Here is a 225,397-nt window from a genome sequence, read left to right as displayed (position 1 = left end):
AGCACGCGCTGGAGCGTGGTGCTTTACTTCGTCCGTTGGGCAGCGTGGTGTACTTCCTGCCGCCTTATGTGATTACCCCGGAGCAGATCGACTTCCTGGCGGAAGTGGCCAGTGAAGGGATCGACATTGCGACGCGCAATAGCGTCAGCGTGTCGGTGCCGGAAGATTTTCACCCGGGCTTCCGTGATCCAGGCTAACAGTCACTGCAAAACCCTGTGGCGAGGGAGCTTGCTCCCGCTGGAGGCCGAAGGACTCCCAACCCCACTCAACGCGGTACATCAGAAACACCGCGCTGAATGGATTGGCGACTGCTTCGCAGCCGAGCGGGAGCAAGCTCCCTCGCCACAGGCAAGCCCCCTCGCCACAAAGAGTCAGCAGCCACAAAAGCGATTCCGAGCCAATTTTTAGAGACCCAAGATGAGACTGTCCCGCTTCTTTATCGACGCCCCCCTGAGCACCGGCGAACACGAGTTGCCCGAAGCCCAGGCCCATTACATCAGCCGCGTGCTGCGCATGGCCGAGGGTGATGCGGTGCAATTGTTCGACGGCTCGGGCCACGAGTTTCGTGGTTCGCTGGTGGAAGTCGGCAAGAAGCGCGTGGTGGTGCAGCTCGATGAAAGCTTCATCGGCCAGGTCGAGTCGCCGCTGCAGATCCATCTCGGCCAAGGCTTGTCCCGTGGCGAGCGGATGGATTGGGCGATTCAGAAAGCCACTGAGCTGGGCGTCAGCGAAATCACCCCGATCTTCACCGACCGCTGCGAAGTCCGGCTCAAGGACGAACGCGCCGACAAACGCCTGCTGCATTGGCGCCAGGTGGCAATCAGCGCGTGCGAACAGTGTGGGCGCTCACGGGTGCCGGTGATTCATCCGCCGTTGTTGTTGGCGGATTGGTTGAAGCAGACCGAGGCTGAGTTGAAGTTGGTGCTGCATCCGGTGGCGGAGCCGTTGGTGAGTCATGCCAAGCCTGCGACCCTGGCGTTTCTGATCGGGCCTGAAGGTGGGTTGTCGGATGCGGAAGTGGATCAGGCCAAAGGGGCGGGTTTTCATGCGGCTCGGCTGGGGCCGCGGGTGTTGCGCACCGAGACGGCGCCAGTGGTGGCGTTGGCGGTGGCCCAGCAGCTTTGGGGTGATTTCTAAAAAGATCGCAGCCTTTGATCGTTCCCACGCTCTGCGTGGGAATGCCTCTTCGGACGCTCTGCGTTCGGCTCTGTATGGGACGCGGAGCGTCCCGGGCTGCATTCCCACGCGGAGCGTGGGAACGATCAGGATCAGGATCAGGTGGCGGTTATTGCACCGGGTCACTCACCGGTTTGGCGATGATCGCTTTCAGCTCGCTGGTCATTGGGAATTCCAGGTTCAAACCTTTAGGCGGAATCGGCTGCTGGAACCAGCGGTTGTAGATGCCGTTGATTTCCCCTGAGCTGTACAGATCAGCCAGCGTCGAATTCACCAATTCGAGAAATTGCGGGTCGCCCTTGCGCACCATGCAGCTGTAGATTTCCCGCGATTGTTCCTCACCCACCACGACCCAGTTATGCGGATCGCGCGCCTTGGCCCGTTCGCCGTAGAGCAGCGCATCGTCCATGTAAAACGCCGCCGCCCTGCCCGACTGCAGCATCTGGAACGCTTCGCCATGGTCCTTGGCGCTGATCACGAACATGTCGATCTTGTGGTCAACGTTGTAGCTCTTCAAAAACCGCTCGTTGGTGGTGCCGGCGGTGGTCACGACATTCTTGCCGCGCAGGTCGGCGAAGCTTTTGATGCCGCTGTCCTTGGCCGTGAGCAACTGCCCCTTCACATAAATAAACCCGTAGGAAAACGCCACTTGCTGCATGCGCTCGGCCGTCACTCCGGTGGAACCGCACTCAAGGTCGACCGTGCCGTTCTGCACCAACGGAATACGGGTTTGCGAGGTCACCAGGTTGTACTTCACCTGCAGGTTCGGCTGATCGAGTTTTTGCTTGATGCGCTCGACAATCTTGCCCGCCAGATCCACCGAGTAGCCCATCGGCTGCCCCGAGTGATCACCCACGTAGGAGAACGGCACCGACGCATCGCGGTAGCCCAGGGTGATGCTCTTGGCATTGGCGACCTTGTTCAGCGTGCCAGTCAGCGGCGCTTCATTGGCCTGGACCTGACTGCCAAGCAGCAGGCCGAGTGTGCAGCCGATCAACGTGATTTTTTGCATTGTTATTCTCCGTTGTGGGTGGGGCGATTAGCGGCGGGCGGCGATCACGGTGATTTCCACCAGCACTTCCGGGTGGGCCAGTTGTGCCTGCAATGTGGTGCGGGTCGGCGCCTTGCCCGGCGACAGCCAGTGTGACCAGAGCTCGTTCATGGCGGCGAAATCGCGGCCAATGTCGCTCAAGTAAATGGTCGCGCTGAGCAGGTGATCCTTGTCGCTGCCCGCCTCGGCGAGCAGCGCATCGATTTTCGCCAGGACCTCGGCGGTCTGGCCGCTGATGTCGCGGCTGTCGCCCGGCACCTGGCCCGAGAGAAACACCAGTTCGCCAAAGGTCAGGACGGCGGAGAGTCGGCTGTTGCTGTTGATTCGGTTGATGCTCATCGGTTCTTCCTTATCAAGTCAGGCGACGCGAGGCGCGAGGCCGTGCATTTCAATCGAAGGTGCGCGCTGCGTCAGCAAATCGCTGAGCAACCGCGCGCTGCCGCAAGCCAAGGTGAAACCCAGCGCGCCATGGCCGAGGTTGAGCCAGAGATTGCGGTACGCCGTGGCGCCAATCAGCGGCACACCACTGGGGGTCGCCGGACGCATCCCGGCCCATTCAATGGCGGCGTCGTAGTCGCCGGCATCGGGCAAGGTGTCCTCGGCCTGGCGTTTGATCAGCGCCAGGCGCTTGGGATCGAGCGCCGGGTCGAAACCGACAATATCGACCATCGCCGCCACCCGCAGTTGAGCACCGATGCGTGCGTAGACGATCTTGCGGTTGTAATCGGTGATGCTCAGGTCCGGCGCGCGATGTTCGGCGCGAATCGGCGCGGTCAGGCTATAGCCCTTGAGCGGGTACAGCGGCAGGTTCATACCGGGCAACGCCAGCGCCGGGCTGCGATGCCCGGCCGCGATTACCAATTGCTCGACCGGCAACACCTGCGCGCCCATTTCAATGGCCTGCACCGCGCCGTCCGAATGACGAATGCTGGTGACCGTTTGCCCGAGCAAAAACTCGCAACGCCCTGACGCTTTTAGCCGGGCCACCAATTGCTGGCAGAACCCGTGGCAGTCGGCGACTTCTTCATCCGGGGTGTAAATCGCGCCCACGAATGGCGCCTCGGCGAGTGCCGGTTCCAGTTGGGCGCATTCGGCCCGGGACAACACTTGCTGTTGTTGCGGATCCGCCAGACCGTGGCGCGCATGCTCAAAACTCGCGGCCTCACGAAACGTCACCAGTTTGCCGTTGCGCCGCCAGTCGAAACCGTCGAGGCGATCTTCCTCGCGCCAGCCTTGCAGCGTCGTCTGACTGAGCAGCGCCAGGCGCAGCAGATGCGCGCTGTTGCGCTGGTTCACCGAGCTGCGGCAGGCCGCCAGAAACGAAGCCATCCAGCGCCATTGCGCCGGGTCCAGCCGTGGGCGCAGCTTCAGGGGCGAGTCACCGCGCAGCATCCAGCCAATCGCCTGCAACGGTACGCCGGCATCGGCCAGCGGCGCGACGTAGCGGTAGGACAGTTGGCCGCCGTTGGCGAAACTGGTTTCGCTGGCCAGCGAATCCCGGGCCTCGACCAGCGTCACGTCGATGCCGTCGCGCACCAGTGCGTAAGCCGTTGTCAGCCCGATGACGCCGCCGCCGATGATGCAAACCCGCTGAGCCATGTCTGTCCTTAACCGTTGTTGAAACAGGCCTCAGGTTAGGACCAGGTGACAGCCGTTGAACAATGCATAAAGATGGCTGACCCATAAACAAAGGTTATGGACTCGCCATGCGCCTGCGCCACATCGAGATTTTCCAAGCCATTCGCCAGACCGGTTCGGTCAGTGGTGCCGCCCAGTTGCTGCACGTCTCGCAACCAGCCGTGAGCAAAGTGCTGCAACACGCCGAGCAGCAATTGGGCTTTGCGTTGTTCCTGCGGGTGCGCGGTAAATTGCAGGTCACGCCCGAAGCGCTGGAGCTTGAGCGCGAGGTCGATAAGGTCACCGAAAGCCTGCAAGGGGTGCGGCGCCTGGCCCAGAGCCTGCGCCGCGAGCCGGGCCACAGCGTGCGGATTGGTGCGATCCCGGCGTTGGCGCTGTCGCTGCTGCCACCGGCCATCAACGAATGGACGCAACGTTACCCGGACATCGTCTGCGAACTGTCCAGCGCCCACAGCCGTGAGCTGATGCAGAACCTGTTGATGCGCGAAGTGGATGTCGCCCTGACGTTGCAGCCGCCGGATCATCCGGGGCTGAAGGCCCAAGCCCTGGCCAGTGGCATGCTGGTGGCGCTGGCACCGCTGGGCTATTGGCCCGTCGCCAGCCACGGGCAACCGTTGCCTCTGATCGAACTGGCCGGCGCGCCGCTGATCGGCCTGTCCAGCGCCGACCCGCTGGCTGCCCGGCTCGACAGTTACCTGGAAGCAGTCGATCCGCCGCCACGGGTGCGCATCGCCGTGCAGACCTATTCGCTGGCGCGGGCCATGGTGGAATCCGGGGCCGGGCTGGCGGTCATCGACCCGTTCACCGCGCTCGGCGCCTCCCCCGCCGCCACCGCGATTCGACCTCTGGCGCCGGCGCTGCCGATCACCCTGTACGCCGTGACCCGCGCCGATGAACCGCCGCCGCACACCTTGAGCGACTTGTTGCAGGTCTTCAGCCGAAGGGCGCAGGCGCAACTGGATCGTTTGATCCCGTAGCCGCCTCAGAGGACGTAAAACAGGATCGCCACAAAGTGCAGCAGGCTCCCGGCGATCACGAACAAATGCCAGATGCCGTGGGCATGGCGCAGACGATGGTCGAGGGCAAAAAAGATAATCCCCACGGTGTACAACACCCCGCCCGACGCCAGCCAGGCGAAACCGGTAGCGCCCAGTGCCGCGAGCAGCGGCTTGACCGCCACCAGCACGATCCAGCCCATCACCGCGTAGATCACGATCGAGAGGATCCGCGCTTCCGAACGCGGCTTGATCTCTTGCAGGATGCCGATCAGCGCCAACCCCCAGACAATCCCGAACAACGTCCAGCCCCACGGCCCGCGCAGGGTCACCAGGCAGAACGGCGTGTAGCTGCCGGCAATCAGCAGATAGATCGAAAAGTGATCAACTTTCTGCAGGATCTCTTTTTTGCGCCCGCGCACGCTGTGGTAAGCGGTCGAGGCGCTGTAGAGCACCATCAGAGAGAAACCGTAAATCGCCACGCTGACTATCTTCCACGGGTCGCCACTCATACTGGCGATCACCAGCATCCACACCGCCCCCAGCGTCGCCGCCACCGCCCCGACCAGATGGGTCCAGGCGTTCAATCGTTCCCCGTGATACATGTATCGCTGCCCTCAAAGTTCGTTACAACATGGCGCAAGGCTCAGGCCTTGAGACTAAAAGCGCAATGTTTCAGGACACATATCCCCGTATTCCCCACATCCGTGCACAATCGAGCCATTCGAATAAGAGTCCGGCCCATGCTGATCGACGAAGAGTTGACCCTGAAAAAACTCGAGGTGTTCCTGGCCTTCATGCGCACCGGCAACCTGGCCCGGGCCGCCGCCGAGTTGCAGACCAGCAACGTCAGCGTGCACCGGGCGATCCATTCCCTGGAAAGTGCCCTGCGTTGTCCGTTGTTCAAGCATGAGGGTCGCAACCTGACGCCGCTGGAAAGCGCGTATGTGCTGGAAGAACGGGCGCAGAAGCTGATCCAGGACGTGGTCGAGAGCGTACGCCTGACCCGTGAAGCCGCCGGGTTCTCGGCGGAACGCTTCAAGCTCGGCTCGCTGTATTCGCTGACGGTGAAGACCGTGCCGCAGCTGATCATGGGCCTGAAAATTCGCCGCAGCGAACTCAACATCGACCTGATCCTCGGCTCGAACATCGACCTGCTGTACAAGCTGAAGAACATGGAAGTGGACGCGATCCTCGTGTCCCTGGACGACAGCATCAACGACCCGGATTGCGAGCATATCCAACTGTTCTCCGACGACATCTTCCTTGCCACCCCGGCGGACTCGAAGTTTGCCCAACGGGCGGAAGTCGACCTCGCGGAAGTGCGCGACGAAACCTTCATCACCCTGACCCAGGGCTTCGCCACGCACCAGGACGGGATCCGGGTGTTCAAGCAAGCGGGGTTCGAGCCGAAGGTGGCGATGCAGGTCAACGACATCTTCACCCTGCTGAGCATGGTCAGCTCGGGGGTCGGTTATGCGTTGCTGCCGGGCAGGATTGCGGCGGTGTATGAGAATCGGGTGAAGCTGATTCCATTGCAGGAAAAGTACCGGTTGCAACAGCACATTGGCGTGGTGTTTTTGAAGGCCAAGGAGCGCGATCCGAATTTGCTGGCGTTGCTGGCGGAGTGTCGGATGTATGCCAATCGCCAAGCTTGAGACCCTGTGGCGAGGGAGCTTGCTCCCGCTCGGGTGCGCAGCACCCGCAAGAATTGGGGCTGCTGCGCAGCCCAGCGGGAGCAAGCTCCCTCGCCACAAAAAGCAGTCAGCGTTTTGATCATTCCCACGCTGATCGTTCCCACGCTCCGCGTGGGAATGCAGCCCGGGACGCTCCGCGTCCCTACTCAAGCGTGACGCAGAGCGTCACAGGAGGCATTCCCACGCGGAGCGTAGGAACGATCATTACGTCAGCGTTTAGCCAACAATCCCGCGAACAATGAAGTACAACAACGAAGGCCCAAGCAAACAGCCCAGCCCAGTGTGGAACGTCGCCGTCAACGCCCCATAAGGCACCAAACGCCGATCCGTCGCCGCCAACCCCGCCGTCACACCGCTGACGGTGCCAGCCAACCCACCAAACACCATCGCCGAACGCGGGTTATCCAGGCCCATCCATTTCGCCGCCATCGGCGTACCGACCATCACGAAAATCGCCTTGATCAACCCCGTGGCAATCGACAACGCCACCACATCCGAACTGGCGCCAATCGCCGCCCCGGTCACCGGCCCGACGATGTAGGTCACCGCGCCCGCGCCGATGGTGGTCATGCTGATCGCATCGCGATAGCCGAAGGCCCAGGCCATGCTCGCGCCGACAATGAACGGCAGGATCGTGCCCAGCAGCAGTGCAATCACGCCGATCAACCCGGCCTTTTTCGCTTCGGTGGCTTGCACCTCGAATGCCGTGGCGACGATGGCAAAGTCCCGCAGCATGGCGCCGCCCATCAAGCCGATGCCGGAGAACAGCGACAGGTCCGCCAGGCCTTTTTGCCCGCCGGTCATGGTACCGCCGACCCAGGCCAGCACCAGGCCAATGACGATGGCAATCGCCGAGCCGTGAATCCGTCCGAACGTCAGGCGCTTGGACAACACCACCGACACCCACATGATCACGCCGACGAAGGCGAACGCGGTGATCAGCGAATTATTGATCAGGCCTTTCTCGATGACTTCCCACATATCAGCGACCTCCTACTGGCGTGCCGACCGGCGTCACTTCCGCCGGTTCATCGGGCAGGGGCTCGCCTTTGTGGGTCCGGCTGATCAGGGCAATGGTGCAGCCGCAGATCACCACCGAACCGATGGCCGCCAGCACCGCGACCGGGCCGCCGTGCAGCGCGGTGACGACGTTCTGTTGCGCGGCCATGGCCACGACCACCGGAATGTACATCGCGCCCCAGAAGCCGACGCCCATCTCGCAATCCTTGGTCATGCCGCCGCGCTTTTGCATGTACAACCGCGCGCAGATCAACAGGATCATGGCGATGCCGACCCCGCCCACATTGGATTTCACGCCCAGCAACATGCCCAGCGCATCCCCCAGGATCACCCCTGCCAGCGTACAGATCGCCAACAGCGCCACACCGTAAATAATCATTGTTGTAGTCCTCAAAGTGCATCGTCGAAGTTGTTGTTTTTGTGCTTCGCAAGCCTGAGTCGGTGTTCTAGGGTTGACGGCTTCCCTCCTCACGCAACAGCGCTTGCAAGGTGTCCAGGCGAGCACCGTCAAAGGCAATCACGGTGCCTTGCTCGAACACCCGGCGCGCCAGCCCGGTCAACACCGCACCGGGCGGCAGTTCGATTTGTAGCCGTACGCCGCGCTCGTAGGCGCTTTGCACCGTGCCGCGCCAATCGACGACGCGGCACATGTTGAAAGCGAGGTCGTCGCGCAGGGCTTCGACGTTGATGATGGGCCGGGCGCGGCTGCCGCTCAGGTAGCCCATCGTCGGGGTTTTCAGTGACACCTTGGCGAAGGCTTCGGCGAGGGTTTTCGCTGGCGCGTCCAGCAAAGGACAGTGCGACGGCACGCTGACGGCCAGACGCTTGGCCAGACCTGCGCCGTGACCTTTCGCCAATTGCGCCACGGCGTTCATTGCTTCGTCACTGCCGGCAATCACTACCTGGTTATCGGCGTTGATATTGGCCAGGTACACCGGCGTTTCGTCGCGGTGTATCTGCGCGAGCAAATCTTCGACTGTGGATAAATCGAGACCGATGATCGCGGTCATGCCGTAGCCCTGTGGATAAGCCTGCTGCATCAGCTCACCGCGCAGACTGACCAGATGCAGCGCATCGCTGAAGTTCAGGGCTCCGGCGACCACGGCTGCCGGGTAGGCGCCGATGGACAATCCCGCCACGTAATCTGCTGCCTCCAACAGTTGCCGTGAAGCCGCGACACCCGCGATCAGCAGGCAAAGCTGAACCGCCCTCGTCGACTTCAATGCCTCGGCGGAATCCAGCAGCAACGCGTCTTCACCCAGGACTTCACTCGCCTCGTTCACCGTTTCCAAAGGCAAACGATGGAGCATGCCCGGCTGCTGCGCGCCTTGGCCGGGGAACACCAGCAGGCTGCTCACGCTGCTTGCTCCTGCGGGTTCCACGGATCGAGTACCAGACAGGCTTCGCTGGCGTTTTTCAGCAGAACTCGCCGCGCAGGACCTGCCCATTCGCGCAGGGCCACGGCACCCAAAGGTGTCTGCAATTGCATGTCGACCTGACACGCAGCGGTATCAAAAATCTTCACCAGTTCCTGAGCCTGCACCCGGCTCAAAGGTTGCGGTGTGCGCAGGATCAGGTCGAGGTCGCTGCGCTCATGCAATGCTTCAAAACCGCTGGCCAATTCGAAACCGGCGCTGCCGCTGATGCCCCAGACGAAACCGCACGCATCAAGCATCGCCCGCAGTTGAGTCAGGGCACGCAATGCGGGTAGATCCCGATCAATCGAAACATGACAAAGATCTTCAGGTTTCACCCGACGCTGAATCGCCTCGACCGCCATCACCGTCGCAAACCGCTGTTCACGCAACGGCCCGCGCACGCCGACTGCAATCTGACCCGGCGCGCACAATGCACGCCGCACGACCACTGGCTGATCGTGACCCAAGACTTCTGTCGCCCAAATCGGCGCATCCGCTGGCAACTGCTCCGGGGTCATGCCCCAGAGCAAGTCGTGAGCCAGAAACGTATTCACCACTGCGCTCTCAGCAGTTCACGCACCTTGCTCGACGCCGCGCGGTTGCTGGCGCCCAAGCGGCTGCTCAGGTCGCGGCCCTTCGCGGCGACATCGCTGATCGCCTGATTCAGGCATTCAGTCACGCGGGTCAGATCTTGCGCCGTCGGTTGCTCAATCTGCTCCACCGACAAGGTTTCCCAGAGCAAACCGAGGCTGGCGTAGCTTTCAATGTCATACGCCATCGGCGGCACGCTGGCGGCCAGGGCTTCGAGTTCTTCGACACTGCGCAACGTCACCCGCGCTGCCGAGGCCTTGCCCATGGCATGCACCATCACGCCCGGATCGCGCAGGGCAATCAGTCGATTGGCTTGATAACCATGGGCCAGAAACGCCCCGGACATCGCCTTGCCCACCAGCAAACCGATCACCGCGTGGCCGGCCAGTCGAGCGCGAGCGTAACTGTCCGCCGCACCGGCCAATGCCTGGTGAATACCGAGGGCTTCTTCGCGGCGACCATAGGCCTGGCTCGGAACATCAACGATGGCGATCAAGGCGCGTTTGTGCGTTTTATCGGCATCCGCCGCAATGACTTCATCGACGGCTTTGGCCAAACCCCAACCTTCCAGCAATCCAACCTCGCCATTGCGGGCACGGGCGAAGCGGTTGTCGGAATCAGTCACCACCGCGATAAATCGTACGGGTTGATCACCCAAGAAGCCGTCAGCGACTTTCAACGAAGCAGGCAAACCAGCGACAGGTTTGGCGCCGCTACTCAAAGCGTTAAACCAGTTAAAACCTCTCATGAGCGCTCTCCTTGATACAGATCGCGAACCACCGAAGGTTCGATTTGCGGTTCAGCATCCAATCGCGCCAAGCGCTCCAGAAACAGTGCGGACTGCTGGCTACGTTGCTGCTCCGGCAAACCTTGCTTAAGCAATTCACTGACCTGCAGCTGAATCTGCGCCACATCATCGGCGACATAACGATCCGCCAAACCACTGGCAAACCGCTGCTCGCCGCCGGTCAGGCTCCAGATGAAAGGACGATCCCGCGAGTCGTATTCCTCAAGCCCGGCTTCCTGCTCGATCACCTGCGGACCGTTCAGGCCAAGCCGCGCTTCCTGGGTCACCAGCAAATAACTGCACAACCCGGCCGCAATCGACATCCCGCCAAAACAACCCACGCTGCCCGCCACTACGCCAACCACCGGTTGGTACTGACGCAAATCGACAATCGCCGCATGAATATCCGCAATCGCCGCCAACCCAAGATTGGCTTCCTGCAAACGCACGCCACCGGTTTCCAGCAGCAGCACGGCGCGGGTCGGAATACCGTTGCGGTTGTCTTCCGCCGCCAACTCCAGCGCGCCGGCCATTTTCGCGCCGCCGACTTCACCGAGGCTGCCACCCTGGAATGCACCTTCAATCGCCGCAATCACCACCGGCAATCCACCGATGCTGCCCTTGGCGATCACCACGCCGTCATCCGCTTGCGGCACCACGCCCTGACGCGACAGCCATGGCGACATGATTCGCTGAAACGGGTCGAGCAATTCGCGGAAGGTGCCGGCGTCGAGCAAGGCTTTCGCCCGCTGCCGCGCGCCGAGTTCGACGAAGCTATGTTTGCGGAGGAGATCAGTCATGGCCAATCTCCTCAAAGCCTTGTTCCAGACGCAGGCGCACCACACCCGGTGTCGCGCCGAAGTCATGGATATCGATGGCCATCGCCGGTGGTGTCTGACCGTCGAACATCCGCGCAAACAGATGCTGCCAGCGCTGTTCGGCGCCATTCACCGAGGTCTGCACCTGGATCGTCAACTTGCCGGCCACACCCGGTTCGATCAGCACTTCCAGATCGCCCGAGCCGACACAGCCCACCAGCGTCCGGCCCCGGGGCGGCTGCCCGGCGGGGAATTCAAAGGATAAGGTTTCCATCAGAAAGCTCCGGATTCGATGCGGTCGATGAACAGGCAAGCGGCGAGCAAATCAGCAGCTCCACCCGGCGAGGCGTTCAATGCGATCAGTTGTTCATCCAAGTCATGCAACCGACGACGACCGCCGAGGCTGGCACTGCCACCCGCGTCGAGTACCGCTTGGGCGCCGAGTTGCATGGTTTGCAGGCCTTGTTCGCCGGCGCGGTAAAGGACGCAGGTGTCGGCCAGGCGGGTCATGATCGCCAGCAAGGCGTCGAGGCGTGCATTCTGCTCGCCGTGGCCGAGGGCGCGGCTGCGTTTGAGTTGTGGGAGAGCGCGTTGCAGCACGGAAGGAAAGCCGAGTTGCGCTTCTTCTCGGGCACCACCTGCGCCGTAGCGTTGGGCGACTTGGGCGCCGTGACTCAACGGGCGTGGTGCGTAGCGGTCGTCGAGTAAAGCCAAGCGTGCAGCGCACAGCGTGACGGCGCTGGCGGTTGTGTTTTCCAGTGCGGCGGCGGCGACCAACAGACCCAACGCCCAGATCGCCCCACGATGAGTATTCACGCCATTGGTGGTGGCGAGCATCGCTTGCTCCCCTTCCCGACCAATCCGCCCGAGGGCTTCGCGCAGCGGCAGACCGACGTCGCCAAACTCGATGGCCGCTTCGGCCATTTCCTTGAACGCCGGCCACAACGACAGCGCTGAAGCGTGCATCAACCCAAGGTGCAAATCGGTGTGCGCGCCGTTACCACGACGGTCCACCAGTGCCGGTTTTGGCGACAGGTCCGCTTCGTCGATCAGCGCATCCACCGCCAGGTCCGCCAGCCGATCAGCTAGCGTGAGAGTTTTGGGTTGCAGGTTAAGTGCGTGCATTACCAGCTCCTGAACTTGGCGGGCGGGTTGTAGAGGCCACCGGACCACTCCACCAGATCGGCCACGCTTTTGGCCGCGAGCAATTCGCGGGTGGCGTCGGTGCGGCGGATGCCGAGGTCTTCGGGCAACGCGATCAAGCCTTCGCGGCGCATGCGCGCGGTGTCTTTCGGGTTATGGCGCATGCCGATGACGGTGACGCCCGCGACGGCGGCGATCATCGCTTGGCGTTCTTCCAGCGAGCGCGCCTTGTACAAATAGGCGATGCCTTCTTCGGTCAGCAGGTGGGTGACGTCGTCGCCGTAAATCATGATCGGCGCCAGCGGCATACCGCTTTTGCGTGCGACTTCCACAGCGTCGAGGGTTTCGACGAAAGTCGGTTTGCCGCCCTCCTGGAACGTCTCGACCATTTGCACCACCAGTTTTTTGCCGCGTTCGAGCAAGGCTTCCGGCGCATCGTCGTGACGCATGTCAAGCCAGGCCGGCGTGCCGTGACGGCGACCGCGCGGATCGTGGCCCATGTTTGGCGCACCACCGAAACCGGCGAGGCGTCCGCGAGTCACGGTGGAGGAATGGCCGTCGCCGTCGACTTGCAGGGTCGCGCCAATGAACAGGTCCACCGCGTACTGCCCGGCCAATTGGCAGAACATCCGGTTGGAGCGCAGCGAGCCGTCCCGGCCGGTGAAGAACACGTCGGGCCGGGCGGCGATGTAGTTTTCCATCCCCAGTTCGGTGCCGAAGCAATGCACGCTTTCGACCCAGCCGCTTTCAATCGCCGGGATCAGGGTCGGGTGCGGATTGAGCGTCCAGTTGCGGCAGATCTTGCCTTTGAGGCCGAGGGATTCGCCGTAGGTCGGCAGGATCAATTCGATGGCGGCGGTGTTGAAACCGATGCCGTGGTTCAGCGACTGGACGTTGTGTTTTTCGTAGATCCCGCGAATCGCCATCATCGCCATCAACACGTGCACAGGCTTGATGTGGCGTGGGTCGCGGGTGAACAGCGGTTCGATGTAGAACGGCTTGTCCGCCACCACCACGAAATCGACCCAGGACGCGGGGATATCGACGCGGGGCAGGTCAGTGACGTCGTCCACCAGTTGATTGACCTGGACGATAACGATGCCATCGCTGAACGCCGCCGGTTCGATCAATGCGGGCGTGTCTTCGGTGCTCGGGCCGGTGTAGATGTTGCCGGCGCGGTCGGCCATGAAACCGGCCGAGAGCACGACGTTGGGAATCAGGTCCACCACCAGTCGTGCGTAGAGTTCGATGTAGGTGTGAATCGCGCCGATTTCCAGCAGGCCATCTTCCAGCAACTGGCTGATACGCAGGCTCTGGGTGCCGGCGAAGGAGAAATCGAGCTTGCGGGCGATGCCGCGTTCGAAGAGATCAAGATGCTCGGAGCGGCCGACGCTGGGCATGATCATGTGCAAGTCATGCAGCTTGGCGGGGTCAGCCTTGGCCAGGGAGCGCGAAAGGAAATCCGCCTGCTTCTGGTTATTGCCCTCCAGCACCACACGGTCGCCGGGCAGAATCAACGCCTCCAGCGCCGCGACGATGTTCTCGGTGGGCAACACCACGCCGTCGGCAAAGCCTTTGACCAACTCAAGACGCCGCTGCTTCTCGCTGCGCCGCCGCGTCCATCGCGAGTCGGGGGATATTGTTGTTGTCATGACCACTCCACGGGTTCGCTGTCGTGGGGCCACCTTAGGAGGGATGTGTGAGGGCATCAATCAAGCGCAGCGTTGGATCGTTACGCTTAGGTTAATGGTTGGCCGGGCTGACGCCTTCGCGGGCAAGCCTCGCTCCTACAAGGTCGCGTCGTACACAACCTCTGCGAACGACACAAACCTGTAGGAGCGAGGCTTGCCCGCGAAGAGGCCAGAACAATCACCGCAGTTTTCACTGCCGGACCACTACAGCCCTACCATCTGCTGCTGCACCCGAACCAGAAGCTGCTCAGCGCTTTCCAACAACTGCGCCAACAACGCCGGATCTTCATCCATATAGCCTTCGTACTCCGCCAGATTCCGGCGCTCATGACACAAGGCAAACAACCGTACCTGCACCTTGCCAATATCCGCCGTGTGAACCAGACACTGAAACACCAGATATCGCTTGTCCGAACGGTAACCACATAAGCGAAGCGCCGTCAGAGCCAAGGCATGGGCAGCGTTATAAGCCAGGTCGAAACGGCTCGCGAAGGACAGTGAAGCCGTTTGCGCATCTTTCAATCGATCCACCGCCGAACGCATCAGCCCTTCGCATTCCTTGCGATCCGGCGGTTCGGCTTTCAGTCCACCGCTACGTAACAGATTCTCCAGATTCTCGTTGCTGCCCATCCTTGGACTCCAAAGGGTTTTGCCCCATCAGATTGATCTTGTCCTGCTGCGCCACACGCACGACAAAACTGTTTTCAGCCGCCAGTTTTGCGGCCCAGTCGTCGGGGGTGTAGAGCGTCGGGTTGAGGACGCGGCCCAGTTGCTCTTCCAGGGGCATGAGCCGCTCCATCACTTCACTGTAGTGCAGGCCTTCGCCGATCAGCATGAGATCAATGTCACTGGATGCGTTTGCCGAATCCTTGGCGATGGAGCCGTACACAAATGCCCAGGTGATCTGTTCGGCAAAGGGTTGCAGCGCCTGGCGCAGGGGCTCGGCGATGCCGAAGGTTTTGCGGGCGATGCCCAACAGTTCGGCATAGATCGGGCAGTCGGGATTGGCTTGGTAGTGAGTCTGGTTACCTTGGCGCGTCAGGGTCAGCACGCCGGCCTGCTGCAACCGATCTAGTTCGCGCATGAGGCTGCCTTTACCCACTTGAGCCCAGCGAGCGATTTCGTTGGCATAAAAACTTTGGTCGGGTTTGCCAAACAACAAGCCCAACACTTTTTGCTGGGTGGTGGTGAACAAGGCTTCGCTGAGGGAAAGGTTTTTCACAGTGGCAACCGAAGAGTCCCAAAAAGGGAACGATAGGTCCCTTTTTGGGAATCTTCAACCTTCGCCAGCTAAATGGGGGAACGATCAACCTTGGCCGGCTAAATGGGTATTTGTGTTTAAAAGTTGCGGCGTAGGAAGGGTTGGCGGCTACGCGGTCTGACGTCACTGCCTACAGCAATGGGGGAACACGCTGACTGGTGGGGTTTTCTGTTGGTCTTTATCGTTTGGGGGTCGCTGCCAATTCAGCGACCGGGTCTGGAATCCCGAGGTGTAGAAGGCGCGAAAGCGCCCCTCATGACGTATGCTTGCGCACCTTTAATGTGTGCATTCAGTTATGGCGGCTGTGCGCGGGAGACCTTCGGGTCTACCGGGTTTTCTCCACCTCGGGTTCCAGCCCGCGTACAGCTGCCACCCCTTCGGCTGGAACCGAGGGAGCAGCTGAAACTCATTACTGGAGATTTCACTATGTTCAAAGCTACCCCCAACCCTCCGGAATCCGGCACCGATTCCCCAGAAGCGCTCGACGCAAAAAAAATGAAAGAAGCCGCCGACCGCGCCTTCGCCCACTACTTTCCCCCAGCTGACGAAAAACCAGCCAAACGCCGTCGATACCAACTCTTCGCCGTTTCCCCGGAAATCATCGACCCCGAGGCCCTGCTGGCCAATGCTTCCGAAGATCTGCTCTCCATCAGCGCGATTGCGGCTGACCTGGCGGACGATGTGGAAGGCACGCGCCGTTCGGTAGCTTTGGCGATCAGCCGTTTGACGGATGGGGTGCAGTTGTTGGTGGAGCGGGTGCTGGATCACCATGAGGCGTTGGCTGAGGCCAAACTCTAGCCGTTACGCCTGATCGTTCCCACGCGCAGCAAAGGAATGCAGCCCGGGACGCTCTGCGTCCCATTCGAGAGCTGGAACGCGGAGCGTCCCTTGAGGCATTCCTTTGCTGCGCGTGGGAACGATCAGTGGGTTAGGCCGGCAGTGATCAGCAGTTCTTCCAGCGCCAGCAAATCCGGCACCTTCGCCACCTGCTCCCCGATCTGCACCGCCGCCTGTTCCAGCGGACACAGCGGCACATCCACATAGCTCAACTGGCTATCGAGCTTGTAAGACCGCGGAATCCCCTGCACCAGCAGGGCAATGAACTTCAACTCCGGTCGCCCGCCCAGTGCATTGAGGATAACGATCCGTACGCGCTCGCCAATCACCACTTTCTGGCCACACGCCGACTCAAAACTGAGCAACGGAATCTGCCGATCCCGCCACGTCACCAGCCCCAGATACCACGGCGGTGTATCAAGGTCGAACGCCGCCGGCTGATAGTCGATCAGCTCCGCAACCGCGACGTTGGGCAGGATCAAATTGCGATCCGCCAAGGGCAGCAACAGCCCGGTGAGGTTGCTGGTGCGATGCTCAAGCATGGGTTCTGCTCCACAGGGCGATGCTTTCGAGCAGCACCGATTCCTGATATGGCTTGCCGAGGTAGTCGTTGACGCCGATGGCCATCGCACGGTCGCGGTGTTTTTGGCCGGTGCGCGAGGTGATCATGATGATCGGCAGGTGTTGCAGGCGTTCGTCGGCGCGCACCTGAGTGGCGACTTCGAAGCCGTCCATGCGCGGCATTTCGATGTCCAGCAGCATCACGTCGGGCAGGTGATCTTCGAGCAGCAGCATGGCATCGACCCCGTCCTTGGCGGTCAGCACGTTCATGCCGTGGCGTTCAAGCAAACGGCTGGTGACCTTGCGCACGGTCACCGAGTCGTCCACCACCAAAACCAGCAATGGCTTGTGCGGCTCGGCTTCGACATCCTGAGTCACCGGTCGTTGTGGCACACGGGCCTGCATCGCGCGGATCGGCGCGAGCAAATCAAGAATCAGCACCACGCGGCCATCCCCGAGAATCGTCGCCCCGGACAAGCCCTGCACCGCCGCAAATTGCGGGCCGAGGCTCTTGACCACGATCTCCCGGGTGCCGGCCATGGAGTCCACCTGCACCGCGATGTGCCGCTCGTTGCATTGCACCAGCAACACCGGCAACGGCAGGCTCTGGCCCAGCAGTTTCGGGCGGGTGCTGGTTTTCAGCAGTTCGCCGAGGTAGCACAGTTCGTAGTGCTGCCCGGCGTATTTGTAGGTCGGCGGATCGAGGCGGTAATGGCCTTCGAGTTCGTTGGGCAACACGCGGACGATGCCGTCGATGGTGTTCAGCGGGATCGCGTATTGATCATCAAAGCACTGCACCATCAGCGCCCGGTTGACCGACACGGTAAACGGCAAGCGAATGCGAAAATGCACGCCCTGCCCCGGCACAGAATCGATAAACATGCTGCCACCAAGCTGCCGCACCTCTTCATGCACCACGTCCATACCCACGCCACGCCCGGAAATCTGGGTGATTTTTTCGGCGGTGGAGAACCCCGGTTGCAAGATGAATTGCAGCACGTCGCGGTCGCTGATGTCGCTGTCCGGCGCGAGCATGCCGCGCTTGATCGCCTTGCGCCGCACCGCGTCCAGCGGCACGCCGGCGCCGTCGTCGCGGATGTCGAAAATGATGTCGCCACCCTCTCGCGACAGATCAAGGGTGATGCGGCCCTGAGCCGGTTTACCCGCCGCGATCCGCACGTCGGCAGACTCCAAGCCATGATCCACGGCGTTACGCAGCATGTGTTCCAGCGGCGCGGCCATGCGTTCCAGCACGTTGCGATCCATCTCGCCTTCAGCGTTGCCGACGACGAATTCCACGTCCTTGCCCAACTCGCCGGACACCTGGCGGACGATGCGTTTCAAACGCGGCAGCATCCGTTCGAACGGCACCATGCGCGTGCGCATCAGGCCTTCCTGCAATTCGGTGTTGATGCGGCCCTGCTGTTGCAGCAGGTTTTCCGCGTCCTGATTGGTCCGGTCGAGGGTTTCCTTGAGGTCGAGCAAGTCGGAGGCGGATTCGAACAAGGCGCGGGACAGTTGCTGCAATTGCGAGTGGCGGTCCATTTCCAGCGGATCGAATTCTTCGTAGCCCAGGCGTTCGGCTTCGACTTGCTGACGGCTGAGAATCCGCCCTTGGGTTTCGGTATCGAGCCGGCGCAACTGATCGCGCATACGCTCGATGGTGGTTTCCATCTCGCTCAGGGCCACGCGGGCGTCGTTGACCTGTTGCTCGATACGGCCACGGAAGATCGAGGTTTCCCCGGCGAGGTTGACCAGATCGTCCAGCAGTTCTGCCGAAACCTTGACCATGTCCGCGCCGGCATCCGGTGCCGGTGTTTCAACCTTAACCGTAACGGGCGCAACGACCGGCGCTTCGGGCACCGCCGGATGGCTGAAGTTCTTGATCGCATCGATCAGCCGATCTGCCGGCGGGCAAGGTTGCCCGGCGCGGGTAGCGTCGAGCATCTGCGCCAGTCGGTCGTGGCTGCTTTGCAACAGCGTGAACAGCGGCGCCGTCGGTTGCAGCACACCCGCCGACAGGCCTTCGTAGAGGAATTCCAGTTCATGGGCCAAATCGCCAATCGGGGCGATTTCCACCATCCGCGCGCCGCCCTTCAGCGTGTGCAAATCCCGCAGCAGGGTTTCCACTTCCTGGCGATTCGACGGCTCGGCCTGCCAGCGCACCAGCGCCGCGCCAGAGTTTTCGATGATGTCGAAACCTTCTTCAAGGAAGATCTCCAGCAGCTCAGGGTCATGCCCCGGCGAATCATGTTCGTGGGCCGGTTCGACCGGTTCCGGCGTGCCGGTATTGCCCTGGCGAAAGGTGCGAATGGCTTCAATCAGTTCGTCGGGATCGCCCAACGGCTTCTGGCTCTGCAACTGTTCAAGCAGCACCGCCAAGCGGTCATGGCTGGTTTGCAGCAACCGCGCCAGTGCTTCGCTGTGGCTAAAACGGCGATCAACCAAACCTTCGTAAAGGTTTTCCAGTTCATGGGCCAGGTTACCGACCGCCTCGACCTCGGCCATGCGCGCGCCGCCCTTGAGGGTGTGCAAATCCCGCTGCAAGGACGACAACGGCGCGGCGTTGTCCGGGTCGCTCAGCCAGCGCTGCAAAGCCTGGCCGGCGCTTTCGAGGATATCCACCGCTTCTTCAAGGAAGATCGAAACGATCTCATCGTCGTGTTCAATCTGCGTCGCTGTCTGTGAAAGCTCAGCGGTGGCAGTGCCCAGTTCACGAATGCTCAAACTACGGCTGCCGTCACTACGAATCAGACCCATGGCCGACGGGTCGAGACTCGTATCGAGCAGACCACGCAAGGCCCGGATCCGCTCCGGTTGCGGGCTGACTTCCTGGCCAGCAGCCAGTTCGTCGAGCATGTTGATCAGCGCTTCGTGGGCACTTTGCGCTTCATGGAAAAACTCGTCGCTAACCGCCAGGCTGCTCTCTTCCACCGCGCCATACAGGTCGAGCAAGGCTTCGCACAGTTCATCCACCGGGTGCAGATCGGCCAGGTGCGCGCCTTCGCCGAGGGTGGTCAACTCGTCCAGCAATGCGCTGAGTTCCTGACGTTCGCCGGGGTGTTGCTGCCAGCGCCGCAGCAGGCTTTCCGCGTCGAGCAGGATGTCCATGCCTTGGGCGAGGAAGTTGTTGATCAGTTGTGGATCACGCTTGATCCGCAAGCCCCGGTTCGGCGCGCTGAGGATGGCTTCCAGGCGTTCGTCCAGCAGGGTTTGCGTGCGCTCGATCAACGAACGGGCGCCAGGAATCTCGGCCAACGGATCAGTCTTTAGCTGACGCAAGCCGAGGCGGAACAGCCCTTCGGCTTCCAGCAGCAATTCGACTTCATCCAAGTCCAGCGCAATCAGGTGCGCCTTGTACTCGCGGGCCAAGTGATCCAGCGGCGCGGCGAGTTCGGCAATCGGCAACACGCCAGCCATCGAGGCGCTGCCCTTGAGCGTATGCAAGGCACGCTGCAACTCGTCGCTGGCTTGCAGCGGCACATGCTCGGCGGCTTGATCGAGGTAGCGATTGAGGCTGGCGAGGTGGGTTTCGGCTTCGTTGCGAAAGATCTCCAGCAACAACGGATCGAGAGCGGCGACGTCCTGGGTGTCCTCGTCGGACAGCGTTGCATCGCCCTTGGCCAAGGCGTGAGCCCGGGCGGCGAAGCGGTCCACATCGTCGCGCTGGCGCTGGGCATTGCCGGCAAAATCGGTGATCAGTTCCGGCAGCAGGTTCAGGGCGTCGGTCAGCAGTTGTTGCACCGCCGGCCCAGGTTCCACGCTGTGCTCCAGCACGCGGTTGAGCAGGTTTTCCACGGCCCAGGCCAGCTCACCGAGCACCAACGCGCGGACCATTCGGCCGCTGCCTTTCAAGGTGTGGAAGGCGCGACGCAGTTCGCTCAAGGCAGCAGTGTCGCCCACGTTGGCCGACCAGCGCGGCAAGTATTCGCGCAGCACTTCCAGAACTTCGTCGGTTTCTTCGAGGAACACTTCCCGCAGTTCATCGTCCACCGGTTCTTCGCCCACTGGCGGCGGTAACAGGCTGCCCGGGGTGTTCAGGGCGGGCGGGTTGACGGCGGACACCGGGCTGGCCAATACAGCGGCCAGGGATTGCACAGTTTCGGGATCGTCCAGCTCCTGAAGGTCTTGCATGACCTGGGCTTCGTTGGGGCTGAGCACGTCTTCCAGCACCGGTACGAGTTTTTCGCTGGGAAAAAACCCGAGGGCGGCCAGGCTGTTTTCCGCGACATCGAGCAGGTGTTCGCCCGCCTCTTGCGGGTCGTCGTTCAGACGTTCCAGGTAATACTCGATGCTGGTGATGACGTCGGCGAGGCTGTCCAGTTGCTGCCAGCCGGGGTGATCAGTGTCCACCAGCAAGTGCTCGCGGATGAAGCCGTTGCAGGCTTCGATCAGGCTCGCGGCGCGGCTCAGCGGAATCATCGCCAACGCACCACGAACCTGGGTCAGCAATGCCGGCAACGGTTGCAGTTGCTGGCGATCCCAATCGGCATCGATGTAGTCGACGATCATGTCCTTGGCTTGTTGCAGGCAGATCCGCGCTTCGCGGATGACGATCTGATGAATCTGCGTCAGGTCGGTGGTGGGCAGGCGACTTTCTTCCTGGCTCTCCGGCTCCACGGTGCCGACCATCCCGGCCAGCGTCGCTTCGACGTAGAGCAACGCCCCGGCCACGTCCATGAGGATCGCGTCGTTGGGTTCGCGTTGCCCTTGGGCCAGGCTCAACACCACCGCCAGTTGATCGATGATGACCTTGCGCGGCTGGCCAAAACCGAGCACCGCCAGGGTGTCGGCGATTTGCCGCAGCGGCGCCAGCAGGCTTTCCAGGTCGGAGGTGTGCTGGCGATCGCTGCGCACGAACAGGTCCAGGCGTTCCTTGACCCGCACCAGTTCTTCGCACAGGGCGGCGAGCACCGAGCGCATGGCATCGCGGTCGGGGCCGGCGAGGCGTGCGCGTTCTTCGTCGACCATCGCGCTGTCAGGCAGCGCATCGTCCAGTCCGTAGCGATCTTTCATGGTCAGCATCTGCCCGGTGGGATGTTCGGCTTTGGCAATGTAGAACAACAAGCTTTTAAGCAGCTCGGGCGGCGGCGCCTGATTGACCCCGGCCATGCCTTGTTCCAGCAAGCGTTTGAGTTCCTTGTCGGCGTCCTTGAACAGACTACGCAGGGCCGGGCTGTTGGCAATCGCGCCGTTGCGCAGGCCTTCGACCAGCGCCGAAGCGACCTGCCACAACGGGCTCAGCGGCGCGTTACCGCACAACGTTTCAAGCTTGGTGAAGACCTTGGTCAGGTAATCCAGATTCGTCTCGCCATCCTGTTCGCGAAGCAAACCGACCAACGCCATTTGCAACATCTGCCGCAACTTGCGCAGCACATTCGGTAGTTCGGGTGGTTCCAGCAGCGCCAGATCGTCTTGATCCAGCGCCGGCAAGTCCGGCAGTTGCGGGCTGAACAGGCTGGTTTCCGAGAGCAGGCTTTCACCCCGGGCGCTGCGCAGATCGTTGATCAGCGGCAGCACCACCAGCGGCAAGTCGCGGCGGGCGCCTTGCACCCGGTCGAGGTAGATCGGCAACTGCCCCAAGGCCTGTCTTAACAGATGAATGGCTTCATCGCGATGACTGACGCGGTTTTGTTGCAGGGCAGCAGTCAGTTGCTCCATCTCTTCGGCGAGCAGGGCCGCGCCGTAGAACTCGACCATCTGCAAACCGCCGTGGACCTGATGGATGCACGCCAGGCACTCGCCCAGCGCGTAAGTCGCCTGCGGGTCATCCAGCAGTTGCTCCAACGCCTGATGAGCCTGCTTCAGCGTTTCGGCAATCTCGCCTTTGACCCACTCGAGGGCCACATAGTCGTGCCGATCACCCATAACCACTCCACTCTTCATTCTTTACGCCCGCAGGCGGTTCAAGCCTTGTCCGTGGCCGGCTTGGGCTCGGTCGGCAAGGTGAAACCCGACACCGAGCGGCGCAACTGGCTGGCCATTTTCGCCAGGTTGCCGATGCTTTCGGCGGTCGCCGTGGAACCGGACGAGGTCTGCGAGGTGATCTGCTGGATCACGTTCATGGTCAGGGAAATCTGCCCCGCCGACGACGTCTGTTGCTGCGCGGCGTTGGAAATGCTCTGGATCAGCGCCGCCAACGTCTTCGACACGCCTTCGATTTCTTCCAGGGCCACACCGGCATCCTGCGCCAGCCGCGCGCCACGCACCACTTCGGTGGTGGTCTGCTCCATGGAAATCACCGCTTCATTGGTATCAGTCTGGATCGCCCGGACCAGGGTTTCAATTTGTCGGGTCGCGGCGGACGAACGTTCGGCCAAACGCTGGACTTCGTCGGCGACCACGGCAAAGCCGCGCCCGGCATCACCAGCCATCGAGGCCTGGATCGCTGCGTTGAGCGCCAGGATGTTGGTCTGGTCGGCAATGTCGTCGATCAGGCTGACGATGTCGCCGATTTCCTGGGAAGACTCGCCCAGGCGCTTGATGCGTTTGGCGGTGTCCTGGATCTGTTCGCGAATGTTGTCCATGCCGTGGATGGTGTTGTGCACCACCTCGTTGCCCTTGTTGGCGATTTCCACCGAACGCTCGGCCACCGCTGAGGATTCGGCGGCGTTGGCCGAGACCTGATCGATGGACTGCGCCATGTCGTTGATCGCCGTCGAAGCTTCGGAAATCTGCTGCGCCTGATGCTCCGAGGCCTGGGCCAGGTGCATGGCGGTGGCCTGGGTTTCCTGCACGGCGGCGGCGACTTGGCCGGCAGTGAGGTTGATGGTGGCCACCAGATCGCGCAGCTGGTCCACGGAATAGTTGATCGAGTCGGCGATGGTGCCGGTGAAGTCTTCGGTCACCGAAGCAGTCACGGTCAGGTCGCCGTCGGCCAGGTCTTCGATTTCGTCGAGCAGACGCATGATCGCGTTTTGGTTGCGCTCGTTCTTCTCGGCGGTTTCCTGGAGCTGGCGGTTGGTTTCGCGAACCATCACCAGGCCAATGAGGATGATCGACATCAGCGCCAACAGGCCCAGCACGTAGCCGCCGATAGTGTCGGTGTTGCGCCCGCCGGCGAGGTTTTCGAAACCGGTGGCCAGGTGCGAGGCTTCATCGAGCAAGGTTTGCGACAAGGTGAAGATGCTGGTGGCCGATTCGCGGACCTTGAACAGCTCCGGCGAGGTTTCGAGGATTTCATCCACCGAACCGGAGACGAATTCGAACAGTTCGGAGATTTCGGTCAGGCGCGCCCGGGCATCCTTGTCTTCGACCTGGCTGACTTTCAGCGCCGGATTGCCCTGGAGCATGCCGTTGAGCACCAGGCCGAAACGTGCGGCATCGCGGCCGAAGGCGTCGGCGGCTTGCTGGGAGTTTTCGTCGCCGGAGAGCACGGTATTCACGGCACCGAGAATCCGTTCAGCCAGCAATGACTGACGCTGGGCCATGGCGACCTGGGCTGCCGGGGCGCCACGCTGAAGGAGGATTTCGACGACTTTTTCGTACTCGACCTGCAACTGCGGCACGGTTTCGGCCAGGGTCGCGGCGACTTGATGCAGCGACAGCACAGTCTGTTCGCTGGAGAGAATGGCGTCGGTGTTTTTCAGCAGGCGTTCCCAGTCCAGCTGCACGGCGCGCATTTCCGGGCGCACGGTGGACGGCGCGGGCGGCAGGCCGGTGCTCGGGTCGCCTTTCTTCAGGTAACCCCAGCGCTGGGCGAAGTCGTTGCGCGCATCGCTGAGCAACTTGAACGCGGCAGCCTTGCCGGCGGCGGCTTCGGTGGCGTTCTTGGCGATGCGCTGAGACAGCACGCGCAGCTCACCGGCGTGGCCGATGTACTGTTTGTCGTAGGTGGCCTGGGTGTTGAGGTAAGCGAAGTTGGCGAACAGCAGCATGATGAAGATGATCAGCGCGATAAACAGCACGATGATCTGCGAACGGCTGCGCGATCCTTCCGGGGTACCTGTTTTTGCTTTTGTCATCGGTCCTCGCCTGAACAGCTGAATTATCTGTGGCCGCCAATCACTCGACGCCAACGCGATCCCTTGTAGCAGCTGGCGTAGCCTGCGTCCGGCCGCGAAGCGGTCGTAAATCCTGGCGTCGCCGTGTATCTGGAAAACCGCGGAGCCTGATAATGCGAGGGCTTCGCCCTCGAACGCAGCCTTCGGCAGTTGCTACAGAAGAGCAGCGCGTTCGAGCCTACACCGCGACATGCATGAAGTCCTGGGACTGCGCCAACGCAAACGGGCTGAACACTTGCCAGCTCTGTTCACGCTGGAACCGACCCTGGACGAACGCCTCCATCGCGCCGTTCAGCTCATTCGGCGGCACCGTTTCCAGGCTGTCCTGGGCAAAGTGCTGCAAGCCGTAGACTTCATCGACCATCAATCCGGCAAACACGTCTTTGTATTCCACCACCAGCACCCGCCGCTGCTTGCGCACCGCCGACAGCTCATGACCAAAGAAGCCGCAGACATCCATGATCGGCAACAACCGCCCGCGCAGGTTGGCCACGCCTTTGACCCAGGGTTTGACGCCGGGCAGTTGGGTGTAGCGCGGTTCGTGCAGGACTTCGCTGACTTCGCCCATCGGCGCGACGTACCAGTGCTCGCCCAGGCGAAAACCGATGCCGCTCCAGCTGTCCTGTCGCGATGGCTGGGACGGCAAGTCCGCCGCCAGCACGCGGCAACGCTGGTCGATCTGCAGCAGCAGTTCGAAAGCCGTCAGCGACTCGCTCATGGGCGGGCGATCAACCGGCCAGCACGTTGTTCAGGGTCTTGATCAGGGTTTCTTCGTCGACCGGTTTGGTCAGGTAGTCCTTGGCGCCCTGGCGGGTGCCCCAGACCTTGTCGGTTTCCTGATCCTTGGTGGTGATGATGATCACCGGGATGTGCCCGGTGTCCGGGTCTTTGGTCAACTGGCGGGTGGCCTGGAAACCGTTGAGGCCGGGCATGACGATGTCCATCAGCACCGCGTCGGGTTTTTCCTGGCGGGCCAGGGCTACGCCGTCGGCGCCGTTTTCGGCTTTCAACACTTCATGACCGTGCTTTTCCAGCATGCCGGTCAGTTTGTACATTTCAGTCGGCGAATCATCGACGATCAGAATACGTGCCATGGTCTTCCCCATTCTTGTCAACACCGGGCCCGCTGGCCGAGCGTCACTGTGCGTGTCCTACTGCGGCAAAACGGCGGCGAAGCCCGGAACATGGGCCTGGATCGCGTTCAGCAGTTCTTCCTTGCTGAAAGGCTTGGTCAAAAACTGGTCGGAGCCGACGATGCGCCCCTTGGCCTTGTCGAACAGCCCGTCCTTGGACGACAGCATAATCACTGGCGTGGACTTGAACGCACTGTTGTTCTTGATTAAAGCGCAGGTCTGATAACCATCCAGACGCGGCATCATGATGTCGACAAAGATAATGCCCGGGTGATTGTCGGCAATCTTGGCCAGCGCATCGAAACCATCGACGGCGGTGATGACTTCACAGCCCACGTTTTTCAGCAGCGTTTCGGCGGTGCGGCGAATCGTCTTCGAATCGTCGATCACCATGACCTTCAAGGCGCTGGAATGCTGTTCCATAAATGCTCTACCGTCGCCTTTGCGAATCAATTTGTCCGTTTGACGGCTCGAAACCCTTGATACTGAAGGGCCAGCGCGACATGGCGACCTTTTTAGCACAGTCTCCAAATCCAATCTATCGGCCGACCGGTGCAGTGGTTTTTCCTTGACCGGGAACACACTCAGCGCCACTCTGACGCCACTTTTTCGCGTCCTTTCGGACCACCCTATTTCGAGGAAAAACCCATGAGCGTTCGCGTCGGGATTGTCATGGACCCAATCGCCAGCATCTCCTATAAAAAGGATAGCTCGCTGGCCATGCTGCTGGCCGCACAAAAGCGCGGCTGGGAACTGTTCTATATGGAACAGCGGGATTTGTACCAGGGCGAAGGTGAAGCACGGGCGCGGATGCGGCCGCTGAAAGTCTTCGCCAACCCTGAGAAGTGGTTCGAACTGGAAGCCGAGACCGACGCGCTGCTGAGCGATCTGGATGTGATCCTGATGCGCAAGGATCCGCCCTTCGACATGGAGTTCGTTTACTCCACGTACCTGCTGGAGCAAGCCGAGCGCGCGGGCGTGCTGGTGGTCAACAAGCCGCAGAGCCTGCGTGACTGCAATGAAAAGCTGTTCGCCACGCTGTTCCCGCAGTGCACGCCGCCGACCGTAGTCAGCCGCCGCGCCGACGTGTTGCGTGAATTCGCCGCCAAGCACGGTGATGTGATCCTCAAGCCGCTGGACGGCATGGGCGGCACCTCGATCTTCCGTCACCGCGCGGGTGATCCAAACCTGTCGGTGATCCTCGAAACCCTGACCGCGCTAGGCACTCAGCAGATCATGGGCCAGGCCTACTTGCCGGCGATCAAGGATGGCGACAAGCGCATCCTGATGATCGACGGCGAACCGGTGGATTACTGCCTGGCGCGGATTCCGGCCGCGGGTGAAACCCGTGGCAACCTCGCCGCCGGTGGTCGTGGCGAAGCCCGTCCGCTGAGCGACAAGGACCGCTGGATCGCCGCCCAGGTCGGCCCGACCCTGCGCGAAAAAGGCCTGCTGTTCGTGGGCCTGGACGTGATCGGCGAGAGCCTGACCGAAATCAACGTCACCAGCCCGACCTGCATTCGCGAGATTGATAACGCGTTTGGCACCGATATCGGCGGCCTCTTGATGGATGCCATCGATCAGAAGCTCAAGGCCCGTTGATATAGAACAGCCGAGAAACGACCAACATTGCGTTATCATCCGCGGCCTGTGAAAAACGCGATGTTGGTTTTCTTGTTATGACGCTCCCGTCCGATCTGCCCGTTGAACTCGCCCATCGTGGCGTGCGCCCGGCCGATCGCCTCGGTTTTACCCTGTTTCTCGCGGCGTTGATTCACCTGGCCTTGCTGTTGGGCGTCGGCTTTACCATGGTCGAACCCAAGCAGATCAGCAAAACCCTGGAAATCACCCTCGCTACCTTCAAAAGCGAAACCAAGCCCAAGAAAGCCGATTTTCTTGCGCAAGAGAATCAGGAAGGCAGCGGCACCCTGGATAAAAAGGCGATTCCCAAGACCACCGAGGTCGCGCCGTTCCAGGACAACAAGGTGCAGAAAGTCACCCCTCCGCCGGCAGCCAAGCCTGAAGTGCCGGAAGCCGCGCCCAAGGCGTCCGTGACCACCGTCGCGCCGAAGCCGAAAAAAGCCCCGGCCAAGAACGAAGAACCCAAGACCCCGCCCAAACCCGCCGTGGCCGCGCCGACGTTTGACAGCTCGCAGCTGTCCAGCGACATCGCCAGCCTCGAAGCGGAACTGGCCAACGAACAACAGCTGTACGCCAAACGCCCGCGCATCCACCGTTTGAGCGCGGCTTCGACCATGCGCGACAAGGGCGCCTGGTATAAGGACGAGTGGCGCAAGAAGGTCGAGCGCATCGGCAACCTCAACTACCCCGATGAAGCGCGGCGCAAGCAGATCTACGGCAACTTGCGCCTGATGGTCTCGATCAACCGCGACGGCTCGCTGTATGAAGTGCTGGTGCTGGAGTCCTCCGGGCAACCGCTGCTGGATCAGGCCGCGCAGCGGATTGTGCGACTGGCGGCACCGTTTTCGCCGTTTACCGGGGATTTGTCGGATATTGATCGACTGGAAATCATCCGCACCTGGAAATTTGCTCGCGGCGACAAATTGTCGAGTAATTAAAGGTTACGCAGTCTGTGTAGCAGCTGGCGAAGCCTGCGTTCGAGGACGCAGTCCTCGCAATCCTGTAAAACGAGGTCATCCTGAAGAAATGATGTATGGCTATTTACGACTGCTTCGCAGCCGAACGCAGGCTTCGCCAGCTGCTACAGGGGCGTACGACACCATTTCCTGTGCATCCCCAGCTTGTCAGTTCGCCCCTCCAACGCCACACTAGCGCTCATGAAGAACGTCAGCCCCAGCTACCTCAAGCATCACTTCCTGATCGCCATGCCACACATGGCCGACCCGAACTTTGCGCATACCTTGACCTACATCGTCGAGCACACGGCCAATGGTGCCATGGGGCTGGTGGTCAACCGTCCGCAAGAACTGAACCTGGCCGATATCCTCGAGCAATTGCGCCCTGACATCGAGCCGCCATTGCTCTGTCAGCATGTGCCGATTTTTATCGGCGGCCCGGTGCAGACCGATCGCGGCTTTGTCCTGCACCCGTCGGGGAAATCCTTCCAGGCGACCGTTGATCTGGAAGGCGAGCTGTCCTTGTCCACGTCCCAGGACGTGCTGTTCGCCATCGCTGACGGCGTCGGGCCGGCGAAAAGCGTGATCACCCTCGGCTACGCCGGTTGGGAAGCCGGGCAACTGGAGGCTGAATTGGCCGACAACGCCTGGCTGACCTGCCCGTACAACGCCGACATCCTCTTCAACACCAGCAGCGAATCACGCCTCGAAGCGGCGGCCCGGCATCTGGGGATCAACCTCAGCCTGCTGACCAGCCAGGCGGGCCACGCCTGATGGCCCTGCGACTGATTCTGGGTTTTGACTACGGCACTAAACAGATCGGCGTGGCGGTCGGCCAGGTGATTACCGGCCAGGCCCGCGAGCTGTGCACCTTGAAGGCGCAAAACGGGATTCCCGACTGGAATCAGGTCGAAGCCCTGATCAAGGAATGGAAACCCGACGCCGTGGTGGTCGGCCTGCCGCTGAACATGGACGGCACGCCCAGCGACATGTGTCTGCGGGCCGAGAAGTTCGCCCGCCGCCTCAACGGCCGCTACAACCTGCCCTTCTATACCCACGACGAACGCCTGACCACGTTTGAAGCCAAGGGCGAGCGGCGTGATCGTGGCGGGCAGAAAGGCAGTTACCGCGACAACCCGGTCGATGCCATCGCCGCCGCCCTGCTGCTGCAAGGCTGGCTCGACGAAAACACCGCACTGTTTGAATCCTGAGCATCGAATCCTGAAGAGCCGCTGCAAGCGACTCTCTATAGCGACAACCCGAGCCAAACCCCGCACGCACCGGCTCGGGCCCAAGAAGGAGCAACCATGAGCCTGCCCAATCCCGCCGAACTGATCAGCCAGATGGCGATCCGTCTCAAGGCACACCTGGAACACCGTGGCATCAGCGAACCGCGCTACATCGGGATTCGTACCGGTGGCGTCTGGGTCGCCCAGGCATTGCTCGATGAACTGGGCAGCGATTCGCCCCTCGGCACCCTGGACGTCTCCTTCTACCGCGACGACTTCAGCCAGAACGGCCTGCACCCGCAAGTGCGCCCTTCGGCTTTGCCGTTCGAGATCGAAGGCCAGGACCTGGTGCTGATCGACGACGTATTGATGAGCGGCCGGACCATCCGCGCCGCCATGAACGAACTGTTCGACTACGGCCGCCCGGCCAGCGTGACGCTGGTGTGCCTGCTGGACCTGGACGCCGGCGAGCTGCCGATCCGCCCGAATGTGGTCGGCGCAACCCTGACGCTGGCCGCCCACGAACGGGTGAAACTGTCCGGCCCGGAACTCAAGCTCGAACTGCAAGACCTCGCCCTTTAATCCGCCCTATTGAGAGTCCCCCTCGCGATGACGCCTCTAGACACCAAGCGCCCGCTGCAGCTCAATGATCAGGGCCAGCTGCGCCACTTCCTCTCGCTCGACGGATTGCGCCGCGAGTTGTTGACGGAAATCCTCGACACCGCCGACTCGTTCCTCGAAGTCGGCGCCCGGGCCGTGAAGAAGGTCCCGTTGCTGCGCGGCAAGACCGTGTGCAACGTGTTCTTCGAGAACTCCACCCGCACCCGCACCACCTTCGAACTGGCGGCCCAACGGCTGTCGGCAGACGTGATCACGCTGAACGTCTCGACTTCGTCGGCGAGCAAGGGCGAAACCCTGCTCGACACCCTGCGCAACCTGGAAGCCATGGCCGCTGACATGTTCGTCGTACGCCACGGTGACTCCGGCGCCGCGCACTTCATTGCCGAGCACGTGTGCCCGCAAGTGGCGATCATCAACGGCGGCGACGGCCGTCACGCGCACCCGACCCAAGGCATGCTCGACATGCTGACGATTCGTCGGCACAAGGGCGGTTTCGAAAAGCTTTCAGTGGCCATCGTCGGCGACATCCTGCACTCGCGGGTCGCGCGCTCGAACATGCTCGCGCTGAAAACCCTCGGCTGCCCGGACATCCGCGTGATCGCGCCGAAAACCCTGCTGCCGATCGGCATCGAGCAATACGGCGTGAAGGTCTACACCGACATGACCGAAGGCCTGAAAGATGTGGACGTGGTGATCATGCTGCGCCTGCAACGCGAGCGCATGACCGGTGGCCTGCTGCCGAGCGAAGGCGAATTCTACCGCCTGTTCGGCCTGACCACCGCGCGCCTGGCCGGGGCCAAGCCGGATTGCATCGTCATGCACCCGGGGCCGATCAACCGTGGGGTGGAGATTGAGTCGGCGGTCGCCGACGGCCCGCACTCGGTGATCCTCAACCAGGTTACTTACGGTATTGCGATTCGTATGGCCGTGCTGTCCATGGCCATGAGCGGGCAGACTGCCCAGCGCCAATTCGAGCAGGAGAACGCCCAGTGAAGCTCAGCATTCTCGGCGCCCGCGTCATCGATCCAGCCTCGGGGCTGGATCAAGTTACCGATATCCACGTTGAAGCCTGCAAGATCGTCGCCCTTGGCGCGGCGCCGGCCGGTTTTGTCCCGGTCGAGACCATCGACGCCAAAGGCCTGGTGGCCGCGCCTGGGCTGGTGGACCTGAACGTCGCCCTGCGCGAGCCGGGCTACAGCCGCAAAGGTTCGATCGCCAGCGAAACCCGCGCTGCCGCTGCCGGCGGTGTCACCAGCCTGTGCTGCCCGCCGAAGACCAAACCGGTGCTGGACACCTCGGCCGTGGCCGAATTGATCCTCGACCGCGCCCGCGAGGCCGGCAACACCAAGGTCTTCCCGATTGGCGCCCTGAGCAAAGGCCTGGACGGCGAACAGCTGGCCGAGCTGGTCGCGTTGCGCGATGCCGGCTGCGTCGCCTTCGGCAACGGTCTGGAGAGCTTCCGCAATACGCGCACGCTGTGCCGAGCGCTGGAATACGCGGCGACCTTCGACCTGACGGTGATTTTCAACTCGCAGGATCATGACCTGGCCGAAGGTGGCCTGGCCCATGAAGGCCCGACCGCCAGTTTCCTTGGCTTGCCGGGGATTCCGGAAACCGCCGAAACCGTGGCCCTGGCCCGGGATCTGTTGCTGGTCGAGCAAAGCGGCGTGCGTGCGCACTTCAGCCAGCTCACCAGCGCTCGCGGCGTGGCCCTGATTGCTCAGGCCCAGGCGCGCGGCTTGCCGGTGACCGCCGATGTCGCTCTGTACCAGTTGATCCTGACCGACGAAGCGCTGATCGATTTCAGCAGCCTCTATCACGTCCAGCCGCCGCTGCGCACCCGCGCCGACCGTGATGGCCTGCGGGCGGCGGTGAAGTCCGGCGTGGTTTCGGCCATCTCCAGCCATCACCAGCCCCACGAGCGGGATGCCAAACTGGCACCGTTCGGCGCGACTGAGCCGGGGATCAGCAGTGTTGAACTGTTGCTGCCATTGGCGATGACGTTAGTGGAGGATGGTTTGCTCGATCTGCCGACCCTGCTCTCACGCCTGAGTGCCGGGCCTGCCGAAGCGTTGCGCCTGCCGGCGGGCAAGTTGGCGGTGGGGGGGGCGGCGGATATCGTGCTGTTCGACCCGGCGGCCTCGACTGTGGCCGGCGAAATCTGGCTGTCCAAGGGCGAGAACTGCCCGTTCATTGGCCACAGCTTGCCGGGCGTGGTGCGCTACACCCTGGTGGATGGGCGGATCAGCCACCAGGCGTAAGCACAAACCGATCGTTCCCACGCTCCGCGTGGGAATGCAGCCAGGGACGCTCCGCGTCCAAGAGCGGACGCAGAGCGTCCAGTGAGGCATTCCCACGCGGAGCGTGGGAACGATCAACGCTCCGCGTGGGAACGATCATCTTCGCTCTTATCTTTGGCTTTGCGCGTTACGCACCGACACCTGATCATTCAGCGTCCAGAAGTCATACAGCACCCCCAGAAAGAACACCCCGCCCGTCACCAGGTACAGCAAACCGCTGAGCCATTTCCCCTGATACATCCGATGCACACCGAACACCCCGAGAAACGCCAGCAGGATCCAGGCGACGTTGTATTCGATAGGGCCGGCGGTAAAGCGCAGGTCCGCCTCGCGGTCCATGGCCGGGATCAGGAACAGATCGATCAGCCAGCCGATGCCGAACAAACCGAGAGTGAAGAACCAGATCGTCCCGGTGACCGGCTTGCCGTAATAGAAGCGATGAGCCCCGGTAAAACCGAAAATCCACAGCAAGTAACCAATCAGTTTGCTGTGGGTGTCCTGGTACGGAGAAGGCGGTCGATAGCTGTTCATGAATGTCCTCGAATCACACGATAGATAAATATTGTTGAATTCTTTGTGACTTTTTTACAGGTGGCCGACGTATGGCATCTGCTACCTTGTGTCCCGTCAAAGCCTTGTAGCACCTGACTTGTGTCCGACAATTGCGTCCATTTCCAGCTTATTTGGTTCCGTTGACTCCAAGGTCCAATCGACCAACGGGCTCGGAAGGGTCAAAAAAGCTGTTATAAAGTTGCGCGCTAACCAATATGAGCCTTGCCTAATGCGTCCATTTTTCAAGACATGGCTAACCATTTGCCTTTTGATGCCACTGGCCGCCCACGCCACCAATCGTGAGCAACGTCTTCCAAACGTTAATGGTTACACCCCGAAATCCCATGTTTCTGCTCCTTCGAGCAAAAACAAGCAAACCGCAAAACGCTCCACCACGCTGGCCACCGCCAACAGCAAGCTGGTGCCACCGATGGCGACCAAGCAAAGCAGCAACGTGTTGAGCCGTGCCGTGAATGTCCTCGGTACTCCTTATCGTTGGGGCGGCAGCAGCCCAAGTAAAGGGTTCGATTGCAGTGGCCTGGTGAAATACGCGTTCAACGACGCTACGTTCGACCTGCCGCGCACGTCCAACGCGATGGCCAGTGGTCATGGCGAGAAAGTCGATCGCAAGGATCTGAAGCCGGGCGACCTGATTTTCTTCAACATCAAGAGCCGTCGAGTCAACCACGTTGCCATTTACCTGGGAAACGACCGCTTTATCCACGCACCACGTCGTGGCAAAGCGGTGTCGATCGACACGCTGAAGAAGCCGTATTGGGAAAGCCACTACGTGGTGGCCAAGCGGGTTCTGCCGAAAGAGCCGAATCAGATGCGCGTCGTACAGCGCTGATTTGAAGCTTGACCGTTCCCACGCTTCGCGTGGGAATGCAGCCCGGGACGCTCTGCGTCCCAAAAGGCCGAACGCGGAGCGTCCGTGGAGGCATTCCCACGCGGAGCGTGGGAACGATCACCTCGTCCTCTAGAAGTTATCCGGCGACCGCGCCTTCTCCCGCGCGTGCTCGCGGCTGATCAAGCCCTTGGTCACCAAGTCCTTCAAGCACATATCCAGCGTCTGCATCCCCAGGTTGCCCCCGGTCTGAATCGACGAATACATCTGCGCCACCTTGTCTTCGCGGATCAGGTTACGGATCGCCGAGGTGCCGAGCATGATTTCGTGCGCCGCAATCCGCCCGCCACCGATCTTCTTCACCAGCGCCTGCGACACCACCGCCAGCAACGATTCGGACAACATCGAGCGCACCATCGACTTCTCGTCCCCCGGAAACACGTCAACTACCCGATCGATGGTCTTTGCCGCTGACGTAGTGTGCAGCGTGCCAAACACCAAGTGGCCGGTCTCTGCGGCCGTCAGCGCCAGGCGAATGGTCTCCAGGTCACGCATCTCGCCCACCAGAATCACGTCCGGGTCTTCGCGCAGCGCCGAGCGCAAGGCGGTGGCGAAACTGCGGGTATCGCGGTGGACTTCGCGCTGATTAATCAGGCATTTGCGCGATTCGTGGACAAACTCGATCGGGTCTTCGATGGTCAGGATGTGGTGATGGCGGTGGTTATTCAGGTAGTCGATCATCGCCGCCAGGGTGGTGGACTTGCCGGAACCGGTCGGTCCGGTGACCAGCACCAGGCCACGGGGCGCGTCGGTAATCTTGCGAAACACTTCGCCCATGCCGAGGTCGTCCATGCTCAGGACCTTCGACGGAATAGTACGGAACACCGCGCCGGCGCCACGGTTCTGGTTGAACGCGTTGACCCGAAAACGCGCCAGTCCCGGCACATCAAAGGAAAAATCGGTTTCCAGATGCTTTTCGAAGTCCACCCGCTGGGTGTCGTTCATGATGGCGTAGATCAGCTCGTGCACCTGTTTGTGGTCCAGCGCCGGCAAGTTGATGCGCCGAACATCGCCATCGACGCGAATCATCGGTGGCAGGCCGGCAGACAGGTGCAAGTCGGAAGCGCCCTGTTTGGCGCTGAATGCCAGCAGCTCAGTGATATCCATAGCGCTCCTCAATTCCAGTAGAATGCCGCGAACCTTCAGACCGGCGGCGCCTCTTGATGTCCACGATAGCAGACAACATCCTTCAGGTTAGTTCGCGTATCCAGGCAGCGACCCAGGCTGCTCACCGCGATGAGCACAGCGTGCAGTTGCTGGCCGTGAGCAAGACCAAGCCTGCCGAAGCCCTGCGTGAAGCCCACGCCGCGGGGCTGCGCGACTTTGGTGAGAACTATTTGCAGGAAGCCTTGGGCAAACAGCTCGAATTGGCCGACCTGCCCTTGATCTGGCACTTCATCGGCCCCATTCAATCGAACAAGACTCGCGCTATCGCCGAGCACTTCGCTTGGGTGCATTCCGTGGATCGATTGAAAATCGCACAACGCCTGTCCGAACAACGTCCTGCCGAACTACCGCCGCTGAATATCTGCATCCAGGTCAACGTCAGCGGTGAAGACAGCAAGTCCGGCTGCACCCCGGCCGACCTGCCGGCCCTGGCCAAGGCCATCAGCGAATTGCCGCGCCTGAAGTTGCGCGGGTTGATGGCGATACCCGAGCCGACTGAAGATCGTGCCGCCCAGGACGCCGCTTTTGCTGCCGTGCAAAGCCTGCAAGCCAGCCTGAACCTGCCGCTCGACACACTTTCCATGGGCATGAGCCACGACCTTGAGTCGGCTATCGCCATGGGCGCCACGTGGGTCCGCATCGGTACAGCCCTGTTTGGCGCTCGCGGCTCTCAACAAATGCATGGCCAGCCCTGATCAATGGCTGACTCCTCTCTTTATAAGGACCTGACATGAGCAAGACTCGTATTGCCTTTATCGGTGCCGGCAACATGGCCGCCAGCCTGATCGGTGGCCTGCGCGCCAAGGGTCTGGACGCGGCCCACATCCGCGCCAGCGACCCGGGCACCGAAACCCGCGCTCGCGTGAGCGCTGAACACGGCATCGAAGTGTTCGCCGACAACGCCGACGCCATTCAAGACGCCGACGTCATCGTGCTGGCGGTCAAACCCCAGGCGATGAAAGCCGTGTGCGAAGCGATTCGTCCAAGCCTCAAGCCGAACCAACTGGTGGTGTCCATCGCCGCCGGCATCACTTGCGCCAGCATGAACAACTGGCTCGGCGCTCAGCCGATCGTGCGTTGCATGCCCAACACCCCGGCGCTGTTGCGTCAGGGCGTGAGCGGTTTGTTCGCCACGGCGGAAGTGAATGCCGAACAACGCCAACAGGCGCAAGAGCTGTTGTCTGCGGTCGGCCTCGCGCTGTGGCTGGACGAAGAGCAGCAATTGGACGCAGTCACCGCCGTATCGGGTTCGGGCCCGGCGTACTTCTTCCTGCTGATCGAAGCCATGACCGCCGCTGGCGTGAAACTCGGCCTGCCAGCAGACATCGCCGCCCAACTGACCGTGCAAACCGCTCTCGGCGCCGCGCACATGGCGGTCGCCAGTGATGTCGACGCAGCGGAACTGCGTCGCCGTGTGACCTCGCCGGCGGGCACCACGGAAGCCGCGATCAAATCGTTCCAGGCCGGGGGCTTCGAAACCCTGGTCGAAACCGCACTCGGCGCCGCCGCGCACCGTTCGGCCGAGATGGCTGAGCAACTTGGCCGCTAATCAGCTCTTACAAAGGAATCAATGATGCTCGGACTCAATGACGCTGCCATTTTCATAATTAAAACCCTGGGCAGCCTGTACCTGCTGATCGTGCTGTTGCGCTTCATCCTGCAACTGGTCCGGGCGAACTTCTACAACCCGCTCTGCCAGTTCATCGTCAAAGCCACCCAACCGCTGCTCAAGCCGCTGCGCCGGGTCATCCCGAGCATGTTCGGGCTGGACATGTCGTCGCTGGTGCTGGCGCTGCTCATCCAGATGCTGCTGATCGCGGTGATCCTGCTGCTCAAAGGCTTCATGGTCGACTGGCTGTTCCTGGTGCCGTGGGCCCTGATCGCGATCTTCTCGCTGTTCTTGAACATCATTTTCTACGCGATGATCATCAGCGTGATCCTGTCCTGGGTCGCACCTGGCAGCCACAATCCGGGCGCCGAACTGGTTGCGCAGATTACCGAGCCGGTACTGGCGCCGTTCCGTCGGCTGATTCCAAACCTGGGCGGCCTCGATATCTCGCCGATCTTCGCGTTTATCGTGATCCAGTTGCTGCAAAGCTGGCTGATCCCGCGTTTGGCGTACTTCGCGCTGATGCCTAATGGGCTGCTTGGGTTGATCTGACCCTTTGACTGATCGTTCCCACGCTCTGCGTGGGAACGATCATGGGTAGTCGCTTGCTGCTACGGGCAGCGGTCTTTAGACTTACGCCTCATTTCAACGAGAGCAGGGTCGATGCCAACTGCCTTTCCCGCCGATTCTGTTGGTTTGGTGACGCCGCAAGTGGCGCACTTCAGTGAACCCCTGGCCCTGGCCTGCGGCCGTTCGCTCCCAGCTTATGACCTGATCTACGAAACCTACGGCACGCTGAATGCAACGGCGAGCAACGCCGTGCTGATCTGCCACGCCTTGTCCGGGCACCATCACGCTGCCGGTTTCCACAGCCCCGACGACCGCAAACCCGGTTGGTGGGACAGCTGCATCGGCCCCGGCAAGCCGATCGACACCAGCAAGTTCTTCGTGGTCAGCCTGAACAACCTCGGCGGCTGCAACGGCTCCACCGGCCCGAGCAGCCTCAACCCGGAAACCGGCAAGCCGTTCGGCGCCGACTTCCCGGTGTTGACCGTGGAAGACTGGGTGCACAGCCAGGCGCGCCTCTCCGACCTGTTGGGCATCCGCCAGTGGGCGGCGGTGATCGGCGGCAGCCTCGGCGGCATGCAGGCCCTGCAATGGACCATCACCTACCCCGACCGCGTGCGGCATTGCCTGGCCATTGCCTCGGCGCCCAAGCTGTCGGCGCAAAACATCGCGTTCAACGAAGTGGCGCGCCAGGCGATCCTCACCGACCCCGAATTCCACGGCGGTTCGTTCCAGGAAGCCGGGGTGATCCCCAAGCGTGGCTTGATGCTGGCGCGGATGGTCGGGCACATCACCTACCTGTCCGACGATTCCATGGGCGAGAAATTCGGCCGTGGCCTGAAGAGCGAAAAGCTCAACTACGACTTCCACAGTGTCGAGTTCCAGGTCGAGAGCTACCTGCGTTATCAGGGCGAAGAGTTTTCCGGGCGTTTTGACGCCAACACTTACCTGCTGATGACCAAGGCGCTGGACTACTTCGACCCGGCAGCGAACTTCGACGATGACCTGGCGAAAACCTTCGCCGGCGCCACCTCCAAGTTCTGCGTGATGTCCTTTACCACCGACTGGCGCTTCTCCCCTGCCCGCTCGCGGGAACTGGTGGACGCGCTGATGGCGGCCAAAAAAGACGTCTGTTACCTCGAGATCGACGCTCCGCAAGGCCACGACGCCTTCCTGATTCCGATCCCGCGCTACCTGCAGGCGTTCAGCAACTACATGAACCGAATTAGTTTGTGAGAAAGCCATGAGAGCTGATCTGGAAATCATCCAGGAATGGATTCCCGCCGGTAGCCGCGTGCTCGACCTCGGTTGCGGCGACGGCGAACTGCTGACCTGGCTGCGCGACAACAAGCAAGTCACCGGCTATGGCCTGGAAAACGACCCGGACAACATCGCCGAATGCGTGGCCAAGGGCATCAACGTGATCGAGCAGGACCTGGACAAGGGCCTCGGCAACTTCGCCAGCAACAGTTTCGACATCGTGGTCATGACCCAGGCGCTGCAAGCCGTGCATTACCCGGACCGGATCCTCGACGAGATGCTGCGGGTCGGGCGCCAGTGCATCATCACGTTCCCCAATTTCGGTCACTGGCGTTGCCGCTGGTACCTGGCGAGCAAGGGCCGGATGCCGGTTTCCGAGTTCCTGCCGTACACCTGGTACAACACGCCGAACATCCACTTCTGCACTTTCGGCGACTTTGAAGAACTGTGCCGCGAACGTGAAGCGAAGGTCATTGATCGGCTTGCCGTGGATCAACAGCACCGACACGGGTGGGCCAGTAAGCTATGGCCTAATCTGTTAGGTGAGATCGGTATCTACCGCGTCAGCAGTCCAGGGTTGCAAGACCACAAGGTCGCGGTCTGAACCACGACATTCCAAGGAGAACGATCATGCGTCGTCTAGCGTTGTTTGTACTTACTGCCTGCCTGAGCGTCACCGCCATGGCCGCCGACATCATCAAGGGCGAGCGCCAGGAAAAGTTTGGTGATGTGACGGTGCACTACAACACCTTCAATTCCACATTCCTGACACCCGATATCGCCAAAGCGGCCGGTCTGACCCGAAGCAAGAATCAGGGTGTGATCAATGTCTCCGTGCTCAAGGATGGCAAGCCGCTGACCGCTGAAGTGAACGGCACGGTCAAAGACCTGACCAGCCAAAGCGTCGCGTTGAAATTCAAACAAGTCACCGAGCAGGGCGCAGTCTACTACATCGCGCAGTACCCGGTCGATCAGCAGGAAACCCGTACCTTCGAGATCAACGTGAAGAACGGCGATAAAATCAACACCATCAACTTCAACCAAGAGCTTTTCCCCGGCGAATGATGAACTTCACGCAACTCGTACTGGCCAGCCATAACGCCGGCAAACTCAAGGAACTCCAGGCCATGCTCGGCGCCTCGGTGCAACTGCGCTCGATCGGCGAGTTCAGCAGCATCGAGCCTGAAGAAACCGGCCTGTCGTTCGTCGAGAACGCCATCCTCAAGGCCCGCAACGCCGCGCGCATTTCCGGCCTTCCGGCGCTGGCCGACGATTCGGGGCTGGCGGTTGATTTCCTTGGCGGTGCGCCGGGGATTTATTCCGCGCGTTACGCTGACGGCCAGGGCGATGCGGCGAACAACGTCAAGCTGCTCGACGCCATGAAAGATGTGCCGGAAGCCGAGCGCGGCGCGCAGTTCGTCTGCGTGCTGGCGCTGGTGCGGCACGCCGATGACCCGTTGCCGATTCTGTGCGAAGGCCTGTGGCACGGTCGAATCCTGCACGCTGCCAGCGGCGAGCACGGTTTTGGCTATGACCCACTGTTCTGGGTGCCGTCACGCGACTGCTCCAGCGCCGAATTGAGCCCAAGCGAAAAGAACCTCATCAGCCACCGCGCCCGTGCAATGGATCTGCTGCGCCAGCGTCTAGGCTTGATATGACCCACGACTCATCCGCGTCGCCGCTGATCTTCGGCGGCGCCGCCCAATCGCCTCGGGCCGCACTTCCGGTGCTGCCGCCCCTGGCGCTGTACATTCACATCCCGTGGTGTGTGCGCAAATGCCCTTATTGCGACTTCAACTCCCACACCGCCAGCCCGGTGCTGCCGGAAGAAGAGTACGTCGATGCGCTACTGGCCGACCTCGATCAGGATTTGCATGCGGTCTATGGCCGTGAGCTGAGTTCGATCTTCTTTGGTGGCGGCACGCCGAGCCTGTTCAGTGCCGCAGCACTGGGCCGTTTGCTTAAAGGTGTGGAACAACGCATTCCGTTCGCCAGCGACATCGAAATCACCCTGGAAGCCAATCCCGGGACGTTCGAGCAAGAGAAGTTCGTTGCCTACCGGGCGCTGGGAATCAATCGCCTGTCGATCGGCATCCAGAGCTTCCAGGAAGAGAAACTCAAGGCCCTGGGACGGATTCACAACGGTGACGAAGCGGTGCGTGCCGCCGGCATGGCCCGTCAGGCCGGGTTCGACAACTTCAATCTGGACCTGATGCACGGTTTGCCCGATCAGTCCCTGGACGACGCCCTCGGCGATCTGCGCCAGGCCATCGCCCTGAAGCCGACCCATTTGTCCTGGTATCAGCTGACCCTGGAGCCGAACACGGTGTTCTGGAACCAGCCGCCGACGCTGCCGGAAGACGACACGCTGTGGGACATTCAGGAAGCCGGCCAGGCGCTGCTCGCCGAACACGGTTACGCGCAATACGAAGTCTCGGCCTACGCCCAGCCTGGTCGTCCGGCGCGGCATAACCTCAATTACTGGAGTTTCGGCGACTTCATCGGCATCGGCGCTGGCGCCCACGGCAAGCTCAGTCACCCGGACGGACGCATCGTGCGCACCTGGAAGACCCGACTGCCGAAGGACTATCTCAACCCGGCCAAAAGCTTCAAGGCTGGCGAGAAAGCCCTGACCAATGACGAGTTGCCGTTCGACTTCCTGATGAACGCCCTGCGCCTGACCGAAGGCGTCGAATCGCGCCTCTATCCAGAGCGCACTGGCCTGCCCCTGGAAAGCCTCGCCGAAGGTCGCCGGGAAGCCGAACAAAGCGGCTTGTTGCAGGTCGAACCGTCACGTCTGGCGGCCACCGAGCGCGGACAACTGTTTCTCAATGACTTGCTGCAGACATTTCTGAGCTGATTTCAGCCTTAAGGGAAAACCAATGGATTTGATCCTCGACCTGCTCGCCACCGTGTCCCGCTGGAGCCGTAGCAACCTGTCGGAAATCTCTCTGGCGCTGGTGGGCTGTTTACTGGTGCTGTTTGGCGCCGACATCAAAGGTTGGGTCGAGCAACGCCTGGGCGGCATCGCCGGCGCCTTGCGCGTCCCGCTGATGTCCCTGCTGTGCATGGTCGGCAGCGGCGTCGCACTGATCTACGCCACGCCGTGGATCATCAAAGGCCTGAGCCAGTTCAACAACTACAGCCTGGCGCCGGTGTTGTTGGTGGTGTTGGTATTGATTGGCGTAGTCGCGGATCGCCGCTGAATCCTGACGTTTGATCGTTCCCACGCTCTGCGTGGGAATGCCGCCATGGACGCTCTGCGTCCGCCTCTAAATGTGACGCGGAGCGTCACGGGATGCATTCCCACGCGGAGCGTGGGAACGATCAGTCGGGCTAGGCTCAGGACTGCTTTTCGAACTTCAAATCCCACACACCATGCCCAAGTCGCTCGCCACGGCGTTCGAACTTGGTGATCGGGCGCTCGGTGGGGCGCGGCACGTATTTGCCGTCTTCGGCGAGGTTGCGGTAGCCCGGCGCGACGTTCATCACTTCCAGCATGTATTCGGCGTACGGCTCCCAGTCGGTGGCCATGTGCAGAACGCCGCCGACTTTCAACTTGCTGCGCACCAGTTCAGCGAATGACGCCTGAACGATCCGGCGCTTGTGGTGACGGCTCTTGTGCCACGGGTCCGGGAAAAACAGCATCAGGCGATCGAGGCTGTTGTCGGCCACGCAATTGTTGAGCACTTCGATCGCATCGCAATCGTAGACCCGCAGGTTGGTCAGGCCCTGGGTCAGCACGCCATTGAGCAGCGCGCCGACACCCGGACGGTGAACTTCCACACCGATGAAATCCTGCTCCGGCGAAGCCGCGGCCATTTCCAGCAGCGAATGGCCCATGCCGAAGCCGATTTCCAGCGAGCGCGGGGCCGAGCGGCCGAACACTTGGTCGAAGTCCACCGGCGCATCGGCCAGCGGCAGGACGAACAGTGGCGTGCCCTGCTCCAGGCCTTTTTGCTGGCCTTCGGTCATGCGTCCGGCGCGCATCACGAAACTCTTGATACGGCGGTGTTGGCGTTCTTCGCCTTCTTTCGGCTGGATAGGCGTGTCGTTCGATTCAGTCATCAATGGCTCTTACTTGATCAGACCATCCAGCGGCGAGGAGGCGCTGGCATAGAGTTTTTTCGGCATGCGGCCGGCGAGGTAGGCCAGGCGACCTGCGACGATGGCGTGTTTCATGGCTTCGGCCATCATGATCGGCTGCTGGGCGTGGGCGATGGCCGAGTTCATCAGCACCGCTTCGCAACCCAGTTCCATGGCGATGGTGGCATCGGAAGCAGTGCCGACACCGGCATCGACCAGCACCGGGATTTTGGCTTCTTCGAGGATGATCTGCAGGTTGTACGGGTTGCAGATCCCCAGGCCCGTGCCGATCAGGCCGGCCAGCGGCATCACCGCGATAACACCGATTTCCGCCAGTTGACGGGCGATGATCGGGTCATCGCTGGTGTAGACCATCACGTCGAAACCTTCCTTGACCAGCACTTCGGCGGCCTTGAGGGTTTCGATCACGTTAGGGAACAAGGTTTTCTGGTCGGCCAGCACTTCCAGCTTCACCAGGTTGTGGCCGCCAAGCAGCTCACGGGCCAGGCGGCAAGTGCGCACGGCCTCGGTCGCATCGAAGCAACCGGCGGTGTTCGGCAGGAAGGTGTAGCGATCCGGCGACAGGACTTCGAGCAGGTTCGGCTCGCCCGGGTTCTGGCCCAGGTTGGTGCGGCGCACGGCGAAGGTGACAATCTCGGCACCCGAGGCTTCGATGGCCAGGCGGGTTTCTTCCATGTCGCGGTACTTGCCGGTGCCTACCAGCAAACGCGACTGGTAAGTACGACCGGCCAGGACGAAGGGCTTGTCGCTACGAACGATGCTCATGGGAAATCCTCTGTAGGGGTGAGGTTCTTGCAGAATTCTGTGCCCTTGCGGGCCGGGCGACTAGCCGCCGCCGATGGCGTGCACGACTTCGACGTTGTCGCCGTCGTTCAGCGTGGTGTCGGCATGCTGGCTGCGCGGGACGATATCCAGATTGAGTTCGACTGCCACCCGGCGTCCGGTCAGGTCCAGACGGGTCAGCAGGGCCGCAACGGTTTCACCGTCGGGCAGTTCAAGGGATTCGCCGTTCAACTGAATGCGCATGCAAGAAGCCGCCATCATTTTTAGGGGCTGGCATTCTAGCCCGATCATGACCTAAAGGTCAGCACCAAGCGTCAAGCGGTAAGCGGCAAGCGCCACGCGGCAAGTCCCAGACACAGCCAGCCCACCAGGAACGCCAGGCCACCGAACGGCGTGATGATGCCAAGCTTGCTGACGCCGGTGATGGTCAGCAGGTACAAACTGCCGGAAAACAGCAGGATGCCAATGGCAAAGGACGCCCCAGCCCAGGTGACCAGGCGCCCCGGAATCTGCGTGGCCAGCAGCGCCACGCCCAGCAAGGCCAAGGTGTGCACCAGTTGGTAGGTGACGCCGGTATGGAAAATTGCCAGGTATTCCGGGGTCAGGCGGTTTTTCAAGCCATGGGCGGCGAACGCGCCAAGGGCCACGCCGGTGAAGCCGAAGAAAGCGGCCAGCATCAGAAAGCCACGCAGCATGAAGAACTCCAGTCAGACTCGATCAACAGGGTCTGTATAATGGCCCGCTCAACGGGTTCGGCCAAGCCATCTCTATGCTGCGTTTATTTTTGCGACGATTCACGAAGGCCCTGCTCTGGTTCGCGGGCGGCAGCGTATTGCTGGTTTTGATTTTTCGCGTGGTGCCGCCCCCCGGTACGGCGCTGATGGTCGAGCGCAAGGTCGAATCCTGGTTCGACGGCGAACCCATTGACCTGCAGCGCACCTGGCAACCCTGGGATCAGATCTCCGACGACCTGAAAGTCGCGGTGATTGCCGGCGAGGACCAGAAATTCCCCGAGCACTGGGGTTTTGACTTCGGCGCGATTCAAGCGGCGTTTGCCCATAACGAACGCGGCGGCACGATTCGCGGTGCCAGTACGTTGAGCCAGCAAGTTTCGAAGAATTTGTTTTTGTGGTCCGGCCGTAGCTGGCTGCGTAAAGGCCTGGAAGCGTGGTTTACCGGGCTGATCGAAGTGCTGTGGCCCAAGCAGCGGATTCTTGAGGTTTATCTGAATAGCGTCGAGTGGGATGACGGGGTGTTTGGCGCTGAAGCGGCGGCTCGGCATCACTTTGGTGTCGGCGCCCGGTCATTGTCGCGGCAGCAGGCGAGTTTGCTGGCAGCGGTGTTGCCTAATCCACGAGTTTGGAGCGCGAGTCATCCGACCAACTATGTCGCACGTCGGGCCGGGTGGATTCGGCAGCAGATGAGTCAGTTGGGTGGTGATAGCTATCTGGTCGGGCTCAATGATTCGCGGCGTGCGCCTTGGTCTCAATGAATTGACGCGATCCCTGTAGGAGCGACGCGAAAAAAAACGCCCCGATCATCTCTGATCGGGGCGTTTTTTATTGCCGCTACGCCGGTTAGGCGGCGATCGACAACTTGAGCTTGTTCATCGCGCTCTTCTCAAGCTGACGAATACGCTCGGCCGACACGTTGTACTTCTGCGCCAGGTCGTGCAGCGTCGCTTTTTCTTCTGCCAGCCAGCGCTGGTAGAGGATGTCACGGCTACGGTCGTCCAGCACTTCCAGCGCTTCGTGCAGGTTGTGATTGGAGTTGTCGCTCCAATCGGCATCTTCCAGTTGACGGGCCGGGTCGTACCGGTGGTCTTCCAGATAGTTGGCCGGCGATTGGAAAGCGCTGTCGTCGTCCGCTTCCGCGGCCGGGTCGAAGGCCATGTCATGGCCGGTCAGGCGACTTTCCATCTCGCGCACTTCCCGCGGCTCTACGCCGAGGCTTTCCGCCACACGGTGGACTTCCTCGTTGTTCAGCCACGCCAGACGTTTCTTCTGGCTGCGCAGGTTGAAGAACAGCTTGCGCTGGGCCTTGGTGGTCGCGACTTTCACAATGCGCCAGTTGCGCAGGATGAACTCGTGGATTTCCGCCTTGATCCAGTGCACAGCAAACGAAACCAGGCGCACACCCATTTCCGGGTTGAAGCGCTTCACGGCCTTCATCAGGCCGACGTTGCCTTCCTGGATCAGGTCAGCCTGGGCCAGGCCGTAGCCGGAATAGCTACGGGCAATGTGTACGACAAAACGCAGGTGGGCGAGCACCATCTGCCGAGCCGCCCCCAAATCCTGCTCATAATAGAGACTCTCGGCCAGTTCACGCTCCTGCTCCGGCGTCAGCAATGGAATGCTGTTCACCGTGTGCACATAGGCCTCCAGGTTTGCGCCTGGGACCAGAGCATAAGCAGGTTGCAAAGAAGTGGTCATACGAAAAAACCTCCGTCTTACATAAATCGTGCAGTTCAGCACTGCGAAAATTGACCGGAAACCGTAGGACAAGTTCCCATAAAAACCGAAAGGTCAATACGCGCAAAAAGATACTACTTCGGCGCCAACTCCCTGAGATGACGTGCGACTGCAATCCATGCACCGATATAACCCAACAGCACCGCGCCAAGCAAGAGCGACAGACCATCGGCAACTGGCACTCCGGCCAGCGCGAAATTACTGCCGTACAAGCCGGCCAATCCAACCACCGCGTCGTTCAGCCAGTTCAGGCCGAACGCCAATACGCCCCAGGAAAGAATCCCCGCACCGAAGCCATAAAGCGCGCCCATATACAGAAAGGGCCTGCGCACATAGCTGTCCGTGCCGCCGACGAGTTTAATCACTTCTATCTCTGTGCGGCGGTTTTCAATATGAAGACGAATGGTATTGCCTATCACCAAAAGTAATGCAGACACCAAAAGCACGGTCAGACCGAAGACAAACCGGTCCCCCAGCTTGAGGATGGCGGCCAGACGCTCGACCCAGACTAGATCAAGTTGCGCCTGCTGTACCTTCGGCAGTTCGGAAAGTTTTTGTCTTAATGCTTCAAGCGTCGGCTTGTCGACTTCGTTCGGCGTCACCAGCACCACGCCCGGCAGCGGGTTTTCCGGCAGTTCCTTGAGCGCCTCGCCCAGACCGGACTGTTGCTGGAACTCTTCCAGCGCCTGGTCGCGACCGACATATTCCGCATCCGCGACGCCGGGCATGCCTTTGATCTGCTCGCGCAACGACTCGCCCTGCTCCGGGCTGGCGTCGAGTTGCAGGTAAAGGGAAATCTGCGCCGCACGCTGCCAGGAACCGCCCAGTCGCTCGACGTTATTCAGCAAAAGTGACAGCCCCATCGGCAAACTCAGGGCGACCGCCATCACCAGACAGGTGAAAAAGCTGCCGATGGGCTGCTTGCCCAAGCGACGCAAGCTGTCCAGCAGGCTGGCGCGGTGGCTTTCGATCCAGGCGCGCAATAGCGTGCTGAAATCCGGGCCGTCGTCATCGTCACGTTTTTTCTTTTGCGGCTGCGGATCGGCGGCCTTCGGGGCCACGCGTTCGGAAACCTTGGGGCTGCGTGTCGCACTCATACGCCAGCCTCCCCGTCGCCGATCAAGCGGCCGCGTTGCAGGGTCAGCATGCGGTGGCGCATGCGGGCGATCAGGGCCAAGTCATGGCTCGCGATCAGTACGCTGGTACCCAAACGGTTGATGTCTTCGAACACGCCCATGATCTCGGCCGCCAGGCGCGGGTCGAGGTTACCGGTCGGTTCGTCCGCCAGCAGCAAGGCCGGGCGATGGACGATGGCGCGGGCAATGCCGACGCGCTGTTGCTGACCGGTGGACAGGTCGCCGGGGTACAGATCGGTCTTGTCCGAGAGCGCCACGCGCTCCAGGGCCGAATCCACCCGCTTGACGATTTCAGCCTTGGACAGGCCAAGAATCTGCAACGGCAGTGCGACGTTATTGAACACCGTACGATCGAACAGCAACTGGTGGTTCTGGAACACCACACCGATCTGCCGCCGCAAGTAAGGAATCTGCGCGTTGCTGATGGTGCTCAGGTCTTGCCCGGCCAGCAGCAATTTGCCGGTGCTCGGACGCTCCATCGCCAGCAACAGCCGCAACAGGGTGCTTTTACCGGCGCCGGAATGGCCGGTGACAAACAAGAATTCGCCCCGACGGACTCGAAAGCTCAGCTCATGCAAGCCGACGTGACCGTTCGGGTAGCGTTTACCGACCTGTTCGAAACGAATCATTAACGCTCCCGCTCGGCAAACAATGCCTGGACAAAGGGTTCTGCTTCAAAGGTACGCAAATCATCGATGCCTTCACCGACGCCGATGTAGCGGATGGGCAAGCCGAACTGCTTGGCCAGGGCGAAAATCACCCCGCCCTTCGCGGTGCCGTCGAGCTTGGTCAGCGCCAGACCCGTCAGTTGCACGGTCTGGTTGAACTGCTTGGCCTGGTTGATCGCGTTCTGGCCAGTACCGGCATCGAGCACCAACAGCACTTCGTGGGGCGCGTCGGCGTCGAGCTTGCTGATCACCCGGCGAACCTTTTTCAATTCTTCCATCAGGTTGTCTTTGGTGTGCAGACGACCGGCGGTGTCGGCGATCAGCACATCGATGCCACGGGCCTTGGCGGCCTGCACGGCGTCGAAGATGACCGAAGCCGAATCGGCGCCAGTGTGCTGGGCGATGACCGGGATCTTGTTGCGCTCACCCCACACCTGCAATTGCTCCACAGCGGCGGCGCGGAAGGTGTCACCGGCGGCGAGCATGACTTTCTTGCCTTCCAGTTGCAGCTTCTTCGCCAGTTTGCCGATGGTGGTGGTCTTGCCGGCGCCATTGACGCCAACCACCAGAATCACGAACGGTTTGTTCTGCGAAGTGATTTTCAGCGGCTGCTCGACGGGCTTGAGCATCGCCGCCAGTTCCGCTTGCAGGGATTTGTACAACGCATCGGCATCGGCCAGCTCTTTACGCGCGACTTTCTGAGTCAGGCGCTGAATGATCACTGACGTTGCTTCGACGCCAACGTCGGCGGTCAGCAGACGGGTTTCGATGTCTTCGAGCAGCTCGTCATCGATGATCTTCTTGCCGAGGAACAGGCTGGCCATGCCTTCGCCGATGCTGGCGCTGGTCTTGGACAGGCCCTGCTTGAGGCGGGCGAAGAAACCGGCTTTGGTTTCTTCGGTACGCGGCGGCTCGGCCGGGGTTTCGACGAGGGCGACAGGTGCTTCGACAACGGGAGCGACAATCGGCGCAGGCGCTTGGACAATCGGCGCAACGGGCGCTACGAAGGCCGGCATTTCTGGCTCTGGAACCACAACCGGTTCAGGTTCGGCCACGAAAACTGGCGCGACAACCGGCTCGATCACCGGCACATGAATCGGCTCAGGGGTAAACGCAATCGGCGCTGGAATAGGCGGAGCAATGTGCGGCGCCTGCTCATCCTCAACCAATGCCACCGGCTCTTCCGCGACCGGCAAGGTCAGCCAAGGCTCAGCGACGGGCGTCAGCGGCAACTCGGCTACGACTTCAGGCTCGGCCTCAACCACCGGCTGCAACACCGGCTCGGCGTTCGGCAGAACAATCGGCGTCGGCTCTTCTTCTATTACCGGCGCAGGAATGGGCTCAGGAATGGGTTGTGGCGGTTCGACGACGGTTTCCTGCGGCTTTTTGCGCAGCCATCCGAACAGGCCTTTCTTCTCGCCAGCCGCAGCTGGGGTCTTCTTGTCGTCGTTGGAACCAAACATGGAGGACGGCTATCTCACGGTAGCGACGCGCCAAAGGGCGCCCCGGCAAATAAATATTCGATGCAGAACAGACTGCGATTCACCCAGCTTGTTCACGCGCAACAATTTGTCGAGGTGCCAACGGCACCTCAAAGGTCGACTAATACGAAGGACTGGACCGGCATCGTCGGCGAAAACGCAGAGTTTAGCGAACAAACTCAAAGCTTTTGCCGAGAACCCAGACAACCTGCGGACCGATAAAAGGCTCACAGGCGTGGCCGCCAGTAAAACGGATCAGTATCCTAGCACCCTCTCGCCCGCTGACGCTAAGAACAAGCGGGCAGCCCCAAAGGTTTAAAAACGTATGAATGCTCTAGCCCGCCGCGCTGCAGGCCTGCTGTTCAGCGCAGTTTGTCTGCCCCTCTCGGCCCTGGCTGCCGATCCACAACCCACTCATGAATTCACCCTCGACAACGGCTTGAAGGTCGTCGTGCGCGAAGACCATCGGGCGCCGGTGGTGGTGTCCCAGGTCTGGTACAAGGTCGGCTCGAGCTATGAGACCCCGGGCCAGACCGGTTTGTCCCACGCCCTGGAACACATGATGTTCAAGGGCAGCGAGAAACTCGGCCCCGGCGAGGCGTCGCTGATCCTGCGCGACCTCGGCGCCGAAGAGAACGCCTTCACCAGCGATGACTTCACGGCCTACTACCAAGTGTTGGCCCGGGATCGCCTGGGCGTCGCCTTCGAACTTGAAGCCGACCGCATGGCCAACCTGAAACTCCCGGCCGACGAGTTCAGCCGCGAGATCGAGGTGATTAAAGAAGAGCGTCGCCTGCGCACCGACGACAAGCCGATGTCCAAGGCCTACGAACGCTTCAAGGCCATGGCGTACCCGGCCAGCGGCTATCACACGCCGACCATCGGCTGGATGGCTGACCTCGACCGCATGAAGGTCGAGGAACTGCGCCACTGGTACCAATCCTGGTATGTGCCGAACAACGCCACCCTGGTGGTGGTCGGCGATGTCACCCCGGATGAAGTCAAAACCCTGGCTCAGCGCTACTTCGGCCCAATCGCCAAGCGTGACGTGCCACCGGCGAAAATCCCGCTGGAACTGGCCGAGCCCGGCGAACGGCAGATTACCCTGCACGTGCAGACCCAACTGCCGAGCCTGATGCTGGCCTTCAACGTGCCGAGCCTCGCCACCGCCGAAGACAAACGTTCGGTAAACGCTCTGCGCCTGATTTCGGCCCTGCTCGACGGCGGCTACAGCGGCCGTATCCCGACGCAACTGGAACGCGGTGAAGAGCTGGTGTCCGGCGGTTCGTCGAGCTACGACGCCTACACCCGTGGCGACAGCCTGTTCACCCTGTCCGCCAGCCCGAACTCGCAAAAGAAGAAAACCATCGCCCAGGCCGAAGCCGGTCTGTGGAAGCTGCTCGAACAACTGAAAACCACCGCGCCATCCGCTGAAGAGCTGGAGCGCGTGCGCGCCCAGGTGATTGCCGGCCTGGTCTACGAGCGTGATTCGATCACCAGCCAGGCCACCGCCATCGGCCAACTGGAAACCGTCGGTTTGTCGTGGAAGCTGATGGACACCGAACTCGCCGACCTGGAAAGCGTCACCCCCGACGATATCCAGAAAGCCGCCAAGCTGTATTTCACCCGCGAACGTCTCAGCGTCGCCCATGTACTTCCACTGGAGACGACTCATGAGTGAGCGTAAAAAACCGCGCCTGGCGCTGATTGGCCTGATCCTCGTGGCATTGATCGGCTCGGCGACCGTCTACCTGTTGCGTCCCGATGAGTCCACGGCCAGCGAAGCTCTCGACAAGGCCAAGTCCAGCCAGAAGCTGCAATCCCTGGCCGAACTCGACGGCAAGGCGCCGAGCCACCGCAACATGGACGTGCAGACCTGGACCACCGCCGAAGGCGCCAAGGTGATGTTCGTCGAAGCACGGGAGCTGCCGATGTTCGACATGCGCCTGATCTTCGCCGCCGGCAGCAGCCAGGACGGCAATGCGCCGGGCCTCGCGCTGCTGACCAACGCGATGCTCAACGAAGGCGTGGCCGGTAAAGATGTCGGCGCTATCGCCCAGGGCTTCGAAGGCCTGGGTGCAGACTTCGGCAACGGTGCTTACAAAGACATGGCCGTTGCTTCGCTGCGCAGTTTGAGCGCCGCCGACAAACGTGAGCCAGCCTTGAAGCTGTTCTCCGAAGTCATCGGCAAACCGACCTTCCCTGCCGATTCGTTCGCACGGATCAAGAACCAGTTGCTCGCCGGTTTCGAATACCAGAAGCAGAACCCCGGCAAACTGGCCGGCCTGGAGCTGATGAAGCGTCTGTACGGCGATCATCCTTACGCCAACTCCAGCGATGGCACGGCGAAATCCGTTCCGGCGATCACCCTGGCGCAGCTGCGGGCCTTCCATGAGAAAGCCTACGCCGCCGGCAACGTGGTGATTGCCCTGGTCGGTGACCTGTCCCGCGCCGAAGCCGAGGCGATTGCCGCGCAAGTCTCCAGCGCCCTGCCGAAAGGCCCGGCCCTGGCGAAAATCCCGCAGCCGACCGAACCCAAGGCCAGCATCGGCCACATCGAGTTCCCGTCCAAGCAGACCAACCTGATGCTCGCGCAACTGGGCATCGACCGTGATGACCCGGACTACGCAGCACTGTCCATGGGCAACCAGATCCTCGGCGGCGGTGGCTTCGGCACCCGTCTGATGAGCGAAGTGCGCGAGAAGCGTGGCCTGGCTTACGGCGTCTACTCGGGCTTCACCCCGATGCAGGGCCGCGGCCCGTTCATGATCAACTTGCAGACCCGTGCGGAAATGAGCGAAGGCACGCTGAAGCTGGTGCAGGAGGTGCTCGCCGACTACCTCAAGACCGGCCCGACCGAGAAAGAACTCGACGACGCCAAGCGTGAACTGGCGGGCAGCTTCCCGCTGTCCACCGCCAGCAACGCCGATATCGTCGGCCAACTCGGCGCCATGGGTTTCTACAACCTGCCGCTGAGTTATCTGGAAGACTTCATGCAGCAGTCCCAGAGCCTGACCGTCGAACAAGTCAAAGCTGCACTGAACAAACATCTGAGCACGGACAAAATGGTCATCGTCAGCGCTGGCCCGACCGTGCCGCAAAAGCCGTTACCGGCCCCATCTGATAAACCCGCCGAGCAGCCGCTCGGGGTTCCGGAGCATTAATGGCCACTCGTCCTAAAAAACCTGTTCACAACGTCCACAACGGCGTGAACCAACTGCGCATCATCGGCGGTGAATGGGGCAGCCGAAAGCTGAGCTTCCCTGACGCGCCGGGCCTGCGTCCGACCCCGGACCGGGTGCGTGAAACCTTGTTCAACTGGCTCGCGCCGTATATCGCCGGGGCCAAGGTGCTCGACCCGTTCGCCGGCAGCGGCGCGCTGTTCCTTGAAGCCCTGTCCCGTGGCGCGGCCATGGGCCAGGCGCTGGACGCCAGCAACATCGCGGTCTCCAGCATCAAGGAACACCTCGGCACCCTGCGCTGCACCACCGGCCAGGTGCAGACCGCCGACGCCTTGCGCTACCTGGAAACCCAGACCGCGACCGCCTACGACGTGGTGTTCCTCGACCCGCCGTTCAACCAGGATCTGTTACCGGGCGTTTGCGCCTTGCTCGAAGAGCGTCAGTGGCTGGCCGATGACGCCTGGGTCTACACCGAAAGCGAAAACGCACCGTCGGCACTCGGCTTGCCGGGCAACTGGCGCCTGCACCGGGAGCAGAAGTCCGGGCGCGTTTATTACGCGCTGTGGCAACGCAGCCCGCTGGCAAACTGATCAATCCGTAGCGTGAAACAAGGCATGCAGTGCGGTAGCTAATTACCGCCAATGGCCTCATCCGATTTGCCACAGTGGTTTACGCCATTTCCGTAAACCACTGAGGATGAACACGGATGAACATCGCTCGCAGCAGGATGCTGCTCTTTTCCTGGCTACTGCCCTTCTCGGCGCTGGCCGAACCCGCACAACCGACCCACGAATTCACGCTGGATAACGGCTTGAAAGTGGTCGTGCGTGAGGACCATCGCGCGCCGGTAGTGACCTCGCAACTCTGGTTCAAGGTCGGCTCCAGCGATGAACCGCCGGGGCAATCCGGCCTGTCCCATGCCCTGGAGCACATGCTCTACAAAGGCAGCAGCAAAACCTGCGTCGGTGAAGCATCCGCCATTCTGGATAAGCTGGGCGCGTCCCATAACGCCTTTACCGATAAAGACGTCACGACGTTTTACCAGACCTTGCAGCCTCACCAGTTGGCTGTCGCCTTCGAGTTGACGGCCGACATGATGTCCACCGCGCGACTGCGAGCCGAGGATTTCATTCCGGAACTGGCGGTCATCCGGGAAGAACGCCGGCTGCGGGTCGACGATGAACCGGACTCAATCGCACAAGAACGCCTCATGCGCATTGCCCACCCTGCCAGCAGCAATGGCGCGCCGATCATTGGCTGGATGCATGACCTGCAACGCCTGAACGCCGAGGAACTGCGTCACTGGTATCAGACTCGTTATGCCCCCGGTAACGCCACGCTGGTGATTGTCGGTGACGTTACGCTGGAGAAGGTCAAGACCCTGGCCGAGCGCTATTTCGGCGCCCTCCCGGCCAAGCCATTTGTCGCCGCAAAAACATCGCTGGAACTGGCCGAACCTGGCGAGCGGAAGATCACCTTGCGCCAGGCGATTTCTGCGCCGCGACTGATCATGGCGTTCAACGTGCCGAGCCTGGCTACCGCCGAAAACCGTCGAACGGTGCATGCCTTAAGGCTGCTCAACACCTTGCTGGCCGGCTCGAACAGCGCACGCCTGAGTAAACGCCTGCAATTTGCCGAACGGCTGTTTTCCAGCACCTCATCGGAATACAACGCCCTGTATCGCGGCGACAGCCTTTTTACCCTCAACGCCCACCTCAACTCCCAGAGTGCCGTCAGCCTCGATCAGGCCCAATCCCGGATCTGGGAATTGCTCGACGAACTCAAGGCCACACCGCCGGACCCCGTCGAACTGGAGCGCGCCCGCACCCATTTGATCGCCCGGCAAATCTACGATCGCGACGGCATCGAGCACCAGGCAGACCAACTCGGAGCACTGGAAAGCATCGGCCTGTCGTGGCGACTGATGGACGAGGATGCCGATGAATTGAATCAGGTGACGCCCGAAGATATTCAACGCGTCGCGCAGACCTACCTGACCCGCCAACGCCTGAGCACCGCCCATGTCCTCGTGGAGAAAACCCATGAATAAGTTCACCGGCCTGACCCTGTGCCTGCTGCTCAATGGCCTGCAAGGTTGCCTGGCCTTTGCCGACACCGAGCCGAAACCATCGGCCGTTACTCCGTCACCACGCCTGCAATCGCTGGCGGAGCTGAACGAAAACGCCGCCACCTCACGCAACCTGAAAATCCACGGCTGGAAATCGCCGGTCGGCGGCAAGGTACTGTTTATCCGTACCCCCGAGCTGCCGATGTTCGATCTGCATGTCAGCTTCCCCGCCGGCAGCCTGCGCGATGGCGCACATCCCGGGCTGGCGGCAGCGACGTTCAGCCTGCTTAACGAAGGCGTGCCGGGCAAGGATCTGTCAGCGATCACCGAAACCTTTGATGGCCTTGGCGCAAAATTCGATATGAAGATCAAGCAGGACCGGGCATCGCTGTCGCTGCGCAGCCTGACGGCCATCGAACAGCGGGATCCGGCGTTGCAACTGTTCACCCAAATACTTGGCCAGCCTCTGCTGAGCCATGACGCGCTGGTCAATGTCAAAAGCGAGTTGATCGAAATCCTCAAGACCCAACAGCAGAATCCCGAATTACAAATCAGCCAGGCGATGAATGAGCTGCTCGTGCCCGGTCACCCTTACGCCCAGCCGGTCTTCGGCACGGAAAAAAGCGTGACGGCGCTCTCTCGGGAGCAGGTCCAGGCGTTTCATCGGCAAGCCTATAGCGCGGCGGATGTGTTGATTACATTGGTCGGCGACCTGACGCAGGAACAAGCCCAGGCGATCAGTCTGCAGGTGGTCAACGCGTTGCCGACGGCCGTTGAAATGCCTGCATTGCCAGCAACCCTGCGGCGCCAGGGCGATGCTCCGTCACGGCATATCGAGCGGGCCCTGAGCCAGACGCAGATTATGCTGGGGCAGCTTGGTGTGGAACGCCAGCATCCCGATTACACGGCGCTGACAGTGGGCCACATGATCTTCGGCGGGCAAAAAGTCTCGTCCCGGCTGATGACGGAACTGCGAGAAAAACGCGGACTGACCTACGTGGTGCAACTGAAAAATACACTCTGGCAGGGGGGCAGCGCCGCCGTCATCAGCCTGAAAACGAGCCCGTCGTTCAGCGAAGGCGCCGTGCAGCAGGTGCAGTCGATGTACCGCGACTACTTGCAAACGGGCCCGACCCAGCAGGAACTCGACGATACCCTGCGCCAATTGCGCAGCAACGCCGCGTTGAACAGCGCCAGCAACTCACAGATCCTGGCCCGGCTGGTCGATATCAACCAACATAGCTTGCCCCTCGACCTGGATTTTTCAGTCGAGCAAGCTCAGGGGCTGACCGTCGCTCAAGTCAAGGACGCCTTGAACAGGCACTTTGACCCGGACCAATGGTCGGTGGTGACCGTGGGCCCTACCGTCGAGCAACAGCCTTTACCGTTGCCGGCCGATGACGTGCCGCAGAGCATGTGTCGCGCCGAGACGGGGATTGTGGCAAGTTAGTTTCTTTGGACATTGGCGCCAGGACTACGCTTTTTCAGCCCTGGCGCCGACTGTTTTACTTTTCAGAGAAACATCGTGCTCCCGCCTAGCGAACGCTTCACCCCGGCCATTGGCCTTGGCAACCCGCACTTGCAAACCTTGTGGGGCCCGCTGTGGCGTAAAACCACACATATCGACCGCACGCGCGAACGGCTTTGGCTCGATGATGGCGACTTCCTTGATCTCGACTGGCACGGGCCGCACACCGCCGACGCACCCTTGGTGCTGGTGTTGCACGGGCTGACCGGCTCGTCGAACTCGCCCTATGTCGCCGGCCTGCAAAAGGTCCTCGGTGATCAAGGGTGGGCCAGCGTTGCGCTGAACTGGCGCGGTTGCTCCGGCGAGCCGAATCTGTTGCCGCGCAGCTACCATTCCGGCGCCAGTGAAGACCTGGCCGAAGCCATCAGACACCTGAAGGCCCAGCGCCCGCTCGCGCCGTTGTATGCGGTTGGCTATTCCCTGGGCGGCAATGTGTTGCTCAAGCACTTGGGCGAGACCGGCAGTGACAGCGGCGTGCTGGGCGCCGTGGCGGTGTCGGTACCGTTCCGCCTTGATCAGTGCGCCGACCGGATCGGCCAGGGATTTTCCAAGGTCTATCAGGCGCACTTCATGCGCGAGATGGTGGCCTACATCAAGAACAAACAGCGCCAGTTCCAGCACGACGGACGCGAGGATGGCCTGGCCGCCTTGGCCGCCTTGGGCTCGCTGGAAAACATGCGCACGTTCTGGGATTTCGATGGCCGGGTCACCGCGCCACTGAACGGTTTCGTCGATGCCGAGGATTATTATCGCCGCGCGTCGAGCCGTTACTTCCTGGGTGAAATTCGCACACCAACCCTGATCATCCAGGCGGCTGACGATCCGTTCGTGTTCCCTCACAGCTTGCCCGACGCCAGCGAGTTGTCGGCTTGTACTCAATTCGAATTGCAGGCCAAAGGTGGGCATGTCGGCTTCGTCGATGGTTCGTTCAGGCAACCGGGCTACTACCTGGAAAGGCGCATCCCGCAATGGCTGACTTTCGCGGGGCGCGAGTAAGGTCATGGGCAGCGATCAGGGCGAGTCGATCCGGTTCTGGCAAACGGCGCCGTTGGCCGGGGTCGAGCTGTTGTCCGCGCGTTACATCGAACACCGCTTTGCGCCCCATGTGCATGACGGCTATGTCATCGGCATGATCATGGCCGGCGCCCAGCGCTACCGATATCGCGGCGCTGAACACCTGGCGGCGAGCGGCACACTGGTATTAATCAACCCGGATGAACTGCACACCGGCCATAAAGGCACGGAATACGGTTGGTTGTACCGAGCGTTTTATCCCGACAGCGGGCAGATTCTTTCACTGCTGGCCGAGCTGGAAATACCGACCAGCGATTTGCCGGCGTTTGGCGCCACGCTGTATCGCGATCCGGATCTGGTGAAGGGTTTCTGTCAATTGCATCGCTTGCTGGAGAGCCCGTCCACGGCGCTGCAACAGCAAACGGTCTGGCGGGAAATGATGCTGTCGCTGCTGCAACGCCACGCCGCCGTGCCGATTGCCGGCAAACCCGGCAAGGAGCATCGGGCGGTGACCTTGGCCAAGGACCTGCTGCAATCGCAATTGGCGGCGCCGCCTTCGCTGGAAGAACTCGCGGCCGCGGTGAACCTGTCGCCCTTCCACTTCGCTCGAGTATTCCGCCGCGCCACCGGCATGCCGCCGCACACCTGGCTGATGCAGCAACGCATCGCACGGGCGCGGGCTTTGTTACAGGGTGGTTGTCTGCCGCTGGAAGTTGCCACGCAACTGGGGTTTGCCGATCAGAGTCATCTGAGCCGGCAGTTCAAGCAGGTTTACGGGGTTGGGCCAGGCGCATATCGCAGTGCTCGGACACCACTCAGGAATTAAGGGCTTGCGCAGGCCCAATAATGTAGGAGCGAGGCTTGCCCGCGAAGGCGTCGTGTCAGTCGATGACGATGGCGGCTGATACGACGCCTTCGCGGGCAAGCCTCGCTCCTACAAGGGATATGGCGTTATTCGCCGGTAGCGATGCCCCGCGCCGGCTGATTAATCCACTCGCTCCAAGACCCCGCATACAACGACGCCAACGGATAACCCGCCAGGCACAACGCAAACAGGTTGTGGCAAGCCGTCACGCCGGAACCGCAATACGCCACCAGCTCGGTCGGCGAGCGATCACCGAGTTTCGCGGCAAATCGTTGTTTGAGCTGATCGACCGGGAGGAAGCGCCCGTCACTGCCCAGGTTCTCGGTGAACGCCGCGCATTGCGCGCCGGGGATGTGGCCGGCAATCGGGTCGATCGGTTCCACTTCGCCCTTGAAGCGCGGCAAGGCGCGGGCGTCGAGCAGAGTCAACGCGGGTTGGCCGAGACGTTGCTGGAGTTGTTCGGCGCTGAGTAACAACGAAGCATCCGGTGTACCGCTGAAGGTGCCACGCAGTACCGAAGGCGCATCAAGACTCAAGGGCAACCCTGCCGCGTGCCAGGCCTTGAGCCCGCCGTCGAGGATGAACACGCCATCGCGCTTACCCAGCCAGGCCAGCAACCACCAGGCCCGCGCCGCGTAGGCACCGGGACCGTCGTCGTACAGAACCACTTCGCTGTCAGCGTTGATGCCCCAGGCTTGCAGGCGTTCGATCAGGTCTTCGGGTTCAGGCAGCGGATGACGCCCGGTGACGCCCTTGATGACCGTCCCGCTGAGATCACGCTCCAGATCGGCAAAGCTCGACCCGGCGATATGCCCTTCGGCATAGCTGCGCTGGCCGTAGTCCGGGTCTTCGAGAGCAAAACGACAATCCAGGATCACCAGCCCCGGCTGCTCCTTCTTCAGGTCCAGTGCTTGCGGGCTGATCAGTTGCGCAATGGGCATAACGGGCTCCTGTATTTAAGTCGGTGTCTGATCCTACTGCACTTCTTCCAGGGCTTGGGCCAGTGGCACGTAAAACTCTTCGAACAAGGCATTCACTGCGTCGCGTGACTGATCCGTGACGAACCCGGCCTCCAGCACCAGCACCTGATACACGCCGCGTTTAATCGCTTGCTCGCTCAGGTGATTGGAGTTTTCCCGCGTGGTGCACAGGAAACGCACCCAGGACGTGAGGATGATCCAGGCATTAAGCGTCAGGGATTCGATCTGCACGCGGTCCATGTTGAGGATGCCGGCCGCGACGAACCCTTCGTAGATGGCGCTGCCCTGAATCACGCAGCGCTGGGAAAAGCGCCGGTAACGGGCGGCCAGTTCCGGATCGCTGTCGAGCAGATGTTCGAGGTCGCGGTGCAAAAAACGGTAGCGCCACATCGCCGACAGCAGTTCCTGAAGGTAGTAGCGCTTGTCCTCCACCGTGGCGGCACGGCCCTGGGGCGGGCGCAGGAAGCTATCCACGAGGGTTTCGTACTCACTGAACAACACGGCGATGATCGCCTGCTTGTTGGGGAAGTGGTAGTACAGGTTGCCCGGGGAAATTTCCATATGGGCAGCTATGTGGTTGGTGCTGATGCTGCGCTCGCCCTGCTGATTGAACAGCTCCAGGCTGTTCTGCACGATGCGCTCGCTGGTTTTGATCCTGGGGGCCATGGCTTGAGCTTTAATTCAGAGTGCGGTGACGGAGCATCTTACGGCCTATCCGGCGGTGGATAAAACAATGCTGCATCAGGAAGTCATTTGACTTTATAGAGCATAGACTCTAAAAAGTTCCTCATTACAATAAATCCGGAGCCGACGATGACTGCCGACATTGCCTACCTGCAGAACCTACAGCAGCCTTTGGACGAGCTCCAGACTTTGTTCGATGCGCAACGGGCCGCTTACGCCGCCAACCCGATGCCGCCGGCTGCTCAACGCCAGCAATGGCTCAAGGCATTGCGCGATCTCTTGAGCAATGAGCGCCAAGCCCTGATCGATGCGATCAGCCAGGATTTCAGCCATCGCAGCGCCGATGAAACCCTGCTCGCCGAGCTGATGCCCAGCCTGCACGGCATTCATTACGCCAGCCAGCACCTCAAAGGCTGGATGAAACCATCGCGGCGCAAGGTCGGTATCGCCTTTCAACCCGCTTCAGCCAAAGTCGTTTACCAGCCATTGGGCGTAGTCGGCGTGATCGTGCCCTGGAATTACCCGTTGTACCTGGCCATCGGCCCGCTGGTGGGCGCGTTGTCGGCGGGTAATCGGGTGATGCTCAAACTCAGCGAATCCACGCCCGCCACCGGTTTGTTGCTCAAGGCATTGCTCGCGCGGATCTTCCCGGCGGATCTGGTCTGCGTGGTGCTGGGCGAGGCTGATGTCGGCGTCGCGTTCTCCCGCCTGCGTTTCGATCACTTGTTGTTCACCGGCGCCACCAGCATCGGCAAACACGTGATGCGCGCGGCGGCCGAAAACCTGACCCCGGTGACCCTCGAACTGGGCGGCAAGTCCCCGGCCATCGTCTCCCGGGACGTGCCGCTCAAGGACGCCGCCGAACGCATCGCTTTCGGCAAGACTCTCAACGCCGGGCAAACCTGCGTGGCCCCGGACTACGTGCTGGTGCCGGAAGATCGTATCGGCGCCTTCGTCGAAGCTTATCGCCAGGCGGTTCGCGGGTTTTATCCGACACTCGCTGACAACCCGGACTACACCGCGATCATCAATGACCGACAACTGGCGCGGCTCAACGGCTACCTCAGCGATGCCACCAGCAAGGGCGCGCTGCTGATTCCGCTGTTCGACCAAGGCCAGGGGCGGCGCATGGGCCATAGCCTGCTGCTCAATGTCAGCGACGACATGACGGTGATGCAGGACGAAATCTTCGGCCCGCTGCTGCCGATCGTGCCGTACACCGACCTGGACCAGGCGTTTGCCTACATCAACCAACGCCCTCGTCCGTTGGCGCTGTACTACTTCGGCTATGACAAGCGCGAGCAGAACCGCGTGCTCCACGAAACCCATTCCGGCGGCGTGTGCCTCAACGACACGTTGCTGCACGTGGCCCAGGACGACATGCCGTTCGGCGGCATCGGCGCCTCGGGCATGGGCCATTACCACGGCCACGAAGGCTTCCTGACCTTCAGCAAGGCCAAGGGTGTGCTGATCAAGCAGCGCTTCAACGCGGCGAAGCTGATTTACCCGCCGTACGGCAAGTCCATCCAGAAGCTGATTCAGAAGCTGTTTATCCGCTAACAATCATCACCGCCGGGTAATAACAATAATGAACCCAAGCCTGTCCGCTACACCCGCGCTGTCACGGCGCGGCCTGCTGAAATTCAGCCTGGGCGCCAGCGCCTTCCTTGCCACCGCCGGGTTGGGGGCCAGCCTCAGCGGCTGCTCGTCGAGTATTGCGGCCAATGGTTTTGCGATTCTGCGCAGCGGCGACCTGCTGTTTTTGCGCGCCCTCATCCCAGTGATGCTCGACGGCGCCGTGGCCACTGGGCATATGCCGGCGGCCGTCGATGGCACCCTGAAAACCCTGGATAACAGCCTCAATCACCTGTCGCCGGAAATGCTCAAACTGACGCAACAGTTGTTCGATGTGCTCGGCATGGCCGTGACCCGTGGGCCGCTGACCGGGATCTGGGGCAGTTGGGAAAATGCTTCCGCCGATGAGATCCGGCACTTCCTCGACCGTTGGGAAAACAGCTCGTTGAGCCTGCTGCGCATGGGTCACAGCTCATTGCTGCAACTGGTGATGATGGCGTGGTACAGCCGGGCCGAGTCCTGGGCGCATTGCGGGTATCCGGGGCCGCCTACCGTTTGAGAATTGCGGCGACGCCACACCACCGAATCCAAAATAAGAAGAGAACCCGAACATGCCTGTACCCGATCCGTTCCGCGAAGGCCTGGCCCGCGGCTGGAAAACCTACAACGGCGCGCAACTGACAGAAGACCTGACTCTGGAAGCGGACGTGGCGATCATCGGCAGCGGTGCCGGCGGTGGCACCACGGCGGAAATCCTCAGTGCCGCTGGCTACAAGGTGTTGCTGATCGAAGAAGGCCCGCTCAAGACCAGCAGCGACTTCAAGATGCTCGAAGACCAGGCCTACGCCAGCCTCTACCAGGAAGGCATCGGCCGCATGAGCAAGGACGGCGCGATCACCATTCTCCAGGGCCGGGCGGTGGGCGGCACCACGCTGATCAACTGGACCTCGAGTTTCCGCACCCCGGACCCGACCCTGGAACACTGGGCCAAAGAGCACAACGTCAAAGGCCACAGCCCGGCCGAGATGGCGCCATGGTTCGAAAAAATGGAACAACGCCTGGGCGTCGCGCCGTGGATGGTGCCGCCCAACGCCAACAACGATGTGATTCGCAAAGGCTGCGAGCAACTCGGCTACAGCTGGCACGTGATCCCGCGCAACGTGCGCGGCTGCTGGAACCTCGGTTACTGCGGCATGGGCTGTCCGACTAACGCCAAACAATCGATGATGGTGACGACCATTCCGGCGACCCTGGAAAAGGGCGGCGAGCTGCTCTACCTGGCCCGCGCCGAAAAGTTGTCGATCAAGAACGGCAAGGTCACTGGCCTCAATTGCGTGGCGATGGACGAGCGCTGCGTGGCGCCGACCGGTCGCACCATCACGGTCAAGGCGCGGCATTACGTGCTGGCCGGCGGCGGGATCAACAGCCCGGCGTTACTGCTGCGTTCCGATGCGCCCGACCCGCACAAACGGCTCGGCACCCGAACCTTCCTGCATTTGGTAAACATGTCTGCCGGCCTGTTCGACGAGGTGATCAATCCGTTCTACGGTGCGCCGCAGTCGATCTACTCCGACCATTTCCAATGGCAGGACGGCACCACCGGCAAAATGTCCTACAAGCTCGAAGTCCCGCCGCTGCAACCGGCGTTGGCGGCGACCCTGCTCGGCGGCTTTGGTAAAGAAAACTCCCAGCACATGGAAAACCTGCCCCACACCCACGCCATGCTCGCGTTGCTGCGCGACGGTTTCCACCCGGACAGCCCCGGCGGCAGTGTCGAGTTGCGCGGCGATGACACGCCGGTGCTCGACTACCAGGTTTCACCCTACGCCTGGGACGGTTTGCGCCGGGCGTTCCACAGCATGGCCGAGATCCAGTTCGCCGGCGGCGCCAAAGCGGTCATGCCGATGCACGCCGATGCGCGTTACGTGAAAACCCTCGCCGAGGCTCGCACCTTGATCGATGGCTTGAGCCTTGAGCTGTATCGCACGCGGCTAGGCAGTGCTCATGTGATGGGCGGTTGCGCGATGGGTGAAGAGCCGAAAAACGCCGTGACCGACAGCCTTGGCCGGCATCATCAGATCAGTAATCTGTCGATCCACGACGGCTCGCTGTTCCCCACCAGCATTGGCGCAAACCCGCAATTGTCGGTCTACGGACTGACCGCACAACTGGCGACAGCGTTGGCCGAGCGCCTGAAAAACCCATGAAAAACCACAATATTCCCATCGTCTATAGTGCTTTCTTACCTAAAAGGCGACTTTCCCGACCGGGAAGGCTGCGATACCATCCGAGTCCCCAACGGACTTCCGCCAGGACGACGCGATGAACCGAGTGTTGTACCCAGGTACCTTCGACCCTATTACCAAGGGCCATGGCGATCTGGTCGAACGCGCCGCGCGCCTGTTCGATCATGTGATCATTGCCGTCGCTGCCAGCCCGAAGAAAAACCCGTTGTTTCCCCTGGAACAGCGTGTGGAGCTGGCCCGCGAGGTCACTAAACATCTGCCCAACGTTGAAGTCGTCGGCTTCTCGACGCTGCTGGCGCACTTTGCCAAAGAGAAGAACGCCAACGTGTTCCTGCGTGGTTTGCGCGCGGTGTCGGACTTCGAATACGAATTCCAGCTGGCCAACATGAACCGCCAGTTGGCGCCGGATGTGGAAAGCCTGTTTCTTACACCGTCCGAGCGTTATTCGTTTATTTCCTCGACGCTGGTGCGTGAAATCGCCGCCTTGGGCGGCGATATCACCAAGTTTGTCCACCCGGCGGTGGCGGACGCCCTGACCGAACGCTTCAAGAAGTAACGACCGCTCAAGCGGCGCCCGCGTGCACTGCGGGCGCCAATGCGGCACAATTGCGCGCATTGGTTTATTGCGCCCGGGCCTGCCGCCCCGGCTGGAGTTAGCATGTCCCTGATCATCACCGACGATTGCATCAACTGCGACGTCTGCGAACCCGAGTGCCCGAACGCCGCCATTTCCCAGGGCGAAGAGATCTACGTGATCGACCCGAACCTGTGCACTCAATGTGTCGGCCACTACGACGAGCCGCAGTGCCAGCAGGTCTGCCCGGTGGATTGCATTCCGCTGGACGAGGCCCATCCGGAGACTGAAGAGCAGTTGATGGCGAAGTATCGGGTCATTACCGGTAAGGCTTGAGGCTTTTGGCGTCTGTGAGGGCGCCTTCGCGGGCAAGCCTCGCTCCTACAGGTCTTGCGCCAATCATGAATTAACGCGAACCCTGTAGGAGCGAGGCTTGCCCGCGAAGCTTTTAAAGCTTCACTCCCGCTGCTCAAACCCTTCCCCGATACACCCCAGGCACCGCACAAACGCGGCTTTCGCCGGATCGACCACCAACGCCTGTCCCGCATCGCCCACACCGCCACCCAGCGCGGTAAATGGCAACGACACCACAAACACCCCCGCCCCGATCACCGTCGCCGCGACCAGCAAAGGACGAGCAATCAGCAAATCGCCGATCATGGCGTAGGCCGGTGGGTTCTGGATGGTGTAACGGGGGTCGCCGCTGCCGTTTTCAGCCGCCAGCGCGGGCAGGCCGGCGCTCAACAGCAAAACAACGACAAAGGTTCGAAACGCATTCATGGCACGGTCCTTCGGCTAGGCAGTGAGAACACTGACTATAGACCGTCGCACGTATCAGCTCTGGCAGCGTGGGCAAAACACGCTGGCGCGCTGGCCCAGCTTCACATCGCGCAACTCGGTACCACAGACTTTGCACGGCTCGCTGCCACGGCCGTAGACGAACAGTTCCTGCTGGAAATAGCCCGGCTGGCCGTCGCCGCCGATAAAGTCGCGCAACGTGGTACCACCACGTTCGATGGCGTGGGCGAGGATGCGTTTGATCTCGATCGCCAATTTCAGATAACGCGCCCGGGAAATGCTCTTGGCTTCACGGCGCGGGTCGATGCCGGCGGCGAACAACGCTTCCGTCGCGTAAATATTGCCGACGCCCACCACCACCGCGTTGTCCATGATGAACGGCTTGACCGCCATGGAGCGATTACGCGATTGCTGGAACAAACGCTCGCCGTCGAACAGGTCGGTCAAGGGCTCCGGCCCCAGGCGAATCAACAATTCGTGATTGAGCGGGTCGAGGCTCCAGAGCATCGCGCCAAACCGACGCGGGTCGGTGTAACGCAGGGCCAGGCCGGATTCCAGTTCGATATCCACATGCTCATGCTTGGCCGCCGGCGAGCCGACTTCCACCAGCCGCAGATTGCCCGACATGCCCAAATGACTGATCAGCGTGCCAACTTCGGCGTTGATCAACAGGTACTTGGCGCGGCGCTCAACCAGCACGATGCGCTGGCCGGACAGGCGCACATCCAGGTCTTCGGGAATCGGCCAGCGCAGCCGACGGTCACGCACGATGACCCGGCTGACGCGCTGGCCTTCCAGATGCGGGGCGATGCCCCGGCGGGTGGTTTCGACTTCCGGCAGTTCAGGCATGGTGCTCTCGAATCAGGCGCTTTTAATCATGAAGACCGGGGCCTCAGTGATGAGTGCCGAGGTCACGAATCGTTTGCTTGAGGGTCTCGAAATCGTAATCCGACAGGCCGACATAATCGAGCACCAACGGCCCGACGCTGTTCCACTCGTGGTCTTCGTTCTGATTGCCCAACACCCGATAGGACGCGCAAATGTGCTCGGCCATTTTCAGGATCGACAGCAGGTTTTTCATCTGCGTGTTGCGCGAGGATTCATCGGTGAAGATCGCCAAAGCGTTGTGGTGATTGGCGATGGCAGCGCTGATGTGTTCCGGCAGTCGCCAGGACTTGGCGGTGTAGTAGCCGACTACGGCGTGGTTGGTGTTGAACACGCGGTTTTCGGTGTCTACTACCCGGTTTTCGGCGCTGGCGTCGGCGTAGGCCAGTTCCAGGGTCTTCATGTAATCGGGGAAGCGCTTGAGCATCAGCGGCACGCCGCAGTCGTGGAACAGGCCCAACGCATAAGCCTCGTCGCCCGCCTGGGAGCCGATGCGCTTGGCCAGGGTCAGGCAGGTCATCGCCACATCCTGAGCCGTGTCCCAGAAGCGGTTGAGGGTGACGATGGTGTCGTCGTTCATCTCGCCCTTGATCGACTGCGCGTTGATCAGGTTGATGATCGAGCGGCTGCCCAGCAGGTTCACCGCACGCTGGATCGAGGCGATCTTGTTACTCAAGCCGTAATACGGCGAGTTGACGATTTTCAGCAACGCCCCGGAGAGGCCCGGGTCCTGGGAAATCAGCTTCGCGATCACTTCCAGGTCCGGGTCGGGCATGTACTGCTCCATCTGCAGATCCACCATGATCTGCGGCTGGGCCGGCACGCTGATGCCTTGCAGGGACTGTTGAATCTGTTCGGAACTGAGCTCTTGGGACATAAGTACACACTCTGGGACAGGCGCCGATTCTAACCCTTATAAAGTTGGATCCGACACCCTGGCCGGTCTTTCGGACAAAGTTTCATGTCGACGTTGCATTCGAAATCGCTTTCGCGGGCAAGCCTTGCTCCTACAGGTTTTGTGTTGGTCGCGGAAATTGCGTACGACGCAAAACCTGTAGGAGCAAGGCTTGCCCGCGAAGACGTCATAAGCGTTTCATCGCCCACCCAGCCCGCCCAAAGCCTCAACACGCTATACTCCCGCTCTTTTTTCCGGAGCGACGTCATGTCCCTGCCTAGCCTGCGCCTCAAAGCCAACGCCGACCGTCGCCTGCGAAACGGCCACTTGTGGGTCTACAGCAACGAAATCGATGTGGCCGCCACCCCGTTGCACGGCTTCAAGGCCGGTGACCAGGCGATCCTCGAAGCCGCCGGCGGCAAGCCGCTGGGCATCGTTGCCATGAGCCCGAACAACCTGATCTGCGCCCGCCTGCTGTCGCGCGACATCAAGTTGCCGCTGGACAAGTCGCTGCTGGTGCATCGCCTGAACGTCGCCCTGTCCCTGCGCGATCGCCTGTTCGACAAGCCGTTCTATCGCCTGGTCTACGGTGATTCCGACCTGTTGCCAGGCCTGGTCGTCGACCGTTTCGGCGACATCCTGGTGGTGCAGATCGCTTCGGCGACCATGGAAGCCCATAAAGATGACGTGATCGCTGCGCTGACCCAAGTGCTCAAGCCAAGCGGCATCCTGTTCAAGAACGACTCCGCCGCCCGTGACGCCGAAGGCCTCAACCGCTACGTCGAAACCGTGTTCGGCCTGGTGCCGGAGTGGGTTGCGCTGGAAGAAAACGGCGTGAAATTCGAAGCGCCGGTCATCCAGGGCCAGAAAACCGGCTGGTTCTACGACCACCGCATGAACCGCGCCCGCCTGGCGCCGTATGCCAAAGGCAAACGTGTGCTCGACCTTTATAGCTACATCGGTGGCTGGGGCGTGCAAGCGGCCGCGTTCGGCGCCAGTGAAGTGTTCTGCGTCGACTCGTCAGCTTTCGCCCTCGACGGCGTCGAGCGCAACGTCGCGCTGAACGGCGTCGCCGAGAAAATGACCTGCGTCGAAGGCGACGTGTTCGAAGCCCTGAAAGAGCTGAAAGCCAGTGAAGAGCGTTTCGACGTGATCGTGGCCGACCCACCGGCGTTCATCAAACGCAAGAAAGACATGAAGAACGGTGAAGGCGCCTACCGTCGCCTGAACGAGCAAGCCATGCGCCTGCTCAACAAGGACGGCATCCTGTTCAGCGCTTCGTGCTCGATGCACCTGCCGGAAGATGACCTGCAGAACATCCTGCTGACCAGCGCCCGCCACCTGGACCGCAACATCCAGATGCTGGAACGTGGCGGTCAGGGCCCGGATCACCCGGTGCACCCGGCCATCGCCGAAACCCGCTACATCAAGAGCATCACCTGCCGCCTGCTGCCAAACAGCTGATAACGCCGGTTAGACGGGGAGCCAACAGGCTCCCCGTTTGCTTTCTACCCCGTGAATCCTTCTATTTCTTACACTTGCCGTCCTACAGACGTGCAGGAAGTTTCCCTGCATCTTTTATTCTAAAGAATAAGACTTACAAGCACCCTTCAACCTAAAGATCGCTCCCACAAAATTACTGGATATTTCCTACTGCTTTTCCCCTTGATAAGAACTCATTACAAACTATGATTGAGTTGTCACCAAGCGGTGGCACTCACTATCACTTACAAGGAGTTCAAAACATGAAAGCAGTTACTCTGGAAACCAACAAAATCGCTAACCTGGCTTTTCTGGTTGCACCAAAAGCCCGTTAAGTAAGTGAGACGCTGGGGAGTGCCGGCTTACCCAGCGTTTTCTATGGCACAGCCCAGAGTGAAGCGCCCGTCATGCAGATAAACCCTCATCTATTCATACTGCCTCGCACACCCGGCCAGATAGTCTGGGATTACAGGAGCCACAAGCAATTCGAACTAAACCTGGAATATTCCTTCCGACTTGCACAACTTATAGAGAACCCTGAAGCGTTCGACAACAGCAACATAATCGACACTCAATTCCTGAACACGGGAATACTGACAACTTCAATACAAGACACTACCGAATGGGGCTGGGATGAACTATCAAAGATATTTCATATCGGCACCAAGAACATACCTTGCGAATATACACCGCAGAACATCCATGAATGGTCGAGACACTATCTGGACCATTGCAACGAAGTATTGACCTCCAGCGCACCCGACACCGATCTCGCACACCGCGCGGCCCACGCAATGATTGCCCTGCCCACGCCCTCCGGGTTGCCGGCCGACAGCCTCGGCGATGCTCTGGTCAGCCGCAAGACCTGCCGGTCGTTCACCGGTGAAGCGGTGTCCCTCGGCGACATCAGCACCTTGCTTTACTTGTCCCTCGGTTACCTGAAAGAACGCGAAGACGACATCGATGAAACCGTCGCCGAAGGCCTGGCCGCCCGCCGCAGCAGCCCTTCGGGTGGAGGATTGAATGCCTGTGAAGGTTTTCTACTGGCGCAAAACGTCATTGGCCTGGAACCCGGACTCTACGCCTACCATCCGGCCGATCACGCACTGAGCTTCGTCAACCCACTGACCGGCTCGCCGTTGGGCCAACTAGTGTGCGGGCAACACTTCATCAACAACTTGCCCGCGGGCCTGTTCCTCAGCGCGCGCTTCGACAAACTGTGGTGGAAATACCAACACTCCCGGGCCTACCGAATGGCCTACGTCGAGGCCGGTCATATTTCCCAGACCTTCCAACTGGTGGCGACCGCACTGGGCCTGAATACCTGGCTGACGGGGGCATTGACGGACGATCAGGTCGAAACGCTGCTGGGACTTGAGGAAAGTCCGGAACAACCGTTGTTTTTTGTTGGCTGCGGCCAGAGCGACGGGCAGGTGATGTGCAAGGAGTTGAAAGCACTGTTGAACCAACAAGGCTCACAACAATGACCAGTGCCTCCCCTATTCCGGATTTCTGGGCCCAGCGTTTCACCCTGGGCGAATGGAATACCCGAGCCTCGGTGCGCGCCAGCGAGCACACCTATCTGTTGCCGCCGGACCTGAAACAGCAACTGGAAACCCGACACTGGTTCCCACCGGCCTTTCTGCCTTACCTCAGCCACCCGAGCATCGAAGCGGCGGGCCGTTCGATGATCCATCGCTTATCGGCCAACCACCTGGTGTATTTCCTCGACTACACCACCCTGCTCGAACATCGCATCGTCAACCGCGCGGTGGAAACCATCGTCCACGGTGAGCTGGATGTCAGCATCCCGTCGCGCATGAAAACCTCTGCCTTGCAGCTCTACACCGACGAAGGTTTTCACGCGCTGTTTTCCAACAGCCTCGCCGAGCAGATTGCCGATCATTACGGCATCACCCAGCGGCCAGCGATGCCACAGCGGATAACCCGGCTGAATGACCTGCTCGAGCAAGCCCCTGATCGGCACAAGGCACTGGCCTGGTTTCTGGTCGGTTTTGTCTCGGAGACGATCATCGCCAGGGAACTGCTCGAGGTTTGCCGTGATGCGCTAGTCTCCAGCGTCCAGGAAATGCTCAGGGACCACCTGACGGACGAGGCGCGTCACAGTCGCTACTTTTCGCAAGTGTTCCATTATCTGTGGCTGACCCTCAACAGCAGTCAACGCACGTTCACCGCCAAACTGCTGGTGGAAATCATTCTGCTGTTTTTTGAAGTCGATGAGCGATGGCTGAAGGAAAGCCTGCACAGCGTGGGCCTGGACGGCGCCTCTATCGCAGACATTCTCGACAGGCTGACAGGCATGCAAGCCACCGTGGTGCGAGCTCGCTCGGGGGCTGGCGCCACGCTTCAGGCATTACACAGCGCCGGTTTCTTCGACCTGCGCGCCAACCAGCAACTTTTCGCACAGGCGGGGCTCGTCGATGGATGAAGGAAAATCTGCTGTCAGTCCAGATAAACGTCGTGCCGCGGTCATCCTGTTGCTGACCATGGTGTTGCTCGGGGTCTTTCCGCTGGATGTCCTGCTGCCGTCATTTCCGGCACTGGCCGAACACTTCCGGACCACCCCGGCCGACATCGCGCTATCCATCAGCCTGTTCGCGGTCGGCATTTCCCTGTCGCAGCTGCTGATCGGGCCGTTGTCGGACACCATCGGGCGCAAGGGTCTGTTGCTGTCGGGAATGGCCGTCGCGATCATCGGCGCGATCGGCTGCGTGCTCTCCACCGAGTATTCCTGGTTCCTGCTGTTCCGCGTGGTCCAGGCCATCGGCTGCGGTTGTTTCGTGCTCACCCAAGCCCTGGTTCAAGACTTGTTCGATGGCAAGGATCGGGATCGCTTGAGGATTCTTTTGGTGACCGCCAGCGGCATCTGTATTTCCATTTCGCCACTGGCCGGGACCCTGCTGCAACAGGCCATGGACTGGCCCGGAAGCTTTGTGATCTTCATCGTCCTGGCCGGCGCGGTGTTTCTGAAAGCCTGCCTGTTTCTTGAAAACCAGCGCCCGGCCAACGTCATTCAGCGGGGCATCGTCCAGTCATACCGCCTGGTCTACCGCGATGCCGGGTTTATGGGCTATTGGCTGATCGCCTCGATTGCCTTCGCCTGCCACTTTTCCTTTATTGTCATTTCACCGCTGATTTTCATGGAGCAGTTGCACCACACGCCCTACGAATTTTCGCTGATCCTGTTGCTCTATGGCCTGGCCTACATCATTGGCGGCATCGTCGCCCGGCTTCTCGGCGGCCGGATCGCGCCGAGTGCGCAGATCGTCGTGGGCCTGAGCCTGATCTTCTTTTCCGGCCTGGTGATGCTGGTGCTTTCAACATGGTGGGGGCTGTCGACCTTCACCGTCCTGCTCCCGATGATCATTTGCACCGCCGGCACCACCATCGCGCGGCCGGTCGCCACCTCGATGGCGATGGAAGTTTTTCCGGACATGGCCGGCGCTTCGGCGTCGGCCGGCAACTCCCTGGTATTCATCTCGGGTGGTCTGATCAGCGCCCTGATCAGCCTGAGTCCCTTTGAATTGCAATTGACGCTGGCACTCGGCTTCATCGTCCTGAGCAGCGTCGGGCTGGTGGTGAGCAGTCAAATCCGCCAGCGCAGCCCGACCTTGAGCGAAGCCTGAAACGGGCGCTCGACGTCATTGCACCTCAGGTTCGGGAGCCAACGTGAGATCGCCTATTTGCACGCTCTTGTAACGCGGCTCGATGAGCTTGAAGTCACCGGCACGCAGCCGATCCAGGTTTTGTGGCGAAAGATTGGCGCCCAGCAGCACGGTGACGTATTGCCATTCACCGCTAGCGGCGCGTTTGTAGAGCAAAGCCCGGTGGTCCCACGGCTGCTGATTGAATTGCACCACTTCAGCCTGGCCATCGCCATCAAGGTCGACTCCCCACATTACGCAGCCATCATCCTGGCACTGGAGCTTGCGACTGTTGAGGCTGATGAATTGCTCGCTGCCGTCCACTTTCGGACCGATCCATTCGAGGTTCACAGGGCTTGGTGTATAGGGACGGGGCTCAACCGTGGATTCACCGGGAGTGCCTTTGATCTGGGCGCGTAGCACCTCTCGCGAAGGCGCATCGAGCACCTCATTGCGTTCAAGCAGTTCGGACAACGCCTCGAACTGCTGCCGCCCTGCCATGCCCAAACCATTGCGCAAATAATTACTATCGAACACCAGCACCGACGTGCGGCCATCCAGCAAGCGGCGCACCTGATCCCGTGCGCTGAAGGACTGGCCATTGAACCAGGGCGTATTGATCAGCACCAAGACCAGACACACGACCAAGGCCAGGGCCGGGTTGCTGCGTCGCAGCCCGTTCAGCCACAAGGCGTTGCGTTGCACCACGGCCAACACCGCAGTCAGGCTGTACGCCGCGAAAATCGCGACCAGCAGCAGGCCGGTGAAACGCCGGGGCGACAAACCGTACTGCTCGACCCGCAGCCAGCTCGAATACCCGGACAACGCCACCAGCACCGGCAAGCACAGCAAACCCGCCTCGACACAGCGCATCAGCCACGCCGGATAAGGCTTGGCCTGGCGCCCGTCCTGAAACACCCCATTGAGCAAAAACAGATAAGTCCCCACCAGGCACAACAAAATCGGGGTCGAATAGCCGGTGGCCCAGATCTTTTGCACGCCAGTAAAGGGCAGTGTCACGGTAAACAGGACCGTGATCAGGGTGATCAACGGCAACAGGAAATGACAGGCCGCCAACAAGACGCCCCGCAACATGCCGATGACTCTTTCGTTGTGCAGCCCCAGGCGCATGGCCAGGGAGAATACAAGCGGCAGGCTGAGGCAGATAAAGACCCGGGAGGAGAACTGCTCGGCAAAAAAATCGATGCCCAGCATGAGAAACAATTTGCTCCAGAGCAGCAGCAATAGGCTGAACACGCCCGTCAGCATCAGCGCAAAAAACACCACGAACACATGGCTCCAGGCGCTGTGAAACAGATCATCGTAAGCCCAGCGCCGGCCGGTGCCCGATGGCCAACTGGCGAGAAACGCACACACCACGTAGCTCAACGGCACACCGGTTAACAGCCAGTTTTCCATCAGCCAACGATTGCCGTAATCGAGGCCGGACAGTTGGACCCAGGAACTGATTGCCATCATCAACAGGCAAAATCCCAGCGTCAGGGCCAGAACCCGGCGGTCCTTGAGTTTGGGGCCGAGCAGTTGCAGGAGCAGCCCTCCAACCACTACCAGCGTCAGGCTCGCCGCCAGCACGCCGCGCGACCCGAATGATTCGACCTGCCAGAAAACCACCCCTTGGCACAGACCGACGAGCAGGTAAAACCACAACGAGCGATTGAACAGCGGCATGCCAATTCCTTTTGGTGCGATTACGCGAAGGCCGGCAGTTTAGCCAAGCGTCCCGTGCGGTGATATCCCCCTGGGAGGCTCGTTCACCTTACCGATGGTCATCCCGCACACGGCGTCAGGGCTGGATCAACACTTTGAGCCATTCCCTCCTGACGCCAGCGGTGTAGAATCGCGAGATTCATCGCCATTCATCCCCCGGCGGGTTTATGAGCTCAGGCTGAGGCAAGCGGCGATCCCGCAAAGTCATCGGCAACTTCCGGACACACGGCCATTTCTGAGTGTTCCAGACGTCAATAGAAGCTCACTCCCCTTTGATACCTGATTAGCCGCCCGGAGTGCTCCATGCCTGATTACCGCTCGAAAACATCCACCCACGGCCGCAACATGGCCGGTGCCCGCGCACTGTGGCGCGCCACGGGGATGAAAGATGACGACTTCAAGAAGCCGATCATCGCCATTGCCAACTCGTTCACCCAGTTCGTACCGGGCCACGTCCACCTCAAGGACCTCGGCCAACTGGTCGCCCGTGAAATCGAACGGGCCGGTGGCGTCGCCAAAGAATTCAACACCATCGCTGTGGATGACGGCATCGCCATGGGCCACGACGGCATGCTGTATTCGCTGCCGAGCCGCGAGATCATCGCCGACTCTGTCGAGTACATGGTCAACGCCCACTGCGCCGACGCCATCGTCTGCATCTCCAACTGCGACAAGATCACCCCTGGCATGCTGATGGCCGCCTTGCGCCTGAACATCCCGGTGATCTTCGTTTCCGGTGGCCCGATGGAAGCCGGCAAGACTAAACTGGCCAGCCACGGCCTCGACCTCGTCGATGCCATGGTGATCGCCGCCGACTCCAGCGCTTCTGACGAGAAAGTCGCTGAGTACGAGCGCAGCGCCTGCCCGACCTGCGGTTCGTGCTCCGGCATGTTCACCGCCAACTCGATGAACTGCCTGGTTGAAGCCCTGGGCCTGGCTTTGCCGGGCAACGGTTCGACCCTCGCCACCCACAGCGACCGCGAGCAGCTGTTCCTGCAAGCCGGCCGCACCATTGTCGACCTGTGCAAACGCTATTACGGCGATAACGATGAGTCGGTGTTGCCGCGCAACATCGCCAACTTCAAGGCGTTCGAAAACGCGATGACCCTGGACATCGCCATGGGCGGTTCCACCAACACCATCCTGCACTTGCTGGCCGCGGCCCAGGAAGCCGAGATCGACTTCGACCTGAAGGACATCGACCGCCTCTCCCGCCACGTACCGCAACTGTGCAAAGTCGCGCCGAACATCCAGAAGTACCACATGGAAGACGTGCACCGTGCCGGCGGGATCTTCAGCATTCTCGGCTCGCTGGCCCGTGGCGGTCTGCTGCACACCGAGCTGCCGACCGTGCACAGCAAGAGCATGGCCGAAGGCATCGCCAAGTGGGACATCACCCAGACCACTGACGAAGCCGTGCATCACTTCTTCAAGGCCGGTCCGGCGGGCATCCCGACGCAAACCGCGTTCAGTCAGTCGACCCGTTGGGAAACCCTGGACGACGACCGTGAAAACGGCTGCATCCGCAGTGTCGAGCACGCTTATTCGCAAGAAGGTGGCCTGGCCGTTCTGTACGGCAACATCGCCCTCGACGGTTGCGTGGTGAAAACCGCCGGCGTCGACGAGTCGATCCACGTGTTCGAAGGCAACGCGAAGATCTTCGAAAGCCAGGACAGCGCCGTGCGCGGCATCCTCGCCGATGAAGTGAAGGCCGGCGACATCGTGATCATCCGCTACGAAGGCCCGAAAGGCGGCCCGGGCATGCAGGAAATGCTCTACCCGACGTCGTACCTGAAATCCAAAGGCCTGGGCAAAGCCTGCGCCCTGCTCACCGACGGCCGCTTCTCCGGCGGTACCTCGGGCCTGTCCATCGGCCACGCTTCGCCAGAAGCCGCTGCCGGTGGCGCGATTGGTCTGGTGCAGGATGGCGACAAGGTATTGATCGACATTCCGAACCGCTCGATCAACCTGTTGATCAGCGATGAAGAACTGGCGGCACGCCGGGTCGAGCAGGATCAGAAAGGCTGGAAGCCAGTCGAGAAGCGCCCACGTAAAGTGACCACCGCGCTGAAAGCCTACGCCCTGCTGGCCACCAGCGCCGACAAGGGTGCCGTGCGGAACAAGGCGATGCTCGACGGGCTGTAAGTCTTAATCGTCACCATAAAAATGCCCCGCCAAGTGCGGGGCATTTTTGTTTACGCGATCCGATCGTTCCCACGCTCCCGCATGGGAATGCCTCAAGGGACGCTCCGCGTCCAGTGACGCGGAGCGTCACGGGCTGCATTCCCACGCAGAGCGTGGGAACGATCGATACGCAGATCCCCCCGTAGGAGCCCGTTAGAACTCGGGTTTGTACGTCACGCTAAACATCATGTTCCGCGGATCGCCATAGTAGTTATTCGCCGAAACCTGGCTGTACGACGGGATGAAGTACTGTTTGTCGAACAGGTTGTTCAGGTTCACTGCCAGCGTGACCTCATCACTGGCCTCATAGGCAATACGCGAATTCCAGATCGCAAACCCCGGCTGTTCGAACCCACGATCAAAACCGACGGTACGACTCTGCGCGTTGACCCCCGCACCGACGCTGACTTTGTTGAAGTCGCCCGGCAAGGTGTAATCACCCCAAATGCGCAGCATGTGCATCGGCGTAAACGTGGAAAAGACCTTGCCCTCAAGCTCCGGATCCTTGAGGAACTTGGTGGTGTTGTAGGTGTAGCTGCTGGTCAGTTGCAGGCCCGGTGCAACTTCACCGCTGATCTCCGCCTCAATGCCTTGGCTGCGAATTTTGCCGGACGCCGTCGAGCAGTACCAACCGCTGCACGCCTCGTCGCTTTCGATATCAGTGGTGAAGTCGGTGACCGCACGATTTTTGTGAATGTAGCGGAACAGCGCCAGCGAGGTGTTGAGCTGGCCATCCATCAATTCGCCCTTGATCCCCAACTCGTAGTTTTTGCCTTCGACCGGCGGCAGCCCGGTTTTTTCCTTGGTCAGCTGAACCTGAGGAATGAACACTTCGGAGTAGCTGCCGTAGACCGACCACTCATCGTTCAGCGCATACACCAGGCCGGCGTAAGGCGTGACCTCGCCGCTGGTCTTGACCGAGTTACTCTCGCCGTTGTCCTGCAGTTCACGGGCGAAGTAATTGTCCTGGTTAAACGTGTAGTCGTACCAACTGGTGCGCGCGCCGAGAATCAGGGTCAGCGGATCGGCCAGCTTGACCCGCCACGAACCGTAGAGGCCTTTCTGCCGAATGTCATAGGTGCTGGTTGCGAGGTTGGCACTGTCGGCGATGCTGTCGAAGCTCTGGTCAGGGCGGTGATGGTCGATGTCGCTGACGTCCACCCCCGGCGAAAAGGCGCGGGCATAAGCATCATCGGTGGTGTATTTCGAATAGTTGGCGCCCAGCACCACGCTTTGCTTGAACGACAAGGCTTCGAAGTCGCCGTTGACGAACACGTCCAGGCCACGGTTTTTGCCGGAAAAGTCAGTGGCGTAATCCGCAAAGCGCGGCCCGGTGGTAGTGCCGACGGGCACCGCGCCCGTGATGAACTGATACGTCGCTTCGTTGGACTCGTTCATCGCTATCGCCGACGCCTTGATTTTCCAGTTGTCGTTGAAGTGATGTTCCAGGTCCAGATACACGGCGGTCTGATCATTGAACGAGCGGTTCCAGGTTGAACCGGTGTAGGAGGAACGCGGCAAGTCCAGCGGCTTGCCATCGGTGTAACGCGGCAGGCCGAGGAAGTAAGGCCGGCCATGGCTTTTCTTGTTGCTGAAGCCGACGCCGAGCACGGTGTCGTCGCTCAGATCGAAGTCCAGCGCGCCGTACACGGTCTGTTCCCAGTTCCAGGTGTAATCGGAAAACGAATGGCCTTTCTCGTAGTTGACCACCGCGCGTCCGCGAAGGGTGCCGGTTTCGTTCAGCGGGCCACCGACATCCGCTTGCGAGGCATAACGGTCCCAACTGCCGGCCTTGGCACTCAACGTCACGGTCGGTGCGGCTTGCGGGCGTTTGCGCACCAGGTTGATCGCACCGCCCGGACTGTTGGCTCCCTGAAGCAAACCCGCCGCGCCGCGCAACACTTCCATGCGGTCGTAAATCACCATGTTTTCGGTGATGTAACTGCCCAGTGCGTAGACATCGCGAGGGACCGGCACCCCGTCGTATTGCAACGCTTCAATGTCGAAGCCTCGGGAGAACATGAACATGCCCGGGCCTGGTGACCGGATTGAACTCAGCCCGGGTACTGCTTCAATCGCCTGAGTGAGGGTGGTGATGTTGCGGTCATCCATCGCCTTGCGCGTCAGCACACTGACCGATTGCGGGATGTCCTTGAGCTTCTGGGTGCTTTTACCAATGGTGACCGCGCCGGTGGTGTAGGAACCGCTGCCTTCAGTGGTGGCTCCAAGCTGCCGGGCACTTACTTTGGTGGCGCCCAGCTCCATCGCCGACCCCGTCGCCACGCGCTTTTCCAGGGTCACGCTGTCACTGTCGATATAGCTCGCGTCCAGTCCAGTGCCGACCAATAACCGCGCCAGAGCCTCATCCTTGGCAAAACTGCCGCGCAGGCCGGGCGATCGCACACCTTGGGTCACTTCGGCCGAGACCAGCACTTGAATGCGGGTCACGTCCGAAAACGCGGCCAAGGCGGCGTCCAGCGACTGAGCCGGAATCTCGAAGCGATAGAGCTGGGCCTGCGCGGCAGGTGCGGCCTGTGCGTGGACCGGCGCGCCTGTAAATGCCAGGCCCAGAGCCAGCGTCAACAAAGTCGGCAGGCCGGGCAGGCGCCGGGCGGCAATCGGATGTCCCATGGAAGTGTCCCCAATGATCGAAGTCGGTGTGACGGCGCGGCACTACTTGAGAGTGCTTATTGTTTACGCCTCAGTGATCAAGGACGACGACCCCGCGGAAAACCCTGAAACTATTTGAGAATTATTTTCACCTGCATCTAAAACAACACAAACCTGTGGCGACCGGCTTCAAGCTCATCCTTCACGCAGCACCAGTAAATACGGGGTGTAATGGTCAGCACGCAGATGCAGGGTGTAGACCAGCGCCTTGACCACGGCGTCGGGTTTGTCGATGTCGAACACCCCGGAGACTTGCCGCTCACGCAAATCATCGCCCAGCACCAGCGTGCGACCCGGCCAGTAGCGGTTCAACTCGTCCACCACCTCGGCCAGGGGTTGCTGGCGGAACACCAGTTGGCGTTGCCGCCAGGCAAATCCGGCCGCTGGATCGAAACCATGCACCGTCGTCAGCTGCCGACTCCGATACTCGACCGCACGCCCCGGCTCCAGGTACACCGGCTCACCGCTGCCGGCGCTGACCTCAACGCGGCCCTCGGCGACCTGCACCCGAGTCTCATCGGTGCGTCGGGCAACGCTGAACTGCGTGCCGACGACTTTCACCCAACCCTCGCCGGAGGCCACGACAAAAGGCCGCGCGGCATCCTTGGTCACTTCGAACCAGGCTTCGCCCCGCAACAGGCGCACCTGCCGTTCGCCCGCACTCATTCGAATCTGAATCGCGGTATCGGTATTGAGTTGCAGCGTTGATCCATCGGCCAGCTCTACCCGGCGCGTCTCGCCGGTACCGGTCGCATAGTCGGCGCGCAGGCGATCCAGCCAAGGGGTTTGCAACGCCACCGTTCCGACCATCAACAGCACCGCGGCGGCGCACGCCCATTCGAACCATTGCCGCGCACGTGGTTTGCGCCAGCGTGCCTGCTCCTGCTCCTGCTCCTGCTCGCGGATCGACCGCGCCGGTTCGCGCAAGGCGCCGAGCAACGCCCGCACCTCCTGCCAGGCATCGTCCTGGGCCTGGCCCTGCGCCAGCCACGAGGCAAACGCATCCAGTTCGCTGGCGCTCACGTCTTCGGCCTGGAGCCGGAAATACCAGCCGGAAGCCTCGGCAAACAGGTCGTCGGCGGGCGCCGATGCTGCGGGTTCAATCATCAGGGGTTCCACGGGTACGGGTTCGCGAGTCATGGCCGCGCACCTCGGTCATCGTTCGCCAACCGTGCCTGGATAAAGGCCCGGCACTCGATCAGCGCACGACGCAATTGGTATTCGACGCTACGCGGGCTGATGGCCAGACGCTCGGCAATCTCCCGGTAGGAATGTTCGTCGACATGATAGAGCAGGAAAATCTGTCGGGTGGCCTCAGGCAGCGCGCAAATGGCATCGCGCATCAAGGCTTCGTCCTGATACGCGGACAATTGCTCCACGGCCGAAGGGCTGCTGCACGGCAGATCTTCGCTGGGTTCGCCGGTTTCCATACGCTCGCGACGAATTGTCTGGCGCTGGTGATCGCGCACCAGATTACTGGCGATGGTGAAAAGAAAGGCCGGCAGGTTGTCGATTTTCTCGCCGGATTCGAGACGCGCCAGGCGCAGGAAAGACTCCTGGGTCAGATCAGCCGCCACCTGGGCGCTGCCAGTACGACGGATGACGAAGGCTTCCAGGGCTTTCTTTTGTTCGGCGAACAGGCGGGCAATCTGCGTATTCCAGGAGGGCACAGCACTACCTTGATCGAGAGGGTCGTTCAGGAGCGCGCACGCTAGCAGAAGATGCGAGTGATTCGCAATGATCGTTCCCACGCAGAGCGTGGGAACGATCAGATGAAGGGATTACTGAATCTCTTCAGGCTTGACGATCACCCAATTCTTGTCCGCCGTCACCGGCAACCCTTCCTTGGCCTGGGCCGCGGCGTGCTTGGCCATCATGCCGTTAATCTGGGTCATGTATTTATCTTTGCGGTTGACCCACAAGTGAATGCCGCCCTTGGCCACATCGACGCTGTGGAACAGCATGTAGCCGTCGCTGCTCGGGGTATCGCCACCCACCAGCACCGGTTTTTTCCATTCATCGATGTAGGTCAGGATCGCCGCTTGCTTGCCGGCCATCCAGGTCGCCGGGGTCCACAGGTACGGGGTCAGTTCGAGGCCAAGGTTGGCCTTCTCGTCATACTTGCCGGCGGTGATCTGCTTGCGCGCGGTGGTCAGTTCGCCGGTCTTGCGGTCCTTGAGCAGCGTGGTCACGCCGATCACGTTCTGCGGTTTGACGTTGTAGCCGTACTTCGGATCGGCCGCGACCATGCGCACCAGTTCTTCGGAGGCAGCGGTCATCACGTAGACCTCGATGCCGTTCTCCATCAGCTTGTTGTACAGCTCGGCCTGGCCGGTGAAGATTTTCGGTGGCTGGACGTCGATGGTCTTGACCACATCGCCGTCGTAATAGGTGCTCGGCACCGGCTTACCGGACGCCATCAGCTCATCGACATAGCCCTTGAGCTCTTGCAGGGTGAAGCCGGAGAACACCTGGGCGACCCATGGATAGCAAACCATGTCGTCGATTTCGCAGAGGCGATAGTAGTAGCTGAACAGGCTTTCCTTGTGGTCGGCGGTGTCCTTGAACGGGATCAGCTTCAGGGAAGGATCGAGGGTTTCGCGGGTGATCAGGCCCTTGTTTTCCATGAATGGCAGCAACGACTCTTCGAGGTCGTAGCGGTAACTGGTGTTGTCCATGTCGAACACCGCGAAGTTACCCTTGTTGGCATTGGCCGCGATCATCGCGTCCAGCGCCTTGGCCTGATCGGCTGGCCAGTGCTTCAAATCCGTGGCGAACGCCTGGCTGGCGAGGCCGAAGCAGAGTGCGGCAGCCAGCATTTTCGGTGCGAATTTCATCTGCATGCTTCCTTGTAGAGAGACCCAGATTCAAAGACATCGACGCTAACAAAAAAGTGTGACAGTTCCCGCCTGCCCGCGACCGCTTGCGTCCCCTTCGCGCCAGCTGCATCCCTGTGCGCGACATCCGCTTATTCCAAAAACGACAGTCCACCTCTGTTTTTGGTATTAATTCATTAGATATCAAGCTGTTAGGCTTGCCGGTTCGCAGTCACACACGAGGGTGGCTGGCACAAGTCTATGGAGTCTTTATGAATCTGCCGCTGATTCTCAATCTGCTGGTGTTCCTCGCCTTGCTCTTTGGCCTGGCGCAAACCCGTCACACCTCCTGGAGCCTGGCCAAGAAGGTCCTGCTCGCGCTGGCATTGGGCGTGGCGTTCGGCGTGGCGTTGCATGCCATCTACGGTGCCGGCAACCCGGTGCTGAAAGCCTCGATCGGCTGGTTCGATCTGGTTGGCAATGGTTACGTGCAGTTGCTGCAAATGATCGTGATCCCGCTGGTGTTCGCTTCGATCCTCAGCGCCGTAGCCCGGCTGCACAACGCTTCGTCGTTGGGCAAGATCAGCTTCCTGACCATCGGCACCCTGCTGTTCACCACCGCCATCGCGGCGCTGATCGGCATCGGCCTGACCAACCTGTTCGGCCTGACCGCCGAAGGTTTGGTCGCCGGCACCCAGGAAATGGCGCGCCTGCAAACGATCCAGACCGACTACGCGGGCAAGGTCGCTGACCTGAATGTGCCGCAGTTGTTGCTGTCGTTTATCCCGCAAAACCCGTTCGCCGACCTGGCCCGGGCCAAGCCGACCTCGATCATCAGCGTAGTGATCTTCGCTGCGTTCCTCGGAGTCGCCGCGCTGCAACTGCTGAAGGATGACGTCGAAAAAGGTCAGAAAGTGATCAACGCCATCGACACCCTGCAAGCCTGGGTGATGCGCCTGGTGCGCCTGGTGATGAAGCTGACCCCGTACGGCGTGTTGGCGCTGATGACCAAAGTGGTCGCCGGTTCCAACCTGCAAGACATCATCAAGCTCGGCAGTTTCGTCGTGGTGTCGTACATCGGCCTCGGCCTGATGTTTGTGGTCCATGGCCTGCTGGTGTCGGCAGCCGGGATCAACCCGCTGCGCTTCTTCCGCAAGATCTGGCCGGTGCTGACGTTTGCCTTCACCAGCCGCTCCAGCGCGGCGAGCATTCCGCTGAGCATCGAAGCGCAAACCCGTCGCCTGGGTATCCCGCAATCCATCGCCAGTTTCGCCGCTTCGTTTGGCGCAACCATCGGCCAGAACGGCTGTGCCGGCCTGTACCCGGCGATGTTGGCGGTGATGGTTGCGCCAACCGTGGGCATCAACCCGCTCGACCCGCTGTGGATCGCGACGTTGGTGGCGATTGTGACCCTGAGTTCGGCCGGTGTGGCGGGTGTAGGTGGCGGCGCGACGTTTGCCGCGCTGATCGTGCTGCCGGCCATGGGCTTGCCGGTGTCACTGGTGGCGCTGCTGATTTCGGTTGAGCCGCTGATCGACATGGGCCGTACGGCGTTGAACGTCAGTGGCTCGATTACGGCCGGGGCGATTACCAGCCAGATGATGCAGCAGACCAATCAGGAGCTGCTGGGTGCGGATGAGCATGCGGAGTTGGCGCAGGCTTAAGGCTTTCATCGTGACCGATCGTTCCCACGCTCCGCGTGGGAATGCAGCCCGTGACGCTCCGCGTCACTGGACGCGGAGCGTCCCTAGAGGCATTCCCACGCAAAGCGTGGGAACGATCTATGCGCGCTCCCAAACCTCGAAGTTGTATGCCGGCTTATCTTCCACCGCCGGATTCTCAATGTTCGACACCAATTTCCATTCGTTCAAATCAAACTCTGGAAACCACGCATCCCCTTCCGGGCTCAACGCCACGCGCGTCAGATAAAGTCGATCAGCCTGCGCCAACCCTTGGGCATACAACTGCGCCCCGCCAATCAGCATCAGCTCATCGACGCCCTGCTCTTTCGCCCATTCCTCGGCACGAACAACGGCGGCTTCCAGCGACGGATAAACCTCCGCGCCTTCCAGCACCAGATCCGCCTGGCGGCTGACCACGATGTTCAACCGACCCGGCAGCGGGCGACCGAGGGAATCCCAGGTCTTGCGACCCATGATGATCGGCTTGCCCAGGGTGGTGGCCTTGAAGTATTTGAAGTCCCCCGGCAAGTGCCAGGGCATGCTGTTGTCGACGCCGATCACACGGTTTTCACCGAGGGCTGCGATCAGGCTGAGGGGGAGTGATTTAGTCATGCCGGCGAGGATACCAGAGCCTCCCTTTTCCCGATAAGCGCCACAGCGGTTATGCTCACCGTTCATCTAAGCGACGGGATGCCGCGTGACTGAACTGAATAACCTCTGGCTGACGGAAACCATCCGCCTGCGCGAAGAACACGCCGGGCCCCTGGACGACCTGGAAGCCAACCGACTGGCCCGCACGGCGGGCGGCGATCTGCCGACACGGATTCAACGCCGGGCCCTGTGGCTGGCCGAACGGGATGGACTGACCAGCGCCCTCAAACACTGGCTGCAAGGTGCGCGATTAGCGTTGTTAGTGATGGCTGTACTGGCCGTGGTCAGCGGTGCCGGCCTGGCCTTTGCCGCACTGGGCGACGGGCAGGTCTCGGTGAATGTGTTCTGGGCCTTGGGCAGCCTGCTCGGGCTGAACCTGATTCTGCTGCTGAGCTGGGCCTTGGGCCTGGTGTTCGCCGGTGAACACGGCGCCACACTCGGACGCCTGTGGCTGTGGCTCAGCGAAAAACTCGCCAGGGACGCCAAAGCCGCGCAACTAGCCCCCGCCCTCCTGCTGTTGCTGCAACGACACAAACTCAATCGCTGGGCCGTCGGCGTGCTGGTCAACAGCCTGTGGTTACTGGCGATGCTCAGTGCGCTCGCGATTCTGCTGACGTTGATGGCGACCCGACGCTACGGCTTCGTCTGGGAAACCACCCTGCTCAGTGCCGACACCTTCGTGGCGATGACCCAAGCCCTCGGCGCCCTACCTTCGCTGCTTGGTTTCAATGTGCCGACCGTGGAAATGATCCGCGCAAGCGGCGACACCGCGCTCAATATCGAGAGCGCTCGCCAAGCCTGGGCAACGTGGCTGGTCGGTGTGTTGGTGGTTTACGGTGTGCTGCCGCGGCTGCTGCTGGCACTGCTTTGTCTGTGGCGCTGGAAAACCGCTCAGGCTGGCTTGCGTCTGGATCTGAACCTGCCCGGCTATGCGCAATTGCGCGAGCGGCTGATGCCCACCAGCGAACGCCTGGGCATTAGCGATGCTGCGCCGGATCAGCTTCACCGGGTTGAAAGCGATGTCAGTGACCTGCACAGCGATGGCGCGCTGCTGGTAGCCATCGAACTGGACGATCAACGTCCATGGCCACCGCAATTGCCAAAGTCCGTCAGCAATGCGGGCATCCTCGACAGCCGCGAATCCCGAAATAAACTCCTCGAACAGCTAAGCCGCTTTCCCCCGGCACGCCTCGCCATTGCCTGCGATCCACGCCGCTCACCGGATCGCGGCAGCCTGGCATTGATCGCCGAACTGGCACGCAACGCCAGCGCCACCCGCGTCTGGTTGCTGCAAGCGCCGGCCGGCGAAGCGCTGGATGCCGAGCGTTTGGGTGACTGGCACACGGCGCTGCAACAACTCGAACTGCCCTTCGCCGATTGCGCGCCGTTGAATTGGCTGGAGACCGGTCATGACTAAGCCTTTGAAACTCGCGGTGGTCGGTCACACCAACGTCGGCAAGACCTCGTTGCTGCGCACCCTGACCCGGGACGTCGGATTCGGTGAAGTGTCCCATCGGCCCAGCACCACTCGGCATGTCGAAGGCGCGCGGCTGTCGGTGGACGGCGAACCGTTGCTCGATCTCTACGACACCCCGGGCCTGGAAGACGCCATCGCCCTGCTCGACTATCTGGAACGCCTGGAACGCCCCGGCGAACGCCTCGACGGCCCGGCGCGACTGGCGCGATTCCTGGAGGGCAGCGAAGCGCGGCAGCGTTTCGAGCAAGAAGCCAAGGTGCTGCGCCAACTGCTGGCCTCGGACGCCGGCCTCTACGTGATCGACGCCCGGGAGCCGGTGCTGGCCAAGTACCGCGATGAACTGGAAGTGTTGGCCAGTTGCGGCAAGCCACTGCTGCCGGTGTTGAACTTCGTCAGCAGCGCCAATCATCGCGAGCCGGACTGGCGTGAAGCTCTGGCGCGCCTGGGTTTGCATGCGCTGGTGCGCTTCGACAGCGTCGCCCCGCCGGAAGATGGCGAACGCCGACTCTATGAAAGCCTCGCGCTGCTGCTGGAAAACGCCCGTCCACAACTGGATCGCCTGATCGCCGATCAACAGGCTCAACGCCTGGCGCGCCAGCAAAGCGCGGCGCGGCTGATTGCGGAATTGCTGATTGATTGCGCCGCGTGCCGTCGCAGTGTGGTCAGCGAGGCGGAACAGGAACAGCAAGCGATCAGCGAACTGCGCAAGGCTATTCGACAACGGGAACAGCGCTGCGTCGAAGCCCTGCTCAAGCTCTACGCCTTCCGCCCACAAGACGCCGCCGCCAGTGACTTGCCGCTGCTCGATGGTCGTTGGGGCGATGACTTGTTCAACCCCGAAACCCTCAAACAACTGGGCGTTCGGGTGGGCGGCGGCATCGCGGCGGGCGCGGCGGCCGGTGCCGGTGTGGATCTGCTGGTGGGCGGCCTCACGCTAGGCGTGGCGGCACTGGCCGGGGCGATTGCCGGCGGCGCCCTGCAAACGGCGCGCAGCTATGGCAGCCGCTTGCTGGGCAAGATCAAGGGCCAGCGGGAGCTGACCGTCGATGACAGCGTGCTGCGGCTGTTGGCCCTGCGCCAGCGGCAACTGGTACAAGCCCTGAACCAGCGCGGGCATGCGGCGATGGACAGCATTCAAGTGGCCATGCCCCAGGACAAGACCTGGCGCGAAGGCAAGCTGCCCGAAGCGCTGAACAAAGCGCGGGCGCACCCGCAGTGGTCGTCGCTCAATCCGCAGGCGAAGTTGAGTCAGGCGGAGCGGCAGGAGCAGGTTGAAGTGTTGGCCCGACAGCTCTGAGCCTGATCGTTCCCGCGCTCTGCGTGGGACCGATCTATCGCTACCAGCCCAACTTCAAAAACTGCTTCACCAATGCCGTAACCCGACTTCGATCCGTGCGATTCGAGCGCCCGTCATTGTCCACATCTGAACTCCATATCAGCTCCAGCTCGCCATCGTTATCAAGATCCTGGGCCGCGGCCTTGTAGGCGATGAGCGGCCCTTCGTGAAAATGTAGCCTCACTTGTTCCGGAGTGCCGTCGGCGGAAGGGTTCTGCGAGAAGATTCGCAGGTGCCGCTCCTCGCTTTCGTCGGTGTTGAACCACGCACATTTCAGATAGGTTTTACCCAAGGTCTTGAGCCGGCGCAGGTCAGCGTTCGTTGCCACGCGCTGCAATTGATCGTGCTCAAAAAACTGGTAAAGCACGGTGTCCGCGTGACCCTGGCCGGTCGAGTCTCTGGCGATGACCTTCAAGTAGCGCACTGGAGCGATCACTTCCATTTGAACTTCAGGTAGGTACCACTCAGCAGTGCCACCAGCTCCTGATCCGCGGCGTCGGTATCGCCATCATTGTCCACATCGAAGTGGATCACCCAATCCAGCGTGCCGTTGTTGTCCGTGTCGTAGGCCGCGGCGGTATAAGCCAGGGTTTTGTCGGTCGGTTTGCCGGTGCCTTCATGAAAGTGCAAACGCACGGTATCCGGGCTGCCATCCCTGGCGAAATCTTCAACGAAGATTTTCAGATAACGTTTGGTGGAGGCTCCGGGATTGAACCAGTTGAGTTTCAGGCACGCATTGGCGAAGGTCTTCAGCAATCGCTGATCAGTAGTGTTTTCCGCACCGTTGTTGGTGACATCGCCCATTTTGTAATCGACGTTGCCATCGGCGTCGAAATCCAGTGCAAAGGCTTTATTGAGCAGAATGTCATCGCCCGGCGTACAGGCCGTCTCATAGAACTGCAGTAATACAGAGTCTGCCCGGCCGTTGCCGATTCGATCCTGAACGGTGACTTTCAAATAGCGCATGAGCGTTCCTTGCCGATTAAAGAAGCTCAAACACTAGCGACTCCACCGCGTTGCGGCCATGGCGCTCATTCGCCGCGAGGAGTAGGGCATTTCGCTAAATGTTGCCCGTAAAACGACGGGCATCTCCCTGGACCAGTAGCGCAACCGCTTTCGCCTTCAGCACTTCAAGATCAATCAGCGGCACCCACATTTCCTTGGCCTGCTCATCCCATTGGCGCATGCGCAAACTGACGGCACACAACGGATCGCGCTCGAACGCCTCGGCCTCGGCCAGCGTCATCACCCCGCCCTGATATTCCAGGGTGCGGCGACTGGCCTCGCTCAAGCGTTCGTAGTACCCAGGTTCTTTCAATGTCAGATAACGCTTGGCCTGCACGTGGTACTCCACCAGCCGCGCCATGCGTTCGCTGAAACCGGCGCGCCGCAAATAGTCAGCGCCAAGGCGCTCGTGGCTGACCACGCCGAAGCCGCCCATGTTTTCCGCGCTCTCGGCGCAGATATGCCCGATATCGTGGAAGAACGCCGCCAACACCACTTCATCGTCGAAGCCTTCGGCCATGGCCCGTTCGGCGGCCTGGGACATGTGCTCGATCTGCGACACCGGTTCGCCGATGTAGTCGCTGTCGCCGAAGCGTTCGTACAGGGCGAAGACCTCGTCGACCACTTGTTCATGACTCGCCATCAATCCTCTCCCAACAGCAGTGCGACGTTACGCTCGGCCATCGCCGGTCCGACGCTCATGCCGACGCCGGTGTGCATCAGCGCCACGCTTACACCGGGTTGCGGGCGCAGGAACGAGAACGGGCCCGGGCCTTTTGAACCATAGACCCCTTGCCAGCGCTCCAGCACTTGTATTTTGCAGCCCAGCGTTTGCTCGGCCAGTTCGATCATCCAGTCGTCCACCTGCTCGGCGTTGAACGGTGAAGGATCGCTGCCGTAATGGTGGGAATCGCCGATGATCAATTCGCCGTAAGGCGTCGGGCTGATCAGCAGGTGAATGCCGTTGTCGTGCAAATGCGGTGCGTCGCGCAGGATTTGCGCCTGGACCGCGGCGGCTTCCGGCAGGTCGGCAAATGCGCCGTAATGCACGCAACTCAATCCGGTGAGCAACGCGTGTTGCAGATTCAGGTTGATTTGCGGCCGGGCGCGGAGCATTTGCAGGCGGCAGATTTGCGGGTTGAGCGCGGCAATCGGTTCGGCCAGCAACGTCTGATAATCATGGCCGGAACAGACGATGATCTGCCCGGCGCTGAAACTGCCGGCGGTGCTTTGCAAGCGGCCGGGCTCGATGTCGCGCACCAACGTGGAGAAATGAAACTCGACGCCGAGTTCGCGGCGCAGGTAATCGATCAACGCCGCAATTGCCTCGCGGGAATACAGTTGCTGATCGTCCATGCCGTGCAGCGCAGCACGGTGATGGCTGAACTGGCCGCCGTACAAATCCCGCAACGCCGCGCCGCGCAACAGTTCGACGTTGTAGTTGTGTTCCACGGCGCGACCGTTGCAAAAGGCTTGTAGCAGGTGTTCTTCGGCTTCGGTGCGCGCAAATAGATATGAGCCGTTGCGCTTGAGTTGCAGGCCGGCGACGTTGGCCCAATGGCCCCAGATGTCGCGGCTCGCTTTGGCCAGTTCGAGCATCGGGCCGGGAGGTTGGCCGGTGACCAAGGCCTGGCCGAAGTTGCGGACCGAAGCGCCCAAAGGTGTTTCGCTGCGTTCGAAAACGCTGACTTTGAGACCGCGCTTGGCGGCGGCGTAGGCGTGGGACAGGCCGAGGATGCCGGCGCCGACGATGAGCATGTCGTGGTGTTGCGTCATGGAGTTCCCCCAATGATCGTTCCCACGCTCCGCGTGGGAATGAATCCCGTGACGCTCTGCGTCACAGAGGACGCGGAGCGTCCTTGGCTGCATTCCCACGCAGAGCGTGGGAACGATCGGTCGAGCGGTGTCGGTTACTTGGCAACCACTTTCTCGGACTTGCCGTCATAGCGCTTGCGCCACTCAGTCAGGATTTCGTCGCGATTCTTCGACGCCCAGGCAAAGTCGTTCTTGATCAGCCGCTGCTCGTAATCCGCCGGTAATTCGGTCTGCGGTTTGGCGATACCTGGCTGCGCGAGGACCGCGAAGTTCTCTTTGTAAAGCTCCATCGCCGCCGGGCTGGCCGAGAAGTCCGCCAGTTTCTTCGCCGCGTCTTCGTGCTGCGTACCCTTGATCACCGCAGTCGCTTCAATCTCCCAACCCAGGCCTTCTTTCGGCAGGATGATGTCCAGCGGCGCGCCTTGGCGTTTCAGCTGAACCGCCGGGTATTCAAAGGAGATACCAATCGGGAATTCACCGGACGCCGCGAGTTTGCACGGCTTGGAACCGGAGTGAACGTATTGACCTATGTTCTGGTGCAAGCCATCCATGTAGGCCCAGCCCTGCTTCTCGCCAAAGGTTTGCAGCCAGGCGCTGACGTCGAGGAAACCAGTACCGGACGAGGCCGGGTTAGGCATGACGATCTTGCCTTTGTACTCAGGCTTGGTCAGGTCTTGCCAGCTCACGGGTTTGCTCAGGCCCTGCTTCTCGGCTTCGACGGTGTTGAAGCAAATGGTCGCGGCCCACACGTCCATGCCGACCCAGGCTGGCGGGTTGGCGGCATCGCGGTAGTTGCCGCCGATCTTGCCCAGGTCCTTCGGCGCGTAGCTTTGCAGCATGCCTTGCTGATCGAGGATCGCCAGGCTCGATGCGGCCAGGCCCCAGACCGCATCGGCTTGCGGGCGCTCTTTCTCGGCCAGCAACTTGGCGGTGATGATCCCGGTGGAGTCACGCACCCACTTGATCTCGACGTCCGGGTTGGCCTTTTCGAAGGCGTCCTTGTAGGTCTTCAGTTGTTCGGCTTCGAGGGCGGTGTACACCGTCAACTCGGTTTTCGCCGCGAAGGCGTTCAGGCTGAAAGCGGTGAGGACAGCAGCGGCCAGGGCCAGGGGCTTGAACATGATCTTTTCCTGTTTTTGAGTTGAGGGTGTGAGTCAGTTGCCGGGCGCGGTCTGCCGCCAGGCCTGGGAGCGGCGCAACAAACCGCGCGAAGCCCAGGCCAGCAGCAAGGACACGCCCGCCGAGGTGAACAGAATCAGGGTCGACATCGCCGCCGCGCCGCCGACGTTTCCGGCGTCATCCATGTTCAGCACTGCCACCGCCGCGAGGATGGTGTCGGGGCTGTAGAGGAAAATCGCCGCCGAGACGGTGGTCATGGCCGAGACGAACAGGTAGCGCACGATGTCCAGCAACGCCGGCAGGCAGATCGGCACCGTGACTCGCAGGTAATGTCGATACAGCGGCGCCTTGAGCGACAGCGCGGCGGCTTCGAACTCGGCGTCGAGCTGGCGCAGCGCGGTGGTGGCGGTCATTTGTGCAGTGGTCAAATAGTGAGCAATGGTGCAGACCACCAGCAGGGTCATGGTCCCGTAGAGCACATGCAGTGGGTTGCCGCTGAGGTTGAAGAAGAAGACGTAACCCAAACCCAGCACTAGGCCCGGCACCGCCATCGGTACGAAACTGAGCATGCGCAAGGTCAGATTCAGTCCGCGCTGGCCCTTGGTTTTTTCCATCAGGTAGGCGCCGGTGAAGATCAGCACACTGCCGATCAACGCCGTGCCCAACGCCATTTTCACGCTGTTGCCGTAGGCCAACCAACCGCCGCCCGCGGTGTCGTTGAACTGGTAATGGTTGAGCGAGAGCGACAGGTTGTACGGCCAGAATTTCACCAGCGACGAGTACACCGCCATGCCGAACACCAGCAGCAACACCGCGCAGATCAGCAACACGATGGCCAGGTAGCAGCCGTCCCGCAGCTTCGACGGCGCCGGTTTGAACACTTGTGCGCGGCCGCTCATGGAATCGCCGTGACGTCGGCGCAACCAGGCATCGACACCGAAGCTGAACAGCGCCGGCAGCAGCAACACCATGCCGATCAACGCGCCGCGCCCGAATTGTTGCTGGCCGACCACGGCTTTGTAAGCTTCCAGCGCCAGCACTTGATAGTCGCCGCCGACCACCACGGGCACGCCGAAGTCGGTGATGGTCAACGTGAAGACGAGGCAGAATGCGGCGAACACCGCCTGACGGGTCGCCGGCCAGGTGATGCTGCGGAAGGCTTTGGCCGGACTGGCGCCCATGCTCGATGCCGCATCGAACAGTCGCGCATCCGCCAACGAAAGCGCCGACAGAAGAATCATCAAGGCGTGTGGGAAGGTGTAGATCACCTCGCCCAGAACAATGCCCCAGAAGCCGTAGATATTGTCCGAGAGCAAACCACGCAACATGCCCTGATTGCCGAACAGATAAACCAGCGCAATCCCCGGCAACATCGACGGCGCCATCAGCGGCAACAGCGACATGCCGCGCCAGATGCCTTTGCCAGGAATCAAGGTGCGTTGCAGCGCGTAGGCAAACAGGTAGGCCAGCGGTACGACAATCGCCGCGACGCTGAGGGAAACTTTCAGGCTATTGCCGAGCAACCAGTGGAAATTCGCACTGGTCACCAATTCACGGGCAGCCACTAGACCGCCGCCCTGCCCGGCTTCCGAGCTGAAGCCACGCCAGAAGATCGCCAGCAACGGCATCAACACCGCAACGCCGATCAACACCAGCAACAGGACTTTGCCGCCCACCACGAACACCCGGTCGCCGATCTCGGCACGGGAGGTCTGCCGAACCTGCTTGTGCGGTATCGGCAGCGCGAGGTTCGCGCTCATCAGGCAAACACCTGCAGGCTGCGCGGAGGCAAGGCGACCATGATCTGCTGCGCACCGAGGCGCGGCATGGCTTCCGGCGCCAGTTCCGCCAGCAAGGCGTGACCCGGTAGTTGATCGAGTTCGAAACTCATGCGACAGCGGTTGCCGAGGAAAGTGATCTCGCGAACTTTGGCCGGGAACAGGTTTTCTTCATGCACAGCCGGGTTGACGTTGATCGCCTCCGGGCGGCAGAACAAACGGCCGGAAGCGGTTTTCGCGCTGCCCTCGGCCAGGCGCATATTCAGGCCGCCGACCTGGGCATGGCTGTCGCTGCTGCGGCGAAATGGCAGCCAGTTGCCTTGCCCGACAAACTCCGCCACGAATGGCGTGGCCGGACGATCGTAGATGTCCTGCGGCGTGGCGTATTGCTCGACCCTGCCGTTGTTCATCACGGCAATGCGGTCGGCCATCAGCATGGCTTCGTCCTGATTGTGGGTGACCATCAGGGTGGTGACGCCGAGGTTGCGCTGCAATTGGCGCAGTTCGGTGCACAGGTGCTCGCGGACCCGGGCGTCGAGGGCTGACATCGGTTCGTCCAGCAGCAATAGCGAAGGTGCCGGGGCCAAAGCACGGGCCAGGGCCACGCGTTGTTGTTGGCCGCCGGACAATTGGCCGGGGTACTTTTTCTCGCTGCCGAGCAGGCCGACCAGTTCCAGCATCTGCCCGACACGCTTGCGCACTTCATCGCGACCACTGCCGGCGAGGCCGTAGGCAATGTTCGCTTCGACCGTCAGATTGGGGAACAGCGCGTAGGACTGGAACAGGATTCCGTAGTCCCGGGCTTGCGGCGCGAGGTGAGAAACGTCGCGCTCGCCAAGGTACAACTCGCCGCTGTCCTGTTTCTCCAGGCCGGCGATGCAGCGCAGCAAGGTGGTTTTGCCACAACCCGACGGGCCGAGCAGACACACCAGCTCACCGGCCGCCACGTCGAGGGACACGTTATCCAGCGCGGTGAAGGCACCGAAGCGTTTCTGCACGCCGCGCACTTTCATCGGCGCGCCGGGGTTGGTCAGGGCAGTTGCGATCGAGTGGTTCATGGACAGACCTCATCAAGCAGATGAGGCCCATCCTAGGTTTGTAATGCGTCCGTCATGTGGCAGTGAGGCAAAAACGGCTGATAGTGGTATTCGGGGATTTGGGTTCACCGCCGATCGTTCCCACGCTCCGCGTGGGAATGCAGCCAGGGACGCTCTGCGTCCCATCCCGAGCCGAACGCGGAGCGTCCGTTGAGGCATTCCCACGCAGAGCGTGGGAACGATCATTAGGCCGGGGCCATTTCCTGCGCCAACCCCAGAAACGCCGCCGGCAACCGCGCGCCTTTTCTTTCCTTGAGGCAGTACAGGTATTCCGGAATCTGCGGCGCATTCTCGATGGTCAGCACGCGCAACTGCGGGTCATGCGGCACTTCCTGCCGGGCGATGATGCTGATGCCGATATTGCGCAGCACCGCCTCGCGGATCGACTCGCGGCTGCCGATCTCCAGCAACGGCCCGAAACTCACCCCGGCGCCGGCCAGTAATTCTTCGGTCAGCCGCCGCGTGGTCGAGCCCGACTCGCGCATCAACAAGGTATGCCCGGCCAACGCGCTGAGCGGCACATGATCGTGAACGGCCAACGGATGATTACGATGTACCGCCAGCACCAACGGATCGCTGCCGAGCACCCGGCGAATCAAGCGCGCATCGTCAAGCAACTGCGACGACGCGGCGACATCCACCCGGTAATCCTCCAGCGCCTCCAGCACCTGCTGCGAGTTACCGATTTCCACCGACACTTCCACCTGTGGCAAACGCTCACGGAAGGTCTTCACCAGGTCGAGGATGTAATACGGCGCCGTGGCCGCGATGCGCAGCGTGCCCTGGACCTGGCCGCTGTTGCGCAGGAAAAACTCGATGTCAGCTTCCTGCTGCAACAGCGCCTTGACCATCGGCAGCAACCGCGCGCCTTCATCGCTGACGCTGAGGCGGCGGCCGCCACGGTAGAACAGTTCAACCGAGTACTGACTTTCCAGATTGCGAATCTGGGTGGTCACGGTGGGCTGGCTCAGGCCGAGCTTCTTCGCCGCCAGGGTAATGCTGCCCAGGCGGGCCACCATGTAAAACGCCTTCAGCTCGGCACTCAGCACACCCTTCCCTCATCGTTTATTTACGCAGCAGGCGCAAACCGTTGAACACCACCAACAGGCTCACGCCCATGTCGGCGAACACCGCCATCCACATGGTGGCGATCCCGGCGAAGGTTACCCCAAGAAAGATCGCCTTGATGACCAACGCGAGGGCGATGTTCTGTTTGAGGATGGTGGAGGTCTGTCGCGACAGACGGATGAAGGTTGGGATCTTGCGCAGATCGTCGTCCATCAGGGCGACATCGGCGGTCTCGATGGCAGTGTCGGTGCCGGCAGCGGCCATGGCAAAACCGATCTCGGCCCGGGCCAGTGCCGGAGCATCGTTGATGCCGTCGCCGACCATGCCGACGTTATGGCCCTGTGCATAAAGCGCTTCGATGGCTTGCAGCTTGTCGGTCGGCAGCAGGTCGCCCTTGGCCTCGTCGATGCCGACTTGCGCGGCAATCGCCTGGGCGGTGTGGACGTTGTCGCCGGTGAGCATCAGCGTCTTGATGCCCAAGTCGTGAAGCTGCTGGATCGCTTCGCGGCTGGACTCTTTCACCGTATCGGCCACGGCAAACAGCGCCAATGGGCCGGACTGGTCGAGTAGCAGCACCACCGACTTGCCCTGTTTTTCCAGAGCAAACAGCTTCTCTTCCAGCGCTGGGGAGCAAAGGTTCAGCTCTTCCACCAGTCGATGGTTGCCCAAGTGGTAGACCTGACCGTTAATCTCTCCGCGCACTCCGCGACCGGCCAGGGCTTCGAAGTTATCCACAACCCGCGGCGCTGCTTGTTTATCCACAGCCGCATTGGCAATGGCCAGCGACACCGGGTGATCGGAACGACCGGCCAGCGCTGCCGCAATGCCTGGGGCCGTTGCTTCGGCAGTCGGGACGAGTAACAGATAATCGGTCTGCACCGGTTTGCCATGGGTGATGGTGCCGGTCTTGTCCAGGGCCAGGTAATCGAGCTTGTAACCGCCTTCCAGATAGACGCCGCCCTTGACCAGAATCCCTTTGCGCGCCGCTGCCGCGAGACCGCTGACGATGGTCACCGGCGTGGAAATCACCAGCGCACATGGGCAAGCGACCACCAGCAACACCAACGCCCGGTAAATCCAGTCGAACCACACGGCGCCCATGAACAGCGGCGGGATGACTGCCACGGCCAGGGCAAAGATGAACACCGCCGGGGTGTAGATTTTCGAGAACTGATCAACAAAGCGCTGGGTCGGTGCTCGCGCGCCCTGAGCCTGTTCCACGGCGTGGATGATCCGCGCCAGAGTCGAATTGTTGGCGGCAGCAGTCACCGTATATTCCAGCGAGCCCGCCTGGTTGATGGTGCCGGCGAAGACTTTATCGCCCACGGTCTTCTCGATCGGCAGGCTTTCGCCGGTGATTGGCGCCTGATCGATGGTGGACGTGCCGGACACCACTTCACCATCGAGACCGATGCGTTCACCCGGACGCACCCGCACCCGCGCACCCAACTCAATGATTTTGACGTCTTGTTCGACCCAGCTGCCGTCAGCCTGCAGCACCGTGGCCTGTTCCGGGGTCATCTGCATCAGCCCGCCGATGGCGTTGCGCGCGCGGTCCAGGGACTTGGCTTCGATCAACTCGGCCACGGTGAAGAGGAACATCACCATCGCCGCTTCCGGCCACTGACCGATCAGGATCGCGCCGGTCACCGCGATGCTCATCAGCGCGTTGATGTTCAGGTTGAGGTTCTTGAGGGCGATCCAGCCCTTTTTGTAAGTGGTGAGACCGCCGCTGAGGATCGACACCAGCGCGATGATCGCCACCACCCAGTTCGGCGCGGCGTTGGTGAAGTGAATGACTTCGGCTGCCAGCGCACCGACGCCGGACAGCGCCAGGGGCCACCAATGTTTTTTCTCGGCGGCTGGCGCGGGGGCTTCAACGCCCTGCTCCAACGGCTCGGCGACCATCCCCAGCGATTTGATGGCGTCGATGATCGGCGCGGTGCTCGGCAGGTCATGGGTCACGCCCAATACCCGATTGATCAGGTTGAATTCCAGCTGCTGCACACCCGAGAGCTTGCCCAGTTTGTTCTGGATCAGCGTCTGCTCGGTCGGGCAATCCATCGCGTCGATGCGGAAACTGCTGAGCCGTGCGCCGTCGGTCGGCGATTCGCTCAACTTGATCAGCGACGGTGCCGCCACTTTCGAGGAACAGCAGGAATCGCCGTGGCCGCCATGATCATGCTTCTGCTGCACAGGCTGCAGCTTGTGGCTGTGATCGTGATCATGCCCGTCTTCGGGTTTGTGAATATGAAGGGAATCGCTCATCGGGTCGCGTCCATGAAAGGTGCCTGTTGCCAAGTAAAGACCCTGTAGCCACTATAGGGTCAAGCAACCTTTTGGAGATTGTCGCGATGAAGATAGGAGAACTGGCCAAACTGACCGACTGCGCCGTGGAAACCATCCGCTATTACGAGCGCGAAAGCCTGCTGCCAGAGCCCGCCCGCAGCGACGGCAACTACCGCGTCTACACCCAGGCCCACGCCGAACGCCTGACGTTTATCCGCAATTGCCGCACCCTCGACATGACCCTCGAAGAAATCCGCAGCCTGCTGACCCTGCGCGACAGCCCGCAGGACCAGTGCGAAAACGTCAACGCGCTGATCGACGAACACATCCACCACGTCAAGGCGCGGATCGATGGCTTGTTGGCGTTGCAGACACAATTGCTCGACCTGCGCCAACGTTGTGGCGAAGGGCCGGATGTCGATCAATGCGGGATTTTGCAGCGGTTGGAGGTCAGTGGTGGGGTGGTGGCGACGGAAACTGAGCATTCCCATGTGGGCCGCAGTCACGGCCACTAAACACACCGCCTGATCGTTCCCACGCTCCGCGTGGGAATGCCGCCATGGACGCTCTGCGTCCACTGTGACGCGGAGCGTCACGGGATTCATTCCCACGCAGAGCGTGGGAACGATCATCGTGCCGGGGCTTTAAACCGCCATCGGCGCGGTCATCGGCGCGTGGTGCTGATAACCCTCAAGCGAGAAGTCGCCCGGCTCGATCAACTCCAGCCATTCCGGCTGATACACACCCGTTTCGGCAAACGCCGGCACACGATCACTGATCACCAGTTTCGGCATCGGGAACGGCTCGCGAGTGAGCTGTTCGTTGAGCATGTCCAAGTGGTTTTCGTAGACGTGCGCGTCGCCGATGAAATAGGTGAACCAGCGCGGCGTGTAGCCGGTCAGGCGCCCGATCAGGCTCAGCAGCGCGGCGCCTTCGGTGAGGTTGAATGGCGTGCCCAGGCCCAAATCATTGGAACGGATGTAGAGAGTCAGGGAGATTTCCTTGGTCTCGACATTCGGGTGGAACTGGTACAGCAGATGGCATGGCGGCAAGGCCATTTCATCGAGCTGGGCAACGTTCCAGCCGTGGAACAGGATGCGGCGGCTGCCCGGGTCCTTGATGATGGTGTCGACGCACTGGCGGATCTGGTCGATCGCCTTGTACAGCACCACGTAGGCCTGGCCGTCTTCTTCGCCTTCGGCGATCTGGCGATAGCCCTGGCTCAACGTCTGCTCGATCGCGGCTTTATTGCTGACCGGGATCTGCTTGTACGCCGGCCACTTGCGCCATTGCACGCCGTAGATTTCGCCGAGGTCGTCTTCGCCCTGGCGGAACGGGTTGGCCAGCCACTGCGCGTTTTCGTTCGCATTCTGGTCCCAGACCTTGCAGCCCAGGGCGCGGAATTCGGCGGCGTTGTTCACGCCACGCAGGAAACCACACATCTCGCCGATGGCCGATTTGAAGGCCATCTTGCGCGTAGTGATCGCCGGAAAACCTTCCTTCAGGTCATAACGCAGCATCGCGCCAGGGAAGCTGATGGTGTTGACGCCAGTGCGGTTGGCTTGCTTGGTGCCGTTCTTGATGACGTGGGCCACCAGATCGAGATATTGCTTCATGAGTTACCTGTGTCCTTGAACCCGGGAGCCGTCGCCCCCGGGATTCGAATTTATACGGCCGCCGCTGGCGCTGCCGGGGCGCGATGATACGCCAGCCAGATCAGGAACAGACCGGCGAGCACCATCGGTACGCACAGCACCTGACCCATGGTCAGCCAGCCCCAGGCCAGATAGCCCAATTGCGCGTCCGGCACGCGGACGAATTCGACGATGAAACGGAAGATGCCGTAGAACAGCGTGAACATCCCGGACACTGCCATGGTTGGCCGTGGCTTGCGCGAGAATATCCAGAGGATCAGGAACAGCGCCACACCTTCCAGCGCGAACTGATACAGCTGCGACGGGTGACGGGCCAGTTGCGCCGGATCGGTCGGGAAGACCATCGCCCATGCCACGTCGGTCGGCTTGCCCCACAACTCGGCGTTGATGAAGTTGCCGATGCGCCCGGCGCCCAGGCCGATCGGCACCATCGGCGCGACGAAGTCCATCAGCTGGAAGAACGACTTGTTGTTCTTTTTACCGAACCACAACGCCGCCAGCATCACGCCGATAAACCCGCCGTGGAACGACATGCCGCCCTTCCACACTTCGAGAATCAGCATCGGGTTGGCCAGGTACGCACTCAGATCGTAGAACAGCACGTAGCCCAGGCGGCCACCGACAATCACCCCCATCGACATCCAGAAGACCATGTCGGAGAGCTTCTCCTTGGTCCAGGTCGGGTCGAAGCGGTTCAGCCGCCGGGACGCCAGCAGCCAGGCGCCGCCGATGCCGATCAGGTACATCAGGCCGTACCAGTGGATTTTCAGCGGACCGATGGCCAGGGCCACCGGGTCGATCTGCGGGTAAGGCAGCATTGCGACTCCTCGTTAGAGTTGAAACCTTCAAAATTCCCGGGGGACGCTGTCACCTCAGGATTAAGCCAGGATTGTGCCGGGTGTCAGAGCAGGAAATTGAGCCCCACGCAGAACAGCAAAGCGGCGAACAGTCTTTTGAGCAAGCGCGGCGACAGATTGTGCGCCAGTCGCGCGCCGAAACGGGCGAAGAACATGCTGGTCAGGGCGATCCCCAGCAGCGCCGGCAAATAAATAAAACCGAGACTATGGGCCGGCAGCAATGGATCGTGCCAGCCCAGAATCATGAAAAATAATGCACTGGACAAGGCAATCGGCAAGCCGCAGGCCGATGACGTCGCCACCGCTTGCTGCATCGGCACGCTGCGCCAGGTCAGGAACGGCACGGTCAGCGAACCGCCACCAATCCCGAAAATCGCCGACGCCCAGCCAATCACACTGCCCGCGATGGTCAGACCGACTTTGCCCGGCACCGTTCGGCTGGCCTTGGGTTTGAAGTCCAGGGCGAGTTGAACGGCGACGATCAGCGCGAAAACGCCGATGATCTTCTGCAAATGCGGTCCGGAGATCGCTTCGGCCGTCAGCGCGCCAAAACCGGAGCCGATCAGAATGCCGAGGGTCATCCAGGCAAATATCGGCCAACGCACGGCACCGCGACGGTGATGCTCGCGGACCGCATTGACCGAGGTAAAAATGATCGTCGCCAGGGACGTGCCGACGGCCAGATGCGTGAGGATCGACGGATCGAAGCCCTGCAGCTTGAAGCTGAACACCAGCACCGGGACGATGATGATCCCGCCACCGACGCCGAACAGCCCGGCCAGCACGCCTGCACAGGCGCCCAGCGCCAGATAGAGCAGAAATTCCATGGCCGTAGTCCCACGCATCCCGAAAATAGGAGCGGCATGGTAACGGATGCACGGCCTTTAGCTCTACTGGATGGCGATGGATGCGCGCGCAATGTCTGCGTAGAGTGAGCAAAAACACACAAGGACCACCTTATGTGCCTGATTGTTTTCGCTTGGCGCCCGGGCCACGCCCAGCCGCTGATCGTGGCGGCCAACCGCGACGAATTCTACGCCCGGCCCACCCAGCCCCTGGCGCAATGGGCCCACGCCCCGCATGTCCATGCCGGTCGGGACCTGGAGGCCGGTGGCACCTGGCTCGGCATCGGCGCCAACGGGCGCTTTGCCGCCCTGACGAATATCCGCGATCCGCGGCAGCCAGCGTCGCGCACGTCACGGGGCGAACTGGTTGCAGGGTTTCTCAGCGGCGAGATGTCGATTGATGACTATTTAAGCGACGTTGTCGCCCGTTCGGCGGAGTTTGCCGGGTTTAACCTGCTGGTCGGCAATTCCAACGAGCTGTGGCATTTCAATGCCCGGGACACCGAGGCGGTGATGCTGGCGCCCGGGGTATATGGGCTGTCGAACGCGGGGCTGGATACGCCGTGGCCGAAAGTGCTCAAGGCCAAGGCGGCGTTGAGCGAACTGCTGGACGATCCGCAACCTGCGGCGTTGTTGGCTATTTTGGGGGATTCGCAGCCCGCACCGCTGACGGAACTGCCGGATACCGGGGTCGGGGTGGCCACCGAGACGTTGTTGTCGAGTGTGTTTATTGCCAGCCCGACGTATGGGACGCGGGCGAGTACGGCGTTGATTGTTCAGGCGGATGGGACGCGGGTGATGGTCGAAAGGAGTTTCGGGCCGTATGGCGGGCATTTGGGGGAAGTGGCGTTGAGGATTTAAAGGCCTGCAATAAATTGTGCGAGGCAGCTTGCTTGTGGCGAGGGAGCTTGCTCCCGTCCGACTGCGAAGCAGTCGTAAACCAGCCAACGCGATCTTTCAGATAGAACGCGTTGGCCGGATCGGGAGCGCTTCGCACTCCAGCGGGAGCAAGCTCCCTCGCCACAAGGCCATCAGCCTTTTAAAGCGTCTTGACCGAAGCCGGATTAATCATCCGCGCCAACCCAAGGTTCTTCAGCGCCAATTGCAGCGAGCTGTGGATAACCTGCGGGTTGTCGATGGTCATCAACTCCGCGAGCAATTCCTTGGCCTTGCTAAGATTGATCTGACGCAGCATCCACTTCACCTTCGGCAAGTTGGTGGCGTTCATCGACAGGCTGTCGAAGCCCATCGCCATCAACAGCACCGCCGCTGCCGGGTCGCCGGCCATTTCGCCGCAGATACTCACTGGCTTGCCTTCGGCATGGGCGTCACGCACCACGTTCTGCAAGGCTTGCAGCACCGCCGGGTGCAGGTAGTCGTAAAGGTCGGCCACCCGCGGATTGTTACGGTCCACGGCCAGCAGGTATTGGGTCAGGTCGTTGGAGCCGACCGACAGGAAGTCCACTTGCCGCGCCAGCTCCTTGGTCTGGTACACCGCCGCCGGAATCTCGATCATCACCCCAATCGGCGGCATCGGCACGTCGGTACCTTCATCGCGGACTTCGCCCCACGCCCGGTGGATCAGGTGCAAGGCTTCTTCGAGTTCGTGGATGCCGGAGATCATCGGCAGCAGGATCCGCAGGTTGTTCAAGCCTTCGCTGGCCTTGAGCATCGCGCGGGTCTGCACCAGGAAGATTTCCGGGTGGTCGAGGGTGACGCGAATGCCGCGCCAGCCGAGGAACGGGTTGTCTTCCTTGATCGGGAAGTACGACAGCGACTTGTCGCCGCCGATGTCCAGGCTGCGCATGGTCACTGGTTGCGGATGGAATGCCGCGAGCTGCTCGCGATAGATCGCCAGCTGCTCTTTTTCGCTCGGGAAGCGCTGGTTGATCATGAACGGCACTTCGGTGCGGTACAGGCCAACGCCTTCGGCGCCACGCTTCTGCGCCCGCGCCACGTCCGCGAGCAGGCCGGTGTTGACCCACAGCGGCATGCGGTGGCCATCGAGGGTCACGCACGGCAAGTCCCGCAGCTTGTCCAGCCCGAGGGACAGTTGTTTCTCTTCCTCGACCACTTCGGCGAACTGCTTGCGCAGCACGTCACTCGGGTTGGTGTAGACCTCGCCGTGGTAGCCGTCGACGATCATCTGGATGCCGTCGACCTTGGAATACGGCAGGTCGACCAGGCCCATCACCGTCGGGATGCCCATGGCGCGAGCCAGGATCGCGACGTGGGAGTTACCGGAACCGAGTACCGAAACCAGACCGACCAGCTTGCCTTCCGGCACCTCGCCGAGCATCGCCGGCGTCAGTTCTTCGCTGATCAGAATGGTGTTGTCAGGGTAGACCAGCGTCTGCTGACGCTCTTCCTGCAGGTAAGCCAGCAAGCGCCGGCCCAGGTCCTTGACGTCGGAGGCGCGCTCACGCAGGTAGGCGTCGTCCATCAATTCGAAACGGTTGACGTGCTCGGTGACCACTTGGCGCAACGCGCCCTGGGCCCACTGGCCGGTCTTGATCACCGTGGTGATTTCGCTGCCCAGCGAGGCATCGTCGAGCATCATCAGGTAGACGTCGAACAGCGCGCGCTCTTCCGGCCGCAGCTGGGTCGCGAGCTTGGCGGACAAGGCGCGCATGTCGGCGCGCACGCCTTCGATGGCGGTCTTGAACAGCCCGAGTTCGGCGTTGATGTCGGTGATGGTCTTGTCCGGCACCACGTCCAGGTCGGCGGGCGGCAGCATGACCACCGCGGTCCCGACCGCCGCGCCCGGCGAACCCGGTACGCCGACGAACTTGGCTTCCTGGATGCCTTTGCCCTGACGGCCCAGGCCACGGATCGAACCGGTGGCCTCGGCGTGGGCGATAACGCCCGCCAGTTGCGCGCTCATGGTCACGAGGAAGGCTTCTTCACCTTCATCGAACTGGCGGCGTTCTTTTTGCTGAATGACCAACACGCCGACGACGCGACGGTGGTGAATGATCGGCGCCCCGAGGAATGAGGCGTAGCGTTCTTCACCGGTCTCGGCGAAGTAACGGTAGCGCGGGTGATCCGCGGCGTTTTCGAGGTTCAGGGGTTCTTCACGCGTGCCGACCAGGCCAACCAGACCTTCGTTGGGTGCCATGCTGACTTTGCCGATCGAGCGCTTGTTCAAGCCCTCGGTGGCCATCAGTACGAAGCGGTTGGTTTCCGGGTCAAGCAGGTAGACCGAGCAGACCTGGCTGCCCATGGCCTCTTTGACGCGCAACACAATAATCCCCAACGCCGCCTTGAGATCCTTGGCGGAGTTAACTTCCTGGACGATCTTGCGCAGCGTATTGAGCATGGCTCGGGGTCGAACTCCGTCGTCAGTCGCGCGTTAAAAGGCGCGGGGCAAGCTCTTTGAGAGCGCGTCGATACACCTCGCGCTTGAATGTCACCACCTGGCCCAACGGATACCAATAACTGACCCAGCGCCAGCCATCGAATTCCGGTTTACCGGTCAAATCCATCCGCACCCGCTGCTCGTTGGAGATCAGGCGCAGGAGAAACCATTTCTGTTTCTGGCCGATGCACAGCGGTTGGCTGTGGGTACGGACCAGACGTTGCGGCAAACGATAGCGCAACCAGCCCCGGGTGCAGGCGAGAATTTCAACATCTTCGCGCTCAAGACCCACTTCTTCGTTCAACTCGCGATACAAGGCGTCTTCCGGCGTCTCCTGGGGGTTGATCCCGCCCTGTGGAAACTGCCAGGCATCTTGATTGATACGGCGAGCCCATAGCACCTGGCCGGCATCATTCGTGAGAATAATCCCGACATTGGGGCGGAAACCATCGGGGTCGATCACGGCAACAACCTCGCAAACGCATGTCGCCGCATTGTTCCACAAAGGTTGTGAAGGCAGCAACGAGCCGGCCCACCTTATGTGCACTCTTGTGAAAAGTACGTATTCTGGGCGCCTTTCTACAGACTTTTCAGCGAGTAACTGCAATGCGCCTGGCTTTATTCGACTTGGACAACACGCTTTTGGGCGGCGACAGCGACCACGCCTGGGGCGATTACCTGTGCGAACGCGGCTTTCTCGATGCCGTGACGTACAAGGCACGCAACGACGAGTTCTACCAGGATTACCTGGCGGGCAAGCTGGATAACGCCGAGTACCTGAACTTTTGCCTGGAAATCCTCGGCCGCACCGAAATGGCCACCCTGGATCAATGGCACCTGGACTACATGCGCGACTGCATCGAACCGATCGTATTGCCCAAGGCCCTGGCCCTGCTGGCCAAGCACCGCGAAGCCGGCGACAAACTGGTGATCATCACCGCCACCAACCGCTTCGTCACCGGGCCGATTGCCCAGCGCTTGGGCGTCGAGACCCTGATCGCCACCGAATGCGAAATGATCGATGGCCGCTACAGCGGGCGCAGCACCGACATCCCGTGCTTTCGCGAAGGCAAGGTGACGCGGTTGAGTCGTTGGCTGGAAGAGACCGGGCATTCGCTGGAAGACAGCTATTTCTACAGCGATTCGATGAATGATTTGCCGTTGCTTGAGCAAGTGGCAAACCCGGTGGCGGTTGATCCGGATCCGAACCTGCGCGCCGAGGCCGAGAAGCGTGGCTGGCCGGTGATCAGCCTGCGCGACTGAAAAACGCCGTGATGCCCACTACGGTTCGCCGCCATGGTGGGCAATGCCTCAAGCCGGTTTGGCCACCATCAGGTAGAAAATCACCATGAAGGCTAAAAACGCCGGCCACCCCAAGGCAAACCACCAACGCATATAGGTGGCGGCCTTGATCGGCATCGGCGTCCCCTTCAGCAAAGCGGTGTCGGCCATTTTGTGCACGCGAATCTGCAGCCAGACCACCGGCAACCAACACACGCCGGCCAGGCAAAACAGGCCAATGCTCCACATCAGCCAAGTCTGTTGCAGCGGCCAGCCCGCCAGATGCATCAGACCCAGCCCGCTGAGCGGCTGAAACACTGCCGTGGTGGCGGTGAACGCCCAGTCAGCAAAAACCAGATGTTTAAACGTCACGGCAATCACTTCGACGTTGCCGCTACGCCAGGCCCGAAGTGCGTAATACGCCGAGCCGGCGCCGAGACCAAACAGAATGGTCGATGACAGAATGTGTAGGGTTTTCAGCAGCAGATAAGCACTCATCGGCGAGGTTCAGTCCACAAAAGCCATTAAAGTAGCCACCATCAACACCCGTTTTTTCCCGACAGCCGCGTAAGGATCAAACCTTCAAATCCAGCAAGGGAATCAACGGCCAGGGTGAGAAAGCCGCGAGCCAGGCACTGCTTGTCCCGCCAGCGCCCAGCACCAGCGACGGCCGAAGCACACCCTGGTGCACGGCCTGATCAAACAGAACCCGGGCACCGCGATCCTGAATAAGGCTCAACGCCTGCGCATCCACGCTCCACAGACCCGCAGCGTTGATCAGCACATCGATATCGCCGGGGAAAGCAAAATGCGCGGGCTCAACCGCCAGCAGACCGAGATCCAGTTGCTGCCACTCGACACCTGGCCACATCGACGCCTGACGCTCGCGGCTTGTGGCAATCACTGAGTGGCGGCAGCGTGTAGCGCGCGCAGCAGGTGACGACCGACAAAACCAGTGCCGCCCACCAATAGAATTTTCATGACATTCTTTGTCGCTTAAACCGGCTTGGCCCCCATCAACGCAGCAATGGCGAGGAATCCGACACCGCTGACAATCGCCAGAGCCAGCGTGAATTTCCGGTTGCCCACCCCGCTCGTCCACAGACGGTTGAGCCGAAGGAGGAGCCAGAGAGCGCTCAATGACGCCACGGCATAGATAATGCTGGAACCCAGAATCCAGAACTGCCCCAACGGCCAGCCAACCAGATGCACTAACCACCAGCCAGTGAAAGGCATGCTGAACATGCAGGCCAGCATGAGGCACCACACGAACAACCATGGGCGCTGCATCGTGCTCGCAGGGCCTTCACTGTGGTTGCGCCAGGTCAGAAAAGCGAGCCCCAGACCGCTGGCGAGTATCACCACCGTGGCCGCGACATGAAGGACTTTCAGGGTTGTCAGGGTTTCCATGCATTTCTCTTCTTTAGTCCATGCCCATCAGCGTAGCCGCTCAGCCGAGAAACAGCTGATAGGCCGGGTTGTCGCTTTCGTCCCAGTACGGGTAACCGATTTCTTCCAGCGCTGCGGGCACCAGATGACGTTCGTCATGAGGCACTTGCAGCCCCGCGACCACCCGGCCATCTGCCGCGCCGTGGTTACGGTAGTGGAACATTGAGATGTTCCAGCGCCCGCCCAGTTTGTTGAGGAAGTTGAACAGCGCACCCGGACGTTCCGGGAATTCAAAGCGCAGCACCACTTCATCAACGACCTGGGCCGCGCGGCCACCGACCATGTGCCGGATGTGCAACTTGGCCAGTTCGTTGTCGGTCAGGTCGAGCACCGGGAAACCCTGCTCGCTCAGGCTGGCGATCAACGCGCTGCGCGGGTCGGTGTCCGGGTGCGTCTGCACGCCAACGAAGATGTGCGCTTCGCTGCCGGTGTTGTAGCGGTAGTTGAATTCGGTGATCTGGCGCTTGCCGATGGCTTCACAGAACGCCTTGAAGCTCCCCGGTTTCTCGGGAATGGTCACGGCGATGATGGCTTCGCGGCCCTCGCCCAATTCGGCGCGCTCGGCGACGTGGCGCAGGCGGTCGAAGTTGACGTTGGCGCCGGAGTCGATGGCCACGAACGTGTGCCCGGTGACGCCGCGCTGCTCGACGTACTTCTTGATCCCGGCCACGCCCAGGGCGCCGGCAGGTTCGGTGATCGAGCGGGTATCGTCGTAGATGTCCTTGATCGCCGCACAGATTTCATCGGTGCTGACGGTGATCACCTCATCGACATAGTCTTTGCAGATATCGAAGGTGTGCTGGCCGATCTGCGCCACGGCAACGCCATCGGCAAAGATGCCCACGGTCGGCAGAATCACTCGTTCGCCAGCAGCCATCGCCGCTTGCAGGCAGTTGGAGTCATCCGGCTCGACGCCGATGATCTTGATTTCCGGACGCAGGTATTTCACGTAAGCCGCGATGCCGGCGATCAAACCGCCGCCGCCCACCGGGACGAAAATCGCATCGAGACGGCCCGGGTGCTGGCGCAGAATCTCCATGGCCACCGTGCCCTGCCCGGCAATGGTGTGGGGATCGTCGTACGGGTGGATGTAGACGTAGCCTTTTTCGTCGACCAGTTTCAGCGAGTAGGCCAGGGCTTCCGGGAACGAATCGCCGTGCAGCACCACTTTGCCGCCACGGGAGCGCACGCCTTCGACCTTGATCTCGGGGGTGGTCTTGGGCATCACGATGGTGGCTTTCACGCCCAACACCTTGGCCGCCAGGGCCAGGCCCTGCGCATGGTTGCCCGCCGAAGCAGTGACCACGCCGCGCGCGCGCTCTTCATCGCTCAGTTGCGTCAGCTTGTTATAGGCGCCGCGAATCTTGAACGAGAACACCGGCTGCAAGTCTTCGCGCTTGAGCCAAATACTATTGCCCAGCCGCTCGGAGAGCTGGCGAGCAGTCTGCAATGGGGTTTCTACGGCAACGTCATAAACGCGCGAGGTGAGGATCTTCTTGACGTACTGTTCGAGCATCGGAAAGCATCACTGAGCGGGTTGGGCAGGGCCAAGGAGTCTAACCCGGCTTTTGGGCGGACGACCACACGAATACAGAGGTTTTAGACCGGCATGAAGTTATAATGCCGGCCTTTCCGTTTTCCCTTGCCCGCTTCGGAGCCCGCATGACCCAGGATCAACTCAAACAGGCAGTGGCCCAGGCCGCCGTCGACTTCATCCTCCCGAAACTCGACGACAAGAGCGTCGTCGGTGTCGGCACCGGCTCCACCGCCAACTGCTTCATCGATGCACTGGCCAAGCACAAGGGCGCGTTCGATGGCGCCGTCGCCAGCTCCGAAGCCACTGCTGCGCGCCTCAAGGGCCACGGGATTCCGGTGTATGAGCTGAACACCGTCAGCGACCTGGAGTTCTATGTCGACGGCGCCGACGAAAGCGACGAACACTTGAACCTGATCAAGGGCGGCGGCGCGGCCCTGACCCGCGAGAAGATCGTCGCAGCCGTGGCCAAGACCTTCATCTGCATCGCCGATGGCAGCAAACTGGTGCCGGTGCTCGGCGCGTTCCCGCTGCCGGTGGAAGTGATCCCGATGGCCCGCAGCCACGTGGCCCGCGAGCTGGTGAAACTGGGCGGCGACCCGGTTTACCGCGAAGGCGTGCTGACCGACAACGGCAACATCATCCTCGACGTGTTCAACATGCAGATCACCAACCCGGTGGAGCTGGAGACGCAGATCAATGCGATCGTCGGCGTGGTCACCAACGGTCTGTTCGCGGCGCGTCCGGCGGATTTGCTGCTGCTGGGCACCAGCGAAGGCGTGAAGACCCTCAAGGCCTGACACCCCGCCCTACCCTGTAGGAGCGAAGCTTGCTCGCGAAGAGGCCGTAACAGTCGACTGAGATGTTGAATGTTATGGCCTCTTCGCGAGCAAGCTTCGCTCCTACATTTGTTTTGGGGTGTTGGTCAGGGCTGTGGTGGTTTTTTGAAGGTGTAGAACAGGTTCGGTTCGCTGACCAGATACAGCGTGCCATCGTCATCCATCGCTATCCCTTCCGCCTGCGGCACGGTCTTTTTCAGCCCCTGACGGCCCTTGTTCAAGGACATTGTGCTCAGCGGTCGCCCATCCACATCCAGCTCGATGATCAATCGCGACTCATCCGACAGCGCCATCAAGTGGCCGCTGCGCTCGTCGTATTGCAGGCTCGACAGGTCGCGCACGAACATCCCGGCATCGCGCTTGGGGTTGTTGACCACGTGTACGGCGTAGGATTTCTCCGGGTTGTAATGCGGGAAGCCCTGCACTTCGTAGATCAGCATCGGGTCGCGTTCCTTGGCGACAAACAGGCGCTTGCCCACCGAGTCATACGCCAGGCCTTCGAAACCCTTGTTGCCGCTCATGTGCACGCCGAGGGTCATCTGCTCGGCGTCCGCGGCGTCGAGGAAGGTGGTGTCCTTCTCCAGGTGAATCTTGATCAGGCGCTGCTGGCGTTCGTCGGTGATGACATAGGTGTCAGCGCTGATGAACTCCACGGCCTCCGGGTCGCCAAAACCGATCAGCGCGATACGCCGCAGGATCCTGCCATCCAGGGACAGCTCGATCAGCTCGGCGTTTTTGTTGGTCACCGTGAACAGGCTGTGACGCACCGGATCGTAGGTCAGCGCCGAGACGTCATCGTCCAGCCCGTCGATCACTTGCGCCTCGATCTCGACCCGATACTGATCCAGGCCAATGGCCTCGGCATTCATCGGCTGCCATAGCGTGTGCAGGTTGAACCAGGCGCGCTCGAACAGGCGCAAGTACTGGCCGACCGCGACCAGCACGATCAGCGCAATCACTGACAGGATCAAAATCAGGGGTTTGGGGCGGGCAAGTCGACGCATTCAGGCAAGCTCGAAATCAGGGCGGGCGGATGAAATACCACGGCTGACTGAATCCAAGCTTAATGGCCTATGGCCGCGGTCCCGCAGGTTTACCTTAACCAGCGACCGCGCGCCACCCCGCATCTGTAGGCTATTTCTGTTTTTCGAAGCGATAAAACAGATTCGGCTCGCTGACCATGTATAGCGTGCCCGCCTCGTCCATGGTCACGCCTTCGGCGCGGGGGATGGTCTTCTTCAAACCGTTGAAGCCGCCCAGCAGGGTCATGAAGCTGACTTGCTCGCCCTTCTCGTCCAGTTCCAGCAGCAGGTGCGAGTCGGCGGACAACACCAACGTGTGACCGGTGCGCGGGTCAATGGCCAGGGCCGACAGGTTGCGGATATCCAGTTCGTTACTGGCGAGTTTCTGTTTATCGCCCGTGAGGGTCTGGCTGCCATCGCTTTTCCAGCTGAACAGCGCCGGCGGGCGCTCTTCGCCCAGTAACAGTTGCTGATTGCGCGAATCCCAGACAATGGCTTCGAACGCCTTGTTCTGGTCTTTCGACGGGCCGAGGTCGTATTTCGGGAAGTTGTCGCGGTGCAGTTCGCGCGTGTCGGCATCGACCTTGACGATCGACAGCATGTGTTCGCGCTCATCGGTAATGGCCAGCAACCCATTGCCCATCGTCGCCACGCCTTCCGGGTTGGTCCAACCCACCAGCGGCATCTTGCGCAGCACGTCGCCCTGCAGGGTCAGTTCGACCAGGAACGGGTTCTTGCCCATGACCGAGAACAGGGTTTTGGTCTGCGGGTCGTAGGACAGGTCCGATGCTTCGTCCTTTTCCATGCCCGGCAGCAGTTTGGCGTCGATCACCGCCCGGTAATCCGGCAACCAGATACTTTGCTGGCGCTCGGCCGGGCTTTCGAAACGCTCCATCACCCAAAGCGCGCCGCGGTCGTCCCAATGCATCGCAAACGCCAAGCCATAGCCCGCCACAACAGCCAGCAACAACCAGTAATACCAGCGCATGAGGAATCGTGGACGACGAGGAGTTTGCAGGGTCGGGAGCGGTGGTGTGGCCATCAGGGGATGCGTTCCAGAAATTCAGGCTAAGGGTAATAGCACAATCGGGCAGGCTCAGACGCCAGGAACCGCGGAATTATCCAGAAGGGATGTGAAAAAAACGGGAAATGGCGGGAAAGCCCTGCACCTGATCGTTCCCACGCTCTGCGTGGGAATGCATCCCGTGACGCTCCGCGTCACATTCGAAGCGGACGCGGAGCGTCCATGGCGGCATTCCCACGCGGAGCGTGGGAACGATCATTGGCTTAGCGAACGCTGCTGTTGAAGCGGCTGACACCCGGCAATTCCAGCACCAGCTCGTCACCGACATTCAACGGACCGACGCCCACTGGCGTACCGGTCAGGATCACGTCACCGGCCTGCAGCGAGAAGCAGCCGGCCATGTACTGGATCATCGGCACAATCGGGTTGAGCATGTCCTTGCTGTTGCCGTCCTGACGCACGTCGCCATTGATGGTCAGGCGGATGCCGATGTCGGTCAGGTCGGCAAAACTGCCGGCGGACACGAACGGGGCAAGCACGGCCGCGCCATCGAAGGACTTGGCGATTTCCCACGGCAGGCCCTTGGATTTCAGCTCGGCCTGTTTGTCGCGCAGGGTCAGGTCCAGGGCCGGGGCGAAGCCGGAGATGGCGTCGAGCACTTCTTCACGGCTCGGCTTGGTCGACAGCGGCTTGCCGATCAACACAGCGATTTCTGCTTCGTAGTGCACCGAGCCACGCTCGGTCGGAATGGCAAAACCGCCTTCCAGCGGTACCACGCAACTGCCCGGCTTGATGAACAGCAGTGGCTCGGTAGGCACCGGATTGTCCAGTTCCTTGGCGTGTTCGGCATAGTTACGGCCGATGCACACCACTTTCCCCAGCGGGAAGTGAATACGCGTACCGTCGACATACTGGTGCTGATAGCTCATTACCGACTCCTGCTCGTTGATTCAAACAGCGAAAATTTTGCCCGGGTTCATGATGCCGTTCGGGTCGAACACCGCTTTAACAGCTTTCATGTACTCGATCTCAACCGGGGAACGGCTGTAGGTCAAGTAGTCACGCTTGGTCATGCCCACGCCGTGCTCGGCGGAAATCGAACCGTTGTACTTCTCGACGGTTTCGAACACCCACTTGTTCACGGTCGCGCACTTGGCAAAGAACTCGTCCTTGCTCAGGTTTTCCGGCTTGAGGATGTTCAAGTGCAGATTGCCGTCACCGATGTGACCGAACCAGACGATTTCGAAATCCGGGTAGTGTTCGCCGACGATCGCGTCGATTTCCTTCAGGAACGCCGGGACTTTCGACACAGTGACCGAAATGTCGTTCTTGTACGGCGTCCAGTGGGAAATGGTCTCGGAGATGTATTCGCGCAGCTTCCACAGGTTCTGCAACTGGGTTTCGCTCTGGCTCATCACGCCGTCCAGCACCCAGCCCTGCTCGACGCAATGCTCGAAAGTTTCCAGGGCGTGGTTGGCCACTTCTTCGGTGGTCGCTTCGAATTCCAGCAGCGCATAGAACGGGCAATCGGTTTCAAATGGCGCCGGCACATCACCGCGACCCATGACCTTAGCCAGGGCTTTATCGGAGAAGAATTCGAAGGCAGTCAGATCGAGTTTGCTCTGGAACGCGTGCAGTACCGGCATGATCGAGTCGAAATCGGCGGTGCCGAGGACCATCGCGGTGAGGTTTTTCGGTGCGCGGTCCAGACGCATGGTCGCTTCGACCACGAAACCAAGGGTGCCTTCCGCGCCGATGAACAGCTGACGCAGGTCGTAGCCGGTAGCATTCTTGATCAGGTCGCGGTTCAGTTCCAGTACATCGCCCTTGCCGGTGACGACTTTCATGCCAGCCACCCAGTTGCGGGTCATGCCGTAGCGAATCACCTTGATCCCGCCAGCATTGGTGCCGATATTGCCGCCAATCTGGCTCGAACCGGCGGAAGCGAAGTCCACCGGGTAGTACAGGCCTTTTTCTTCAGCGACGTTCTGCAAATGCTCGGTAACCACGCCAGGCTGACAAACGGCGGTGCGGTCGGTGAGGTTCACGTCGAGGATCTGGTTCATATAGTCGAACGACACAACCACTTCGCCATTCGCGGCCACGGCAGCAGCGGAAAGTCCGGTGCGCCCGCCGGACGGCACCAGCGCCACTTTGTGCTCATTGGCCCAGCGCACAATGGCCTGGACCTGCTCGGTGGTCTTGGGAAACACGATGGCCGTCGGGGCCGGGGCGAAATGCTTGGTCCAATCCTTGCCATAAGCATTGAGGGAGTCGGCATCGGTCAGGACCTTGCCAGGCTCAACCAGGGTCTTCAGCTCTTCAATCAGGGCAGGATTGGTCATCGACAGAACTCTCGAACAATTCATGGTCATCCTGAGAACGCTTCACGTCGCAGGAATGAGTGTTTAGCGGGGTGCGTATGCTAGCATACCGACCCCGCAGGGTAGTGCCCAACGGCTATTCTGCGGTGACGGCATTGTTGCCGTCCGGGTCAGCATCTGCTGGCTACTTCCTGCCATTTTTCTCCGGGATACAGGTTTACGCAGATGAGCAAGACTTCTCTCGATAAGAGCAAGATCAAGTTCCTTCTTCTCGAAGGCGTCCACCAATCGGCTGTCGACGTTCTCAAGTCGGCTGGCTACACCAGCATCGAGTACCTCACCGGTTCTCTGCCGGAAGCCCAGCTGAAGGAAAAGATCGCTGATGCGCATTTCATCGGCATTCGCTCCCGCACTCAACTGACCGAAGAAATCTTCGATCACGCGAAGAAGCTCGTGGCTGTAGGGTGTTTCTGCATCGGCACCAACCAGGTTGACCTGAACGCTGCCCGCGAACGCGGTATTGCGGTGTTCAACGCGCCGTACTCCAACACTCGCTCCGTGGCCGAGCTGGTGCTGGCCGAAGCGATCCTGTTGCTGCGCGGCATCCCTGAGAAGAACGCTTCCTGCCACCGTGGCGGCTGGATCAAGAGCGCGGCGAACTCCTTCGAGATCCGTGGCAAGAAGCTCGGCATCGTCGGTTACGGCTCGATCGGTACGCAACTGTCGGTCCTGGCGGAAGGCCTGGGCATGCAGGTGTTCTTCTACGACACCGTGACCAAGCTGCCGCTGGGCAACGCCACTCAGGTCGGCAAACTGACCGACCTGCTGGCCATGTCCGACATCGTCACCCTGCACGTTCCGGAAACCGCCGCCACTCAGTGGATGATCGGCGAGAAGGAAATCCGCGCCATCAAGAAGGGCGGCATCCTGATCAACGCCGCTCGCGGCACCGTGGTTGAGTTACAAGCCCTGGCAGACGCGATCAAGGACAAGCACCTGATCGGCGCGGCCATCGACGTGTTCCCGGTGGAGCCACGCTCCAACGACGAAGAGTTCGAGAGCCCGCTGCGTGGCCTGGACAACGTAATCCTGACCCCGCACATCGGTGGTTCCACCGCTGAAGCGCAAGCCAACATCGGTCTGGAAGTCGCGGAAAAACTGGTCAAGTACAGCGACAACGGTACGTCGGTATCGTCGGTGAACTTCCCGGAAGTGGCCCTGCCGGCTCACCCTGGCAAGCACCGTCTGCTGCACATCCACGAGAACATCCCGGGTGTGATGAGCGAGATCAACAAGGTCTTCGCCGAAAACGGCATCAACATTTCCGGTCAGTTCCTGCAGACCAACGAGAAAGTCGGCTACGTCGTGATCGACGTCGATGCCGATTACTCGGAAATCGCCCAAGAGAAGTTGCAGCACATCAACGGCACCATTCGTTGCCGCGTGTTGTTCTGATAACGACTTGAGCGACAAAAAAAGGAGCCCCTCGGGGCTCCTTTTTCATGTCCGTGAACAATTACTTCACGTTGACGGTGATCTTTTTCGACACGATTGGCGGATCGAAGGCCATATGACTCATATCGCCTAACTCCAACTGCAAGGTGTGCTTGCCAGGTGTCAGCGTCAGCTCGGTTTCGGTTTGCGCCTTGCCAAAATGAACGTGATTGGCATCTGCCGGGATGACTGCCCCTGCAGCCACAACATCCTTGGCATCGATCAGCAAATGGTGGTGGCCGGTGTTCTTGGTGGTATCGCCCGCGGGCGCCAGCGCAACATTCTCGACAGCGAATTTAACCTTGAAGGTTTGCGGGACAGTCCCACCATCTTCAGGAGAAACGATGGACACTTCGGCACCTTTAGGGGCCGGGGTAGCGGCGCTGGCCAGCACCGACACACCCATCAACAGGCCAGCCAATGCTGCTCGTGACATAAACGTTTTCATTCTCTTCTCCAGTTTTTCCGTAAAATCCGCGTGACCGTATCTAACTTCACGGCCATTCGTTGTCGAAGGCACTCGACAACCATAGCAAAGCGCGCCTGAATTAGAGCGTCGCGATAATGAATTCAAAGGAGTGACCATGCGTTTCTTGCCTGGCCTGATCTGCCTGCTACCCCTTTTGAGCCCTTTGGCTCATGCCGAACTGATTGACGATGTATTCGACCGCGGCGAATTGCGCATTGCCCTTGAGGCTAATACACCGCCGTTCAATTTCAAGGACGACGGCAAACTGACCGGGTTCGAAGTCGAGCTGGGTCAGCTGCTGGCCAATGAACTGGATGTGCGCGCCGACTTCGTCGTGACCGATGCCGCCGATCTGCTGCCAGGTGTTGAAACCGGCAAATACGACGTCGCCATCAACCACGTAGCAATGACCGCGGAACTGAAGGATCGTTTCGACTTCAGCGAGCCTTACAGCCACACCGATGCGCAATTGATCGCGCAGAAAGAAGAGCAACCGCAGTCGATGCTGCTGGTGCAGACGTTGAAGGAAGAGACGCCGAAGGCCAGCGAGCCGGTGAGCCTGGCGATTCCGTTCCAGAAAGGTAACCCGGCGTTCCACGCCAGCCTCGACAACGCGTTGCAGCGGATCAAGGCGGATGGTCGGCTGGAGGCGTTGACGCAGAAGTGGTTTGGGACGGATACGAGTGTCGAGGCCAAGCCCTGAGTTCAGGCTCGCCCCTTAAAGGATTGTCTAAGTCGTCAGTCTTGTGTGAGCAATGCGGCGGCTTCGGCCAATTCCAGTTCGCTGAACACTTGAACGCCATGGCGCTTGAGCAACGCCGCTGTCACCCCTTCGCCACTGACTTTCACGCCGCTGAAAGTCCCGTCATAGGTCAGTAAATTCCCGCAAGACGGACTGTTGGCCTTCAACACCGCAATCCGGATGCCGTGCTTTTGCACCAATTCCAGCGCCTGATAAGCCCCCGACAGAAACTCCGCGCTGACGTCTTCGCCTTCAGTGGTGATCACCGCCGCATGCCCATCCAGCACCTCACCACCCTGCCCGCCCGGAATCTCCGCCGCGGCGCGCGGTGTCGGCAACCCGCCAGCCACTTCCGGGCACAACGGCACCACCCGCCCCTCGGCGATCCATTGGTCCAACAGATCAAACGGCCCACTCGCCCCGCCGTCGTAACGTACGCGATGGCCCAGCAGGCAGCGACTTACCAGAATCTTTTGCATGATCAGAACGGCTCGTTACCGCGACGGCGAAACCAGCCGGTCAATGACAGGCGATCCCGGGTCGCGGGCAGGACTTCGTGGGGCACCTCGCCCGACAGGAACACCACCAGGCAGCCGCCGGTGGGCACCACATTGTGTTCGACGCCGCCCTCCAGGTACATGCGCAGTTCGCCGCCATGTTCCGGCAGCCAGGCGTCGTTGAGGTAGATCACCGCCGAGACCATGCGCCGGTCGTCATCGCGGAAACGGTCCACATGCTTGAGGTAGAACGCACCGGGCGGGTACAGGGCGAAGTGGCTTTCGAAATCTTCCAGTCCGAGGAACAGCCCGCGATTCATCGCTTCACGCAGGCTGTCCATCAGGCTCAGGTAGCTGTCGCAGGACTCGGTTTCACCGGGTTCGAGCCACTGGATGTGGTCGCCACGAATACCTTCGCGAATCTCAGATGTCGGCCCGCGGCCCACCGCCGCCGGGGCCAATTCACCCTCGGCCGCACGTTTACGGCACTCAGCCGCCAGTTCCCGGGTCAGACCCAGAGGCAGGAAAATATTCTGCTGCGACCAGCCCCGTTCGGCCAGGTCGTCGACGATACGTAACAGCAGCGGGTGATCAGAGGGTATTTGCATGGCGCGCATAGTATTCCTGTGCCTGCAAATCCGACAGAGCCGCGCGGCGGGCTGATACGAATTCTCGACAAGTTCCTGTACCGCACGGAGAATAGTCGCCTGCCGACAGGAGTCCCTATGCGCCGTTTGCTTTTTTCACTGTTGATGCTCTGTGTTTTGCCCGCCTGGGCAGACGGCCACGACCAGTTGTACAAGGTCGCCGGTTGGCCAGACCAACGTGCGCATTTTAACGACGCCCTTTCGGCCGCACAGCAGCGCTACCAGAACAGCTTGCCACCCGCGGTGTTTCAAGCCCTGGTGAACAACAGCAACCAGCGTTTCGCCCCCCAGGCCATGGACCAGCGCGCCGAAGCGCAACTGCGCAAGACCCTCGCCGACCCGAAACCGGCCCTGACCTTTTTCCAGACTCCGCTGGGCAAGAAAGTCGTCGCGGCCGAATTGCTGGCGACCCGGCGCGATCAATTGGCGAAGAACGCCAAGGGCTTGCCCAAGATTGAAGCCAGTGACACTCGCCTGCTGATCATCGGCCACCTGGCCCAGGCCCTGCCCGCCCGTGAGGCCGGCGCCGAAGTCACGTTGGCGATTGCCGGGGTTGCGGCCGACAGCTTGAGTTCGATGATCCCCGGTTTGCTCGGTGGCGGTCAGGCACCCGGGATGTTGAATGGTCAGCGCCAGCGCTTGATGGATCAGATTGGTGCCGACCTGAACAACACGTTGCTCTACGTGTATCGCGACTTGTCGGATAACGAACTGGAAGAGTTCGCCACGTTTGCCGAGTCGGATGAAGGCAAGGCGTATTACCAGGCAGCGTTGGCGGCGATTCGGGCGGGGTTGGCGGTGGGACAGTAAGATTTCGTCGCCCGGAAGGTCGCCTTCGCGGGCAAGCCTCGCTCCTACAGGGGGGTGCCGCCCTTGATCCGCTTCGTCAAAAACCCGAAATACTCCTCCCGCAACGCCGGCGTCTCATTCGCCAGATGATGCCGCGCCGCTGGCAGCATCAACACCTGCGGCCGATCAAACTTGGCCTTCAACACTTCAAGGTTGTGCTCCCAATCCACCGTCATGTCCGCTTGCCCCTGCACGATCAGTGGCCGCCGTGGACTGTTCGCCGACGCCTCGATGCGCTTTATCCAACGGCCCAACGCACCGACCCACGCGGTCGGCAAACGCAATGGTTGCAATGGATCGGCTTGCAGGAAGGGCAGGAACGCCGGGTCATTGGAGTTCTCGCTGAAGCGCCGGGCGATGCCGTTGACGAAGGGCTTGAGCAGGTAATAACTCAACTGCGACCAGCCCCAGGCCCGCGGCCGTACCAGTGGAGACAGCAATATCACCTGCCCCTGAGCCGGACTGTCCGCGCCCTGATTAAGCAAATGGTCGATCACAATCGCCCCGCCGGTGCTCTGTCCGAACAAATGCCACGGCTGCGGTAAATCCAGAGACCGCGCTTCGGTGAACAAGCCTTGCAGGGTGTCCTGGTATTCGGCGAAATCCTTGATGCTCGCGCGCTCGCCACTGGACAGACCATGTCCCGGCAAGTCACAGGCAATCACCGCGAACCCCTGATCCAGCGCCCATTCGATCACATGCCGATACAGCCCGGTGTGGTCGTAGAAACCGTGAAACAGGAACAACGTCGCCTTCGCCCGCTCCGGCCACCAGACCTGACTGACCACTTCGTAACCACCAACCTGAAACCGCCCCAGGCCACGGCGCAGCGTGCGCCCCGGCAAATCCAGCCCGTAGAACGCTTGATAGGCCTGGCCCTCCGTCGACAGCGGCTGCCAATCAGCCAATGGCCGCAGGCTGGCGCGCAAATGATCGGGATTGAAAGTGGCAGGCATGGTTATTCCAGAACGCGAAACAGACTTTATGGGCCTGCGATATTCATCTGTCGCGGCAAGCATGGCAAGCTGGGCGACCTTCGAGGATTGAAACCCATGCGTCCGGCCTACCGCACCACACTGCTTGCCAGCCTGCTCGCCCTCGTGTGCGCCGGCGTGTTGTGGGCCGCTTATGACTGGTTTCAGGGGCGTTACCTGCGGGCGTTCAGCGAACATACAGCGGTATTTTCCGGCGACCCGTTGCGCCTGCCCGACGACCTCGCCGGCCCCGGCGCCATCCGTCTCGTGCACTTCTGGGACCCGGCCTGCCCGTGCAACGTCGGCAATCAACAGCACCTCACCGAACTGGTCGAGCTGTATGTACCGCAGGGCGTCGAGTTCTACGCGGTACAAAAACCCGGCAGCCACGGTCAGTTGCCCAGCACCTTGAGCAGCCTGAAAACCATCACTGTGCTGCCCGGTTCCGAGCAGATCCCCGCCAGCCCGGCGGTGGCGATCTGGGACCGGGCCGGCAAGCTCGCCTATTTCGGCCCGTACAGCGAAGGCCTGACTTGTAATTCGAGCAACAGCTTTATCGAGCCGATCCTGCAAGCGCTGAACGAAGGCCGCGCGGTGAACGCGACCCACACACTGGCGGTGGGTTGCTACTGCCCGTGGCCGGTGCAAGTGCAGTAAGGCATTCCGGACTATTCGAGGACGGTGGTGCCCGGCACAGGAGGTCTGTGCTACATGTTTGCAGCCCACACGGGCGGCAACCTGAAAGAACAAGGAGTCACCATGAAACGCTTCCTGACCGTACTCGCCTTGCTGATCGTCGCGCTCGCCATCGGGGTTGGCGGGTACGTCTACAGCAAGCAGCCGACGCGCCAGGGTCAGGTGACGCTGAACAATCTGCAAGGCTCGGTGACCGTGCGCTACGACGAGCGCGGTGTGCCGCATATTCGCGCCGATAACGAAACCGACCTGTACCGCGCCCTCGGCTACGTGCACGCCCAGGACCGCTTGTTCCAGATGGAAGCCATGCGCCGCCTGGCCCGTGGTGAGCTGGCGGAAGTCCTCGGGCCGAAACTGGTCGACACCGACAAACTGTTCCGCAGCCTGCGCATCCGCGAGCGCGCCGAGAGTTATGTGGCCGCCCTCGACCGCCAGTCACCGGCGTGGAAGGCCCTGCATGCCTACCTGGACGGGATAAACCAATATCAGGACACCCACGCCGCGCCCGCCGAGTTCGACGTGCTGGGGATCCACAAGCGGCCCTTCACCGCAGAAGACAGCATCAGTGTCGCCGGCTACATGGCCTACAGCTTTGCCGCGGCGTTTCGCACCGAACCGTTGCTGACCTACGTGCGCGATCAGCTCGGCCCCGAGTACCTGAACATCTTCGACCTCGACTGGCAGCCCAAAGGCGTGCTGGCCAAGACCCACGCCAAACCCGGCCCAGCTCTGGCCGCCGGTGACTGGAAAGATTTGAACGCCCTCGCCCGCCTCAGCGAACAAGCCCTGGCCGATAACGGCTTGCCGCAGTTCGAAGGCAGCAACGCCTGGGTCATCGCCGGCAACCGCAGCAAAAGCGGCAAGCCGCTGCTGGCCGGCGACCCGCATATTCGTTTCTCGGTGCCGTCGGTGTGGTACGAGGCGCAACTGTCGGCGCCGGGCTTCGAACTGTACGGCCATCATCAGGCGCTGGTGCCGTTTGCCTTTCTCGGCCACAACCTGGATTTCGGCTGGAGCCTGACCATGTTCCAGAACGACGACCTGGACCTGATCGCCGAGAAGGTCAACCCGGACAACCCGAACCAGGTCTGGTATCGCGGCAAATGGGTGGACATGGTCAACACCGAGCAGCAGATCGCCGTGAAGGGCCAGGCGCCGGTGACACTGACCCTGCGCCAGTCGCCCCACGGCCCGATCATCAACGATGCACTCGGCACGGCTGCCGGCAAGACGCCGGTGGCGATGTGGTGGGCATTTCTCGAAACGCCGAACCCGATTCTCGAAGGTTTCTATCAGCTCAACCGCGCCGACACACTGGCCAAGGCCCGCGCTGCTGCCGCCAAAGTGCAGGCTCCGGGATTGAACATCGTTTATGCCAACGCCAAGGGTGATATCGGCTGGTGGGCCTCGGCGTTGCTGCCCAAGCGTGCGGCTGGAGTGAAGCCCGGTTTCATCCTCGACGGCAGCACCAATCAGGCGGACAAGGAAGGCTTCTACCCCTTCAGCGCCAACCCCCAGGAAGAGAACCCGGCACGGGGCTATATCGTCTCGGCCAACTTCCAGCCGGTTTCGCCAACCGGCATGGAGATTCCCGGTTACTACAACCTGGCCGATCGTGGTCAGCAGCTCAATCGCCAGCTCAGCGACAAGAGCGTGAAGTGGGATAACGACGCCAACCAGAAGCTGCAACTGGGCACCACCACCGCCTACGGCCCGCGTTTGTTGGCACCGTTGCTACCGGTGTTGCGTGAAGTGGTGAGCGATCCTGCCGAGCTGAAACTGGTGGAGCAATTAGGCAAATGGCAGGGCGATTACCCGCTCAGCTCCATCAGCGCCACGGTGTTCAACCAGTTCCTGTTCAACCTGACCGATGCGACGCTGCACGATGAGTTGGGCAATGACTTCTTTGAAACCTTGCTCTCGACCCGGGTGATCGACGCCGCGCTGCCGCGTCTGGCCGCGACGGCGGATTCGCCGTGGTGGGACAACCGCAATACCCCGGCCAGGGAAACTCGCGCCGACACGGTGAAAGTGGCGTGGCAGGCGAGCATCGCGCACCTCAAGATCGTGCTCGGTGCTGACTTTGCGCAGTGGCAGTGGGGCAAGGTGCATACGCTGACTCACGGTCATCCGTTGGGCTCACAGAAGCCGCTGGACCGGATCTTCAACGTCGGCCCATTCGATGCGCCCGGCACCCACGAAGTGCCGAACAACCTCTCGGCCCGGATCGGCCCGGCGCCGTGGCCGGTGACGTACGGCCCATCGACCCGACGATTGATTGACTTCGCCGACCCGGCCCATAGCCTGACCATCAACCCGGTCGGCCAGAGTGGCGTGCCGTTTGACAGTCACTATGAGGATCAGGCGGAGGCCTATGTCGATGGGATGTATATGCAGGCGCATTTCAGCGATGAAGAGGTGACGGCTAATACGCGGAGTACGTTGAAGCTGTTGCCGGCGCGGTAGATTTTTGTTGGCTGGGCTGACGTCTTCGCGGGCAAGCCTCGCTCCTACGGACGGTGATATCTGTAGGAGCGAGGCTTGCCCGCGAAGAGGCCTGCACTAACAATGCAAATCTAAATCCCGCGGCGCACCCTCCCCGGCGCCTCGCCATAAATCTCCTTGAATTTCTTGCTGAACGCCGCTTGCGATTGATACCCCACCTGCAGTGCAATATCGCTCAACCCCAAATGCGATTGGCTCAGCAAACTGAACGCCAATTCCATCCGCACCTGCGTCAGCAACACCCACGGCGACACCCCGGCCACCTTCACAAACGCGCGCATGAAGGTCGCCCGGGACATGCTCGCCGCTTCGGCCAGGCTTTCGATGGTCCACTCGTGGGCCGGATCGGCCAGCATCGCCTGCCAGGCGCGGCCCAGGCGCTTGTCGCCGAGTAACGCCAGGGTGCCGCTGGCCGGTCCCAGCGTTGCCAGATGCGCCCGCAGCATCAGGGTGAACAACGCTTGAGATAACGCGTCGAGCAGAAACTTCGCCCCCGCCTGATTGCCCTCCGCCTCACCGCGCAGCACCGCGACCAACGCTGGCAGCGGCCCATTCGCCGGCAGCGCGCCGCTGGGGATCACCAAATACGCAGGCAGTGAGGCAAACAGCAGCGAAGCACGGTTGTAATGGAAGGTCCCGCAAAGCATGTCCAGATCGGCACTGGCGCCACCGATGCGATGCACCGGCAGCGCGCCACCGCGAATGATCTGTTGCGCCGACGGCGCGACGGTTTTACCGGGGCTGTGGATAACGTGGGGCGTGCCGCCGGGCAGCAGCAGGATGTCACCGGCGCGCATGGGCAGGCGCTGGCCGTCGGGGAATTCCACGCGGCACTCGCCGGCCAACACGATGTGATAGGGCGCCATTCCCAGCGCCTGTTGCTCGTGGGCCAAGGCCCAGTCGCCCTGGAACTGGCAGCGCAAATCCAGCGTGCCGCGAACGTTGGCCAGGGTGATGAGTTTATCGATCGGATTCATTTGAGCGCATCGAAGAAAGAACTGAGCGGATCGAACAAACCCGAACCGCGCCAAAGGACAAAACTGAGCGTGTCGAAACAGTACACCCAACCCGCTGAGGAGTTAACGCAATGTTCCATAACTGGTCCGAACTGCTGCCCACCATCCAGAAAGCCTTTGGCGCACTGGGCAAGAGCAACCCGAAAATGGTCAAGGCCTACATGGCCCTTGGTGAAGCCGCTGCGGAAAACGATGTGCTGGATGCCAAGACCCGTGAATTGATTTCCATCGCAGTGGCGATTACCACCCGTTGCGATGGCTGTATTGCCGCGCATACGGATGCGGCGATCAAGGCTGGCGCCAGCCGCGAGGAAGTGGCGGCGACACTGGCTACTGCGATTTCACTGAATGCCGGAGCGGCGTACATCTACTCGCTGCGTACGCTGGAGGCGTATGACTCGCTGAAAGGCTGAGTCGCACTGATCGTTCCCACGCTCTGCGTGGGAATGCTGCCATGGACGCTCTGCGTCCGCTCTTGGGACGCGGAGCGTCCCGGGATGCACTCCCACGCGGAGCGTGGGACCGATCGGCTCTAGACCATCGCCGCAAAGTTCAGCCTGAACTGCTGCGGCGTCACGCCCAGCCGGCGGTTGAATACGCTGCGCATGTGCTGGGCATCGCGAAACCCGCATTGATACGCCACCGTTTTCAGCGGCGAACGCGTGCTCTCCAACAGCACCCGCGCCGCATCCACCCGCGCCCGCTCGACGAATTCCGCCGGAGTGACTTTCGCTTCCTTGGCAAACACCCGGGAAAAATTGCGCGCGCTCATGTTGGCGGCATTGGCGAGATCGGCGAGGGTCAAGTCGCCAGTGAGGTTGGCGAGCACGTAGAGCTGCACCAGCGCCACCGCCGAAGTCGGTTCGGCATGAGGCGTGAGGAACGGGCTGAACTGCGATTGCCCGCCCGAGCGCTGGGTGAACACGACCAGACGCTTGGCCACGCTGAGCGCGACTTCCGGTCCGTGATCGCGCCCCAACAGGTACAGCGACAGATCGATCCCCGCCGTGACCCCGGCCGAGGTGTAGAGCTCGCCGTCCTGCACGTATAAACGATCCGCCTCGACCTGGGTGGACGGACACAACCCCGCCAGCGCCACCGCATCGCCCCAATGCGTGGTGACGGTGCGCCCATCGAGCAACCCGGCCCGGGCCAGCATGAACGCGCCGTTGCAGATCGACCCAAACCGCTGCGCCCGCCCGCAGGCCTCGCGCAACCAGGTGTCGAACGTCGCGCCGAAATTCAGGAACGGCAACTGCGGCCCGCCCGCCACCAACAGCAAGTCATACGCCTCCAGCGCTTCGCTGAAATGCCGATGCGCGTTCAGCGACAAACCGTTGGAACACGGCATCATCCCGCGCTCGACCCCGATCACCTCCAGGCGATAGTGATCCTCCGTTGCCAGGAAGCGATTGGCCTCGGCGAACACATCCATGGGGCCGGTGACGTCCAGGGACTGCACGCCGGAAAACACCACGATGGCGACGGATTTTTGCATGGTTCAAAACGCCTCTATGGCACATAGATCCCCCGTAGCAGCTGTCGAGCGGAGCGAGGCAGCGTTCGGCGACGAAGTCGTCCTAAACCCTGAGCACGCGGTCTACCTGAAACACCGCATAGTCAGATCTCACGACGACTTCGTCGCCGAACGCTGCCTCGCTCCGCTCGACAGCTGCTACGGATCTGCGCCAACCCTACAACAAGCGAGGTTGGCGCGATATGCCTGCTCATTGGCCGGGATCGCAGCCATGGATCGATTGTCCGCTGGCGGGTGCGGGAACAGACTTTACTCATCAGCGCCGCCACGGCGTTCCCCACGAGGAAAGCACCATGAGCAGCATCATTGCCGGTATCAAAATCCCCGACAGCGCGTTGGCCAAGGCCACCACCGAATACATCCGCGACGTCGAATCCGACCTGCTGTATCACCACTCGCGTCGGGTATTCCTGTTCGGTGCCTTGAGCGGTGAACGCAAGCAACTGGCCTACAACCCGGAGTTGCTCTACGTCGGCGCGATGTTCCATGACCTGGGCCTGGTGGAAGGTCAGCGCAGCGACAACGAGCGGTTTGAAGTCGACAGTGCCAATGCGGCTAAAGCCTTCCTCAAGCCTTACGGGCTGAGTGACGACGATATCGAACAAGTGTGGTTATCGATTGCCCTGCACACCACGCCAGGCGTGCCGCAACACTTGCGGCCGAACGTGGCCCTGGTCACCGCCGGTGTCGAGATGGATGTGCTGGGTATCGATTACGCGGCGTTCCCGACGGAACAGCGTGAGGCGGTGGTGCATGCCCACCCCCGTGGCGAAGGCTTCAAGGAATGCATCCTGTGTGCGTTCGCCAATGGCTTCAAACACAAACCGGACACCACGTTCGGCACAGTGAACGCGGATGTGCTGGTGGACAGCGAGCCGGGGTTCAAGCCGATGAACTTTGTCGAGATCATCCGCAAGTCGCCTTGGGTTGCCTGACCCCACACTGATCGTTCCCACGCTCCGCGTGGGAATGCAGCCCGGGACGCTCCGCGTCCCATCAAGAGCCGAACGCGGAGCGTCCATGGAGGCATTCCCACGCAGAGCGTGGGAACGATCACGGCTGGATCAAGCCGCTTCCGGCGCCTGCTGCGCCCGGCGCACGTCCGGCTGCTTCCAGGAATCGGCCGCGCCTTCTTCGATCGCTTGCTGAATTGCCTTTTTGCGCGATTCTTCGGCACGGCGGCTGAAGAACCACACCAGGAACGTCACGATCGACACCGCCAGCAGAATCAGACTGGCCACGGCGTTGATCTCCGGCTTCACGCCCAGGCGCACCGCCGAGAACACTTCCATCGGCAGGGTCGTCGAACCCGGCCCCGAGACGAAGCTCGCCAGCACCAGGTCATCCAGCGACAGCGCGAAGGACATCATCCCGCCCGCCGCCAGCGACGGCGCGATCATCGGAATGGTGATCAGGAAGAACACCTTCCACGGCCGCGCACCGAGGTCCATGGCCGCTTCTTCGATGGACAGGTCCAGCTCACGCAAGCGCGCCGACACCACCACCGCCACATACGCCGCACAGAACGTGGTGTGGGCAATCCAGATGGTGACGATGCCACGTTCCTGTGGCCAACCGATCATCTGCGCCATGGCCACGAACAACAGCAACAGCGACAGACCGGTGATCACTTCCGGCATCACCAACGGCGCGGTGACCAGGCCGCCGAACAGCGTGCGGCCCTTGAAGCGAGTGATCCGCGTCAGCACGAACGCCGCCAGGGTACCGAGGGCCACCGCTGCAATCGCGGTGTAGCAGGCGATTTCCAGCGAGCGCACCACCGAGCCCATCAGTTGGGTGTTGTCGAGCAGGCCGACGTACCACTTGATCGACCAGCCGCCCCACACCGTCACCAGTTTCGAGGCGTTGAACGAGTAGATCACCAGGATCAGCATCGGTGCGTAGATGAACAGCAGACCGACCACCAGCATGAAACTCGAGAAACGGAAGTTCTTCATTCTTTGCCCTCCATTTCTTTGGCCTGACTACGGTTGAACAGAATGATCGGCACAATCAGGATCAACAGCATCACCACCGCCAGGGCAGACGCTACCGGCCAGTCGCGGTTGTTGAAGAATTCTTGCCAGAGCACTTTACCGATCATCAGGGTTTCCGGACCGCCGAGCAGTTCCGGGATCACGAACTCGCCCACCACCGGAATGAACACCAGCATGCAGCCGGCGACGATGCCGTTCTTCGACAGCGGAATGGTGATCTTCCAGAAGCTGTTGAAGGTGCTCGAACCGAGGTCCGACGCGGCTTCCAGCAGGCTGTAGTCGTGCTTCACCAGGTTGGCGTAGAGCGGCAGGATCATGAACGGCAGGTACGAATAGACGACGCCGATGTACACCGCGAGGTTGGTGTTCAGGATCTGCAGCGGTTCGTCGATCCAGCCCATGGTCATCAGGAAACCGTTGAGCAGGCCGTTGTTACTAAGGATGCCCATCCACGCGTAAACGCGGATCAGGATCGCGGTCCAGGTCGGCATCATGATCAGCAGCACCAGCACCGTTTGCAGCTCTTTACGGGCGCTGGCAATGGCGTAGGCCATCGGGTAGCCGATCAACAGGCAGAGGATGGTGCTGATCAGCGCCATCTTCAGCGAGCCAAGGTAGGCGGCGATGTACAACTCGTCGTCGCCAAGCATCGCGTAGTTGCCCAGGTTCAGCAGCAGTTGCAGCTTCTGCTCGGCAAAGGTGTAGATCTCGGTGTACGGCGGGATGGCCACGTCGGCTTCGGCGAAGCTGATCTTCAAGACGATGAAGAACGGCAGCATGAAGAACATGAACAGCCAGATGAACGGGACCCCGATGACCAATTGGCGGCCACCGGGAATTATTCGGTTGAGGCGGCGTTTGAATTTGCGCATGTTCATGAGCGAAGTACCACGCCGCTGTCGTCTTCCCAGTACACGTAAACCTGATCGCCCCAGGTCGGACGCTGACCACGGCGCTCGGCGTTGGCGACAAAGGACTGCACCAGTTTGCCGCTCGGCAATTCGACGTAGAACACCGAGTGGCCGCCGAGGTAGGCGATGTCGTGCACCTTGCCGCTGGACCAGTTGTACTCGCAGGTCGGCATCTCGGCGGTGACCAGCAGTTTCTCCGGACGGATCGCGTAGGTGACCGATTTGTCCTGCACCGAGGTGCTGATGCCGTGGCCGACGTAGATCTGGCGATCGAGGTCTTTGCAGGTAATGGTCGCGTAGCCTTCGGCGTCGTCGATCACCTCGCCTTCGAAGATGTTGACGTTGCCGATGAATTCGCAGACCAGGCGGCTGGTCGGGGTTTCGTAGATGTCGATCGGGCTGCCGATCTGGGCGATCCAGCCCAGGTGCATGATCGCGATGCGCTCGGCCATGGTCATGGCTTCTTCCTGATCGTGGGTCACCATGACGCAGGTCACGCCGACGCGCTCGATGATCTCGACCAGTTCCAGCTGCATTTGCGAACGCAGTTTTTTATCCAGTGCGCCCATCGGTTCATCGAGCAGCAACAGCTTCGGCCGCTTGGCCAGCGAACGGGCCAGGGCCACACGCTGACGCTGGCCGCCGGACAACTGATGCGGCTTGCGCTTGGCGTACTGCGTCATCTGAACCAGCTTGAGCATGTCCGCGACACGGGCATCGACTTCCGACGACGGAATCTTGTCCTGCTTGAGGCCGAAGGCGATGTTTTGCGCCACGGTCATGTGCGGGAACAAGGCGTAGGACTGGAACATCATGTTGATCGGTCGCTCGTACGGCGGCATCTCGGTGATGTCGACGCCGTCGAGGTAAATGCGCCCCTCCGTGGGCCGTTCAAACCCTGCGAGCATGCGCAGCAAGGTGGATTTGCCCGATCCCGAACCGCCGAGCAGGGCGAAGATCTCGCCTTTCTTGATTTCCAGGGACACGTCGTCCACGGCAATCGTCTCGTCGAACTTCTTCGTGACCCGGTCGATTTTGACCAACACCTGTTTCGGTGATTGGTCGCCCTCGAGGGCTTTCTTATAGGCGCCGGAGGCAACTGCCATTTACGAAACTCCCAGAAAAAAAGAGTGCAGTTCGCTCAAGGTGAGCCAACCTTGGATAGTTTGAGCCTTGAAGCTATTTACCCGTCTTGACCGTGGTCCAGCTGCGGGTCATCAAACGTTGAATCTTGGGCGGCAGCTCGATCGACACGTAGGTCTTGTCGAGTACGGCTTGCGGTGGATACACCGATTCGTCCGTGCGGATGGATTGCTCCATCAATTTGTCCGAGCCAGGGTTAGGGTTGGCATAGCCGACCGAATCACTGACCTGAGCAATCACTTCAGGCTTGAGCAAATAGTTGATGAAGGCGTGGGCTTCCTTGACGTTGGACGAGTCCTTCGGAATCGCCAGCATGTCGAACCACAGCGCCCCACCCTCTTTCGGAATGGTGTAGGCCACATTTACGCCTTTGCCGGCTTCGGCCGCCCGGGCCTTGGCCTGGAACATGTCACCGGAGAAACCGATGGCAATGCAGATGTCGCCGTTGGCCAGGTCCGAGATGTACTTGGACGAATGGAAGTACGTCACGTAAGGCCGCACCGCGAGCAACTTGGCGGTGGCCTTTTTGTAGTCTTCAGGGTTGGTGCTGTTGGCATTCAGGCCCATGTAATTGAGGACCGTCGGCATCATTTCATCGGCGGAATCGAGGAACGCCACGCCGCAGCTGTGCAGTTTCTTGATGTTCTCCGGCTCGAACAGCACGCTCCAGGAGTCGATCTTGTCGACGCCCAGCACTTGCTTGATCTTGTCGACGTTGTAGCCGATGCCGTTGGTGCCCCACAGGTACGGCACGGCGTACTGGTTGCCCGGATCATTCTGTTCCAGGCGCTTGAGCAGCACCGGGTCGAGGTTGGCGTAGTGGGTCAGCAACTTGCGGTCGAGCTTCTGGAATGCGCCGGCCTTGATCTGCTTGCCGAGGAAGTGGTTGGACGGCACGACCACGTCGTAGCCGGTGCGCCCGGCCAGCAACTTGCCTTCCAGGGTTTCGTTGGAGTCGAACACGTCATACACCGGCTTGATCCCGGTTTCTTTCTGGAAGTCAGCCAGGGTGGTCGAGCCGATGTAGTCCGACCAGTTATAAATATGCACCGTACCGGCGGCCTGGACACTGACAGCCAGTGTCAACCCGGCGCCGACCAGCAGGGCATTGCGCAATAAAGAAAAAATAGGCACGTGGAGGTCCTCTAAAATTAGTTGGGCCCAAGTTGCCCAGCGTTACATGACAGCCATGGCTGCCTGGCAACAAAACCGGCGCGCAACTTACCCTCGATAAACCTTTCCAGCAAAACTTTTATGCAGATACCTGTAGCAGCTGCCGAAGGCTGCGTTAAGGTCCGGAGGACCTTCCCGCGTTTTCAAGAGCACAACTGCTTCGCAGTTGAACGCAGCCTGCGGCAGCTGCTACAGGGTTTACTACTTACTTACCGGACTTGATCTTGGTCCAGCTGCGGGTCAGGTCACGCTGAGTAGCGGCCGGCAAATCGGCAATCGCGTACAACTTGGCCTGCACATCGGCAGTCGGGTAGATGCCCGGGTCCGAGGTGATGTCCTTGCTCACGAACTGAGTCGCTTCGGCGTTACCGTTAGGGAAACGCACGGCGTTGGTGATGTCGGCCATCACTTTCGGCTGCAACAGGTAGTTCATGAATTTGTAGGCACCATCGACGTTTTCCGCATCTTTCGGAATCGCGACCATGTCATAGAAGCTGCCAGCGCCTTCTTTCGGAATCGCGTAGCTGACTTTGACCTTGTCACCGGCTTCAGCAGCACGGGACTTGGCTTGTTGCACGTCACCCGAGTAACCGACCGCTACGCAGATGTTGCCGTTGGCCAGGTCGGAGATGTACTTGGACGAGTGGAAGTAGGTGACCGAAGGACGAATCTTGAGGAACAGTTCTTCGGCTTTCTTGATGTCTTCTTTCTTCTGGCTGTCGGTTGGCAAGCCCAGGTAGTGCAGCGCGATCGGCAGCATTTCAGTCGGCGAGTCGAGGAAGCTCACACCGCAGCCCTTGAGCTTGGCGATGTTTTCAGGCTTGAACAGGGTGTCCCAGGAATCGATGGTGTCGACGCCCAACGCGGCTTTGACTTTCTCCGGGTTGTAACCGATGCCGATCGAGCCCCACATGTAAGGGAAGGCGTGTTTGTTGTCCGGGTCGCTGACGGAAACCGCTTTAAGCAGCGACTTGTTCAGGTTGCCGTAGTTGGACAGCTTGGACTTGTCCAGCTCCTGGTAAACCTTGGCCTTGATCTGCTTGGCGAGGAAGTTGTTCGACGGCACGACCACGTCGTAGCCGGACTTGCCTGCCAGCAACTTGGCTTCCAGGGTTTCGTTGCTGTCGAAAACGTCGTACACCACCTTGATCCCGGACTCTTTCTCGAAGTTCGCGATGGTGTCCGGTGCAATGTAGTCGGACCAGTTGTAGACGTGCAGTACCTTGTCATCAGCCTGTACTGCACCCGCCATCACGCCCATCAGGGACATGGCGAGGAGGGTCTTGCCAGCTATCTTCATACCTAATGCCTTCATGGGTAATGCTCCAATTTTTCTTTTTAACCACGTGCTCAGCGGCCTGTTACTGGGCATCCGAACAACCGGTAGTCTGGCAAGTTCCGAGGCAGGCTTTCAAGGAAAGACCCATCCTTTATTTGCACTGGGCGAAGTGTCGACCGCACACCTCGCCCAGAGCCTAGCACTTAGCCCTGCAACGCACTCAGGGTCAGGTCCAGGCACTTGCGCGCCTTGGTCACCAACTCATCGATTTCCGCCGGTGTAATCACCAATGGCGGGGAAATGATCATGGTGTCGCCCACCGCACGCATGATCAGGCCGTTGTCGAAGCAGAAGGTGCGGCAAATCATGCCGACGCCCTTGCCTTCATAACGTTTGCGAGTGGCCTTGTCCTGGACCAGTTCGATGGCCCCCAACATGCCAACACCACGCACTTCCCCCACCAACGGGTGATCGTTCAGTTCCCGTAGACGCTTTTGCAAATAGGGTGCCGTTTCGGCATGGACGCGCTCGATAATTTTTTCTTCGCGCAGGATGCGGATGTTTTCCAGCGCTACCGCCGCGGCCACCGGGTGCCCGGAGTAGGTGAAACCGTGGTTGAAATCGCCGCCCTCGTTGAGCACCTTCACCACGTCATCGCGCACGATCAGGCCACCCATCGGGATGTAGCCGGAGGTCAGGCCCTTGGCGATGGTCATCATGTCGGGTTTCAGATCGTAGTGATCGCTACCGAACCACTCACCGGTACGGCCGAAACCGCAGATCACTTCGTCCGCCACGAACAGGATGTCGTACTTGGCGAGGATCTCCTTGATGCGCGGCCAGTAGCTGTCTGGCGGCACGATCACGCCACCGGCACCCTGGATCGGCTCGGCAATAAAGGCACCGACGTTGTCCACGCCGACTTCCAGAATCTTCTCTTCCAGCTGATTGGCAGCCCAGATCCCGAACTCGTCCGGGCTCATGTCGCCGCCTTCACCGAACCAGTACGGTTGAGCGATGTGGACGATGCCCGGGATCGGCAAGTCGCCCTGTTCGTGCATATAGGTCATGCCGCCCAGGCTCGCGCCGGCCACGGTGGAACCGTGATAACCGTTCTTGCGACTGATGATGACTTTCTTGTTCGGCTGGCCCTTGATCGCCCAGTAGTGGCGGACCATGCGCAGCATGGTGTCGTTGCCTTCCGAGCCCGAACCGGTGAAGAACACGTGGTTCATGCCTTCCGGCGCGATGTCGGAAATGGCTTTGGCCAGTTCCAGCACTGGCGGGTGAGCGGTCTGGAAGAACAAGTTGTAATAAGGCAGTTCGCGCATCTGTTTGGCGGCGGCGTCGGCCAGTTCATCACGACCGTAGCCGATCGCTACGCACCACAGGCCGGCCATGCCGTCGAGGATCTTGTTGCCTTCGCTGTCCCAGAGGTAAACGCCCTTGGCGCTGGTGATGATGCGCGGGCCTTTCTCTTTGAGCTGTTTGAAATCGCTGAACGGCGCCAGGTGGTGATCGCTGCTCAAGGCTTGCCATTCACGGGTTTGCGGGTTGTTGCTGGTCATGCGAATTCTCCTGTTTTTTGCAGTGAAGGGCGCGGAAGCTTCCGTCCGCGCCCCGGCGCATCAGACGGCGAAGAGCAGGAATTCCCGCTCCCAAGAACTGATCACGCGCTTGAAGTTTTCATGCTCGGCCCGCTTGACCGCGACGTAGCCTGTGATGAATTTCTTGCCCAGGTATTTCTCGATGGTCGCGCTGTGTTCCATGCGTTCCAGCGCGTCTTCGATGGTCAGTGGCAGGCGCAGGTTGCGGCGTTCATAGCCACGCCCCACTACCGGCGCACTCGGGTTCAGGCCTTCGACCATGCCGATGTAACCGCAGAGCAGGCTCGCGGCAATCGCCAGGTAGGGGTTGGCGTCGGCGCCCGGCAGGCGGTTTTCCACCCGACGGTTTTGCGGGCCGGCATCCGGCACGCGCAGGCCCACCGTGCGGTTTTCTTCGCCCCACTCCACGTTCACCGGCGCCGAGGTGTCCGGCAGGAAGCGGCGGAACGAGTTGACGTTCGGGGCGAACAGCGGCAGCAGCTCGGGGATCAGTTTCTGCAAACCACCGATGTGATGCAGGAACAACTGGCTCATGGTCCCGTCTTCGTTGGAGAAGACGTTCTTGCCGGTCTCGATATCGATGATGCTCTGGTGGATATGCATCGCGCTGCCGGGTTCGCCGGTCATGGGCTTGGCCATGAACGTCGCCGCGACGTCGTGCTTGAGCGCGGCCTCGCGCATGGTGCGCTTGAACACCAGGATCTGGTCGGCCAGGGACAGGGCATCGCCGTGACGGAAGTTGATTTCCATCTGCGCCGTGCCGTCCTCGTGGATCAGCGTGTCGAGGTCCAGTTCCTGCAGTTCGCACCAGTCGTAGACGTCTTCGAACAGCGGGTCGAATTCGTTCGCCGCTTCAATCGAGAACGACTGGCGACCGGTTTCCGGGCGACCGGAACGGCCAATCGGCGGTTGCAGCGGGAAGTCCGGGTCTTCGCAACGTTTGGTCAGGTAGAACTCCATTTCCGGCGCCACGATCGGCTGCCAGCCTTTGTCGGCATAGAGTTTCAAAACCTTCTTCAATACGTTGCGCGGCGACAGCTCGATCGGGTTGCCTTGCTTGTCGTAGGTGTCGTGGATCACCTGAGCGGTAGGCTCGATGGACCAGGGCACCAGGTACACCGCGTTCTGGTCGGGGCGGCAGATCATGTCGATGTCGGCCGGGTCGAGCAGTTCGTAATAGATGTCGTCTTCGACATAGTCGCCGGTCACGGTCTGCAACAGAACGCTCTCGGGCAGGCGCATGCCTTTTTCGGCGATGAACTTGTTGGTCGGCGAAATCTTGCCCCGGGTGATCCCGGTCAAGTCGGCGATCATGCATTCGACTTCTGTGATCTTGTGGTCTTTCAACCAATCGGTGAGCTGGTCGAGGTTGTTACTCATAAATGCCTCTAGGCTGAGTTTCCTGACTCTTATAAGTCAGGCGTTGTTTGACGCATCGGCGTCGCGTGATACAGATTGCCACTGCAAGGGCCGCGCACAAATACCCGCCGCGGCCAGGGCGTGGGTGATGGAAAGCGTAGCCGGACGTGCAGAATCATGAGCAGGGCTCGACGCATTGGCCAGGCCACTGAAGTAAAACGGTTCTATATTGGAAACAGAGGCAGTAAAGAGAATGTCGTGCGGAGCGTCCAGAATATCGGACGGGGACGCAAAAGCTGCCGGGGAAAGAAGAGTCGACGACACGCCTTTGGCAACTTGGGCCTTGGTGTGAACGCAACGATCGCCACTGATGTGATGAGCATGCAGACCGATCTGCCCAGAGCAGATGGTGACGCCGATTAACGGCAGGCGAGACATGAAGCACCCCGGTATTATTGCTGTTATGGGTTTGAATCGAGCTTAGCCTTGTTCATTTTTTTACACAACACCCCCGTAAAAAATACAACACGGCCCGCTCAAGCCCGCGGGCGCCAAAGCGCTCAAAGGCATAAAAACGCCCCAAACTGCCTCAAAAAAGCCTTGCGAGCGCTTTTTTAGGGCAAAAAAGGCCTCGCTTGACTTCGGCATGCCGTTCGGGTTGACTGAAACCCGAAGAGATCAATGATTGATATTTTTAACAACAAAGGTGTTGCATCATGTCGGTACCCCCGCGTGCCGTTCAGCTTAACGAAGCGAACGCGTTCCTTAAGGAACATCCTGAGGTTCTGTACGTTGACCTTCTGATTGCGGATATGAATGGTGTGGTGCGCGGCAAGCGCATTGAACGCACCAGCCTCCACAAGGTTTACGAGAAAGGCATCAACCTGCCGGCCTCTCTATTTGCTCTGGATATCAATGGCTCGACGGTGGAAAGCACCGGCCTGGGCCTGGACATCGGCGATGCTGACCGAATCTGCTATCCAATCCCCGACACCCTGTGCAATGAGCCATGGCAAAAGCGCCCTACCGCGCAACTGCTGATGACCATGCACGAAATCGAAGGTGAACCTTTCTTCGCGGATCCCCGTGAAGTTTTGCGTCAAGTTGTTACCAAGTTCGATGACATGGGTCTGACGATCTGTGCCGCGTTCGAACTGGAGTTCTACCTGATCGACCAGGAGAACGTGAACGGCCGACCGCAACCGCCGCGCTCGCCGATCTCGGGCAAACGCCCGCATTCGACACAGGTCTACCTGATCGACGACCTCGACGAATACGTCGACTGCCTCCAGGACATTCTGGAAGGTGCGAAAGAGCAAGGCATCCCGGCTGACGCCATCGTCAAGGAAAGTGCCCCGGCGCAGTTCGAAGTGAACCTGCACCACGTCGCCGACCCGATCAAGGCTTGCGACTACGCGGTACTGCTCAAGCGCCTGATCAAGAACATCGCCTACGATCATGAGATGGACACCACCTTCATGGCCAAGCCTTACCCAGGCCAGGCGGGTAACGGGCTGCACGTCCACATCTCGATTCTCGACCGTGACGGCAAGAATATTTTTGCCAGCGAGGATCCCGAGCAGAACGCCGCACTGCGTCACGCGATCGGCGGTGTGCTCGAGACCCTACCGGCGCAAATGGCTTTCCTGTGCCCGAACGTCAACTCGTACCGTCGTTTCGGCGCACAGTTCTACGTGCCGAACTCGCCGTGCTGGGGCCTGGACAACCGGACCGTGGCGATTCGCGTACCGACCGGCTCGTCCGACGCGGTGCGTATCGAACACCGTGTTGCCGGCGCCGATGCCAACCCGTACCTGCTGATGGCTTCGGTCCTGGCAGGCGTGCATCACGGCCTGACCAACAAGATCGAGCCGGGCGCGCCCGTGGAAGGCAACTCCTACGAGCAAAACGAGCAAAGCCTGCCGAACAACCTGCGTGATGCACTGCGCGAGTTGGACGACAGCGAAGTCATGGCCAAGTACATCGATCCGAAATACATCGATATCTTCGTGGCTTGCAAGGAAAGTGAGCTGGAGGAGTTCGAACACTCCATCTCCGACCTTGAGTACAACTGGTACCTGCATACCGTTTAAGCGGTTGCAGTAAAAAAGGAACGCCGTTGGCTGATGAAGCTGACGGCGTTTTTTTATGGCCGCCACCAAACCCTGTGGCGAGGGAGCTTGCTCCCGCTGGAGGCCGAAGGACTCCCTTTAACCGGCGACGACAGATACACCGCATTGCCCGCTTTGGGGCCGCTTCGCGACCCAGCGGGAGCAAGCTCCCTCGCCACAATGGATCACCGACAACCACAGGGGATATGGAACATCCTCTCGCTCTGCGTACAATGCCCGCTGCCCCGCAGGAGACTCCAATGACGCGCCCCGCCCCTATCCGCAAACCCCGCGCACGCAGCCAGGCGCGGATCGACTCGATACTCGATGCCGCCCGCACGCTGCTGGCCGCCGAGGGCGTGGCCAGCCTGTCGATCTACAGCGTCGCCGAGCGCGCGGAGATTCCGCCCTCCTCCGTCTACCACTTCTTCGCCAGCGTCCCGGCCCTGCTCGAAGCCCTGACCGCCGACGTCCACGCCGCCTTCCGCGCCTGCCTGCAAGCGCCGATCGACCACGACGCCCTGCATGGCTGGCGCGACCTGTCGCGGTTGGTGGAACAGCGCATGCTCGACATCTACGGCGAAGACGCCGCCGCCCGCCAGCTGATCCTCGCCCAACACGGCCTCACCGAAGTCACCCAGGCTGACCGCCAGCACGATATTGAGCTGGGTGACCTGATGCACAAGCTGTTCGATCATCACTTCGAACTGCCGAGGCTGACGATGGACGTGGATGTGTTTGCGTTGGCCATGGAGCTGGGCGACCGCGTCTATGCACGCTCGGTGCAACAGCATGGGCAGATCACCCCGCGCATGGCTGAGGAAGGGATGCGGGTGTTTGATGCGTATCTGGGGCTGTATTTACCGCCCTACTTGCCCAAGCGCACGCTTGCCAACTAATGCCCTACGACGCTTCGCAATCGTGGAGTGTCAACCGTCGAACAACCGACCCGGGCAGCAACAGCCCGCCCGGCGCCACCACCGCGTTGGCTCCGAGGCGCGACCCATCGCCCATCAACGCGCCGAACTTGTCACAACCGGTAGCCTGAAGCACCCCGCCTACCCGCACATTCACCCCTTTGTCAGCACGTTCGTTACGGTAGTTGGCGATGATGCTGCCCGCCTCCAGATTGACACCGGCACCTAACACCGAATCACCGACAAAGTTGAAATGCGCCAGTTTGCTGCCGCTGAAAACGAACGAAGACTTGAGCTCCGCTCCTGGGCCAATGATGCAATTCGCCCCGAGCCAGCACCCGCCGCGCAAGTAGGCACCCGCAGCGATAAAACAACTGGGGCCGATAATCAACGGCCCTTTCAGCACAGCGCCCGCTTCCACCTGCGCGGTGCGATGGATTGCGATGTCGTCGACCATCTCATAGTCGTCCGCGGGCAGCTGCGAAAGCAGATGCTGCACACGCTCGGGCGCATTGATCACCAGTTCCCACGGCGAAAGGTGCGCCCATTCGGCGATGGGTGAATGCGAAATCTCCTGAATGTAATCAGCCATTCTGACGGTCACTGTTGAGCCCCTCTGCGTCTGCTTTCGATTCGACAGAAGGCACTCTAACACCGCCCGCGCAGGCAAAAAAAAACCCCGAAGGGCTCACACCCTCCGGGGTTGTTGCTTGCACACAACTTACAACTTGGCGATCGACACCTCGGTGGATTTCACGAAGGCGATCACTTCGCTGCCGACCACCAGTTCCAGCTCTTTCACCGAGCGAGTGGTAATGACTGAAGTGACGATGCCAGATGCGGTTTGAACGTCGATTTCCGACAACACGTCACCCAGCACGATTTCCTTGATCGAGCCTTTGAACTGGTTACGAACGTTGATGGCTTTGATAGTCATGATGTTGATTCCTGTCATGGATGAGGCGTGAGTTATTGCGCCCAACGCAGTTGCGTAGGCAATGGTGAAACGGGTTCCGGTTCCGGCGGCTCGCCGGGCAGTGACAGCACGCGATTGAGGACTTCGGTTTCCAGCGCCGCCAGCCGATGGGAGCCACGCACCCGAGGGCGCGGCAACTCCACGTGCAGGTCGAGGCCGACTTCGCCGTCTTCGATCAGGATCACCCGATCGGCAATCGCCACTGCTTCGCTGACGTCGTGGGTCACCAGCAACACGGTAAACCCGTGCTTCTGCCAGAGGCGTTCGATCAGTTGCTGCATTTCAATGCGGGTCAGGGCGTCCAGAGCGCCCAACGGCTCGTCCAGCAGCAGCAAGCGCGGTTGGTGGATCAGCGCGCGGGCCAGGGCCACGCGTTGTTTCTGGCCACCGGACAAGGCCGCTGGCCACTCATTGGCGCGATCCGCCAGGCCCACCGACTCCAACGCGTCCAGGGCTTGTGGCCGCCAGTTGCCCTTGAGTCCGAGGCCGACGTTGTCGATGACCTTTTTCCACGGCAGCAGGCGCGCTTCCTGGAACATTAACCGCGTGTCTTCCCGGGCATCGCTGAGCGGTGCCGAACCGGCCAGCAGTTCGCCGCCCGTTGGTTTGTCGAGGCCGGCAAGCAAGCGCAGCAACGTGCTTTTGCCACAGCCACTGCGTCCGACCACGGCGACGAATTGCCCAGCCGGAATGTGCAGATCGATCTCGCGCAGCACTTGCCGCGAACCAAACGTCTTTTGCAACTTGCGCACCGCCAGCGGAATCCCGCGCAGCAGGCGTGGAGGTTGTTGAGCAGTCATGCGGCACCTCCCTTGGCAACCTGATACGCCGGATGCCAGCGCAACCAAACGCGTTCAAGTCCACGGGCCGCGAGGTCGGCCAGTTTGCCGAGCACCGCGTACAACAGAATCGCCAGCACCACCACGTCGGTCTGCAAGAACTCCCGGGCATTCATTGCCAGGTAGCCGATGCCGGAACTGGCGGAAATGGTTTCCGCGACGATCAAGGTCAACCACATAAACCCGAGGGCGAAACGCACACCGACCAGAATAGAAGGCAACGCACCCGGCAGGATCACCTGACGGAACAGGCTGAAACCGCTCAAGCCGTAACTGCGCGCCATCTCCACCAACGCCGGGTCGACGTTGCGGATGCCGTGATAAGTGTTGAGGTAAATCGGGAACAACGTGCCCAACGCCACGAGGAAAATCTTCGCCGACTCATCGATGCCGAACCACAGGATCACCAGCGGAATCAGCGCCAGGTGCGGCACGTTGCGGATCATCTGCACCGAACTGTCGAGCAGGCGTTCGCCCCATTTCGACAGGCCGGTAATGAAGCCCAGCGCCAGACCGATGCCGCCGCCAATGGTGAAACCGAGCGCCGCACGCCAGCCGCTGATGGCCAGGTGAGTCCAGATTTCGCCGCTGCGCACCAGGCTTACGCCGGCCTCGATCACGGCGATGGGTGCCGGCAGAATCCGCGTCGACAACCAGCCTGCCGACACCGACAACTGCCACACCGCCAGCAGCAACACCGGCAACGCCCAGGGCGCGAGGTTGTGGATAATTCTTTTCATGGCGGCGCCTCAGCTCTGGGACGCGGCTTTGGGAAGAATGTCGTTGGCCACCATCTCGCCGAACGGGCTGACGAAGTTGGCACCTTGGGGTTGTTCCGGGCGTTGCACGTCGATGTGCGGGAACAGCAACTCGGCGACGCGGTAGGCCTCTTCCAGGTGTGGATAACCGGAGAAGATGAACGTGTCGATGCCCAGGTCCGCGTATTCCTTCATCCGCGCGGCCACGGTCGGACCGTCGCCCACCAGCGCCGTACCGGCACCGCCACGCACCAGGCCGACACCGGCCCACAGGTTGGGGCTGACTTCCAGGTTGTCGCGACTGCCGCCATGCAGCGCGGCCATGCGTTGCTGACCGACCGAATCGAAACGCGACAGGGACGCTTGCGCCCGAGCGATGGTTTCGTCGTCCACATGGGAGATCAGTCGATCCGCCGCGGCCCACGCTTCCTCGTTGGTTTCGCGGACGATCACATGCAAGCGAATGCCGAAGCGCACGGTACGACCGAGCTTCGCGGCTTTGGCACGCACTTGTGCAATCTTCTCGGCCACGGCGGCCGGTGGTTCGCCCCAGGTCAGGACCATTTCAACCTGTTCGGCTGCCAGATCCTGAGCCGCTTCCGAAGAACCGCCAAAATACAGCGGCGGACGTGGTTGCTGGATCGGCGGATAAAGCAACTTGGCGCCCTTCACGCTGATGTGCTGACCGTCGTAATCAACGGTTTCGCCTTCGAGCACGCGGCGCCAGATGCGGGTGAATTCCACCGAGGCTTGATAACGCTCTTCGTGGCTGAGGAATAAACCGTCGCCGGCCAATTCATCCGGATCACCACCGGTCACCAGGTTGAACAACGCCCGGCCGCCGGACAGACGATCCAGGGTCGCTGCCTGCCGCGCCGCCACCGTCGGGGAAATGATCCCGGGGCGCAGGGCGACAAGAAACTTCAGACGCTGGGTCACCGGGATCAGCGACGCGGCCACCAGCCACGAGTCTTCGCAAGAACGGCCGGTCGGAATCAACACCCCGCCGAAGCCCAGGCGATCCGCCGCCTGAGCGATCTGTTGCAGGTAACCGTGGTCAACGGCGCGAGCGCCTTCGGCGGTGCCAAGGTAATGGCCGTCGCCGTGGGTAGGCAGGAACCAGAAAATATTGAGGCTCATGGAGTGGTCTCCTTAGGGAATCGAATTACTGCGCTTTGGCAACGGCTGCCGGTGGCGTCCAGATCACGTCTTTGATGCTCAGCGGCTTGGGAATCAGCTTGAGTTGGTAGAAGCTGTCGGCGATTTTCTGCTGCGCGGCCACCACCTCAGGCGTGAGGAACAGCGCGCCGTAGCCTTGGCGTTTCACCGAAGTCAGGGTGATGTCTGCCGGCAGGCCGAGCAGTGGCGAGACTTGTTGGGTCACGTCTTGCGGGTTGGCCTTGGACCATTCGCCGACGGCGCGCACTTCTTCGACGAGGGTCTTGATCACCTCGGGATTTTTCTGCGCGTACGGCTTGGTCGCCAGGTAGAACTGATGGTTGTCGACGATGCCCTGGCCATCGCGCAGGGTGCGCGCTTGCAATTGCTGTTCGGCGGCAGCCTGGTACGGGTCCCAGATTACCCAGGCATCGACGCTGCCACGTTCGAACGCGGCGCGGGCATCGGCGGGTGGCAGAAATACGGTCTGGATATCGGTGTATTTGAGGCCGGCGTCTTCGAGCGCGCGGACCAGCAGGTAGTGGACGTTGGAGCCTTTGTTCAGGACGACTTTCTTGCCCTTGAGCTCCGCCACCGATTTGATCGGTGAGTCTTTCGGCACCAGGATCGCTTCGCTGTGCGGCGCTGGCGGTTCGTAGGCGACGTAGAGCAGATCGGCACCGGCGGCCTGGGCGAAGACTGGCGGAGTTTCGCCGGTGACGCCGAAGTCGATCGAGCCGACGTTCAGGCCTTCCAGCAGTTGCGGCCCGCCCGGGAATTCAGTCCATTGCACGTCGACGCCTTGGGCGGCGAGGCGTTTTTCCAGGGTGCCCTTGGCCTTGAGCAGCACCAGGGTGCCGTACTTTTGATAACCGATCCGAAGGGTCTCGGCTTGTGCTTGAGAAATAACGCCGAAGGACACAGCCGCCACAAACAGGGCGACCAGACCACGACGCAAAATGACAGGGCGCATGGCGCTCTCCTATTTGCTGTTGGGTTTTGGCTGCACCTGCTAGGCCGTTGGCGGCTGAGTAAGGTGAGTGGATCAAATTCGGGACGACTTAAATGCTCCAGCGAGCACTCAACAAACGTTCGTTCAACAGATTCGGGTCGATCGGCTTGGGCCGTCGTGCCATGGCGCTGAAAAACAGTTCCAGCGATTCATTCAGTCGTTGTTCCAGCTCCGGCGCCAGTTGCGCCTGGGCACTGCCTTCGCCGTAAGCGATCTGGCTGTCCACAGCGAAAATCCCGTTGAGCATCTCTTGGGCTTTCAGTGCCGACAGCACCGGTTTGAGCGCGTAATCCACCGCCAGCATGTGGGCGATGCTGCCGCCGGTAGCCATCGGCAACACAACCTTGTGCGCCAGGGCACGCTCGGGCAGCAGATCCAGTACGGTTTTCAGTGCGCCGGAAAACGATGCCTTGTAGACCGGCGTAGCGATCACCAGGCCATCGGCGTTTTCAATCTGTTGCAACAGGTCGATCACCTTCGGGCTGTCGAAGCGTGCGTGCAGCAAGTCTTCGGCCGGGAAGTCCCGTACCTGGTAACTCACCACTTCCACACCTTGTTCCTGCAACCAGCGTTGCGAACGCTCCAGCAACACCCCGGAACGAGAGCGTTGGCTGGGGCTGCCACCGAGTGAGACGACCAGCATTCAGGTGATTCCTTGAGCGTTGTTGGCGGTTCGCAATGTGCGATCTCGCTTTGATGGAAGTGACCTTAACAGGTGATTTATATATCCATAAATCATATTTATTCATTTGGTTATTCTTTATAGAACTATGCGATTCACTGTTCTGCGGGCAAAAAAATAGGCCGTAAAAAACGGCCTGAAATCCCCTGTTGCTCGTTCCCACGCTCTGCGTGGGAATGCATCCATGGACGCTCCGCGTCCAAAGTGACGCGGAGCGTCACGGGCGGCGTTCCCACGCAGAGCGTGGGAACGATCATCAAATCAACGATTCGGCTGCGGCGTCAGACGCAAGTACGGCTTCACCGCGCGGTAGCCCTTGGGAAAGCGTTTCTTGATTTCGTCTTCGTCCTTGAGCGACGGCACGATCACCACTTCATCACCGTCCTGCCAGTTGGCCGGGGTCGCCACTTTGTATTTGTCGGTGAGTTGCAGCGAGTCGATCACCCGCAGGATTTCATGGAAGTTGCGGCCAGTGCTTGCCGGGTAGGTGATGGTCAGCCGCACCTTCTTGTTCGGGTCGATCACGAACAGCGAGCGTACGGTCAGGGTGTCGTTGGCATTTGGGTGAATCAGGTCGTACAGGTCCGAGACCTTGCGATCAGCGTCGGCGAGGATCGGGAAATTGACGATCGTGTTCTGGGTTTCGTTGATGTCATCGATCCACTTGTGGTGCGAGTCTACCGGGTCAACCGACAGGGCGATGGCCTTGACGCCACGGTTGGAGAATTCGTCCTTGAGCTTGGCGGTAAAGCCCAGTTCGGTAGTGCACACCGGGGTGAAGTCTGCCGGATGGGAAAACAGCACGCCCCAGCTATCGCCCAGCCATTCGTGAAAACGGATGGTGCCGGCGCTGGAATCCTGTTCGAAATCGGGGGCGATATCGCCAAGTCTGAGGCTCATGGTGCTGCTCCTGGTGAGTGCTTGTTGAGCTCAACTGTGCCTGTATTCCGAATGAATTAAAAAGAATAAATATAGATTTATTTAGATCATAAGTGAATATTAAAGATCTGTTCACTGGACCTGCGCCGCCATCGAGACCAACATCGCCCACAAGGTTCGAGAAGGCCTTGAGTTGCTGCAAAAGAGGGAAATTTCGGGGCGGGATTACGGGGGTGACTCCGCCTCGGAAACGCAAAAGCCCCGCCCGGCGAGGTGCCGGGCGGGGCTTTTCTTACTCAGGTGTTACTTGAGCGCGCTATTACAGCAGCGGGATCGAGTAGCTGAGGATCAGGCGGTTTTCATCTTGGGAGCGAACGCCCGGGATATCGGTACGCCAGGTCGCATTTTTCCACATGAAGCCAACGTTTTTCAGCGGACCTTCTGGTACTACGTAAGCAACGGTCAGGTCGCGTTCCCATTCAGTGCTGTTGTTACCTGCTGGGACGGTAGCGCTGACGCGGTTAGTGTCGATACCGTCACCACGCAGATAAACCATACCAGCCGTCAAGCCAGGCAAGCCGACCTTGGCGAAATCATACGAGTAGCGAGCCTGCCAGGTTTTCTCGCCGGCACGGCCGAACTTCTGGATTTGCATATCGGTGATGGTGTAGTTCGACGAGCCGTCGCCCTGGTTCAGCCAAGGGAAGTCGCTGCTACCGTTGCTGACCTGGTAACCGCCACCGAAGGTGTGACCGGCAACGGTGTACAGGAACAGGCCGCTGTACAGGTTGTTGTCGACCTTGCCTTTACCGCTGGCAGTGCTGCTGTAGTTACCGGTGCTGTAGTACAACGGATCGGTGCCGTTTTTGCCGTCATCGGAGCTGTTGAAGTAACGCAAGTCGGACTTCAGCACGCCCGGGCCGATGGCCCAGTTGTGAACCAGACCCAGGAAGTGTTGCTTATAGAAATCTTCCAGGTTGCCGTAGTAGTACTGGGCAGTCAGGTCCTTGGTGATTTTGTAGTCACCACCGGCGTAGATGAACTTGTTGCTGTTGGCGGTACGCGGGGACGCACCGTTAATGGACAGGTTCTCGTTGTTGCTGGAGTTACGCCCCTTCACAGCTTCGATCTGACCGCCAACCAGGGTCAGGTCCTTGATTTCGCCGGAAGTGATCTGACCGCCCTGCCAGGTTTGCGGCAGCAGACGACCGTCGTTGGTCACAATCACCGGGTTCTTCGGCTGCAGAGTGCCCAACTTCAATTCGGTCTGGGAGATCTTGGCTTTCGCGGTCAAGCCCAGGCTGGAGAAGTTATCAACCGCTTGGCCGTTGGACTCGCTTGGGAAAACAGTGCCGCCGTAAGCGGTACCAGGACTGCCATTCGCGGCAACGTTGCCGTTAGTGCCGCCGCCCGAATCCAGGCGTACGCCCAGCAGGCCGATGGCGTCGATACCGAAGCCGACGGTGCCTTGGGTGTAACCGGAAATGAAGCGCAAGTCGAAGCCTTGGCCCCACTCTTCGTTTCGACTTGGGCTGGCAGTGCCATCACGGTTATCGGTGTTGATGTAGAAGTTACGCAGACCCAAGGTAGCCTTGCTGTCTTCGATAAAACCGGCGGCGCCTGCCTGCTGCGCCAAAACCCCTACGGCCACAGCCAGGGCCAAGGATGACTTATTCATGTTTCGCTCCTCTCGTTTCTAATTCTTGTGTTCCTGGTCCCGGGTCGAATGCCCTGGATCCTAAGATGCGCGATTAGCGCCAGACCGTGACTGACAAGTCAATCGTAACCTTGTGTGTCTACGACCAAGGTCTAATCGCCGTTATTTGGTCCCTGCAGGGTAATGAATTCTTCATAAACCCAAAAAGAATTATTTCATTCTTTTTAATACCGCAATGGAATATAGCCCTTCACCCCAAAACCGCACCGGGATATCCGGTATCGGCTCATAAGCTAATTACTAAATGGTATTTATTAGCCTTTTTTTAGATCGATTAGCTTTGACGCATCTTCCATACGTCAAACCCTATCGAAAAGGCGACGCCATGATGGCCAAACGCGCACTATCCAGTCAAATTGTTACAGTTTGTATATCGGTTTTATTTTCTTTTGGTGTGCAAGCGGCCAACCTCACAGTGGGTTATCAAACCGGCATCGACCCGAGCAAAGTGCCCCAGGCCGACGGCGTTTACGAGAAAACCATCGGCCAGAAAATCGACTGGCGCCGCTTCAACAGCGGCCCGGAAGTGGTCACCGCCATTGCGTCCGGTGATGTGCAGATCGGTAATCTCGGTTCCAGTCCTCTTGCCGCCGCTGCTTCACGCAACCTGCCGATCGTGGCGTTCATCGTTTCCGCGCAGATCAACGCGTCCGAAGCCCTGGTGGTACGCAACGGCAGCGGCATCGATAAACCGGAAGATCTGATCGGCAAGACCATCGCCACACCCTTCGTTTCCACCTCCCATTACAGCCTGCTCGGCGCGCTGAAGCACTGGGGCCTGGATGCTTCAAAAGTCAAAGTGGTGAACCTGCAACCGGCAGAAATCGCCGCGGCGTGGAAACGTGGCGACATCGATGGCGCGTTTGTCTGGTCGCCGGCGCTGGGGGAAATCCGCAAGACCGGCAAGACCTTGACCGACGCGGCCCAGGTCGGCCAATGGGGTGCGCCGACCTTCGAAGTCTGGGTCGCCCGCAAGGATTACGCCGAGAAACATCCGGAGGTGGTGGCGAAATTCGCCAAGGTCACCCTGGACTCGTTTGCCGACTATGCCGCCCATAAAGACAGCTGGACCGTCGACTCGGTGCCGGTGCAGAAAATCGCCAAACTGACCGGGGCCAATGCCATCGATGTACCGGAATTGCTGGCGGGCTCTACCTTCCCGGACGCCAAGGCGCAGCAGACCACCGCATTGCTCGATGGCGGCACGGCCAAGGCGATTGGCGAGACGGCGAAATTCTTGAAGGAGCAAGGCAAGGTAGAAACGGTGCTGCCGGATTATTCGCCGTATGTCAGCGCAAAGTTCGTACAGGAGTAATGATCGTTCCCACGCTCTGCGTGGGAATGCAGCCCGGGACGCTCCGCGTCCCATCAACAGCCGAACGCAGAGCGTCCGTGGAGGCATTCCCACGCAGAGCGTGGGAACGATCGGTCAGAGGGTCTTTTCGAAGATCTTTGAATTACGCTGATAGTTGTACAGCGATGCCCGCGCCGACGGCAGGCGCTCGACGCTGCTTGGCTCGAAGCCGCGCTCGCGGAACCAGTGCGCGGTGCGAGTGGTGAGCACGAACAAGGTTTTCAGCCCCTGGGCCCGGGCGCGGGTTTCGATCCGCTCCAGCAATTCATCGCCGCGACCGCCATGGCGATATTCCGGGTTCACCGCCAGGCAGGCCAGCTCCCCGGCGTCCGAATCGGCAATCTGATACAGCGCCGCGCAGGCGATGATCATGCCTTCACGCTCGACCACGCTGAACTGCTCGATCTCGCGCTCCAGCACTTCCCGGGAACGTCGCACCAGAATCCCCTGCTCCTCCAGCGGGCTGATCAAATCCAGCAAACCGCCGACGTCTTCAATGGCCGCTTCGCGCACCAGTTCAAATTGCTCCTGGGCCACCAGCGTACCGCCACCATCGCGGGTGAATAGCTCGGTCAGCAGTGCGCCATCTTCGGCGTAGCTGACGATGTGGCTACGTGCAACGCCGCCGCGACAGGCTTCAGCCGCGGCATCCAGCAGTTCGCCCTGATAGTTGCTGCCCAGCCGTTGCAGGTGCGCCGGCACTTGTTGCGGACGCAACTCACGAACCAGACGACCATTTTCATCGATCAAGCCCAGGTCGGCGCCGAACAGCAGCAGTTTGTCCGCGCCCAGGTCGATGGCCGCGCGGGTGGCGACGTCTTCGCAAGCGAGGTTGAAGATTTCACCGGTTGGCGAGTAGCCCAGCGGTGACAGCAGCACGATGGAGCGCTCGTCCAGCAGGCGATTGATGCCCTTGCGATCGACCCGGCGCACTTCGCCGGTGTGGTGATAGTCGACGCCTTCGAGCACGCCGATCGGCCGCGCTGTCACCAGGTTGCCGCTGGCCACCCGCAGGCGCGAGCCCTGCATCGGCGACGAAGCCATGTCCATGGACAGCCGCGCTTCGATGGCGATGCGCAACTGGCCGACCGCATCGATCACGCATTCCAGGGTCGCGGCATCGGTGATGCGCATGCCGTGGTGGTAATGCGGGATCAGGCCGCGAGCCGCGAGACGGGTTTCGATTTGCGGACGGGAACCGTGCACCAGCACCAGTCGCACGCCCAGGCTGTGCAACAGCACCAGGTCGTGGACGATATTGCCGAAGTTCGGATGCTCCACACCGTCGCCGGGCAGCATGACGACGAACGTGCAGTCGCGGTGGGCATTGATGTAAGGAGATGCGTGACGAAGCCAATTAACGTATTCGGGCATGAACCTGGGCCTGTAATAAATAGCAGCCAAAAAATGGGCGAAGCAAAAAAACGCACAGCGGGCTGGTGGTTATCGTCGGAACAGGCTTGGCGACACGCGAGCTCTCCTCATGAATACGGGTTGGGGCACCGGTAATTTATACATTTCTGTAGGAGCTGAGCTTGCTCGCGATAGCGGTGTAACAGCCAACAGTGATGTTGAATGTAATGACGCCATCGCGAGCAAGCTCAGCTCCTACAGGTGTTGCGTTCAATTGGCCAACGTTGGGTTTTGGGCCGGCGTCAGGCAGTAATGTTCAATCAATTGACGTAATAGATGCACGGTAGGCTGCAAACGTGACATTTCGAGGTATTCCCCCGGTTGGTGAGCACAGGCGATGTCGCCCGGGCCGAGCACCAGTGTTTCGCAGCCAAGACGCTGAAGATAAGGCGCTTCGGTGCCGAACGCTACTGCTTCGGCGCGATGGCCGGTGAGCTTTTCCGCGACCCGGACCAATTCCGCGTCCTCGGCCTGCTCGAATGGCGGTACTTCGGGGAACAGCGGCGCGTAGTCGATCTTCACTTGATGCCGTTCGGCAACCGGTTTTAGCCGCGCCAAAATTTCCGCACGCAGGGCTTTGGGGTCCATGCCCGGCAGCGGCCGCAGGTCGAACTCCAGGGAACACTGACCACAGATGCGATTGGGGTTGTCGCCGCCATGAATGCAGCCGAAATTCATCGTCGGCATCGGCACGCCGAACTGCGGATTGCGGAATTCGCGCTGCCACAACAGGCGCAAGCCGCGCAGTTCGCCGATGGCATCGTGCATCGCTTCGAGGGCGCTGTGACCCAGGCGCGGGTCGGAGGAATGGCCGCTCTGCCCGAGGATATCGATGCGCTCCATCATGATGCCTTTGTGCATGCGGATCGGCTTCAGGCCGGTCGGCTCGCCGATCACCGCCGCCCGGCCCAGCGGACGCCCGGCTTCGGCCAGGGCACGGGCCCCGGACATCGAGCTTTCTTCATCGCAGGTGGCGAGGATCAGCAGCGGTTGCTTGAACGGCTGGTCGAGCAGCGGGATGACCGCTTCGATGGCCAGGGCGAAAAAGCCCTTCATGTCGCAGCTACCGAGGCCGACCCAGCGGCCGTCCACCTCGGTCAGTTTCAATGGATCGGTCTGCCACAACGCGCCGTCGAACGGCACGGTGTCGCTGTGCCCTGCCAGCACCAGGCCACCGGGGCCGGAACCGAAACTGGCGAGCAAGTTGAATTTGCCGGGGCTGACCTGCTGGATATCGCAGGCGAAACCCAAATCACCGAGCCAGGTCGCCAGCAGGTCAATCACCGGCCGATTGGTTTGATCCAGGCTCGGCTGGGTACAGCTGACGGACGGTGCGGCGATCAGCGCAGCGAACTGATCTTTCATGGACGGCAAAGGCATCGCTGACTCCAACTCCCGAATTGAAGTCCATCATAGAACCATCCGGCGACAGGAATAAACCGCCGCGGCACGTAGGAACGTTCACTCCTGTACACTGCACGACCTTGGCAGCCACACATTCCCCCGGCTGCGCTCCCGATCCTGGATTTTCCGGCCATGCAGAAAGAAACCGAAATCAAACTCCGCGTCAGCCGCGAAACCCTCGCTGCCCTGCGCGAGCACCCGTTACTGAAAAAACGCAACAAAAGTGGCTGGGAACGCCGTGAGTTGATGAACCAGTACTTCGACACGCCTGAGCGCGACCTGGCCCGCGCCAAGGTTGCCCTGCGCCTGCGCCGCGATGGCGAAGAAGTGATTCAGACCCTCAAAACCCGCGGCCAGAGCGTCGCCGGCCTGTCCGAGCGTAACGAATACGACTGGAACCTGCCCAAAGCCAAGCTCGACGTGAAGAAACTCGACGGCGAATGCTGGCCGGAAGAGCTGGCCGAGCTGGACAAGAAAACCCTGAAAGCCATCTTCACCACCGATTTCGTCCGCGAACGCGCAGAAATCGCCTGGGGGCGCGGCAAGACCAAAGTGGTCATCGAAGCCGCGCTGGACTTCGGCCACGTCGTGGTCGGCAAGCAGAAAGAAGAAATCTGCGAGCTGGAACTGGAACTGCGCGAAGGCGAGCCTGCCGCGCTGCTGGAACTGGCCGCCGAACTGGCCGCGACCCTGGCCCTGATGCCGTGTGACATCAGCAAGGCCGAGCGCGGCTACCGTTTGTACGATGCCAACAGCTATTCGTTGAGCCTGCCGGCGCCGCAAATCACCGCTGAAATGCCGCTGGACGACGCGTTCGCCGCGCTGAGCTGGCACTTGCTCGGCAGCAGCCAGCGTCTGGCTGAGCAATATCGCTTCAACGGCCACTGGCGCCTGTTGCAGGACTGGGTCGAAAACCTAGGCGAACTGCGTGCACTGTTGAGCAGCCTCGGCCAAGCCGCACCGCGTCAGTCGACTCACGACCTGCGCCTTGCGCTGGATGCCTTGCTGGAAGACTGGCGCCCACTGGTGCAAGCCGGCCTGGACGACGAAGACGTGCGCAAAGCCGCGCCGGAGCAGTTCCTAGAAGAACTGCAAGACCCACGCTGGGGCTTGTTCTCGCTGAACACTTCGCGCTGGTTGCTGGCTCGCACCTGGGCTGCCGATCGCAACGTGCGTGGCAATCGCCAGGGCGCTGCGCAATTGGCCAACTGGTTGCCGCGCCTGTTGGGCGAAGAAGCCACATCGCTGCAATTGCAACGCTACCAGCAACAGCCGGAAGATTTGGCCGAGCAACTGCCGCGCATCGAACGCATCCAGGCCTGGATGCACCACGCCCGCGGCGTGCTGGATATTCCGGAAATGGATCGCCTGTACGGTGAGCTGAACAAGCTGGCACAACTGGCCAACGAGCCGATCACCGACGAAAGCCTGGATGCGCGTAAGCAGCAGGCAATTGCCGTGTATCAGAACCGTGCCTGGAAAATGTTGCTGCGTATGTAACACCGCCTTCGCGCCCACATGATCGTTCCCACGCGGAGCGTGGTAACGATCAGCGTAGGGTCACCGCAACACCGGTAGACTCGTCGTCGACTTGATCTCCGACAACGCCACAATCGAATTCACCTCCTGAATCCCCGGCACCATCGACAGCTTCTCGAAGAAGAAGCGCTCATACGCCTCGATGTCCGCCGTGACAATCCGCAACAAGAAATCCACCGACCCCATCAGCACATAACATTCCAGCACTTCGGGAAAGCCGCGAATCGCCTCGGTGAACTCAGTGAAGTTCGAACGGCCGTGGGCGTTGAGTTTGATCTCGGCGAAGATCTGCGTGTTCAGGCCGATTTTCTTGCGGTCCAGCAACGTCACCTGGCCGCGAATGATCCCCTCCTCCTTCATCCGCTGAATCCGCCGCCAGCACGGCGACTGCGACAGCCCGACCTGTTCGGCGATCTGCGCACTGGAAAGCGAAGCGTCCTCTTGCAGCAACGCGAGAATCTTGCGGTCGTAGCCATCCAGCTCGGCGTGCATAGAAAAACCCTTGATTGATCACTTGTTGAATCAAACGATTCGATATTCCGGTAATACGCCCGATCATAGCCAAGAAATGCCCGGCACCGAATGTAAAAATTCCTCCAGTGATTTTGGAGCCCGAACCATGCCGCATTTAGAAGCCGTGAACACCCCAACGACCCGCGCCGACGTGTGGAATGTCAGCAACGCCCATTGCCGCGTGCAGTACCAACTGCTCGCCGAGGCCGAGCCGGATCTGCTATGCCGCGCACTCAACCTGTTCGCTTTGCAGTTCCTGACTCCGGAACAGGTCAACGTGCAGCGCATGGACGATCTGCTGTCGCTCGACATCGTCATCGACGGCCTGAGCTGGCACCGTGCCGAAGTGATCGCGGAAAAACTTCGTAACCTGATCAGCGTCTGTTCGGTGAACCTGCAAAGTGCCGATTCTGCGTGGGATGAGCAGGCGCAAGCGGCCGGCTGAAAGAACTGGAAACGCCTTCGTCGGGTAGTGGCCCAACGGTCAGCGGGTCCGCGACTATCCTTTGCACACTGCGGTCTAGATCGCTGTTTGCAGGATTGTTCAAAAGGAACCCGCATGTCCGTTCAACTTGCCACTCAGGACCGCTGGCTGGATCTCAATGATTTGCTGCGAGAACTGGTCGCCCAGGGCTTTATCAACCAGGATTCGGCCGAGCTCGCGCTCAACGCCCGCCGCCGGCATGCCGCCAATGGCCAGTTGCACCCGTTGGAGTTTATTGCCAGCCAACACCTGGACGACCTCAGCCGTCCCGGCAAACACCTCGACCTGGAAAGCCTGACCTTGTGGTTGTCGCAACAGGCTGGTCAGCCGTACTTGCGCATCGATCCGCTGAAGATCAACGTCGCGGCCATCACGCCGCTGATGTCCTACGCCTTCGCCCAGCGCCACAAAATCCTCGCCGTCTCGATCGACCGCGATGCGGTGACCGTGGCCAGCGCCCAGCCCTACGTCACGGGCTGGGAAGCCGACCTGACCCACGTGCTGAAGCTGCCGATCAAGCGCGTGGTGGCCAACCCGGTGGACATCCAGCGCTTCAGCGTGGAATTTTTCCGCCTGGCCAAATCGGTCAGCGGCGCCACCAATGCCGATCAGCAGACCAGTACCCTCGGCAACTTCGAACAACTGCTCAACCTCGGCGCCAGCGATCAGGAGCCGGACGCCAACGATGCGCACATCGTCAACATCGTCGACTGGCTGTTCCAGTACGCATTCCAGCAGCGCGCCAGCGATATCCACATCGAACCCCGGCGCGAGCAAGGCACGGTGCGGTTTCGCATCGACGGCGTGCTGCACAACGTCTATCAATTCCCGCCTCAGGTGACCATGGCCATCGTCAGCCGCCTGAAAAGCCTGGGCCGGATGAACGTCGCGGAAAAGCGCAAACCCCAGGACGGCCGGGTCAAGACCAAGACCCCGGACGGCGGCGAGGTCGAGCTGCGGCTGTCGACCTTGCCCACGGCGTTCGGCGAAAAAATGGTCATGCGGATCTTCGACCCGGAAGTGCTGCTCAAGGACTTCGACCAGCTTGGGTTTTCAGTCGATGACCTGCGGCGCTGGCAAGACATGACCCGCCAGCCCAACGGCATCATCCTGGTGACCGGGCCAACCGGTTCGGGCAAGACCACCACCCTTTATACGACCCTGAAGAAACTGGCGACACCGGAGGTCAACCTCTGCACCATCGAGGACCCGATCGAAATGGTCGAGCCGGCGTTCAATCAGATGCAGGTCCAGCACAACATCGACCTGACTTTCGCCGCCGGCGTGCGCGCGCTGATGCGGCAGGACCCGGACATCATCATGATCGGCGAGATCCGCGACCTCGAGACCGCCGAAATGGCGATCCAGGCCGCGCTCACCGGTCACCTCGTGCTCTCGACCCTGCACACCAACGACGCGCCGAGCGCCATCAGCCGCCTGCTCGAACTCGGCGTGCCGCATTACCTGATCAAGGCCACGGTGCTCGGGGTCATGGCCCAGCGTCTGGTCCGTACCTTGTGCCCACATTGCAAGGCGCCGCTGACCCTGGGCGAAGACGATTGGCAAACCCTGACCCGGCCCTGGCAAGCCCCGCTACCCAACAACGCCCATCGCGCCATCGGTTGCCTGGAATGCCGCGACACCGGCTATCGCGGCCGCGCCGGGGTCTACGAAATCATGCAACTGACCGACAGCGTCAAGGCACTGATCACTCCCGATACCGACTTACTGGCGATCCGGCGCCAGGCGTTCAAGGAAGGCATGCGCAGCTTGCGGCTATCGGGGGCGCAGAAAGTCGCGGCGGGGCTGACGACGATTGAGGAGGTGTTGCGGGTGACGCCGCAGAGTGAGCAGAAATGAAACCTTTTATTCCTCCTGTTGATGCAACGGGCGACTAAGCGGTTCTGCTAGCCGACCCGCACCGCTACACTGCTGCCATCGCTTTTACATCAACAGGGAATCGTTATGCAGATCGGTAGTGTGCTTTTACTGTTTGTCGGCCTGGTCGTCGTCATTTTGTTCATGGGCTTCAAGGTCGTGCCGCAGGGTTATCAGTGGACGGTCGAGCGTTTCGGGCGTTACACCAACACCCTCAAGCCGGGCCTGAACATCATCATTCCGGTGATGGACCGCATCGGTCGCAAGATCAACGTGATGGAAAGCGTACTGGATATTCCGCCCCAGGAAGTCATCACCGCCGATAACGCCACGGTGCAGATCGATGCGGTGTGTTTCTTCCAGGTGGTCAACACCGCCCAGGCCGCCTACGAGGTGAACAACCTCGAGCACGCCGTGCGCAACCTGCTGCAAACCAATATCCGCACAGTGCTTGGCTCCATGGAGCTGGACGCGATGCTCAGTCAGCGCGACAACATCAACGAAAAACTGCTGCGCACGGTCGATGAAGCGACGGCGCCGTGGGGCATCAAGATCACCCGGATCGAGATCAAGGACATCAGCCCGCCGGCTGACCTGATGGCCGCCATGTCCGGCCAGATGAAAGCCGAGCGGATCAAGCGTGCGCAAATCCTCGAAGCAGAAGGCCTGCGGGCTGCCGCGATCCTGACCGCCGAAGGCAAGAAACAGGCGCAGATTTTGGAAGCCGAAGGTAGTCGTCAGGCCGCTTTCCTGGAATCCGAAGCCCGGGAACGTCAGGCTGAAGCCGAAGCCCAGGCCACCAAAGTGGTATCTGAAGCCATCGCAAGCGGCAACGTGCAGGCGGTGAACTACTTCGTCGCGCAGAAATACATCGATGCCCTGGGCAAACTGGCCTCGGCCAATAACAGCAAAGTGATCCTGATGCCGCTTGAGGCCAGCTCGATGATTGGAGCGGTCGGCGGCATCGGCGAAATCGTCAAGGCCACGTTCGACAACAAGAAAGCCTGAGGCGCGCCATGTGGGCATTTCTGCAACATTTATCGTTCTGGGACTGGCTGGCCTTCGGCACGGTGCTGCTGATTCTTGAAGTATTCGGCGCTGGCGGCTATCTGCTGTGGATCGGCATGGCGGCGGCAGCCGTTGGCGTGCTGACCTTTGTGCTGCCCGGCCTGTCATGGGAGATGCAATTTCTGCTGTTCGGCCTGCTCTCGATCGCCACCGCCGTGTACTGGTGGCGACGCCAGCGCAGTGCCGTGAGGGAGAGTGATCAGCCGAACCTCAACCTGCGTGGGCAGGAGCTGATCGGCAGAACCTTCGTAGTGCATGAAGCGATTGTCGACGGTCGCGGCAAGATCAAAGTCGCCGATGGCGTGTGGATGGCGCGCGGGCCAGACGCCGCGCTGGGCAGCCGCGTTCGCGTGGTCAGTCAGCAAGGGGCGATTCTGCTGGTGGAACCGGCTGACTGAGCGGTCACGGAACTCGATTGGGTAAATGACGATCCAACCCCGTAGTTAACCCAGTGGAGTCACCCCTATGCGTCTCAAACTTGCTGTCGCTACCCTTGCCTTGCTGTCCCTCCCCGTTGGTTCAGCCATGGCCGACAGCTTTTGGCGTAACGTCATTTCGTCCGGTGCGACCACCGGTTCGACTTACCTGACCTTCAAGGATCACAAGCTGATCGTCGCGGCCCAGGACGATGCCGGCAGTTTTGTCGCCAGTGACGGCGGCATCCGTGGCCCTTACCTGGAAGCGGCAATGCAGAAAGTCCGTGCCGACAACCCGGGTCTGCAAGCCACGGACATGGAGCTGGCGAACGCGATCCTGGCGAAGAATGCCGTCGCTTCGGACTAAGCTTCTTGCTGAACAAAAATGCCGCTCACATGAGCGGCATTTTTTCGCCCGCATTATCTGTAGGAGCGAGGCTTGCCCGCGAAAGCAGTGAGTCAGTCGATATAAATGTTGAAGGTTAAATCGCTTTCGCGGGCAAGCCTCGCTCCTACAGGGACGGGGGTTGTCAGCGGTAATCGTCTACCGGGACGCAAGCGCAAAACAGATTGCGATCGCCGTAGACGTTATCCACCCGGTTCACCGCCGGCCAATACTTGTGGGCCTTGGTGTGCGCATCCGGCGTCACCGCTTGCTCGATGCTGTAAGGCCGTTCCCACACACCGGTGATGTCCGCCAGGGTATGCGGCGCGCGCTTCAGCGGATTGTCTTCCGGGTCCCAATTACCGTTTTGCACCTCGGTGATTTCGGCGCGGATGCTCAGCATTGCGCCGATAAAGCGGTCCAGCTCCGCCTTGGATTCGCTCTCGGTCGGCTCGACCATCAACGTCCCCGGCACCGGGAAAGACATGGTCGGCGCATGGAAGCCGTAATCCATCAGGCGCTTGGCCACGTCTTCTTCGCTGATCCCGGTCAGCGCCTTGAGCGGCCGCAGATCGAGAATGCATTCGTGGGCCACCCGCTCGTTACGCCCGGTGTAGAGCACCGGGAAGGCGCCGGATAAATGCTGCGCCAGGTAATTCGCCGCCAGAATCGCCACCTCACTGGCGTCCGCCAGTTGCGGGCCCATCATGGCGATGTACATCCAGCTGATCGGCAAAATGCTCGCGCTGCCCCAAGGCGCGGCACTGACGGCACCGTTCTGCGGTTGCGGGCCGTCGATCGGCACTACCGGGTGATTGGCCACGAACGGCGCCAGATGCGCCCGCACGCCAATCGGCCCCATGCCGGGCCCGCCACCGCCGTGGGGAATGCAGAAGGTTTTGTGCAGGTTCATGTGCGACACGTCGGCGCCAATATCGGCCGGTCGCGCCAAACCCACCTGAGCGTTGAGGTTGGCGCCATCCATGTAAACCTGGCCGCCGTGGCTGTGGATAACTTCACAGATTTCGCTGATGCCTTCCTCGTACACACCGTGAGTTGAAGGATACGTCGCCATCAGGGCGGCGAGTTTTTCCCCCGCCGCCGCGGCTTTGTCCTTCAAGTCCTCCAGATCGACGTTGCCCGCCTCGTCGCACTCGACGATCACCACGCGCATGCCGGCCATTTGTGCCGAGGCCGGGTTGGTGCCGTGGGCCGAGGATGGAATCAGGCAAATGTCTCGGCCACCCTGATGGCGGCTCTCGTGGTATTTGCGGATTGCCAGCAACCCGGCGTACTCGCCTTGGGCGCCGGAGTTGGGCTGCATGCAGATCGCATCGAAACCGGTAATTGCGCAGAGCCAGCGCTCCAGTTCCTCGATCATCAACGCGTAACCGACCGCCTGCTCCCTGGGCACAAACGGGTGCAGGTTGGCGAATGGCGGCCAGGTGATCGGGATCATTTCGCTGGTGGCGTTGAGTTTCATGGTGCAGGAACCGAGCGGGATCATCGACTGGTTCAGTGCCAGATCCTTGTTTTCCAGCTGCTTGAGGTAACGCAGCATTTCGGTTTCGCTGTGATGGGCACTGAACACCGGATGACGCAGATATGGCGTGCTGCGCAGTAACCCGTCAGGAATGCCGGATACCAGGATTTCAGCATCCAGTTCGTCGACGTTGAGCCCATGATCGGCGCCGAGGAACACATCGAACAGCCTCGCCACTGTCCTTTCGTCACAGGTTTCATCAAGGCTCAGGCCCAATTGTCCTCGGCCGAGAATGCGCAAGTTGATCTGTGCGGCCTGGGCGCTTTCGATGATCGCCGTTTGAGCGCCGCCAACTTCGAGGGTCAGGGTGTCGAAGAACTGCTTGTTAAGCCGGGTAATGCCGTGGCGTTCCAGGCCGGCAGCAAGAATGCAGGTCAGCCGATGCACACGTTGGGCAATCCGTTTCAACCCTTCCGGGCCGTGATAAACCGCATAAAAACTGGCGATATTGGCCAGCAGCACTTGGGCGGTGCAGATGTTCGAGTTGGCCTTCTCGCGGCGAATATGTTGCTCGCGGGTTTGCAGGGCCATGCGCAGGGCGACGTTGCCACGGGCATCTTTCGACACGCCGATGATTCGCCCCGGAATCGCCCGTTTGTACTCATCACGACTGGCAAAAAACGCCGCGTGTGGGCCGCCGTAACCCATGGGCACGCCAAAGCGCTGGGAGGAACCGAACACCACATCGGCGCCCAATTCCCCCGGCGGCGTCAGCAACAACAGACTCAGCAGATCGGTCGCAACGCAGGCCAGCGCCTGCTGGGAGTGCAGATGATCAATCAGCGGCCGCAAATCGCGGATTTCGCCGTGGGTGTCGGGGTACTGCAGCAATGCGCCGAAAACCTCGTGCTGCTTCAAGTTATCCACAGCGTCGATGATCAATTCAAAACCAAAACCCTCGGCCCGGGTCTGCACCACGGAAATGGTTTGCGGATGGCAGTTCTCGTCGACGAAAAACAGATTGCTCTTGGACTTCGCGACCCGCTTGGCCAGGGCCATGGCTTCCGCCGCAGCGGTGGCTTCGTCCAGCAGCGAGGCGTTGGCCAACTCCAGGCCCGTGAGGTCGATGGTCAGTTGCTGGAAATTGAGCAGCGCTTCGAGCCGGCCCTGGGCAATCTCTGGCTGATAAGGCGTGTAGGCGGTGTACCAACCGGGATTTTCCAGCACGTTGCGCAGGATCACAGTCGGGGTAAGGGTGCCGTGATAACCCATGCCGATCAGGCTGGTCCAGACCTGGTTCTGTTCGGCATAGCCGCGCAGTTTGGCCAGTGCGGCCTCTTCGTCGAGCGCCGGCGGCAGGTCCAATTCACGGTTGAGGCGAATACCCGGCGGCACGGTCTGTTCGATCAGCTCGACCCGGCTGCCAACACCGAGGCTGTCGAGCATCGCCTGCTGCTCGGCGGCATCGGGCCCCAAGTGGCGGCGCAGGAAGGCATTGGGGTCGCGTAACTGGCTCAAGGACGGCAACTGGGACATGACGGGCTCTCTCTTGACTGGCGCTCGGCGTCGATGCAACACGGTCAAACCAGCATAGCAGTCGATATTGCGCAGCTTTGGGCCAGAGTCCCGAAAACCAAAAAGCCCCGACAGGTCGGGGCTTTGGGTGGAGCCTGAATGCTTACTCGCCGATTGCGGCTTTGTAGCCAGCCGCGTCGAGCAGCTTGTCCAGTTCAGCCGGGTTGCTTGGCTTGAGCTTGAAGATCCATGCACCGTACGGGTCGGTGTTGAGTGCTTCAGGCGAACCGCCCAGGTCTTCGTTGATCGCGATCACTTCACCGGAAATCGGGGAGTAGATGTCGGAAGCGGCTTTAACCGACTCGACCACACCGGATTGATCGCCGGCAGCAAACACTTTGCCCACTTCGGTCAGTTCAACGAACACCACGTCGCCCAAGGCTTCCTGAGCGTGATCGCTGATGCCCACGGTGACGGTGCCATCGGCTTCCAGACGCGCCCATTCATGACTTTCGGCGAAACGCAGGTCGGCAGGGATATCGCTCATGTTCAGTGTCCTCAAGAAGAATGTCAGCGGTCGATGCCCGCCAGAAAAGTTTAAATCAAGGTTTTGCCATGGCGTACGAAGGTCGGTTTGACCACTCGGACCGGGTACCACTTGCCACGGATTTCCACTTCTGCGCGGTCGGCGGTCGCCATCGGCACGCGCGCCAGTGCAATCGACTTGCTAAGCGTAGGAGAGAAACTACCACTGGTGATCTCCCCTTCGCCAACATTGGCGATACGGACCACTTGATGGGCGCGCAAAACCCCGCGCTCCTCAAGGACCAGACCGACCAGTTTGTGCTGTACGCCGTTGGCTTTTTCGGCTTCCAGGGCCGCGCGACCGATGAACTGGCGAGTGGCCGGTTCCCAGGCAATGCTCCAGGCCATATTGGAGGCCAACGGTGAGACATCTTGATGAATGTCCTGACCGTAGAGGTTCATCCCGGCCTCGACCCGCAAGGTATCCCGGGCGCCAAGGCCGATGGGCGAGATGCCCGCGCCGACCAGATCGTTGAAGAAGCCAGGCGCCTGATCGGCTGGCAAAACGATTTCCAACCCGTCTTCGCCGGTGTAACCGGTGCGCGCGATAAACCAGTCACCGTCGGACCGGCCTTCGAAAGGCTTGAGGATCTGAATAAGGTTGCCGCGAGACTGCGTGACCAACTCGGCAATCTTGTGCCGGGCGTGAGGACCTTGAATGGCCAGCATCGCCAATTCGGAACGCTCGTGGAGTTGGACGTTGAAGGCGCCGACATGCGCCTGCATCCAGGCCAGGTCCTGACCCCGGGTGGAGGCGTTGACCACCAGGCGATAGCCGTCATCGAGACGGTAGACGAGCATGTCGTCGACGATGCCGCCGCGCACATTGAGCATGGTGCTGTACAAGGCACGGCCGGGGCTGTGCAGGCGTTCGACGTCATTGGCCAGCAACTGCTGGAGCCAGGCCTTGGCCTGGGGGCCGTCGACATCGATCACGGTCATGTGGGATACATCGAAAACCCCGCAATCGCGACGCACCTGGTGGTGTTCCTCGACCTGCGAGCCGTAATGCAGTGGCATATCCCAACCGCCAAAATCGACCATCTTCGCGCCGAGGGCGAGATGAAGGTCATACAGAGGCGTACGCTGTCCCATGGGTTTCTCCTTCCGGGCGTGGCGAGGGTGCGGACAGGCACTGCACGGGGTGAAAGCCTTGAAATAGAAGGCTTTCAGCCGATTTCAGCTACCTGGCCTGTCAGACGGACCGCACCGAATGCCGCGCATTGTAGCCGCAAGGTGTAGGACTGGCACCTAGGCGTTTCGATGCGCCGAACGTCGAATCAATCCGATGACCGGTAACAGCCCGACCAAAACCAGGGTCAGCGCCGGCAACGAGGCCCTCGCCCACTCGCCTTCGCTGGTCATTTCGAAGATGCGCACCGCCAGCGTGTCCCAGCCAAACGGGCGCATCAGCAGGGTCGCGGGCATTTCCTTGAGCACATCGACGAATACCAGCAACGCCGCGCTCAGGGTCCCCGGCAGCAACAGCGGCAGATACACTTTGAAAAACAGTCGTGGCCCACTGACTCCAAGGCTACGTGCCGCTTCGGGCAAAGAAGGCCGTATTCGCGCCAGGCTGCTTTCCAGTGGCCCGTAAGCCACCGCGATGAAACGCACCAGATAAGCCAGGATCAGCGCCGCCAAGCTGCCCAGCAGCAAAGGCTTGCCCGCGCCTCCGAGCCAGCCCGACAGCGGGATCACCAGTTCACGGTCCAGGTAACTGAACGCCAGCATGATCGATACCGCCAGCACCGAGCCGGGCAAGGCATAGCCGAGGTTGGCCAGGCTGACGCCGGAACGGATCGCCCGGGTCGGCGCCAGGCGTCGGGCAAACGCCAGCAACAGGGCCACGCTGACCGTGATCAACGCCGCCATGCCACCCAGGTACAGGGTGTGGACGATCAGCCCGGCGTAACGCTCATCCAGATCGAAGCGGCCACGCTGCCAGAACCACACGATCAGTTGCAGCATCGGAATGACGAAAGCGCAGGCGAACACCAGACCGCACCAGCTCATCGCCGCCAACGCCTTGAAGCCTCGCAAGTGATACAACGCCTTGACCCGCGGCCGCTCGTTGCTCGCCCGATTGGCGCCACGAGCGCGGCGCTCGCCGTACAGCACGACCATCACCACCAGCAGCAACAGACTCGCCAGTTGCGCGGCGGTCGAAAGGCTGAAGAAGCCGTACCAGGTCTTGTAGATGGCGGTGGTGAACGTGTCGAAGTTGAACACCGACACCGCGCCGAAATCCGCCAGGGTTTCCATCAATGCCAATGCCACACCGGCGCCGATGGCCGGGCGCGCCATGGGCAACGCCACACGCCAGAACGCTTGCCACGGTGATTGCCCGAGGACGCGAGCGGCTTCCATCAGGCCTTTGCCCTGGGCCAGGAACGCGGTGCGCGCCAGGAGGTAAACGTAGGGATAGAACACCAGCACCAGAACGAGGATGACGCCGCCAGTGGAGCGCACTCTCGGCAACCGCAACCCGGAGCCGAACCATTCCCGCAGCAGGGTTTGCACGGGGCCGGCGAAGTCCAGCAAGCCGACGAAGACAAATGCCAGGACGTAGGCGGGAATCGCGAACGGTAGCATCAACGCCCAGTCCAGCCAGCGTCGGCCGGGGAATTCGCAGAGGCTGGTGAGCCAGGCCAGGCTCACACCCAACAGCGTCACGCCGACACCGACGCCGAGCACCAGGGTCAAGGTGTTGCCCAGCAGCCGTGGCATCTGCGTGTCCCAGAGGTGGGACCAGATCTGCTGATCGATGGTTTGCCAGGAGAAAAACAGCACACTCAGTGGCAGCAGGACCAGCGCGGCGATGGCGAAGACCAGGGGATACCAGCGGCGTTGGGCGGGGTGGGCCAAGGAAAACTCTCGTTTTAAATGATTGTGCCCACGCTCTGCGTGGGCACACATCTTATGACGCTCTGCGTCACGCTTCGACGCGGAGCGTCGGGGGGATGCATTCCCACGCAGAGCGTGGGAACGATCAACTCAGCTCAGTTCCAACCCGCCCGATCCATCATGCGAATCGCTTCCGCCTGACGCTTGCCAGCGATTTCCACCGGCAAGGTATCAGCAACAAACTTGCCCCAACTCGCCACTTCCGCAGAAGGTGCAACGGCAGGGTTGGCCGGGAATTCCTGGTTCACGTCAGCAAAAATCTTCTGCGCCTCTGGCGTCGTCATCCACTCCACCAACGCCTTGGCCGCTTCCGGGTGTGGCGCATGTTTGGTCAGGCCAATACCCGACAGGTTGACGTGCACGCCACGGTCGCCCTGGTTCGGCCAGAACAGCTTCACTGCCAGGTCCGGCTTCTGCTTGTGCAGGCGGCCGTAGTAGTAGGTGTTGACGATGCCCACGTCGCACTGGCCGGCGTTGATCGCTTCCAGCACCGCAATGTCATCGGAGAACACGTCTGTGGACAGGTTGCTCACCCAGCCTTTGAGGATCTGCTCGGTTTTAGCGGCGCCGTGAACTTCGATCATGGTGGCGGTCAGCGACTGGTTGTAGACCTTCTTCGCCGTGCGCAGGCACAGGCGGCCTTCCCAGTTCTTGTCGGCCAGACCTTCGTAAGTGGTCAGCTCTCCCGGCTTCACACGGTCAGTGGAGTAGGCGATGGTCCGCGCCCGCAGGCTCAGGCCAGTCCAGGCATGGGCCGAGGAGCGATATTGCAGCGGGATATTGGCGTCGATGGTTTTCGAGGTGAACGGCTGCAGGATGCCCATCTGCTCGGCTTGCCAGAGGTTGCCGGCATCGACGGTGAGCAGCAGGTCAGCGGTGGCGTTTTCGCCCTCGGCCTTGATGCGCTGCATCAGCGGCGCTTCCTTGTCGGTGATGAACTTCACCTGCACGCCGGTTTTCGCGGTGTAGGCATCGAAGACGGGCTTGATCAGTTCGTCGATGCGCGAGGAGTAGACCACCACCTCGTCGGCGGCCTGGGCGGCGGTGCTGCCGAGCAGGGTCAGGGCCAGCGCGGTCAATAGACGCTTGGATGCCAACATGGGAGCGGTCTCTCGATTGAAAAGTGTGGCCAAATGATAAGGACTCACATTTGCCAGCTCAATCGAACAGTTGGCGGGTGCGTTACCAGATGTTGCACAGCCAGAGAGGTGTATTGAATATACCGACGCCTTCGCGGGCAAGCCTCGCTCTTACGGATCACCTAAATCCTGTAGGAGCGAGGCTTGCCCGCGAAGAGGCCATCAGCCCCACCGAAAATCTCAGGCCTTGGCCAACGCCGGCAAATCCCCGGTCAACCCCAGCGCCTCACGCACAAACAACGCCTTGGCCTCGGGCATCTGCTCGACCATCTTCAACCCGGCATTGCGCAACCAGCGCACCGGCAGTGGATTAGCCTGGAACAACCGTTCAAAGCCTTCCATCGCCGCCATCAACGCCAGGTTGTGCGGCATGCGCCGACGCTCGTAGCGGCTGAGGACTTTTACATCCGCCAGGCGCTCACCGCGTTCCGCCGCTTGCAGCAGCACTTCGGCCAGCACCGCCGCATCGAGGAACCCGAGGTTGACACCCTGTCCCGCCAACGGGTGAATGGTGTGCGCCGCGTCACCGATCAGCGCCAGGCCTTCAGCCACATAACGCTTGGCATGCCGCTGACGCAGCGGCACGCACAGGCGAGGATCGGCGCTGAGCACCGTCCCCAAACGACCTTCGAAAGCCCGCTCCAGCTCACGGCAGAAGCCGTCGTCATCCAGCGCCATCAGGCGTTCGGCTTCGCTCGGCGTGGTCGACCAGACGATCGAACACCAATCCTGCCGGCCATCCCGCTCCAGCGGCAGGAAGGCCAGCGGACCGTTATCGGTAAAGCGCTGCCACGCCGTCATCTGATGCGGTTTGGAACTGCGCACGCTGGTGACGATCGCGTGGTGCAGGTAATCCCACTCACGCGTCGCAACACCGGTCAGACGCCGCACCGCCGAGTTCGCGCCATCCGCCGCGATCACCAACGGCGCGCGCAACGTGCGGCCGTCGGCCAGGGTCAGCAGCCAGTCATCGCCGGAGCGGCGCATCTGCTCCAGGCGCGCATTGGCCAGCATTCCGAGGTCGCAGTCGTGCAAGCGGTCGAGCAAGGCGTCCTGCACCACTCGGTTCTCGACGATGTGACCCAGCACCTCGGCGTGCACGCTGGCGGCCGAGAAGTGGATCTGCCCGGTGCCGCTGCCGTCCCAAACGTGCATGTCGGTGTATGGACTGCTGCGCCGATTGGCGATGCCGTCCCAGACGCCGAGGCGTTCAAGAATTCGCTGACTGGCGGTCGACAAAGCGCTCACTCGCGGCTCGAAAGGCGCGGTACCGTCGAAAGGTTTGACGCTCATCGGGCTGCCGTCCAGCAGCAGGACTTCCAGCCCGCTGTCCTGTAACGCCAGCGCCAGGGCGCTACCGACCATTCCGGCCCCGACAATCAGCAGATCTGCGCGCATGTCCATGCTTTAAGCCTGTCTCGCTTGCGGCTTGAGCCGCACGTAAAGGGTTTTTTCGACCCGCGCCACCAAGGTGCCGGCGCCGTCGTGAATATCGACCTGCAACTTCGGCAGGTATTTTTCGCCATTCGCCGTCTGCCGGCGGATCTCGTCGAGCAAGGTCTCGTCGATGTTGAATCGGGCGAACACCGGACCTTTGCCCGGCGCAATGAAATCAATGTCGGCGGCCTTGTCCCAGACGATGTATTGGCGTCCGAGGTTTTCCATCAACATCAGCATGTAGAACGGATCGACCATCGAATACAGGCTGCCACCGAACTGGGTGCCGACGTAATTGCGGTTGTACCAGCCCAGGCCCATCGACACCTTGATGTCGCGGAAGTCATCGCTGATGTGCCGCACCCGCACCCCGGCGCCGAGGTACGGCGGGTAAAAGGTCATGACCCAACGCATCAGCCGCGCCTTGCCGAATTTTGCACTCAGCCACTCAAGCATCCGGGCGAGTACCCAAACCCATGGCCTGGCGGGCGAACCAGCGTTTGGCCGGCGGCAAGAGATCAAGGCCGAGCAGGCCAATGTTGCGGCCCAGGGACACCAACGGTTGGGTGCTGCCGAACAATCGGGTGACTTGATCGGAGAAGCCCACGGTGAGGTTTTGATCCATGCGCTGGCGCTCGCGATAGGCCTGCAACGTCGCAAAGTCGCCGGGCCCGGATTCGCTGGCCAACAACGCATCGGCCAAAGCCTGGGCATCGCGCAAGGACAAGTTGAAACCCTGGCCGGCAATCGGGTGCAGGCTGTGGGCGGCATTGCCGAGGATCGCCAGATGCGGACGCACCTGCTCTTCCGCCTCGATCAAGGTCAGCGGGTACAAATGCCGCGCGCCGACCTGTTTCAAGGTGCCGAGGCGATAACCGAACACGCCCTGCAACTCGCTGAGGAAACTCTTTTCATCGAGGGCCGCCAGCCGTTGCGCGTCCATGCCCAAACGGGTCCAGACCAAAGCGCAGCGGTTGTCCGGCAACGGCAACAGCGCCATCGGGCCTTCATCGGTGAAACGCTCGAACGCCATGCCGTTATGGGCTTCGCTCGGGGTGATGTTGGCGATCAGTGCGCTCTGGTTGTACGGGCGCTTCTTGATGCCGATCCCCAGTTGCTCACGCAGACCGGAACGGCCGCCATCGGCGAGTACCGCGAGGTCGCATTCCAGGGTGGTTTCGTCGTTGAGGGTCAGGCGATAGCCGTCGGTCAGCGGTTCCATGCGCGTGACTTCCGCCGGGCAACGCCAGCTGACCACGTCCTTGTCCAGACCCTGCCAGAGGCATTGACCGAGCCAGGCGTTTTCCACCACATAACCCAACGCCGGCACACCCTCTTCCATCGCCGACAGTCGCGCCGTGGAAAAACGCCCACGGTCCGACACATGAATCTGCTTGATCGGTTCGGCGCGACGGGAGATTTCCTGCCACACGCCCAGCCGTTGATAAATCTGCCGAGCACCATAGGACAGCGCCGAAGAACGGGCGTCGTAGCTCGGTTGATAGGTGTCACCGGGGGCGAACGGCTCGATCAGCACGATCTTCCAGCCGCGCGCCTTGGCTCCGGCCTGCAATGCCAACGCCAGACTGGCGCCGACCAGGCCGCCGCCGATGATTGCCAGATTGACTCGACTCATGCCGCTTGTGTCCGCGCTTGCGCCATCAAAGCCTCGATTTCAGCGACCGTTTTCGGCACGCCTTTAGTCAGGATTTCACAACCGGTCTTGGTCACTACCACGTCGTCCTCGATGCGCACGCCAATGCCACGCCATTTCTTCGCCACGTTCGGGTTGTCCGGGGCGATGTAGATGCCCGGCTCAACAGTCAGCGCCATGCCGACCTCCAGCACGCGCCATTCGCCGCCGACCTTGTACTCGCCGACGTCATGCACATCCATGCCCAGCCAGTGGCCGGCGCGGTGCATATAAAAAGCTTTATAGGCTTCGCTGGCGATCAACTCGTCGACGTCGCCCTGCAGCAAGCCCAACTTCACCAGCCCGGCGGTAATTACCTGGACCGTGGCTTCGTGGGCCTGATTCCAGTGTTTGTTCGGGGCAATCTCGGCAAACGCCGCCTCTTGCGAAGCCAGCACCAATTCGTAGATCGCTTTCTGTTCGGTGGAATACTTGCCGTTGACCGGCCAGGTGCGCGTGATGTCGCTGGCGTAGCAGTCGATCTCGCAACCGGCATCGATCAGCACCAGGTCACCGTCCTTGAGTACCGCGTCATTCTGCTGGTAATGCAGGATGCAGCTGTTGCGCCCGGCTGCGACGATCGAGCCATACGCCGGCATCTTCGCCCCGCCCTTGCGGAACTCGTAATCAAGTTCGGCTTCAAGGCTGAACTCATGCAACCCGGCGCGGCTGGCCTGCATCGCGCGGATATGCGCCTGGGCGGAAATCCGTGCGGCTTCGCGCATCACCTTCACTTCTGCCGCCGATTTATACAGGCGCATGTCGTGCAGCAGATGATCCAGGGCAACGAATTCGTTCGGCGGCTGGGCGCCGAGGTGCGCTTTAGAGCGGATCACGTTGATCCAGTCCATCAGGTGGCGGTCGAATTCAGGGTTGCTGCCCATGGCCGAATACACCCGGTCGCGCCCTTCGATCAGGCCCGGCAGGATGTCGTCGATGTCAGTGATCGGGAACGCGTCGTCGGCGCCGAAGTCGCGGATCGCGCCTTCCTGGCCGGCGCGCAAGCCGTCCCATAACTCTCGTTCGGCGTTGCGCTCGCGGCAGAACAGCACGTATTCACCGTGCTCACGGCCGGGCATCAGAACGATGACGGCTTGAGGCTCAGGGAAACCGCTGAGGTACTGGAAGTCGCTGTCCTGACGGTAGACATGCTCGACGTCGCGGTTGCGGATGGCCACCGCGGCGGCCGGCAGGATCGCGATGCTGTTGGGTTCCATCTGCGCCATCAAGGCCTTGCGGCGACGGCTGTATTCCGATTTCGGGATATGAATCATGGGCAGATGGCGTTCCCTGGCAGGCGATTAATGCAACGACGGTTTGGCGGCGGCTTCGTCGGTTTTCTTGGTTTCCGTGAACAGCAACAACGGAGCTACGCGCAGGTACTCCATCACTTCCATGTAATCGCTTTCGCCGTCGTCAGATTCTTCCAGGGCATCTTGTACCTGGGCGATGGCGGCCAGATCCTGCAACACTTCGGTCGCTTCGGTGGTCAGGGCATATTCACGACGGGTCAGACCGAAGCCGGTCAGGAAGCCCTGGCACCATTGGCCCAGCGCAGCGGCACGGTCGGCCAGCGGGGCGTCGTCGGTGGGCAGCAGCAGGACGACGGTCATGTCGTCGCCGGTCAGCTCGCCCTTGACCATCTCTTGCAGGCCGATCAGGGCGTTGCGAACGTTGTCTTGCGGCTCGCCTTCGAGCAACTCGGCGGCGTCGGCCAGCCAGCTGTCGGCTTCAAAGCCGGCACCGGCGCAACTGCGGCCGAGCAACAGGCCATGCAGTTCGGCAGGCGAGACGTTATGACCGCTGGAAGTCAGCAGAGTGGCGAAGGCTTGGTACGGGGAATTCTGAATGGGCATGGGCAGCTAGGCGCCAGACGGCGCTATGTCTAGAATGAAGGCCTTGTATCCTACATCGACAGACTCGCCAAGACTATTAAAGGCTGTCCGCCAGCTATTCCATCAGACTCAATCTCAGTGGACACAATGGAAGACACCGATCTGCAAGCACTGATGGCCAGACTCGAGCTGCTAATTAGCCGAGTCGAGCAACTAAAGAGCCAAAATGGACTCCTATTAGCTCAGGAAAAGACCTGGCGCGAGGAACGCGCTCACCTCATTGAAAAAAACGAAATCGCTCGGCGTAAGGTCGAATCGATGATTTCGCGCCTCAAGGCCCTGGAGCAAGACTCATGAGTTCAAGCAATAGCGTAACCGTGCAGATCCTCGACAAAGAATATTCGATCATCTGCCCCCAGGAAGAGCGCAGCAATCTGGTGAGTGCTGCCCGCTATCTGGACGGCAAGATGCGCGAAATCCGCAGCAGCGGCAAAGTCATCGGCGCCGACCGCATCGCCGTGATGGCCGCGCTGAACATCACCCACGACCTGCTGCACAAGGAAGAACGCCCGGACGTACAGGCCAGCGGCTCGACCCGTGAGCAGGTTCGCGACCTGCTCGATCGCGTCGATCTGGTGCTGGCAACTGATCCGGACGTCACCAAGGGCTGATTCGCGGAACCGCTTGGGGTATACTCGCGTCACTCCCTGGGGTGCTTGCCAGTTGACGATGTCCCTGAGCCGATTCGCACTACCCTGGAAGTTGCACGTTGGGCTGGTGTGCATGTCCGCTAGACGGAAAGCCTTAAAGCCTACTGCTTCTTCCACCTTGAACTTTCGGGTTCAAGGGCTAAGTCAGCAGCGGTTCATCCGGGGAGCCTGATTCCAGTCCGATGCCGGTTTAAATACCGGCATCGGCTTTTTTACGGGTACGCTTTGTGTACCCGACCTGCCGAAGCCCTTATCCATGACCGAACCTGCGCTGCTTCCCCGCCCGCAACTTCGACGCATGCTGCGCAAAGCCCGCCGTGCACTGACACCCCGTCAGCAGCGCCAGGCCGCTCGCGGGCTCTATAAGCAATTGGCCCAACACCCGCTATTTCGCCGTGCAAAACACATCTCTCTTTACCTGCCCACCGACGGTGAAATCGATCCGCAATTGCTGCTGCGTGCTGCGCAACGTCGGGGCAAAGCCACCTATCTGCCGGTGCTCAGCGCCTGGCCGCGAACCAAAATGGTGTTCCAGCGGATTCGCCCCGGCGACAAATTGAAACCCAACCGTTTCCGTATTCTCGAACCAAGGCACAACCTCGCCCGGCAACGTAAAGTCTGGGCGCTTGATTTAGTGTTGTTGCCATTGGTTGGATTTGACGATGTCGGTGGACGCCTGGGCATGGGCGGTGGTTTCTACGACCGCAGCCTGGCGTATCTGGCGCGGCGCAAAAACTGGCGCAAGCCGACGCTGTTGGGGCTGGCCCATGAATGTCAGAAGGTCGGACGATTGGCTCAGGCGAGCTGGGATGTGCCGTTGCAAGGAACGGTGACAGACAAGGCGTGGTATTTCGCAGGCTAGACGCCGCTGGATTCAGCAGCGCCCGGAAGACCGGTTCAGCGCTTGAAGGCTGACGGCTGTTGTTGCTGCGCGATTTCGATTGGCGCGTCGGTCTTATTGTTCCACAGGCTTTGGGCATAGCCAGTGGTCACGACGCCGAGGCCGAACAAAATAACCAAAATCCATAGTAAATCCGGTTTGCGTTTCATCGATTGCCCCCCAAAGGCATATCAACACGATGACAGCAGCGGTTTCCGTTGTAGGCCGTGCAGCAGCGTCAAGCTTAGAAGGCCGGCATTTTGCGACAACGTGAACCGACACGCAAACACTGGCGTCAACCGACTGTCGGTTTGTCATAAAATTGCCCGACAACTTGCCCACCCTTCTCGCAAGGAGCCAAAACCATGGCCTATTGGCTGATGAAATCCGAGCCCGACGAGCTCTCGATCAAAGACCTTGAGAAGCTTGGCAAGGCGCGCTGGGACGGGGTTCGCAACTATCAGGCGCGTAACTTTTTGCGGGCGATGGCGGTGGGTGATGAGTTCTTCTTCTATCACTCCAGTTGCCCTGAGCCGGGAATTGCCGGGATCGGCAAGATTGTCGAAGCGGCGTATCCGGACCCAACGGCGCTGGAGCCTGAGAGTCACTACTTCGATCCGAAGGCCACGGCAGAGAAAAACGCCTGGAGCGCGATTGATGTCGCGCATGTCGAGACGTTTGCCAAAGTGCTGAAGCTGGATTATCTGAAACAGCAGACGGCGCTGGCCGAGATGCCGTTGGTACAAAAAGGCACTCGGCTGTCGGTGATGCCCGTCTCCGCCGAACAATGGTCTGCGGTACTCGACTTGCGCTAAATAAAGCAGAACTGCCCGGTCATCCTCTTTTCCCCGCTCAATGGGGTTAGGCTTGCGCCTTAGTTGACTGGCATCAAGCAGCTTCGGCGCTCGATCAGCCAGACTAGGACGTTACAGCCGCAGGATGCCCGCATGTCTACGCACAGTCGCTCTTCGATTTTCTTCGCCAGTTCCTTGATGATTTTACTGCTGGCCGCCGGGGGGTTCGGTTACTGGAAATCGATGCATGACCGTCTGCCCGAAGGCTTGTATGTCGGCAACGGTCGCCTCGAAGCCACAGAAGTGCAGATCGCCAGCAAAACACCCGGGCGCCTTGCCGAGGTGCTCGTCGATGAGGGCGATAAAGTCACCAAGGGCCAACTGCTGGCCCGCATGGACACCCGCACCCTCGAAGCCCAGCGCAACCAGGCCGAAGCCGAGGTGCTGCGCGCCCGGGAAAACCTCTCCGCCGCCCAGGCCAACGTGCAATTGCGCCAGAGCGAACAACTGCTCGCCCAACAAGAACTCAAGCGTTCCCGGGAACTGTTCAAGCACGGTTTCGTCAGCGGCCAGATCATTGATCAACAACAGGCACGCCTGGACACCGGCAGTGCGGCGGTCGCCGCGTCCCGTGCCCAAGTGTCGGCAGTCGGCGCCGCGATTGGCGCGGCCCAGGCCCAGGTCGCGATGCTGACCAGCGAAATCGATGACAGCAGTTTGCGGGCGTCCATGGACGGGGTGATCCAGTTGCGCATGGCCGAACCGGGCGAAGTGCTCGGCGCCGGCGGACGAGTGCTGTTGCTGATTGATCCGAGCGACCAATACATGAACCTCTACCTCCCGGCCTCCGTCACCGGGCGCGTGGCCGTTGGCGATGACGCGCGTATCCTGCTCGACGCCCTGCCCGACCACCCGGTGCCAGCCAAAATCACTTTCGTCGCCGGCAAATCACAGTTCACGCCCAAAGAAGTCGAAACCCGTGACGAACGCCAGAAACTGGTGTTCCGCGTCAAACTACGCCTGACCGACCCAAGCGCCCTGCCCCAGGCCAAACCGGGCATGCCCGGCGCCGGTTATGTGCGCACCGCGCCTATTAGCTGGCCGGCCAACCTGCAATGACCGACCTGGCGCTGCAAGCGACCGGCATCAACCACCGTTACGGCAAACAGCAGGCCCTGGCCGATATCACCTTCAGTCTGCCCGCCGGCACGCGCTGTGGGTTGATTGGCCCGGACGGAGCCGGCAAGTCGAGTTTGCTGGGCCTGATCGCCGGGGTGAAAACCCTGCAACAAGGTCAGTTGGACGTGCTGAGCGGCTCGATCCAGGATCGTCGCCATCGCAACAGCCTCTACCCGCGCATCGCCTTCATGCCGCAAGGCCTGGGCGGCAACCTGTATCCCGAATTGTCGATCAGCGAGAACATCCACTTTTTCGCCACCCTGTTCGGTCTGTCGAAAGCCGAATGCAACCAGCGCATGCACAGCCTGTTGCTGGCCACCGACCTGCTGCGCTTCGCGGACCGCCCGGCCGGCAAGCTCTCCGGTGGCATGAAGCAGAAACTCGGGCTCTGTTGCGCGCTGATCCACGAACCGGACCTGTTGATCCTCGACGAACCCACCACCGGCGTCGATCCCTTGTCCCGACGGCGGTTCAGGGAGCTGGTAGATGATGTGCGCCGTCAACGCCCGCAACTGACGCTACTGGTCGCCACCGCGTACATGGAAGAGGCCGAGCAATTCGAACATTGCCTGATGCTCGACGACGGCAAGCTGATCGCTACGGGCCTGAGCAGCGAACTGGCCACAGCGACTGCCAGCGGCAAACTCGATGAAGCCTTCACCCACTTTCAGGGCGACAGTGGCCACGACAATCAGCCACTGGTGATTCCACCCCGCACCGGCGCCAACACTGACATCGCCATCGAAGCCCACGACCTGACCTTGCGCTTCGGCGACTTCACCGCCGTGGACAAGGTCAGCTTCGCCATCGGCCGAGGGGAGATTTTCGGTTTCCTCGGCTCCAACGGCTGCGGCAAAACCACCACCATGAAAGTCCTGACCGGGCTGATGCCGGCCAGTGAGGGCAGTGCCACATTGCTGGGCAACGCGGTGAACGCCAAGGACCTGGCCACGCGCAAACGCGTTGGCTTCATGTCCCAGAGTTTCTCGCTATATGGCGAGCTCAGTGTTCGGCAAAACCTCGACTTGCACGCGCGTTTGTTCGATTTGCCCAAGGCCGACAGCGCCCAACGCATCGACGAACTGATCCAGCGTTTCAATCTGGTCAAAGTTGCGGATCAACAGTCTGGCGCTTTGCCTTTGGGTTTACGCCAACGACTGTCCCTGGCCGTGGCGGTGTTGCATCGCCCGGAAGTGCTGATCCTCGACGAGCCGACCTCCGGCGTTGACCCCGCGGCGCGGGATGACTTCTGGCGATTGTTGATCGAGTTGTCCCGCGAGCAAGGCGTGACGATCTTCCTCTCCACCCACTTCATGAATGAAGCCCAGCGTTGCGACCGCATCTCGCTGATGCACGCCGGCAAGGTGCTGGCCTGCGATACCCCGGCGGCACTGCAACAACAGTTCAAGGGCGAAACCCTGGAAGCGGCGTTTGTCACCTGCCTGGAACAGGCCCAAGGCGCTGGCGAAACGCCGACGCCGCCAGTGCCCGCCGACACGCCTGCCGCTCCGACACCACCAATGAAAGAACGTGGTTTCAGCGTCGGGCGTCTGGTAGCGGTAGCCAGTCGTGAAGGCAAGGAGTTGCTGCGCGACAAAGTGCGGATGGCGTTCGCCCTGCTCGGGGCGATTTTCATGATGGTGATCTTCGGCTACGGCATTTCCCTGGACGTGGAAAAACTCGCCTTCGCCGTATTCGACCAGGACCAGACACCGCAAAGCCGTACGTATCTGGAAGCCTTCCGCAGCTCGCGTTACTTTGCTGAACAAGCACCGATTCGCGACAGCAAAGAATTGCATCGACGCCTCCAGCGTTCGGAAATCAAACTGGCGCTGGAGATCCCGCCAGGCTTTGGCCGCGACTTATACGCCGGGCGCCAACCCACCGTCGCAGCCTGGCTGGATGGCGGCATGCCGTTTCGGGCCGAGACCAGTCGCAATTACGTGGAGGCGGTGCATCAAGCCAACCTTGAGCAACTGGCCGAACAGAGCAGCCCCACGCTCAACCGACCAGCAGCGGCCAAACTGGAAACCCGATTCCGCTACAACCAGGACGTGGTCAGCGTCAACGCCATCGGTCCCGGGGTGATGGCGCTGATCCTCGCCTTCATCCCGGCCATGCTCACAGCGCTGGGGATCGTGCGCGAGAAAGAGTTGGGTTCAATCACCAACTTCTACGCCACGCCCCTGACCCGACTGGAGTTCCTGCTGGGTAAACAGGCGCCCTATCTGGCGATCAGCCTGATCAACCTGGCGGTGCTGGTGGCCATGAACCGCTGGCTGTTCGGCGTACCGTTCAAGGGCAGCGGCCTGACCCTGGCCTTCGGCGGATTGCTCTACGTGCTGGCCACCACCAGCATGGGATTGCTGATTTCGGCGTTCACCCGAACCCAGATCGCCGCGATCCTCGGCACCATGATCATCACCAGCCTGCCGACCATCCAGTTCTCCGGGCTGATCGTGCCGCGTTCCTCCCTCGAAGGCGCAGCCTCGGTCATGGGGATGCTGTTTCCGGCGGGGTATTTCCTCGATATCGCCGTCGGCACGTTCACCAAAGCGCTGGACCTGCGACAGCTATGGCCGCAATGCCTGGCGCTGTTCGGGTTCTTCCTCGGATTCACCGGGCTCAGCCTGGTCATGCTGAAAAAGCAGGAGGCCTGATGCACAAGCTTGCACATATCTTGCGACTCGGCCTCAAGGAACTGACCAGCCTGCGCCACGACAGCGTGTTGCTGCTGTTTCTGTTCTACGCCTTTACCGTGGCGATCTACATGCCGGCCGCCGGCTCGGTCATCGGCGTGCACAACGCCAGCGTGGCCGTGGTGGACGAAGACCGCAGCCACCTCTCACGGGAACTGACCCAGGCCCTGCAACCGCCGGAATTCCAGCGTCCGGTGCTGCTGGCTTATGAGCAACTGGATCAAGTCATGGACAGCGGCCAGTACACGTTTGTGATCAATGTGCCGGTGAATTTCCAGACCGATTTGCTGGCCGGACGCCAACCGGCGGTACAGGTCAATGTGGACGCCACGGCCATGAGCCAGGCGTTCATGGGCGCGGGTTACATCGGGCGGATTTTCCAGCGTGAATTGCTGAACTACAGCGGCCAGACCGATCCCGCCAGCAAGGCACCGGCGCTGCTGACCACGCGCTCGCTATTCAACACCAATCTCGAGGGTGGTTGGTTTCTCGCGGTGATTCAGATCGTCAACAACATCACCATCCTCGCCATCATCCTCACCGGCACGGCGCTGCTGCGCGAGCGCGAACACGGCACCCTCGACCATTTACTGGTGCTGCCACTGACGGCGCTGGAAATCATGCTGGCAAAAATCTGGAGCAACATGTTGGTGGTGGTGCTGTGCACCTGGATTTCACTGGAAGTGATCGTCAAAGGCGCGCTGGGCGTGCCGCTGGCCGGTTCGATGGCGTTGTTTTTGCTGGTGACGGCGGTTTATCTGTTCGCCAGTACGGCGCTGGGGATCTTTCTCGCAACCTTGGCCCGCTCGACGCCGCAGTTCGGTTTGCTGGCCATCCCGGTGATCATCCCGATGTTGCTGCTATCCGGTGGCAGCACGCCGCTCGACAGCATGCCGCAGTGGCTGCAATGGGTGATGCAGGGTTCGCCATCGACGCACTTTGTCAGCTTGAGCGCCGCGATTCTGTTTCGCGACGCCGGGCTGAGCGTGGTCTGGCCGGACTTGCTGGCGCTGACCGCCATCGGGCTGGTGTTCTTTGCGATTGCGCTGATGCGGTTTCGCAAAAGTCTGGCGTCCTGACCTGTGGAATGAAGGGCTTTTGTGGCGAGGGCAAGCCCCCTCGCCACAAAAGCCCGCAGGAAGTCTTATTGAATGATCAGGTTGTTGAACAACAGATCCTCAACCACCGGCTTGCCGGTTTCGTCGTTCATCACTTGCTGGGTTTGCTTCAGGGCTTCCTGGCGCAGCTTTTCCTTGCCCTCGATGCTGTTCATCGCCTCGTTGGTCTGCTGGGTGAACAACGCGACCAGTTGATTGCGAATCAACGGCTCATTGGCCTTCACCAGTTTGGTCGCTTCTTCGCCGGTCACTCGCAACGCCACGTCAGCCTTGAAGACCTTCAACTTCGGCGTGCCATCCAGGCCATAGTTACCGACAAACGGCGGACTCAGGGTCAGGTAGCTGACTTTCGGGGCCTCGCCTTCTTTGGCGGCTTCTTCGGCCACTGCTGCCAAAGGCAGAGACAGGGCCAGCAACAACATGATCCACGCTTTCACAATTCGCTCCTTATCCGGTTTGCGGCCTAGCATAACGACCCGCCGCGCAAGCACAAGCTTATGGCTGACTATCAGGGGCGGGCATGCTCGTTGACCCAACGACTCACACACCTACACTTATCGGCCATCACTCCCAAAGGAATAGCCCTGATGAAAGCCGTGCTATGCAAAGCCTTCGGCCCCGCCGAATCGCTGGTGCTGGAAGACGTCGCCAGTCCTGTCGCCAAGAAGAACGAAATCCTGCTGGACGTGCACGCCGCCGGGGTCAACTTCCCGGACACGCTGATCATCGAGGGCAAATACCAGTTCAAGCCACCCTTCCCGTTTTCCCCGGGCGGCGAAGCCGCGGGCGTGGTCAGCGCTGTGGGGGAAAAGGTCAGTCACCTCAAGGTCGGTGACCGGGTCATGGCCCTGACCGGCTGGGGCAGCTTTGCCGAGCAGGTCGCGGTGCCGGGCTACAACGTGCTGCCGATCCCGCCGTCGATGGATTTCAACACCGCCGCTGCCTTCAGCATGACCTACGGCACTTCGATGCACGCCCTCAAGCAACGGGCCAACCTGCAACCGGGCGAAACCCTGTTGGTGCTCGGCGCGTCCGGCGGTGTCGGCCTGGCCGCCGTGGAAATCGGCAAAGCCATGGGCGCCCGGGTGATCGCCGCTGCCAGCAGCTCCGAAAAACTTGCCGTGGCCAAGGCTGCCGGCGCCGATGAACTGATCAACTACAGCGAAACCAGCCTCAAGGACGAAATCAAACGCCTGACCGACGGCCAGGGCGCCGACGTGATCTACGACCCGGTCGGTGGCGACCTGTTCGACCAGGCCGTGCGCGCCATCGCCTGGAACGGTCGCCTGCTGGTGGTCGGTTTTGCCAGCGGACGCATTCCCGAATTCCCGGTGAACCTCGCCCTGCTTAAAGGCGCGGCGGTGGTCGGTGTGTTCTGGGGCTCGTTTGCCCAGCGCCAACCCCAGGACAACGCGGCGAACTTCCAGCAGTTGTTTGGCTGGTTCGCCGAAGGCAAGTTGAAACCGCTGGTGTCGCAGGTGTATCCGCTGAGCAATGCGGCGCAGGCAATCAATGATCTTGGCCAGCGCAAAGCGGTCGGGAAAGTGGTGGTGCAAGTTCGCTGAGCCAGGCGAAGCGGTCTGGACGGTAGAGTCCGGATCGCTTCTTCTTGTCAGGAAGGACATTTCCCAAAGTTACGTCCTACTTTGAACCGAAAAACCGCACGAAGGCGCGTAAGTAACCTTTCCCACACCGTCCTACACTTACACCTGAGCGACATGTTCATAAAGGAACACGCGATCTCCAACATTTCCGCTGTTTGACCAATGCGAACCGGTGCTATTTTCGGTAACGAAACTGTAACATTCGCATCCGCAGTCAAAACAAGAAATTTGGAGCTCTTGAATGTTTGCTTTCTTTCGACCTGCCGCACATCAGGCTCCCCTGCCTGAAGAAAAAATAGACGACACCTATAAACGACTTCGCTGGCAGATCTTCGCCGGCATATTCATTGGGTATGCGGGTTACTACCTGCTGCGCAAGAACTTCACACTGGCATTCCCGGACCTGATTGCCCAGGGCTACACAAAGGGCCAACTGGGTGTGGCCATGTCGGCGATTGCGATCGCCTACGGTCTTTCCAAGTTTTTGATGGGCATTGTGTCCGACCGCTCCAATCCGCGTTACTTCCTGCCCTTCGGCCTGATCGTGTCGGCTGGAGTCATGTTCGTTTTCGGTTTCGCTCCCTGGGCGACGTCGAGCGTGACCATGATGTTTATCCTGTTGTTCATCAACGGCTGGGCACAAGGCATGGGCTGGCCACCGAGCGGCCGGACCATGGTGCACTGGTGGTCACAGAAAGAACGTGGCCAGGTGGTTTCGGTGTGGAACACCGCGCATAACGTCGGTGGCGGGTTGATTGGTCCGCTGGCGATTCTCGGCATGGGCTGGTTCAACGACTGGCACAGCAAGTTCTACGTCCCGGCCGCCGTGGCGCTGCTGGTCGCCGTATTTGCCTTCATTGTGATGCGCGACACGCCGCAATCGACAGGCCTGCCGCCGATCGAGAAGTACAAGAACGATTACCCGGAAGGCTACGACGCCAGCCACGAAGAAGAATTCAGCGCCAAGGACATCTTCGTCAAATACGTGCTGCGCAACAAAATGCTCTGGTTCATCGCCCTGGCTAACGTCTTCGTCTATCTGCTGCGCTACGGCATCCTGGACTGGGCGCCGACCTACCTCAAAGAGGTCAAGCACTTCGATTTCGACAAAACATCGTGGGCGTACTTCCTCTATGAGTGGGCAGGCATTCCGGGCACGTTGCTGTGCGGCTGGATGTCGGACAAAGTCTTCCGAGGCAACCGTGGCCTGACCGGTATGGTGTTCATGGGGTTGGTGACCGTGGCGACGATCGTGTATTGGCTGAACCCGCCGGGCAACCCGATGATCGACATGATCTCGCTGTTCGCGATCGGCTTCCTGATCTACGGCCCGGTGATGCTGGTCGGCTTGCAAGCGCTGGAGCTGGTACCGAAGAAAGCCGCCGGTACCGCCGCTGGCTTTACCGGTCTGTTTGGTTACTTGGGTGGTTCCGTCGCGGCCAGTGCGCTGATGGGCTACACCGTGGACTATTTCGGCTGGGATGGCGGCTTCATCCTGCTGGTCGCCGCCTGTTTGCTGGCGATGGCCTTCCTTGCCCCCACGCTGGGGCATAAACAAAGCGCCAGTCAGACCCGCGAAGAAGCGATCGCCTGATCAGCCTTTGATTGGCAGCGCTTGAGCCGCGCCTCCAGATTCCGGTCTGGCATGGCGTGGCTTCGCAGGGCGTTGGCGGTCTGCTCGACATAATCGCGAGTGGTGCCGTAACGCCCGCAAGCGCTTTCGAACACCTGGCTCAGCACGTGATCCGGCAAGTTGCCGGCATAGCTGGGCAGGTGCCGTTCCAACACAAATCCCAACGCCTGAACCTGGCTTCCGTCTTCAAGACGGCAGTTGAGCCAGTGTGGGCGATAGGACGGGAATGGCATCTCGCGCTGCCAAAGGGCGTAAAGCGAAGCTTCGAGTTGTTCTTCAGGCAAGCGATAAGCGAAACCACTGCAAGAGCCGCCGCGATCCAGGCCAAACACCAGGCCTGGTACTTCCGGCGTGCCGCGATGTTCATGGGACCACAGGTACAAACCGCGATGATAGCCATGCACTCGACCGCGCACTCGCTCCACCGCCGGGCATTCCGGGCGCCAGATCAGCGAGCCGTACGCGAACAGCCAGACCGGCCCACCCTTGTGGCGCGCCATGGTCGATTGCATCGAGCTGAGCAATTGTTCGTGCGTAAGCTGCGGCCCCAGATCGAGTCGCGGAGGGTAAGGCAAATTCAGAAAAGCAGATTCAATGGCGCTCATGGCGAATAGCGTTCAGCTCCCCGCGGGTAAAGAATTACTTAATAGAACGCACCGCTGTAACAATAAGGCACATATGTTTTAAGGCAATTTAAGTGCCATGGCACAGTTCTTAAATAATTGCCCATATGACATATAACCTACCGGCATTTATATAAATCTATAAATACCGATCGGCTATATAGGGAGTTATAACGATTAAGATCGCGGATCAAGATCGTGGCGCGTAGGCAAATACGTCGGCGCGCATCTGATGAGCATCCATCCCCGCTTCCACCAACGCATCCAGCGTGCCGTAGACCATCGCCGGAGAGCCGCTGGCGTAGACATGCAGCGACTTCAGATCAGGGAAGTCCTCACACACCGCCTCATGCAGCATCCCGCAGCGCCCTTCCCAGCCGCATTGATCGCTGACGACTTTATGCAGGAACAGATTGGGCAGTTTCAGCCATTCGTCCCAATGTTCGATTTCATAAAAGTCTTCAGGACGACGCACGCCCCAGTACAAATGCACCGGATGCTTGAAACCGGCGGCGCGGCAATGTTCGATCAGGCTATGGATCTGGCCCATGCCTGTGCCGGCGGCAATCAGCACCAACGGCCCGTCCGGCAGCTCGGCCAGGTGGGTGTCGCCGAACGGCATCTCGATGCGCACCATGGCGTTGCGTTGCAGCTGTTCGATCAGGCTCAACGCACTGGATTCGCGCGCCAGGACGTGGATTTCCAAATCGCGCCCGGCATGGGGTGCAGAGGCCAGGGAGAAGGCGGATTTCTCGCCGTTCTCGCGCTCGATCATCAAGTACTGACCAGCGTGATAGCGCGGTGGTTTGCCGGCAGGCGCCCGCAAGTGAACCCGAAAGGTATCCCCACCAACGTCCCTGCATTCAATGACCTGACACGACAAGCTGCGCACCGGCAGTTCTCCCAGCGCGAGCACGCCATCCCACAGCACGATGCAGTCTTCCAGCGGCTCTGCTATGCAAGTGTAGAACTCACCGTGGTCACGCACATGGCCGGCTTGTTCGACCCGACCTTCCACCAGCAACGCCGCGCAGACATGGCAATTGCCGTTGCGGCAGCTTTGCGGGCATTCATAGCCCAAGCGCCGCGCGCCATCGAGAATCCGCTCGCCGGGCCGTATCTCAAGCACTGCTCCGGAGGGCTGCAAGGTTACACGCATCAATCTATTCCTAACTGATTCCAGATGGCATCGATCCGTTGGGTCACGGCGTCGTCCTTGACGATCACCCGGCCCCACTCGCGAGTGGTTTCGCCCGGCCATTTATGCGTGGCATCGAGCCCCATCTTCGAGCCCAGGCCGGACACCGGCGAGGCGAAGTCGAGGTAGTCGATCGGCGTGTTGTCGATCATCACCGTGTCGCGCTTGGGGTCCATGCGCGTGGTAATGGCCCAGATCACGTCGTTCCAGTCGCGCGCGTTGATATCGTCGTCAGTGACGATAACGAACTTGGTGTACATGAACTGTCGCAAAAACGACCAGACACCGAGCATTACCCGCTTCGCGTGGCCCGGATACGACTTCTTCATGGTGACGATGGCCATGCGGTACGAGCAGCCTTCGGGCGGCAGGTAGAAGTCGGTGATTTCCGGGAACTGCTTCTGCAGGATCGGCACGAACACTTCGTTCAGCGCCACACCGAGAATCGCCGGTTCATCCGGTGGACGGCCGGTGTAGGTGCTGTGGTAGATCGGCTTGATCCGATGGGTGATGCGTTCGACGGTGAACACCGGGAAGCTGTCGACTTCGTTGTAGTAACCGGTGTGGTCGCCGTACGGGCCTTCATCGGCCATTTCGCCTGGATGGATCACGCCTTCGAGGATGATCTCGGCGGTGGCCGGCACTTGCAGGTCGTTGCCACGGCACTTCACCAGTTCGGTGCGGTTACCGCGCAGCAGACCGGCGAAGGCGTATTCGGAGAGGCTGTCGGGTACCGGGGTCACGGCGCCGAGGATGGTCGCCGGGTCGGCACCGAGGGCCACGGACACCGGGAACGGCTGGCCGGGATGCTTCTCGCACCACTCGCGGTAATCCAGCGCGCCGCCACGGTGGCTCAACCAGCGCATGATGACCTTGTTGCGGCCGATCACTTGCTGACGGTAGATGCCGAGGTTCTGCCGGTCCTTGTTCGGGCCTTTGGTAACGGTCAGGCCCCAGGTGATCAGCGGACCGACGTCGCCGGGCCAGCAGGTCTGCACCGGCAGCATCGCCAGGTCGACGTCATCGCCTTCGATGACCACTTCCTGGCACACCGCGTCTTTGACGACTTTCGGCGCCATTGCAATGATCTTGCGGAAGATCGGCAGCTTGGACCAGGCATCTTTTAAGCCCTTCGGCGGCTCGGGCTCCTTGAGGAACGCCAGCAACTTGCCGATCTCGCGCAGTTCGCTGACCGCCTCGGCGCCCATGCCCATGGCCACCCGCTCGGGGGTGCCGAACAGGTTGCCGAGTACCGGAATGTCGTAACCGGTTGGGTTCTCGAACAGCAGCGCCGGGCCTTTGGCCCGCAGCGTGCGATCACAGACCTCGGTCATCTCCAGCACTGGAGAGACAGGGATCTGGATGCGTTTCAACTCTCCGCGCTGCTCAAGCTGCTGCACGAAATCCCGAAGATCCTTGAATTTCATTGATGATGGCACCCGTAAAATAGGCGTACATCCTACCTGCTCTGCCGGCCGCTGGCAGCTTATCGCTGCTTACTTGGCCGCATTCACGTTGCCATTGCCGAGTGTGGCCTGGGCTTGCAGGCGCTTGAACAACGGTTCGAGGACCGGCGCCACGAACCGCGCGCCAATCTCGGACAGGTGATTGTCGTCGGTATACAGCGAATGCCCGTTGAGCTCGACCCTGCACAGGCCCGTGTCATCACACAACAATGGCGCCGGATCGACCACAGTCACGCCCGAATTGGCGGCTGCCAATTGTGCGAACAGCTGACTGATGAAGGCCTGACGCTTGAAGTGCTCGGTCACGGCCAAACCCACGTCATCCGTCGGACGGTGCAACATCGCCAGGCGACTGAGGCGGTAAGGCGGACTGAATTGTTGCAGCGGCGCTTCCTTCACCAACCAGACACGATGCCCGCCATTACGCAGTTGGCGGATAGTCGCCTGCAGACTTTCAGCCAAGCGTTGCTCGGCGCCGGCCCGGTCATAATGGCCACGGGAATCGCGCAGCACATGCCCGAGATCGCCTTTCACGTCGCCATAGAGGTACAGGCTCCAACGCGCGACCAAGACTACATCGACTACCGATTGAGGCTTCAAGGCCTGCTCGACCCGACGATTGAACCGGGCGCATCGCTGATCATGCTCAAGCCCTTCAATCGGAATGCAGCCCGGCGAACTGGCAAGAATCACGCTGACACCATGCTTTTGCGCGCCATCATCGAACACTGGAATCAGCGCCGTGGCATGACTGTCGCCCCAGACCAGCGCCTTTGATGCGCTTGGCGCTGACGCTCCGTAGTGACAAAAGAGTTTGTCGTCAGGGGTTTTGTCGTCGGCCAGGCACTTCATCAATTCCGGCCGCCATTCCTTGCCTTTGGCGTACTGCAAGGCCTGATCCGACAGGCGCGAAGGCAAGCCGTCGGTCCAGCGCAGCGCTTGACCGGCCAAACCGAGGACCACCACGCCGCAACCGGCCGCGATCAGGATCTGCCGGCGCCCGGCCAACAAACGCCGCTCGCGGAACGGGGTCTCGACGAAGCGCCACGACAGGTAGCCGAGCAGCAGCGTGAGTAAAATCAAACCGACGGTATCAACCAGCCCCGGCTCCTCGACGCTGGCATAGCTGGCGAAGACAAAGACCGGCCAATGCCACAGGTACCAGGAATAGGAAATCAAGCCGAGACCAACCAGCACACGACTGGCCAGCAGTCCACCGATCAGGGTTTGCCGATGACCGTTGGCCCAGATCAACGCGACCACGCCGAGCGTCGGCAACAGCGCCGCCGCGCCGGGGAATGGCGTGCTTTTATCGAAGGCGAACACCGCCAGCAGAATCAGCCCGAAGCCCAACAGGCTGACGACTTGAGCACCCGCCGTGGTGAGGCGCCAGTGACTTCTGGGCGCAACCGCCAGCATGGCGCCGGCCAACAGCTCCCAGGCACGCATCGGCAACAGGAAAAAGGCTTTCTCCGGGTGATGCGCCACGGCCCAGACGCTAAGCCCGAACGACAGCAGCAACACACCAAACAACGCGAGCCGCCAATGCTTGAGGCGGCTCGACAGCAACGTCAGCAACAGCGGGAAGACAATATAGAACTGCTCTTCAACCGCCAGCGACCAAGTGTGCAGCAACGGCTTCAGGTCGGACGCCACATCAAAGTAGCCGTCCTGGCGCATGAACAGGATGTTGGAGACGAACATCACTTGGTAGCGCACTGAGCGCCCCAGTTCTTCATAGTCCTTGGGGGCCATCAGGAACCAGCCCACCGCCAACACGGCGAGAATCATCACAAACAGCGCCGGCAGGATCCGCCGGGCACGCCGCGCCCAGAAATCGACAAAGCTGAAGCGCCCGGCCTGGCGCTGGTTCCAGATGATCGAGGTAATCAGGTAACCGGATATCACAAAGAAGACGTCGACACCGACAAAGCCGCCGGTAAATCCAGGAACGCCAAAATGGAACAACACAACCGCGATCACGGCGATTGCCCGCAAGCCGTCGATATCCCTTCGATAAGCAAGTGTGCTCATAAACAGAAAATGCCAGTCAGATTAATGTTCTGGGTTCATCGACCCATTTCGTTTTTGTACAGACCAACCCTAGCGGTAAACCTCCCCTTTTTTTGCATAAAAAAATGGCGCCCCGAAGGACGCCATCTTTAGCGGTTGAAAAACCGTCTTACTTACGCTTCATCGACAAGAAGAACTCGTCGTTGGTCTTGGTCGTTTTCAACTTGTCGACCAGGAACTCGATGGCAGCGATTTCGTCCATCGGGTGCAGCAGCTTGCGCAGGATCCACATGCGCTGCAACTCGTCGTCGGCGGTCAGCAACTCTTCGCGGCGGGTGCCGGAACGGTTGATGTTGATGGCCGGGAACACACGTTTTTCAGCGATGCGACGATCCAGAGGCAGTTCCATGTTGCCCGTGCCTTTGAATTCTTCGTAGATCACTTCGTCCATCTTCGAGCCGGTTTCAACCAGCGCGGTGGCGATGATGGTCAGCGAACCGCCTTCTTCGATGTTCCGCGCGGCGCCGAAGAAACGCTTCGGTTTCTCCAGGGCGTGGGCATCGACACCACCGGTGAGTACTTTGCCGGAGCTCGGGATCACGGTGTTGTAGGCGCGAGCCAGACGAGTGATGGAGTCGAGCAGGATCACCACGTCCTTCTTGTGTTCGACCAGGCGCTTGGCCTTCTCGATCACCATTTCGGCAACCTGCACGTGGCGGGTTGGCGGCTCATCGAACGTCGAGGCAACCACTTCGCCGCGCACGGTGCGCTGCATTTCGGTTACTTCTTCCGGACGCTCATCGATCAGCAAGACGATCAGGTGAACTTCAGGATTGTTACGGGCGATGTTCGCGGCGATGTTCTGCAGCATGATCGTCTTACCGGCTTTCGGCGGTGCAACGATCAGACCGCGCTGGCCTTTGCCGATCGGGGCGCACAGGTCGATGACACGACCGGTCAAGTCTTCGGTGGAACCGTTGCCGGCTTCCATCTTCATGCGCACGGTCGGGAACAGCGGGGTCAGGTTCTCGAAGAGAATCTTGTTTTTCGCGTTCTCGGGACGATCGTAGTTGATCGTGTCGACCTTGAGCAGCGCGAAATAACGCTCGCCTTCCTTCGGAGGGCGGATCTTGCCAACGATGGTGTCACCGGTGCGCAAGTTGAAGCGACGGATCTGGCTCGGCGAGACGTAGATATCGTCCGGGCCGGCGAGATAGGAAGCGTCAGCAGAGCGGAGGAAGCCGAAGCCGTCCTGGAGAATCTCCAGCACGCCATCACCGGAGATTTCCTCGCCGCTTTTCGCGTGCTTTTTGAGCAGGGAGAAAATCACGTCCTGCTTGCGCGAACGGGCCATATTTTCTATGCCCATCTGTTCGGCCAATTCGAGCAGTTCGGTAATCGGCTTTTGCTTGAGTTCAGTCAGATTCATATAGGAATGACGTAATCATTTATGGAGGGGGGGAAATTAAGCTTTTGGCTTAATGAGGCCGCGCCGCAGAGAAGGCGACAGGATCGCGTACTTATTCGAAAAGGAGTGCGTCGGCGACGGCTAGCAGGGGGCAGTGGAGAAACCAGTGCGGGGCCGAATGTACCACCTGAGTTTCGGAGCGTCTAGCCCTGAATACGCAAAAAGCCCCGCAATATGCGGGGCTTTTTTTACAACGTCGCCGACTTAGATGTTGGCGTCGAGGAATGCAGCCAGTTGCGACTTGGACAGCGCGCCAACCTTGGTCGCTTCCACGTTGCCGTTCTTGAACAGCATCAGGGTCGGGATACCACGCACGCCGTGCTTGGCCGGGGTTTCCTGGTTTTCATCGATGTTCAGTTTGGCAATGGTCAACTTGCCTTTGTAAGTCTCGGCAATTTCGTCCAGGACAGGAGCGATCATTTTGCAAGGGCCGCACCATTCAGCCCAGTAGTCGACCAGTACAGCGCCTTCGGCCTTGAGTACGTCGGCCTCGAAGCTAGCGTCGCTAACGTGTTTGATAAGATCGCTGCTCATGGAAGTCTCCAGGTTGTAAGCAAAAAAACGTGGCCCATCATAGCCGCCCTTCCCTCGTTCAGGAAGCTGCAGATGATTGAGTCTCGCTATGGTGGCGCATGAGTTTGGGTATAGCTCAAGTCACGAGGTGGCGGGAGCGACGAAGGCAATTCCGGTGCGCAGTGCGGCATTGCGTACATGTTCCTGCATCGCCTTCTGTGCCGCCCCGGACGCCCGGCGCGCCAGTGCGCGGAGGATTTTGCGGTGTTCCTGCCAGGTTTCCATGGCCCGCTCCGCCCGGATGAACGGTAGCTTCTGGCTCTCCAGAAAGATGTCGGCGCTGGCGGTCAGGATACTCAACATTGCCTGATTACCGCTGGCCAGCAGGATGCGTCGGTGAAACTCGAAGTCCAGCCGTGCCGCGGCGTCGAAGTCGCCGGCCTTGAGCTCAGTGCGCATGGCGGCCACATTGTCTTCCAGGGCATCGAGCTCAAAAGTGCTTAACGTCACGGCTGCCAGCCCCGCCGCGAATCCTTCCAGAGCGTAACGCAACTGGAAGATATCCAGCGGCGACGCCTGGGCCGCGAACGGCCAACTCGCCGCTGCATCACCTCGCGGCAACTCCACCGGCGCCTGCACGAAAACACCCTTGCCCGGCTGGATGCTGATCACGCCCAACGCACTCAGCGATGACAACGCCTCACGCAACGACGCCCGGCTAACCCCCAACTGCACCGCCAGGTCCCGCTGCGAGGGCAAGGCATCCCCTGCCCCGAAGCCTTGTTCGGTAATCAGCTTGCGGATGGCTTGCAGCGCCACTTCAGGTACGGCGCGAGAGATCGAGTTCATGGTTTTTCAGACGAACCAGGCCAATGAGCGGCTAGTTGTAAAGCTATTCGCCGCGCCCGGCAAGTCGTGCCCCAGCGGGGTTCGGCGATCAACGGCGATGCGCTATCGAGGTGCGAAACCGCAGCTGACTGTTCAGACCAGTAAGACCGACCAAAACCAGCAAAACCGCGGCCTGCCACCTGCAAAAGCCGATGTTGGCATGCCCCGTGCTCTGTCGAACCGCAGAAATCACTTCTCGCCGATTCGGAGATTTGCCATGACCCAGCGTTACAGCGCCCTCCTCGCCGCCCTGTTTGCCAGCCTGATGCTGAGCCAGGCACCCGCCCACGCCGACGGTCTGGAGGATGTGGTCAAGCGCGGCACCCTCAAGGTCGCCGTGCCCCAGGACTTCCCGCCGTTCGGCTCGGTCGGCCCGGACATGAAACCCCGTGGCCTGGATATCGACACCGCCAAGCTGCTGGCCGACCAGCTCAAGGTCAAACTCGAACTGACCCCGGTCAACAGCACCAACCGCATTCCGTTCCTGACCACCGGCAAGGTCGACCTGGTGATTTCCAGCCTTGGCAAGAACCCTGAGCGCGAGAAAGTCATCGATTTCTCCAGCGCTTACGCACCGTTCTACCTCGCCGTGTTCGGCCCGCCAGACGCGGCGATCAAAACCCTGGACGACCTCAAGGGCAAAACCATCAGCGTCACCCGTGGCGCCATCGAAGACATCGAACTGACCAAAGTCGCCCCCGAAGGCGTGACCATCAAGCGCTTCGAAGACAACAACTCGACCATCGCCGCCTACCTCGCCGGCCAGGTCGACCTGATTGCCAGCGGCAACGTGGTGATGGTGGCGATCAGTGAGAAAAACCCGAAACGCGTGCCGGCGCTGAAAGTGAAGCTCAAGGATTCGCCGGTGTACGTCGGCGTGAACAAGAACGAAACGGCGCTGTTGGACAAGGTCAACCAGATCATCGCCACCGCCAAGACCGACGGTTCGCTGGAAAAGAACGCCCTGACCTGGCTGAAAGAACCGCTGCCGGCCGATCTCTGATCGCCGCGCAGGAGACTGACCCATGGCTTACCAGTTCGATTTTCTACCGGTGGTGCAAAACACCGACCTGTTGCTGCGCGGTGCGCTGTTCACCCTGGAACTGACGGCCATCGGCGCGGTGTTCGGCGTCGGCCTGGGCATCGTCGGGGCGTTGGTGCGGGCGTGGAACATCCGCCCGTTCTCGGCGATCTTCGGCGTCTACGTCGAATTGATCCGCAACACGCCGTTCCTGGTGCAGTTGTTTTTCATTTTCTTCGGCCTGCCGTCGCTCGGCGTGCAGATTTCCGAATGGCAGGCGGCGGTGCTGGCGATGGTTATCAACCTCGGCGCTTATTCGACCGAGATCATCCGCGCCGGCATCCAGGCGATTCCCCGCGGACAGTTGGAAGCCGCCGCCGCGTTGGCGATGAGCCGTTTCGAAGCCTTCCGTCACGTGGTCCTGCTGCCGGCGCTGGGCAAGGTCTGGCCGGCGCTGAGCAGCCAGATCATCATCGTCATGCTCGGCTCGGCGGTGTGCTCGCAGATCGCTACCGAAGAGCTGAGCTTCGCCGCCAACTTCATTCAGTCGCGCAACTTCCGCGCCTTTGAAACCTACGCCCTGACCACGCTGATCTACCTGTGCATGGCGCTGATGATCCGCCAACTGCTGAACTGGATTGGCCGTCGCTACATTGCAAGGAGCAGCCAATGAGCGACTTCACCTTCTGGGACGTGGTGCGCAATCTACTCACCGGCCTGCAATGGACCTTGGCGCTGTCGCTGGTGGCGTTTATCGGTGGTGGCGTGATCGGCTTGCTGATCATGGTCATGCGCATTTCGAAAAAGAGCTTCCCCCGTAGCTTCGCCCGCACCTACATCGAGCTGTTCCAGGGCACGCCGCTGTTGATGCAGCTGTTCCTGGTGTTCTTCGGCGTGGCGTTGGCCGGGGTGGAGATTTCACCGTGGATGGCGGCGGCGGTGGCGTTGACGCTGTTCACCAGCGCCTATCTGGCGGAGATTTGGCGCGGTTGCGTCGATTCGATCCCAAACGGCCAGTGGGAAGCTTCGTCGAGCCTGGCGCTCAACCCGCTGGAGCAATTGCGCTACGTGATTCTGCCGCAAGCCTTGCGCATCGCCGTGGCGCCCACCGTGGGTTTCTCGGTGCAAGTCGTCAAAGGCACCGCCGTCACTTCGATCATCGGCTTCACCGAACTGACCAAGACCGGCGGCATGCTCGCCAACGCCACGTTTGAACCGTTCATGGTCTACGGCCTCGTCGCCCTTGGTTACTTTTTGCTCTGCTACCCCTTGTCCCTCAGTGCGCGCTACCTGGAAAGGAGACTGCATGCCTCTGCTTAGAATTTCGGCCCTGCATAAATATTACGGCGACCACCACGTGCTCAAAGGCATCGATCTGAGCGTCGAGGAAGGTCAGGTGGTGGCGATCATCGGTCGCAGCGGCTCGGGCAAATCCACTTTGCTGCGTACTTTGAATGGTCTGGAGTCGATTAATGATGGCGTGATCGAAGTCGACGGCGAATACCTCGACGCCGCCCGCGCCGACCTGCGCAGCTTGCGGCAGAAGGTCGGGATGGTGTTCCAGCAGTTCAACCTGTTCCCGCACCTGACGGTTGGCGAAAACGTGATGCTCGCGCCGCAAGTAGTGCAGAAAGTGCCCAAGGCGAAAGCCAGAGAACTGGCAAAGGAGATGCTGGAACGGGTTGGATTGGGCGAGAAGTTCGATGCCTTTCCGGATCGACTGTCCGGCGGCCAGCAACAACGCGTGGCGATCGCCCGGGCCCTGGCGATGTCGCCCAAGGTATTGCTGTGCGACGAAATCACCTCGGCGCTGGACCCGGAACTGGTCAACGAAGTGCTGAGCGTGGTCCGGCAATTGGCCAGGGAAGGCATGACGCTGATCATGGTCACCCACGAAATGCGCTTCGCCCGGGAGGTTGGGGATAAGTTGGTGTTCATGCACCAGGGCAAGGTGCATGAGGTGGGGGATCCGAAGGTGTTGTTCGCCAATCCGCAGACGGCGGAGTTGGCGAATTTTATCGGCACGGTTGAGGCGGCTGGCTGACGATCGTTCCCACGCTCCGCGTGGGAATGCTGCCCGGGACGCTCCGCGTCCCATGGGAATGCAGAGCGTCCCTTGAGGCATTCCTACGCGGAGCGGGGGAGCGATCGGGCTGGGTGCTCTGGATCAAGGCTTTGCGCCGTACGCGTTGGCGTCAGCGTTTGATCGTGGCACGATGTCGAGGTTATCGACCGAGACCCCCTGACCATGCCGCAATCCCAAGCCAAGAATCTGTCCCTGATCGCCGCAATCGACCTGGGCTCCAACAGCTTTCACATGGTCGTGGCCAAGGCCCAGAACGGCGAAATCCGTATTCTTGAGCGCCTCGGCGAAAAGGTCCAACTGGCCGCCGGCATCAACGATGAGCGTCAGCTCAACGAAGAATCCATGCAACGCGGGCTCGATTGCCTCAAGCGCTTCGCCCAACTGATCAACGGCATGCCGCCCGGCGCCGTGCGGATCGTCGGCACCAACGCCCTGCGTGAAGCCCGCAACCGTGGCGAATTCATCCGCCGCGCCGAAGAAATCCTCGGCCACCCGGTGGAAGTCATCTCCGGCCGTGAAGAAGCGCGCCTGATCTACCTCGGCGTCTCCCACACCCTCGCCGACACCCCGGGCAAGCGCCTGGTGGCCGACATCGGCGGCGGCAGTACCGAATTCATCATTGGCCAGCGCTTCGAGCCGCTACTGCGCGAAAGCCTGCAAATGGGTTGCGTCAGCTACACCCAGCGCTACTTCAAGGACGGCAAGGTCACCCCAGCCCGTTACGCCCAGGCGTACACCGCGGCACGGCTGGAGATCATGAGCATCGAACACGCCCTGCACCGCCTGACCTGGGATGAAGCCATCGGCTCCTCGGGCACCATCCGCGCCATCGGCCTGGCGTTGAAGGCCGGCGGCCATGGCACCGGCGAAGTGAATGCCGAAGGCCTGGCCTGGCTCAAGCGCAAACTGTTCAAACTCGGCGACGCCGAAAAAATCGACTTCGAAGGCATCAAGCCTGACCGCCGGGCGATCTTCCCCGCGGGCCTGGCGATTCTCGAAGCGATCTTCGACGCCCTCGAACTGCAACGCATGGATCACTGTGAAGGCGCCCTGCGTGAAGGCGTGCTCTACGACCTGCTGGGCCGTCATCATCACGAAGACGTCCGTGAGCGCACCCTCAGCTCGCTGATGGAGCGTTACCACGTCGATCTGGAACAAGCGGCGCGGGTTGAGCGCAAAGCCTTGCATGCCTTCGATCAGGTGGCCGAAGACTGGAACCTGGACGACGGCGTCTGGCGCGAATTGCTGGGCTGGGCGGCCAAGGTTCATGAAGTGGGCCTGGACATCGCCCACTATCACTACCACAAGCACGGCGCCTACCTGATCGAGCACTCGGACCTCGCCGGGTTCTCCCGCGAAGACCAGCAAATGCTCGCCCTGCTGGTGCGCGGTCACCGCCGTAATATCCCCAAGGACAAGTTTGCCGATTTCGGCAGTGATGGCAGCAAGCTGATTCGCCTGTGCGTGCTGCTGCGCTTTGCGATCCTGTTCCACCACATCCGCGGTACCCAGGAAATGCCCCAGGTCGTGCTGCGCGCCAACAGCGACAGCCTCGATGTGTTATTCCCGGAAAACTGGCTGGACGAAAACCAGCTGACCCAGGCGGATTTTGCCCTGGAAGCGGAATGGCTGACGCGGGTTGGCTTCACGCTTAACGTGCGCTAACACCCGCCGAACACGGTCCCGTAGGAGCAAGGCTTGCCCGCGATGGCGATCTTGCGGGCGCTGTGCTCCTACAGGGGACGGAGGCGGAAACAAAAATGGCGATCCCTGAGGATCGCCATTTTTATTGCCCGACGTCCGCGTTTAGCGAACGGCGAGTATCGGACTGCCCAACCGCTCCAGCAATGTCGCCTGGGCACTGCGCGGGTTCTGGTTGCCGGTCGGGGTGTTGCGGATGTAGCGACCGTCCGACTGCAGGCTCCAGCTGTGGGTGTTATCGGTGAGATACAGCTCCAGCTCTTTCTTGACCCGCATGATCAGCTTCTTGCCTTCCACCGGGAAGCAAGTCTCGACGCGCTTGTCGAGGTTGCGCTCCATCCAGTCGGCGCTGGAGAGGAACATCTGCTCTTCGCCGCCGTTGAGGAAGTAGAAAACCCGGGTGTGTTCCAGGAAACGCCCGATGATCGAGCGCACATGGATGTTGTGCGAGACCCCGGCGATGCCCGGCCGCAGGCAGCACATGCCGCGCACCACCAGATCAATGCGCACACCCGACTGACTGGCCTTGTACAGCGCGCGGATGATCTTCGGATCGGTCAGCGAGTTGAACTTGGCGATGATGTGCGCTGGTTTGCCGTCGAGGGCGAACTGGGTTTCGCGGGCAATCATGTCGAGCATGCCCTTCTTCAACGTGAACGGCGCGTGCAGCAGCTTCTTCATGCGCAGGGTCTTGCCCATGCCGATCAACTGGCTGAACAGTTTGCCGACGTCTTCGCACAACGCGTCGTCGGAAGTCAGCAGGCTGTAGTCGGTGTACAGACGGGCGTTGGCCGCGTGGTAGTTGCCGGTGCCCAAGTGCGCGTAGCGGACGATTTCACCAGCCTCGCGACGCAGGATCAGCATCATCTTGGCGTGGGTCTTGAAGCCGACCACGCCATAAATCACCACCGCGCCGGCCGCTTGCAGGCGGCTGGCCAGTTGCAGGTTGGACTCTTCGTCGAAGCGCGCGCGCAATTCGATCACCGCAGTGACTTCCTTGCCGTTACGCGCCGCGTCGACCAGTGCATCAACGATTTCCGAGTTGGCGCCGGAACGGTACAGGGTCTGGCGGACCGCCAATACGTGCGGGTCCTTGGCAGCTTGGCGCAGCAGGTCGACCACTGGCGTGAACGACTCGAACGGGTGCAGCAGCAGGATGTCCTGCTTGCTGATCACGCTGAAGATGTTCTCGCTGTTCTGCAGCAGTTTCGGGATTTGCGGGGTGAACGGCAGGTATTGCAGCGCGCGCTGGCTGTCCAGGCCGGTGATGCTGAACAGGCGAGTCAGGTTGACCGGACCATTGACCTGATACAACTCGGTCTCGTGCAGGTTGAACTGCTTGAGCAAGTAGTCGGACAGGTGTTTCGGGCAGGTGTCGGCCACTTCCAGACGTACCGCATCGCCGTAGCGACGGGAGAACAACTCGCCGCGCAGGGCGCGGGCCAGGTCTTCCACGTCTTCGGTATCAACCGCCAGGTCGGCGTTTCGGGTCAGGCGGAACTGGTAGCAGCCCTTGACCTTCATGCCCTGGAACAGGTCATCGGCGTGGGCGTGGATCATCGACGACAGGAATACATAGTTGTCGCCCGAGCCGCCGACTTCTTCCGGCACCTTGATCACTCGCGGCAGCAGACGCGGCGCCGGGATGATCGCCAGGCCGGAGTCGCGACCGAAGGCGTCGATGCCTTCGAGCTCGACGATGAAGTTCAGGCTCTTGTTCACCAGCAACGGGAACGGGTGCGTCGGGTCGAGGCCGATCGGGGTGATGATCGGCGCGATCTCGTCGCGGAAATAACGGCGCACCCAGGTTTTGATCTTGGTCGTCCAGTGCCGACGACGGATGAAGCGGACCTGATGTTTTTCCAGTTCCGGCAACAGAATGTCGTTGAGGATTGCGTACTGGCGGTCGACGTGACCGTGTACCAGCTCGCTGATCCGGGCCAGAGCCTGATGCGGTTGCAGGCCATCGGCGCCCGCCTGTTCCCGAGCGAAGGTGATCTGCTTCTTCAGGCCGGCTACGCGAATCTCGAAGAACTCGTCCAGGTTGCTGGAGAAGATCAGCAGGAATTTCAGCCGCTCCAGCAACGGGTAGGACTCATCCAGCGCCTGTTCCAGCACGCGGATGTTGAACTGCAGTTGCGAGAGCTCGCGATGGATGTACAGGCTGCTGTCATCCAGGCCGGGAATGGCAATCGCCGCCGGCACCGCGACAGCGGGCTCGGTCACCACCGCGGCGGGAGCGGGCTCCACATCCGGCGGGGTTTCGTCGATTTGCTCCACCACGGGTTGAGCCTCTTTTACGGCAACTTCAGTGAGTCCTTCGGTATTCATGGAATGTTCCTGGGAGGGCTTATTTTTGCTCTCGTAACAATTGGGCGGCGCGTACGGCAAAGTAAGTCAGGATGCCATCTGCGCCTGCACGTTTAAAAGCGGTCAGGGATTCGAGAATAACCCCTTCGCTCAACCAGCCATTCTGGATTGCCGCCATGTGCATGGCGTATTCGCCGCTGACTTGGTAAACAAACGTCGGCACTTTGAATTCTTCTTTGACCCGGTAAAGGATGTCCAGATACGGCATGCCTGGCTTGACCATGACCATATCCGCGCCTTCTGACAAGTCCGCCGCCACTTCGTGCAGGGCTTCGTTGCCGTTGGCCGGGTCCATCTGATAGGAGGCCTTGTTGGCCTTACCCAGGTTCAGCGCCGAACCGACCGCATCGCGGAACGGGCCGTAATAGGCGCTGGCGTACTTCGCCGAGTAGGCCATGATCCGCACATTGACGTGATCGGCCAGCTCAAGGGCTTCGCGGATCGCCTGGATGCGGCCGTCCATCATGTCCGACGGGGCCACTACCTGGGCACCGGCTGCGGCGTGGGACAAGGCTTGCTTGACCAGCGCGTCGACGGTGATGTCGTTCTGCACGTAGCCTTCCTCGTCGAGGATACCGTCCTGGCCGTGAGTGGTGAACGGGTCGAGGGCGACGTCGGTGATCACACCCAATTCAGGGAAGCGATCACGCAGGGCGCGCGTAGCACGCTGGGCGATGCCGTCCGGGTTCCAGGCTTCGGCGGCATCCAGCGACTTCAATTCTGGCGGCGTGACCGGGAACAGCGCCACCGCCGGAATCCCCAACTCGACCCACTTCGCCGCTTCTTCGAGCAACAGATCGATGGTCAGGCGTTCCACGCCCGGCATCGACGCCACCGCTTCGCGACGGTTTTCACCGTCCAGCACGAACACCGGCAGGATCAGGTCATCAACGGTCAGAACGTTTTCACGGACCAGTCGACGCGAAAAATCATCACGACGGTTGCGACGCAGGCGGGTTGCAGGAAACAAACGGTTGGCGGGGGTAAAGCTCACGGCAGACTCCTGAGCCCGCGCTGGCAGGCGAGCGTGACAGTTATAAGCGGCCATTATGACGAACAGATGACAGTTGTGCTTAACCCCGTGACACGTAGCCGCATTCCATTGTCCGTGTAGGAATTGTTCACGTCGAGACACATTTGGACACTTTCATGAATGTGCACGAAGGGTTAGGCTGCGCGTTCATTTCGCCAGCACCCAGACAATGCTCCAACAATTCCTGCATGACTTCGGCTACTTTGCCCTTTTTCTCGGCACGTTCTTCGAAGGCGAAACCATCCTGGTGCTCGCGGGCTTCCTCGCGTTTCGCGGATACATGGACATCAACCTGGTCGTCGTCGTGGCGTTCTTCGGCAGTTATGCCGGCGATCAGCTGTGGTACTTCCTGGGGCGCAAGCACGGCCGCAAATTACTGGCACGCAAACCGCGCTGGCAATTGATGGGTGACCGGGCGCTGGAACACATCCGCAAGCACCCGGACATCTGGGTCCTGAGCTTCCGTTTTGTCTACGGCCTGCGCACGGTCATGCCGGTGGCGATCGGCCTGTCGGGCTATCCGCCGGGACGTTACCTGTTGTTGAACGGGATTGGTGCCGCGATCTGGGCCAGCGCCCTGGCAGCGGCGGCCTATCACTTCGGCGCGGTGCTGGAAGGCATGCTCGGCAGCGTCAAGAAGTACGAGCTGTGGGTACTTGGCGCGCTGCTGGTGCTGGGCTTGGGCCTGTGGCTGCGTCGGCGTTTCAAGAATGCTCGCCTGGCGAAGAAGATCTACGCCGACGAGCAAGCGCTGAAAGCCGAACAAGCCCGGACCAGCGAGCCTAAGACGCCAGTCGAGTGAAGCGGTTTCTACAACAGTAGAGACCGATTCCACTGAGCAAGCTGTAACTGAGCAGGCCGACCCAGCCCACCGCGCTGGCCGGCCACAGCCCGACCAGCGGCGCCAGCCACACCAGCGGCAGGTTCGATGCCAGCCGCAGCAGCTCCAGCTTCCACGCCCACGGGCGATTCTCCAGGGCCACGCCCAAGGTAAACAAACCCAGCGCGATCGCACTCCAGCCGAGCACCAGCGCGGCGGTCGGCAGGCTCTGTTCCAGATTCATCAAGTAGCTGCCCAAGGCGATGTAGACGCCGAACTGCAACGCCACATACAGCTGCTGGAGCCCGTCCAGCGGCACTTCGAATTTGCGGAACTGACTCAGGTCCGGTTTGCTTATCGGGTACTTGGCCGCCACGTCCGCCGGGCGCCAACCGGTGCGCATAAACCAGATCCGCAGCTTGTCCCACTGGCTTTCGGCCCGCTTCGCGTCATCCCACAATTGCGCATAAAACTGCAGGTTGGCCCACAGCGGATTCCAGCTCGCCAACGGCGTGGTCACGCCGAAAATCACTGGCTCGTTGTCGTCTTCTTCCTGGAACGAGCCAAATAGACGATCCCAAATAATGAACACCCCGCCGTAGTTGCGATCCATGTAGAGAGCGTTCTGTGCATGGTGGGCCCGATGATTGGATGGCGTAACGAAGAACCACTCGAACCAGCCGAGCTTGGGAATGTGTTTGGTGTGCACCCAGAATTGATACAGCAGGTTCAGTGCCGCGACGCTGACAAACACCAGCAGCGGCACGCCGAGCACGGCCAGGGGCAGGTAGAAAATCCAGCCCAGGAGAAACCCGGTGCTGGTCTGGCGCAACGCGGTGGAGAGGTTGTAGTCCTCGCTCTGGTGATGCACCGAATGCGCGGCCCAGAGGATGTTGCGCTCATGGCCCATGCGGTGCAGCCAGTAGTAGCAGAAGTCATAAAGGACGAAGGCGAATACCCAAACCCAGACGCTGTCGCCCGAGAGTTTGAACAGCGCCAGATGCTCCAGGGCAAACGCATACGTCAGCAAGCCCACGCCCTTGGTCAGCAGGCCGGTGGTGGTGGACAACACGCCGGTGCTGATGCTGTTGATCGCGTCAGCCAAGCGATAATTGCTGACCCCGCGCCAACGGTCTGCAAGCAGTTCGACAGCAATCAACACAAAGAAAAACGGCACCGCATACAGAATGAAGTTCATGACGCGTCCTGAACGGAATCGTGATGACAGATCCTAGGTGTAGCCGCGAATTAACCCTATGGCAACGAGCGACAAATTAGTGGACATTTAACGCCATGAATCTGGAGAAAAGCCCATGAGCAAAAAAATTGCAGTGATCCTTTCCGGCTGTGGCGTGTACGACGGCGCCGAGATCCACGAAAGCGTGATCACCCTGCTGCGCCTGGACCAGCGTGGTGCCCAGGTGCAGTGCTTTGCGCCGAACATCGCGCAGTTGCATGTGATCAACCACCTGACGGGCGAAGAAATGCCCGAGTCGCGCAACGTGCTGGTGGAATCGGCGCGCATTGCCCGGGGCAAGATCAAGGACCTGCGCGAGGCCAGCGTCGAAGACTTCGATGCGCTGATCGTGCCCGGCGGTTTCGGCGCGGCGAAGAACCTGTCCAATTTTGCCGTGGAAGGCGCTGGCTGCACGGTGCAACCGGAAGTCCTCGCGTTGGCCGAAGCCTTTGCCGAAGCGGGTAAACCGGTGGGACTGATCTGTATCTCGCCGGCGCTGGCGGCGAAGATCTACGGCCCGGGCGTGACCTGCACCATCGGTAACGATGCGGAGACGGCGGCGGCGATGAACAAGATGGGCGCGACCCACGCCGATTGCGCCGTGGGCGATATTGTCGAGGACAAGGCGCGCAAGTTGGTGAGTACACCGGCGTATATGCTGGCGCAGTCGATCAGCGAGGCGGCTTCGGGGATTAACAAATTGGTGGATCGGGTTTTAGAGCTGACTCACGAAAACGACGCCTGACACGATCGTTCCCATGCTCTGCGTGGGAATGCCTCAACGGACGCTCCGCGTTCGGCTCTAGATGGGACGCGGAGCGTCCCGGGCTGCATTCCCACGCGGAGCGTGGGAACGATCAACGGGTCAGCCGAGTGAGAATCCGGTCCAGCGCATTGGCAAACGCCTGCTTCTCCCGCTCGCCAAACGGCGCAGGCCCTCCGCTCATCTGGCCCTGCTCGCGCAAATCGGTGAACAGGTTACGCACCGCCAACCTGTCGCCCATGTTCTGCGCATCGAACTCTTTGCCCCGCGGGTCCAGCGCCGCAACGCCCTTCTTCACCAGGCGATCAGCCAACGGTACATCGCTGCAAATCACCAGCTCACCGGGCACCGCGTGCTCCACCAGGTAATCGTCGGCCGCATCCGGGCCGCTGGGCACCACGATCAGCTTCACCAGCGCCAGGCCCGGCTTGATCTGCGGCTGACCGGCCACGAGCACCACTTCGTACTGGCGCTTAAGGGCGAATTTCACCACCAGATCCTTCGCTGCCCTTGGGCAGGCGTCGGCATCGATCCACACACGCATTGTGTTTTTCCTCTTTTTAAAAGCTTCGCGGGCAAGCCTCGCTCCTACAGGTTATACGCGACCGCAAATGGTGCGCGAATTCTGTAGGAGCGAGGCTTGCCCGCGAATGGGGACGACGCGGACTTAAGACGTTTGCACCCGCCGCTTCTCGGCCAGGCGACTGCGGCTATACAGCACGATGATCGCAATGATCGCCACTGCCTGCGCACCCAACGAATACAAATCAGCGTGGATCCCCAGCCAGTCGAAGTCAAAGAACGGCACCGGCCGGGTGCCGAAGATCCCGGCTTCCTGCAACGCCTTCACGCCATGCCCGGCAAACACCACCGACAACGCGCACAACAACCCGGCGTTGATACCGAAGAACAGCGCCAGCGGCAGTTTCGCCGAACCGCGCAGGATTACCCAGGCCAGGCCGACCAACAGCACCAGCGCCGTGGCACCGCCGGCCAACACCGCGTTGTGCCCGGCAGGACCGGCCTGCAACCACAGGGTTTCGTAGAACAGGATCACCTCGAACAGTTCGCGATACACCGAGAAGAACGCGAGGATCGCAAAACCGAAACGCCCGCCGCCGCCCACCAGGCTGCTCTTGATGTAATCCTGCCAGGCCGCCGCGTGACGACGGTCATGCATCCACACGCCCAGCCACAGCACCATGACGCTGGCAAACAGCGCGGTGCAGCCTTCCAGCAGTTCACGCTGGGCGCCGCTGACATCGATCACATACGCCGCCAACGCCCAGGTCGCCAAACCGGCCACCAATGCCAAGCCCCAGCCAACGTTGACGCTGCGCACCGCCGATTGCTGACCGGTGTTGCGCAGGAACGCGAGGATCGCCGCCAGCACCAGAATCGCTTCCAGGCCTTCGCGCAGCAGGATCAACAGGCCGGAGATGTAGCTCAGGGACCAACTCAAGCCATCGCTGCCCAGCAGACCGGCGGATTCCTTCAACTTGGCCTTGGCCGCGTCCAGACGCTGCTCCACCTGAGTCACCGGCAAGCCGTCCTGCAACGACTGACGGTACGCCATCAGGGATTTTTCAGTGTCTTTGCGCACGTTGGCGTCGACGTTGTCCAGGGAGCTTTCGACCAGTTCGAAGCCTTCCAGGTACGCTGCCACCGACAGGTCGTAGGCCTGATCGTGCTCACCGGTACGGTAAGCGGCGATGCTTTTGTCCAGAGTCGCCGCGGTGTAGTCGAGCAATTGCGCCGGGCCACGCTTGACCTGCGGCGGTTGCGCCCGTTGTGCACGGAAGGTCGCCACGGCTTGTGGGCCTTCGGCGGCCAGCACTTCGGCCGGGGTCTGACGCGCGAGGTCGGCGATGTTGTAGGTCTTTTCCGATTTTGCTGCGGCCGGATCGGCGCTGAAGCCGGCGATATAGGTCGCCAGGTCCCAGCGCTGACGGTCATCCAACTGATCGGCGAAGGACGGCATGTCAGTGCCTTCGACGCCTTGGCCCAAGGTGTTGTAGATCGCATACAGACTCAGGCGATCAAGTCGCGCCGCATCGCGCAGATTGGCCGGCGGCGGTGTCATGCCAACGCCTGCCGGGCCGTCACCGGCACCCGCATCACCGTGGCACACCGAGCATTGCTGGGCGTACAGCGGCGCGCCGCGAGTCGGGTCCGGGGTGATCACCGGGGCTTGGCTGACTTCATACGCCACCGCCAGTTTCGCCCCAAGCTGCCGGGCCTGACGGGCAACGTCGGCGCCGTCCTTGCGTGCAGCGATGGCGGTTCGCAGGTTGTTGACGCCCTGCTCCAGTTCGGCACGCTCGGGCTTGGCCGGCAATTCAGCGATCAAACCTTTCAGAACAGCCAGAAACTCCTGCTGTTCACGGTATTCAGACTCATCAATGACCTTGCCGGCCTCGACCGTCGCCGGGTAGTCGGCGCCAATGTAATCGAGTAAATGCAACGCTTTGGGGGCGCCTTCGGCGGTGTCGGCCAGCGCATTGAAGCTGCAAAGCGCGATCACCGGCAGCACTAGCCACGCCAGAAAACGGGAGGAGGCAGTCATGAATGAATCTCAAGGGGAAATACGAAGTAACACATTGTTCACTTCCAATGCCTTTCACTCAAGCTTTGTTGGTATTTCGGGCGCAACGACGTGTACATTTAGCGGCGAATTGCCACCTCCTCGCGGTTTCTATTCAGGGAAGAATGATCGTCCATGCACCCACGCCTTTGTTTCTCGCTGCTCCTCAGCATCGCCCTGCAACTGACCGGTTGCGCCGCCTACCGCAACTACGACCTGGAACTGGCGCAAACGACTGACCAGTTGAAAGCCGGGAATCCGCAGGGCGCTCTCCAATTGCTGGAACTGCACAACCCGTCAGAAGATCGGGACCTGCTCTACTACTTCGAAAAAGGTGCCGTCCTGAGTGCCGCCGGTGAGCTGCCGCAAAGTCAGGTGGCCTGGCGCAGCGCGGAGCAAATGGTCATTCAGCGCCAGGACACCGTTGAATCCACCGGCACTCAACTCCTGTCCGCGATGGGCGATCATTGGGGCAGCATCATCAATGACAAACTGCGCCGCTACGATGGCTACGACTATGAAAAAGTCATGCTGACCACGCAAATGGCCTTGAACCAGTTGGCCGTCAATGACTTCGATGGTGCCCGCGCCGACATCAAGAAAACCCACGAACGCGAAGCACTGATCGCTCGCCAGTGGGAAAAACAATACGAGCACGTCGAGGAGCAAGCCAAGGCTTCGGGCGTTCGTGTGCACTACAAGGATCTTCAGGGCTACCCCGTGGCCACCCTCGACGCGCCCTCTGTCATCGCACTGAAGAACGGCTATCAGAGCGCGTTCAGCCACTATCTGGCCGGGTTTACCTATGAAGCGCTGGGTGAGCGGGACCTCGCCGCACCCGGTTATCGCCAGGCCATCGAGCTGCGACCCGACCTGCCCTTCTTTCAACAGGCATTACGCGAACTCGACAAACCCGCCACCCAAGGCAATGAAAGCGATGTGTTGATCATTGTTCAAAGCGGCCTGGCGCCGGCGCGCAGTTCGGTTCGGGTGCCTTATCCGGTGCGCCTGCAAGACGGCCAGGTCATCGTCGCCAACGTCTCGTTTCCAGTGATGGTTCCCGACACATCGACCCCGGCATTCACCCAGATGACCGTCGACGGTCGCAAACAGCCGTTGCTCCTGGTTAACAGCATCACTGACATGTCGCTGCGGACATTGCGCGACGACATGCCCGGCATCATTCAGCGCACCGCGTATCGCGCCTTCCTGGCGGCCGACGTTCAGGGTACCGACAACCGACGCGACCCGAGCAAAGCCTCTTACGTGACGCAGCACGACGGCTTTGAGCACGCGGACACCCGAACCTGGCGTACCTTGCCCAACATCACCCAAGTGGCGCGTCTGCGCCTGAAAAAAGGCGAACACTTGATCAGCCTGCCCAACGCTCCGGGCGCCGCGCCGCTGAAAATCCGCATCGATCAGAATCATCAGGTCATCGGTCTGCATGCGCTGGGCGGGCGGATTTATAGTCATGGAGTGGCTTTCGAAGCGTCCCTAACGCCTGAGAACACCGTGGTATCCGGTCTGAAATAAATAGTGGCATCTTGTGAAAATATGCAACTAAAAAGCCATTACATAGCCATCATCCAAGCTTATAATGCCGCGCCCTCGCAACCGCGACGTGGCATTTAAGCTCCTCTTGTTTGAGGAATTGGCAGGACGCCAGTCTCCCTGCCGATAGGTCCCAACAGCCCGACCAGCACGTGCGGCTGCTTACTCAGGGAAGAAGTACCCCCTATGGCCTCTCGCGCCCTTACCTCGATCGCACTCAGTGCGGTCACCTTGCTCTCCGGCTGTTCGGCCTTTCGCAACTACGACTCCGAGCTGGCACAAACCAACCAGCAACTGGCCTCCGGCAACGTCGATGCCGCGTTGACCCTGCTGGAAAAGAACAACACCAGCGCCGACAAAGACCTGCTCTATTACTTCGAGAAAGGTGAACTGCTGCGCGCCAAGGGCGACCTGTCCGGCAGCCAGAACGCCTGGACCAGCGCCGATCAAGTGGTGGGCAAGTGGGAAGACTCGGTCAAGCTCGATACCGACAAGTACCTGGCACAGTTCGGCAGCTTTCTGGTCAACGACAAGGTGCGTCGCTACGAAGGCTACGACTACGAAAAAGTCATGCTGACCACGCAGATGGCGCTGAACCTGCTGGCGGTGAACGACTTCGACGGCGCGCGCATGTCGATCAAAAAGACCCACGAACGTGAAGCGGTGATCGCCGAGCTGCGGGACAAGGAATACCTCAAGAGCGAAGACGAGGCCGAGAAAGAAGGCATCAAGACTCAGTACAAAGACCTGCAGGGTTACCCGGTCGCCAGCCTCGATGCGCCGGACGTGGTCAGCCTGAAAAACAGCTACCAGAGTGCGTTCAGCCATTACCTGGCCGGTTTCGTCTACGAAGCCCTGGGTGAAAAAGACCTCGCCGCGCCGGGTTATCGCAAGGCTGTCGAATTGCGCCCGAACACCCCGCTGCTGGAACAGGCGCTGGTCAACCTCGACAAGCCGGCCAAGACTGACGACAGCGACATCCTGATCGTCGTGCAAAGCGGCCTGGCGCCGTCCCGGGATTCGATCCGCATTCCGCTGCCATTGCCGATCAGCAACCAGCTCGTGATCACCCCATTGTCGTTCCCGATCATCAAGCCGGACACCTCGACCGCGCCTTTCGCCCAGATCGGCGTCGACGGACAGCAACTGAACCTGACCCAGCTCAACAGCACCACCGCCATGTCCCGCCGCGCCCTGCGTGACGACATGCCGGGCATCATCCTGCGCACCACCGTGCGTGCGGTGACCAAAGGCGTGGCGCAGAAGAAGATCAACGAAACCAATCCGCTGGCCGGTCTGGCAGTCGGTATTTCTTCAGCTGTGCTCGAAGGTGCCGATACCCGTACGTGGCGCACCCTGCCGGACAACACCCAAGTGGTGCGTCTGCGCTTGAAGAAAGGCGAGCACCAAGTCACTCTTCCGAGCGTCGTGGGCGGCTCGGTGGTCAAGGTCACCGTGGATCAGCGCTATCAGGTCATCACCCTGCGCGCCGTGGGCAATCAGGTATTCGCCAGCGGCTTGGCCGCGCACGTGATCACCAGTGCCAATCCGACCGCCGTGGCCAGCTTCAAACAACCTTAAGAACGGAGTCTTTGCATGCGCTTCAAACTCATCGCTGTCGTCGCCCTGGCCTTGCTGGCCGGGTGCGCCACCCCGCCACCACCGGAGCCCGGCAGCGCCGCCAGTAAAGTCGTGGCCATGGGCAAGCTGAAGAACATCGTGGTCGGCGCCATGCGCGTGGCCCGGGAAAACGGCTTCATGACGGTCAATGTGCAGCTGAGCAACACCAGCTTCAACAACAAGACCTTCTATTACCGCTTTGCCTGGCTCGGCCCTGAAGGTTTCCCGATAGCGGAAGAAGAAACCTGGAAAAGCCAGATGATGTACGGCGAGCAGACCAGTTTCATCCAGGCCATCGCGCCGACTGCCAAAGCCGTGGATTTCCGTCTCGAAATCAAGACGCCTTAAACCCGACCCTATTCGTTCAGTTCTAGAGAGCATTCCCATGTTTGCACGCTTTTCGTTCATCGCCGTTCTCGCCCTCCTGGCCAGCGGCTGCGCCAACACTTCGCCTACCCTGGGCAGCAAGAACATCAGCTACGGTGACACCAAGGCTGTGGAAACCGTAACCAACGAGTTCGGTTCCACCGACCTGCAGATGATCGCCGAGTCCATGACCCGCTCCCTGGCCCAGTCCGGCATCATGCAGGGTCGCCCGGTGGTTCAGGTCTACGACGTGAAGAACAAGACCAGCGAGTACATCGATACCCGCGAAATCACCACCAGCATCAAGACCCAACTGATGAAAACCGGTGTCGCGCGTTTCGCCAGCGACAACAACGCGATGCAGAGCCAGGTTGACCAGCTCAAGCTGCAAAACCAGAGCGGCCTGTACAAGAAAAGCACCGTGGCCAAGACCGGCAACATGATTGCCGCCAAGTACCGCATCGAAGGTTCGATCAGCTCGATCGTCAAGCGCAGCAGCGACTACAAGGACGTCTTCTACAAATTCAGCCTGCAATTGATCGACGTTGAAAGCGGTCTGGCCGAGTGGATGGACGAAAAAGAGATCCGCAAAACCACGGAGCGTTAATCAATGCGCACATGGATTGGCCTGATGGCCCTGGCTTGCGCGCTCAGCGTGCAAGCGGCCCCGAAAGTTGCAGTCACGGATCTGGCGTATCAGGAACGTGTAGAGCAATACATCCACATCGTCTCGGCGCAGAACAACTACCGCGAGGGCTACTACAGCTCCAGTGGTTCGTCGAACTACAACGAGATCGAGGCCACCACCAGCTACATCGAACAGACCGAACTGCGTAAATTCACCGGCGACATCAAAGGTGAAATCCTGCGCACCGGCATGTTCCAGCTGATTCAGGGCACGCCTTACACGGCTTCGTCCAAGGGTGACATCTACGATGTAATCAAGCGGATCAAGGCCGGTAGCTTCAAGGGCGCGGACTACGTGCTGTTCGGCACCGTGTCGGATATCGACTTCACCCAGGACATGAACGAGCTGGCCAACACGGACAGCTATTCGGCGGTGCTGGCGTTGACCCTGGTGGCGGATTTCAGTCTGATCAACACCAAGACCTTCGAAATCACCTCGGCCTTCACGGCGATGGGCGAAGGCCAGGACACCAAACTGGTGAATGGCCGGGACATCAAGATCTCGCTGAACCGCCCACGGGTGGTGCGTGACGTGTCCAAGGCCTTGGGCGAAGACGTGGCGGCGCAACTGAGCCAACAGCTTGGTGGTCCTAGCTATGAACAGCCTCGCGAGCCGGCTCAACGCAACAATCTGCCGCGCGATACTGCACCGGTGATTCTGCGCTGAGTCTGGAAGCTGATCGTTCCCACGCAGAGCGTAGGAACGATAAGGCGACCTGAAAAGGTCGCCTTTTTTGTGCCTGGCGGTTTTACACCACCGCTTTGCGCAGCGTCGCCATGAACGCCGCCGCGCCGATGAACAACCCGGCAAACGTACGGTTCATGCGCTTCTGCTGTTGGGGCGTGCGCAACATCCGCAACACTTTGGCCGCCAACCCGGTGTAACCGGCCATGACGATCAGGTCGACGCAGATCATGGTGACGCCGATGATCAGGTATTGAGCCAGCAGCGGCGCATGCGGATCGATGAACTGCGGCAACACGGCCAGCATGAACACCAGTGCCTTAGGGTTGCTGATGTTCACCAGGAAACCCCGGAACATCAGGGCCAGCGGCTTGCCAATCTGCCGCACTGCCGCGTCGTCGCTCATGTCGCTGGGCAGCGCCCGCCATTGCTTGACCGCCAGGTAAACCAAGTACGCAACGCCGAACCATTTGATCGCATAGAACGCCGTCGCCGAAGCCGTAAGAATGGCCCCCACACCCAAGCCGACAATCGCAATCTGCACCGCCAGGCCCAGTTGCAGGCCCAGGGCGTTCCAGTAGCCGCGCCAGAAACCGTATCGCAGACCGCTGGACATCGACGCAATCGCGCCGGCACCGGGCGACAGACTGATCACCCAGCAGGCGGCAAAAAACGCCAGCCATGTTTGAAGCACCATTGCACACCTCGACTCAGACTCGTGACAGACGTCTAAGCTAATGCGGCTTTGGGCCGATGACTACCGATTTTTTGCAGGACCAGAACGACGGCCGACCAACGCGATCGGCGTCTCGGCTACTTCTCGAAACCGCTCGAGGGGAAGACATCGCTACCGCGCCAGCGCCGAACCGAGCGCTGGAAGAACAGGCTATTAGGCACTTGCACCATGGCACTGCCCGTCCCCGCCTCTTCGGCTTCGATCAGTGTGGTGAACAGCAGATTGATCGCCACCACCCGGCCTTTGACGCCTGGCTTGTCGAGGGTGTCCACCAACTCGACCACATCACCAATGCGAAACGGGCCGACGGTGAAGATCAGGATCGCGCACAGCAGGTTGGAGAGCACGCTCCACATGGCGAAGAACGCTACCGCGGCCACCGCGACGAACCCGGACAACGCGGTCCAGAGCACCGTGGCCGACACACCGAGGCGTTCCAGCACGAAGATCAACGCGCTGCCCATGATCAGCCAGCGCAGGCCACCGCGCAGCGGCATCAGCAGTTGCGGCGGAAACGGATAGCGCTCGCCCAGGCGCGTCAGGCATTTGGCGACGAAACGCTGGGCGACATAACCGGCCAGCAGGATCAGCAGGATTTGCGCGACGAGCCAGATCGGCTCGGCCCACACCGCTGGCAGCGGTAGCTTGAAGGCCTCCATCAGGACAGCGCCTCCAGCTCCGCCTGCATGCTTTCCAGCAGTTCCAGGGCTTCCATCCAGGACTCTTCCAGCTCGGCTTCACGGACCTTGAGCTTGGCTTGTTCGGCCAGCAGGTCACGCAATTCGTTCTTGCGCATCGGCTCGTAGATATCGCTGTCGCCAAGGCTGACGTCGATCTTCGCCAGCTTCTCGTGGAGCTTGCCCAGCTCGGCTTCGAGCTTGTCGGCCTCACGCTTGTGCGGCGCCAATTGCTGACGCAACGCCGCTGCAGCCTGACGCTGGGCCTTCTTATCGGTCTTGTCCGGGTTCACCGGGGTGTTGCTGACCGGCGCGTTGCGCTGACGGTACTCCACCAGCCAGCGGGTGTAGTCCTCCAGGTCGCCGTCGAACTCTTCGACCTTGCCGTCTGCCACCAGGTAGAAATTGTCGGTGGTGCTTTTGAGCAAATGGCGATCGTGGGAAACCACCAATACCGCACCACTGAATTCCTGCAGAGCCATGGTCAGCGCCAGGCGCATTTCCAGGTCCAGGTGGTTGGTCGGTTCGTCGAGCAGCAGCAGGTTCGGCCGGCCCCAGGCGATCAACGCCAAGGCCAGTCGCGCTTTTTCGCCACCGGAAAAATTCAGCACCGGCTCATCGATGCGCGCGCCGCGGAAGTCGAAACCACCGAGGAAGTCGCGCAGGGTCTGCTCGCGCTCGGTCGGCGCCAGGCGCTGCATGTGCAGTAACGGGCTGGCCTTGGAATCGAGCGAGTCCAGCTGATGCTGGGCAAAGTAACCGACCACGGTGTTCTCGCCCCGGGTCAGGCGACCGGACAGCGGTTCGAGTTCACCGGCGAGGTTTTTGATCAGGGTCGATTTACCGGCACCGTTAGGACCGAGCAATCCGATGCGCGCACCGGGGGTCAGTTGCAGCTTGACCTTCTCCAGCACGGCGCGCTCGCCGTAACCCAGGCGAGCGTCGGAGATATCAATTAACGGGCTGGAGATCTTGTGCGACTCGCGGAACACGAAGTCGAACGGCGAATCGACGTGGGCCGCGGACAACTCTTCCATCCGCTCCAGCGCCTTGATCCGGCTCTGGGCCTGGCGGGCCTTGGTGGCCTGGGCCTTGAAGCGGGCGATGTAGCTTTCCATGTGCGCACGTTGCGCCTGCTGCTTCTCGTAGGCCTGCTGCTGCTGGGCCAGACGCTCGGCACGGGCGCGTTCGAAGGCGCTGTAGCCGCCGCGATACAGGGTGATCTTGCGCTGATCGACGTGGGCCACGTGATCGACCACGGCATCGAGGAAATCCCGGTCGTGGGAAATCAGCATCAAGGTGCCGGGGTAGCTTTTGAGCCAGTCTTCGAGCCAGATGATGGCGTCGAGGTCCAAGTGGTTGGTCGGCTCATCGAGCAGCAACAGGTCCGAAGGACACATCAAAGCCTGCGCCAGGTTCAGACGCATCCGCCAGCCACCGGAGAAATCTCCTACCTGGCGATCCATCTGATCGTTGGTGAACCCAAGGCCGGCCAGCAGCTTGCGCGCCCGGGCGTCGGCGGTGTAACCGTCGGCACTGTCGAGTTCGGCGTGCAGGCGCGCCTGAGCGGCACCGTCATGGGCCGCTTCGGCGGCGGCGAGGTCACGTTGCACCTCGCGCAGGCGCAGGTCGCCATCGAGCACGTAGTCGACCGCAATGCGATCGAGGGTGTCGATCTCCTGGCGCATATGGGCGATGCGCCAGTCCGCCGGCAGGAAACAGTCACCCGAGTCCGGGTGCAGGTCGCCCAGAAGTAAGGCGAACAGGCTCGATTTGCCGGCGCCGTTGGCACCGATGAGACCGGCTTTGTGGCCGGCGTGCAGGGTCAGCTCGGCGTCTTCTAGCAGACGTTGCGGGCCACGCTGTAAAGTCAGGTTCTGAATTCGGATCATAATGGCGGCGGAGTCTATCAGCTTCGTTCGCAACTGGCGCGAGTAGCACTATGTCCTCTGACCTGTGGAGCTTTTCCCTGAACACTTACGCCCGTCCCGGCGTGGAAGGCCTGTGCCTGCAATTGCAGTCGGCGGGGGCGAATGTCTGCCTGCTGCTGTGCGGGCTATGGCTGGAACAACGGGGCGTGGGCTGTACCGAGCAACGCTTGCAGGCGCTTTTTCAGGTGGCCGGGCCGTGGGAGGCGAATGTTGTGCAGCCGCTGCGAGCTTTACGCACGCAATGGAAAGTTGCCGCTGCTGACGACGTCGAACTCAACGCGTTACGCGAACAAGTGAAGACACTGGAGCTGGAAGCCGAACGGCATCTGCTGTTGCAACTGGAACGTACGGCCCAGGGTTGGCCGCAAGCTGAGGTGACCGAACGATCGGCCTGGCTGGAAGGTGTGGCGGCGGGCGCCGCCAACCTGGACCGCGACGCGCTGCATCAGCTGCGCGTCGCGGTAACCGGCACTTAGGAAGCGCTGGTTGGGGTGGTGGTTGTGCTCGAAGCGGCGGCCGGGGTTGGCGCGGCGGTCGCGGTCGAGGTGGTAGCGGCTGGAGCAGGCGATGCTGCCGCAGGCGAGGTGGCAGGCTTGGCGACTGGCGCGGTAGCCGGTTTGGCCGCAGCAGGTTTGGCCGCGACTGGTTTTTTCACTGCGGGTTTAGCCGCAGGTTTGGCGGCAGGTTTTGCAGCCGGTTTTGCAGCCACTGGTTTGGCGGCGGGTTTTGTCGCGGCTGGCTTGGCAGCGCTGGCGGTGGCCGGTTTAGCGGCAGCAGGTTTAGCCGCTGGTTTTGCGGCTGAGGGTTTGGCTGCTGGCTTGGCAGCGGCAGTTTTAGCGGCTGGTTTTGCAGCAGGTTTGGCAGCGGTTTTTGCAGCAGGCTTGGCCGCTGGTTTGGCAGCGGTTTTTGCAGCTACTGGTTTAGCGGCTGGCTTGGCGGCCGGTTTCGCGGCTGCGGTTTTGGCCGCTGGTTTTGCTGCCGGTTTTGCGGCTGTTCTTGCAGCGGGTTTGGCCGCCGCCGTTTTCGCTGCAGCAGGTTTGGCTGCTGCGGTTCTTGCAGTGGCCGATTTGGCAGCAGTTGGCTTGGCAGCCGTTGCTTTAGCAGCTGGTTTCGCAGCGCTGGCAGCCACTGGTTTTTTCGCTGCAGGTTTTGCTGCGGCTTTGGCCGGCGCTTTAGCGGCCGGTTTGGCAGCAGGCTTGGCGGCTGCTCTTGCAGCAACCGGTTTGGCAGCGGCTTTCTTGGCAGGTGCCGCAGCAGGCTTGGCCGAACGCAGGGACAACGCCTTGCTCACAGCCTCTTGTACGCGACCGACACCCTGGGCCAGTTTCAGGCTTTCCTGAGCATCGCGCTTGAGTTGCAGAATGTAGCTGCGGGTCTCGGACTGACGATCCTTCAAGGCATCGAGCAAGTCTTCGAGTTGCTTCACTCCGTCCTTCGCCTTGGCTTGTGCCTTGGCCTTGCCGGCCGCCGCAGCGTCCTGCAATTTGGTACGGGATTTGTGCAGTTTTTCTTGCGCTTTACCGCGCTGCTTTTCCAGTTTGGCGAGCAGTTTTTCAGCATCAGCCAAGGCTTGGGAACAAGCGGTTTCCAAATGCTCGAGCAGGCTGCCCGAGAGTTGTTGGAGTAAGTGCAACGGAGTATTTACAGGCTTCTTGGTGGCCGACATGGTTTACCTCCTGGCTGACGTGAATGCGGCTCATACTAGACCTCTGCTGACACCGCCGCTAGGCCATGTTGACAGTATCCAAAGCGCTACGTTGCAACGGATTGAAAATGTTCTGCGTCTGCGCAAAAGCAGTTCACCGTTCAACCCATTCTCGCTGGCATAATCCCCCGCATCTCAGGTCGGAGAGTGCCCATGTCGCGTTACCTTTTTTTATCTCTGCTGGTGTGTTTTTCCGCTACTCAAGCCGCAGAAAAAACCGCTGCAAATGATGCTCACGATCTCGCCTACAGCCTGGGGGCAAGCCTCGGCGAACGCTTGCGCCAGGAGGTTCCTGACCTGCAACTTCAGGCGCTGGTCGAAGGCTTGCAGCAAGCCTATCAAGGCAAACCCCTGGCGCTGAAAGACGCGCAGATCGAACAGATCCTGGCTGACCACGAAGCCCAGGTCGCCTTGCAAACGCCGGCACCGCAAACCGAAGAAGCCCTGGAAAAAGAGCAGCGCTTTCTTACTCAGGAAAAAGCCCGGCCCGGGGTTCGTGAACTGGACGATGGAATATTGCTGACGGAGTTGACCCCTGGCAACGGTGCCAAGGCCGGACCGAATGGCAAGGTTCAAGTGATGTACATCGGTCGCCTGCCGGACGGCACGGTGTTCGATCAGAACAGCCAACCGCAATGGTTCAGCCTCGACAGCGTGATCACTGGCTGGCGCATCGCGCTGCAAAACATGCCGGTAGGTGCGAAGTGGCGGTTGGTGATTCCATCCGCCCAGGCTTACGGCGCCGATGGTGCCGGCGACCTGATCGCGCCATTCACGCCACTGGTGTTCGAAGTCGAATTGCGCGGCGCCACAAGCTGAATGACGGAAACGAAAAACGGCGCGCATAGCGCACCGTTTCGTGGGTCTTGCGGGAAGGGGTTCAGGCCTGGACCGAATCCTCTTCCTTGTGCGCGGTGTGCAGCACTTCGATTAGGCAGTCTTCCAGTTCGAAGCGTTCATGCAACAGACCACCCAGCTCCTTGAATTTCTCGGCGACGCACTTGCCTGCATCGCACAGGTCGTTGAACGCGAGCAGTTTCTCGGTGATGACGTCGATGCGCGGGTAGATGGTCTCGGCCAGTTCCAGGCCGCGAGTGTCACCAAACGCCTTGGCTTCGCCAGTGAGCTGTTCGTAGATCTCGAAATGCCCCGCCGACACGTAATCGACCAGCACGCCACAGAATTCCTGCAACGGTTTGCGGTTCTCGCCCAGTGCTTCAGGCTTGGCGCCGAGAGCATCATAGGCCCGAACCAGTTCGTGACGCTCCTGCAACCAGCGGTCGATCAGCAGATGCACTCCACCCCAGCGTTCCTGAGCATTCTGACAACTTTCGAGCATGGTGATCTCTCTTCCCTTGTGGGTCATGCTGCTCTACACCTGTCGCACTCTTGAAGGTCAAGAATCGGCCAGGCAGAGCGTCATCGAGCAACATAAATCCAATGACACGTGCGGGCCAGATTATGCCCGCACGACAATGGCTTCAAGGTACGCAGGAGATAAAGTTCATACAAGTGTTTAATCGCCCGCCATCGCCCGGTGCGACGACACGCCGCTGGGCGGTCGCTGACAGGCGATCCAGACGTGGCGCAGCAACTGATAAATACCCAATATCAGCATCGCGACGAAGAACAGCAGGCTCCATTCCGGGATGCTCAGGTCGAATAAGGTCCATGAGAGCTGCGCACAGTCATCGGCTCCCTTGAACATCCGTTTCACGACGCAGGTCCAGGGCAGGTTTTCGAATACGTCATCCAGATTGGGCGAACAGAGTGACAACTGTTTCAGCGGATCCCCCTGCAACAGCACCTGGCGCCACGCGGCGACGGTCCCGCCGAGGCTGGCAGACAAACCCATCAGCCAATAAACAAAAGACCCGAATCGCCGCGGGCCGTGCACCGAAGCCACCAGGCAAACCAGCATGAGCAGCGCGAGAAAAAACCGCTGCAACAAACACAACCCGCAAGGCTTGAGCCCGACCACATATTCCAGGTAATAGGAAACGCCCAAGGCCAGGGCACCTGCGGTGAAAGCCATGAAAAACAAGGAGCGTGAGCAGGCCAAAGACATGGCTAATCCGTAACTTTAGAGACAGGCGGTTACGGTAGAGGAAAGCGCGCCAGCCTTTCAAGACGGGCCACCACGGACACTTCATCAAAGGTGTAGGGAATTCCCGACAGGAGCGAGAGGATTTGATGTAGCCCATTGTAGGACTATGCCGATGGCGGACTACATGAAGTAAACGCCAAGGGTTTGGAGTGCGAATTTTGTGGCGAGGGAGCTTGCTCCCGCAGAGGTGCGAGGCGCCTCCAATTAGGACTGCTGCGCAGTCCAACGGGGGCAAGCCCCCTCGCCACAGGGGTTTATGCCAACGTGGAGATCACGCCCGAGCCGCTACCGGCAATGGCGCCGCCAGCAAACGTTCATCCAACAGGCCAAGGCCTTCCTGGAACAGTTGATTACTGCGTTCGGTATCGCCCAGTTGCGCCAGTAACCTGGCCAGCTCCGCACAGGCTTCCGGGTTGCGCTGCAGACGCAGGCTGCTTTCCAGATAATCCCGGGCCTTGCCCCACAAGCTGCTTTGCAGGCACAGGCGGCCCAGGGTCAGCAGCAGGCTCGGGTCAGCCGGGTGATCCTTGAGCCAGCCTTCGGCGGTTTGCAGCTGCCGCGCCGGATCGCTGCCACGCACCAGCCCATAGAGGCGCGCCAGATGACTGTCGTACTTGCGCTTGAGCGCCGCACGCAGAATCTCTTCCGCTTCGGCCTGCGCACCCAGCTGCCGCAATTGCTCGGCATAGGCCAGCACCAGCGGTGGCTCTTGACGCTGCGCCGTGCTGAGCTGCTGCCAGGCCCGATTGAGCGACTGCAAACCCACGACGCCGTCCTCCTCGCGGTGCGCGGCCAGGTTGAGGTTTTCACCCCAGGCCCGACGCTCCAGCTCAGCCAGCTCCGCCGCTGGCAGGACCTTGTCCTTGCGCAGTTCCGGCAGCAGGCGAATCACCGCCGACCAGTCGCCGCGCTGCTGATGCAGGCGCTGCAATTGACGCAGGGTTTGCACGTTATGCGGATGACGCTCGTGCATGGCGTCCAGAGTCGCCAGGGCGCCGTCGGTGTCGCCGCGATCGGTTTGCAATTGCGCGTGGCTCAAGGCAATCGCCAATTCAGCCTGGGGCTGACGCTCCAGTGCGCGCTCGAGCAAGTTGTCGCTTTCCTCGTAATGCCCTTGCTCGTTGGCGGCACGGGCCGCACCGAGGTAGTACAGCAATGGCTGGCGCTCGGCTTCAGCGGCCCGATGCAGATGGCGCTGGGCGCTGGCCCAGCGACCTTCGGCCAAATCCAGCTGACCATGTTCGATCGCCACTTGCACCCGGCGACTGCGGTTGCGACGGGACCACGGATTGACCACACCGCCGGAGGTCGTCACCAGCTCGACCAACGCCTTGATACCCCAGAACACCAGCCAAAGCACCGCCAACAAGGCCAGGCTCGCCCACAGGCTCGACTCATAGCGGAAGCTCTTGTAGGCGATCAACACGTAGCCGGAATGCTCGGCAATCGCCAGCCCCAGTACCGCGGTGGCAGCGATGACCAGGAACAGGATCACATAGAGGCGTTTCATGGCGTGGCCTCCTGCGCAGTGTTCGCGGCAGGTTTGGCCAACGGCTTGATCGAATCCTCGGCACTGACATTTCGCCGTTCCAGGTACGCCTGGACCGCGCTCAACGTACCCGTCAGGTCCGGCGTGACGACGGTGACCGGTTGCGTGCCCAGATCGGCCACCTGTTCAAGCATCACTTTGCTCTGCGGGTTGTCCGGGTTGAAGTTGCCCTTGAGCACATCCCGCGCCTCGGTCAGCGCCTGGGTATACACCGACGCCTGGCCGTTGAGCGCGGCCCACTGCGCCTGCTCCAGCGCCAGGCTCAGGGCCAGGCGCACCTGGCTCAGGCTCTGCCCTGCCAGCAGCGGACGAACATTCTTGTCGGCATTGAAGTCGATGCGGATGTAGCGCGAAACCTCATCCCACCATTGCGCCCAACGACTGGCGCCGTCGCCATCGGCGGTCAGGCCCAGCAGGGATTCGCCGCGGTCCTTGTACTCGGGTGCCAGCTCAGTGAGGTTGATCACCTGGTCACGCAAGGCGCCCAGCTTCAGAAACAGTCCGGTACGATCCGGCTGCGCGGTGCTACGCAAGGCCAGCAGCGTCTTGGCCACTTGCTCGCGGGCGGCAAAGGCGCCGGGGTCGTTCTGTTCGCGGAGGATTTCATCGGCACCCTGCACCAGGGCCTGGGCGCTGCTGATGTCCTGCAATGCGGAAAGACGCAGGCTGGCCAGGCGTAGCAAGTGCTCGGCCTCGGCCAGGCGCCAATCCTTGCGACTGGCACCGAGGACGGTTTCCAGTTTTTGATTCAAGCGTTGTTGATCGCCTTGCAGCTGCGTGACCAGTCGACGACGGTCTTCCAGCTCATCAGCGGCGGGCAATTGTTCGAGGCGTGCGGTCAGGCGTTGATCGTTGAGCTTGAGGCTCTGCGCCTGATCGTTCAGCGCCTGGACTTCACTCAACTGCTGCTGGGTATTGGCTTGCAGGTGGCGCACTTGCCACACTCCCCAGCCACCCACGGCAACACCGGCGGCGCCCAGCAACAGGGCGACGATTGCGAGTCCATTGCCCCTGCGCTGCACCGCAGCCGGTGGTGGAGTTTCAACGGGTGCATCAAGCACCGGCTGCACGTCATCTTTAGGCAAGACTGTTTCGCTCACGTATCCATCCTTTGCATTAGAGAACGGGTACGGGTTGCTCCCGTAACGCCGTCAGCAAAGCCGCGGCACTGGCGCCACGACAATCCACAACTGTTTGGGCCCCGGCGGCACGTGCCAGCTCGGCGACCCTTGGGCTTGGAACAAACAACGGCAACTGCGCCAACCGTGGCCAGGCATCGCCGGCCAATTGATGCAGGTGCTCGAAACCCTGTCCACTGCTGACCACCAGCCCGTTCAAGCGTTCCGCTGCGATCCGGTCCGGCAGCGCAGTCGTCGTATAGCTCGGCAAGCCACGACGGTACAACTCCAGGTACTCGACACTAGCACCAAGCTTGCGCAAACGCCCGGCCAGCAACTCGCGCCCGCCCTCCCCGCGCATGATCAATACCCGCGGATCGGGCCGGGCGATAGCCTCGCGCAATTGCGCAAGTTCAAGCAAGGCTTCGCTGTCATCGCCCTCGACCGGGAAGCTCACATCGAGCCCGGCCTCTTCCAGGATTTGCGCAGTGGCGGCGCCGACACTAAACCACTTCAGGCGCGGTGGCCGAGGCCATTGCTGGCTGAGCAGATCAATGCCGAGCCTGGCCGCCGGCTTGCTCACCACAATTACCGCGCAAAACTGATCCAGATCCCGGATCACGTTGCGCATTGTGTCAGAGGTGGCAATCGGCTCGATCTCCAAAAGCGGCAGGCAACTGCTGAAAATCCCGCTTTGCGCCAACACGCTGCTCAGCGCCGCCGACTCATCCGCGGGGCGCGTCAGCAGCAGACGCCAGCCGGTCACTCGTGACCTGCCTCGCCGTAGACCGCTTTCAGAATGTCGCCGGCGCCCTGATTCAGCAGGTCTTCAGCCACCTGCACCCCCAGGGATTCGGCGTCACTGCGCGGCGCACGGGCCTCGGCATTAAGCAGCAGGCCACCGCTCGGATCGCCTACCAGCCCGCGCAACCAGATCTGCTCGCCTTCGAGCACCGCGTAGCAGGCGATCGGCACTTGGCAGCCGCCATTCAGGTGTTTGTTGAGGGCGCGTTCGGCGGTGACGCGGGTGGCGGTGTCCTGGTGATGCAGCGGCGCGAGCAAGGCGTGGATTTCGCTGTCGACGCTGCGGCATTCGATACCGACTGCGCCCTGGCCACCGGCCGGCAGGCTGTCGTCGACGCTGATGGCCGAGGTGATGCGGTCTTCGAATCCGAGGCGAATCAAACCGGCAGCAGCGAGGATGATGGCGTCGTATTCGCCGGCATCGAGCTTGGCCAGGCGCGTGTTGACGTTGCCGCGCAGGAAGCGGATTTCCAGGTCCGGGCGCCGGGTCAGCAACTGGGCCTGACGGCGCAGGCTCGACGTGCCGACGATGCTGCCCTGGGGCAGTTCATCCAGGCTGGCATAAGTATTGGAAACGAAGGCATCGCGCGGGTCTTCGCGCTCGCAGATGCAGAACAGACCGAGACCTTCGGGGAAGTCCATCGGCACGTCTTTCATCGAGTGCACGGCAATGTCGGCTTCGTTTTCCAACAGCGCTGTTTCCAGTTCCTTGACGAACAAGCCCTTGCCGCCGATTTTCGACAGTGGCGAGTCGAGCAGCTTGTCGCCGCGACTGACCATGGGCACCAGCGTGACCAGCAAGCCGGGATGGGCTTGCTCGAGACGAGCTTTGACGTATTCGGCCTGCCAGAGGGCCAGCGCACTTTTACGGGTGGCGATGCGGATTTCGCGAGAGGACATGGATCAATCCGTACTGAATAGATACGGCGGATAATAACAGCTCAGTCAAATCCACTTTGACTTGTATCAGGAACTGCTCGGCCTCCCTGGCCTTCAACGTCCGGCAATCGGGTGTGGAGTCCGCCTGTGAACGGCGGATTAAAGCTGCTGCATCATCTTGCGCACGCCGGCCACATGACGGCGGCTGACGATCAGCGCATCGCCGTTCAGGCCCTTGAGGAACAACTGGAAATGCCCAAGGGGTGTGCGTTGCAGGCGTTCGATGCGTTCGCGGGCGACCAGGGCGTTGCGGTGGATACGCACGAAACGGTCGCCGAATTCGTCTTCAAGGGCCTTGAGCGGTTCGTCCAGCAGCACTTCGCCGCCTTCGTGGCGCAAGGTCACATACTTGTGGTCCGCAATAAAGTAGACCACCTGCCCCAACGGGATCAGTTCAATGCCTTTGCGGGTACGGGCACTGATATGGCTGCGTGGGCCGCTGCCGGTTTCGGCAGCCGGGCGTGTCAGGGCGGCCAGTTGCACGCGATTGGGCCGCTCGGCCTTCTTCAAGGCTTCGAGCAACAACTCGGTGCGTACCGGCTTGACCAGATAACCCACGCCGCTGGCCTGCAACGCCTCGGCGGCGAATTCATCCGGCCCGCTGCAAAACACCACGGCCGGCGGCGCTTCACGCTCGCACAATCGCGCAGCCACTTGCAGGCCATCGAGGCCCGGCATGCGGATATCGAGCAGCACGATATCCGGCTTGTGGCTGTCGATCAGCGCCAACGCCTCTTCGCCGTTCGTGGCACCGGGTTCCATGACACTGTATCCCTCGAGTTCGCCGACCATTCGGCTCAGGCGCTCGCGGGCTAGGGGTTCGTCATCAACGATCAGGACATTCATATTGCGCTGGATTCCTGCGTGAGTCTCGCACAAGGATAGCGTAGACAGGTGAAGTGACATCCGTCACCGCGATCCACGCTAAGACTGGCGCGAGGGCCAAAAAGTGCCGCGAGACCGGCGGCTAAATTTTCATCTGCGGGGCGATTGGCAGCCCGGGCCCGCGCTGGCGAGGCATCGCCGTAGGGTTTGCTGATACACAATACGAACACCCCCTCTTTTTATAGGCAGCGGCAACGCACAGAAGTGCGCTGTTCCTACTGTCCAACTGTAGACGGTTGCCGGCGCGATATTGCTCAATTGAAAAATATCGTTGCGCAATTCCTTCCGGCGATACTCCGAGTATGGTCCGGCGCATGAGAAAAAAACGTATCGACCAGTGTCAGCGACAGGATTGGCAACCCTGTTATTATCCGCCCCAGCGTTAAACGCCAACCTTCTTCAAGCCGATACGAGCGAATTCATGAGCACTGACAAGACCAATCAGTCCTGGGGCGGCCGCTTCAGTGAACCCGTCGACGCCTTCGTCGCCCGCTTCACCGCCTCCGTCACTTTCGACCAGCGCCTGTATCGCCACGACATCATGGGTTCGATCGCCCACGCCACCATGCTGGCCAAGGTCGGCGTGCTGACCGATGCCGAGCGCGACAGCATCACCGATGGCCTGAAGACCATCCAGGGTGAAATCGAGGCCGGCCAGTTCGACTGGCGCATCGACCTCGAAGACGTGCACATGAACATCGAGGCACGCCTGACCGATCGCATCGGCGTGACCGGTAAAAAGTTGCACACCGGCCGCAGCCGTAACGACCAGGTCGCTACCGATATTCGCCTGTGGCTGCGTGACGAGATCGACTTGATTCTCGCCGAAATCACCCGCCTGCAAAAAGGCTTGCTGGAGCAGGCCGAGCGCGAAGCTGGCAGCATCATGCCGGGCTTCACCCACCTGCAAACCGCGCAGCCGGTAACCTTCGGGCACCACATGCTGGCCTGGTTCGAAATGCTCAGCCGCGACTACGAGCGTCTGGTGGACTGCCGCAAACGCACCAACCGCATGCCTCTGGGCAGCGCTGCGCTGGCCGGCACCACCTACCCGATCGACCGTGAGTTCACCGCGCAACTGCTGGGCTTCGATGCCGTCGGCGGTAACTCGCTGGACAACGTCTCCGACCGTGACTTCGCTATCGAATTCTGCTCGGCCGCGAGCATCGCAATGATGCACTTGTCGCGGTTCTCCGAAGAGCTGGTGCTGTGGACCAGCGCGCAATTCCAGTTCATCGATCTGCCGGACCGATTCTGCACCGGCAGCTCGATCATGCCGCAAAAGAAAAACCCGGACGTGCCGGAGCTGGTTCGCGGCAAGACCGGCCGCGTCTTCGGCGCGCTGATGGGCCTGCTGACCCTGATGAAAGGCCAGCCATTGGCCTACAACAAGGACAACCAGGAAGACAAAGAGCCGCTGTTCGACGCCGCCGACACACTGCGCGACTCGCTGCGGGCCTTTGCCGACATGATCCCGGCGATCAAACCCAAGCACGCGATGATGCGCGAAGCGGCGCTGCGCGGTTTCTCCACCGCCACCGACCTGGCCGATTACCTGGTACGCCGTGGCCTGCCGTTTCGTGATTGCCACGAAATCGTTGGGCACGCGGTGAAGTACGGTGTGGAAAGCGGCAAGGACCTGGCGGAAATGAGCCTGGAAGAGCTGCGCAAGTTCAGCGACCAGATCGATCAGGACGTGTTTGCCGTGCTGACCCTGGAAGGCTCGGTGAATGCCCGTGACCATATCGGCGGGACTGCGCCGGCGCAGGTCAAGAAAGCCGTGGCGCGCGGTCAGGCATTGCTCGCGAGCCGTTAAAAGCTTCGCGGGCAAGTCGAATCGTCGCACCGCTCGCTCCTACAGGTATTGCGCCGATTTTGAAACGGCGTGAAACCTGTAGGAGCGTGGCTTGCCCGCGAAGGCATTATTGAAAACGCTACAAAATCACTTCTTGGACGCGACCATCGCCAAAAACGCTGGCATCGCCGCTTCCTTATCCGCCGCGATCCGCTGCACATGCGGGTTCTGCTCCAGACGCTCCAGCAGCGCCTTGGCCGCCGGCATCTCGGCCAACAGATCGATCCCGAACAGCTTCTGCCCGACCGCACAGGCCAGCGGCACGCTGTACAGGAAATACAAATCGGCAATGCTCAGGCTGTCACCGGCCACATAAGGGGCGAACTTGCCATGCCGGCCCAGTGAGGCAAAGCCCAGCAACAATTCGGCCTTGGTCTTGTCCTTGATCGCATCCGGCACGGGCGAGCCGAAAAAGGCTTCGCCATAACAGGCGCGGCCCGGCAGCTCGATGTACAGCTCGATTTCCTTGGCCAGCGCCAGGGCCTGGGAGCGTTCGAACGGATCGCTCGGCAGCAGCGGCGGGCCTTTCTGGGTTTGCTCGATGAATTCAAGAATGATGGCGGTTTCGTTGACGAAACCCTGTTCGACGCCCAGTACCGGCACTTTGCCGCGCGGGCTGATGGCTAACGCTTCAGGGGTCGGGGCCGGGTAAAACAGCACTTCTTCGAACGGTACACCCTTCTCCAGCAGCGCCAGCTTCACCATGTTGTAGTAGTTGCTGACGGAAAATCCATAAAGCTTGAGCATCACATAGCCTCCAGGCCGTGCGGGGTTGGCAGGTGTCTTTTATAGAACGCCCGGGTGTTTCTTGCCAGCAGCATCACAGCGCTGAATGCAGGTAAACTGCCCGCCTTAACTTGAGGAGCCTGCCATGAGCGAGCCAACAGATATCGAGATCGACGAAGAAGAGTTCGCCGAGAACACCCTGGTCGAAGCGATTGAAAACCAGATCGAAAGCGACAACCCGCCAGCCGCCAAGGCCACCTTCAACAAGCTGACCCTGGTGGGTTACGAGCGTGAAGAAATCCTCAACCTGATGGCCCATGTGCTGGCCGTGGAAATCGACGCGATTCTCGAAGAAGACCGCGCGTTCAATACCGAATGGTACGAAGCCGCCCTGCGCGCCTTGCCAGAGCTGCCGCCAGAGAAGAAATAAACACGCCCGCCCCCTGTAGGAGCGAGGCTTGCCCGCGAAGGCGTCCTCGATAACGCCAAAAGCTTCGCGGGCAAGCCTCGCTCCTACAAGTAACATCTGCGCCGTTCTTCCAGACCCTGTCTACACTGGTACGCACCCCGCTGCCGGGGAATGCATCCCGAGGCGAAAAAACCCTGCTGCCAGCACTGGACATGCCGCACGAGTGGGCTCACCTTAGGGGCGCTGTCGTCCAATTCCTAGAAAGTCTGGAGTCCTTATGTCGCTTACCCCTGAGTTGGTTGCCGAACTGGAAATCCTCGCCCTCTTCAACCTGGACAGTTCCCAGGAAGGTTTGAAAATTCATCAGACCGCTGCCCCGAAAGCCATTGCCGCCGCCCAACGCCTGTACGAAAAAGAACTGATCGACCAGCCCGATGGCGGTTACCTGACCAGCCTGGGTCGTGACGCCGCGCAAAATGTCCAAACCGTCCTGACCATTCTGAGCGTTCAGGAAACAGCCTAAACGCCAGCGCATCGCCCACGGAAACCCCTGCTACGGGATTTCCGCGGGCAGTCTGTCGCCTCGCGATAGAAATCTGGCGCCAGAAATACAAATTCAGCTTAAAAGTCCCGGGGCCGAGGCGCTAAACTGCCCCTCATCCGCAGACCCTTACGTCCGAGCTTCGCGAGCCGGTTTGAGCTGACATGACCCGCACCCATGAAATACGCCCCGATCTGGACGAGGGAATCGACCGCAAGGTCCTGAGCCAGCTGCGCGCCCGTTTTCTGAAGCTCAACGAAGGCCGCATGGCCCGCGCCATGGAAGGGTTGTCGACACGCCAGCAAGGGGTGTTGACCCTGCTGCCGCTGTTTTTCCACGTCAATCATCCGCTGTTGCCGGGTTACGTGTCCGGCAGCACGCCGGCCGGGCTGTCGAATTACGAGCCTGACGCCAACACCCTCGCCGAAGCCCAGCGCCTGACCCGTTCGTTCTCCTACAAGCCGCGTCATGGCAGCAATCCACCGCGGCCGATTCATGGCCTGTTCCTGATGGGCAGCCTTGGCACTCTGGCCCAGGCCGACCAGAGCGACATGGACGTGTGGGTATGCCATGGCCCGGAGCTGAGCGAAAGCGAGCTCGTTGAGCTGCGCAAGAAATGCCAGTTGCTCGAAACCTGGGCCGCGAGCCAGGGCGCCGAGGCGCATTTCTTCCTGATTGACCCGACCCGCTTCATGCATGGCGAGCGCGATACGCAACTGAGTTCGGAAGACTGCGGCACCACCCAGCACTACTTGCTGCTGGACGAGTTCTATCGCACGGCGATCTGGCTGGCCGGGCGTACGCCGATCTGGTGGCTGGTGCCGGTCTACGAAGAGACGGGTTACCACCAGTACACCCACACGCTGCTGTCCAAGCGTTTTATCCGCGCCGATGAAACCCTGGACTTGGGGCATCTGGCGCACATTCCGCCGGGGGAATTCATCGGCGCCGGGCTCTGGCAGTTGTTCAAGGGCATCGAATCGCCCTACAAATCCGTACTCAAACTGCTGCTCATCGAGGTTTACGCCAGCGAGCATCCCAAGGTTCATTGCCTGAGCCTGCGGTTCAAACAGGCGGTATTCGCCAATCAGCTGGATCTCGACGAGCTGGACCCGTACATCGTGGTCTACCGGCGCATCGAGGAATACCTCACCGCCCGTGGCGAACCCGAGCGCCTGGAACTGGTGCGTCGCGCACTGTATTTGAAGGTCAACCGCAAGCTCACCGGCAGCAACAGTCGCACCGCGAGCTGGCAGCGCTCGCTGCTGGAGCGCCTGGCCAGCGAATGGCATTGGGATCAGCGACAACTGGCGCTGCTCGACAGCCGCAGCCAGTGGAAAGTGCGCCAGGTCAGCGCCGAACGTCGGGCCTTGGTCAACGAGCTGAATTACAGCTATCGCTTTCTGACCCAGTTCGCCCGCACCGAGCAAACCGTCAGCCTGATCAACAAGCGCGACCTCAATGTGCTGGGGCGGCGGTTGTACGCGGCCTTCGAGCGCAAGGCCGACAAGGTCGAATTCATCAACCCCGGCATCGCCCCGGACCTGGCCGAAGACACCCTGACCCTGGTGCAGGCGCCGAACAAGAAAGAACCCGGGCAAACCCAATGGGGTTTGTACAACGGCAGCCTGAACGCCCACGAGTGGGAACATTTCGCGCCGATCAAGCGCAGTCGCCAGTTGCTGGAGCTGCTGACCTGGAGCCACCGCAACGGCGTGATCGACAGCAGCACCCGCCTGGCCTTGCACCCCGGCACCAGCGACTTGAGCGAATTCGAGCTGTTCAACCTGCTCGGCAGCCTGCAGCAGAGCATCGCCCTGCCCCTGACCACCGTCGCCGAAGACGTGCTGTTGCGCCCCAGCGTGCCCGGCGAAGTGCTGATCCTGGTGAACGTTGGCGTCGATCCGCTCAAGCACCATCGCGACCTCAACATCCTGATGACCACCGAGCGCACCGACTCCCTGAGTTACGCCGGGGTGCGGGAAAACCTGGTGCTGACTCTGGACCAGGTCACGCTCAACAGCTGGAATGAAGTGCTGGTCAGCCGCTACGACGGGCCTCACGCATTGCTCGATTGCTTGCGCGACTACCTCAACAACCTGCCCAAAGGGCCGCAACAGCCGCGCTTGCGGGTCCGTTGCTTCTGCCACAACCGCGCGCAATTCATTGCCCGGCGCGTCGAAGAAATCCTCGATACCGCGCAAAACCTGTTACTGAGCAAACTCAATCATCGCTACCTGATTCAGGTCCAGCAGCATTACCACGTGCTGGAACTGGTGCCCGGGCAGGTCAACCATGTCGCCCTCGCCACCCTGCCGGCGCTGTTCGACTACCTGGGCGAAGAGCAGGCGAGCTACAGCCCGCTGCACCTGGACCCGATGGCCCTGGAAGAACAGGACCTCGCATTGCTGTTGCCGATGGGCCAGCCCGAGTGCATCCAGGTGTTCTACCGGATCACCGAGCAGCAGGCCGATCTGTACGTGCTGGATGAATTCAACGCGTTGTGGATGCAGCGCCTGCCCTATCACGACGAGCAAAGCCTACTGGTGCCGCTGCAACGTTTCCTGCAATCGATCCTCTATCGCCGGGACGCCTTGCTGCCGATGGACGCCGCCCAGCCGCTGAGCCTCGAGACGTTGTATTACCAGCTGTTGCCGTCCGGTCCTGGCCGGGCGCGTCGGGTCGAAGCGCGGCCGGCGCCGCAAACGCCGGTCAACAAGCCGTTCTACGACGTCCAGGCGATCATCGGCAAAGCCGCACCGGGGCAGGTGCAGGTCACGTTGTATTGCAATCAGCGGGAGTTTTCGGAACTGGAGTATGGCGATCAGCTGTTTACCGTGGTCGCCCGGGAAATCGTCGAGCAGCGCCGCGAGATTGAACGCTACCGCTGCTACATCACCGACCTCGACCTGTCGGGCCTGCTCGGTGATGGGCAGAGTTCCAGCAATTTGTATCTGCGCTACAAGGCCGACCTGGAGCGCGCACTGAACGAAGCGCTCGAGCAGGTCTGAAGGCATTTATTCCGGAAAGGCGCCGCCATTGGCCGGCTGCGATTCAACTTCCAGCAAGGTCATTTTCAGGGTCTTGCCACCCGGTGCCGGCCAGTCGATGTGCTGACCGACTTTCAGGCCGAGCAAGGCACTGCCTACTGGCGCCAGGATGGAAATCTTGCCTTCATCGGCATTGGCATCCTTGGGATAGACCAGCGTCAGGTGATAGTCCTTGCCGCTGATTTCTTCGCGGCAATGCACGCGCGAATTCATGGTCACGACATCCGCGGGCACTTCATCGTGACCGACCAGTGTATCGGCGCGATCCAGTTCGGTTTGCAGCGCGATAACGCCCGGCAGCGTGTCATCCAGGCTGTCGATCAGGCGTTCCAGACGTTGCACGTCCAGACGAGTAAGGGTGATGGAAGGTACGGTCATGATCCGGGCAGACTCCTTTCTTCTGCACAAAAAAAGCAAAACCCCGCCAGAAAAAGGCGGGGTTTTCACGAGCCTCGATGGGTTGAGGCGTTTCTGGACACTATCACAGCTCAATAAATATACAAGTGAGGGGAAGGGGCGCTTCAGACGCGCGGGGAGAAACACTGTGGCGAGGGGGCTTGCCCCCGTTCGGCTGCGAAGCAGTCGTGAGCTTTTTGGGGCCGCTTCGCGACCCAACGGGGTGGTACGGCATTCCGACAAGCTCCCTCGCCACAGTCAGCGCTTAGATCGAAGATTTGCGTTGTGCAGCCTGGTCGCAGATGACCCGACGGCGATCGTCGTCGGCCGAGCGCCACTCGCGGATGTCTTCGACATGGCGAAAACAGCCCAGGCAAACCTTCTGTTCATCCAGCCGGCACACCCCGCTGCACGGCGAAGGCACCGCCGGGCTGACATTGCTGTAGAGCGGCTTGGGCGGACGAACCGGCGCAGGCTCAGTCACGGTCTCACAGGCCTTCGAAATCGAAGTCGGCGCCCGCTTGCTGCTTGACGATGCGCTCGAGCATTTCGCCCAGCTGCTCTTCGCTCTTGTCGCACATCCAGCGTTCGCTCTCTTCGTCATAGTCAAAGTGGAACCCGCCGGACACCGCCGCCAGCCACAACTGGCGCAACGGTTCCTGGCGGCTGAAGATCAACTGGCTGCCGTTTTCGAACTTGACGGTGAGCACACCGGCCGAGCTCTCCAGATCGATATCCAGGTCACTCTCGTCGAAAATATCCTCCAGCGATTGCTGTGTGGCATCGACCAGGTCGTGGAAACGGGCTTCGGTCAAACTCATTGCAGGAACCTCAAAAAGTGTCTGTTCACGCTCAAGCGCCGCAAGATACGGGCGAGCCCCGGTGATTGCAAAGGATAACGACCAAGCGCCCGGTAGCGTTATGAAATATCGACGCAAGACGCAGGACAAGTTACCGCGCGTCAATCCAAGGCCCGCCGGACGGGAGCCGCGTTACATAGGCAAGCTGCCGGGTGGCCGGTATACTCCGGCGCAATTAACGCATT

At 60.8% G+C, this 225,397-nt stretch carries 218 protein-coding genes, 1 other RNA gene and 1 pseudogene (1 of these 220 running past the window's edge); 91 read left to right on the top strand and 129 right to left on the bottom strand.

Annotated elements, in window-relative coordinates:
• Positions 1-197 carry the final stretch of an adenosylmethionine--8-amino-7-oxononanoate transaminase gene (locus HKK53_RS22870; RefSeq protein ID WP_169372697.1) on the top strand. The gene continues 1,210 nt to the left of window position 1, outside the view, so the window shows 197 of its 1,407 coding nt (coding positions 1,211-1,407); the start codon falls outside the window, past its left edge; its stop codon occupies positions 195-197.
• 220 nt (positions 198-417) lie between these two features.
• Positions 418-1,137, top strand: coding sequence for a 16S rRNA (uracil(1498)-N(3))-methyltransferase (locus HKK53_RS22865; protein WP_169372696.1), 720 nt, complete (start codon positions 418-420; stop codon positions 1,135-1,137).
• 148 nt (positions 1,138-1,285) lie between these two features.
• Here HKK53_RS22865 and HKK53_RS22860 read toward each other — a convergent pair whose 3' ends face one another.
• The 3 genes from HKK53_RS22860 to HKK53_RS22850 are packed head-to-tail and all read right to left on the bottom strand — an operon-like array spanning position 1,286 to position 3,826.
• Positions 1,286-2,188, bottom strand: a complete 903-nt coding sequence (locus tag HKK53_RS22860; protein ID WP_169372695.1) for a transporter substrate-binding domain-containing protein — start codon at positions 2,186-2,188, stop codon at positions 1,286-1,288.
• Positions 2,189-2,215: 27 nt separating this feature from the next.
• The gene (locus tag HKK53_RS22855) at positions 2,216-2,566 is read right to left on the bottom strand and encodes a RidA family protein (RefSeq protein WP_169372694.1); all 351 of its coding nucleotides are present in this window, start codon (positions 2,564-2,566) and stop codon (positions 2,216-2,218) included.
• Between the two features lie 18 nt (positions 2,567-2,584).
• The gene (locus HKK53_RS22850; protein WP_169372693.1) at positions 2,585-3,826 is read right to left on the bottom strand and encodes a D-amino acid dehydrogenase; all 1,242 of its coding nucleotides are present in this window, start codon (positions 3,824-3,826) and stop codon (positions 2,585-2,587) included.
• Positions 3,827-3,933: 107 nt separating this feature from the next.
• Here HKK53_RS22850 and HKK53_RS22845 point away from each other — a divergent pair, with 107 nt between their 5' ends.
• The gene (locus HKK53_RS22845) at positions 3,934-4,842 is read left to right on the top strand and encodes a LysR family transcriptional regulator (protein WP_169372692.1); all 909 of its coding nucleotides are present in this window, start codon (positions 3,934-3,936) and stop codon (positions 4,840-4,842) included.
• Positions 4,843-4,847: 5 nt separating this feature from the next.
• On the opposite strand, the gene trhA is transcribed toward HKK53_RS22845, so the two are convergent.
• Positions 4,848-5,465, bottom strand: a complete 618-nt coding sequence (trhA, locus tag HKK53_RS22840) for a PAQR family membrane homeostasis protein TrhA (RefSeq protein WP_169372691.1) — start codon at positions 5,463-5,465, stop codon at positions 4,848-4,850.
• Between the two features lie 138 nt (positions 5,466-5,603).
• On the opposite strand from trhA, the gene HKK53_RS22835 reads away from it, so the two are divergent.
• A complete protein-coding gene (locus tag HKK53_RS22835; protein ID WP_054616913.1) occupies positions 5,604-6,518 on the top strand; it encodes a LysR family transcriptional regulator in 915 nt (304 codons plus the stop codon).
• 255 nt (positions 6,519-6,773) lie between these two features.
• Here HKK53_RS22835 and madM read toward each other — a convergent pair whose 3' ends face one another.
• The 11 genes from madM to HKK53_RS22780 form a co-directional block, all read right to left on the bottom strand.
• The gene (gene madM, locus HKK53_RS22830) at positions 6,774-7,538 is read right to left on the bottom strand and encodes a malonate transporter subunit MadM (RefSeq protein WP_169372690.1); all 765 of its coding nucleotides are present in this window, start codon (positions 7,536-7,538) and stop codon (positions 6,774-6,776) included.
• Between the two features lies 1 nt (position 7,539).
• Positions 7,540-7,956, bottom strand: a complete 417-nt coding sequence (gene madL, locus HKK53_RS22825; RefSeq protein WP_169372689.1) for a malonate transporter subunit MadL — start codon at positions 7,954-7,956, stop codon at positions 7,540-7,542.
• A 67-nt stretch (positions 7,957-8,023) separates the two neighbouring features.
• Entirely contained in the window at positions 8,024-8,935 is a 912-nt protein-coding gene (gene mdcH / locus HKK53_RS22820) for a malonate decarboxylase subunit epsilon (protein WP_169372688.1), read from the bottom strand.
• Complete coding sequence (locus HKK53_RS22815) at positions 8,932-9,552, bottom strand: malonate decarboxylase holo-ACP synthase (protein ID WP_169372687.1); 621 nt, start codon at positions 9,550-9,552, stop codon at positions 8,932-8,934. Before HKK53_RS22815 ends, mdcH begins: the two co-directional genes overlap by 4 nt.
• The gene (gene mdcE / locus HKK53_RS22810) at positions 9,546-10,334 is read right to left on the bottom strand and encodes a biotin-independent malonate decarboxylase subunit gamma (RefSeq protein ID WP_169372686.1); all 789 of its coding nucleotides are present in this window, start codon (positions 10,332-10,334) and stop codon (positions 9,546-9,548) included. The genes HKK53_RS22815 and mdcE overlap by 7 nt, the downstream gene beginning before the upstream one ends.
• Entirely contained in the window at positions 10,331-11,173 is an 843-nt protein-coding gene (locus HKK53_RS22805) for a biotin-independent malonate decarboxylase subunit beta (protein ID WP_169372685.1), read from the bottom strand. The genes mdcE and HKK53_RS22805 overlap by 4 nt, the downstream gene beginning before the upstream one ends.
• Positions 11,166-11,465, bottom strand: coding sequence for a malonate decarboxylase subunit delta (locus HKK53_RS22800; RefSeq protein WP_123404225.1), 300 nt, complete (start codon positions 11,463-11,465; stop codon positions 11,166-11,168). Before HKK53_RS22800 ends, HKK53_RS22805 begins: the two co-directional genes overlap by 8 nt.
• Positions 11,465-12,316 carry a triphosphoribosyl-dephospho-CoA synthase gene (locus HKK53_RS22795; RefSeq protein WP_169372684.1) on the bottom strand — a complete coding sequence of 284 codons (852 nt, stop codon included), beginning with the start codon at positions 12,314-12,316 and terminating at the stop codon, positions 11,465-11,467. The genes HKK53_RS22800 and HKK53_RS22795 overlap by 1 nt, the downstream gene beginning before the upstream one ends.
• Positions 12,316-13,986, bottom strand: coding sequence for a malonate decarboxylase subunit alpha (gene mdcA / locus HKK53_RS22790; RefSeq protein WP_169372683.1), 1,671 nt, complete (start codon positions 13,984-13,986; stop codon positions 12,316-12,318). The genes HKK53_RS22795 and mdcA overlap by 1 nt, the downstream gene beginning before the upstream one ends.
• Before the next feature lie 243 nt (positions 13,987-14,229).
• On the bottom strand, positions 14,230-14,655 hold the full coding sequence (locus tag HKK53_RS22785) for a hypothetical protein (protein WP_133835607.1): 426 nt from the start codon (positions 14,653-14,655) through the stop codon (positions 14,230-14,232).
• The gene (locus HKK53_RS22780) at positions 14,618-15,247 is read right to left on the bottom strand and encodes a nucleotidyltransferase domain-containing protein (RefSeq protein WP_169372682.1); all 630 of its coding nucleotides are present in this window, start codon (positions 15,245-15,247) and stop codon (positions 14,618-14,620) included. Before HKK53_RS22780 ends, HKK53_RS22785 begins: the two co-directional genes overlap by 38 nt.
• A 465-nt stretch (positions 15,248-15,712) precedes the next feature.
• Between HKK53_RS22780 and HKK53_RS22775 the strand changes: the two genes are divergently transcribed.
• On the top strand, positions 15,713-16,084 hold the full coding sequence (locus HKK53_RS22775; protein ID WP_169372681.1) for a DUF6124 family protein: 372 nt from the start codon (positions 15,713-15,715) through the stop codon (positions 16,082-16,084).
• A 122-nt stretch (positions 16,085-16,206) separates the two neighbouring features.
• Here HKK53_RS22775 and HKK53_RS22770 read toward each other — a convergent pair whose 3' ends face one another.
• The 6 genes from HKK53_RS22770 to pilG all read right to left on the bottom strand — a co-directional run bounded on the left by HKK53_RS22770 (position 16,207) and on the right by pilG (position 26,243).
• Positions 16,207-16,665: a chemotaxis protein CheW gene (locus HKK53_RS22770; RefSeq protein WP_169372680.1), complete on the bottom strand. Its 459-nt coding sequence runs from the start codon at positions 16,663-16,665 to the stop codon at positions 16,207-16,209.
• Positions 16,658-22,552, bottom strand: a complete 5,895-nt coding sequence (locus HKK53_RS22765; protein WP_169372679.1) for an Hpt domain-containing protein — start codon at positions 22,550-22,552, stop codon at positions 16,658-16,660. Before HKK53_RS22765 ends, HKK53_RS22770 begins: the two co-directional genes overlap by 8 nt.
• A gap of 38 nt (positions 22,553-22,590) precedes the next feature.
• Positions 22,591-24,648 (bottom strand): methyl-accepting chemotaxis protein, encoded by a 2,058-nt coding sequence (locus HKK53_RS22760; RefSeq protein ID WP_169372678.1) that lies wholly within the window; start codon positions 24,646-24,648, stop codon positions 22,591-22,593.
• Between the two features lie 217 nt (positions 24,649-24,865).
• Entirely contained in the window at positions 24,866-25,405 is a 540-nt protein-coding gene (locus tag HKK53_RS22755) for a chemotaxis protein CheW (RefSeq protein WP_169372677.1), read from the bottom strand.
• Between the two features lie 10 nt (positions 25,406-25,415).
• Entirely contained in the window at positions 25,416-25,781 is a 366-nt protein-coding gene (pilH, locus tag HKK53_RS22750; RefSeq protein ID WP_027926574.1) for a twitching motility response regulator PilH, read from the bottom strand.
• Between the two features lie 57 nt (positions 25,782-25,838).
• Positions 25,839-26,243, bottom strand: a complete 405-nt coding sequence (gene pilG / locus HKK53_RS22745; RefSeq protein WP_111448588.1) for a twitching motility response regulator PilG — start codon at positions 26,241-26,243, stop codon at positions 25,839-25,841.
• A gap of 225 nt (positions 26,244-26,468) precedes the next feature.
• On the opposite strand from pilG, the gene gshB reads away from it, so the two are divergent.
• The 7 genes from gshB to HKK53_RS22710 all read left to right on the top strand — a co-directional run bounded on the left by gshB (position 26,469) and on the right by HKK53_RS22710 (position 32,528).
• Positions 26,469-27,422 carry a glutathione synthase gene (gene gshB, locus HKK53_RS22740; protein ID WP_169372676.1) on the top strand — a complete coding sequence of 318 codons (954 nt, stop codon included), beginning with the start codon at positions 26,469-26,471 and terminating at the stop codon, positions 27,420-27,422.
• Positions 27,423-27,499: 77 nt separating this feature from the next.
• A complete protein-coding gene (locus HKK53_RS22735; protein WP_169372675.1) occupies positions 27,500-28,399 on the top strand; it encodes an energy transducer TonB in 900 nt (299 codons plus the stop codon).
• Between the two features lie 219 nt (positions 28,400-28,618).
• Complete coding sequence (locus HKK53_RS22730; protein WP_169372674.1) at positions 28,619-29,191, top strand: YqgE/AlgH family protein; 573 nt, start codon at positions 28,619-28,621, stop codon at positions 29,189-29,191.
• Positions 29,191-29,628, top strand: a complete 438-nt coding sequence (gene ruvX, locus HKK53_RS22725; protein WP_005792259.1) for a Holliday junction resolvase RuvX — start codon at positions 29,191-29,193, stop codon at positions 29,626-29,628. Before HKK53_RS22730 ends, ruvX begins: the two co-directional genes overlap by 1 nt.
• A 96-nt stretch (positions 29,629-29,724) precedes the next feature.
• Complete coding sequence (gene pyrR / locus HKK53_RS22720; protein ID WP_169372673.1) at positions 29,725-30,228, top strand: bifunctional pyr operon transcriptional regulator/uracil phosphoribosyltransferase PyrR; 504 nt, start codon at positions 29,725-29,727, stop codon at positions 30,226-30,228.
• Positions 30,229-30,255: 27 nt separating this feature from the next.
• Positions 30,256-31,260: an aspartate carbamoyltransferase catalytic subunit gene (locus HKK53_RS22715; protein WP_169372672.1), complete on the top strand. Its 1,005-nt coding sequence runs from the start codon at positions 30,256-30,258 to the stop codon at positions 31,258-31,260.
• The gene (locus tag HKK53_RS22710; RefSeq protein WP_169372671.1) at positions 31,257-32,528 is read left to right on the top strand and encodes a dihydroorotase; all 1,272 of its coding nucleotides are present in this window, start codon (positions 31,257-31,259) and stop codon (positions 32,526-32,528) included. The genes HKK53_RS22715 and HKK53_RS22710 overlap by 4 nt, the downstream gene beginning before the upstream one ends.
• A gap of 147 nt (positions 32,529-32,675) precedes the next feature.
• Here HKK53_RS22710 and HKK53_RS22705 read toward each other — a convergent pair whose 3' ends face one another.
• A complete protein-coding gene (locus HKK53_RS22705; RefSeq protein ID WP_169372670.1) occupies positions 32,676-33,098 on the bottom strand; it encodes an NINE protein in 423 nt (140 codons plus the stop codon).
• Between the two features lie 250 nt (positions 33,099-33,348).
• Here HKK53_RS22705 and HKK53_RS22700 point away from each other — a divergent pair, with 250 nt between their 5' ends.
• Entirely contained in the window at positions 33,349-33,969 is a 621-nt protein-coding gene (locus HKK53_RS22700; RefSeq protein WP_169372669.1) for a C40 family peptidase, read from the top strand.
• Between the two features lie 129 nt (positions 33,970-34,098).
• Here HKK53_RS22700 and HKK53_RS22695 read toward each other — a convergent pair whose 3' ends face one another.
• Positions 34,099-35,133, bottom strand: coding sequence for a type IV pilus twitching motility protein PilT (locus HKK53_RS22695; protein WP_169372668.1), 1,035 nt, complete (start codon positions 35,131-35,133; stop codon positions 34,099-34,101).
• A gap of 56 nt (positions 35,134-35,189) precedes the next feature.
• Between HKK53_RS22695 and HKK53_RS22690 the strand changes: the two genes are divergently transcribed.
• The 9 genes from HKK53_RS22690 to HKK53_RS22650 all read left to right on the top strand — a co-directional run bounded on the left by HKK53_RS22690 (position 35,190) and on the right by HKK53_RS22650 (position 41,835).
• Positions 35,190-35,888, top strand: a complete 699-nt coding sequence (locus HKK53_RS22690; protein WP_169372667.1) for a YggS family pyridoxal phosphate-dependent enzyme — start codon at positions 35,190-35,192, stop codon at positions 35,886-35,888.
• Between the two features lie 35 nt (positions 35,889-35,923).
• Positions 35,924-36,742 (top strand): pyrroline-5-carboxylate reductase, encoded by an 819-nt coding sequence (gene proC / locus HKK53_RS22685; protein ID WP_169372666.1) that lies wholly within the window; start codon positions 35,924-35,926, stop codon positions 36,740-36,742.
• Between the two features lie 24 nt (positions 36,743-36,766).
• Positions 36,767-37,354 carry a YggT family protein gene (locus HKK53_RS22680; protein ID WP_169372665.1) on the top strand — a complete coding sequence of 196 codons (588 nt, stop codon included), beginning with the start codon at positions 36,767-36,769 and terminating at the stop codon, positions 37,352-37,354.
• 111 nt (positions 37,355-37,465) lie between these two features.
• Positions 37,466-38,605 carry a homoserine O-succinyltransferase MetX gene (gene metX, locus HKK53_RS22675; protein WP_169372664.1) on the top strand — a complete coding sequence of 380 codons (1,140 nt, stop codon included), beginning with the start codon at positions 37,466-37,468 and terminating at the stop codon, positions 38,603-38,605.
• Positions 38,606-38,612: 7 nt separating this feature from the next.
• Positions 38,613-39,233, top strand: a complete 621-nt coding sequence (metW, locus tag HKK53_RS22670; RefSeq protein WP_123514664.1) for a methionine biosynthesis protein MetW — start codon at positions 38,613-38,615, stop codon at positions 39,231-39,233.
• 26 nt (positions 39,234-39,259) lie between these two features.
• A complete protein-coding gene (locus tag HKK53_RS22665; RefSeq protein WP_169372663.1) occupies positions 39,260-39,694 on the top strand; it encodes a DUF4426 domain-containing protein in 435 nt (144 codons plus the stop codon).
• Positions 39,691-40,287, top strand: coding sequence for an RdgB/HAM1 family non-canonical purine NTP pyrophosphatase (gene rdgB, locus HKK53_RS22660; protein WP_169372662.1), 597 nt, complete (start codon positions 39,691-39,693; stop codon positions 40,285-40,287). Before HKK53_RS22665 ends, rdgB begins: the two co-directional genes overlap by 4 nt.
• Positions 40,284-41,489 (top strand): radical SAM family heme chaperone HemW, encoded by a 1,206-nt coding sequence (hemW, locus tag HKK53_RS22655; protein ID WP_237150598.1) that lies wholly within the window; start codon positions 40,284-40,286, stop codon positions 41,487-41,489. The genes rdgB and hemW overlap by 4 nt, the downstream gene beginning before the upstream one ends.
• 22 nt (positions 41,490-41,511) lie before the next feature.
• Positions 41,512-41,835: a DUF3392 domain-containing protein gene (locus HKK53_RS22650; RefSeq protein ID WP_054044425.1), complete on the top strand. Its 324-nt coding sequence runs from the start codon at positions 41,512-41,514 to the stop codon at positions 41,833-41,835.
• Positions 41,836-41,971: 136 nt separating this feature from the next.
• On the opposite strand, the gene trmB is transcribed toward HKK53_RS22650, so the two are convergent.
• The 4 genes from trmB to HKK53_RS22630 all read right to left on the bottom strand — a co-directional run bounded on the left by trmB (position 41,972) and on the right by HKK53_RS22630 (position 44,214).
• Positions 41,972-42,697: a tRNA (guanosine(46)-N7)-methyltransferase TrmB gene (gene trmB, locus HKK53_RS22645; RefSeq protein ID WP_169372661.1), complete on the bottom strand. Its 726-nt coding sequence runs from the start codon at positions 42,695-42,697 to the stop codon at positions 41,972-41,974.
• A 9-nt stretch (positions 42,698-42,706) separates the two neighbouring features.
• Positions 42,707-43,501, bottom strand: coding sequence for a thiazole synthase (locus HKK53_RS22640; RefSeq protein ID WP_008068101.1), 795 nt, complete (start codon positions 43,499-43,501; stop codon positions 42,707-42,709).
• A gap of 60 nt (positions 43,502-43,561) precedes the next feature.
• Positions 43,562-43,762, bottom strand: a complete 201-nt coding sequence (gene thiS, locus HKK53_RS22635) for a sulfur carrier protein ThiS (RefSeq protein ID WP_167394879.1) — start codon at positions 43,760-43,762, stop codon at positions 43,562-43,564.
• Positions 43,763-43,833: 71 nt separating this feature from the next.
• Positions 43,834-44,214 (bottom strand): DUF423 domain-containing protein, encoded by a 381-nt coding sequence (locus HKK53_RS22630; protein WP_169372660.1) that lies wholly within the window; start codon positions 44,212-44,214, stop codon positions 43,834-43,836.
• 74 nt (positions 44,215-44,288) lie between these two features.
• Between HKK53_RS22630 and mtgA the strand changes: the two genes are divergently transcribed.
• A complete protein-coding gene (mtgA, locus tag HKK53_RS22625; RefSeq protein WP_169372659.1) occupies positions 44,289-45,011 on the top strand; it encodes a monofunctional biosynthetic peptidoglycan transglycosylase in 723 nt (240 codons plus the stop codon).
• Positions 45,012-45,096: 85 nt separating this feature from the next.
• Here mtgA and rpoH read toward each other — a convergent pair whose 3' ends face one another.
• From rpoH to ftsY, 4 genes are all read right to left on the bottom strand, one after another.
• Positions 45,097-45,951, bottom strand: a complete 855-nt coding sequence (gene rpoH, locus HKK53_RS22620) for an RNA polymerase sigma factor RpoH (RefSeq protein ID WP_003176698.1) — start codon at positions 45,949-45,951, stop codon at positions 45,097-45,099.
• Between the two features lie 113 nt (positions 45,952-46,064).
• On the bottom strand, positions 46,065-47,087 hold the full coding sequence (gene ftsX / locus HKK53_RS22615; protein WP_169372658.1) for a permease-like cell division protein FtsX: 1,023 nt from the start codon (positions 47,085-47,087) through the stop codon (positions 46,065-46,067).
• Positions 47,084-47,755: a cell division ATP-binding protein FtsE gene (gene ftsE, locus HKK53_RS22610; protein ID WP_025215982.1), complete on the bottom strand. Its 672-nt coding sequence runs from the start codon at positions 47,753-47,755 to the stop codon at positions 47,084-47,086. The genes ftsX and ftsE overlap by 4 nt, the downstream gene beginning before the upstream one ends.
• A complete protein-coding gene (gene ftsY, locus HKK53_RS22605; protein ID WP_169372657.1) occupies positions 47,755-49,257 on the bottom strand; it encodes a signal recognition particle-docking protein FtsY in 1,503 nt (500 codons plus the stop codon). Before ftsY ends, ftsE begins: the two co-directional genes overlap by 1 nt.
• A 343-nt stretch (positions 49,258-49,600) precedes the next feature.
• On the opposite strand from ftsY, the gene HKK53_RS22600 reads away from it, so the two are divergent.
• From HKK53_RS22600 to HKK53_RS22570, 7 genes are all read left to right on the top strand, one after another.
• The gene (locus HKK53_RS22600; protein ID WP_169372656.1) at positions 49,601-50,956 is read left to right on the top strand and encodes a M16 family metallopeptidase; all 1,356 of its coding nucleotides are present in this window, start codon (positions 49,601-49,603) and stop codon (positions 50,954-50,956) included.
• Positions 50,949-52,439 (top strand): M16 family metallopeptidase, encoded by a 1,491-nt coding sequence (locus tag HKK53_RS22595; RefSeq protein ID WP_169372655.1) that lies wholly within the window; start codon positions 50,949-50,951, stop codon positions 52,437-52,439. The genes HKK53_RS22600 and HKK53_RS22595 overlap by 8 nt, the downstream gene beginning before the upstream one ends.
• Complete coding sequence (rsmD, locus tag HKK53_RS22590; protein ID WP_169372654.1) at positions 52,439-53,047, top strand: 16S rRNA (guanine(966)-N(2))-methyltransferase RsmD; 609 nt, start codon at positions 52,439-52,441, stop codon at positions 53,045-53,047. The genes HKK53_RS22595 and rsmD overlap by 1 nt, the downstream gene beginning before the upstream one ends.
• 116 nt (positions 53,048-53,163) lie before the next feature.
• Positions 53,164-54,507: a M16 family metallopeptidase gene (locus HKK53_RS22585; protein ID WP_169372653.1), complete on the top strand. Its 1,344-nt coding sequence runs from the start codon at positions 53,164-53,166 to the stop codon at positions 54,505-54,507.
• Positions 54,500-55,975 (top strand): M16 family metallopeptidase, encoded by a 1,476-nt coding sequence (locus tag HKK53_RS22580; protein WP_169372652.1) that lies wholly within the window; start codon positions 54,500-54,502, stop codon positions 55,973-55,975. Before HKK53_RS22585 ends, HKK53_RS22580 begins: the two co-directional genes overlap by 8 nt.
• Positions 55,976-56,050: 75 nt before the next feature.
• Positions 56,051-57,049: a hydrolase gene (locus HKK53_RS22575; RefSeq protein WP_169372651.1), complete on the top strand. Its 999-nt coding sequence runs from the start codon at positions 56,051-56,053 to the stop codon at positions 57,047-57,049.
• A 4-nt stretch (positions 57,050-57,053) separates the two neighbouring features.
• Positions 57,054-57,893 (top strand): AraC family transcriptional regulator, encoded by an 840-nt coding sequence (locus tag HKK53_RS22570; RefSeq protein WP_169372650.1) that lies wholly within the window; start codon positions 57,054-57,056, stop codon positions 57,891-57,893.
• 125 nt (positions 57,894-58,018) lie between these two features.
• On the opposite strand, the gene HKK53_RS22565 is transcribed toward HKK53_RS22570, so the two are convergent.
• Both HKK53_RS22565 and HKK53_RS22560 read right to left on the bottom strand, forming a co-directional pair.
• The gene (locus tag HKK53_RS22565) at positions 58,019-58,873 is read right to left on the bottom strand and encodes a sulfurtransferase (protein WP_169372649.1); all 855 of its coding nucleotides are present in this window, start codon (positions 58,871-58,873) and stop codon (positions 58,019-58,021) included.
• A 33-nt stretch (positions 58,874-58,906) separates the two neighbouring features.
• Positions 58,907-59,578: a TetR/AcrR family transcriptional regulator gene (locus tag HKK53_RS22560; protein ID WP_169372648.1), complete on the bottom strand. Its 672-nt coding sequence runs from the start codon at positions 59,576-59,578 to the stop codon at positions 58,907-58,909.
• A 147-nt stretch (positions 59,579-59,725) separates the two neighbouring features.
• On the opposite strand from HKK53_RS22560, the gene HKK53_RS22555 reads away from it, so the two are divergent.
• The 5 genes from HKK53_RS22555 to HKK53_RS22535 all read left to right on the top strand — a co-directional run bounded on the left by HKK53_RS22555 (position 59,726) and on the right by HKK53_RS22535 (position 64,327).
• Positions 59,726-61,156: a coniferyl aldehyde dehydrogenase gene (locus HKK53_RS22555; RefSeq protein ID WP_169372647.1), complete on the top strand. Its 1,431-nt coding sequence runs from the start codon at positions 59,726-59,728 to the stop codon at positions 61,154-61,156.
• Between the two features lie 28 nt (positions 61,157-61,184).
• Positions 61,185-61,730, top strand: a complete 546-nt coding sequence (locus HKK53_RS22550; RefSeq protein ID WP_169372646.1) for a twin-arginine translocation pathway signal protein — start codon at positions 61,185-61,187, stop codon at positions 61,728-61,730.
• Between the two features lie 52 nt (positions 61,731-61,782).
• Entirely contained in the window at positions 61,783-63,378 is a 1,596-nt protein-coding gene (locus HKK53_RS22545) for a GMC family oxidoreductase (protein WP_169372645.1), read from the top strand.
• A 115-nt stretch (positions 63,379-63,493) separates the two neighbouring features.
• On the top strand, positions 63,494-63,973 hold the full coding sequence (coaD, locus tag HKK53_RS22540; RefSeq protein ID WP_007945531.1) for a pantetheine-phosphate adenylyltransferase: 480 nt from the start codon (positions 63,494-63,496) through the stop codon (positions 63,971-63,973).
• A 102-nt stretch (positions 63,974-64,075) separates the two neighbouring features.
• Positions 64,076-64,327 carry a YfhL family 4Fe-4S dicluster ferredoxin gene (locus HKK53_RS22535; RefSeq protein ID WP_048722619.1) on the top strand — a complete coding sequence of 84 codons (252 nt, stop codon included), beginning with the start codon at positions 64,076-64,078 and terminating at the stop codon, positions 64,325-64,327.
• 120 nt (positions 64,328-64,447) lie between these two features.
• Here HKK53_RS22535 and HKK53_RS22530 read toward each other — a convergent pair whose 3' ends face one another.
• The 3 genes from HKK53_RS22530 to HKK53_RS22520 are packed head-to-tail and all read right to left on the bottom strand — an operon-like array spanning position 64,448 to position 66,497.
• Positions 64,448-64,771, bottom strand: a complete 324-nt coding sequence (locus tag HKK53_RS22530; protein WP_169372644.1) for a multidrug transporter — start codon at positions 64,769-64,771, stop codon at positions 64,448-64,450.
• Positions 64,772-64,825: 54 nt separating this feature from the next.
• Complete coding sequence (gene mutM, locus HKK53_RS22525; RefSeq protein WP_169372643.1) at positions 64,826-65,638, bottom strand: bifunctional DNA-formamidopyrimidine glycosylase/DNA-(apurinic or apyrimidinic site) lyase; 813 nt, start codon at positions 65,636-65,638, stop codon at positions 64,826-64,828.
• A 43-nt stretch (positions 65,639-65,681) separates the two neighbouring features.
• Entirely contained in the window at positions 65,682-66,497 is an 816-nt protein-coding gene (locus HKK53_RS22520) for an HDOD domain-containing protein (RefSeq protein WP_169374282.1), read from the bottom strand.
• A 339-nt stretch (positions 66,498-66,836) separates the two neighbouring features.
• Here HKK53_RS22520 and HKK53_RS22515 point away from each other — a divergent pair, with 339 nt between their 5' ends.
• From HKK53_RS22515 to HKK53_RS22500, 4 genes are all read left to right on the top strand, one after another.
• Entirely contained in the window at positions 66,837-68,033 is a 1,197-nt protein-coding gene (locus tag HKK53_RS22515; protein ID WP_169372642.1) for a class I SAM-dependent rRNA methyltransferase, read from the top strand.
• A 425-nt stretch (positions 68,034-68,458) separates the two neighbouring features.
• A complete protein-coding gene (locus HKK53_RS22510) occupies positions 68,459-69,538 on the top strand; it encodes a SagB family peptide dehydrogenase (protein WP_169372641.1) in 1,080 nt (359 codons plus the stop codon).
• Positions 69,535-70,500 carry a diiron oxygenase gene (locus tag HKK53_RS22505; protein ID WP_169372640.1) on the top strand — a complete coding sequence of 322 codons (966 nt, stop codon included), beginning with the start codon at positions 69,535-69,537 and terminating at the stop codon, positions 70,498-70,500. Before HKK53_RS22510 ends, HKK53_RS22505 begins: the two co-directional genes overlap by 4 nt.
• Positions 70,493-71,698, top strand: coding sequence for a multidrug effflux MFS transporter (locus tag HKK53_RS22500; RefSeq protein ID WP_169372639.1), 1,206 nt, complete (start codon positions 70,493-70,495; stop codon positions 71,696-71,698). The genes HKK53_RS22505 and HKK53_RS22500 overlap by 8 nt, the downstream gene beginning before the upstream one ends.
• Before the next feature lie 15 nt (positions 71,699-71,713).
• Here HKK53_RS22500 and HKK53_RS22495 read toward each other — a convergent pair whose 3' ends face one another.
• Complete coding sequence (locus HKK53_RS22495) at positions 71,714-73,405, bottom strand: DUF4153 domain-containing protein (protein WP_169372638.1); 1,692 nt, start codon at positions 73,403-73,405, stop codon at positions 71,714-71,716.
• Positions 73,406-73,747: 342 nt separating this feature from the next.
• Between HKK53_RS22495 and ilvD the strand changes: the two genes are divergently transcribed.
• Positions 73,748-75,589: a dihydroxy-acid dehydratase gene (ilvD, locus tag HKK53_RS22490; protein ID WP_054044474.1), complete on the top strand. Its 1,842-nt coding sequence runs from the start codon at positions 73,748-73,750 to the stop codon at positions 75,587-75,589.
• A 192-nt stretch (positions 75,590-75,781) separates the two neighbouring features.
• On the opposite strand, the gene HKK53_RS22485 is transcribed toward ilvD, so the two are convergent.
• The 4 genes from HKK53_RS22485 to HKK53_RS22470 all read right to left on the bottom strand — a co-directional run bounded on the left by HKK53_RS22485 (position 75,782) and on the right by HKK53_RS22470 (position 81,135).
• Entirely contained in the window at positions 75,782-78,259 is a 2,478-nt protein-coding gene (locus HKK53_RS22485) for a TonB-dependent siderophore receptor (protein ID WP_169372637.1), read from the bottom strand.
• A 174-nt stretch (positions 78,260-78,433) separates the two neighbouring features.
• The gene (locus HKK53_RS22480; RefSeq protein ID WP_237150596.1) at positions 78,434-79,438 is read right to left on the bottom strand and encodes a FecR family protein; all 1,005 of its coding nucleotides are present in this window, start codon (positions 79,436-79,438) and stop codon (positions 78,434-78,436) included.
• Complete coding sequence (locus tag HKK53_RS22475; RefSeq protein ID WP_169372636.1) at positions 79,435-79,968, bottom strand: RNA polymerase sigma factor; 534 nt, start codon at positions 79,966-79,968, stop codon at positions 79,435-79,437. Before HKK53_RS22475 ends, HKK53_RS22480 begins: the two co-directional genes overlap by 4 nt.
• 111 nt (positions 79,969-80,079) lie before the next feature.
• Positions 80,080-81,135, bottom strand: a complete 1,056-nt coding sequence (locus HKK53_RS22470; protein ID WP_169372635.1) for a haloacid dehalogenase-like hydrolase — start codon at positions 81,133-81,135, stop codon at positions 80,080-80,082.
• Positions 81,136-81,386: 251 nt separating this feature from the next.
• Here HKK53_RS22470 and HKK53_RS22465 point away from each other — a divergent pair, with 251 nt between their 5' ends.
• A complete protein-coding gene (locus HKK53_RS22465; RefSeq protein ID WP_169372634.1) occupies positions 81,387-82,778 on the top strand; it encodes an L-cystine transporter in 1,392 nt (463 codons plus the stop codon).
• A 117-nt stretch (positions 82,779-82,895) separates the two neighbouring features.
• Here HKK53_RS22465 and HKK53_RS22460 read toward each other — a convergent pair whose 3' ends face one another.
• Positions 82,896-83,408, bottom strand: coding sequence for a dihydrofolate reductase (locus HKK53_RS22460; protein ID WP_169372633.1), 513 nt, complete (start codon positions 83,406-83,408; stop codon positions 82,896-82,898).
• 85 nt (positions 83,409-83,493) lie between these two features.
• On the opposite strand from HKK53_RS22460, the gene HKK53_RS22455 reads away from it, so the two are divergent.
• Positions 83,494-84,864 (top strand): DUF2868 domain-containing protein, encoded by a 1,371-nt coding sequence (locus HKK53_RS22455; RefSeq protein WP_169372632.1) that lies wholly within the window; start codon positions 83,494-83,496, stop codon positions 84,862-84,864.
• Positions 84,857-86,221, top strand: coding sequence for a GTPase/DUF3482 domain-containing protein (locus tag HKK53_RS22450; RefSeq protein ID WP_169372631.1), 1,365 nt, complete (start codon positions 84,857-84,859; stop codon positions 86,219-86,221). Before HKK53_RS22455 ends, HKK53_RS22450 begins: the two co-directional genes overlap by 8 nt.
• A gap of 40 nt (positions 86,222-86,261) precedes the next feature.
• Here HKK53_RS22450 and HKK53_RS22445 read toward each other — a convergent pair whose 3' ends face one another.
• The 9 genes from HKK53_RS22445 to HKK53_RS22405 all read right to left on the bottom strand — a co-directional run bounded on the left by HKK53_RS22445 (position 86,262) and on the right by HKK53_RS22405 (position 96,410).
• On the bottom strand, positions 86,262-86,702 hold the full coding sequence (locus tag HKK53_RS22445; RefSeq protein WP_237150594.1) for a hypothetical protein: 441 nt from the start codon (positions 86,700-86,702) through the stop codon (positions 86,262-86,264).
• Positions 86,693-87,226, bottom strand: coding sequence for a hypothetical protein (locus HKK53_RS22440; protein ID WP_169372630.1), 534 nt, complete (start codon positions 87,224-87,226; stop codon positions 86,693-86,695). Before HKK53_RS22440 ends, HKK53_RS22445 begins: the two co-directional genes overlap by 10 nt.
• A gap of 94 nt (positions 87,227-87,320) precedes the next feature.
• Positions 87,321-87,908, bottom strand: coding sequence for a phosphonate degradation HD-domain oxygenase (locus HKK53_RS22435; RefSeq protein ID WP_169372629.1), 588 nt, complete (start codon positions 87,906-87,908; stop codon positions 87,321-87,323).
• Positions 87,908-89,041 (bottom strand): TIGR03364 family FAD-dependent oxidoreductase, encoded by a 1,134-nt coding sequence (locus HKK53_RS22430; RefSeq protein ID WP_169372628.1) that lies wholly within the window; start codon positions 89,039-89,041, stop codon positions 87,908-87,910. The genes HKK53_RS22435 and HKK53_RS22430 overlap by 1 nt, the downstream gene beginning before the upstream one ends.
• 134 nt (positions 89,042-89,175) lie before the next feature.
• The gene (locus HKK53_RS22425) at positions 89,176-90,201 is read right to left on the bottom strand and encodes a putative 2-aminoethylphosphonate ABC transporter substrate-binding protein (protein WP_169372627.1); all 1,026 of its coding nucleotides are present in this window, start codon (positions 90,199-90,201) and stop codon (positions 89,176-89,178) included.
• 33 nt (positions 90,202-90,234) lie between these two features.
• Entirely contained in the window at positions 90,235-91,959 is a 1,725-nt protein-coding gene (locus tag HKK53_RS22420) for a putative 2-aminoethylphosphonate ABC transporter permease subunit (protein WP_169372626.1), read from the bottom strand.
• A complete protein-coding gene (locus HKK53_RS22415; protein ID WP_169372625.1) occupies positions 91,959-93,035 on the bottom strand; it encodes a putative 2-aminoethylphosphonate ABC transporter ATP-binding protein in 1,077 nt (358 codons plus the stop codon). Before HKK53_RS22415 ends, HKK53_RS22420 begins: the two co-directional genes overlap by 1 nt.
• A 224-nt stretch (positions 93,036-93,259) precedes the next feature.
• Positions 93,260-94,123 (bottom strand): LysR family transcriptional regulator, encoded by an 864-nt coding sequence (locus HKK53_RS22410; RefSeq protein ID WP_133835545.1) that lies wholly within the window; start codon positions 94,121-94,123, stop codon positions 93,260-93,262.
• 16 nt (positions 94,124-94,139) lie between these two features.
• Positions 94,140-96,410, bottom strand: a complete 2,271-nt coding sequence (locus HKK53_RS22405; protein WP_169372624.1) for a heavy metal translocating P-type ATPase — start codon at positions 96,408-96,410, stop codon at positions 94,140-94,142.
• 86 nt (positions 96,411-96,496) lie between these two features.
• Between HKK53_RS22405 and cadR the strand changes: the two genes are divergently transcribed.
• Positions 96,497-96,946, top strand: a complete 450-nt coding sequence (gene cadR, locus HKK53_RS22400) for a Cd(II)/Pb(II)-responsive transcriptional regulator (protein ID WP_169372623.1) — start codon at positions 96,497-96,499, stop codon at positions 96,944-96,946.
• A 129-nt stretch (positions 96,947-97,075) separates the two neighbouring features.
• Here the strand turns inward: cadR and HKK53_RS22395 are convergent, their stop codons facing one another.
• The 3 genes from HKK53_RS22395 to HKK53_RS22385 form a co-directional block, all read right to left on the bottom strand.
• Positions 97,076-98,047, bottom strand: coding sequence for a thymidylate synthase (locus HKK53_RS22395; RefSeq protein WP_169372622.1), 972 nt, complete (start codon positions 98,045-98,047; stop codon positions 97,076-97,078).
• A gap of 50 nt (positions 98,048-98,097) precedes the next feature.
• A complete protein-coding gene (gene lgt, locus HKK53_RS22390; RefSeq protein ID WP_133835540.1) occupies positions 98,098-98,904 on the bottom strand; it encodes a prolipoprotein diacylglyceryl transferase in 807 nt (268 codons plus the stop codon).
• Between the two features lie 83 nt (positions 98,905-98,987).
• The gene (locus HKK53_RS22385) at positions 98,988-99,770 is read right to left on the bottom strand and encodes a sulfite exporter TauE/SafE family protein (protein WP_169372621.1); all 783 of its coding nucleotides are present in this window, start codon (positions 99,768-99,770) and stop codon (positions 98,988-98,990) included.
• A 132-nt stretch (positions 99,771-99,902) separates the two neighbouring features.
• Between HKK53_RS22385 and HKK53_RS22380 the strand changes: the two genes are divergently transcribed.
• Positions 99,903-100,649 (top strand): NRDE family protein, encoded by a 747-nt coding sequence (locus HKK53_RS22380; RefSeq protein ID WP_169372620.1) that lies wholly within the window; start codon positions 99,903-99,905, stop codon positions 100,647-100,649.
• A gap of 178 nt (positions 100,650-100,827) precedes the next feature.
• Here HKK53_RS22380 and ptsP read toward each other — a convergent pair whose 3' ends face one another.
• Together ptsP and HKK53_RS22370 are read right to left on the bottom strand one after the other, a co-directional pair.
• Entirely contained in the window at positions 100,828-103,107 is a 2,280-nt protein-coding gene (gene ptsP, locus HKK53_RS22375; RefSeq protein WP_169372619.1) for a phosphoenolpyruvate--protein phosphotransferase, read from the bottom strand.
• A gap of 22 nt (positions 103,108-103,129) precedes the next feature.
• Complete coding sequence (locus tag HKK53_RS22370) at positions 103,130-103,609, bottom strand: RNA pyrophosphohydrolase (protein WP_007945562.1); 480 nt, start codon at positions 103,607-103,609, stop codon at positions 103,130-103,132.
• A 143-nt stretch (positions 103,610-103,752) separates the two neighbouring features.
• Between HKK53_RS22370 and HKK53_RS22365 the strand changes: the two genes are divergently transcribed.
• Positions 103,753-104,409, top strand: a complete 657-nt coding sequence (locus HKK53_RS22365) for an HAD family hydrolase (protein ID WP_169372618.1) — start codon at positions 103,753-103,755, stop codon at positions 104,407-104,409.
• Between the two features lie 48 nt (positions 104,410-104,457).
• Here HKK53_RS22365 and HKK53_RS22360 read toward each other — a convergent pair whose 3' ends face one another.
• The 4 genes and pseudogenes from HKK53_RS22360 to ilvA all read right to left on the bottom strand — a co-directional run bounded on the left by HKK53_RS22360 (position 104,458) and on the right by ilvA (position 107,392).
• A complete protein-coding gene (locus tag HKK53_RS22360) occupies positions 104,458-104,925 on the bottom strand; it encodes a DUF2269 family protein (RefSeq protein ID WP_169372617.1) in 468 nt (155 codons plus the stop codon).
• 82 nt (positions 104,926-105,007) lie between these two features.
• Positions 105,008-105,408, bottom strand: a pseudogene (locus tag HKK53_RS22355) (NAD-dependent epimerase/dehydratase family protein); the annotation flags it as partial.
• A gap of 15 nt (positions 105,409-105,423) precedes the next feature.
• On the bottom strand, positions 105,424-105,837 hold the full coding sequence (locus tag HKK53_RS22350) for a DUF2269 family protein (RefSeq protein WP_169372616.1): 414 nt from the start codon (positions 105,835-105,837) through the stop codon (positions 105,424-105,426).
• A gap of 40 nt (positions 105,838-105,877) precedes the next feature.
• The gene (gene ilvA, locus HKK53_RS22345) at positions 105,878-107,392 is read right to left on the bottom strand and encodes a threonine ammonia-lyase, biosynthetic (protein WP_169372615.1); all 1,515 of its coding nucleotides are present in this window, start codon (positions 107,390-107,392) and stop codon (positions 105,878-105,880) included.
• 146 nt (positions 107,393-107,538) lie between these two features.
• Between ilvA and rpiA the strand changes: the two genes are divergently transcribed.
• On the top strand, positions 107,539-108,210 hold the full coding sequence (rpiA, locus tag HKK53_RS22340) for a ribose-5-phosphate isomerase RpiA (protein WP_169372614.1): 672 nt from the start codon (positions 107,539-107,541) through the stop codon (positions 108,208-108,210).
• 125 nt (positions 108,211-108,335) lie between these two features.
• Here the strand turns inward: rpiA and HKK53_RS22335 are convergent, their stop codons facing one another.
• The 4 genes from HKK53_RS22335 to HKK53_RS22320 form a co-directional block, all read right to left on the bottom strand.
• Positions 108,336-109,253, bottom strand: a complete 918-nt coding sequence (locus HKK53_RS22335; protein ID WP_169372613.1) for an SdiA-regulated domain-containing protein — start codon at positions 109,251-109,253, stop codon at positions 108,336-108,338.
• Between the two features lie 130 nt (positions 109,254-109,383).
• A complete protein-coding gene (locus HKK53_RS22330) occupies positions 109,384-110,313 on the bottom strand; it encodes an SdiA-regulated domain-containing protein (protein WP_169372612.1) in 930 nt (309 codons plus the stop codon).
• 245 nt (positions 110,314-110,558) lie between these two features.
• Positions 110,559-111,224, bottom strand: coding sequence for a fumarylacetoacetate hydrolase family protein (locus HKK53_RS22325; protein ID WP_169372611.1), 666 nt, complete (start codon positions 111,222-111,224; stop codon positions 110,559-110,561).
• A 21-nt stretch (positions 111,225-111,245) separates the two neighbouring features.
• Positions 111,246-112,640 carry an FAD-binding oxidoreductase gene (locus HKK53_RS22320; protein ID WP_169372610.1) on the bottom strand — a complete coding sequence of 465 codons (1,395 nt, stop codon included), beginning with the start codon at positions 112,638-112,640 and terminating at the stop codon, positions 111,246-111,248.
• 204 nt (positions 112,641-112,844) lie between these two features.
• Here HKK53_RS22320 and serA point away from each other — a divergent pair, with 204 nt between their 5' ends.
• Positions 112,845-114,074 carry a phosphoglycerate dehydrogenase gene (gene serA / locus HKK53_RS22315; protein ID WP_123404055.1) on the top strand — a complete coding sequence of 410 codons (1,230 nt, stop codon included), beginning with the start codon at positions 112,845-112,847 and terminating at the stop codon, positions 114,072-114,074.
• Positions 114,075-114,135: 61 nt separating this feature from the next.
• On the opposite strand, the gene HKK53_RS22310 is transcribed toward serA, so the two are convergent.
• Complete coding sequence (locus HKK53_RS22310; RefSeq protein ID WP_123404052.1) at positions 114,136-114,561, bottom strand: DUF4399 domain-containing protein; 426 nt, start codon at positions 114,559-114,561, stop codon at positions 114,136-114,138.
• A 136-nt stretch (positions 114,562-114,697) separates the two neighbouring features.
• On the opposite strand from HKK53_RS22310, the gene HKK53_RS22305 reads away from it, so the two are divergent.
• Positions 114,698-115,285 carry a transporter substrate-binding domain-containing protein gene (locus HKK53_RS22305; protein ID WP_169372609.1) on the top strand — a complete coding sequence of 196 codons (588 nt, stop codon included), beginning with the start codon at positions 114,698-114,700 and terminating at the stop codon, positions 115,283-115,285.
• A 35-nt stretch (positions 115,286-115,320) separates the two neighbouring features.
• Here HKK53_RS22305 and HKK53_RS22300 read toward each other — a convergent pair whose 3' ends face one another.
• On the bottom strand, positions 115,321-115,803 hold the full coding sequence (locus HKK53_RS22300; protein WP_169372608.1) for a DUF523 domain-containing protein: 483 nt from the start codon (positions 115,801-115,803) through the stop codon (positions 115,321-115,323).
• Between the two features lie 2 nt (positions 115,804-115,805).
• Positions 115,806-116,438, bottom strand: a complete 633-nt coding sequence (locus tag HKK53_RS22295; protein ID WP_169372607.1) for a 2OG-Fe(II) oxygenase — start codon at positions 116,436-116,438, stop codon at positions 115,806-115,808.
• A 108-nt stretch (positions 116,439-116,546) separates the two neighbouring features.
• On the opposite strand from HKK53_RS22295, the gene HKK53_RS22290 reads away from it, so the two are divergent.
• Positions 116,547-117,278, top strand: coding sequence for a DUF2059 domain-containing protein (locus HKK53_RS22290; RefSeq protein ID WP_169372606.1), 732 nt, complete (start codon positions 116,547-116,549; stop codon positions 117,276-117,278).
• A gap of 44 nt (positions 117,279-117,322) precedes the next feature.
• Here HKK53_RS22290 and HKK53_RS22285 read toward each other — a convergent pair whose 3' ends face one another.
• Positions 117,323-118,273 carry an alpha/beta hydrolase gene (locus tag HKK53_RS22285; protein ID WP_169372605.1) on the bottom strand — a complete coding sequence of 317 codons (951 nt, stop codon included), beginning with the start codon at positions 118,271-118,273 and terminating at the stop codon, positions 117,323-117,325.
• A 96-nt stretch (positions 118,274-118,369) separates the two neighbouring features.
• Here HKK53_RS22285 and HKK53_RS22280 point away from each other — a divergent pair, with 96 nt between their 5' ends.
• Both HKK53_RS22280 and HKK53_RS22275 read left to right on the top strand, forming a co-directional pair.
• A complete protein-coding gene (locus HKK53_RS22280) occupies positions 118,370-118,948 on the top strand; it encodes a DUF6436 domain-containing protein (protein ID WP_169372604.1) in 579 nt (192 codons plus the stop codon).
• A 102-nt stretch (positions 118,949-119,050) separates the two neighbouring features.
• Positions 119,051-121,453 carry a penicillin acylase family protein gene (locus tag HKK53_RS22275; RefSeq protein ID WP_169372603.1) on the top strand — a complete coding sequence of 801 codons (2,403 nt, stop codon included), beginning with the start codon at positions 119,051-119,053 and terminating at the stop codon, positions 121,451-121,453.
• Positions 121,454-121,563: 110 nt separating this feature from the next.
• Here HKK53_RS22275 and HKK53_RS22270 read toward each other — a convergent pair whose 3' ends face one another.
• A complete protein-coding gene (locus tag HKK53_RS22270; RefSeq protein WP_169372602.1) occupies positions 121,564-122,469 on the bottom strand; it encodes an AraC family transcriptional regulator in 906 nt (301 codons plus the stop codon).
• 110 nt (positions 122,470-122,579) lie between these two features.
• Here HKK53_RS22270 and HKK53_RS22265 point away from each other — a divergent pair, with 110 nt between their 5' ends.
• A complete protein-coding gene (locus HKK53_RS22265; RefSeq protein ID WP_169372601.1) occupies positions 122,580-122,921 on the top strand; it encodes a carboxymuconolactone decarboxylase family protein in 342 nt (113 codons plus the stop codon).
• A gap of 119 nt (positions 122,922-123,040) precedes the next feature.
• On the opposite strand, the gene HKK53_RS22260 is transcribed toward HKK53_RS22265, so the two are convergent.
• Positions 123,041-124,006 (bottom strand): GlxA family transcriptional regulator, encoded by a 966-nt coding sequence (locus HKK53_RS22260; protein WP_169372600.1) that lies wholly within the window; start codon positions 124,004-124,006, stop codon positions 123,041-123,043.
• 332 nt (positions 124,007-124,338) lie between these two features.
• Here HKK53_RS22260 and HKK53_RS22255 point away from each other — a divergent pair, with 332 nt between their 5' ends.
• Entirely contained in the window at positions 124,339-124,980 is a 642-nt protein-coding gene (locus HKK53_RS22255) for an HD domain-containing protein (protein ID WP_169372599.1), read from the top strand.
• A 129-nt stretch (positions 124,981-125,109) separates the two neighbouring features.
• Here HKK53_RS22255 and HKK53_RS22250 read toward each other — a convergent pair whose 3' ends face one another.
• From HKK53_RS22250 to HKK53_RS22215, 8 genes are all read right to left on the bottom strand, one after another.
• Positions 125,110-126,003, bottom strand: a complete 894-nt coding sequence (locus HKK53_RS22250) for an ABC transporter permease subunit (RefSeq protein ID WP_169372598.1) — start codon at positions 126,001-126,003, stop codon at positions 125,110-125,112.
• Positions 126,000-126,881 (bottom strand): ABC transporter permease subunit, encoded by an 882-nt coding sequence (locus HKK53_RS22245; protein WP_178117496.1) that lies wholly within the window; start codon positions 126,879-126,881, stop codon positions 126,000-126,002. The genes HKK53_RS22250 and HKK53_RS22245 overlap by 4 nt, the downstream gene beginning before the upstream one ends.
• A gap of 35 nt (positions 126,882-126,916) precedes the next feature.
• On the bottom strand, positions 126,917-128,059 hold the full coding sequence (locus tag HKK53_RS22240; protein ID WP_169372596.1) for an ABC transporter ATP-binding protein: 1,143 nt from the start codon (positions 128,057-128,059) through the stop codon (positions 126,917-126,919).
• Between the two features lie 73 nt (positions 128,060-128,132).
• Positions 128,133-129,230 carry a polyamine ABC transporter substrate-binding protein gene (locus HKK53_RS22235; protein WP_169372595.1) on the bottom strand — a complete coding sequence of 366 codons (1,098 nt, stop codon included), beginning with the start codon at positions 129,228-129,230 and terminating at the stop codon, positions 128,133-128,135.
• A 244-nt stretch (positions 129,231-129,474) separates the two neighbouring features.
• Positions 129,475-130,569, bottom strand: a complete 1,095-nt coding sequence (locus HKK53_RS22230; RefSeq protein WP_169374279.1) for a polyamine ABC transporter substrate-binding protein — start codon at positions 130,567-130,569, stop codon at positions 129,475-129,477.
• A gap of 182 nt (positions 130,570-130,751) precedes the next feature.
• On the bottom strand, positions 130,752-132,116 hold the full coding sequence (locus HKK53_RS22225) for an aspartate aminotransferase family protein (protein WP_169372594.1): 1,365 nt from the start codon (positions 132,114-132,116) through the stop codon (positions 130,752-130,754).
• Positions 132,117-132,176: 60 nt separating this feature from the next.
• Positions 132,177-133,535 carry a glutamine synthetase family protein gene (locus HKK53_RS22220; RefSeq protein ID WP_149660257.1) on the bottom strand — a complete coding sequence of 453 codons (1,359 nt, stop codon included), beginning with the start codon at positions 133,533-133,535 and terminating at the stop codon, positions 132,177-132,179.
• Positions 133,536-133,571: 36 nt separating this feature from the next.
• On the bottom strand, positions 133,572-133,952 hold the full coding sequence (locus tag HKK53_RS22215; protein ID WP_169372593.1) for a glutamine amidotransferase: 381 nt from the start codon (positions 133,950-133,952) through the stop codon (positions 133,572-133,574).
• Positions 133,953-134,230: 278 nt separating this feature from the next.
• Between HKK53_RS22215 and HKK53_RS22210 the strand changes: the two genes are divergently transcribed.
• The gene (locus HKK53_RS22210; protein WP_123404014.1) at positions 134,231-135,607 is read left to right on the top strand and encodes a glutamine synthetase family protein; all 1,377 of its coding nucleotides are present in this window, start codon (positions 134,231-134,233) and stop codon (positions 135,605-135,607) included.
• Between the two features lie 278 nt (positions 135,608-135,885).
• Positions 135,886-136,524 (top strand): TetR/AcrR family transcriptional regulator, encoded by a 639-nt coding sequence (locus tag HKK53_RS22205; protein ID WP_169372592.1) that lies wholly within the window; start codon positions 135,886-135,888, stop codon positions 136,522-136,524.
• 4 nt (positions 136,525-136,528) lie between these two features.
• Here HKK53_RS22205 and HKK53_RS22200 read toward each other — a convergent pair whose 3' ends face one another.
• From HKK53_RS22200 to HKK53_RS22160, 9 genes are all read right to left on the bottom strand, one after another.
• Complete coding sequence (locus HKK53_RS22200) at positions 136,529-137,134, bottom strand: LpxA family transferase (protein ID WP_169372591.1); 606 nt, start codon at positions 137,132-137,134, stop codon at positions 136,529-136,531.
• A gap of 129 nt (positions 137,135-137,263) precedes the next feature.
• On the bottom strand, positions 137,264-137,479 hold the full coding sequence (locus HKK53_RS22195) for a TOBE domain-containing protein (RefSeq protein ID WP_003229256.1): 216 nt from the start codon (positions 137,477-137,479) through the stop codon (positions 137,264-137,266).
• Positions 137,480-137,511: 32 nt separating this feature from the next.
• A complete protein-coding gene (ssuB, locus tag HKK53_RS22190) occupies positions 137,512-138,318 on the bottom strand; it encodes an aliphatic sulfonates ABC transporter ATP-binding protein (RefSeq protein ID WP_169372590.1) in 807 nt (268 codons plus the stop codon).
• Positions 138,315-139,097 (bottom strand): aliphatic sulfonate ABC transporter permease SsuC, encoded by a 783-nt coding sequence (gene ssuC / locus HKK53_RS22185; protein WP_133835504.1) that lies wholly within the window; start codon positions 139,095-139,097, stop codon positions 138,315-138,317. Before ssuC ends, ssuB begins: the two co-directional genes overlap by 4 nt.
• A 9-nt stretch (positions 139,098-139,106) precedes the next feature.
• Positions 139,107-140,255 (bottom strand): FMNH2-dependent alkanesulfonate monooxygenase, encoded by a 1,149-nt coding sequence (ssuD, locus tag HKK53_RS22180; protein ID WP_054044581.1) that lies wholly within the window; start codon positions 140,253-140,255, stop codon positions 139,107-139,109.
• Positions 140,256-140,280: 25 nt separating this feature from the next.
• Complete coding sequence (locus tag HKK53_RS22175; protein WP_169372589.1) at positions 140,281-141,246, bottom strand: sulfonate ABC transporter substrate-binding protein; 966 nt, start codon at positions 141,244-141,246, stop codon at positions 140,281-140,283.
• 88 nt (positions 141,247-141,334) lie between these two features.
• The gene (gene ssuE / locus HKK53_RS22170) at positions 141,335-141,928 is read right to left on the bottom strand and encodes an NADPH-dependent FMN reductase (RefSeq protein ID WP_169372588.1); all 594 of its coding nucleotides are present in this window, start codon (positions 141,926-141,928) and stop codon (positions 141,335-141,337) included.
• Between the two features lie 300 nt (positions 141,929-142,228).
• Positions 142,229-142,867, bottom strand: a complete 639-nt coding sequence (locus HKK53_RS22165; RefSeq protein ID WP_169372587.1) for a peroxiredoxin — start codon at positions 142,865-142,867, stop codon at positions 142,229-142,231.
• 298 nt (positions 142,868-143,165) lie between these two features.
• On the bottom strand, positions 143,166-144,524 hold the full coding sequence (locus HKK53_RS22160) for an OprD family porin (RefSeq protein ID WP_169372586.1): 1,359 nt from the start codon (positions 144,522-144,524) through the stop codon (positions 143,166-143,168).
• Between the two features lie 364 nt (positions 144,525-144,888).
• On the opposite strand from HKK53_RS22160, the gene tauA reads away from it, so the two are divergent.
• Positions 144,889-145,878: a taurine ABC transporter substrate-binding protein gene (tauA, locus tag HKK53_RS22155; RefSeq protein WP_169372585.1), complete on the top strand. Its 990-nt coding sequence runs from the start codon at positions 144,889-144,891 to the stop codon at positions 145,876-145,878.
• A gap of 114 nt (positions 145,879-145,992) precedes the next feature.
• Here tauA and argA read toward each other — a convergent pair whose 3' ends face one another.
• Positions 145,993-147,291, bottom strand: a complete 1,299-nt coding sequence (argA, locus tag HKK53_RS22150) for an amino-acid N-acetyltransferase (protein WP_123509749.1) — start codon at positions 147,289-147,291, stop codon at positions 145,993-145,995.
• A 249-nt stretch (positions 147,292-147,540) separates the two neighbouring features.
• Positions 147,541-148,710, bottom strand: coding sequence for an acetylornithine deacetylase (gene argE, locus HKK53_RS22145; RefSeq protein ID WP_169372584.1), 1,170 nt, complete (start codon positions 148,708-148,710; stop codon positions 147,541-147,543).
• A 156-nt stretch (positions 148,711-148,866) separates the two neighbouring features.
• On the opposite strand from argE, the gene HKK53_RS22140 reads away from it, so the two are divergent.
• Positions 148,867-150,234 (top strand): CYTH domain-containing protein, encoded by a 1,368-nt coding sequence (locus HKK53_RS22140; RefSeq protein ID WP_149660244.1) that lies wholly within the window; start codon positions 148,867-148,869, stop codon positions 150,232-150,234.
• Positions 150,235-150,294: 60 nt separating this feature from the next.
• On the opposite strand, the gene HKK53_RS22135 is transcribed toward HKK53_RS22140, so the two are convergent.
• Positions 150,295-150,765 (bottom strand): Lrp/AsnC family transcriptional regulator, encoded by a 471-nt coding sequence (locus HKK53_RS22135; protein WP_109502952.1) that lies wholly within the window; start codon positions 150,763-150,765, stop codon positions 150,295-150,297.
• A 127-nt stretch (positions 150,766-150,892) separates the two neighbouring features.
• On the opposite strand from HKK53_RS22135, the gene HKK53_RS22130 reads away from it, so the two are divergent.
• The 5 genes from HKK53_RS22130 to HKK53_RS22110 all read left to right on the top strand — a co-directional run bounded on the left by HKK53_RS22130 (position 150,893) and on the right by HKK53_RS22110 (position 154,999).
• Positions 150,893-151,231, top strand: coding sequence for a hypothetical protein (locus tag HKK53_RS22130; RefSeq protein ID WP_169372583.1), 339 nt, complete (start codon positions 150,893-150,895; stop codon positions 151,229-151,231).
• A 114-nt stretch (positions 151,232-151,345) separates the two neighbouring features.
• Complete coding sequence (locus tag HKK53_RS22125; protein WP_169372582.1) at positions 151,346-153,130, top strand: GspE/PulE family protein; 1,785 nt, start codon at positions 151,346-151,348, stop codon at positions 153,128-153,130.
• 105 nt (positions 153,131-153,235) lie between these two features.
• Complete coding sequence (locus HKK53_RS22120; protein WP_169372581.1) at positions 153,236-154,156, top strand: SPFH domain-containing protein; 921 nt, start codon at positions 153,236-153,238, stop codon at positions 154,154-154,156.
• Positions 154,157-154,164: 8 nt separating this feature from the next.
• Positions 154,165-154,614 (top strand): NfeD family protein, encoded by a 450-nt coding sequence (locus HKK53_RS22115; RefSeq protein ID WP_169372580.1) that lies wholly within the window; start codon positions 154,165-154,167, stop codon positions 154,612-154,614.
• A gap of 67 nt (positions 154,615-154,681) precedes the next feature.
• Positions 154,682-154,999 (top strand): DUF2388 domain-containing protein, encoded by a 318-nt coding sequence (locus HKK53_RS22110; RefSeq protein WP_123403978.1) that lies wholly within the window; start codon positions 154,682-154,684, stop codon positions 154,997-154,999.
• A gap of 163 nt (positions 155,000-155,162) precedes the next feature.
• Here HKK53_RS22110 and gcvP read toward each other — a convergent pair whose 3' ends face one another.
• From gcvP to HKK53_RS22060, 10 genes are all read right to left on the bottom strand, one after another.
• Positions 155,163-158,036, bottom strand: a complete 2,874-nt coding sequence (gene gcvP / locus HKK53_RS22105) for an aminomethyl-transferring glycine dehydrogenase (protein ID WP_169372579.1) — start codon at positions 158,034-158,036, stop codon at positions 155,163-155,165.
• Positions 158,037-158,178: 142 nt separating this feature from the next.
• Complete coding sequence (gene gcvH / locus HKK53_RS22100) at positions 158,179-158,562, bottom strand: glycine cleavage system protein GcvH (RefSeq protein WP_169372578.1); 384 nt, start codon at positions 158,560-158,562, stop codon at positions 158,179-158,181.
• A 50-nt stretch (positions 158,563-158,612) separates the two neighbouring features.
• Positions 158,613-159,695 carry a glycine cleavage system aminomethyltransferase GcvT gene (gene gcvT, locus HKK53_RS22095; RefSeq protein ID WP_169372577.1) on the bottom strand — a complete coding sequence of 361 codons (1,083 nt, stop codon included), beginning with the start codon at positions 159,693-159,695 and terminating at the stop codon, positions 158,613-158,615.
• 156 nt (positions 159,696-159,851) lie between these two features.
• Positions 159,852-161,468 (bottom strand): ABC transporter permease, encoded by a 1,617-nt coding sequence (locus HKK53_RS22090; RefSeq protein ID WP_169372576.1) that lies wholly within the window; start codon positions 161,466-161,468, stop codon positions 159,852-159,854.
• A gap of 134 nt (positions 161,469-161,602) precedes the next feature.
• Positions 161,603-162,607 (bottom strand): extracellular solute-binding protein, encoded by a 1,005-nt coding sequence (locus tag HKK53_RS22085; protein WP_169372575.1) that lies wholly within the window; start codon positions 162,605-162,607, stop codon positions 161,603-161,605.
• 219 nt (positions 162,608-162,826) lie between these two features.
• A complete protein-coding gene (locus HKK53_RS22080) occupies positions 162,827-164,044 on the bottom strand; it encodes a 2-octaprenyl-3-methyl-6-methoxy-1,4-benzoquinol hydroxylase (protein WP_169374278.1) in 1,218 nt (405 codons plus the stop codon).
• Between the two features lie 9 nt (positions 164,045-164,053).
• The gene (locus HKK53_RS22075; protein ID WP_169372574.1) at positions 164,054-164,539 is read right to left on the bottom strand and encodes a DUF4442 domain-containing protein; all 486 of its coding nucleotides are present in this window, start codon (positions 164,537-164,539) and stop codon (positions 164,054-164,056) included.
• Positions 164,532-165,719 (bottom strand): 2-octaprenyl-6-methoxyphenyl hydroxylase, encoded by a 1,188-nt coding sequence (gene ubiH / locus HKK53_RS22070; protein WP_169372573.1) that lies wholly within the window; start codon positions 165,717-165,719, stop codon positions 164,532-164,534. The genes HKK53_RS22075 and ubiH overlap by 8 nt, the downstream gene beginning before the upstream one ends.
• Complete coding sequence (pepP, locus tag HKK53_RS22065; RefSeq protein ID WP_169372572.1) at positions 165,716-167,050, bottom strand: Xaa-Pro aminopeptidase; 1,335 nt, start codon at positions 167,048-167,050, stop codon at positions 165,716-165,718. The genes ubiH and pepP overlap by 4 nt, the downstream gene beginning before the upstream one ends.
• Before the next feature lie 27 nt (positions 167,051-167,077).
• Positions 167,078-167,632, bottom strand: a complete 555-nt coding sequence (locus HKK53_RS22060) for a YecA/YgfB family protein (RefSeq protein ID WP_149660231.1) — start codon at positions 167,630-167,632, stop codon at positions 167,078-167,080.
• 126 nt (positions 167,633-167,758) lie between these two features.
• Here HKK53_RS22060 and HKK53_RS22055 point away from each other — a divergent pair, with 126 nt between their 5' ends.
• The 4 genes from HKK53_RS22055 to HKK53_RS22040 all read left to right on the top strand — a co-directional run bounded on the left by HKK53_RS22055 (position 167,759) and on the right by HKK53_RS22040 (position 169,183).
• Positions 167,759-167,968 carry a TIGR02449 family protein gene (locus HKK53_RS22055; protein WP_007942437.1) on the top strand — a complete coding sequence of 70 codons (210 nt, stop codon included), beginning with the start codon at positions 167,759-167,761 and terminating at the stop codon, positions 167,966-167,968.
• Positions 167,965-168,282, top strand: coding sequence for a cell division protein ZapA (locus HKK53_RS22050; RefSeq protein ID WP_007942435.1), 318 nt, complete (start codon positions 167,965-167,967; stop codon positions 168,280-168,282). Before HKK53_RS22055 ends, HKK53_RS22050 begins: the two co-directional genes overlap by 4 nt.
• Positions 168,283-168,312: 30 nt before the next feature.
• A non-coding RNA gene (ssrS, locus tag HKK53_RS22045) (6S RNA) lies at positions 168,313-168,491 on the top strand.
• 86 nt (positions 168,492-168,577) lie between these two features.
• Positions 168,578-169,183, top strand: a complete 606-nt coding sequence (locus HKK53_RS22040) for a 5-formyltetrahydrofolate cyclo-ligase (protein WP_169372571.1) — start codon at positions 168,578-168,580, stop codon at positions 169,181-169,183.
• 35 nt (positions 169,184-169,218) lie between these two features.
• Here the strand turns inward: HKK53_RS22040 and HKK53_RS22035 are convergent, their stop codons facing one another.
• On the bottom strand, positions 169,219-169,371 hold the full coding sequence (locus HKK53_RS22035) for a hypothetical protein (protein WP_007942433.1): 153 nt from the start codon (positions 169,369-169,371) through the stop codon (positions 169,219-169,221).
• Positions 169,372-169,566: 195 nt separating this feature from the next.
• On the opposite strand from HKK53_RS22035, the gene HKK53_RS22030 reads away from it, so the two are divergent.
• The 4 genes from HKK53_RS22030 (at position 169,567) to HKK53_RS22015 (ending at position 174,952) form a co-directional block, all read left to right on the top strand.
• Positions 169,567-170,016, top strand: coding sequence for an EVE domain-containing protein (locus HKK53_RS22030; protein ID WP_169372570.1), 450 nt, complete (start codon positions 169,567-169,569; stop codon positions 170,014-170,016).
• Between the two features lie 132 nt (positions 170,017-170,148).
• The gene (locus HKK53_RS22025; protein WP_169372569.1) at positions 170,149-171,114 is read left to right on the top strand and encodes an HlyD family secretion protein; all 966 of its coding nucleotides are present in this window, start codon (positions 170,149-170,151) and stop codon (positions 171,112-171,114) included.
• Positions 171,111-173,834 (top strand): ribosome-associated ATPase/putative transporter RbbA, encoded by a 2,724-nt coding sequence (gene rbbA, locus HKK53_RS22020; RefSeq protein ID WP_169372568.1) that lies wholly within the window; start codon positions 171,111-171,113, stop codon positions 173,832-173,834. The genes HKK53_RS22025 and rbbA overlap by 4 nt, the downstream gene beginning before the upstream one ends.
• Positions 173,834-174,952, top strand: a complete 1,119-nt coding sequence (locus HKK53_RS22015) for an ABC transporter permease (protein WP_169372567.1) — start codon at positions 173,834-173,836, stop codon at positions 174,950-174,952. The genes rbbA and HKK53_RS22015 overlap by 1 nt, the downstream gene beginning before the upstream one ends.
• A gap of 65 nt (positions 174,953-175,017) precedes the next feature.
• On the opposite strand, the gene HKK53_RS22010 is transcribed toward HKK53_RS22015, so the two are convergent.
• Positions 175,018-175,428, bottom strand: coding sequence for a flagellar basal body-associated protein FliL (locus tag HKK53_RS22010; RefSeq protein ID WP_169372566.1), 411 nt, complete (start codon positions 175,426-175,428; stop codon positions 175,018-175,020).
• Between the two features lie 150 nt (positions 175,429-175,578).
• Between HKK53_RS22010 and HKK53_RS22005 the strand changes: the two genes are divergently transcribed.
• Both HKK53_RS22005 and glpT read left to right on the top strand, forming a co-directional pair.
• Entirely contained in the window at positions 175,579-176,556 is a 978-nt protein-coding gene (locus HKK53_RS22005) for an NADPH:quinone oxidoreductase family protein (RefSeq protein ID WP_169372565.1), read from the top strand.
• 280 nt (positions 176,557-176,836) lie between these two features.
• Positions 176,837-178,189, top strand: coding sequence for a glycerol-3-phosphate transporter (gene glpT, locus HKK53_RS22000; protein WP_169372564.1), 1,353 nt, complete (start codon positions 176,837-176,839; stop codon positions 178,187-178,189).
• Here glpT and HKK53_RS21995 read toward each other — a convergent pair.
• From HKK53_RS21995 to HKK53_RS21965, 7 genes are all read right to left on the bottom strand, one after another.
• Positions 178,162-178,833 (bottom strand): gamma-glutamylcyclotransferase, encoded by a 672-nt coding sequence (locus HKK53_RS21995; RefSeq protein WP_169372563.1) that lies wholly within the window; start codon positions 178,831-178,833, stop codon positions 178,162-178,164. The two genes, glpT and HKK53_RS21995, sit on opposite strands and share 28 nt — an antisense overlap.
• A gap of 208 nt (positions 178,834-179,041) precedes the next feature.
• Positions 179,042-180,010, bottom strand: coding sequence for a CDP-6-deoxy-delta-3,4-glucoseen reductase (locus HKK53_RS21990; protein ID WP_169372562.1), 969 nt, complete (start codon positions 180,008-180,010; stop codon positions 179,042-179,044).
• Positions 180,010-181,476, bottom strand: a complete 1,467-nt coding sequence (ubiD, locus tag HKK53_RS21985) for a 4-hydroxy-3-polyprenylbenzoate decarboxylase (protein ID WP_007942423.1) — start codon at positions 181,474-181,476, stop codon at positions 180,010-180,012. The genes HKK53_RS21990 and ubiD overlap by 1 nt, the downstream gene beginning before the upstream one ends.
• A 69-nt stretch (positions 181,477-181,545) precedes the next feature.
• Positions 181,546-183,549, bottom strand: coding sequence for an acyltransferase family protein (locus tag HKK53_RS21980; protein WP_169372561.1), 2,004 nt, complete (start codon positions 183,547-183,549; stop codon positions 181,546-181,548).
• A 148-nt stretch (positions 183,550-183,697) separates the two neighbouring features.
• On the bottom strand, positions 183,698-184,957 hold the full coding sequence (gene rho, locus HKK53_RS21975) for a transcription termination factor Rho (protein WP_007942421.1): 1,260 nt from the start codon (positions 184,955-184,957) through the stop codon (positions 183,698-183,700).
• 243 nt (positions 184,958-185,200) lie between these two features.
• Complete coding sequence (trxA, locus tag HKK53_RS21970) at positions 185,201-185,530, bottom strand: thioredoxin TrxA (RefSeq protein WP_003177349.1); 330 nt, start codon at positions 185,528-185,530, stop codon at positions 185,201-185,203.
• Between the two features lie 120 nt (positions 185,531-185,650).
• Positions 185,651-186,358, bottom strand: a complete 708-nt coding sequence (locus HKK53_RS21965) for a FadR/GntR family transcriptional regulator (RefSeq protein ID WP_169372560.1) — start codon at positions 186,356-186,358, stop codon at positions 185,651-185,653.
• A 256-nt stretch (positions 186,359-186,614) separates the two neighbouring features.
• On the opposite strand from HKK53_RS21965, the gene HKK53_RS21960 reads away from it, so the two are divergent.
• The 5 genes from HKK53_RS21960 (at position 186,615) to ppx (ending at position 191,169) form a co-directional block, all read left to right on the top strand.
• The gene (locus HKK53_RS21960) at positions 186,615-187,400 is read left to right on the top strand and encodes a transporter substrate-binding domain-containing protein (RefSeq protein WP_169372559.1); all 786 of its coding nucleotides are present in this window, start codon (positions 186,615-186,617) and stop codon (positions 187,398-187,400) included.
• A gap of 22 nt (positions 187,401-187,422) precedes the next feature.
• Positions 187,423-188,091, top strand: coding sequence for an amino acid ABC transporter permease (locus HKK53_RS21955; RefSeq protein WP_169372558.1), 669 nt, complete (start codon positions 187,423-187,425; stop codon positions 188,089-188,091).
• Positions 188,088-188,738 (top strand): amino acid ABC transporter permease, encoded by a 651-nt coding sequence (locus HKK53_RS21950; RefSeq protein ID WP_169372557.1) that lies wholly within the window; start codon positions 188,088-188,090, stop codon positions 188,736-188,738. The genes HKK53_RS21955 and HKK53_RS21950 overlap by 4 nt, the downstream gene beginning before the upstream one ends.
• A complete protein-coding gene (locus HKK53_RS21945) occupies positions 188,725-189,462 on the top strand; it encodes an amino acid ABC transporter ATP-binding protein (RefSeq protein ID WP_169372556.1) in 738 nt (245 codons plus the stop codon). The genes HKK53_RS21950 and HKK53_RS21945 overlap by 14 nt, the downstream gene beginning before the upstream one ends.
• Positions 189,463-189,666: 204 nt before the next feature.
• Positions 189,667-191,169, top strand: coding sequence for an exopolyphosphatase (gene ppx / locus HKK53_RS21940; protein ID WP_169372555.1), 1,503 nt, complete (start codon positions 189,667-189,669; stop codon positions 191,167-191,169).
• A 141-nt stretch (positions 191,170-191,310) separates the two neighbouring features.
• Here ppx and ppk1 read toward each other — a convergent pair whose 3' ends face one another.
• Both ppk1 and hemB read right to left on the bottom strand, forming a co-directional pair.
• A complete protein-coding gene (gene ppk1 / locus HKK53_RS21935) occupies positions 191,311-193,536 on the bottom strand; it encodes a polyphosphate kinase 1 (protein WP_169372554.1) in 2,226 nt (741 codons plus the stop codon).
• Positions 193,537-193,555: 19 nt separating this feature from the next.
• Positions 193,556-194,569, bottom strand: coding sequence for a porphobilinogen synthase (gene hemB / locus HKK53_RS21930; RefSeq protein ID WP_169372553.1), 1,014 nt, complete (start codon positions 194,567-194,569; stop codon positions 193,556-193,558).
• Positions 194,570-194,777: 208 nt separating this feature from the next.
• Between hemB and HKK53_RS21925 the strand changes: the two genes are divergently transcribed.
• The gene (locus HKK53_RS21925) at positions 194,778-195,410 is read left to right on the top strand and encodes a DedA family protein (protein ID WP_169372552.1); all 633 of its coding nucleotides are present in this window, start codon (positions 194,778-194,780) and stop codon (positions 195,408-195,410) included.
• Here HKK53_RS21925 and HKK53_RS21920 read toward each other — a convergent pair.
• Positions 195,391-196,626, bottom strand: a complete 1,236-nt coding sequence (locus HKK53_RS21920) for a sterol desaturase family protein (protein ID WP_169372551.1) — start codon at positions 196,624-196,626, stop codon at positions 195,391-195,393. The two genes, HKK53_RS21925 and HKK53_RS21920, sit on opposite strands and share 20 nt — an antisense overlap.
• 115 nt (positions 196,627-196,741) lie before the next feature.
• Between HKK53_RS21920 and elbB the strand changes: the two genes are divergently transcribed.
• A complete protein-coding gene (elbB, locus tag HKK53_RS21915; RefSeq protein ID WP_169372550.1) occupies positions 196,742-197,410 on the top strand; it encodes an isoprenoid biosynthesis glyoxalase ElbB in 669 nt (222 codons plus the stop codon).
• 112 nt (positions 197,411-197,522) lie between these two features.
• On the opposite strand, the gene HKK53_RS21910 is transcribed toward elbB, so the two are convergent.
• Together HKK53_RS21910 and HKK53_RS21905 are read right to left on the bottom strand one after the other, a co-directional pair.
• Complete coding sequence (locus tag HKK53_RS21910; protein ID WP_169372549.1) at positions 197,523-197,972, bottom strand: YaiI/YqxD family protein; 450 nt, start codon at positions 197,970-197,972, stop codon at positions 197,523-197,525.
• A 123-nt stretch (positions 197,973-198,095) separates the two neighbouring features.
• On the bottom strand, positions 198,096-199,994 hold the full coding sequence (locus tag HKK53_RS21905; RefSeq protein WP_169372548.1) for an FTR1 family protein: 1,899 nt from the start codon (positions 199,992-199,994) through the stop codon (positions 198,096-198,098).
• Positions 199,995-200,147: 153 nt separating this feature from the next.
• On the opposite strand from HKK53_RS21905, the gene HKK53_RS21900 reads away from it, so the two are divergent.
• From HKK53_RS21900 to HKK53_RS21880, 5 genes are all read left to right on the top strand, one after another.
• Entirely contained in the window at positions 200,148-201,548 is a 1,401-nt protein-coding gene (locus tag HKK53_RS21900) for a COG3014 family protein (RefSeq protein WP_169372547.1), read from the top strand.
• Between the two features lie 204 nt (positions 201,549-201,752).
• Complete coding sequence (locus HKK53_RS21895; protein WP_169372546.1) at positions 201,753-203,147, top strand: COG3014 family protein; 1,395 nt, start codon at positions 201,753-201,755, stop codon at positions 203,145-203,147.
• 15 nt (positions 203,148-203,162) lie between these two features.
• Complete coding sequence (locus HKK53_RS21890; RefSeq protein WP_017341417.1) at positions 203,163-203,534, top strand: YcfL family protein; 372 nt, start codon at positions 203,163-203,165, stop codon at positions 203,532-203,534.
• 37 nt (positions 203,535-203,571) lie between these two features.
• On the top strand, positions 203,572-204,159 hold the full coding sequence (gene lpoB, locus HKK53_RS21885; RefSeq protein WP_169372545.1) for a penicillin-binding protein activator LpoB: 588 nt from the start codon (positions 203,572-203,574) through the stop codon (positions 204,157-204,159).
• Positions 204,160-204,162: 3 nt separating this feature from the next.
• Entirely contained in the window at positions 204,163-204,906 is a 744-nt protein-coding gene (locus HKK53_RS21880; RefSeq protein WP_169372544.1) for a penicillin-binding protein activator LpoB, read from the top strand.
• 82 nt (positions 204,907-204,988) lie between these two features.
• Here the strand turns inward: HKK53_RS21880 and HKK53_RS21875 are convergent, their stop codons facing one another.
• The 3 genes from HKK53_RS21875 to HKK53_RS21865 form a co-directional block, all read right to left on the bottom strand.
• Positions 204,989-205,621, bottom strand: coding sequence for a LysE family transporter (locus HKK53_RS21875; protein WP_169372543.1), 633 nt, complete (start codon positions 205,619-205,621; stop codon positions 204,989-204,991).
• Between the two features lie 116 nt (positions 205,622-205,737).
• A complete protein-coding gene (locus HKK53_RS21870) occupies positions 205,738-206,319 on the bottom strand; it encodes a mechanosensitive ion channel family protein (protein ID WP_169372542.1) in 582 nt (193 codons plus the stop codon).
• A complete protein-coding gene (locus HKK53_RS21865) occupies positions 206,319-208,229 on the bottom strand; it encodes an ATP-binding cassette domain-containing protein (protein WP_169372541.1) in 1,911 nt (636 codons plus the stop codon). The genes HKK53_RS21870 and HKK53_RS21865 overlap by 1 nt, the downstream gene beginning before the upstream one ends.
• 50 nt (positions 208,230-208,279) lie before the next feature.
• Here HKK53_RS21865 and HKK53_RS21860 point away from each other — a divergent pair, with 50 nt between their 5' ends.
• A complete protein-coding gene (locus HKK53_RS21860) occupies positions 208,280-208,744 on the top strand; it encodes a TIGR02444 family protein (protein ID WP_169372540.1) in 465 nt (154 codons plus the stop codon).
• Here the strand turns inward: HKK53_RS21860 and HKK53_RS21855 are convergent.
• Positions 208,741-209,934 (bottom strand): AlgP family protein, encoded by a 1,194-nt coding sequence (locus HKK53_RS21855; RefSeq protein ID WP_169372539.1) that lies wholly within the window; start codon positions 209,932-209,934, stop codon positions 208,741-208,743. The two genes, HKK53_RS21860 and HKK53_RS21855, sit on opposite strands and share 4 nt — an antisense overlap.
• A 192-nt stretch (positions 209,935-210,126) precedes the next feature.
• Here HKK53_RS21855 and HKK53_RS21850 point away from each other — a divergent pair, with 192 nt between their 5' ends.
• The gene (locus HKK53_RS21850) at positions 210,127-210,792 is read left to right on the top strand and encodes an FKBP-type peptidyl-prolyl cis-trans isomerase (RefSeq protein ID WP_169372538.1); all 666 of its coding nucleotides are present in this window, start codon (positions 210,127-210,129) and stop codon (positions 210,790-210,792) included.
• Between the two features lie 61 nt (positions 210,793-210,853).
• Here HKK53_RS21850 and HKK53_RS21845 read toward each other — a convergent pair whose 3' ends face one another.
• The 7 genes from HKK53_RS21845 to HKK53_RS21815 form a co-directional block, all read right to left on the bottom strand.
• On the bottom strand, positions 210,854-211,312 hold the full coding sequence (locus HKK53_RS21845; RefSeq protein WP_007899333.1) for an Rsd/AlgQ family anti-sigma factor: 459 nt from the start codon (positions 211,310-211,312) through the stop codon (positions 210,854-210,856).
• A gap of 177 nt (positions 211,313-211,489) precedes the next feature.
• Positions 211,490-212,041 carry a disulfide bond formation protein B gene (locus tag HKK53_RS21840; RefSeq protein ID WP_169372537.1) on the bottom strand — a complete coding sequence of 184 codons (552 nt, stop codon included), beginning with the start codon at positions 212,039-212,041 and terminating at the stop codon, positions 211,490-211,492.
• A 310-nt stretch (positions 212,042-212,351) separates the two neighbouring features.
• Positions 212,352-213,590 (bottom strand): heme biosynthesis protein HemY, encoded by a 1,239-nt coding sequence (locus HKK53_RS21835; protein WP_169372536.1) that lies wholly within the window; start codon positions 213,588-213,590, stop codon positions 212,352-212,354.
• Positions 213,587-214,729: a uroporphyrinogen-III C-methyltransferase gene (locus HKK53_RS21830; RefSeq protein WP_169372535.1), complete on the bottom strand. Its 1,143-nt coding sequence runs from the start codon at positions 214,727-214,729 to the stop codon at positions 213,587-213,589. The genes HKK53_RS21835 and HKK53_RS21830 overlap by 4 nt, the downstream gene beginning before the upstream one ends.
• A 16-nt stretch (positions 214,730-214,745) precedes the next feature.
• Complete coding sequence (locus HKK53_RS21825) at positions 214,746-215,513, bottom strand: uroporphyrinogen-III synthase (RefSeq protein ID WP_169372534.1); 768 nt, start codon at positions 215,511-215,513, stop codon at positions 214,746-214,748.
• Positions 215,510-216,451, bottom strand: a complete 942-nt coding sequence (gene hemC / locus HKK53_RS21820) for a hydroxymethylbilane synthase (RefSeq protein ID WP_169372533.1) — start codon at positions 216,449-216,451, stop codon at positions 215,510-215,512. Before hemC ends, HKK53_RS21825 begins: the two co-directional genes overlap by 4 nt.
• Positions 216,452-216,589: 138 nt before the next feature.
• Complete coding sequence (locus HKK53_RS21815) at positions 216,590-217,336, bottom strand: LytR/AlgR family response regulator transcription factor (protein ID WP_133835441.1); 747 nt, start codon at positions 217,334-217,336, stop codon at positions 216,590-216,592.
• 460 nt (positions 217,337-217,796) lie between these two features.
• Between HKK53_RS21815 and argH the strand changes: the two genes are divergently transcribed.
• On the top strand, positions 217,797-219,191 hold the full coding sequence (argH, locus tag HKK53_RS21810) for an argininosuccinate lyase (protein ID WP_169372532.1): 1,395 nt from the start codon (positions 217,797-217,799) through the stop codon (positions 219,189-219,191).
• A gap of 126 nt (positions 219,192-219,317) precedes the next feature.
• Here argH and HKK53_RS21805 read toward each other — a convergent pair whose 3' ends face one another.
• Positions 219,318-219,977: a glutathione S-transferase family protein gene (locus tag HKK53_RS21805; protein WP_169372531.1), complete on the bottom strand. Its 660-nt coding sequence runs from the start codon at positions 219,975-219,977 to the stop codon at positions 219,318-219,320.
• Positions 219,978-220,101: 124 nt separating this feature from the next.
• On the opposite strand from HKK53_RS21805, the gene HKK53_RS21800 reads away from it, so the two are divergent.
• The 3 genes from HKK53_RS21800 (at position 220,102) to HKK53_RS21790 (ending at position 223,917) form a co-directional block, all read left to right on the top strand.
• Positions 220,102-220,386, top strand: coding sequence for a hypothetical protein (locus HKK53_RS21800; RefSeq protein WP_008150274.1), 285 nt, complete (start codon positions 220,102-220,104; stop codon positions 220,384-220,386).
• Between the two features lie 256 nt (positions 220,387-220,642).
• Positions 220,643-220,888: a TIGR02647 family protein gene (locus tag HKK53_RS21795; RefSeq protein WP_094470036.1), complete on the top strand. Its 246-nt coding sequence runs from the start codon at positions 220,643-220,645 to the stop codon at positions 220,886-220,888.
• A 182-nt stretch (positions 220,889-221,070) separates the two neighbouring features.
• Positions 221,071-223,917 (top strand): class I adenylate cyclase, encoded by a 2,847-nt coding sequence (locus tag HKK53_RS21790; protein ID WP_169372530.1) that lies wholly within the window; start codon positions 221,071-221,073, stop codon positions 223,915-223,917.
• Positions 223,918-223,923: 6 nt separating this feature from the next.
• On the opposite strand, the gene rnk is transcribed toward HKK53_RS21790, so the two are convergent.
• The 3 genes from rnk to cyaY form a co-directional block, all read right to left on the bottom strand.
• Entirely contained in the window at positions 223,924-224,334 is a 411-nt protein-coding gene (gene rnk / locus HKK53_RS21785; RefSeq protein WP_169372529.1) for a nucleoside diphosphate kinase regulator, read from the bottom strand.
• A gap of 283 nt (positions 224,335-224,617) precedes the next feature.
• A complete protein-coding gene (locus tag HKK53_RS21780) occupies positions 224,618-224,836 on the bottom strand; it encodes a DUF1289 domain-containing protein (RefSeq protein ID WP_169372528.1) in 219 nt (72 codons plus the stop codon).
• A gap of 4 nt (positions 224,837-224,840) precedes the next feature.
• Positions 224,841-225,173, bottom strand: coding sequence for an iron donor protein CyaY (cyaY, locus tag HKK53_RS21775; RefSeq protein ID WP_123509684.1), 333 nt, complete (start codon positions 225,171-225,173; stop codon positions 224,841-224,843).
• Positions 225,174-225,397 lie beyond the last annotated feature (224 nt).

It is taken from the genome of Pseudomonas sp. ADAK7, assembly GCF_012935675.1.
Classification (GTDB): domain Bacteria; phylum Pseudomonadota; class Gammaproteobacteria; order Pseudomonadales; family Pseudomonadaceae; genus Aquipseudomonas.
This window is presented reverse-complemented; position numbering and strand designations above follow the sequence as displayed.

What these genes read in the sequence shown, in the direction of transcription:
- ssuC (WP_133835504.1), bottom strand. Translation starts at nt 139,097, where the DNA reads ATGAAAAGAATTATCCACAACCTCGCGCCCTGGGCGTTGCCGGTGTTG.
- HKK53_RS21815 (WP_133835441.1), bottom strand. Translation starts at nt 217,336, where the DNA reads ATGAATGTCCTGATCGTTGATGACGAACCCCTAGCCCGCGAGCGCCTG.
- ppx (WP_169372555.1), top strand. Translation starts at nt 189,667, where the DNA reads ATGCCGCAATCCCAAGCCAAGAATCTGTCCCTGATCGCCGCAATCGAC.
- HKK53_RS22385 (WP_169372621.1), bottom strand. Translation starts at nt 99,770, where the DNA reads ATGGAATTTCTGCTCTATCTGGCGCTGGGCGCCTGTGCAGGCGTGCTG.
- HKK53_RS22485 (WP_169372637.1), bottom strand. Translation starts at nt 78,259, where the DNA reads ATGGGACATCCGATTGCCGCCCGGCGCCTGCCCGGCCTGCCGACTTTG.
- HKK53_RS22220 (WP_149660257.1), bottom strand. Translation starts at nt 133,535, where the DNA reads ATGAGTAACAACCTCGACCAGCTCACCGATTGGTTGAAAGACCACAAG.
- hemC (WP_169372533.1), bottom strand. Translation starts at nt 216,451, where the DNA reads ATGTCCTCTCGCGAAATCCGCATCGCCACCCGTAAAAGTGCGCTGGCC.
- HKK53_RS22225 (WP_169372594.1), bottom strand. Translation starts at nt 132,116, where the DNA reads ATGACCAGCAACAACCCGCAAACCCGTGAATGGCAAGCCTTGAGCAGC.
- argE (WP_169372584.1), bottom strand. Translation starts at nt 148,710, where the DNA reads ATGCCTTTGCCGTCCATGAAAGATCAGTTCGCTGCGCTGATCGCCGCA.
- HKK53_RS22470 (WP_169372635.1), bottom strand. Translation starts at nt 81,135, where the DNA reads ATGAAATTCGCACCGAAAATGCTGGCTGCCGCACTCTGCTTCGGCCTC.
- HKK53_RS21805 (WP_169372531.1), bottom strand. Translation starts at nt 219,977, where the DNA reads ATGCTCAAGCTTTATGGATTTTCCGTCAGCAACTACTACAACATGGTG.
- gcvT (WP_169372577.1), bottom strand. Translation starts at nt 159,695, where the DNA reads ATGGGACAGCGTACGCCTCTGTATGACCTTCATCTCGCCCTCGGCGCG.
- lpoB (WP_169372545.1), top strand. Translation starts at nt 203,572, where the DNA reads ATGTTTGCACGCTTTTCGTTCATCGCCGTTCTCGCCCTCCTGGCCAGC.
- HKK53_RS22360 (WP_169372617.1), bottom strand. Translation starts at nt 104,925, where the DNA reads ATGAGTGCTTATCTGCTGCTGAAAACCCTACACATTCTGTCATCGACC.
- HKK53_RS22435 (WP_169372629.1), bottom strand. Translation starts at nt 87,908, where the DNA reads ATGGCGAGTCATGAACAAGTGGTCGACGAGGTCTTCGCCCTGTACGAA.
- gshB (WP_169372676.1), top strand. Translation starts at nt 26,469, where the DNA reads ATGAGCGTTCGCGTCGGGATTGTCATGGACCCAATCGCCAGCATCTCC.
- HKK53_RS22855 (WP_169372694.1), bottom strand. Translation starts at nt 2,566, where the DNA reads ATGAGCATCAACCGAATCAACAGCAACAGCCGACTCTCCGCCGTCCTG.
- rpiA (WP_169372614.1), top strand. Translation starts at nt 107,539, where the DNA reads ATGACCCAGGATCAACTCAAACAGGCAGTGGCCCAGGCCGCCGTCGAC.
- HKK53_RS22680 (WP_169372665.1), top strand. Translation starts at nt 36,767, where the DNA reads ATGCTCGGACTCAATGACGCTGCCATTTTCATAATTAAAACCCTGGGC.
- elbB (WP_169372550.1), top strand. Translation starts at nt 196,742, where the DNA reads ATGAGCAAAAAAATTGCAGTGATCCTTTCCGGCTGTGGCGTGTACGAC.
- HKK53_RS22025 (WP_169372569.1), top strand. Translation starts at nt 170,149, where the DNA reads ATGTCTACGCACAGTCGCTCTTCGATTTTCTTCGCCAGTTCCTTGATG.
- HKK53_RS22845 (WP_169372692.1), top strand. Translation starts at nt 3,934, where the DNA reads ATGCGCCTGCGCCACATCGAGATTTTCCAAGCCATTCGCCAGACCGGT.
- HKK53_RS22515 (WP_169372642.1), top strand. Translation starts at nt 66,837, where the DNA reads ATGTCCCTGCCTAGCCTGCGCCTCAAAGCCAACGCCGACCGTCGCCTG.
- HKK53_RS22265 (WP_169372601.1), top strand. Translation starts at nt 122,580, where the DNA reads ATGTTCCATAACTGGTCCGAACTGCTGCCCACCATCCAGAAAGCCTTT.
- HKK53_RS22800 (WP_123404225.1), bottom strand. Translation starts at nt 11,465, where the DNA reads ATGGAAACCTTATCCTTTGAATTCCCCGCCGGGCAGCCGCCCCGGGGC.
- HKK53_RS22550 (WP_169372646.1), top strand. Translation starts at nt 61,185, where the DNA reads ATGAACCCAAGCCTGTCCGCTACACCCGCGCTGTCACGGCGCGGCCTG.
- ppk1 (WP_169372554.1), bottom strand. Translation starts at nt 193,536, where the DNA reads ATGAATACCGAAGGACTCACTGAAGTTGCCGTAAAAGAGGCTCAACCC.
- HKK53_RS22450 (WP_169372631.1), top strand. Translation starts at nt 84,857, where the DNA reads ATGACTAAGCCTTTGAAACTCGCGGTGGTCGGTCACACCAACGTCGGC.
- trxA (WP_003177349.1), bottom strand. Translation starts at nt 185,530, where the DNA reads ATGAGCAGCGATCTTATCAAACACGTTAGCGACGCTAGCTTCGAGGCC.
- HKK53_RS22555 (WP_169372647.1), top strand. Translation starts at nt 59,726, where the DNA reads ATGACTGCCGACATTGCCTACCTGCAGAACCTACAGCAGCCTTTGGAC.
- pilG (WP_111448588.1), bottom strand. Translation starts at nt 26,243, where the DNA reads ATGGAACAGCATTCCAGCGCCTTGAAGGTCATGGTGATCGACGATTCG.
- madM (WP_169372690.1), bottom strand. Translation starts at nt 7,538, where the DNA reads ATGTGGGAAGTCATCGAGAAAGGCCTGATCAATAATTCGCTGATCACC.
- HKK53_RS22570 (WP_169372650.1), top strand. Translation starts at nt 57,054, where the DNA reads ATGGGCAGCGATCAGGGCGAGTCGATCCGGTTCTGGCAAACGGCGCCG.
- HKK53_RS22695 (WP_169372668.1), bottom strand. Translation starts at nt 35,133, where the DNA reads ATGGATATCACTGAGCTGCTGGCATTCAGCGCCAAACAGGGCGCTTCC.
- metW (WP_123514664.1), top strand. Translation starts at nt 38,613, where the DNA reads ATGAGAGCTGATCTGGAAATCATCCAGGAATGGATTCCCGCCGGTAGC.
- mdcA (WP_169372683.1), bottom strand. Translation starts at nt 13,986, where the DNA reads ATGACAACAACAATATCCCCCGACTCGCGATGGACGCGGCGGCGCAGC.
- HKK53_RS22585 (WP_169372653.1), top strand. Translation starts at nt 53,164, where the DNA reads ATGAACATCGCTCGCAGCAGGATGCTGCTCTTTTCCTGGCTACTGCCC.
- ilvD (WP_054044474.1), top strand. Translation starts at nt 73,748, where the DNA reads ATGCCTGATTACCGCTCGAAAACATCCACCCACGGCCGCAACATGGCC.
- HKK53_RS21845 (WP_007899333.1), bottom strand. Translation starts at nt 211,312, where the DNA reads ATGCTCGAAAGTTGTCAGAATGCTCAGGAACGCTGGGGTGGAGTGCAT.
- HKK53_RS22110 (WP_123403978.1), top strand. Translation starts at nt 154,682, where the DNA reads ATGCGTCTCAAACTTGCTGTCGCTACCCTTGCCTTGCTGTCCCTCCCC.
- HKK53_RS22365 (WP_169372618.1), top strand. Translation starts at nt 103,753, where the DNA reads ATGCGCCTGGCTTTATTCGACTTGGACAACACGCTTTTGGGCGGCGAC.
- HKK53_RS22160 (WP_169372586.1), bottom strand. Translation starts at nt 144,524, where the DNA reads ATGAATAAGTCATCCTTGGCCCTGGCTGTGGCCGTAGGGGTTTTGGCG.
- HKK53_RS22850 (WP_169372693.1), bottom strand. Translation starts at nt 3,826, where the DNA reads ATGGCTCAGCGGGTTTGCATCATCGGCGGCGGCGTCATCGGGCTGACA.
- HKK53_RS22730 (WP_169372674.1), top strand. Translation starts at nt 28,619, where the DNA reads ATGAAGAACGTCAGCCCCAGCTACCTCAAGCATCACTTCCTGATCGCC.
- HKK53_RS22205 (WP_169372592.1), top strand. Translation starts at nt 135,886, where the DNA reads ATGACGCGCCCCGCCCCTATCCGCAAACCCCGCGCACGCAGCCAGGCG.
- HKK53_RS22565 (WP_169372649.1), bottom strand. Translation starts at nt 58,873, where the DNA reads ATGCCCATTGCGCAACTGATCAGCCCGCAAGCACTGGACCTGAAGAAG.
- mdcE (WP_169372686.1), bottom strand. Translation starts at nt 10,334, where the DNA reads ATGAGAGGTTTTAACTGGTTTAACGCTTTGAGTAGCGGCGCCAAACCT.
- rpoH (WP_003176698.1), bottom strand. Translation starts at nt 45,951, where the DNA reads ATGACCACTTCTTTGCAACCTGCTTATGCTCTGGTCCCAGGCGCAAAC.
- HKK53_RS22500 (WP_169372639.1), top strand. Translation starts at nt 70,493, where the DNA reads ATGGATGAAGGAAAATCTGCTGTCAGTCCAGATAAACGTCGTGCCGCG.
- HKK53_RS21835 (WP_169372536.1), bottom strand. Translation starts at nt 213,590, where the DNA reads ATGAAACGCCTCTATGTGATCCTGTTCCTGGTCATCGCTGCCACCGCG.
- HKK53_RS22395 (WP_169372622.1), bottom strand. Translation starts at nt 98,047, where the DNA reads ATGAAGCAATATCTCGATCTGGTGGCCCACGTCATCAAGAACGGCACC.
- HKK53_RS21890 (WP_017341417.1), top strand. Translation starts at nt 203,163, where the DNA reads ATGCGCTTCAAACTCATCGCTGTCGTCGCCCTGGCCTTGCTGGCCGGG.
- HKK53_RS22425 (WP_169372627.1), bottom strand. Translation starts at nt 90,201, where the DNA reads ATGTTCAAGCCCCTGGCCCTGGCCGCTGCTGTCCTCACCGCTTTCAGC.
- HKK53_RS21865 (WP_169372541.1), bottom strand. Translation starts at nt 208,229, where the DNA reads ATGATCCGAATTCAGAACCTGACTTTACAGCGTGGCCCGCAACGTCTG.
- HKK53_RS22330 (WP_169372612.1), bottom strand. Translation starts at nt 110,313, where the DNA reads ATGGCCACACCACCGCTCCCGACCCTGCAAACTCCTCGTCGTCCACGA.
- HKK53_RS22650 (WP_054044425.1), top strand. Translation starts at nt 41,512, where the DNA reads ATGGATTTGATCCTCGACCTGCTCGCCACCGTGTCCCGCTGGAGCCGT.
- ilvA (WP_169372615.1), bottom strand. Translation starts at nt 107,392, where the DNA reads ATGCTCGAACAGTACGTCAAGAAGATCCTCACCTCGCGCGTTTATGAC.
- HKK53_RS21995 (WP_169372563.1), bottom strand. Translation starts at nt 178,833, where the DNA reads ATGAGCGCCATTGAATCTGCTTTTCTGAATTTGCCTTACCCTCCGCGA.
- HKK53_RS21920 (WP_169372551.1), bottom strand. Translation starts at nt 196,626, where the DNA reads ATGAACTTCATTCTGTATGCGGTGCCGTTTTTCTTTGTGTTGATTGCT.
- HKK53_RS21875 (WP_169372543.1), bottom strand. Translation starts at nt 205,621, where the DNA reads ATGGTGCTTCAAACATGGCTGGCGTTTTTTGCCGCCTGCTGGGTGATC.
- HKK53_RS22480 (WP_237150596.1), bottom strand. Translation starts at nt 79,438, where the DNA reads ATGACTCGCGAACCCGTACCCGTGGAACCCCTGATGATTGAACCCGCA.
- HKK53_RS21790 (WP_169372530.1), top strand. Translation starts at nt 221,071, where the DNA reads ATGACCCGCACCCATGAAATACGCCCCGATCTGGACGAGGGAATCGAC.
- HKK53_RS22560 (WP_169372648.1), bottom strand. Translation starts at nt 59,578, where the DNA reads ATGGCCCCCAGGATCAAAACCAGCGAGCGCATCGTGCAGAACAGCCTG.
- HKK53_RS21945 (WP_169372556.1), top strand. Translation starts at nt 188,725, where the DNA reads ATGCCTCTGCTTAGAATTTCGGCCCTGCATAAATATTACGGCGACCAC.
- HKK53_RS22140 (WP_149660244.1), top strand. Translation starts at nt 148,867, where the DNA reads ATGCAGAAAGAAACCGAAATCAAACTCCGCGTCAGCCGCGAAACCCTC.
- HKK53_RS22760 (WP_169372678.1), bottom strand. Translation starts at nt 24,648, where the DNA reads ATGACAAAAGCAAAAACAGGTACCCCGGAAGGATCGCGCAGCCGTTCG.
- ssuE (WP_169372588.1), bottom strand. Translation starts at nt 141,928, where the DNA reads ATGCTGGTCGTCTCACTCGGTGGCAGCCCCAGCCAACGCTCTCGTTCC.
- HKK53_RS22260 (WP_169372600.1), bottom strand. Translation starts at nt 124,006, where the DNA reads ATGCAAAAATCCGTCGCCATCGTGGTGTTTTCCGGCGTGCAGTCCCTG.
- HKK53_RS22460 (WP_169372633.1), bottom strand. Translation starts at nt 83,408, where the DNA reads ATGACTAAATCACTCCCCCTCAGCCTGATCGCAGCCCTCGGTGAAAAC.
- pyrR (WP_169372673.1), top strand. Translation starts at nt 29,725, where the DNA reads ATGAGCCTGCCCAATCCCGCCGAACTGATCAGCCAGATGGCGATCCGT.
- HKK53_RS22350 (WP_169372616.1), bottom strand. Translation starts at nt 105,837, where the DNA reads ATGGAAACCCTGACAACCCTGAAAGTCCTTCATGTCGCGGCCACGGTG.
- HKK53_RS22430 (WP_169372628.1), bottom strand. Translation starts at nt 89,041, where the DNA reads ATGACGCAACACCACGACATGCTCATCGTCGGCGCCGGCATCCTCGGC.
- serA (WP_123404055.1), top strand. Translation starts at nt 112,845, where the DNA reads ATGAGCAAGACTTCTCTCGATAAGAGCAAGATCAAGTTCCTTCTTCTC.
- ssuB (WP_169372590.1), bottom strand. Translation starts at nt 138,318, where the DNA reads ATGACTGCTCAACAACCTCCACGCCTGCTGCGCGGGATTCCGCTGGCG.
- HKK53_RS22195 (WP_003229256.1), bottom strand. Translation starts at nt 137,479, where the DNA reads ATGACTATCAAAGCCATCAACGTTCGTAACCAGTTCAAAGGCTCGATC.
- HKK53_RS22005 (WP_169372565.1), top strand. Translation starts at nt 175,579, where the DNA reads ATGAAAGCCGTGCTATGCAAAGCCTTCGGCCCCGCCGAATCGCTGGTG.
- HKK53_RS22290 (WP_169372606.1), top strand. Translation starts at nt 116,547, where the DNA reads ATGCGCCGTTTGCTTTTTTCACTGTTGATGCTCTGTGTTTTGCCCGCC.
- rdgB (WP_169372662.1), top strand. Translation starts at nt 39,691, where the DNA reads ATGATGAACTTCACGCAACTCGTACTGGCCAGCCATAACGCCGGCAAA.
- HKK53_RS22300 (WP_169372608.1), bottom strand. Translation starts at nt 115,803, where the DNA reads ATGCAAAAGATTCTGGTAAGTCGCTGCCTGCTGGGCCATCGCGTACGT.
- HKK53_RS22705 (WP_169372670.1), bottom strand. Translation starts at nt 33,098, where the DNA reads ATGAACAGCTATCGACCGCCTTCTCCGTACCAGGACACCCACAGCAAA.
- metX (WP_169372664.1), top strand. Translation starts at nt 37,466, where the DNA reads ATGCCAACTGCCTTTCCCGCCGATTCTGTTGGTTTGGTGACGCCGCAA.
- HKK53_RS21910 (WP_169372549.1), bottom strand. Translation starts at nt 197,972, where the DNA reads ATGCGTGTGTGGATCGATGCCGACGCCTGCCCAAGGGCAGCGAAGGAT.
- HKK53_RS21895 (WP_169372546.1), top strand. Translation starts at nt 201,753, where the DNA reads ATGGCCTCTCGCGCCCTTACCTCGATCGCACTCAGTGCGGTCACCTTG.
- lgt (WP_133835540.1), bottom strand. Translation starts at nt 98,904, where the DNA reads ATGCTGCCTTACCCGCAGATCGACCCGGTGGCCCTGGCCATCGGTCCG.
- HKK53_RS22175 (WP_169372589.1), bottom strand. Translation starts at nt 141,246, where the DNA reads ATGCGCCCTGTCATTTTGCGTCGTGGTCTGGTCGCCCTGTTTGTGGCG.
- HKK53_RS22580 (WP_169372652.1), top strand. Translation starts at nt 54,500, where the DNA reads ATGAATAAGTTCACCGGCCTGACCCTGTGCCTGCTGCTCAATGGCCTG.
- HKK53_RS22120 (WP_169372581.1), top strand. Translation starts at nt 153,236, where the DNA reads ATGCAGATCGGTAGTGTGCTTTTACTGTTTGTCGGCCTGGTCGTCGTC.
- proC (WP_169372666.1), top strand. Translation starts at nt 35,924, where the DNA reads ATGAGCAAGACTCGTATTGCCTTTATCGGTGCCGGCAACATGGCCGCC.
- pepP (WP_169372572.1), bottom strand. Translation starts at nt 167,050, where the DNA reads ATGATTCATATCCCGAAATCGGAATACAGCCGTCGCCGCAAGGCCTTG.
- HKK53_RS22630 (WP_169372660.1), bottom strand. Translation starts at nt 44,214, where the DNA reads ATGCTGCGTGGCTTTCTGATGCTGGCCGCTTTCTTCGGCTTCACCGGC.
- HKK53_RS22275 (WP_169372603.1), top strand. Translation starts at nt 119,051, where the DNA reads ATGAAACGCTTCCTGACCGTACTCGCCTTGCTGATCGTCGCGCTCGCC.
- argA (WP_123509749.1), bottom strand. Translation starts at nt 147,291, where the DNA reads ATGCCCGAATACGTTAATTGGCTTCGTCACGCATCTCCTTACATCAAT.
- HKK53_RS22445 (WP_237150594.1), bottom strand. Translation starts at nt 86,702, where the DNA reads ATGGAAGTGATCGCTCCAGTGCGCTACTTGAAGGTCATCGCCAGAGAC.
- HKK53_RS21870 (WP_169372542.1), bottom strand. Translation starts at nt 206,319, where the DNA reads ATGGAGGCCTTCAAGCTACCGCTGCCAGCGGTGTGGGCCGAGCCGATC.
- HKK53_RS22600 (WP_169372656.1), top strand. Translation starts at nt 49,601, where the DNA reads ATGAATGCTCTAGCCCGCCGCGCTGCAGGCCTGCTGTTCAGCGCAGTT.
- HKK53_RS22795 (WP_169372684.1), bottom strand. Translation starts at nt 12,316, where the DNA reads ATGCACGCACTTAACCTGCAACCCAAAACTCTCACGCTAGCTGATCGG.
- pilH (WP_027926574.1), bottom strand. Translation starts at nt 25,781, where the DNA reads ATGGCACGTATTCTGATCGTCGATGATTCGCCGACTGAAATGTACAAA.
- HKK53_RS22440 (WP_169372630.1), bottom strand. Translation starts at nt 87,226, where the DNA reads ATGCGCTATTTGAAAGTCACCGTTCAGGATCGAATCGGCAACGGCCGG.
- HKK53_RS21980 (WP_169372561.1), bottom strand. Translation starts at nt 183,549, where the DNA reads ATGAGCACACTTGCTTATCGAAGGGATATCGACGGCTTGCGGGCAATC.
- HKK53_RS22505 (WP_169372640.1), top strand. Translation starts at nt 69,535, where the DNA reads ATGACCAGTGCCTCCCCTATTCCGGATTTCTGGGCCCAGCGTTTCACC.
- HKK53_RS22380 (WP_169372620.1), top strand. Translation starts at nt 99,903, where the DNA reads ATGTGCCTGATTGTTTTCGCTTGGCGCCCGGGCCACGCCCAGCCGCTG.
- ubiD (WP_007942423.1), bottom strand. Translation starts at nt 181,476, where the DNA reads ATGAAATTCAAGGATCTTCGGGATTTCGTGCAGCAGCTTGAGCAGCGC.
- HKK53_RS22085 (WP_169372575.1), bottom strand. Translation starts at nt 162,607, where the DNA reads ATGTTGGCATCCAAGCGTCTATTGACCGCGCTGGCCCTGACCCTGCTC.
- HKK53_RS22030 (WP_169372570.1), top strand. Translation starts at nt 169,567, where the DNA reads ATGGCCTATTGGCTGATGAAATCCGAGCCCGACGAGCTCTCGATCAAA.
- trhA (WP_169372691.1), bottom strand. Translation starts at nt 5,465, where the DNA reads ATGTATCACGGGGAACGATTGAACGCCTGGACCCATCTGGTCGGGGCG.
- HKK53_RS22715 (WP_169372672.1), top strand. Translation starts at nt 30,256, where the DNA reads ATGACGCCTCTAGACACCAAGCGCCCGCTGCAGCTCAATGATCAGGGC.
- HKK53_RS21850 (WP_169372538.1), top strand. Translation starts at nt 210,127, where the DNA reads ATGTCGCGTTACCTTTTTTTATCTCTGCTGGTGTGTTTTTCCGCTACT.
- glpT (WP_169372564.1), top strand. Translation starts at nt 176,837, where the DNA reads ATGTTTGCTTTCTTTCGACCTGCCGCACATCAGGCTCCCCTGCCTGAA.
- HKK53_RS22510 (WP_169372641.1), top strand. Translation starts at nt 68,459, where the DNA reads ATGCAGATAAACCCTCATCTATTCATACTGCCTCGCACACCCGGCCAG.
- HKK53_RS22250 (WP_169372598.1), bottom strand. Translation starts at nt 126,003, where the DNA reads ATGAAGAACTTCCGTTTCTCGAGTTTCATGCTGGTGGTCGGTCTGCTG.
- HKK53_RS21880 (WP_169372544.1), top strand. Translation starts at nt 204,163, where the DNA reads ATGCGCACATGGATTGGCCTGATGGCCCTGGCTTGCGCGCTCAGCGTG.
- mutM (WP_169372643.1), bottom strand. Translation starts at nt 65,638, where the DNA reads ATGCCTGAACTGCCGGAAGTCGAAACCACCCGCCGGGGCATCGCCCCG.
- HKK53_RS22310 (WP_123404052.1), bottom strand. Translation starts at nt 114,561, where the DNA reads ATGAAAACGTTTATGTCACGAGCAGCATTGGCTGGCCTGTTGATGGGT.
- HKK53_RS22270 (WP_169372602.1), bottom strand. Translation starts at nt 122,469, where the DNA reads ATGAATCCGATCGATAAACTCATCACCCTGGCCAACGTTCGCGGCACG.
- HKK53_RS22230 (WP_169374279.1), bottom strand. Translation starts at nt 130,569, where the DNA reads ATGAAGATAGCTGGCAAGACCCTCCTCGCCATGTCCCTGATGGGCGTG.
- HKK53_RS22040 (WP_169372571.1), top strand. Translation starts at nt 168,578, where the DNA reads ATGACCGAACCTGCGCTGCTTCCCCGCCCGCAACTTCGACGCATGCTG.
- HKK53_RS22665 (WP_169372663.1), top strand. Translation starts at nt 39,260, where the DNA reads ATGCGTCGTCTAGCGTTGTTTGTACTTACTGCCTGCCTGAGCGTCACC.
- rho (WP_007942421.1), bottom strand. Translation starts at nt 184,957, where the DNA reads ATGAATCTGACTGAACTCAAGCAAAAGCCGATTACCGAACTGCTCGAA.
- HKK53_RS22835 (WP_054616913.1), top strand. Translation starts at nt 5,604, where the DNA reads ATGCTGATCGACGAAGAGTTGACCCTGAAAAAACTCGAGGTGTTCCTG.
- HKK53_RS22285 (WP_169372605.1), bottom strand. Translation starts at nt 118,273, where the DNA reads ATGCCTGCCACTTTCAATCCCGATCATTTGCGCGCCAGCCTGCGGCCA.
- HKK53_RS21960 (WP_169372559.1), top strand. Translation starts at nt 186,615, where the DNA reads ATGACCCAGCGTTACAGCGCCCTCCTCGCCGCCCTGTTTGCCAGCCTG.
- HKK53_RS22495 (WP_169372638.1), bottom strand. Translation starts at nt 73,405, where the DNA reads ATGCCGCTGTTCAATCGCTCGTTGTGGTTTTACCTGCTCGTCGGTCTG.
- HKK53_RS22125 (WP_169372582.1), top strand. Translation starts at nt 151,346, where the DNA reads ATGTCCGTTCAACTTGCCACTCAGGACCGCTGGCTGGATCTCAATGAT.
- HKK53_RS22415 (WP_169372625.1), bottom strand. Translation starts at nt 93,035, where the DNA reads ATGAACCACTCGATCGCAACTGCCCTGACCAACCCCGGCGCGCCGATG.
- HKK53_RS22135 (WP_109502952.1), bottom strand. Translation starts at nt 150,765, where the DNA reads ATGCACGCCGAGCTGGATGGCTACGACCGCAAGATTCTCGCGTTGCTG.
- tauA (WP_169372585.1), top strand. Translation starts at nt 144,889, where the DNA reads ATGATGGCCAAACGCGCACTATCCAGTCAAATTGTTACAGTTTGTATA.
- HKK53_RS22035 (WP_007942433.1), bottom strand. Translation starts at nt 169,371, where the DNA reads ATGAAACGCAAACCGGATTTACTATGGATTTTGGTTATTTTGTTCGGC.
- HKK53_RS22240 (WP_169372596.1), bottom strand. Translation starts at nt 128,059, where the DNA reads ATGGCAGTTGCCTCCGGCGCCTATAAGAAAGCCCTCGAGGGCGACCAA.
- HKK53_RS21855 (WP_169372539.1), bottom strand. Translation starts at nt 209,934, where the DNA reads ATGTCGGCCACCAAGAAGCCTGTAAATACTCCGTTGCACTTACTCCAA.
- HKK53_RS22335 (WP_169372613.1), bottom strand. Translation starts at nt 109,253, where the DNA reads ATGCGTCGACTTGCCCGCCCCAAACCCCTGATTTTGATCCTGTCAGTG.
- HKK53_RS22785 (WP_133835607.1), bottom strand. Translation starts at nt 14,655, where the DNA reads ATGGGCAGCAACGAGAATCTGGAGAATCTGTTACGTAGCGGTGGACTG.
- HKK53_RS22130 (WP_169372583.1), top strand. Translation starts at nt 150,893, where the DNA reads ATGCCGCATTTAGAAGCCGTGAACACCCCAACGACCCGCGCCGACGTG.
- ftsX (WP_169372658.1), bottom strand. Translation starts at nt 47,087, where the DNA reads ATGAGTGCGACACGCAGCCCCAAGGTTTCCGAACGCGTGGCCCCGAAG.
- HKK53_RS22595 (WP_169372655.1), top strand. Translation starts at nt 50,949, where the DNA reads ATGAGTGAGCGTAAAAAACCGCGCCTGGCGCTGATTGGCCTGATCCTC.
- HKK53_RS22865 (WP_169372696.1), top strand. Translation starts at nt 418, where the DNA reads ATGAGACTGTCCCGCTTCTTTATCGACGCCCCCCTGAGCACCGGCGAA.
- HKK53_RS21905 (WP_169372548.1), bottom strand. Translation starts at nt 199,994, where the DNA reads ATGACTGCCTCCTCCCGTTTTCTGGCGTGGCTAGTGCTGCCGGTGATC.
- HKK53_RS22050 (WP_007942435.1), top strand. Translation starts at nt 167,965, where the DNA reads ATGAGTTCAAGCAATAGCGTAACCGTGCAGATCCTCGACAAAGAATAT.
- HKK53_RS21965 (WP_169372560.1), bottom strand. Translation starts at nt 186,358, where the DNA reads ATGAACTCGATCTCTCGCGCCGTACCTGAAGTGGCGCTGCAAGCCATC.
- HKK53_RS22640 (WP_008068101.1), bottom strand. Translation starts at nt 43,501, where the DNA reads ATGAGCATCGTTCGTAGCGACAAGCCCTTCGTCCTGGCCGGTCGTACT.
- HKK53_RS22770 (WP_169372680.1), bottom strand. Translation starts at nt 16,665, where the DNA reads ATGCTTGAGCATCGCACCAGCAACCTCACCGGGCTGTTGCTGCCCTTG.
- madL (WP_169372689.1), bottom strand. Translation starts at nt 7,956, where the DNA reads ATGATTATTTACGGTGTGGCGCTGTTGGCGATCTGTACGCTGGCAGGG.
- HKK53_RS21950 (WP_169372557.1), top strand. Translation starts at nt 188,088, where the DNA reads ATGAGCGACTTCACCTTCTGGGACGTGGTGCGCAATCTACTCACCGGC.
- cadR (WP_169372623.1), top strand. Translation starts at nt 96,497, where the DNA reads ATGAAGATAGGAGAACTGGCCAAACTGACCGACTGCGCCGTGGAAACC.
- thiS (WP_167394879.1), bottom strand. Translation starts at nt 43,762, where the DNA reads ATGCGCATTCAGTTGAACGGCGAATCCCTTGAACTGCCCGACGGTGAA.
- HKK53_RS22320 (WP_169372610.1), bottom strand. Translation starts at nt 112,640, where the DNA reads ATGACCAATCCTGCCCTGATTGAAGAGCTGAAGACCCTGGTTGAGCCT.
- HKK53_RS22545 (WP_169372645.1), top strand. Translation starts at nt 61,783, where the DNA reads ATGCCTGTACCCGATCCGTTCCGCGAAGGCCTGGCCCGCGGCTGGAAA.
- HKK53_RS21955 (WP_169372558.1), top strand. Translation starts at nt 187,423, where the DNA reads ATGGCTTACCAGTTCGATTTTCTACCGGTGGTGCAAAACACCGACCTG.
- HKK53_RS22080 (WP_169374278.1), bottom strand. Translation starts at nt 164,044, where the DNA reads ATGCGCGCAGATCTGCTGATTGTCGGGGCCGGAATGGTCGGTAGCGCC.
- HKK53_RS22325 (WP_169372611.1), bottom strand. Translation starts at nt 111,224, where the DNA reads ATGAGCTATCAGCACCAGTATGTCGACGGTACGCGTATTCACTTCCCG.
- gcvH (WP_169372578.1), bottom strand. Translation starts at nt 158,562, where the DNA reads ATGAGCGATATCCCTGCCGACCTGCGTTTCGCCGAAAGTCATGAATGG.
- HKK53_RS22535 (WP_048722619.1), top strand. Translation starts at nt 64,076, where the DNA reads ATGTCCCTGATCATCACCGACGATTGCATCAACTGCGACGTCTGCGAA.
- HKK53_RS22115 (WP_169372580.1), top strand. Translation starts at nt 154,165, where the DNA reads ATGTGGGCATTTCTGCAACATTTATCGTTCTGGGACTGGCTGGCCTTC.
- HKK53_RS22075 (WP_169372574.1), bottom strand. Translation starts at nt 164,539, where the DNA reads ATGCTTGAGTGGCTGAGTGCAAAATTCGGCAAGGCGCGGCTGATGCGT.
- HKK53_RS21800 (WP_008150274.1), top strand. Translation starts at nt 220,102, where the DNA reads ATGAGCGAGCCAACAGATATCGAGATCGACGAAGAAGAGTTCGCCGAG.
- cyaY (WP_123509684.1), bottom strand. Translation starts at nt 225,173, where the DNA reads ATGAGTTTGACCGAAGCCCGTTTCCACGACCTGGTCGATGCCACACAG.
- HKK53_RS21900 (WP_169372547.1), top strand. Translation starts at nt 200,148, where the DNA reads ATGCACCCACGCCTTTGTTTCTCGCTGCTCCTCAGCATCGCCCTGCAA.
- HKK53_RS22465 (WP_169372634.1), top strand. Translation starts at nt 81,387, where the DNA reads ATGAATCTGCCGCTGATTCTCAATCTGCTGGTGTTCCTCGCCTTGCTC.
- HKK53_RS22255 (WP_169372599.1), top strand. Translation starts at nt 124,339, where the DNA reads ATGAGCAGCATCATTGCCGGTATCAAAATCCCCGACAGCGCGTTGGCC.
- HKK53_RS22055 (WP_007942437.1), top strand. Translation starts at nt 167,759, where the DNA reads ATGGAAGACACCGATCTGCAAGCACTGATGGCCAGACTCGAGCTGCTA.
- rnk (WP_169372529.1), bottom strand. Translation starts at nt 224,334, where the DNA reads ATGACCGTACCTTCCATCACCCTTACTCGTCTGGACGTGCAACGTCTG.
- HKK53_RS22755 (WP_169372677.1), bottom strand. Translation starts at nt 25,405, where the DNA reads ATGAGCGAGTCGCTGACGGCTTTCGAACTGCTGCTGCAGATCGACCAG.
- HKK53_RS22765 (WP_169372679.1), bottom strand. Translation starts at nt 22,552, where the DNA reads ATGGGTGATCGGCACGACTATGTGGCCCTCGAGTGGGTCAAAGGCGAG.
- rsmD (WP_169372654.1), top strand. Translation starts at nt 52,439, where the DNA reads ATGGCCACTCGTCCTAAAAAACCTGTTCACAACGTCCACAACGGCGTG.
- HKK53_RS22305 (WP_169372609.1), top strand. Translation starts at nt 114,698, where the DNA reads ATGCGTTTCTTGCCTGGCCTGATCTGCCTGCTACCCCTTTTGAGCCCT.
- argH (WP_169372532.1), top strand. Translation starts at nt 217,797, where the DNA reads ATGAGCACTGACAAGACCAATCAGTCCTGGGGCGGCCGCTTCAGTGAA.
- ptsP (WP_169372619.1), bottom strand. Translation starts at nt 103,107, where the DNA reads ATGCTCAATACGCTGCGCAAGATCGTCCAGGAAGTTAACTCCGCCAAG.
- HKK53_RS21925 (WP_169372552.1), top strand. Translation starts at nt 194,778, where the DNA reads ATGCTCCAACAATTCCTGCATGACTTCGGCTACTTTGCCCTTTTTCTC.
- HKK53_RS22200 (WP_169372591.1), bottom strand. Translation starts at nt 137,134, where the DNA reads ATGGCTGATTACATTCAGGAGATTTCGCATTCACCCATCGCCGAATGG.
- HKK53_RS22700 (WP_169372669.1), top strand. Translation starts at nt 33,349, where the DNA reads ATGCGTCCATTTTTCAAGACATGGCTAACCATTTGCCTTTTGATGCCA.
- HKK53_RS22295 (WP_169372607.1), bottom strand. Translation starts at nt 116,438, where the DNA reads ATGCGCGCCATGCAAATACCCTCTGATCACCCGCTGCTGTTACGTATC.
- HKK53_RS22735 (WP_169372675.1), top strand. Translation starts at nt 27,500, where the DNA reads ATGACGCTCCCGTCCGATCTGCCCGTTGAACTCGCCCATCGTGGCGTG.
- HKK53_RS22210 (WP_123404014.1), top strand. Translation starts at nt 134,231, where the DNA reads ATGTCGGTACCCCCGCGTGCCGTTCAGCTTAACGAAGCGAACGCGTTC.
- HKK53_RS22530 (WP_169372644.1), bottom strand. Translation starts at nt 64,771, where the DNA reads ATGAATGCGTTTCGAACCTTTGTCGTTGTTTTGCTGTTGAGCGCCGGC.
- HKK53_RS22690 (WP_169372667.1), top strand. Translation starts at nt 35,190, where the DNA reads ATGTCCACGATAGCAGACAACATCCTTCAGGTTAGTTCGCGTATCCAG.
- HKK53_RS22060 (WP_149660231.1), bottom strand. Translation starts at nt 167,632, where the DNA reads ATGCCCATTCAGAATTCCCCGTACCAAGCCTTCGCCACTCTGCTGACT.
- mtgA (WP_169372659.1), top strand. Translation starts at nt 44,289, where the DNA reads ATGCTGCGTTTATTTTTGCGACGATTCACGAAGGCCCTGCTCTGGTTC.
- rbbA (WP_169372568.1), top strand. Translation starts at nt 171,111, where the DNA reads ATGACCGACCTGGCGCTGCAAGCGACCGGCATCAACCACCGTTACGGC.
- ftsY (WP_169372657.1), bottom strand. Translation starts at nt 49,257, where the DNA reads ATGTTTGGTTCCAACGACGACAAGAAGACCCCAGCTGCGGCTGGCGAG.
- HKK53_RS22215 (WP_169372593.1), bottom strand. Translation starts at nt 133,952, where the DNA reads ATGTCTCGCCTGCCGTTAATCGGCGTCACCATCTGCTCTGGGCAGATC.
- trmB (WP_169372661.1), bottom strand. Translation starts at nt 42,697, where the DNA reads ATGACTGAATCGAACGACACGCCTATCCAGCCGAAAGAAGGCGAAGAA.
- ubiH (WP_169372573.1), bottom strand. Translation starts at nt 165,719, where the DNA reads ATGAGTCGAGTCAATCTGGCAATCATCGGCGGCGGCCTGGTCGGCGCC.
- HKK53_RS22280 (WP_169372604.1), top strand. Translation starts at nt 118,370, where the DNA reads ATGCGTCCGGCCTACCGCACCACACTGCTTGCCAGCCTGCTCGCCCTC.
- HKK53_RS21795 (WP_094470036.1), top strand. Translation starts at nt 220,643, where the DNA reads ATGTCGCTTACCCCTGAGTTGGTTGCCGAACTGGAAATCCTCGCCCTC.
- ssuD (WP_054044581.1), bottom strand. Translation starts at nt 140,255, where the DNA reads ATGAGCCTCAATATTTTCTGGTTCCTGCCTACCCACGGCGACGGCCAT.
- ruvX (WP_005792259.1), top strand. Translation starts at nt 29,191, where the DNA reads ATGGCCCTGCGACTGATTCTGGGTTTTGACTACGGCACTAAACAGATC.
- HKK53_RS22805 (WP_169372685.1), bottom strand. Translation starts at nt 11,173, where the DNA reads ATGACTGATCTCCTCCGCAAACATAGCTTCGTCGAACTCGGCGCGCGG.
- ftsE (WP_025215982.1), bottom strand. Translation starts at nt 47,755, where the DNA reads ATGATTCGTTTCGAACAGGTCGGTAAACGCTACCCGAACGGTCACGTC.
- HKK53_RS22420 (WP_169372626.1), bottom strand. Translation starts at nt 91,959, where the DNA reads ATGAGCGCGAACCTCGCGCTGCCGATACCGCACAAGCAGGTTCGGCAG.
- hemW (WP_237150598.1), top strand. Translation starts at nt 40,284, where the DNA reads ATGACCCACGACTCATCCGCGTCGCCGCTGATCTTCGGCGGCGCCGCC.
- HKK53_RS22405 (WP_169372624.1), bottom strand. Translation starts at nt 96,410, where the DNA reads ATGAGCGATTCCCTTCATATTCACAAACCCGAAGACGGGCATGATCAC.
- HKK53_RS22860 (WP_169372695.1), bottom strand. Translation starts at nt 2,188, where the DNA reads ATGCAAAAAATCACGTTGATCGGCTGCACACTCGGCCTGCTGCTTGGC.
- HKK53_RS21990 (WP_169372562.1), bottom strand. Translation starts at nt 180,010, where the DNA reads ATGCGTGTAACCTTGCAGCCCTCCGGAGCAGTGCTTGAGATACGGCCC.
- HKK53_RS22775 (WP_169372681.1), top strand. Translation starts at nt 15,713, where the DNA reads ATGTTCAAAGCTACCCCCAACCCTCCGGAATCCGGCACCGATTCCCCA.
- gcvP (WP_169372579.1), bottom strand. Translation starts at nt 158,036, where the DNA reads ATGTCCCAGTTGCCGTCCTTGAGCCAGTTACGCGACCCCAATGCCTTC.
- coaD (WP_007945531.1), top strand. Translation starts at nt 63,494, where the DNA reads ATGAACCGAGTGTTGTACCCAGGTACCTTCGACCCTATTACCAAGGGC.
- HKK53_RS21860 (WP_169372540.1), top strand. Translation starts at nt 208,280, where the DNA reads ATGTCCTCTGACCTGTGGAGCTTTTCCCTGAACACTTACGCCCGTCCC.
- HKK53_RS22165 (WP_169372587.1), bottom strand. Translation starts at nt 142,867, where the DNA reads ATGAGCCTCAGACTTGGCGATATCGCCCCCGATTTCGAACAGGATTCC.
- HKK53_RS21840 (WP_169372537.1), bottom strand. Translation starts at nt 212,041, where the DNA reads ATGTCTTTGGCCTGCTCACGCTCCTTGTTTTTCATGGCTTTCACCGCA.
- HKK53_RS22015 (WP_169372567.1), top strand. Translation starts at nt 173,834, where the DNA reads ATGCACAAGCTTGCACATATCTTGCGACTCGGCCTCAAGGAACTGACC.